Raw genomic sequence first — 230686 nt, forward strand, 5'->3', positions numbered from 1 at the left:
TTGCCATACTGAGCATCCATGTTACATGCGCATCATGACCACACATATGTGCAACAGGCGTTTCGGTTCCATCGTCGAGTTTTACCCGTACTTTACTTGCATAAGGTAAGCCAGTCGCTTCTTGAACCGTATTGGCATCCATGTCGGCACGGTACATGACCGTTGGCCCAGCCCCATTTTTTAAAATTCCAACCACGCCTGTTTTTGCTATTCCGGTTTTAACATCAAACCCTAATGACTTAAGCTCTTTGGCAACAATGGCAGAGGTACGCGTTTCCATAAATCCCAATTCTGGATGTTCATGAATATCTTTATAAACCTTACTTAACCATTCTGTTTGCCCATCAATAATCGTTAACGCTTTTTGTGAAACTGCTGGCAAAGTTGTTGGACTTGCTTCTGCATGAAGGACCGTTCCATAACCTGAAATCAAAGTCGATAACCCTAAAAATATGCCGTTTTTGATGATTTTATTCATGTAATTAAAACCTTATAAATTAATGATTTAATTTTAAAACTTATATCCTATTTTTAAGCCATAGCTTATAGAGTGATTATCCTTAAACTCACCCACATAATAGTCACTACCTGCCTGTGCGCCAAGCTGAGCTTTTGCATCGCCTAACCAGTAATATTTCACACCACCAGAAATAAAGTATTGCGATGTTGGACTGTATTGGGCTCCGACTCCTAAGTTGTAATATCCCTTGGTTGGGCCACCCGTTGAAACTTTATCGCCTGCTCCCGAGTCCCAGCCCACTGACACAGAACCTAGCCATTTAGGTGAAAAACGTTGCCCTAGTCCTAAATTTAAAGCCCACTGGTCATCATCATAACGAACCAAATTAAACCCTTCCGGACGGCTTGGTGTTGATAATCCCCCAATAACTTTTGAAATTTCACCAAAACGGTAAGGTTGTAGCGCCAAATCACTCCAATTTACCCAGCGCAAGCTCCCAAACAATAAAGTTCCTTGGCGTAAACCTGTTTGAAATTCTAAATTCACTGAGTTTGGAGATTTAAATTTGGTTGTACCAGAGCCTTCGCTATTGGGTAACTCTGAAATAATATGATTTAAATAATTTTTCTTTTGTTCGGTCATCTGCCCGATAGAAATCATATAGTCGAGATGTTGGCTAACTAAATCGCGTCCTTGCTGAGTCGTTAACATATCAATTAACGGCGCATTTTCAGTTGCGTTTACTTTGTGGGTAATGGCTGAACGATAGGTAAGCGAAACTTTAACGGCCTTTTCAGGAATTTGATAAGCCAGTCCAGCTAACCACCCCCAATCGCCCACAGTTTTAGTTTGAAAGTCATAGCCATTATAAAGACTAAATACATTGCCTCTTAAATTGACCTGACTTTTGAAGGTTTGATAAACCGGTCCTGCAAAAATATTCCAGTTTTTATTAGGCTGATATCCGGCAATGAAGCTAAAACTTTGAATATCAAATTCCGATTTTGCATTTCCTGTAGGAACTTGACCAGAAGTAGCCTTTGCAAGGCTTGTAGCCGTAATACCGGGAAGCATAACTGTGTCTTTCGGCGTTGCGACAAAGCCATTTAGTCCTGAATATTCGGTGTCAGCACCAAAAGGCTGATCGTAAAGCAACCCAAATGAATACTGCGGTGCCAACTGTAATTTTAAAGCCGCAGTCGGCCGATAATCTGTATTGGCAATATCGGAGATTGAGTGATGTGAAGGGTTAGTACCAGATTCCACTCCTTTTAAATCAGTATCTGTCACACCTAAACTGGCTTCAAAGTAATTTCCCGGTTGTAAAAATGCTGATACGGATTGGCCCGTTTTATCAAATGCCGCAGCATGTAATGCACTTGTACAAATTGAAGCGATTCCCAATACTAATGTTCTATTTCTTACCACAAAAATCATGGATCCATCCTGGATTTTTTTATTTTGATTGTTCACTTTATTTAGATTTTGAGTGGTGTGCTTAGCCCCAAACGCCAATTCGTTGACTATGGATGCCATATTTAAAAATTATAAGATTGCCTCTCTGAAATGAGATAAGTTCCTTTGAACTCAAGATTAAAGACGACAAAGATTTAAAACTTTCAGATAATTTTTTAAGAAACTTTTGTATTTATTGCTGTTAATATTAAAGCGCATGATAGATTTCCCAATCCTTCATATCTCTATAAATCAAGGATGATGAGCGAATACATTTATTATGGAAATCAAGCAAATAAAATATTTTTTGACGGTGGTTGAAGCAGGCAGTATTGGTAAAGCTGCTCAAAAACTCGATGTCGGTGCGTCAGCAATCAGTCAACAAATTAGTAAGCTAGAGCAAGAGCTAAGCATTCGCCTATTACAGCGTAATGCTTTTGGTGTGACCCCAACTCCCGCAGGCCTCGCCTTTTTAAAACATTCTCAGCTCATTTTACGGCAGATTAACTTTGCGGTAGATGCCGCACATTCAGCACGGCTTTCAGGCCACGTGAGCCTTGGTTTTCCACCCACCATTACCGCGTTGATTGGCATCCCTTTAATGAAATTAATGTCTGAACGCTATCCAGACATTCGCCTAGAAATTGTGGAAACGCTGTCGGGCAACCTGATTCAGTCGATTAATTCACGTCAGCTTGATATTGCCATTATTTTTACCAATGAAATTGACAAGCAATGGTCAATACAACCGTTGGTACGCGAGCAAATGTATTTAATGGCACGAAAAGAAGTGCTCGAAAAATATGGCCTTGCTGAGTGCATCCAAAGCGGCATTATTCGGTCTCAACAAATTGGTGATATTCCTTTAGTCCTACCACGTCAGCGTCATAGCTTAAGAAAACTGCTTGAGCACAAGATTGGACAACTCAATGTCGTCTATGAAATTGATGGCCTGCACTTACTCATGGATAGCCTGATTCACCTCGACCTTGCCAGCGTACGTCCCGGAAGTGCTTGTCTGCAAGAGTACAAACACAAGCTTCAACTACTAAAATTGATTGATCCTGAAGTTGAGCGAATCAATTACTTAGTCAGCCTTGCCGAAGAGGAATTATCACCTGCTGCACTCGCTGCAAAATCGGCAATTAAAGCGTGTGTGAAAGAGTTGATTCAAAACCAAATTTGGCCATGTTCTGAAATTATTTTATAAAGGGTCATTAGTTTTATTAAAGACCTAATTAATTTTGCCCTCTCACTCCCTCCTGCTTTTTAAGATTACATTTTCATCTGAATGATAAGTGAATTTCTGTTTATCGAATTATAGATGTGTAGTTTGAACTGGAAACAAGGCATCACATTTTCTACAAAGGACACCTTTAAATCTCATCTCTAACCCATTTGCTATTTAGGTTTATTGAATGAGTCGATTTAAGGCCCTCTATTGAAGATCGTGAATGTTTCCATTTTGTCAGGCCAAGGAGGTCTCCAATGGATGTCGTGAATAACCGTAGGGCTACTTTTAAAAAAATATTAAATGTAACGAGTGGCAACTTTTTAGAACAGTACGATTTTTTTCTTTTTGGTTTCTATGCCACTTATATCGCAGCAAAATTTTTCCACTCTGAAAATGAATATGTCTCTTTAATGATGACATTTACCGTGTTTGCTGCAGGCTTTCTTATGCGTCCTCTCGGCGCTATTTTCTTAGGCGCTTATGTCGACAGAGTTGGGCGACGTAAAGGTCTTATTGTGACTTTAAGCCTGATGGCAATCGGAACCATCTTAATTACCTTTGTACCGGGTTATGAGACCATTGGTATTCTTGCACCAATTTTGGTAGTGATTGGGCGTCTATTACAAGGCTTCTCGGCAGGTGTTGAATCTGGCGGTGTATCGATTTATCTAGCTGAAATTGCAACAGATAAAAACCGTGGATTTATTACTAGCTGGCAGTCTGGCAGCCAACAAATTGCGGTTGTGTTTGCAGCATTACTTGGCTACTGGCTCAACATGATCTTGACTCATGCTCAAGTAGGCGAATGGGGCTGGCGTATTCCGTTCTTAATTGGTTGTTTGATTATTCCTTTAATCTTCTTGTTCCGCCGTACTTTAGAGGAAACTGAAGACTTTAAAGCTCAAAAAACTCATCCAACAACAAAAGAAATTTTTAGCACACTTGCAAGCAACTGGCGCATCGTACTTGCGGGCATGATGATGAGTGCCATGACCACAACAACGTTCTATTTCATTACGGTTTACACCACAGTGTATGCAAAACGTACTTTAGAAATGTCGGTCACAGATAGCCTTTTAGCGACTGTGTTTGTTGGTTTGTCGAACTTCTTCTGGTTGCCAATGGGTGGCTTACTATCAGACAAAATTGGTCGTCGTCCTGTTTTAGTCGGCATTACGACACTTGCCATCTTTACCACTTACCCAGTTTTAAGCTGGTTGGTGAGTGACATTAGTTTCACCAATCTGATTATTACGCTTGCTTACTTCTCGTTCTTCTTTGGTCTGTACAACGGCACTATGGTCGCAACACTGGCCGAAGTGATGCCAAAGCGTGTACGTACAGTCGGCTTCTCTTTAGCTTTTAGTCTGGCAGCAGCTATTTTTGGTGGCATGACTCCAATTGCATGTACATATCTAGTTGAGCATACAGGTAACGCAAGTACACCAGCATTCTGGCTGATGTTAGCTGCGGTATGTAGCCTGATCTCAAGCTTATATCTATGCCGTGGTTCTCAACAGAAAAATACTGACGCAATTGCTGAACCTGTGAAGGTTAGCGCTTAAAACAACAACTTAACCTGAAATTTTAATGAACAGTACGGCGCATTTGCAGCCGTACTGTGCTCTCCTATCATTAAAGCGAGATACTATGAAAAAGTCCCCTATCTTCATGACCATTTGCCTAGCTGGTGCAGGCTTAGGCTCGACCCTTGCTAACGCAGATACACTCGAAGTGATTAGCTCAGGTGGTTTTTATTCATCTATGGAAAAACTCATTCCAATATTTGAAAAGCAAACTGGCCATAACGTTCATCTCTCGTCTGGTTCATCCATGGGCGCATCACCAACGGCAATCCCAAACCGACTTGATCGCGGTGAACATTTTGATGTGGTGGTGTTGGCTGCTCCTGAACTAAACAAACTCGCAGAAAAGGGTTATGTAGATCCAAATTCGCAAAGTGCTTTAGTCAATTCAAGCATTGGCATGGCTGTTCCCAAAGGGACGCCAAAACCAGACATTAGCTCTGCGGCAAAATTCGAAAAGGTTTTATTAAATGCCAAGCACATCGGCTATTCAGCAAGTGCGAGCGGCACGCATCTTGAAAAAGATGTTTTCCCAAGCTTCCCGCCTGTGGAATACAAAGTGATTTCTAGTAAAGCAGAAAAAGTGGTCGGTGATCGTGTTGCAAAGCGTATTGCTGAAGGTCAGTTTGATATTGGTTTCCAGCAAATTAGCGAAATCAAACCGTTTACTGGCCAATATGGTCAAGTTGATTTAGTGGGTCCAATTCCTGCGCCTTATCAGAAAGTCACCGTGTTTGCGGCTGGCATTGGTAAAAACTCTGAACATGAAAAAGTCGCAAAAGAGCTCATCAAATTTGTGAAGTCACCACAAGCAACACAAATTATTGAAGAACAGGGTCTTGAGCAGGTTAAACAATAAAAGCTCTAAAAGGCAACATCTTGAGGTGATGTTGCCTTTACTCTTTTGGTGGTTTACTCAGCGTAATAGAACAAAATGTATAGCGATAAACCAGTGTAGAATAATCAATAAAGGTCAATGTAGTATTTGCCGTGGAACTCAAACAATTAAAGTATTTTATTGCAGTGATCGAGTCAGGAAGCTTGGGTAAAGCTGCAAAAAATCTCGATATTGGAACGTCTGCATTAAGTCAGCAAATCTCAAAATTAGAAAGCGAGCTTTCTATTCGCCTTTTACAACGCACTGCCCTTGGTACAGTTCCCACCCCTGCGGGTTTAGCTTTTTTTCAACAGGTTCAACTTGCGCTTAGACACCTAGACCATGCCGTAGACTCTGCGCATTCTTCACGTTTAAGTGGACATGTTACCGTCGGTTTTTCACCAAGTGTAGCAGCGGTTATTGGTACGCACTTTTTAAAACTCATGAGAAATCGTTATCCCGACATTAAAGTCCGTTTAATTGAAGGGTTATCGGGTGATCTCAAAGCCTTAGTTAATGCAAGACAGCTCGATGTTGCTATCATCTTTAGTGACGATGTAGACCCGCAGTGGGCCATACAGCCTTTAGTCAAAGAACAGATGTTTTTAATCTCGCCTAAAGAAGTACTGAGCCAGTACCACCTTGAAAGCTGTATCGACACTCAAACCATTACCCATCCACAGCTGAAAGAACTTCCACTGATTTTACCGAGCCAACGACATGGGCTGCGTTTGTTGCTCGAACAAAAAATTCATCAACTTAAAGTGGCCTATGAAATTGATGGGCTACATTTATTAATGGAAAGCATCAGCCAACTCGAAATGGCAACCATCCAACCTGCGGGCGCAGCATTAAACTCTCGTCAAGACTTATGTTTACTGCGCGTTGTAGAACCTGCAATTGAACGGATTAACTATTTAATTAGCTTATCTGAAGAAGAAATCTCGCCTGCCACCTTAGCCACGAAAGTGGTGATTCGTGCCTGTGTCACCAACCTGATTAATGAAAAACGCTGGCCGGGTGCGGAGCTCATAAACACTTAAGCCATTAGTGTTTATTTTTACTAAACACCCATTCAAGCCCAGCCTCTCACTTCACCCTCTCTTTTAAAGCTACATTAGCCCCAGCTGAGAAAGGGAGAAATCCATGCATGATGTGATTGTAATTGGTGGTGGGAATGCCGCACTGTGTGCCGCGCTCACGGCAAAAGAAAGTGGCGCGTCTGTGCTTGTCATAGAAGCAGCACCTAAAGAATGGCGTGGTGGTAACTCACAACACACTCGTAACCTTCGCTGCATGCATGATGCTCCTCAAGATGTATTGGTCGATGCCTACCCCGAAGAAGAATATTGGCAAGACCTACTTAAAGTAACTGCCGGAAAAACCAATGAACACTTAGCTCGTCTGGTCATTCGTAGCACGGCAACCTGCCGTGACTGGATGCGTAAACATGGTGTGAATTTTCAGCCGCCACTCTCGGGTGCTTTGCATGTTGCACGTACCAATGCCTTTTTTATGGGTGGTGGTAAAGCCCTCATTAATGCGTACTACCGTAGTGCTCAAGAACTTGGCATCGAAATTTTATACAACACAAAAATTAAAGATCTAAAGTTAAACCAAGGACATTTTGAAGCCGCAATTGCTGAAGATGGTCGTGTGTTTAAAGCAAAAAGCTGTGTATTGGCCGCAGGTGGTTTTGAATCAAATCTGGAATGGTTAAGAGAAGCATGGGGACAAAATGAAAACGGCGAATGGCCTGCCGATAATTTCATTATTCGCGGAACCCGCTTTAATCAAGGCAACTTACTCAAATTTATGATAGATCAAGGCGCCGATATTATTGGTGACCCATCGCAATCACATTGCGTGGCCGTAGATGCACGAGCACCGTTATATGACGGCGGCATCTGTACCCGTATTGACTGCGTTTCATTGGGTATTGTGGTCAATAATAAAGCCGAGCGTTTTTACGATGAAGGCGAAGACTTCTGGCCAAAACGTTATGCGATTTGGGGCCGTCTTGTTGCCAAACAACCACAGCAAATTGCCTATTCCATTATCGACTCAAAAGCCATTGGTCGCTTTATGCCACCTGTGTTTGCGGGTGTAAAAGCAAATAGCATTCAAGAACTGGCCGAAAAAATCGGGTTAAATGCAAAAACCTTATGCCACACCGTAGAAGAATTTAACCAAGCCTGCATACAAGGCACCTTTAACCACACGGTTTTAGATGACTGCACCACCCAAAATATTGTTCCCAACAAAACCCACTGGGCAGTTCCGCTTGATCGCCCACCGTTCTATGCCTATTCCCTCAAACCCGGCATTACCTTTACCTATTTAGGTTTAAAAGTCGAAGACGATGCTGCTGTACGTTTTAATAATAAAGCCAGTCGCAACCTGTTTGTCGCAGGTGAAATGATGGCAGGTAATGTACTCGGTCAGGGTTATACCGCAGGAGTCGGCATGTCGATCGGCACGACTTTTGGACGCATTGCCGGAAAAAATGCAGCCCACTATGCACTTTCACAAGGAGTTGAACATGAATGCTAGTACTAAAGCCCTAATTCCAGTTGTTCAGCTCTCTGACCATGAACAGGAAGTTCAAAGGGCCTTACAGATTTGTAATGCTTGTCGTTACTGTGAGTCTTTTTGTGCTGTATTTGCGGCGATGACCAAGCGCCTTGAGTTTAATCAAGCCGATATTCATTACCTCGCAAACTTGTGCCATAACTGCGGTGCATGTTTACATGCTTGCCAATATGCCCCGCCGCATGAGTTTGGTGTAAATATTCCACAAGCAATGGCACAAGTACGTTTAGAAACTTACCAAGAGTTTGCGACCCCTCAGCCTTTAGGCCGACTGTATAAGTCTGTCGGGATTCCTTTTGTCTCGGCGTTAACACTTATTTTCTTTTTATGCATGTTAGCTGTGGTGTGGTACAAAGGCACAGACCTATTTGCAGGCTATCAAGGTAATTTCTATGCGATTTTCCCGCATAACTTTTTAGCTCTATTGTTTGGAGCGACCTTTACAGTTGCGATTGTTTTGCTCGGCATTGGAATTAGTAAGTTCTGGCGACAAACATCTAAAGTCATTCATGGCAAAGTTGAAAAACCTGACCTTGTTCAAGCCACTCAAAATGTATTAACGCTTAAATATTTAGATGGTGGTCATGGCAAAGGTTGTAATGAGCAAGATGACCGTTACACACAAATCCGTCGCGTATTCCATCACCTTACGTTTTATGGCTTTATGCTCTGCTTTGCAGCCACAGGTGTAGCAACTTTATATCACTACTTCCTTGACCTACATGCACCTTATCCGTTCTTTAGCTTGCCTGTTATTCTGGGCACTTTAGGTGGGCTTGGCTTAGTGATTGGGCCATCTGGGTTGCTCTATTTAAATCTTAAACGCCATCCATTACATGGTGACCGCGAGCAAAAACCTGTAGATCGAGGCTTTATCTTCCTTCTACTTATCGTTAGCGCTTCGGGGTTAGCACTCATGGCATTTCGCAATACCCCCTACATGGCACTTTTACTGATTTTCCATTTAGCTACGGTCATGACCTTCTTTATTACCATGCCATTTGGAAAGTTCGCGCATGGTTTTTACCGCAGTGCTTCTTTACTCAAATTTGCTATCGAAGAACGTATTTCTAAGAAGTCATAATTTCATTCAAAAGTATTCACTATCTTGGCATAGTGAATACTTTTATTATTTTTCAGCTCAAAACACTTCATGCATTCCCTACTTTTTACTATTTAAAATTCCTAAACCATACATCGGCCACTTGGTGCTCGCTTTAATATTATTAATCAGCATCGCAACAAAAACTAAAGACACTGCGCCGACCAAAACAGGAAAAATTAAGAAACTCCACTCGTAATTTATGCTGCTTGCGGTGAGCAAAATAACCAGAGGATTGGCACCAGCAGGTGGATGAACACACCTAAACACTTGCATAAGTGCAATTGCACAGCCCACTGAAAATGCAATTGTAAAAATAGAAACACCCACAAATTTTAGAAAAAACAAACCCACAAAAGCCGAGATAAGATGCCCAAATATGATATTTCTCGGCTGTGCCAAAGGTGACTGTGACACGGTATAGAGCAGTACACAGGTCGCACCAAACGGCGCCATGATAAAAATATTGTGTGTGAGCTTACTTAACCACAGAAGTATAAAAATACTGACTGTTCCACCAATAAGGCTTCTTAAAATATCAACTTTAGTGGGCGATGGGGCTAGTTTTTCTTTGCCATAAAAGATCGAGAACATGGGTTTTATTCCTCAAACAAAAGTTGCTTTTTAAAAAGCATATAGATAAAATCCAAAATAGTACAGATCTGTACTATTTTATTTTTTGGAAAAGTTTTATGTCAAAATCTGCCTTAAAAATATTAGATACAGCCGAGAAGTTATTTAACGAAAATAGTTTTGTCGGGGTTGGCGTTGACTTGATTCGCGATGAATCCGGTTGTTCCAAAACCACCATGTACACTTACTATAAAAATAAAAATCAACTGGTTCAGTCTGTGCTCGTTGCTCGTGATGAACGATTCAAGCAAAGTCTTTTAAGCTATGTGGGAGATGCAACTGGCTTAGAGGCCATCAATAAAATTCTTGATTGGCACACCAATTGGTTTAAGCAAGATTTTTTTAAAGGCTGTTTATTTGTAAGAGCGGTCGCTGAATCTAACCAAGATGATCAAGACATTATTTCTATTTCTAAAGCCCATAAACAATGGATTAAAGTACTGATTGCGGCAAACTGCAATATACCTAATGGTGAAGCATTATCTGAGCTGATCTATACGGTGATTGAAGGCCTCATTAGCCGCTTTTTAGTCGATGGTTTCGATGAAACACTTGCGATAAACATGAAAAATTCTATTAATCAATTATTTAATATTCATCAACAAAACATGAGAACTTAAAATGGAAGTGGACCATATTTTTATTTGTGTACAATCAGGCGCTCCCGAAGCTGAAACTTTAAAAAAATTTGGTCTAACAGAAGGCTCATCCAATAAACACCCGGGGCAAGGTACAGAAAACAGACGCTTTTTCTTTAAAAATAGCTTTATCGAATTAATCTTTTTAAATAACCCAGAAGAAGCCTCAAGTGATCTCACAAAACCCACCCTGCTGTTTGAGCGACTAAGTACTCAAAATAATATCGCGTCCCCTTTTGGTATTTGTTTTCGACCTAAAAATAAAGATGATAACGGTGCAAAATTTCCTCATTGGGTTTACAAACCGAGCTATTTGCCAGCCAGCTTAGAAGTGAACGTTGCCAAAGATTCTGTTGTGTCTGAACCCATGTGGTTCTTCCTTTCATTTGCTTCACGACCAGACCTTGCTGCGAAAGAAAAACAACAACCTCTTGTGCATAGCAAAGATTTATCAGAAATCACAGCGATTAAGGTTTCTATTCCAAACCTTGAACAGCACCCTACTTCGTTATTGTTCAATACGCTTGATGATTTTGAGGTGACTGATGGATCGGAGCATTTAATGGAAATCAGTTTTGATCATGAACCTCAAGGAATGATTCATGATTTCAGACCAGAGCTGCCACTTATTTTTAAATATTAAAACTCTTATTTTCTAATAAAAAAACTGTGATTTATTTCAAATCACAGTTTTTATTTAAATTGAATAACATTCAAAACAGCAAGAGCTTAAGCAATTTTCCCATCAATAATGCCTTTCTCTTTTAACGTAGCCAGCTCTTTTGCTGTTTTAAATCTCGATAAGATTTGAGCAGTATGTTCACCTAACTCTGGCGGTGCATGATGGTATTCAACCGGGGTATCAGACAACTTCATTGGTGAACCAATCGTTTGAAAATTTTCATTTAAACGATGAGGAATATTCACCACCAAATTACGATGCACAATTTGTGGTTCAGCCAAGGCATCTTCAATTGAGTTGATGACACCCACTGGTACTTTTAAAGCATGAATCATCTCAACCCACTCTTTGACAGTTTTCTGCAAAAAGTGCTCTGACAATAAAGGAATCAGTTCATCTCGATAATTGACGCGGTCTTGATTACGCACAAACTTTTCATTTTCGAGCAGCTCTGGGTAACCAATTGCAATACATAAATCTTTAAACTGCTTGTCGTTACCGCAAGCAATAATAAATTCTTTATCTTTAGCCTTAAAAGTTTGATACGGCACAATACTTGGATGTTGATTACCCATACGCTGTGGGGCTTTACCCGAAGCTAAATAGTTCATTCCCTGATTTGCCAGCGCCGCGACCTGCACATCAAGTAGTGACATATCAATATATTGACCACGGCCCGTATGGGAACGTGCAATCAAAGCAGCTTGAATGGCAATGGTTGAATACAACCCGGTTTGAATATCTACAACAGCCACGCCAACCTTTTGTGCTCCGCCACCTGCCACATCATCAGGTTCACCAGTAATGCTCATTAAGCCTGACATACCCTGAATAATAAAGTCATAACCAGGTTCTTCTGCACGCGGGCCATCTTGTCCAAAACCGGTAATTGAGCAATAAACAAGATTTGGGTTGAGCTCACTTAATGAAGCGTAATCTAGGCCATATTTTGCCAAAGACCCGGTCTTATAGTTTTCAATCACCACATCGGCAGTCTTGGCAATTTCATAAATTAAGGCCTGACCTTCGGGTGTGGTAATGTCTACCGCAACAGAATATTTATTGCGGTTAGTACACTGAAAATAGCCAGATTCACGGGTCATGTTTCCGTCTTGATCGGGCATCCATGGCGGTCCCCACATGCGGGTGTCATCACCTACTCGAGGACGTTCAATTTTAATGACTTCTGCGCCAAGGTCTGCCAAGATTTGTCCACACCATGGTCCTGCAAGCACACGACTTAAATCTAAAACCCGAATTCCTTGTAATGCACCCATAACGCTACCCTTATCTTTTAGAAGGCACTCAAAGTGCCTTCTTGTCATTGTTTATGATTGTTTTTGCGGATCGTACTGACGATCTTTAATAAATAAGCCTGGCAATACACCCGCAACAAAATATGCAGCGCCCATCACAATAAAGGCCATGGTAAACGTACCCCCTGATGCCAAGAAACCAATCGTAGCTGGTGCAATTGCTGCTCCGACTCGACCAATGTTATAAGCACCGCCAATGGCTGTTCCGCGCACATCGGTTGAAAAACTTTCAGCCATATAAGTCGCGTTCACACCGTATGGAATTCCATATAAGAAGCCAAAGGTGATCAATAGATACAAAATATTGTCAGGGGTATTGAAGAAAATAATGATTGGCAAGAACACGGCGCTGGCAATTGTTCCAAACACAAAAACAGCACGGCGGTTAAATTTGTCAGCAAGATAGCCCGCTAAAATTTTGCCTAGAATCATTGCGGTATATGAACCCACCATATAACTGGTTAAGTTTTTAAAGTTCATATGCACTTCTGTTTCTAAATAACTTGGCATCCAGTTGTTAATGCCGTAATAACCAAACTGTAAGAAGAATGCTGTAGTCATCCACAACAAAAACATTTTACGGTGCTTAAAGTTATTAAAAATTTGCTTATAGATACTGCTACTTTTTGGTTTCTCAGTCGCTACAATTTCTTTAGGCTGTCTATTGCCTTGTAAGCTTTCAATTTTGGTGAGCTGCCAAGATTTCGGCTCTGGCACAAATCGTTGTAGGAAAATATTAACAAAAGCAGGCACCACGGTCAGAAAGAACAAAATACGCCAGCCATGATCGGGAATAATTGCACCAGCTAACAGCGTCGCAGCAATATAGCCCACTGTTTGGCCAGTCTGTAACGTGCCCAATACGGTTGTACGGTAAGTTGTCGGCACATATTCAGCCATTAAGGTATTACAGGCCATATAGAGTGCTCCGATTCCTAAAGCACCAATAAAGCGTAAAGCCATAAATTGTTCAAAGCTTTGCGTAAAACCCAATAAACAGGTTGCTACTGAAAAGAAGGTCACTGAGTTAGCAATGGTTCTTACACGACCAAACTTGTCACATGCCCAGCCACCTAAAATACCGCCAACGCCCATACCCGCTAACGACGCACTACCCAATGCACCTGCTTGAAAGGTACTTAAACCAAACTCTGCCTTTAAACTGGTTAAGCTATAAGATAGCAGCATAATATCAATGCCATCGACCACCATCGCAAAATAGGCAAATAGCAACGCCCATTTCCATGTATGAGGTCCGATCTTTTCATATGTTCCAAGGTTACTTGGAAATGTATTTCTTAATTCTTTCGATATTACTTGAACGTCATTGTTCATCATTAGTTCCTCATTTTCCCAAATGAGTCATCGATAGCTTACTTATGTTTTCTGTATGACTTAATCTTCTATACTTTTCATCATCTTACATTTAGTTTTAAGTACACAGAGGCACATCTTCACATGAGTATCCTTACGATGAATCTTGTCATTATCCATAAATTTTTGCGTAAAAATCCCTAAAGGTGCTCTCGAAAGAACACCTCTATCTTTTAAAAATGAATGAGTTAGTTACTAAATGCTGCGATGCCTGTTTGTGCACGGCCTAAAATCAAGGCATGAACGTCATGTGTACCCTCGTAGGTATTCACAACTTCAAGATTAACCAAATGACGGGCCACACCAAACTCATCGCTAATACCGTTTCCACCCATCATGTCACGTGCCATGCGAGCAATATCAAGCGCCTTTCCACAGTTGTTACGCTTAATTAAAGATGTGCCTTCAACTGACGCAATACCTTCATCTTTCATGCGTCCGAAACGTAAAGCTATTTGCAAACCTAATGCAATTTCAGTTTGCATATCAGCCAGTTTCTTTTGAATCAACTGATTTGCAGCCAACGGACGGCCAAACTGTTTACGGTCCATTGTGTATCGATGTGCGGTATGCCAACAGAACTCGGCAGCACCCATTGCGCCCCATGCAATGCCATAGCGGGCACTATTTAAGCAAGTGAACGGACCACGTAATCCTCGAACTTCAGGGAATGCATTTTCTTCAGGCACAAAAACGTTATCCATCACAATTTCACCCGTAATCGATGCACGTAAACCGACCTTGCCATGAATGGCAGGTGCAGATAGCCCTTCCCAGCCCTTTTCTAAAATAAAGCCTCGAATATCACCCACATTACCTTCAGCAGAAACTTCTTTTGCCCACACTACAAACACATCAGCAATTGGGCTATTGGTAATCCACATTTTTGCGCCAGTTAAACGGTAACCACCGTCAACTTTTTTAGCACGTGTAATCATACTGCCCGGGTCTGAGCCATGGTCAGGTTCTGTTAAACCAAAACAGCCAATGTATTCACCAGTGGCAAGTTTAGGTAAGTACTTCTGCTTTTGTTCTTCAGTACCAAATTCATGAATTGGAACCATCACCAATGAGCTTTGTACACTCGCCATAGAGCGATAGCCCGAATCAACATATTCAATTTCACGCGCGACCAAACCGTAACTCACATAGTTCAAACCCGCGCCACCATATTGCTCAGGAATAGTTGGTCCCAGTAAACCGAGCTCTCCCATTTCACGAAAAATAGACGGATCTGTTTTTTCATGACGGAATTGTTCAAGTACACGTGGTTGCAAGCGTTCTTGGCAATAGGCATGAGCCGCATCACGAATCATGCGTTCATCTTCGGTAAGCTGTTGCTCAATTAAAAATGGGTCTTGCCAGTTAAATTGAACTTTTGCTTTTTTTGTTGTCACCATGTGATTCATCGCATCCTCTGCTTGATTTGATCTTCTTTATTTAACTCGATGTTATGCGTGAAAAATGCAGTAATCAAACGATAAATGTTCATGCACATATGCGACTTACGCATATTTAAAATAAGACGCATTAAATTTAGATATTTAATTCGTTGTATTTCATTAAAAATGGCTTATTTTTATACTAAACTCTGCTATCTGCATTTAGGTCATATGCTGTTTTGAAATATGACGACAAATAAAAGGATTTTATTTATGCGAAGAAGTATCCCGTCAATTCAGGGCCTGATTTGCTTTGAAAGTGCAGCAAAACATCTAAGTTATACCTATGCTGCGCAAGAGTTATTTATTACCCAAAGTGCGGTCTCTCGCCAAATTCAGCAGTTAGAAGATTTCTTGGGCGTAGAACTTTTTATACGTACTCGGCATGGCGTCGAGCTAACTATTGCGGGCCAACAATATTTTAAAAGCATTAAACCCTACTTGTTAGGGCTAGAGAAATGTACGGCCGATGTGATTTCTCATAAGGGTTTAGGTGGGACTCTAAAATTAGGTGTGGTTCCCACATTTGCAACGCGCTGGCTGTTACCCAAACTTCATCTTTTAAATCAAAAACACCCTGAAATTACGGTTCACTTAGAAACCAGTACCAAGCCTTTTTTATTTAATGACAATATTTTTGACGCAGCTATTTTTGCAGGTACCCAGCAGCAAATTGACCACTGGCCCGGCATACAAGCGCATTATTTAATGGATGAAGAAATTGTACCTGTGTGCTCACCAAGGCTGATCGAAAAGTATTTTCCAGATGCAGTGATGATCAATGAAAATACTTATGACTTAAGCTGCGAGGATTTACTAAAAATTCCCCTGCTACAACAAACCACTCGGCCTAGCATTTGGCAAGAATGGTTTCTGACTCATCACATGCAACACCCTAAGCCCTTTGATGGACAACGTCATGAGTTATTTTCAATGCTTGCTGTGGCCGCTAGCCATGACATGGGAATGGCCCTAATTCCGCAAATGTTGATTGAGTCGGAACTACAAAAAAAAGAACTTGTTATTGTTTCCAATAAAAAACTAAAAGGCAGCCGCAAGTACTACCTTATTCATTCAAGCCAAGACATCACACCGACCATTCAGAAATTTGTCGACTGGATTCACCACGAATTAGAGCAGCTAAAAAGTAACACAGCTCTATAGCTATTATTGAACATCCAATATTGCGATTTATACTCATAAAAAAAGGTTGTGATTAATGAGATCACAACCTTTTTAATTAACCGTAATTTACTTTGAATTAATGACTCATCAATTGAATATCTGAACCACTACGTTTCGGGTCAATCAAAATTTTGGCATGCTGTTCAGGGTCGCTTAACGCTTCAAATGCACTCGTAACACCCTCTAAACCCACAACACCGGTAATCAGTGGTGAGCAGTTCACTTTACCTTCTGCAATCATATGCAGGGCATCTCGAAACTCAAGCGGTGTATAGCCCAACACAAACTGAATTTCTAACTCTTTATTAATCGCAAGTGCAGGTTCTATTTTGTCACTTTGCATGCACACACCCACCCCGACAATTCGGGAAAACAAAGGTGCACCTTCAATAATTTGCTGTAAAACACCCGGTACGCCCACACACTCAAAAATAACAGGGCGTTTTGGCAAAGCGCCCAACTTATCAATCATGCGCCATCCATGCCACCATGGTAAGCGTGTCGCTTGCAACTTATCAAACAGCCCCATGCCCATATTAATTGCATCAGAAACATTGCCAAGCAAACCAAACTCTTTCCAGTTAGCAAATGGCGATGTTTCTTTAGGGTCAACCACAATATCAGCACCGCATTGTTCGGCAAGTTTACGTCGGTTTGGAGAAAAGTCACTAGCAACTACAGTTTTAACCCCAGCCGCTTTAAGCATTAAAATAACACCTAGCCCGACAGGACCACAGCCAATCACAATAGCAGGTTCACTGGTTTTCACACGGCTACGGCGAACAGCATGCAATGCGACTGCCATAGGTTCAGTCATGGCAGCACTATCTGCATCTAGACCATTGGGTACTTCAAACATCAAGCTTGATTGAGCAAGTACCTGCTCGGCATAACCACCTGAAGCATTTGGAGAAAGCCCTGTAGATAAATAACCATGCTGATCTACATTTAAAAGAGGCATTGCACAAACAAGTGTATCGGCTTTAAATTTATGACGAGTTTTTGGGCCATAATCCAAAACTTTGCCACAAAACTCATGTCCCAGTACAAACGGGTCTGTGGACTTAGCTAAACCATTAAACCCGACACGTGCGGCTAAATCATGCATGTGGTCGCAGTGATGCTGCATATGCAAATCAGAGCCACAAATCCCGCATCGAACCACTTCTAATAACACCTGTCCTTTTGCAGGCGTTAATTTCGGTTGGTTCACCACTTCTAATTTTGCTTGATGACAAAGTACCGACTTCATTTGAACGCTTCCTATTTCTTCTTTTCATTTACTTGCCAGAAATAGATTTCTACAGATAAATTAATCGCCTTATCAGTTTGGTCTTTAGCAAGCCTTCACTCATATTTACAAGTAACAGATGAAATACCAATGACCATTCTTTAGCCAATCTATTTTTAAATAGTCAACAGTAGGTAGGCTCAGCGAGATTAAAAACAATAAAAATCTTAGTGCTTGTATCTTACACAGACTGCGTTATCTTCTTAGGCCAGAACAATGTCATCAAAATTAAAACTTAAACGAATATCTTAAGTTCAAAAAACTCAACTAAACCCCTTTTCACAAAAACATAGCAAATCCAAACTTTTATCAGTGACCCTAAACAGGCATGATGAATTGATACAAACAGATAAGAAGAAACCTATGATTACAAAAACACTTCCCCTTACAGATATACACCGCCACCTCGATGGCAATATCCGTATTCAAACTATTTTAGAATTAGGGCAACAATACCATTTAGATTTGCCTGTCTACGACATTGAATCTTTACGCCCACACGTACAAGTGATGGATAACCAACCAGATTTATTAAGTTTTTTATCGAAGCTGGATTGGGGGGTAAAAGTATTAGCGAGTTTAGATGCCTGCAAACGTATTGCTTTTGAAAACATGCAAGATGCTGCACAACAAGGCCTAGACTATGTAGAACTACGTTTTTCACCGGGTTATATGGGCATGACGCATCAACTACCGCTTGAAGGTGTTGTTGAAGCTGTTATTGCTGGCATAAAAGAAGGGAGTCAGACTTACGGGGTAAAAGCTAATTTAATTGGGATTATGAGTCGTACTTTTGGTCAAGAAGCCTGCGAAAAAGAATTAAATGCTCTACTTGCCCATAAAAATGATATTAAAGCGTTGGATCTCGCTGGAGACGAACTTGGTTTTCCGGGCAATTTATTTATTGATCACTTTAAAAAAGCACGTGATACAGGTTGGCATATTACGGTACATGCAGGTGAAGCTGCGGGTCCAGAAAGTATTTGGCAAGCAATTCAAGAATTAGGTGCTGAACGAATTGGACATGGTGTTAAAGCGGTTCAAGATTTGAAGCTTTTAGACTATTTAGCTAAACATGAGATTGGTATCGAGTCATGTCTCACCTCAAACATTCAAACCAACACAGTACCCTCACTAGCACAACATCCATTAAAGACTTTTTTAGAGCATGGTGTGCTTGCCACTATTAATACGGATGACCCTGCTGTAGAAGGTATTGAGATACAACATGAATATTTAAGTGCTGCCCCATTGGCAGGATTAACCCCTGAACAAATTTATACAGCTCAAGAAAATGGACTTAAAATCGCATTTTTATCAGATCAAGAAAAGGATGAGTTAAGACAAAAATATCAGTAACAGAGAACAGAGAACAGAGAACAGAGAACAGAGAACAGAGAACAGAGAACAGAGAACAGAGAACAGAGAACAGAGAACAGAGAACAGAGAACAGAGAACAGAGAACAGAGAACAGAGAACAGAGAACAGAGAACAGAGAACAGAGAACAGAGAACAGAGAACAGAGAACAGAGAACAGAGAACAGAGGTTATATGTATATAAGGAATACGAGTTCAAATATTGGAGGCGTTTGAATTAAAATTTCGAAATAGAAAACAAAAAAATTCCTTCTATCGATAAGATAAGAAGAAATTCTTTTTAATCTTTGGGATATTTTATAAAGCTTGAACGCTTTTAAATATGGTCGGAGCAGTAGGATTCGAACCTACGACCCCCTGGTCCCAAACCAGGTGCACTACCAGGCTGTGCTATGCTCCGAAATTGGGGTGAATGACGGGATTCGAACCCGCGACAACTGGAATCACAATCCAGGGCTCTACCAACTGAGCTACATCCACCATCAAATAGTTCTATGTACCAAGCTACCGAGTGGCGCGCCTGACAGGATTCGAACCTGTGACCATCCGCTTAGAAGGCGGATGCTCTATCCAACTGAGCTACAGGCGCTTAACCGATGATGCTTATCATGCGATACTTCGCCGATCTTAAAATATTATTTTAAGTGGTCGGAGCAGTAGGATTCGAACCTACGACCCCCTGGTCCCAAACCAGGTGCACTACCAGGCTGTGCTATGCTCCGATCTATCTCAGCTTTTGCTGTATCGCACATCGTGCGGTACGGTGTGCATTCTAGGCGCGACGCCCTCAGACGTCAACACCTATTGTCAAAAAAAGTTAAAAATCCTTATCAAATGTATATTTAACAAGCATTTTGAGTCTTTTTAACGCTTTAACGATGCACTAAAGGCTAACATTCGATCTAAAGGCATTTTGGCACGTTCAGCAAGCGCTGGATCCACGTGTATTTCCTGATCACCCTTTTGTAAAACTTCTAAAATTCCATCGAGTTCATTCATTGCCATCCACGGACAGTGTGCACATGAACGACAAGTTGCACCCTCACCTGCTGTTGGCGCCTCAACTAAAATCTTATTTGGTACAGCTTGCTGCATTTTGTAGAAAATACCACGGTCAGTTGCCACAATGAGTCTTTCATTTGGCAAAGTCTGCGCAGCTTTAATCAATTGAGAAGTACTACCTACCGCATCTGCAATTTCTACAACCGACTCTGGCGATTCTGGATGTACCAATACCGCTGCATCTGGATATAGTGCTTTCATGTTGGCAATGCCACGTGCACGGAATTCTTCATGCACAATACATGCGCCATCCCAAAGCAACATATCAGCACCGGTTTTCTTTTGAATATAACGGCCTAAGTGTTGATCTGGTGCCCAGATAATTTTTTCGCCCAAGCTATCAAGATGTTCAACAATTTCGACCGCACAGCTTGAAGTCACCACCCAGTCTGCTCGTGCTTTAACAGCTGCCGAGGTATTAGCATAGACAACTACGGTGTAGTCAGGGTGCTGATCACAAAAGGCCGTGAACTCATCAACCGGACAACCTAAATCGAGTGAACATGTCGCTTCGAGTGTCGGCATTAAAATGGTTTTTTCAGGAGACAGAATTTTTGCTGTTTCTCCCATAAATTTAACACCTGCCACAACCAGTGTAGAGGCAGCATGATCTCGTCCGAAACGGGCCATTTCTAAAGAGTCAGAAACACATCCACCTGTTTTTTCGGCAAGTTCCTGTACTTCAGGGTCGCAATAGTAGTGTGCAACAAGGACAGCATCACGTTTTTTGAGCTCTGCTTCGATCTGAGCAAACTTTTGTTGTTTTGCTTCTTCACTTAAGCTGTTGTCTTTTGGCTCACCTAAACGGTCTAAATGCGCTTGTACAATGTTTTTTGCATCGTTGGCAATTAAAGTCGCATCACTCATAAAAACGTCTTCTCTATCCTTCATGCTGGCATACCTGCTCGCATATAACGTTACTGCTTAAATGATTACTAACTTGAATCATTTAATATCAAAAGATGGGGCTAATAAAAAAGCCTCTTTGTCGAGGCTTGATTATAACTGATATTTAAGAACGGTAATCAGCATTAATTTTGACATAGTCGTAAGATAAGTCACAGGTATATACCGTGTCTTTGGCCTGACCGCGTCCTAAATCAACTCGAATGGTAATTTCTGTTTGTGCCATAACACGCGCACCCGCCTCTTCGGTATAGTCCTCGGCAGCTCCACCATCCTTACAGATTTGTACGTCATCTAGCCATACCTGAATTTTAGATACGTCTAAGTCTTTAACTCCTGCATAGCCAATCGCAGCTAAAATACGGCCCCAGTTCGGGTCAGATGCAAAAAGTGCGGTTTTTACTAACGGCGAATGAGCAATGCTATAAGCAATATCGCAACATTCTTGTGTGTTGCCACCGCCTTCTACAGCAACAGTAATAAACTTCGTTGCACCTTCGCCGTCACGTACAATTAACTGTGCTAAACGATTCATAACACGAGCCAGTACTTCTAACACCTGAGCGTAGCGTGCATCGTTAATTGAAGTAATTTCAGCTCCACCTGCCTGACCTGTTGCCACAAAAATACAAGAGTCATTGGTTGAGGTATCGCCATCAATCGTAATACGGTTAAATGAATGCTCAACCGTTGTCTTTAATAAGCTTTGTACTAAATCACGGCTAATAGGTGCGTCTGTAGCTACAAAGCTCAGCATGGTTGCCATGTTTGGACGAATCATGCCAGCGCCTTTACTAATACCTGTCATAGTATAAGTAATGCCATCTATCTCGAATTGTTCAGATGCACCTTTTGGTACTGTATCTGTGGTCATAATGCCAGATGCTGCGTCATACCAAGCAGCGTCTTGCAAAGTATTTAACGCAGGTCGAAGTCCAGAGAGTAAACGCTCCATTGGAAGCTGTTCGCCAATCACGCCTGTAGAAAACGGTAAAATCTCTGAGCTGTTTACCCCAGAAATCTCAGCTAATTTTGCGCAAGTATCTTGAGCATTTTTCAAGCCTGTAGGTCCAGTACCTGCATTGGCATTACCCGTATTAATCACTAAATAGCGAGGATTACCTTGGGTAAGATGGGCCTTAGAGACATGAACAGGTGCAGCACAAAATGCATTTTGGGTAAATACACCTGCAACATTTGAACCTTCTGCAAACTCAAAAATGACTAAATCTCGTCGGTTTGGGTAACGTACATATGCTTCTGTTGAGCCAATTTTTACACCTTTTACCACATGCATTTGTGGCATTGTTACGTCACCGACAGCCATTTTTAGAACATCCAGAGTTTGTTATGAATAAGACCAATATTTCAAAAAAGCAATGCAATGAAGCACACTCTTTATGAAATATCATTTTTGACAGCTTAGTAGAAAAGTCTAAAAAAATCGAGCGCAAAACGGCTCATTGTTGCTCTAGCTTTAATAAAATATCTTTCTTATCAAGACCACCAGCAAAACCAACTAATGCCCCACCCGCACCAATTACTCGGTGACAAGGCGCAATAATCGAAATCGGGTTTTTCCCATTTGCAGCGCCCACTGCTCGTACAGCTTTTTCATTACCAATTTGAATTGCGATTTCTTTATAACTTCTTGTTTCCCCATAAGGGATGGTGAGTAACGCAGCCCATACCTGTTTTTGAAATGCGGTTCCTTCGAAATCTAGTGGCAAAGAAAACTCACAGCGCTTGCCTTCAAAATATTCTTCTAATTGTTGCTCAGTCTTTAATAAAACTGGATGTTCGACTTGTTCGACCAGCTCAGCCAGCCGAACACGTTTTGGATTTTCATTTTCCCAGAGTACTGCCACTAAAGCATTTTCATTCGCAACCAGCTTTAATTGCCCAACAGGCGAATTGATATACTTATAAGACAGCAACATAGTTTATTCTCTTAGGACGGCGACGAAATTTTCATTAAAACCAAACCTGACACAATCAGTACAGCGGCAATCATTCGCATAGCTCCAATTGGTTCATTGAGAAAAAATATGCCCACTAAAAATGATCCAATTGCGCCAATTCCTGTCCAAACCGTATAGGCAGTGCCAAGAGGTAAAGTTTTCATTGAAATTGAAAGTAGAACTACACTCAAAATCATAAAAACTACCGTAATAATACTAGGGGTTAAGCGTGTAAAACCTTCGGACATTTTCATAGAATATGCCCAAATGATTTCAAATACACCTGCTAAGATTAAAATAGCCCAAGCCATAACATTCACTAATTTTTATATTGTCAGGTCGTCCCGACATGATTACCCATTATGGGGGAGGTCGTTCCTCCTTTATGTGAGGACTCAGTTTACTTTAAAATAAAAAATGAAGGCAAACCCTATCTAAAGCTAGCCTGTCTTAGAAAATCTTATTGGTTTTTTAACTGTAAAATTTTTCGGGCACTATTTAAAACAAATAAAACAATAATCAGTCCAATAATTAAATCAGGATAAGGAGAACCTGTCATTGCAACCAATATTCCCGCAACAATAACACCTAAGTTTACAATGACATCATTTGCAGAAAAGATATAACTCGCCTTCATGTGTGCCCCACTCTCTTTATGGTCACTCATTAAATAAAGGCAACTAATATTGGCTGCAAGCGCTAATCCACCAATTAAAATCATGAGAATTGAAACAGGTTCACTGCCATATATAAAGCGACGCAGCACATCAATTAACACAATGATGGCTAAGCCGAACTGCAACCAACCAGATAAATGTGCAGCCTTTAATTGAGCATTAAGATTTTTACCTACCACAAATAAGGCAATGCCATAAATTGCAGCATCGGCAAACATATCAAGCGAATCGGCGATTAGCCCTGTCGATGAAGCAATAATGCCTGCCATAAACTCAATGACAAACATGACACCATTAATCAGTAACAACCATTGTAAAACTTGCTTTTGTGCTGCATTCATTGAAGAACTGGCTCTAACCTTTTTAGGTTTTTCAACAGGTTCATAATGTGGCTGCGTTTGTTGTAACTCGGCTCCTAATCCTAGACGCTGTAGGCTTTGGGTAATCATTTCAGCTTGAGCACTGTGATAAATCGCCAAATGGCGTGCTGGTAAGTCAAAATTAAGTTCCTGAATATCGTCAGCGTAAGAGGCTAAAGCCATCCGTACCATTTGCTCTTCGGCTGCACAATCCATGTGAGGAATATGATAATAACTCACCCATTGGCTCTTCTTAGCCCCGAGTTCACTAGGCGTAGAATACTCCTGAGAAGGCATGCTTGAGCACCCGCAGCTAGAACTACTTTTACTTAAATGTATTTGATTCTCTTGTTTTTCTAAAGCCATCTGTGCACCATAACTGACACAAAAAACAATGCCATTAGTATAAACCAATGGCATGTCGTTAAGCTTACTTTTTGTTCTGCAATTAGAATTTTAGTGTTAACCCTGCTCCATAATACCAACCATGTTCAGAGTCGGTTCCAGTTTGCCAAGCAGTTTGTTTTAAGCCTTTTTCATAGCCATAACCGACATCAACAAATGGCATTACCTTTTTATTGATTTCATAACGGGTTTGAAAGCCAGCTTGTAAACTTGATAAACCTGTTTTACTGGCATAGCGAGATTCATCTTGCAAAACAACGTCTGCTTTTAAATAAGGTTTACCAATCAACTTTTGGGTAAAGAGTAAGTCTCTTTCCGTCTCTAAGCTTAGCTTCCATAGCTGGTCCTCGCCTGCATAAAGATATGTATCGGTTTCAAAAAAGTAAGGTGCCATGCCATGTAAACCAACTACACCAGCCCAGCGATCTTGCTTTTGGTCTTCCCGCTGTAAACGCTCGTAATTTACCCCAGCCTGTACATCCCAATAATCAGCTACATTTCGGCTGTAAAGTAATGAAGCGCCGTAATTAGCATCTTCCGACTCAGCTTTTTCAACATGAGCTTTGATGAATAATTTATTTTCATCAGTTCCCACCCAACTTTCTAATTCAGAAGAAAAACTACCTTCCCCTTCTTCATTTTGAGTCCATCCAGTATCAATCGTAGTCGCCTGATAAACCTGTCCACCATGTTCGCGTAAATGATCATGTGTTAAAGGTTCTTGAGCGAAACTAAATACAGATATGCTAGAGAAAACACCGCAACATATCATTTGAGAAAATAACTTAGTGATGTGCATGACTAGCTCCTTTCTCATTTTCAGATTGAACAGGTGCTTGAGATGCTGGTTCTGCCCCATCATTCACTTGAGCCACAATCAACTTATTCATCATCCCTGCACTCATGTGATAGAGCAAATGACAATGAATCGCCCATTCTCCTAATGCATCGGCTGTCAATAACGCAGTAACGGTCTTTCCTGGTGGAACAATAACGGTATGTTTATTTGGCAAGTTTTCAGCTTGTTGACCATTTTCCAATTGCATGAACATGCCATGTAAATGCATTGGGTGAGCCATCATGCTGTCATTCACGAACTTCAAGCGAATACGTTCGCCATATTTAACTTGCAATGGCTCAGCTTCGCTAAATTTCTTGCCATTAATGGTCCAGATATAACGCTCCATGTTTCCGCCTAAACGAATGACTAATTCTCGTTCCGGCGCACGGGTGTCAGGCTGAGGCGTTAAAGACTGCAAATCACTATACTGCAATGCTTTCATACCGGCTGGTGTTGAAGCATTTGCCCAGCCATACACCGGCTCATCTTTTTTAACTGTAGTTTTAGATTGAGCAGGCATCTCATGATTCATATTCATCATAGCGTGATCATGCTCGCTAGATGGCTTTACCTGCATATCGTGTTTCATTTCAGGCATCACTGACATGTCGTGCTTCATTTGCATCATAGAATGATCATGTTCGCCAGATGACATATCTTTCATACCATGGTCCATTTTCATCATTGCATGATCATGATTAGCATGGCTTGTCTCTTTTTTCATTTCTGGCATAGCAGACATGTCATGTTGCATGTTCATCTGATGGCCAGCATGTTCATCACTCGCTCCATCACCATGACTCATGCCCATATCATCCATGGTCAATAAAGATCGCGGACGTGGCTGTGGCATTTGAATTGGACCAACCACCTGAGTATTTTCATCATGCAAAGTACCAATAGCAAAACCACTACGGTCAATTGACTCTGCTTCAATCTGATAGCTTGCCTGTTTAGGTTCAACAATCACATCGTAGGTTTCGGCTGTGCCAATACGAAACTCATCAATTGCAACAGGTTTTACTGGCTGCCCATCTGCACTCACGACTGTCATTTTCAAGTTTGGAATTCTGACATCAAAAAATGACATTGCCGATGCGTTAATAAATCGTAATCGAACCTTATCTCCCGCCTTAAAATCCCCTGTCCAGTTTTGCTGCGGTGTCTTACCGTTGACTAAGAAGGTATAACCCGTCACATCAGACATATCGGTTTTTAACATCCGCATCTGGTTCCACATCGAACGATCTTGCCAAGTTGCTTTTAAGCCTTGAGCTTTAACCTGCTTCCAGACATCAGATACGGTTTCACGGCGATTTTGATAATACTCAGCAGATTTTTTCAAATTCTTCATAATGCTATCGCTAGAAGAGTTATGAAAATCTGAAAGCATCACAACATAATCACGGTCAGTTTTTTCATGTGCTGCAACTGGTGTTCTCCCTTTCGGATAAATCACGAGTGGGCCATATAAACCGTCTTGCTCTTGGCCTTTACTATGGGCGTGATACCAATAGGTGCCGTTTTGTTTCACCTTAAAGCGGTAAACAAAATCTCCGTTTGGAGCAATTCCTTTAAAACCATTGAAACCCGGTACGCCATCCATTAACCCTGGCAGTAACAACCCATGCCAGTGCAAAGACGTATCCTGATTCTTTAATTGGTTATGAACATGAATAACAGCCTCATCTCCTTCCTCAAACTCAAGGAGTGGTGCTGTAAACTTGCCATTTACCGTAATTCGTTTGAGCGGCTGACCGGTAACATTGACCTGTTGTTCATTAATATTAAGGTGATATTCCTTAATTGCCGCGAGGGACCATGGTGAAACCAATAGCCCAAATACAGCGACTAAGCTGCTAATTGTTTTATGAGACATTGCTGTAATCCTTTTTAATTAAAAAATAAGTAAGAAAGGATTAAGCTTTAGGAGGACGTAAAATTTCTTGCCAGTATCCGGCTAAATGCTGAGCCTGATAAATACTGCTAAATTGAGACGATATGGGAACAAATTGTGATTCAAGGTCTGGGACCGCTTGTTGCAGAGCCAGATTCACGATTTGGCAATGTACGGGGTTACAGTCCTTACAATGCTCACCGTGCGAATGAAGAGACTGCGTCATGGTTTGATGACATACAGTCTGATCATCTGCTTGAACATGTACAGAGTGATGAGTCATTTTTTCACTATGACACGGCATCGTGTGAAGATCGTGCTGCATAGGCGTCTGAGCAATAGACACACCACTCCACCCAATGACCAAAGTCATTAGGAACACAAACCAAGCATACTTGCGTAAGTGTTGTAGGGCCATTGTCGTTTATTGCCTTATGCAATTTATATATCTTAGGTGCATTAGCATAACTAAGTTTTAAAAGAGATACAATTTTTCCATCTTAACTGTTTGTTTTAAATTAATTAAACAAATGGTGATTGATGCTGAAGCACTAAATCAATCACTTGCAATGCACCCTCTTGCTCATTACTCACAGTCGTATACGGTGCTACTGCTTTTAAAGCTTCTACTGCATTTTCAACCGCAAACCCATAACCCACTGCTTTAATCATCTGGATATCATTATTATTGTCACCAATTGCAACCACTTGATCAGGTTCAACCTGCCATTTTTCTAATAGAAGCTTCAAACCATGTGCTTTATGCTGGTCAGGAAGAATAAGATCGATAAAGTCAAAACCACTTGAAACGGGAACTAATAATTGATCTGCAACAAAACTTTGCTGCTGAAGATCTTGAAAAATAGCAAAACTTTCGTTTTTCTGAGCAATAAAAGTAATTTTGCACACCAAATCTTTTAATGCATAAAAATCCTCTACAACTATTAGCTTTTCAAAGTATCGAGCGACCTTAGCATAGTCATCGGCTTGCATAGACTTGTGTACATAAGCGCTCTGCTTTCCGCAGATCACCATTTTAGATATATAGGTTGAATCAATTGCTTTTAATGTCTCAATAAATTGTTGCTGACTTAAATGAGCAAAAGCTATTTCTTGCCCTGCATCTAAAACATGTGCGCCATTTTCTGCAATAAAAGCAATTTCATGACTAATTTCTGGAAAGTAGGTAACAAGCTTTGCGAGTTGGTTACCACTGGCAACCACAAAATGAATATTATTTTGTTTGAGTTGTTCGTACTGTTTTAAAAAACGTGCTTTGTTGTACTGCTTCTTAGAATTAAGAAAAGTCCCATCCATATCTACCGCTAAAATTTTTATCGTCATTAATTATCTAGATCTCTTACTAAAATCTTATTAAACCAAATTTAGCTTTATTTTTCATGACACTTTTACAGTTTTACATCTATATATCTATTAAAAGACGTACACACAGTATTATCGTTTTTTGCACAGGTTATTTTTTAGTAAAGCTTAATAAAAAACCAGCTAATAAAATATCCAACCCGCATAAAAAAAGAACGCCAAAACGTTCTTTTTTCACACATTCAGCCTAGAGAATAAGCAGTTGATCTAATTTTGTTTATTTTACCAACATCTTATCCATATGGTTATCAACACAGTTATCCATATAGTTATAAACAAAGTTATCCACAAGCTTCCCCTTGATTAAGCATACTTTTTTAAGCGTCTACACTACCTACTTTCGCAAGTTCTGCACGCATTTGATCAATTACAACTTTATAATCTGGTTGACCAAAAATGGCTGAACCAGCTACAAACATATCTGCACCAGCTTCTGCAATTTCACGAATATTTGCAGGACCAACACCACCGTCTACCTCTAAACGAATATCACGACCACTCGCATCAATAATTTTACGAGCTTCACGCAATTTTTCTAAGGTCATTGGAATGAACTTTTGCCCACCAAAGCCAGGGTTCACACTCATGATTAAAATTTGGTCAACTTTATCAAGCACATAATCTAAATAGTGTAATGGCGTTGCAGGGTTAAATACTAAACCGGCTTTTGCCCCACCTGATTTAATCAGCTGTAATGAACGGTCAATGTGATGAGAGGCTTCTGGGTGAAACGTAATAATATCAGCACCAGCTTCCAGAAAGTCTCCAATAATGCGGTCAACCGGAGACACCATTAAATGCACATCAACAGGCGCTGTAATCCCGTAACTTTTTAAAGCCTTACAAATGCCAGCACCAAAAGTTAAATTTGGAACATAGTGGTTATCCATTACATCAAAATGCACTACATCTGCACCTGCGGCTAACACTTTGTCTACATCTTCGCCTAAACGAGCAAAATCGGCAGATAAAATAGAAGGAGCAATCAAATAAGGCTTGGACATAAGTGGATGACCTGGCTAAGAGTTTAAGGAGAGGCTTAAAATTATAACAAAAAACCGTCTACTTGGCCTGCTCTTCCTTGCTCAAATCGCAACATTTCAAACTTGCAACGTAACGTTGCAACATTAGAATGCTAAGCGCTAAATGAATTTGTTAAGGTACATTAAAGTAATGTGAGGATTGATAATGAAAAGCACAACTCATCTATTAACAAATGATGGTAAACGTATTGCAAAACGTCTAGTTAATCATTGGAAACACAAATTTGAAGTACAAGAGACTGAACAAGATTTCAAAATCTTAATGCCTACAGCAACCATTACGCTTGCACCTGAAACAGAGCAGCTAAACGTTGCTATTGATAGTCAGCTAGATGACCATGACCACTTAGAAAAAGTCGTGCTTGATCATCTAAACCGCATGGCTCAACAAGAATTTCAGGTGGAATGGCAGCATTAATTAGCCATTTACCTTTTCTAACTGGATTGCATGAAACTGTAAATGCTCATCCATAAAGGTTTGAATAAAGTAATAGCCATGATCATAGCCAACATGTTGCCTTAAAGTTAAAGGTTGTCCTGCTTTTAAACATGCTTGCTTAAATTTTTCAGGGTGAAGCTGTTCATAAAATTGGTCATCCAATCCCTGATCAACCAAAATTTCGTCAAATACTGCACCATTTTTTAAGACTAAAGCAGTAGCATCATGAGCAAGCCAGCTTTCTTGGTCATTCCCCAAATAGTGAGTAAAGGCTTTTTCACCCCACGCACATTCAGTTGGTGCACAGATCGGTGCAAAAGCAGATACAGACTTGAACTTCTCAGGATATTTAAACGCCAAAGTTAATGCGCCATGGCCACCCATTGAGTGCCCAAAGATACCGACTTGTTGAGCATTTACAGGAAAGCTTTTCAAAATGAGTGGATATAACTCATCAATCAAATAGCTTTCCATTTGATAATGCTCAGACCAAGGTGTTTGCGTTGCATTAATATAGAAACCTGCGCCTTGCCCTATATCCCAATTATCCCCTGCTGCAACATTTTCTCCACGAGGAGAAGTGTCCGGTGTAATCAGTATTAAACTTAACTGTGCCGCCATATGTTGTGCATGTGCTTTTATGGCAAAGGTTTCTTCAGTACAAGTTAAACCTGCTAAATAAAACAAGGTTGAACAAGCTTTACCTTCTAATGCAGCTGGTGGCAAATACACGCCAAACTTAGCTGGCCCTTTTAATAACCGAGATTCAAATTGGTAAACACGTTGCTCACCTTCAAAGCAGCGGTTTTTTTGCAGGAGTTGCATCGTTTTTGGCCTCTGTTTTTGTTTGAGCAATATCTACACTACCAGTATTTTGCTGAGGAAATAGATACTTTTCCAATTGAGGTAGCATAAGTTCCATATTTTTACCAATCATCCACTGAGGCTCTGAAGGTTCTACACCTTGAGCCACTTCCCATTTGGTTACAGTTTGCTTAGCTGTGTTAAACGAATCTTTCATCGAAGATTGCTCTCGCATAGCCAAATCAAAGAAAGCTCGACCAAAATAAGTATAGTCAGCTTCGTTATTACATCCAAAAGAAGTTTTATCAGCAGCAGATGCAGTAATAATTAAAGTATCAGGAGACTGTAAGGCAGGAATAAAGCTTCCTGAATAACAGGCAGAAATAACAATTACACGCCAGCGAATACCAGATTTATCAAGTGTTTCACGCAACCATTTAGGGTCTACTTGCCCTAGATCTAATGGCGCATTTTCAATTTCGAAGTGATTCTGTTCACCGTGTGAAGTCATATATAGAAATAGTACATCACTATCACGGTTCATTTGCTGACCCATACGGCGTAGGGCTAACTCTATACTGGTTTTAGAGGCAATGGGGATTTCTGTACGGGTGTCTGGATTATTGACCAACATCATCGAACGACCCACAGTAGCAAAGCGTGTATCAAACTGTTCTTTAATCCGGACTACTTCCGATTTAAAAACGTCTTGGTAGCTATCACCTGCCACACCTAAAAAATACCAATGACTTTTTGCCTGCTCACCATATTGGACTTGCTCTAAAGAATCATTCAGCAGCTTACTTTGTGCATAAAAAGCATCTTCAGCAAATGTTGGAGCCGAATCTTCGACCTTCCAAATCGGTTGATCTTTTACAGAAAGTTGCCAGACCACCATCGTCGCAATAGTCGCAACCATGACAAGTGCACGTTCCCACCAAGGCCACTTGAGCTCACGTGAGAAAACCCAAATCACCGCTAAACTTTGCCATACGAACAAAGCCACAAATAGGCTTGGTAAAATTCCGTTATAAATAGCATCTGGAATAAAGTTGAGATAACCGTTAGAACCTAAATACTGAATTAAACATTGAATTAATAAGATATTTGTATCTAGAACCAACCAAAGTAAAGCAGGTACTAGCATTAAGCGAGGTTGGTTGGTGCGCTGTGATAAAAATATACCAACAATTAAGGCAATAAATGGCCAAAGTGCGTAACCAATTAAACCTTGTGAATTGAAATCACCAATTTGACCGGCCACAAGCCAGCTATAAAGAGAGTTAGTACATCCCCCTAAAATTCCCCAGACAATGAGCTGAAGAATAGATGGATGTACAATTTGTAAAGAACGTCTTGATCCCAAAAACAGCCACATTCCGGCAATTTGGTTGCTTTTAAAATCATGCCAAAAGTTAATGGAGGGTTTAAGATCAATCATAAAAGGTTTTCAAAAATTTCGTTTTTGTCAGGCATCTTAAGTGTATGCCTGCTAAGAATTTTAGCAATCATGCTTTTGAACTATATCACATATATTTGTGCATTATTCAAGCAATAAAACCTAACCTTACATAAGCCTACTGAAAATACGCATCAAAACGACAAGCATCTCCTTGCCATTGATGAGCTGGCTCTTGATTTGCCAAGAAAATAGCATGCCGTGGCCGTTTAACCACTACACGTTTAGCAACTTTCTGTGCCAAAACCAGCAAATTATCACCCAAATCCATCTCACCATCTTCGGGTAAAAGTAGATGTAAAAGCTGCATCTGTTTTTTAACTTGAGCTTGTTTTTTGATTGCTTGGTGATTCTGATCACGCTGTGGGAACATCGGATCGAGATAAACCACATCAACCATTGAAGCTGTTTGCTGTAACTGTTGTAAATAACTTGCAGAGTCAGCAAAGATCAGTTGAATCCGATCCATAAACTGAGTTAAAAAGCCATCTTGTTCAGCTTGAGCTTTTGCATCTTCAAGTAAGGTAAATAAAATCGGATGGCGCTCAACCAATTGTATTTGTGCGCCAAGATAAGCCATGAGTAAACTATCGTGCCCTAAACCAGCTGTAGCATCAATTAAGATAGGTTTTTCACCTAACTGACAAGCCCGAGCAATCATTTCTGATTTAAGACTTGCACGTTTTAAACGGGAAATTTCGGCTTTCCAGTCGGGCTGCATTTTCATGCCATTTGCAGATAACCATAGCCCGTTTTCATCTACACAAAGTGCCAAATCAGGATTTAAACGCAAAAAACGTGCATTGAGCTTTTCAACTGGCTGCAAATCGACAGTCACACCTCTAGAACAAAGCACAGCTTGGTAGTGCTGTGCTTTGCCTTGAAAATCTACTTCAAAATATATGTGCATGAGTAGTGCCTTTATTTTGCTTTACCCTGATCTGCTATTTTTTTCCATGCATCATCACGTAAATAAACAGGTAAAGCATGTTCAGCATCAACCCACTGCTTTTGCGCTGCATAAACACGTGCAATAGAAGCAATATCTTGTGCTGTTGCAGTGATTGTTTGATGTTGTGCATCAGCTTGAAGGAGCTTCGCACCCGAACCAATTAAGCAATGCTTTGCATAAGCAGCTGCTTGCTCATAGCCCATTAATTTTTCTTCATCAATACATTGCATAATTCCATGCTCATCTAGAACAAAACTTGCAATATAAACTTCATTCATACGAGCATCGAGAACCGCAGTCACCTGTTCCAAACCTTCAAGTCGGTATGCTGCTTGTGCTAAAGCTTGCAAACTCGAAACGGGAATAACGGGTAAATCTTGTGACCATGCCAAAGCCTGAGTCACAGCTGCATTAATTCGGACACCACTAAAAGAACCCGGCCCACGGCTAAAGGCAATTGCATCCAGACCAACAACCTCAAGACCTGTTTGTTGTAGCCCCTGCTCAATCATCGGCAAAATGGTCTGGGTTTGTGCTTTCGCCCGCGTATCGAGTTGAAAAAACAGTTCTTGGGTTTCATCGACTAATGAGATAGAACACTGCTCATTTGCAGTTTCCAACGCCAGCAATTTCATGCACAACCTTAGTATTAAATCAGATTAAAAACGGGAGTTATGATACCCCACTCGGCTCTGATAGGCGAGTCGTTCTCTGTCTAAATAAAAATGCCAAGATTTAACTTGGCATAAAAAATATTTTGCTAAAAAAGAGTTAAAAGTGAAATTCTTTTAAATCACTATAACTTTTAAAATGTTCAGCATAATGCAATGCACTCAACCGTATTTTTGCCGCACCGTCCTCATCTAAAGTCTTAACAATTTTGCCGGGCGATCCCATCACCACCGAATTATCTGGAATGATTTTCCCTTCCGGAATTAATGCGTTAGCACCAATAATACAATTTTTACCAATCACAGCGCGATTTAAAACTACGGCATTCATACCAATCAAACTATTATCACCAATCGTGCAGCCATGTAGCATGACTTTATGCCCAACGGTGACATATTCACCAATATTTAGCTCAAGCCCAGCATCGGTATGTAAAACTGAATTTTCTTGAATATTAGAGAAATCACCAATTCGAACTACACAGTTATCGGCACGTACTACAGCTCCAAACCAGATGCTGACTTGACGCCCCAACTCTACTTGTCCAATCAACGTTGCTGTTGGTGCAACCCAACCATCCCATGGTTCATATAATGCTTTTGGGTGCTGTCCTTGATAGCTATACATCATAATTTATCAATCCTGATCATTTATTCTTATGAGAAAATTTTGGCATGCCAAATGTTGGTGAGTTGAGTAAAAATGGCCACTCTTTCTGATAACCCAATCCATATTTAAACAGAGCAACTAACATACGAGCAGTTAAACCCCAAATAATTTCATTATCAATCTGTAAACTTGGAAAATATAAAGATTGATGGGCATAACGTACTTCGTAAGGCATGGGTCTTGTATCGATTAACTCTTGCAAAGGCACAAAAAAAATTCGATCAATTTCAGTAGGCTGAGGTATTAAGTTAACCTCTGGAGGAATAAGCCCAACGATCGGTTTTACAGACAACCCGCTTCTTGCACGTTGCATGGGCAAATCGCCGAGCAACTGCACATCAAAAGGATTTAAAGCGGTCTCTTCCTGAGCTTCTCTTAATGCCACCACAATATTACTGGTATCACTAGGATCACGCTTTCCACCCGGAAAAGAAACTTCCCCCGCATGGTTGTTCATATGTATTGAACGGCGTGTAAGCAGTACCTTTGGATTATTTTCATTTGTAATAGCAATCAGTACTGCAGCTTGTGCTTCTTGTATGCGGGTGGAAAAGCGCAATCTTTGCTGTAACTTTTGTGTTAGCAAGTGCTCTTCCATACCATTCACCTATTATTCTGTATCTCTTTGCATCATATCTGAAAAATAAACTTAGGGAATAGAGTTGATGCGTAAGTCTAAAAATTCAGTTATGCTGAGTCATCTCTATACTCGATGATAATTATGAGTTTCTGTGTAGCGTGTGGGCATAAAACCGAACAAAAAATTCCTTTAGGTGATCATAAAGTACGCCGTGTTTGTACTCATTGTGGAAATATTCACTATGAAAACCCCAAAGTAATCTGCGGTGCCTTAGCGTTATGGGAAGACAAAGTATTACTCTGTCGTCGTGCAATTGAACCTCGTTATGGTTTATGGACTTTGCCTGCTGGCTATATGGAATTGTTCGAAACCATGGAGCAAGGTGCAGCACGCGAAACTCGTGAAGAAGCAGAAGCTGAGATAGAAATAGAACAACTCTACTGTATGTACAATATTCCGCGTATTGGTCAAATTTATGTACTTTTCAAAGCACAGCTGAAAGATGGAATTTTTGGTGCAGGTGAAGAAAGTATCGAGAGTCGTCTATTTGAAGAGCATGAAATTCCATGGGGAGAACTAGCCTTCCCTAGCGTTGAACATACACTAAGACATTATTTTGAAGACCGAAAAAAACAAGTTTTCCCAACACATCTTGAAACTTTGGGGACTCGTTTAGACCATACTGGTTAATTAATTAGATAATAAAAAAGACCGCTTTCGCGGTCTTTTTTATTTGTCTCTTATTTTTAAGATTTAGTCTTAATTGCATTACAAGCAGGAATAGACTGATTGGCTAGTTTAATGGACACCGTGCCAGACAGGCGTTGAGCCAAAGCTTTTTCAGCATCTGTTGGTGCTGGGCTAATATCCTTAATATTATTATAAACAGCTTGATAGAAAGCATAGAGATTAATCCAACGCGCAGTCTTGTTCGCATAATCACTTAAATTAATACTATTACTGCTGTTTTGACCTGCTAATAAGTTATAGAGGTTAATTTTGGCTCCATTTACTGAAACTGAATCATTTACATTATCGTCTGGATTAGTATCCTGTCTCACCACAGAGTTAAGTCCCATCAAAATCCCATTAAGATTACCCAGCTGAGGATTTGATAAAATCATACGAACAGTAATAGAACTATCATTATCAGATGACTCTGTTCCACCAGTAGTACCAAGTCGATACTGTTGTACGCCATTACTATCAATTAAGCCGTTGTCTGCTACCGTTGCACATTGACCAGACATATCGGTTGCAGTTGCATTTGGTTTAATATCCGTACGAATATTTCCTTTTTCATCAACGACAATACCTAAATCGATAGGAGCTATCCCAGTAGTATCAAATCTGAATGTTAAAGTCGCATATAATGGGAAGACATAGCGTTGACCAGAACTGACGTTAGCTGCTGTTTTAAAAATTTCTTTGCCAAGATAACTAATCGGATTGGCTTTAATAATATCAAGTGAACCCTTATAGTTTTCTGTGCCTACTGTTTGACGCCATAAACCATAATGCTGAATATTTCCTGTTGTCGAGCGTGTTAGCTGTTTATAAAAACCTTCACTTCCTGCAACAGCATAATCGTTCATAAACTTACCTTGATAGATTTGCAAATCATTATTTGCATTGCTATCAACGCTTAAGCGTAATGGTTGAGTCGATTGAATATCTTTTGAAATTGGGTTCAGCCAACCATTTTGTTGTGGAGCAACGAGCATTTGCATTGGTTTTGCTTTGGTCCACAATAAAACTGGTGGAGCAACACCAGTCACCTTTCCGTCCTTATCTTTGTATAAAGTAGCATCACCGCGCCATTGTAAGCCATAACCCATTGCATAACCTTCACGGTCAGTCAGCATGAACATATTAGCCATCATATGACGTAAATTAGTGGTAGATTTATTAAAGCAATCTGCTAATGCCTGATTACAGCCATAAAAACCGAGTGGTAGCGGTGAACTTACAGGATCTACAATCCCTGCATAAGTCGCTTCATTTGCCTGAAATAATGCAGCATTTGCCAAATTCGTTACTTGAACTACGAGCGCATAAGCTTGTGCATCAGACACTTTGCTTACATCTAACCAAGGTTTTAGAAGAGTTGCATATTGTCCATTCTTCCATTCCGTTGCGGTTATATCTTGTGTCAAACTAGTCAACAGATTTTTCTTATCTTGAGTAAATTGGGTTGGTTGTAAATCACCCACCACATTATCGCCACGTTCAACACCAATACTTTGGAATAACTTAACTAAAGCTATTGCCACTTTAATAGTTGGATCAGCGTTACTCATTGAAGCTGGAGCTTGTCCAGTTAATGCTGTCGCCATATCTAAAACTGTTAAATGTGTTGTTCCATATTTACCTAGTGTATCGAGTTTTATCGTACCTAATGCAATCTTGTGGGTATTACTGCCTTGTAGATAAAGCGTAATTGTTTCATCAGATTTACTGCTACTGATACTACAGGCACCACCAACCGAGTTACCAACCAATTTAGTAATATAATGCTGATTAGGAGATAAGCTACAGTCGAAATTCAAACCAGCTATTGGATAATTTAATTCAAAATTCAGACATGTCTCATCTGTTGCTTTACAATCCAAATTAGTGGTTGGAATCTCACCTCCACCTTGAGTAGGATCTTCATTAATTGTTGAGCCACCACCACCGCAACCATTTAATACAATTGCCAATGTGGATAATGCAAAAGGTAATAAAAAAATTTTACTCATCATCATTCCTATTTATTTTTAACGTAATACCGAAATTTTAATTTGTCCCTGATTAGATAGTTCTTGATCTGGCATATCCACAGCCGAAGATAAAGGGGTCAACATAATATACTGCGTACGGTCTGGCACTTGTAAGACACCTGAAATCGACGCATGTTGTAATATCGTTGCAGGATACGACTTACTTTTAAAACCACTTGCACCCTCTAAAACACAACCTTTTTCGTCCAAGAAAACTGCAAGTGGCCAATAATATACAGGCTTGTCATTGGTTGTAGCATAGGAAGCCACTTGTATATTCTTAATCGAAGAATCTACTTTTATTACTTCGTATTCAAACTTTTCTTTTAGAGGCTTTCTAGGCCATAGCCCAACTTCTTTATTCTGGCTCAATTTCTTAATTGATTTGTTATCACCTTTAATAAAACACAAATCATTTTCAAAAGTATTTGCCAATTCTTGTTGTGAAAGTCGTAAATATGTAGGTGCCAACACAACAGAGGAAACTTGGTCTTCTCGTGACCGATGTAATACATTATCGAGGATAGACTGACCAACCCCTTTTTTTCGCTCAATAGATTCAGTACGGCCTAACCCATCAGGCATAATATAGAAACGTTTTTTACCCTCTAGATTAAACTCTTGATTTTCTAAATATTCATTATTGACATATTCCACTCCATCAATGGTAGTGTACTTCGTCTCATCCTTTTTAGGAGCGGGTACTGATGGAGTAACCATATCCTTCGTCGAGGATGGAACTGGATTTGACTTTACTTTTTCTTCAGCTGTGTGTTTGAGAGCAGAATCCTTGATTATTTTTTCTTTACTACTACCCAAACCAGACTTTTTCTCAATGGCTTCAGGCTTTTCTGTACCTTTTTTTGTCTGTGTTGAAACCTTAGATTGTTTCTTCATCGAAACAGTTGGTGCAGTTGGTGCAGTTGGTGCAGTTGGTGCAGTTGGTGCAGTTGGTGCAGTTGGTGCAGTTGGTGCAGTTGGTGCAGTATTAGACGATTTTGTAGTTACTTTAGGCAATTCTTTTGATTTTAAAGATGTTTTTGGAAAAACTTGCTGCTCAGGACGACTCGTCGTTACCTCTGGATGTGTTAATACTTTAGAAGGCACAACAGCTTGTTCTACCCTTTTACTCGGGACAATCATTGGTCGGCCATCAGGACCAATAATCGTATAGAAACCATCCGCATAAATAGCAGAGTTACTTGCTAATGCAACAAAAAAAATCGCAATAGCAAATCTAGGTCGAGACATCCGTTCGCAATTTAATTTTACCATTTTGTTCTATAATTTAACCCGAGTACTGTAACTTTGGTATTGGTTTTAACATCCAAACCGGCATAAGGGTTTAACAGGATATTATCAACTCCTGTTTTATTAGATAAGGTACTTGTTCCTGCTGGAATATTATCGCGGCTACGTAAGAAACCAACTGAAAGATCCAAATCTGTATCTGCGTCAAACCGATATCCAATACCCAAACCAAATAATTGCGCATTATTAATTGGAATCATGGTATTACGTTTATCATTTGGAATAGCACTAGCACGAGGCTCATAACCAGCACGTAACTTCAAACGATCTGTTGCTGAATACTCCAAACCAATACCCCAGCTCCATGGTGAGGTAAACTTTAAAGGTAAGGCTAGTGAAGCATCTGTCACATCATTTGATAAAAGTTTAGCAACTTTGAGTAAGGTAATCTGTCTATCAAATTCAAATTTAAACTTATCCCATGCTGAATAGTCTGTCCAACCAACATCAAAGTTAACTTGCAAATCAGGAAATATTTTATATTTAATCCCTGCTTGGAAATGTGCTGGATATTCCAGATCCATCGCGGCTAGTCCAGACTCAGAATTTGGCACACTTCCCGGCAAACCGAGAATAGCAGCTAGAACTTGTCCTGTAGCCGAGGAGTTTAAGCCTTTAATTAATTCTTGAGGAGCCTTAGCATTATTAATTAGGTATTTCCCTTTCATACGCATCTTGGCAGCACTTTGATAGACCATACCAAAGCCAAAATCATCCGTTGGTTCCCAAAGTAATCCTAAGTTATAACTTGGGCTTAAAGACTGCTCCATTGAAACTTGTAGTGATCCCATTTTATTAAATGGATTCATACCCTCTTGAGTATTACACAAACCAAATAACAATAGATTGGTAATCATATCGTTATTATCTTTAAAAGGCCCACATACTACGTCATCAACCATACGCAACACCCCAATCATATCATTGGGAAATCGCAAATCGGTTTTCATAGCAAGAGCGTTATAAGACATACCAACAGAGGCACCAATTGATAAATGATCATTTACTTGATAACCAAAAGATGGAGACAAATAAGTAATCCGCTCAACAGCCACCTGCTGCCCCATAAAGTTTCCAGCGTTACCATTTTCAGCGCCAAAACCTGCAATTAAAGGTGCATAAATTGCAGTAGCGTAGGTCACCTTCGAACCTGGAGGCTTATAGGCAATACCTGCTGTAGGAGCAGCTAGTGGATAACCAGCCCCTAGATCAACCATTTTTTTTAGAATCGGCACATATAAGCTGGCATATTCAACATCGCCACGTACAGGTCCCTTAAAATCAGTACAAATATTAGCTGTAACTTCTGGGCCATCATTACAAACAAGAGGGTCATCTGAGTAGCCAAAAACGTTATAACCAGGGGGTGCTGAAAATTCACGCTGAATATCAAAGTTCGCTAGAATTCCTTGCACATCTGTCTGTAACCCATCAATTTTTGCTAAAGCCGCTGGGTTAAAGTGAACTGCACTAATACCAGGTGGATCTGCAGTTACAGCATTCCCCATCGATAATGAACGAATATCAACAGCTAGGTTTTGTCCTAATTGAGCATTGGCAAAGCTAGAAAAACTGGAGATAACAATTGCCGCCGTCAAAGGACATAATTTAGGATATTTCACCTGCATATCTCCTTATTTAGATTTTTTGCCAAAACCTATGAAATCTAGCGGGAAAGACAGACCAAGTGAAACATCTGGCGCATCTTCGGTTAAACCAATACCCACCGTACCATTAACAATTGTTTCAGGTGAAACACGTACCCCTAAAGCAAAAGACAACATTGCACTACTTTGGTCTGGCGACTTATATGATTCGTCTCCATTATTAAATTCAAACTCAGCATCCATGTTAAAGCTTTGTTGATACGACATGGTTAATGACACGTCATAGTTAAATGAGTAAGCAAAACCGAATGAGAAGCCGCCACTAATGCCTGGATCAAAAGAAGTTAAAATCCTTGGCCCCTTAGCCCCGCTACCACGCGCTTGATCTAAACCCGTTTCTTTAAATCCATAATTAGCAGACGCGGAGGCAAATAAAACCACCGGATCGATATATTTACGGGTACTTGCCCCAACCCCAACAGAGTAATAACCTTTACCAGTTGAAAGCTCATCTAAACCAATTTCATAAGGACTATCTCCAGTTTTTGATGAAAGGTTACCGAATAATACTAATGGCAAACGACCTTGCTTTAACGGGAAAGGTTCCCAGCGAGCTCCTAAAGAAATATCACCTAAACCAGCTGCGGTTGTATCTCTAACAATTTCAGACTTTGCAACGAAAGGAACAGTTGCAGATAATGTTAAGTTATCTAATACACCGTATTGCAAAGTAAAACTATTAGTTAAAGTATGGTTCGCATCTTCTTCAATACGTAAACGATTTAATTGAGATGAATTATCTGCTAAAGCTAAATCAATTCTGGTATCACGATAATAGGTATAATCAAGATCGTAATATGCAGAAATCACGCCTCTTTTAATTAAGGAATACTGGCGCTCATTTGAAGTAAACACTTCTTGCAAATTTGTTTCTTGAGTCGCATCACCTTCTTTTTTCTGTAAAGCAGTCGCGGCTTGATTAGCTCCAGTATTTTCGGGTACAACAGGCGCAGATTCAGGATTTGCAACTTCGGTAGTCGGTGCCGAACTTGCTTCTTGAGTTGAACCTGTCGCTGGTGTTACTTCTGATGTTGTACTCGCTTCAGAAACAACTGCAGTATTTGCAGTTGTTTGTGCTTCTGTTTGTGTAACTTGGTCTGCTGCATAGAGGGTGCTTGTAATGGCGCTCATACTTAATGCCAACACACTCATATTCATCCATCGATTATTCATATTTCTTCCCACCCAATGTATTTATTTTACTTAGTTCATATTTGATTATTTACGCTTATAGTAAAGACGCATATAGGTTTCTATCGGCTGATTATAGGTTGCAGAATTTGGGTCTTTATCTAGCACCCGTCTCATGGTAGAAGCTTTATTTGCTAAACGGTCATAATTAAATGTTGGATATTGCACATCCACAAAGGCATAACGGTTAACAGTTGCATCTTCCACATGGCGCATATCTGAATCTTTTAGGGCCAATAAGTCTTTACGTTGAGATTCAGGGACAGAAACAACAAATAATGTATTATTATCCCAAACCTCTTTAAAGCGATTTTCATCAAAGCTGATATTCCCTAATGCAGGGTCAGCAACATAGACTCGTCCATCTTTATAAGCTTTATATACGACAAAATGCTTAAAACCAGCATAAGAAATTGGAACAATCGCGGGCTGTCCAAGATTGACTAAATCTGAAAACTCGCCACGATATCCCCCACTATCCAAACCAATAGCAGTTACAAAGCGCTTCATATCAAGTAGTGAGAAGCTTCGGCGTTCAATAATCCGCTGATATTCACCATACTGTAGCAAGCCGCTCATAGTCTGCTGTTCAGTCAAACTAGTACCTACATAACCATTTAGAAGTGTAGTAAGCGCTGCTGAACCACAGCTATAATCATAGGCTTGCCGAACGATGCCGCGAAACTGGTCTTCTACAGCAGGTTTAATCCTAACTGGTTCAATATGATTACGGCGAAAAGATAAATTACGTGAATCGGCAGTCTCTGTGTAATAAACAGTTCCTGGTGGCTTTTTTTCTATTTCGAAGGCTTCTGTCGCAAAGTAATATATCAATGCTGAGCCCAAAGCAATCTCTAACATAAGCACTTGTTCTAAATGGTGGCACAACTGGCCTTATTCATTTTATTCTTAGAGCAATAGCTCTACATCCCTGTGTGTTGAAGATACCTTTTTTTTTTGTAAAAAACAGCTTTTTTTTAATCTTTTTGATGAATGTATAGTTCTACTTTAATTAAAATGTTAATTAACTCTCATTTTTTAATATCAGTAGTTTTAATATATTTATTATTTATATAATTATTTTATATTAAACAGATATATAAAATAATTTTCATTCAATAAAAAAAGCGCGTATTAAACGCGCTTTTTTTAATTAAAAATTTTAAATTAGTGACCTGAGATTGTAATTGTAGAAGTACCTACATTTAAACCTTGAATTTCAACGTCACCAATTGAAGCAGCTGTACTAGAACCTAAATGTACACCTTGAACATAGACATTCATACCTTGTGCACTATTATTTTGAATTTTCAAGCCAGTTGGTACAACTGAAATATTAGCATCAACATCTAAATCACCAGTTGTGTTACCAGCGCCACGAACCATAACTTTATCCAAGAAGATCTCACCACCACCTGCTGCATCGTTAATACCGAAGTTAGATAGTGTTAAACCGCCTTGTAAGCTTGAATTTACTTTGATCATTGCGCCTTGTGGAGTAGAACCTAATTGTACATTCGCTGAAATCGCGCCTAGAGACAGGTCTAAACCAGAGATAATTTCAGTTGGAGCAGTTTCAGTAATACCACGTACAGCAGTAGTTGTATTTAAAGTACCAGAAGTACCTACACCAATAGAACCAACACTTACATCAACTGCACCAACATTTGCAGCAACATTTAAAAACGCGCCATTTGTACCTGAAGCACCAACGCTATCAATTTTAAGGTCTAACAAATTAGCAGTTTGATCAACCTGTGTAACAGATACACCGCTTACTACAATCGCACCAGCTGTTGCTGCAGCACCTGTAATACCTGTAGCAGGATCTAAACCATCGTTGTCATGAATAAATACTTTATCGATAGAAATACCGCCAGCACCTAAAGCGATACCGATGTTAATACCATCTTGACCTGTAGCAGCACTAAGTGCAGCATCATCCATTGACTGCATTGCCATTGCATTTGCACTGATAGCTAAAGAAGAAACTAAAGCAAGTTTAGTGAACATTTTCATTGAGCACTCTCCCAAGAGCATTTATTTTTTGACTTTAACCACTCTCATTGTCTCAAGTTGCATTTTTCTTTATATAGCAACCGAAACTTCCAATCCTTGAGTAGTTTTGCTTAGCAATTACTAAATTACATCTACGTTACTTTTTGTTCAACTAGTGTTGTGCATTTTTTGCCAACTACCCGACAAACGGTACAATCAATTTACTTCGCTTTTAGCTTCCAAATACAACTTCGATCTCACACAAAAATCGACTATTTTATCAGCGAAAAGCACCTCCCACAGAAGTCTTCTCCCTAACGATTCACAACTTGTAGTAAACTAATATTTCCCTCATTAACTATTCTCTTATTTAAAAATGTCTCAGTTAAAGAAAAAAATCTCATTACATGGTAAAAATGCTGCCGAGATTTTAAAAAAATTACAAGGATTAACTGGGCTAATTTATTTAAATGACAATAACAACCCCATTATTGGTTTTCTTCCTCAACAATACATTCTTATTCAAAATAAAAATAATTTAGTGTTTCAGCGTCAAAATTTTAATGAATATAAAAATATATCAAAATCGAACCAATTATTAGATTTTATTCAACTTAAAGAAAATAACTCAAAAGAGAATAAAGATATTAAATCGACAATAAGTTTTAACGGCGGCTATATTGGTTTTATTAGTTATGATTTTGCTACACATCAATTTATTAATGCTCAGAATCATATACAGCCATCTTTATTCTTAGGCCAATATCGTTCCTTTTTAAAATATATAGATAATGACTGGTATTTTTTTAGCAATGAAGAAAATGCTCTTGATCTCTTCACATACATTGAAAAACAATTAAAGACTACTATTGTCAATAATTCTAAAAATACATTTGAATTAAAAAATTCTATTCAACCAAGATGGTCTAAAGAACAATATTTTAAGGCCTTTTATAAAATACAAGAATATATTAAAGCTGGTGATTGTTATCAAATTAATTTAACCCAAGAATTTAAAGCTAATTTTACAGGATCGTTATTAAATAAAGCAGCAGATTTATGGAATCTTACTAATGCACCATATGCAGGTTATTTAAAATTAGATCAATTTGAGTTATTAAGTTGTTCCCCTGAACTTTTCATTGAGTTCAATCAAAATAAACAAATTAAGACCCGACCGATTAAGGGGACTATGCCTCGATATAAGAATATCGAAAAAGATTTTATTTCTAAACAAACTTTAAAAAACTCGCAAAAAGATCAGGCAGAGAATGTCATGATTGTTGATTTATTACGTAATGATTTGAGCATTTATGCCAATACTGGCTCTGTAAAAACAACAAAACTATTCGAGATTGAAAGTTTTAATCAAGTCCATCATATGGTCAGTGAGATTGTTGCCACGCTTAAAGATGATATTAATCCTATGCAAATGTTGCTCTCTGCTTTACCGGGGGGATCAATTACAGGAGCACCAAAAATTCGGGCAATGCAAATTATTGAAGAATTAGAAGAAGAAGCAAGAGGTGCATATTGCGGGACGTTAGGTTACTTCAATTTTGATGGAACGGGTCGCTGGAATATTCTTATCCGCAGCTTTCAACAATACCAGAATCAGCTCTCTTTATGGGCTGGTGGTGGTATTACTATTGCCTCAAATGCAGAAGCAGAATATCAAGAAAGCCTTGATAAAATCTCTGCTATGCTGAACTTGATGAACAGCACAGCAGATTAAAACTTAAAGAATATCTTGTTTTAACGTTTGCACTAAACGCATATTCTGCTCATCAGTACCCACTGTAATACGCAAAAATTGATTAATGCGAGGCTTATTGAAATAACGCACAATAACACCTTGTTCGCGTAATTGCTGTGCAAGTTGCCCTGCATCATGAGTTAAGTGTGAAGCAAAAATAAAGTTCGCTTTAGAAGGTAAAACTTTAAAGCCCAAAGCAGTTAAGTCATCTACTAGCTTTTCACGACTAGAAATAACTCTCTGAAGTTGTTCTTCAAAATAAGCCTGATCTTCAAAAGAAGCTACCGCGGCTGCAATTGCAAAACGGTCAATAGGATATGAGTTAAAACTATTTTTGACAGCTTCAAGCGCTGCAATTAAATGTGGCTGAGCGATTGCAAAACCAACGCGCAAACCAGCTAATGAACGAGACTTCGAAGTTGTTTGACAAACAACCAAATTCTCATAGCGATTTACAAGACCAACTGCGGATTCTGTTCCAAAATCAACATAAGCTTCATCGATCACCACTACCCGATCTGGATTTGCTTTTAAGATTTGCTCGATATCAGGCAAACCCATTGCAATACTGGTTGGTGCATTAGGGTTTGTAATAACAATCCCGCCATTTGGTTGTATATAGTCCTTAGCTTCTATCTCGAAATTCTCATTAAGTGGAATTTCTTTAGTTTTTGTTCCAAAGAACTGACTATAAACTGGATAAAAACTATAAGTAATATCCGGATAAAGAATAGGTTCGTCTTGAAGAAAAAATGCTTTAAAAATATGAGCAAGTACTTCGTCTGAGCCATTCCCCACAAAAACTTGAGAAATCTCAATATTCTGTTGTTTAGCAATTGCTTGCTTTAAAGCTGTAGCATCTGGGTCTGGATATAAACGTAATGCATCAGCTTGCTGAGTTAAAACAGCTTGAACTGCTTCAACTACTTTTGGTGATGGCGGATATGGATTTTCATTCGTATTAAGTTTCAATAAATTCTGAATTTTAGGCTGTTCACCAGGAACATAAGGCTCTAATTCACGAACTTCTGGACTCCAAAAGCGCATTTGTGCTGTAGATAAAGTCATGGTCTTATCTCAAAAAGGGCTAAAAATCAGCCCTGAGTAATAATTAAAAAACTACAAGTTTTATAAGCTTATTGATAACGATAGCGTGCTGAGCGTGCATGGGCATCTAAATTCTCTTGAACAGCTAATATGTCGGCTGTTTTAGCTAAGGTTTTAACCCCATCTTTCGAGCACATAATCAGGCTCGAACGTTTTTGAAAATCATAAACGCCTAATGGAGAAGAAAAACGAGCAGTTCCAGATGTCGGCAATACATGATTTGGGCCTGCACAATAGTCACCGATTGCTTCAGGTGTATAACGCCCCATGAAAATTGCTCCAGCATGACGAATATCTTCGCTCATCGCTTCGGCATCATCTAAGCACAGCTCTAAATGCTCTGGTGCAACCTGATTAATCAACTCAATTGCTTCTGCACGGTCTTTGACTAATACCAAAGCACCACGATTTTCAATTGAAGTTCGCGCAATATCTGCCTTTGGCAATTCATTTAAATGCTTTTCAATTGCCAACTCTACTGCATTGAGCAAAGCTTCATCTGGAGTTATAAAAATAGCTTGAGCCACTGTGTCATGTTCAGCTTGTGATAAAACATCCATAGCCAACCAATCAGCATTATTCTCACCTTCTGCATATACCAAAATTTCAGAAGGCCCAGCAATCATATCGATGCCGACTTGACCAAATACAGCACGTTTAGCAGCTGCTACAAAACGATTCCCCGGACCAGTAATTTTATCTACAGGTGGAATGGTCTGTGTACCATAAGCCAAAGCTGCTACAGCCTGCGCACCACCAATGGTAAAAACTCGGCTGACTCCAGCAAGATAAGCTGCTGCAAGAACCAATGGATTTAATTCACCATTCGGTGCTGGAACAACCATAATAATTTCAGGTACACCCGCAACATGAGCAGGTACAGCATTCATTAGAACTGAAGATGGATAAGAGGCCAAACCACCAGGCACATAAATACCGACACGGTCTAGAGGCGTAACTTTTTGTCCTAGTGTATTGCCCAAGTCATCTATATAAGTCCAGCTATCTTGTTTCTGAGCTTCATGAAATGTACGAATACGCTTTGCGGCTAACTCTAGAGCATCACGAATCTCGGGGCTTAAATTATCAAAAGCAGTTTTAAGTTGTTCTTGAGATAATTCTAAATCTGAAAATTGATGCGCAGGATGTCGATCGAAGTGTTGAGTAAGCTTTAAAACATGATCATCACCATGCTGACGAACATCAGCAATAATTTGATCTACTGTTTGCACTAAATTAAGATCATTCACGGTTTCAAATGCTAAAAGCTCAGCAAAAACCTGTTTGAAGTTCTGATCTTGAGTCGATAAACGTCGCATCAATTTACCCACAAGGCGAAAAAGAAAAAGTAAGTTTACTCTTTTTCTAAGCGCTTGTGGGCATCATCTGGCTTAACTATCGCAAAAGCATGATGGGAAATTGCTTTTAACGTGATTGAACAGCTTGCTCAAGCTGTGAAATGATTGGATTTAACAAAGTTTGTTTACGTTTAAAACTGGCTTTATTTACAATTAATCGAGAAGATACTTTGCAAATCTCTTCTAAGGGTTCAAGACCATTCGCTCTTAAAGTATTGCCAGTATCAACCACATCTACAATGTAATCACCCAAACCGACCAAAGGTGCTAGCTCCATAGAACCATAGAGCTTAATAACATCAACCTGCTCACCTAAGCTTGCATAATACTGACGTGTAAGATTGACATATTTCGTGGCAATTTTTAAACGACCCTTTGGATGCTCCATGCCTACTTTACCAGCAGTCATTAACTTACATTTAGCAATTTTCAGGTCAAGCAACTCATATACATGCTGAGCGCCATGCTCCATCAATACATCCTTACCTGCTACACCTATATCTGCTGCACCATTTTCTACATAGGTCGGTACATCAGACGCACGTAAAATCAAAATACGTACTTGCTTATGCGTAGTAGGGAAAATGAGCTTACGAGACTTTTCCGGATCTTCGAGCAAATTAATACCCGCTGTAGCCAATAAAGGTAACGTCTCTTTTAAGATACGCCCTTTACTTAATGCCAAGGTCAAACCATGATCAAAATTACCCATCACATCAAAATTAGGATCATCGTTTCTTACATCATTCATTAACTTACTCGCTTAATTTTGGCACCTAAACCTTGAAGCTTCTCTTCGACATGTTCATAACCACGGTCAATATGGTAGATACGATCAATTAAGGTATCACCCTCTGCAACTAAAGCAGCCAGAACTAAAGAGAATGAAGCACGTAAATCTGTTGCCATAACAGGTGCGGCCTGTAAGGTTTCAACTCCGGTTACAACAGCATCGTGACCTTCCACCTGAATATTAGCGCCCATTCGTGACAATTCAGGAACATGCATAAAACGATTTTCAAAGATCGTTTCAGAGATTGTCGCAAATCCACGGCCAATAACATTTACAGCCATCAGTTGTGCTTGCATATCAGTTGGAAACTCTGGATGTGGCAAAGTTCTAAAACTTACAGCTTTAGGACGTTTACCCATCATATCAAGTTCAATCCAGTCATCACCACGAGTGACTTCAGCACCCATTTCTTCAAACTTATCTAGAACAGACTCAAGCAATGCCGGATCCGTATGAGTTGTTTTTATACGTCCACCCGTAATTGCAGCAGCAGCTAAATAAGAACCTGTTTCAATACGATCAGCAACAACAGCATATTCACAGCCATGTAAACTTTCTACGCCAGTTACAATAAGAGTATCTGTATCAAGACCTTCAATCTTTGCGCCCATTTTAATTAACATTTGAGCAAGGTCAGTAATCTCAGGTTCACGTGCTGCATTACGAATAGTTGTAACACCGTCTGCCAATGCTGCTGCCATTAAGATGTTTTCGGTACCGCCAACTGTCACCATATCAAAAACAACTTCACCACCTTTTAAGCGACCATCAACTGAAGCGTGGACATAACCATTTTCAACTTCAATATGTGCACCCAAAGCTTCTAAAGCTTTTAAATGCTGATCCACAGGTCTTGAACCAATCGCACAACCGCCTGGTAAAGAAACTTTAGCATTACCATAACGTGCTAATAATGGTCCTAAAACCAAAATTGAGGCGCGCATTGTTTTTACCAGTTCATAAGGTGCAAACTGATTATCTAAAGTAGAGGTATCTGCTTTTACTGTGTCATTTTCATAGCCAATCGTTACCCCTAATCCACCAATTAGCTTTACCAAAGTATTAACATCTTTAAGATTTGGAACATTGGTTATTGTAATTGGAGAGTCTGCAAGAATAGTTGCAGCAAGTAAGGGTAAAGCCGCATTTTTAGCACCAGAAATGCGCACTTCACCTTCGAGCTTAACACCACCCGTGATTAAAAATTTATCCATTAATATTTAAGCTCCGAAAAGGCTTGCTTTACGCCATTCATCTTTGGTCATTGCACGAATTGTTACCGCGTGAACTTCCCCACTTGCAATATAAGTATTTAATGGTGCATAAACTAACTGTTGACGAGCCACTGTACGCTTACCTTCAAATTGATCATCCACTATACGGAGGTCAAATTTTCCAGCCTGTCCGCTCACCGCCACTTCCGCTACAGGGAAAGCTTCTTTTAAAATTTGAGTGAGCTGTTCACTATTCATTGCAAAGACCTCTGACACAACCTAAGGGGTAAAACGGAGTATTTTACTATAACTTTTTCCAAGAATTCAGTACGTGTTTATATTTTATCAATAAAAAAGAGGCTATCTTTCAAGCCTCTCTTAACTTCACAAAACTTATTAAACAGAAACAGTAACTTGCGAATAAGTACATTGCATTTTTCGATATCTTAATAATTGTCTTTTTAATTTTTCAGTCAATTTTTTAATTGAAGTATACATATCATCAGCAGTTGCCTGAGCAAATAACTCAATCCCCGGCAATCTTACAATAGCCTCTGCAACATGATTTGAACTGCCCTTATGAGAGCGCTTATCAATTTGATGATCTTTTGTTAATTTAATCTGCATACTGTTCACCTGATCTAGGTGTTTCGTTAATTGATTAAATTTTGATTTAATATTTTCTTCTATAGCGGGTGTAATTGCTAAATGATGACCACGAATCGTTATTTGCATAATTCTATCCCTCACCTTTTTTAGGTTATTTAAAGAAGAACCAAAACGATTTAATGCTATCAAAAAGAAACTTAGGACAACTAAACCATTTTAGCTACTCCTCTTGGTGAAATTGAAATTTCATTATTTCGTCATAATGAATCTCTAGAATAGCCATACTTCAAAATTCAGATCAAGACTTTTCTTTCAGACGATGAAGGAATATGTAACGATTCTCGATATTTTGCGACAGTACGTCGCGCTACTTCAATCCCCTCATCTTTTAATAATGTAGCAATCACATTATCTGACAAGGGTTTACGTGGATTTTCATTTGCTACAAGTTTTTTAATCATTGCACGAATTGCAGTAGAAGAAGCCTCTCCTCCGGCAGTAGTACCTACATGGCTAGAGAAAAAATATTTCAACTCAAAAAGGCCGCGTGGGGTAAGCATATACTTATTTGTTGTTACACGAGAAACTGTAGATTCATGCAATTCCACTTCTTCAGCAACATCTCGAAGAACCAAAGGTTTCATTGCTTCAGCACCTATCTCCAAAAAAGCTTTTTGATGTTCAACAATACAAGATGATACTTTTAATAGCGTCTTATGTCTTTCATCAATGCTTTTGATAAAGTTTTTCGCCTCAAGCATCTGATTACGTAAATATAAATTATCTTCACTCTGATCTGCTCTACGAATCATACTGGAGTAAAAACTATTAATTCTTAATTTAGGCAGCACATCTGGATTTAGTTGAACCTGCCAATGTAAATCTTTTTTAGAAACCACCACATCTGGAATTTGATAGTCTGATTCTTCTTTATCAAAGTCCATACCGGGATAGGGTTTTAATGTTTTTAAAAGATTGATTGCAAACTTCAATTGATCTTTCGTTAGACCTGTCTGCTTGAGTAATTTATTTAGATCATTTGCTATTAAAAGCTCATAATATTGCAATAGGCTTTTTGCCTCATTTAAATATTCAACGTCTTTCGATAAAAATTCGAGTTGTATGTTTAAACATTCTGCTAAATTACGCGAACCAATTCCTAATGGATCAAGTCTTTGAATATGTTTTAAAACAACTAAAACTTCATCTTCCTCTATCTCTTCCTCAATATCCATTTCATTCAATAATTGCTGTGATGCTAAAATGATTTCCTCTAATTCAGCATCCAAGAATCCTTTATCATCTAATGCATCAACAATACAGTAAGCAATTAATTGATCTATTTTAGAAAAGTGCAGAAGATTAACTTGTTCTAGAATATGTTCTTTTAAAGATAATTGAACTTGGCGATTATCCTCTCGCTCTTCAAATTCTGGAGTAGCCAAAGCCGTCGATTGATGAGTATAAATATCATCCCACTCTGTATCGACTGGTAAATCATCAGGTAAATGGTTTGCATTTAATTCAGTTGTTAAGTCATCTGAGTCTTTGCTTTTTAATGTAGACAGACTTTCTATTAATGACTCTTCTTCTATTTTTTCAAGTAAAGGATTACTATCTAGTTGGATCTGAATTTCTTGTTCAAGCTCTAAACTAGAAAGTTGTAACAAACGAATCGCCTGCTGCAATTGAGGTGTTAACGATAGAGAATTCGCAACTTTCAATCCAACAGATAATTTCATATATTTTAAATTCCATCAAACAAGCAAAAATCATGCCTATTCAATATTTATAACATATAGTTTCTATTTATTATACATATCAGTTTGAAATTTTCCGAAGAAAAAGTGGTTTTTTTATTAAAAAGTCCTGCTAAAGAATAACCTCTATTTATCGATTAGATATTTTTGTTAATTAATTGATATTTACGCAGGCTTACTGTTTCTAAATTCTTTATTTTCGTCATTTATTTCAGACATAAAAAAACACCCCCAACTGTTAAGTTGAGGGTGTTTGAATAATGAGCTGGCGATGACTTACTCTCACATGGGAAACCCCACACTACCATCAGCGCTAAGAGGTTTCACTTCTGAGTTCGGGAAGGGATCAGGTGGTTCACTCTTGCTATGGTCGCCAGCACAACTGGTATGGATACTTGCATTGGTCTTATTAGTTGCCGATGCGTTTTCCAAATCTTTACAGATGGGCTGATTGAGTCTTACTTTATTTTGTTCATTTTAGCTAAGCGTATAACTAAATCAAGTTGCTTTGCATATTAATGAATCGATTGATGCTTTATATACAACTGCTTGGGTGTTGTATAGTCAAGCCTCACGAGCAATTAGTATTGGTCAGCTTCACATATCACTATGCTTCCACATCCAACCTATCAACGTCCTAGTCTCGAACGGCTCTTTAGAGGACATAAAGTCCTAGGGAAATCTTATCTTGAGGTAGGCTTCCCGCTTAGATGCTTTCAGCGGTTATCCCTTCCGAACATAGCTACCCGGCGATGCGACTGGCGTCACAACCGGTACACCAGAGGTTCGTCCACTCTGGTCCTCTCGTACTAGGAGCAGATCCTCTCAAATTTCCAGCGCCCACGGTAGATAGGGACCGAACTGTCTCACGACGTTCTAAACCCAGCTCGCGTACCTCTTTAAATGGCGAACAGCCATACCCTTGGGACCTGCTTCAGCCCCAGGATGAGATGAGCCGACATCGAGGTGCCAAACACCGCCGTCGATATGAACTCTTGGGCGGTATCAGCCTGTTATCCCCAGAGTACCTTTTATCCGTTGAGCGATGGCCCTTCCATACAGAACCACCGGATCACTAAGACCTACTTTCGTACCTGCTCGACTTGTGGGTCTCGCAGTTAAGCGCGCTTTTGCCTTTATACTCTACGCGTGATTTCCGACCACGCTGAGCGCACCTTCGTACTCCTCCGTTACTCTTTAGGAGGAGACCGCCCCAGTCAAACTACCCACCAGACATGGTCCTCGCCCCGGATTACGGGGCAGAGTTAGAACCTCAACATTACCAGGGTGGTATTTCAAGGACGGCTCCATTGGAACTAGCGTTCCAACTTCAAAGCCTCCCACCTATCCTACACAAGTAAGGTCAAAGTTCAATGTCAAGCTGCAGTAAAGGTTCACGGGGTCTTTCCGTCTAGCCGCGGGTACACTGCATCTTCACAGCGATTTCGATTTCACTGAGCCTCTGCTGGAGACAGCGCCGCCATCATTATGCCATTCGTGCAGGTCGGAACTTACCCGACAAGGAATTTCGCTACCTTAGGACCGTTATAGTTACGGCCGCCGTTTACTGGGGCTTCGATCAAGAGCTTCGCTTACGCTAACCCCATCAATTAACCTTCCAGCACCGGGCAGGCATCACACCCTATACGTCCACTTTCGTGTTTGCAGAGTGCTATGTTTTTAATAAACAGTTGCAGCGGCCTGGTTTCTGTGGCTGTCATCAGCTCAGGAAGCAAGTTCCATCACCAACAACAGCGTACCTTCTCCCGAAGTTACGGTACCATTTTGCCTAGTTCCTTCAGCAGAGTTCTCTCAAGCGCCTTGGTCTACTCGACCTGACCACCTGTGTCGGTTTAGGGTACGATTCCTGTGTAACTGAAGCTTAGAGACTTTTCCTGGAAGCATGGTATCAGCCACTTCGCTGTACAAGTACAGCTTGCTATCAGATCTCAGCATAGAGCACCCCGGATTTGCCTAAGATGCATGCCTACTTCCTTTCACCTGGACAACCAACGCCAGGCTGACTTAACCTTCTCCGTCCTCTCATCGCATTACACAGAAGTATTGGAATATTAACCAATTTCCCATCGACTACGCCTTTCGGCCTCGCCTTAGGGGTCGACTCACCCAGCCCCGATTAACGTTGGACTGGAACCCTTGGTCTTTCGGCGAACGGGTTTTTCACCCGTTTTGTCGTTACTCACGTCAGCATTCGCACTTCTGATACCTCCAGCATACTTCTCAATACACCTTCATCGGCTTACAGAACGCTCCCCTACCACTTGACTTAAAAGTCAAATCCGCAGCTTCGGCACATAGTTTTAGCCCCGTTACATCTTCCGCGCAGGCCGACTCGACTAGTGAGCTATTACGCTTTCTTTAAAGGGTGGCTGCTTCTAAGCCAACCTCCTAGCTGTCTATGCCTTCCCACATCGTTTCCCACTTAACTATGATTTTGGGGCCTTAGCTGGCGGTCTGGATTGTTTTCCTCTTGACTACGGACGTTAGCACCCGCAGTCTGTCTCCCGGATAGTACTCATAGGTATTCGGAGTTTGCATCGGTTTGGTAAGTCGGGATGACCCCCTAGCCGAAACAGTGCTCTACCCCCTATGGTATTCGTCCGAGGCGCTACCTAAATAGCTTTCGGGGAGAACCAGCTATCACCAGGCTTGATTAGCCTTTCACCCCTATCCACAAGTCATCCCCTGGCTTTTCAACGACAGTGGGTTCGGTCCTCCAGTTAGTGTTACCCAACCTTCAACCTGCTCATGGATAGATCGCCTGGTTTCGGGTCTATACCCAGCAACTAAACGCCCTATTAAGACTCGATTTCTCTACGGCTCCCCTATACGGTTAACCTCGCTACTGAATATAAGTCGCTGACCCATTATACAAAAGGTACGCAGTCACCGAACAAGTCGGCTCCCACTGCTTGTATGCATGCGGTTTCAGGATCTATTTCACTCCCCTCACAGGGGTTCTTTTCGCCTTTCCCTCACGGTACTGGTTCACTATCGGTCAGTCAGGAGTATTTAGCCTTGGAGGATGGTCCCCCCATATTCAGACAAGGTTTCACGTGCCTCGCCCTACTCGTCATCATTATGTGTGCCCTTTCGTGTACGGGAATATCACCCTCTACGTTCGCACTTCCCAGAGCGTTCCACTAAAACACACATAACTTAATGGGCTGATCCCCGTTCGCTCGCCGCTACTAAGGGAATCTCAATTGATTTCTTTTCCTAAGGGTACTGAGATGTTTCACTTCCCCTCGTTCGCCTTGCAACACTATGTATTCATGTTGCAATACCTACCTTAAAGTAGGTGGGTTCCCCCATTCAGAAATCTCCGGATCAAAGGATATTTGCCGCCTCCCCGGAGCTTATCGCAGGCTATTACGTCTTTCATCGCCTCTGACTGCCAAGGCATCCACCACATGCACTTAATTACTTGACTATACAACCCCAAACAGTCGTTATTACCTACAAGGAGTAATAAGACATGATCAATGATTTCTCATCAATCTCTTACAGTTTGAAGTACTGTGTATTTAAACACTGTACAGCTTCAATCTAATTCATATACCAAAACGCTTGATTCAGTTAATTTGCTAGTTCTCAATTAATTCCAAGATCAGAATTACTTCTTCTCTTTTCATTATTGAGTGAACAATTTATTTCAGACTCAATTTTGCCAATCTGTTAATGAATAAACATGCCTTCGTCAGGTCATGCTTAATACCGTGATACTTAAATCACAGAAGTTAATAAACTAAGATCTTACAACCTCTATTTACTAATTTCTGTAATCCGAACTTCTCTTAAGTTCTGGTGGAGACTAGGAGAGTCGAACTCCTGACCTCCTGCGTGCAAAGCAGGCGCTCTACCAACTAAGCTAAGTCCCCAGCTTACATCATCAGTTATGTATCTTCTTTTCTATAACTTCAACCAGTCAAAGTCATGGTGGGTCTGACAAGACTTGAACTTGTGACCCCACGCTTATCAAGCGTGTGCTCTAACCAACTGAGCTACAGACCCTCAGATACATCTATGAAGAACAACTTGTTGTGGATTCTTACCAATCGTCAATCTTTCGTTAAGGAGGTGATCCAGCCGCAGGTTCCCCTACGGCTACCTTGTTACGACTTCACCCCAGTCATCGGCCACACCGTGGTAAGCGTCCTCCTTGCGGTTAGACTACCTACTTCTGGTGCAACAAACTCCCATGGTGTGACGGGCGGTGTGTACAAGGCCCGGGAACGTATTCACCGCGGCATTCTGATCCGCGATTACTAGCGATTCCGACTTCATGGAGTCGAGTTGCAGACTCCAATCCGGACTACGATCGGCTTTTTGAGATTAGCATCCTATCGCTAGGTAGCAACCCTTTGTACCGACCATTGTAGCACGTGTGTAGCCCTGGCCGTAAGGGCCATGATGACTTGACGTCGTCCCCGCCTTCCTCCAGTTTGTCACTGGCAGTATCCTTAAAGTTCCCGACATTACTCGCTGGCAAATAAGGAAAAGGGTTGCGCTCGTTGCGGGACTTAACCCAACATCTCACGACACGAGCTGACGACAGCCATGCAGCACCTGTATGTAAGTTCCCGAAGGCACCAATCCATCTCTGGAAAGTTCTTACTATGTCAAGGCCAGGTAAGGTTCTTCGCGTTGCATCGAATTAAACCACATGCTCCACCGCTTGTGCGGGCCCCCGTCAATTCATTTGAGTTTTAGTCTTGCGACCGTACTCCCCAGGCGGTCTACTTATCGCGTTAGCTGCGCCACTAAAGCCTCAAAGGCCCCAACGGCTAGTAGACATCGTTTACGGCATGGACTACCAGGGTATCTAATCCTGTTTGCTCCCCATGCTTTCGCACCTCAGCGTCAGTGTTAGGCCAGATGGCTGCCTTCGCCATCGGTATTCCTCCAGATCTCTACGCATTTCACCGCTACACCTGGAATTCTACCATCCTCTCCCACACTCTAGCTAACCAGTATCGAATGCAATTCCCAAGTTAAGCTCGGGGATTTCACATTTGACTTAATTAGCCGCCTACGCGCGCTTTACGCCCAGTAAATCCGATTAACGCTTGCACCCTCTGTATTACCGCGGCTGCTGGCACAGAGTTAGCCGGTGCTTATTCTGCGAGTAACGTCCACTATCTGAAGGTATTAACTTCAGTAGCCTCCTCCTCGCTTAAAGTGCTTTACAACCATAAGGCCTTCTTCACACACGCGGCATGGCTGGATCAGGCTTGCGCCCATTGTCCAATATTCCCCACTGCTGCCTCCCGTAGGAGTCTGGGCCGTGTCTCAGTCCCAGTGTGGCGGATCATCCTCTCAGACCCGCTACAGATCGTCGCCTTGGTAGGCCTTTACCCCACCAACTAGCTAATCCGACTTAGGCTCATCTATTAGCGCAAGGTCCGAAGATCCCCTGCTTTCTCCCGTAGGACGTATGCGGTATTAGCATTCCTTTCGAAATGTTGTCCCCCACTAATAGGCAGATTCCTAAGCATTACTCACCCGTCCGCCGCTAAGTGATAGTGCAAGCACCATCACTCCGCTCGACTTGCATGTGTTAAGCCTGCCGCCAGCGTTCAATCTGAGCCATGATCAAACTCTTCAGTTAAAAATCATTTTGCACCTTATTAAAGACAAGGTGCCAATTCTGGCTCATCAATTTTCTGACTTAAATTTCGCTCAAATAAACTTCGAGTAATTTAAACCAATCAATCAATGATAATATTTCGATCGATCAATCAGTAAAAATCCACACAAGTTGTTCTTCATAATCTCTTAATGATCTTCTTACTGGTTCGTCACCAGCAAGCTAGGTCGGCTATATTACTCTTAATCTCTTAAAAGTCAACAGGTAATTTCGATATTTTTAAAACTTATTCTCAAAACTAACTTCTCATCAAATTCATTACCTAAAGCAACTCACTCAATTCCAAGTAACTGTTTTTCAACAAGTTTCTATCTGCATCACCGCCGATGGATGTGCATTATAGAGGATTAATAACCCTTTGCAATACCTTTTCTAAATTAATATCACCGTCTGTTTGTTTTTTAGCCTTTTTAGCATTTTATCTATATTATTTGATCAATTTTACATTGATAATAGGTTATCAATTTTGTATTAAAGCATATCTCCATCCAACTGCACATTAAGTATTAGCCTGGCTGGCGGTTAAGGAATTATATGAATTATTCTAATTTAATTTTACTAAGCGTGTTATCTGTAGGTGTTTGTACCTCTATATATGCTCAAGAAAACACGATAAGTGAATCTGCTAATGCTAGTTCATTAGAAGAAACGGGGCCGAATCACCCCCGTTCACAAATTATTAAAGATTTAAAAAATATTAAAGTTAAAGATTTAAAAATTAATGCAAATGCAGCACAACCAGATTTAGTTAAAGATCCTTTGCAGTCATTGAACCGTCCAATTTATTCTTTTAATGATATGTTGGACCGCAATTTCTTGCGTCCTGTTGCTGTTCAATATAGAGAAAAGACTCCAGAAGATGTACGTGGCTCTTATCGCCAGTTCCGTAAAAATCTTGGTGAACCATGGAATGCTGTTAATCAACTTATTCAAGGTCGCCCGAGTCGTGCAGCAAAAACTTTAGGTCGATTTACAATTAATACCTTAACTACTCTTGGTTTGGCAGACCCAGCCAGCCGCTTAGGTTTACCAACTGAGGAAGAGAATTTTGGTGTAACTCTCGGTTACTATGGTGTGCCTTCTGGTCCATTCCTTATGTTACCTTTCTTTGGGCCAAGTACTTTGCGTGATGGTTTTGGCTTGGCAGTAGACGCTCAAGCTCGTCCACAAAAATATGTTATGGATGATCAAGAGGGTCTTTATTGGTCAAGCAATCTATTACAAGCTGTTGATACCCGCGCTCAATATCTGGACTTGGATCAAACTTTACAGGGTGATCAATACGCTATGATTAGAGACTTATATCTCCAACGTAAAGCATTCCAGATTGCAGAGAAAAAGGGCGACTCAGCAGATGTGTCTTTCATTGATGATGACTCAGATGATACACCAGATGAGAATCAAAACCCTTAAAAGATGAAATCGAGGTATTGCTTAGATTGAGAGTTCGGCAATACCTTGATTTTGATGATACATACTCTATGATGAATAAAGTGATCATATAAAAGGACTACCATATCTTCTATGTATTTTATTAAACCGACACGCTCTATTCCTTATTTAGAGCAAGCTTTGGATAAACTACCAGGCTTACAAGTCATTAACATAGATGATTTAGACTTATATGATCCAACCATCATTGCAATTGCAGATGTACAAGATTTCTTAACTTATAAGTGGAATTTACCGACTATTGTAATTGCTTTTGAAAATGAAGGTAGCGCTTTAGCTCATGCATGGGAAGCAGGTGCTCTTGCAGGTTGGGTATGGAATCAATTACCTAACGATTTAAACAAAGCCTTATCAAGAATTGATGCTCAATATAAACGTAATCAAGATAGCCGTGACTTACCTTCGGCTGCTGAATTGCAAAAACGATTGTTACCAAACCCAATCGATTTATTAAATTATGAAGTCGAAACTTTCTTTCAGCCTTCGGCTTATCTTTCCGGAGATTGGTACGACTATTGGAAATTAAATGATAAAGAAGTTTTATTTTATCTTGCCGATGTTTCAGGTCATGGTGTAACGAGTAGTTTGTTAACATCATGGATGGCAGCTTTCCATGGTCGATCTAAAACCCCAAGACAATTAATTAAAAAATTAAACGGGATGTTGGTTCAAGAAAATATTGAAAAGCACATTACGATTGTTGTCGGTATTTTAAATCTTGAAACGCATACTCTTCGTTGGTCAAGTGCTGGGCATTACCCACCTCCTATCATTTTTGAACCCAATCAAGCACCTAAAATTCTAACAACGAGCAGTTTTCCATTAGGTTTAACTGATGAACTCGAAGTTGAAGAGCATGTTTGTACACTAAATCGCCATGCGCGCTTCATTGTTTGCTCTGATGGAGCCCTCGAACCCTTTGATGGTGGTTTGAATGATCAGTTCCAACAATTGGTCCATCATTTGCAAAATCAATCATTTCAAGCACCCGATCATGTGGCCGATGATATTGCCATCTTCAGTCTTTGTCGAATGAATTAATTTACGAATCAATTAATTACATAATATACGACCTAAGGACTCTTGAGTCTGAGATGGCACTATGTGATAATTTTTCTATCCTTCTCTGAAAATGGCATTTATATGTCAACAGGTCATGTTGAATATGCAAGTTTAAATGGAACGCATATTTTCAAACTTATTGGTGAAGTGCGAGCCCATTCTTGTATAAGTCTAGACAAACTTTTAAACAGAATTGAACAGCAAGAGAATGTTGTTGGTGCAATCGTTGATTTAACCCAAACAACATTTATTGATAGTACTGTATTAGGTATCTTAGCTAAGCTAGGTTTAAAGCTGAAACAGACTCATCATATTCAAGCTGTGATGCTATCTACCAATCCAGATATCACAACCTTAGCCAACAGTATGGGGCTAGGGCAGGTTTTTGTCATTTTGAATTATTGTGGTGATCCTAATGTTTGTACGTTAACGTTAACAGATGAACAAATCACTCATAATGCAATGCTAAGAACTGTTCTGGATGCACATAAGACATTGATGAAACTCAATGCAAACAATCAGAATATGTTTGAGCCACTTGTGAAGCAGTTACAGAAAGAACAAGATACGCTTGAACAGGTATCGGATAAGCAAAATGCCTGATTTTCACGATTAAGCCGGATTAGAATATGACCCTTGTTTCTGTTGCTCAAATGAACTCTCAAGATGATATTGAAAATAATTTTCAAGTCATTGAGTCTTTGATTCAACAAAGCAAGGCGCAAAATGCCAGCTTAATTGTTTTCCCTGAAAACTTTGTATGTTTTGCTGCTGGAAAACAACGTGAAACTGCTGAGCAATTTGAATCTATTCAACAAAGGCTTGAGCAACTAGCACATCAATATCAAATCTGGATTGTGGCTGGAACCTTACCATGTCCATTCCGTCCAGATGGATCTACGATTCAAGATGGTCGCGTCCGAACAGTTAGCCTCTGTATCAGCCCTGAGCGTACAGAAGCACGTTATGACAAGATCCATTTATTTGATGTACAAGTTAGTGATGCGGTCGGCGGTTATCAAGAGTCTCGTTTCTTTGAACCAGGAACAGACGTAGTAGTCACATCTACCCCTTTTGGCAATATTGGCTTAATGGTATGTTATGACTTACGTTTTCCAGAGCTTGCTCTAACACTCAGACAAAAAGGTGCTCATCTTCTTACTGCTCCTGCTGCATTTACCTACACAACTGGGCAAATGCATTGGCAACTTCTGCTACAGGCTCGGGCAATGGATAGCCAATGTTATGTTTTAGGTGCAGCACAACAGGGCTGGCATGGTGAAAAACGACAAACCTGGGGACACTCGGGGGCAACAGATAGTCGTGGTCAAATTTTAAGTATGATTGGATATGAAGGGAATGGTTTAATCACTGTACCTTTTGATTTAACAGCACAAGATCTCGTCCGCTCTTCAATGCCTCTAATGACACACCGTAAATTGATTCACTATTAAAAGTTTAATTATTCATGTGGAAATACTTATTTAGCTTTTTTTGCTTGGGGGCAAATATTCATTGTTATGCAGAGTTTGGTACAACGAATCATTTCGTTTCACCAACCGCACAACTCAAATCAGATATTCTTCCCTCTACTCCTAAAGATATTCCTTTGCCTGCATTTGGCCAAAGAATAATTGGATGGGGAACTGGCGCAGAAGGCGCAAGACAACGTTTAGAAAATATTCAACCAGCAGATGTTTCTATGATTAAAAAACAAGGAACAACACTTGAAATGATTACTGCTTGGCAAAATTTTTATGAACAAGAGCAACAACGTAGTGTAAATAATCCTACTGCTAAATATCGTGCACGTTTAATGAAAAAAATTGCAGATCTATGGTAGACAATTTTATCTAAAAGATTTTTATCTTATGGAATAATTGATTTAATTATTCCATTTTTTTATGCCCCTTAATTTACTTTATTCATAACCTATTCTTATGAACATTTAAGAAACTGAATAGAACGCGATATACTACAAAAGCAATATTAGTTTCTTTGAGGAATATATGGACCAAGACTGTAAAAATTTAAAGCTTGAGAATCAACTATGTTTCCTCGTCTATTCAACAAATTTAGCTCTTAATCAGCTCTACCGAAAACTCCTAGCACCTTTGGGTATTACTTATCCTCAATATTTGGTGATGTTAGTTTTATGGGAACAGGATAAAGTTACTGTTTCAGAAATTGGTGCCAAGCTTTTTTTAGAATCATCAACTCTCACCCCTATTTTGAAAAAATTAGAAGCCCTACATTTTCTTCACCGCACTCGCTCAACACAAGATGAACGCCAAGTTATTATTACGTTAAGCGATGAAGGAAAAAAATTAAAAGATCAGGCAATGAATATTCCAGCCGAAGTATTAGATGCAAGTTCATGTGATATGACAACACTACTGGACCTAAAAGATCAACTTACTAAACTCCGTACAAACCTAGTCAAATAAACAGCAATTTTTTCAAAAAATATACTTGTCAAAATAATTAAGTCGTGTACGATATATTTGTATTCAATTTATTTTAGGAATAAAAACGATGTCATTAGAAAAAGTTGTTTATCGCGCAAAAGCTAAAGCAACCGGTGGTCGTGATGGCCGTGCAACCTCATCAGATGGTGTATTAGATGTACAACTTGGTGTGCCTAAAGAAATGGGTGGCGCTGGTGGTGCTGTAACAAATCCTGAGCAATTATTTGCAGCTGGTTATTCAGCATGCTTTTTAGGAGCTCTAAAGTTTGTTGCCAACCGCGATAAATTTAATATTAGCAAAGATGCGTATGTAGAAGGCGAAGTAGGTATTGGTCCAATTCCTACAGGTTTTAGTATTGAAGTAACTTTAAATGTTTACTTGGTTGGCATGGACCGTGAAGAAGCTGAAAAGTTAGTTGCAGCAGCTCATATCGTTTGCCCATATTCAAATGCAACTCGCAATAATATTGATGTGAACTTTAATATTGTGACTGAGTAATTTTTCAAGTTTTAAAAATGCCCGAATATTATCGGGCATTTTTATTGCACGTTACAAATTATGCTTCACTTGCTTCATTGGTTACTCGAAGCACTTCTTCAAGTGTAGTTTTACCTGTAAGTACTTTGCGTAAACCATCATCACGAATAGAGCCAGAGTACTGACGAGCATGGTTTTCTAATTCATATTCAGCCGCATTTCCGTGAATCTGACGGCGCATAGAATCATCAACAGGCACGATTTCATAAATAGCCGTACGCCCATTAAAACCTAAATGTGAACAATGATCACATCCTTGAGCCTGTGGTAACTTCAACATAGACTCACTATGAATATGCTGAAATACCTGTCTTTCGAAAGTATCTGCTTCACGCCATGTCATACAATGTTGACATAAGGTACGAACCAAACGTTGAGCAATCACTCCAATTAAAGAGCTCGATAATAAGAATGGTTCAATCCCCATATCTTTAAGCCGGGTGACCGCACCAATAGCGGTATTGGTGTGCAGTGTAGATAAAACCAAATGACCTGTTAGTGATGCCTGGACTGCAATTTCAGCAGTTTCCAGATCACGAATCTCACCCACCATGACCACATCTGGATCTTGACGCAACATTGCCTTTAGAGCACGAGCAAAAGTCATATCCACTTTAGTATTGACTTGTGTCTGCCCAATACCTTCAAGTTGATACTCAATTGGATCTTCGGCTGTCAAAATGTTACGAGTATTGTCATTTAAATCCGATAAGGCTGCATACAAGGTCGTCGTTTTCCCCGAGCCTGTAGGACCTGTTACCAAAATAATCCCGTGCGGACGATGTACTAACTGAGTTAAACGCTCATAGTCATTTGCCATCAGCCCCAAATGGATCATATTAAGACGACCAGCTTGTTTATCAAGCAAACGCATTACAACCCTTTCACCATGCGATGAAGGTAAAGTCGAAACACGTACATCTACTTCACGTCCAGCAAGACGTAAAGAAATACGCCCATCTTGCGGCACCCGTTTTTCCGCAATATCGAGTTTTGCCATGACTTTAATACGTGAAACCAGCAAAGGCGCCAACTCACGGCGTGGTTGTACAATTTCACGTAATTGGCCATCTACACGTAATCGTACAGATAGTTTCTTTTCAAAAGCTTCAATATGAATATCAGAAGCTCCTACCCGTATTGCTTCTGAAAGTAGCGCATTAATAAGACGGACAATAGGTGCATCATCTTCTTGATCCATCAGATCTTCTGTTTCAGGAACCTGATCGGCCAAGCTTAATAAATCAGGATGATCTTCTAAACCTGCTGCAACTTCTTGTGACTCCCCTGTATCTCGCGCATAACTTGTACTAAGCAGTGCATTAAATTCTTGTTCAGTACATAATTGGTAGTGAGCTGGCTTACCTAGAATTCGTCTTGCTTCCTGCAATGCAATTTTTTCAGTGTTTTGACGTCTAATAATAAATACTTGATCACCGTCATAACGAAATAAAACACCATGACGCTTGGCAAAACTATATGGAACTTGTATTTGTTTCAATATTTGCATCACAATTTATAATGATGAGTAAGATGATTTTGAGTGTACTCTAAGCAGATTACAGCGTGAAGTCTGTTTAACAACTCGGTAGAGGAATTTTACGTCTTGTTTGAAAATAATGAATATCAGCCTCGTCCCCAGAATTCTTTAAAATGGTGGGGCGAACAGCACTTTGAAATTAATCAGGCTAAAGCATGGCAATTTGGTTCAATGCTTTTTCGTCTAACGCGTGGCATAAAGGAATGGCGTATAGAATATTATCGCCCATCTCTTCAGGATGATAATGAGCAAGATTGGCACCCAATCGCAGATCCGAATTTTGCCTTTCCGCATACTGTTCAAGTAGAACGCTACATGTTCCGGAAAACTAGTCCAGAATTTCTACTTATGCCACGTCTGGCAGACCGTTCCGTAGTCATTAAACCCGTTGATCCTATCTACATTCCAGCGGGACAACGCGGGACTCTTTATATTAGTACACCGCTATGGATTGCCGGTTTAGTTGAAAGTCAGCATGAGCCTTTATTTGAAATTCCTCTAATTCAGCCCAAAGATACATGGTTTGGTCCAAATGCCCAGCAAGGCGAAATCTGTTATGCCACTTCCGTAGATGGGCGTACCGATTTGAACCTGTTAACACCCCGTGCGTTTCGTGCTGTTACTCCAATTGATTTTCACAATACCAGTAATCATCAATTGCGTTTTGACCGCATGAATGTACCTGTTACCGCTCTGCCTCTTTTTTACAGTGAAAGTACTGGGCGTTTATGGACTTCTCAAATTAAAGTTTTCTATGAAGGCTCTGATCGTCCCGCACGCATTCGTATTGAAAACCGGACTCCCCCTCTAGCTGGCGAAGTGACCTATGTTCATCCACCACGTTCACCTGGTGGAGCATTATTCAATATGTTTGATTCATTCTTTTAAGAGGTTTATATGGCTGATACAAGTATTCCTAAGGATATCGCTGATAGCCTCACCAGTATATTTACCAATATCAATACCGAGCGTATTAGTGAAATTTTAGTCGGTGTTGTACTGTGCTTTATTGGTTTTGTTCTTGCCCGTATTATTTCAAATACATTTATTAGAACCATTGGCTCACGTTTTAACGCTCATCAACGTTTGGTGTGGCGGCGCGGTATTTTTTATTTTATTTTCTTACTCTTCATTATGACGAGTTTAAAAGAAGCTGGTTTTAAACTCAGTGTATTCCTTGGCGCGGCAGGGATTCTAACCGTAGCACTTGGTTTCGCATCGCAAACGTCTGCCAGTAACTTGATTAGTGGTTTATTTTTAATTGGTGAAGGTTCATTTGAAGTCGGTGATACGATTCAGATTACACTTATTCGTGGAAATACGATTGAAGGTGAAGTCATTTCAATTGATTTGCTTTCTGTAAAATTACTTACACTCGACAATGTTTATATTCGTCTGCCAAACGAACAACTTATTCGCGCGCCTGTACACAACTTATCTAAATATCCAATACGACGTATTCCAATTACACTTGCAATTAACTTCCATGAAGACATCATTAAAGTTCGCGAGGTTCTACTTAACGTAGCAGCACATTATCCGCTTGTGTTAGATGACCCAAAACCTGCTGTTACAGTTACTGCATTCAGAGAATCATCAATTGAACTTTTATTTGCAATGTGGTGTAGACAAGAAAATTCTTTAAAAGTCCGAGATGAGATGCAAGAAAGAATTCGAAATGGATTTTTAGATAATCAGATTGAAATTCCTGTTCCTAAAATGGGTTTGATTGATCGACCACCTACTGTTTTTGCTGAAGATGATATCGATCAATACAGTAATCAAAAAGATTTAAATCGAGAGCCTAAAGCTTAGGCTCTTCATTTTTCTGTACAGCGGATGACGGTGGTAATGGTGCCAAATAAGCAATAATGAGCATTACCCCACCTGCTCCAATAAATGAAATGACTCGAGTTAAAGTCGCACTTTGCGATAGATCAAGCAAAATTAGTTTTAATACGACAATTCCCAAAAGTGCAGCACCCACAAACCATAATTGACGAATCATTCTTCGGCTAGAGAATGTGGTTAAAATGAACGCTAATACGACCCAAAGTAATGTCAAACTTAACTGTACTACGCCATTTGTCCAAATTGCAGCGCTCCATAGTGGTGTCGCCCAGTAATGGTGCAAACCTCTGACCACCACACTACTGAATACTAATAATCCCACTAGAATTGTTATAATTTTAAAAGTCCACTCAAGCGATTTATCTTGATTAAAAGCATGTTGATAGATAATAAAGAGTAGACCTGCGAATACTGTAATTGAAAGGAAATCAGTTAAGTTAAACAAAGGAACAAAATAAAGGTACTCGGCAGAATGGATGTCGACACTCACCACAAGCAACCAAAGTAAACTTAAACACCACACCGGAATTTGATGTAACAAAGCAGTTTTATGGGACTTATACGCCCAGAGTAAATAAACTACGGGTACAAAAGCCAAAGCAACTATTGGCATTTGTGGAAAGATCGCCAACCCCACCGTTGCTAATGTTAACCAGCCTAAACCAGCCCATACTTTTAGATATCCAGACTGACCTGACTGCGGTTGAGCCATAATAAATAAGACACTAAGAGCAATTGCAGCAACAAGGAAAGTGCCCTGTTGCAATATGCTCGGCCATTTAAACATGGTGAATACTTGGCTGGTAAAGACCTCACCAAAAATTAACAACAGTAACAGGCTAACTAAAATTAACTGCAAACTTTGCCATTGCACACGCAATTTATAGTGCACAACTAAACTAAATATTGCTATTAGAGCTATAGCAATCATCAAATACGGACTCAAACCATGATGGTGCCATGCCATTATTTCTACACCTGCTACAGCACCCGCATACATCCCTAAACATAAGAAAATACCGCTAAACATGCTGGCACTAAAATAGTGTTGCTCTTTAGTGTTGTACTGCAACAAATAGAAGGCTGAAATAAATTGGGCAATTGCATAAATGCTTGTACTCAATGTTGGAAATTGTTCATTTGCCCAAAATTGATAAAACAGCGCAATTGAACTTAATAAAACTAAAATTACACCAATATATCGGCTCAACCGGTAGCGTTCAGTTACTCCCCACACAATGAGTGCAGTACCTTGAGCAACCCAACCAATTGCAGTCCAATGTGCCCCTTTCGCAAGTGGAAAGATTAAAGCAAAAAATGCAACGGCAAGAATAAAAAAGCTTTTTGCTAGTACTGAAAGTTGAGGATGACTCTTTTTGATCCAGAAAGTTAATAGTGCATAAGTTCCCGCTAATACTGCGGCGCCAATAGTCAATGCTTGTGTAGACTCATGAACTAAATAGGCATGTAATGTAAAGCCTAATACTGGAACACTAAAAATAAGACCAACATCCAACAAAGGGGGTAAACGAATCCCTTCTTGTTTTTCATGCTCTGAAAGCCGAGCTATATTTTGGCTATAACGTACACTTAACCAAATAAATAATCCTATATGCAGCCATAAAATCCAGTCCAATGTGTCAAATTTTGCTGGCTCTGCATAAAATGCGATTGCAGTACCACCAATAAACATCGTGGCAAAAAAAGCAATCTGATTTAAGATTTTCCAAGGCTGAATAAAATTAACGGCGGCAACCGCAAGATTAATAACAAGGTAATAACTAAATAGAAAAACTACATCAGGGCGATATTGCGGAATAACTAAAGGGGCAGCATAAGCCATGCCGAGTGCTAAAATCGCTAAATAAATCGCCTGTTGCTTTAAACTTAAAAATACAGTGATTGCTAATAAAATAGTAAATAAGATGCTAGCTGTAGTTAAGTTGGCGATTACACCGAAATGATGTGAGAACACAAGCGTTAAGAATACAACTGCCAGACCAACACCCTGCAACGCCACAGCAAAAAGCTGATTTTTCTTTTGTAAGGTATATCCAAATGCCGTTAATACACTTCCAGCAATAGCGATAAATCCAAGTTTCACACCTAAACTCAGCTGCCAGTGTTCACTTGCAAAACGCAGTAATAACACTACCCCAACCATGAGCACAGCAACAGCAACTCTTAAAATTGGATTGCCATGCACCATCCAATCTATTGCTGGTTGCCACCATGCAGTTTGTACAGGAGCTAGATTTTCTTTTTGATCTAAAGTGTTCGTTTCAGGTAGAGCTGGCTTGATCATATTGTTTGGATCAATTGGCTCTAGTACGGGTGTTACAGCATCTGTATTTACAACTTCATTTACATGAACAGTTTGTTTTACTGTCTCGAGGTACAACAGTCGAGTATGAAATGCACTAATCATTTGAATCAGGCACAACAATAAAACTAGTAATGCACCGCCAGCAATCCACATCCAGTGATTCATATAAGCAACTAATGCAACCAAAGTAGCCGCATAAATCACTGTTGTTTGCATACGAATAGAATAAAGAGGAGTTGCTTGATGAGAAAACTGTTGTTCTAAATGTGTCAGACGCTGATGCAGATTCGACAATAACTGAACCAGTATTACGATAAATGCAATAGATAAAACAACAACGGCACTATGAAATTTAAAACCAATTGACATGGCTAAAAACAAAGTCAAAGCGATCAAAACAATGATCATTCCCTGTTTGTCTTTTTTATACATGGCTTAGCAATATGACACCTTCATTACATGTCATCTTACTTTAAGCAAATACAAGCGTATATTTATACATACAAAATACTGCAAAAATCATAAATCTGCATTCATATCCGTTTTCACGTAAAATACCCGTAATTCAGATTAAGGAATTGTTCAATGCCACCATTTGTCTTGGTTGATGGGTCCTATTTTTTATTTCGTGCATATCATGCATTACCACCATTGACGACCTCTACAGGGTTACATACCAATGCAATACGTGGAGCAATTTCTGCGATTCAAAAATTGATGCGTCGTATGCAACCAACGCATATGGCCGTAATTTTTGATACCCCCGAACCAACCTTCCGTCATAAGCTTTCACCGATCTATAAAGGTGACCGCCCGAGCATGCCCGAAGAGTTGTCTCAACAAATTCCATATTTACATGCATTAATTAAAGCCCAAGGTATTCCTTTATATAGTCTCCCTGGCGCAGAAGCAGATGACATTATCGGTACACTTGCTAAACGTGCCGTACTCGAAGGCCATCATGTTCTCATCTCGACTGGAGATAAAGACATGGCTCAATTGGTTAATGATCATGTAAAGTTAGAAGATAGCTTTAAAGATCGCGTAATGGACACCGACGGTGTATTTGAGAAGTTTGGCGTTTGGCCAAATCAGATTATCGACTACTTGACTCTGATGGGTGATGCATCTGACGGTATTATGGGTGTTCCGGGTGTAGGAGCAAAGACAGCTGCTAAGTTACTGACTGAATATGGCACGTTGGACAATATCATTGCCAATGCAGATCAACTTAAAGGCAAGATTAGCCAGAATATCAAAGATAATTTAGACAATATTAAGCTTGATCATCAATTAGCAAGCATTGTGTGCGATCTTCCTTTAGAACTCGATTGGCATGAATTAAAGCTTATCGACCCAAATGTTGATGCTTTGCGTAACCTATATACTGAGCTTGAATTTAGAAATCAGTTACAGTCGCTTGATCATCCAAATAATCCGAACAGCTCTAGTTATAAACAACAAGTTTCACAGGTCGTAGTTCAAGATGAAGTTAAACCGGCTGATTCTATAGAAACTGAAGATCAGGCAAGCTTAACCAGTCAAGATGACCAACTTGGAACCGCCAATTACCACACTGTTTTAACTCAAGAAGCATGGGATCAACTCTGGCAACGCATGCAAAATGCCGATCATTTTGCCATTGATACAGAAACTACGAGTCTTGACTATCGTATTGCCGAGATGGTCGGTTTTTCAATCGCATTTGATGCACAAGATGCCTATTATGTTCCTTTAGCGCATAACTATGAAAATGCTCCACAGCAACTGAACCGTGAGCAAATTCTGGCTCAAATTAAGCCTGTATTAGAAAATGAAGCGGTTAAAAAAATTGGGCATCACCTCAAATATGATGCACACATTTTTGCAAACCACGGCATTGAGCTAAAAGGCTGGTACTTCGATACCATGTTGGCATCTTACGTATTGAATGCGGCAGCGACTCGTCATGGAATGGATGATGTTGCTCGTGTCTACTTAAGTCACTTAACAACGACTTTTGAGCAAATTGCCGGCAAAGGTGCAAAGCAGAAAACATTTAATCAAATTGAGATTGAAGTCGCTGCCCACTATGCAGCAGAAGATGCGCATGTCACCTATCGTTTATATGAAGTACTTTCAAATAAACTTAAGCCATTTCCTGAGCTAGAAAATATTTTATATAACATCGAAATGCCAGTTGCCCGAATTTTATCAGGCATGGAAGAAGATGGCATTCGTTTAGATCATGCATTCCTCGATAACTTAAGTGTTGAATTTGCAAAAACTATGGAAGGTCTTGAAAATCAGGCCATGGAAATTGCAGATGAAACTTTTAATATTGCTTCACCTAAACAAGTAGGCGAAATACTATTTGATAAATTAGGAATCAAAGGTGGTAAAAAAACCGCAACTGGGCAATACAGTACAAGCGAAAGTGTTTTAGAAAAAATTGAGCATCCTTTAGCAGAAATTATTTTAGAACATCGCGGATTGGCAAAGCTAAAAAGCACTTATACGGACCGTTTGGTTGAGCAGTCTCATAATGATACTCATCGTGTACATACGAGCTACCATCAAGCCTTAACAGCGACAGGTCGTCTATCCTCTTCCGATCCTAACTTACAGAATATTCCAATTCGTAGACAAATTGGTCGTCAGATTCGTAAAGCATTCATTGCACCAGAAGGCCGAGTTCTATTGGCTGCCGATTACTCGCAAATTGAACTACGTTTAATGGCACATTTTTCTCAAGATGATGCGTTAGTACATGCGTTCCAGCACGGACAAGATGTTCACCGTCGTACTGCTGCCGAAGTATTGGGTATTGCAATTGAAGATGTGACTAATGACCAGCGTCGTCAAGCCAAAGCAGTAAACTTTGGTCTACTTTATGGTATGTCTGAGTTTGGTTTGATTCGTCAGTTAGGTTTCACACGTCAAGAATCGCAAAACTATATCAAGCAATATTTCCAACGTTATCCTGGTATCTATGAATATATGCAACGCACGCGTCAAGTTGCATCAGAGCAAGGATTTGTTGAAACCATTTTAGGCCGTCGTCTATATACACCAGATATTGATGCACGAAATGTGATGGTACGTAAGGCTGCCGAACGTGCTGCGATCAATGCACCTTTACAAGGTAGTGCAGCTGATATTATTAAACTTGCGATGATTGAAGTAGATAAAATTCTGCCAAAAGATCAGGCAAAATTACTTCTTCAAGTACACGATGAATTAGTTTTTGAAGTAGATCAAAACATTGCCGATGAGCTTTCTAAGCAAATTGCAAATATCATGGAATCAGTTCTAAAAATTTCCGTGCCTTTACTTGTTGAAGTAGGACAAGGTCTAAACTGGGATGATGCTCATTAATTAACAGAAATAAAAAAGGGCTGTGAAATACAGCCCTTTTTTATTGAATCAGCTTAAAGACCAGTTAAAAGAACTTTAGCAACTTCATTCATTAAAATTTCGGCAATATAGAGTGCCAAAAATGCCAAAATTGGAGATAAGTCAATCATTCCCATATTAGGCAATAAACGACGGAATGGTGCGAGTAATGGTTCAGCTAAATCTTGAATCACCTCAATATAAGGTGAACGCGATTGAGTAAACATGACAACCCAACTCAAAATGATTGTTGCGAAAATTAAATAACGGCAGAAACGAATCAAATCCTGAATCATAGTTACAAATGTCAGAATCAGTAAATGAATCGGACTATTTGGCATAGAGCCAGAAAGATACATCACACCGAAAATTTTCAGTAAATACAATGTAATTAAAAGAACCAACGCAGCCAAATTAAATCGGCCTTTTGCGACCGTCGGAAAAATTCGGCCAAAAATATCAACAATCTTAGTCGCTTTTACGGTCGATAAAACCACAGGATTATAAGGACTTACTGCCGCTAATTGCATTAAAAAACGGAAAAAGACCAATAAAATCGCGACATTAATTAAAATTCCAAAAATTAGCGCAGAATTTGCACCCATAGTTGTCTTATCCTATTTAAGCTATTTCGCACTGTCACTCAATTCTTGAGCCAATTCTTGGCTACGCTTCTGTGCAGCAGCCAATGCAGATTGAATATTTTGGGAGATTTGTGCACGGTCAAAAACTTCAAGTGCAGCTTGTGTTGTACCATTTGGCGATGTCACATTCTTACGAAGTTCAGATGGAGTATTTGAACTGGTAATTGCCATTTGAGCTGCACCTAACGCCGTTTGAAGAGTCAAAGCGGTTGCAACTTTTTCATCTAGCCCTAAATTTTTACCCGCACGGATCATACTTTCCATGAGATAGAAAAAATATGCAGGACCTGAGCCAGAAACTGCTGTTACCGCATCAATTTGAGCTTCGGAGTTTACCCAAATTGTTAAGCCTGTGGCTGCTAAAATCTGACTTGTTAATTCACGATCCGAAGTACCCACTACATCATTTGCATAGATACCATGCGCGCCTGTTTGAACCAGAGCTGGTGTATTTGGCATAACTCGCACAATTCGATCGCTATCAATTAAATTTGATATTGTTTGAATTTCAGCACCAGCAATAATTGAAATGACTAATTTATCTGATAACAGACCTTTCAAGGGACGTAAAACAGTCGCCAGAACTTGGGGTTTTACCGCCAGTACGACAACATCAGCATTTTGAATTGCAACCACGTTATCTTGTGTTACGTGGACTTCTTTCTCTTGTAATAATTGACGGATCTGTTCAACAGGATCTGAAACTGTAATACGTGTCGGTGGTAAACCTCTTGAAACCAGCCCGCCAATTAAAGCTTGGGCCATATTACCGCCACCAATAAAACAGATATTACAATTTACTGCACTTGCCATAACCATATTCGCCATTTACCAGATTACAAGAATGAGAAATTAAATCTGGTTGCCATCCTCCTTGCTCACAATACGGAGACTGAGCCAACCAAAATCCTTTCGGTGTAAAAACCCCAAGCATAACATTATCTATGACTAATATTTGAATTGTATGACGAAGCCAAGGCAAAATATGTGCTTCTTGAATTGCTTTTTTTAATGGCCATTGACCAATACGGCCATATAAATGGACTTTCTCCCCACCTTGACGTCGAATTATTCTCAATTTTCCATTTAATAAAGATGAAGCCAAACCGATTTTTTTTTGTTTAATCTGAAAATTTCCTGAAGCGTAATGCACTATTTCTCCCATTTGGAAATGATGCTCCGATTCAGCTTCAACTGGACTTAATGTTTCAGCAAGAAAAGCCTGCTTACTCAATCTATAAAGATGGTGTTGATAACGGACATAGTAAAACTGATTCCAGTGTAATGCAGCTTGTGCATCAGACTTTGAATCAATCACTTCATTTTTTAAGCGCTCGACCATTTCAAATGCAGGTCGATATTGCCCATCACCTTTCATCCAAACTGAAAGCAACTGGCGCTGACGGGCAACCGATAAATCTAAAAGTTTAGTTAAGTCTAAACACTCAGCAGTACCACAATGCTTTAAATCGGCTATCAAAACTTCTTCTAAAATTTCAGAAGCATCTTGCATCAAATAGCTGGTTCGGCTCAGTGCTTGCTGCATTTTAGGAAAGCGGTTTTGTAAGAAAGGCCAAAGTTCCTCACGTGACCACGCCCTATCATAATGAATATCATAATTTGTAGGGTCATTTACATACTCAATTTCAAGTTGAGTAGTCCAATCAGCAATTTGCTCACGAGTTAAATCTAAAAAAGGACGCCAAATTGTCATGTCTGCACGATAATCAATAGATTGCATGGCAGCCAATCCATCAACACCTGCACCCGATAACAACCTCAACATTACTGTTTCGGCCTGATCTTGTTGATGATGAGCAAGTAATAAAATTTCGTTGGGTTGTAAATGCTGTCGATAAGCTTGATAACGTGCTTGACGTGCTTGAGCTTCCAAATTACCTTCGGTAACTTGGACTTTTTGAATAATATAAGGAATATCTAAGCAAATAGCTTGTTTAGCAACGAGTTTCCCCCATTCTGCACTTTGTGATTGCAGTTGATGATCGATATAAATCGCTCGGATCTTTTGAGGAAAAATTTGAGACGTCAAATGTAGTAGCAGCATTGAATCCATGCCGCCACTACATCCAATAAGAAAAGAACTATTTTCTGAAAACAGTTGAGCCTGCTTTAAGACATTATGCCTAAATTTGCGCTGCCAAACTTCATTAAACGTTGATAACGTGCTTCGCATCGTTCATTTGCATCCAGTGGTAGCAATTCATCCAAAGCTTGCTTCAAAACTACTTTTAGGTTTTGCATGACTTGCTCAGGGTCTAAATGTGCCCCTTCGCCTTCATCTACCACATATTCAACAATACCTAGAGATTGTAATTTGTCTGCTGTCAAACCTAAAGCTTCGCTCGCTTGAGCCGCTTTTTCAGCAGTTTTCCATAAAATAGATGCGCAGCCTTCTGGTGAAATCACAGAATAGATACTGTGCGATAACATAATTACTCTGTCCGCAACACCAATACCTAAAGCACCACCAGAACCACCTTCACCCAGTACTGTTGCAACAACAGGAACTTTCAAACGTGAAAGTTGAGCAAGGCTAGTTGCAATTGCTTCGGCTTGTCCACGCTCTTCAGCACCAACACCTGGGTAAGCACCCATAGTATCAATAAACGTGAAAACCGGAAGATTAAAACGCTCAGCCATATCTAATAGGCGTTGAGATTTACGATAACCTTCAGGGTTAGCCATACCGAAGTTATGCTTTAATTTTTCACGGGTACTACGACCACGGTGTTGTCCAATGACCATCACAGGTTGACCGTCAAAACGAGCAAGACCACCTACCATCGCACCATCGTCACCAAACAAACGATCACCATGCAAGGCGTCAAACTCTGTAAAGATTTCACCGACATAATCTAGAAACTGCGGACGTTCAGGATGACGTGCAATTTGAACCGTTGTCCAAGCTTTGGACTGAGTAGATTTTTTCATAGGTCGAATATTATCCCTTTAATCGATAAATTTTTCCGACTGAATATTCAATTCAATGTCCCAATGCTTAAACTGCTCTTGCTCATCATGCAAGTCGGCAACTAACAATGGCCATTGTTTGGCATCACCAGAAACACTAAGCTGCCATTGTTGATCATTTATGATGGTCAGTTCAATGGCAGGAAGCATCTGATCACTTCGACTATGGTTGAGTAAAACTGCTAGGCGAAGCAATAAACTTAAGTAAAGTAATTTATGACCACCAGCCTTCAAAATTTCGTTTTTTACATCATTTCGTAATTTACGACGATGATGAGCAACTAAATGTGAAAGATGATTTTGATCAATTTGCGAGAAACCCGGAATATCAGAATGCTGTAATAAATAAGCACCATGGCGATGGTAACCGCCATGACTAATTGCTAAACCAATTTCATGTAAATAAGCTGACCGACGCAGTAAGTCACTGTCTTCACTCGTTAAATTAAGAGATTTAGCGACACCATCAAATAATTGTTGTGCTGTCTTGACAACACGTTCTGCTTGTTTAGGGTCGGCATTATAACGGCCCATTAGAGCTTGTACACTGCGGTCGCGGATATCTTCATGTTTAAATCGACCTAATAGGTCATACATTACACCTTCGCGTAATGCACCATCAGAATATGCCAAACGATCAATTTCTAGTACTTCAAAAACTGCGTACAAAATTGCCAATCCGGCTGGCAAAACTGCTCGTCGATCCTCTCTTAATCCTTCAAAATCAATTTCAGAAACATTTTTAAACTTAAGTAATTTATCTTTAAGTTTGTATAACCCTTCTCGAGTGACATTTTCTTGTTCATCACTTAAGCCCATATTAACCATAATTTGGCGACAGGCTTTAATCGTTCCACTCGAACCAACGACAGTATCCCACCCTTCCATTTTATAAGTCGTTGCAATAGCAGAAAGCTCTTTACGGGCAGCAACTACGGCCTTATCAAATGATTTCTGAGTAATTTCCCCATCAGAAAAATAGGCTGTTGTATAAGCCACACAACCCATTTGTAATGACTCGGTGTAAATCGGTTCAAACTCTTCACCAATAATGAATTCAGTAGAACCGCCACCAATATCAACAACTAAGCGACGTCCACCATTGGCCATGGTATGCGATACGCCCAAATAGATCAGACGAGCTTCTTCTCGCCCTGCAATAATTTCAATAGGTTTAGGTAAAATTTCTGCAGCTTTTTGAATAAATTCATGACCATTTTTTGCCTGACGCAAGGCATTAGTAGCCACAATTCGTAAACGATTAGGTTGAACAGAACTCAATCTTCCAACAAAACGTGCTAGACATGCCAAACCACGTTGCTGAGCTGCTTCTGTTAAATTTTTATTTTCATCTAAACCAGCTGCAAGCTGTACTTTTTCTGACATCGAAGCAACTTTTTTAACTTCACCGTGATCTACCCGTGCAATTGCAAGGTGAAAGCTGTTCGACCCCATATCTATGGCGGCAAGTAATTCTTCATCAATCAGAAAGTCAGACATTATTGAACTAAACCCATAACAATTCACGCCTAGAGTAATTCACAAGAATGCAATTGAAAAGCCATTTTCATCAACAATTAACTGTCATTTATATTTTTCTATTTATGAGTTGATTGTACAAGTCGATGATGAATATCGTGAGCATCCATTAGACAAATTTAGTTAAGCCTTGAATAATAGCATCAAACCCTTACATTGAACTAAGTAGCTATGTAATACTGATAGAGATAATTTTCTCCTGTAGTAATAGCACTTTTTTCTAAAAATTGGAGCCGTACCATGTCTGCGACTATTGTAAATACAACTGATGATAACTTCCAAGCAGATGTTCTAGACGCTGAAACACCTGTACTTGTTGACTTCTGGGCAGGTTGGTGTGCACCTTGTAAAGCAATTGCACCTGTTCTTGAAGACTTATCAAGTGAATATGCTGGTAAAGTAAAAATTGTTAAAGTTGATGTAACTACTTGCGAAGATATTGCGGTGAAATACAATATCCGTAATATTCCTGCTTTATTACTTTTCAAAAATGGTGAAGTCGTAGCTCAACAAATTGGTGCTGTACCTCGCTCTAAACTTGTTAGCTTTATTGATGAAAATGTTTAAGTCAAAATGCTAAGAATGAAAATACGCTATACTTTTTTATAGCGTATTTTTTTCGGCTATAAATTGACAAATTAACTCAGCTAGCTTATATTACATGCTCAAGAGGCACTGAAGGGAATCATCTTCGTCCGGCTTCTTACAAGACACAAACATAAAGATCGCCACTCGGCAACAGAAATTGTTTTTTCACATTTTTCTTCGAAACAATCAATCAGACTTCTGAATTGTTATTGTGTAAATACAATTGCGATAATCTTTTTTGTATGCGAGCGATTTTTCTTCTTTTTAAACCACACTCTACTCTTTCCTAATTCTGACCCTTATGAATTTAACTGAACTCAAGAAAAAACCAATTGGTGAATTAATTAAAATTGCTGAATTTATGGGCCTGGAAGGTATGGCTCGTAACCGAAAGCAAGATATTATCTTTGCCATTTTGAAACGCCATGCAATGAATGGCGAAGAAATTTTTGGTGATGGCGTTCTTGAAATTCTCTCTGATGGTTTTGGTTTTTTGCGCTCTGCCGCAGGTTCGTATTTAGCAGGTCCGGATGATATTTATGTGAGTCCCTCACAAATCCGACGCTTTAACTTGCGTACAGGCGATACCATCACAGGTACTATTCGCCCTCCAAAAGAAGGTGAGCGTTATTTTGCGTTGCTCAAAGTTAACCAGATTAACTATGACACGCCAGAAAATTCTCGAAATAAAATTCTATTTGAAAACTTAACCCCCCTTTTCCCAACCGAACAATTGGTTATGGAACTAGGTAATGGTACGACAGAAGACTTAACTTCTCGTGTGGTTGACTTAGTTGCGCCAATTGGTAAAGGTCAACGTTCTATTATTGTTGCACCGCCAAAAGCGGGTAAAACAATGTTACTTCAAAATATTGCTCAATCTATTGTTAGAAACAATCCTGAAGTATTCCTGATTGTTCTATTAATTGACGAGCGTCCAGAAGAAGTAACCGAAATGGAACGTACTGTTCGCGGTGAAGTCATTGCTTCAACTTTTGATGAAGCTCCTGCTCGCCACGTACAAGTTGCAGAAATGGTGATTGAAAAAGCAAAACGTCTTGTTGAACATAAAAAAGACGTTGTGATTTTGCTTGACTCTATTACCCGTTTAGCGCGTGCATATAACACTGTCATTCCTTCATCAGGTAAAGTATTAACTGGTGGTGTAGATGCTCACGCATTAGAGCGCCCTAAACGCTTCTTCGGTGCTGCACGTAATATTGAAGAAGGCGGATCTCTTACGATCATCTCAACTGCTTTGATTGAAACAGGCAGTAAAATGGATGACGTAATTTATGAAGAATTCAAAGGTACAGGTAACCAAGAGATTACTCTTGATCGCCGTATTGCTGAAAAACGCGTCTTCCCTGCTATGAATATTAAGAAATCTGGCACCCGTCGTGAAGAGCGTTTAATGGATGATGATAACTTACGTAAAGTATGGATCCTCCGCAAGCTTCTTCATCCTATGGATGAGTTAGCGGCAATGGAATTCTTACTTGATCGCATGAAAGAAACTAAAACAAATGATGATTTCTTCGATCAAATGAAACGTAAAGCTTCAACTTAATCGGTTAATCTTCAATAAAAAGCCACTCTTTTGAGTGGCTTTTTATTTGGTTGACAAGCTTTACACAAAAATACATTTTGCAGTTTTTTATGTAAAATTATTTATAAGATTTTGATAATAAATATTTTTGAATTAAAAAAATTAAGTTTTTTAGTGGTTTACCTCCACCTTTTCCAATGCACTCGGGCTGATTGATTGTTTTTTTCTGTTAAAAAACAGACTGTTTTTCTCTTTTTCATACGTTTTTTTGACAGACGGCAGTAGTATTTCAGCATTTGCAGTGATAGCATAGCGGCAGACCAGTTAGACTGCTCCATGCGTTGTTACCTAGCTACGTTTTAGGAATAATAAAAGCAAAACAGTCCAACTTAGGTTTTTTTAATCTCAAATCTTTTTTGTGAGAGTGATGCCATGTTATTCAAAAAATTTGCTGTTGCTGCTGCTGTAGCTGCTACTTTAGCTTTCGTTGGTTGTTCTAAGAAAGAAGAAGCTCCTGCTGCTGCTGCTTCTGAAGCTGTAGCTGCTGCTTCTGAAGCTACTACTGCTGCTTCTGAAGCTGCTACTGCTGCTTCTTCAGCTGTTGATGCTGCTGCTTCTGCTGCTGCTGCTTCTGCACCTGCTGCTTCTGCTGCACACTAATCTATATACTAGATTAGAAAAAAAGAGGACATTTTGTCCTCTTTTTTTACGCCTAAATTTTAAATTTCTAAGAGCACTTCGCTTAATGTACCTAGATAAATTGACATAACATCGTAGTTAAATAAAGCTGTCTAAATATAAGTAAAAAAAAGCAGATCAATCGATCTGCTCATTTCCAACGCGTTGTCTAAATTTCTGACCCGCTCTGAAGGTCACTACACGGCGAGCAGAAATTGGAATTTCTTCGCCTGTCTTCGGATTACGTCCTGGACGTTCGCGTTTATCTCTTAACTCAAAATTACCGAAACCAGAGAGCTTAACCTGCTCCCCTGCAATAAGTGCTTGGCTAATTTCGTCGAAGAACAACTCGACCATTTGTTTTGCTTCACGGCGATTTAAGCTGGTTAACTCACTTAAATGATCAGCCATGTCTGCTTTAGTTAATGCTGTCATGAGGCCCTCAATGTCGCTTGATAAGTGTTTTCTAACACTTGGATAATATTGTCCATACCAGATTTAATTTCAGCATCTTCAAGCGTACGTGAAGGATGTTGCCACAATAGTGCGAACGCTAATGAGCGCTTACCATCTTCGACACCCTGCCCCGTATACACATCGAATAACCATGTAGAGTCTAAAAGCTCTCCACCAGTTTGTTCGATTAACTGCTGAATATCTCTAACATTTATATTATCAGAGATTAAAAGCGCAATATCACGTCTAACCGAAGGAAAACGTGATAATTCTGTAAAATTAGATACATAAGATTGCAAAACAGCTGTTTGATCGAGTTCAGCAACCCAAGTAGTGCTTAAATCAAGCTCATTTTCTAGAGATGGATGCAAACGGCCCAAATAACCGATTGATTTACCATCTACTAAAATTTCAGCAGATTGCCCTGGGTGCAACCACGCACGTTCTGAACGAACATATTCAACACTTACACGCCCAGCAGCTAAAATCTCTTCTACTTCACCTTTGAAATCAAAGAAATCCATTGGTTGAGGCTTAGCATGCCAAGATTCTGGTGCTTGCGAGCCGACTGCAACAAGAGCCAAGGTAGGAGTCTGTTGCAAGTCTTCAATACTCTTAGCATTTTGATAATCAAAACGCAGTCCGAATTCGAAGAAGCGAACACGACTTTGCTGACGGTTGAGATTATATTGTACGCAAGGAATTAAACTAGAAAGTAAAGTACTACGCATTACAGCCAAATCACTTGAAATTGGATTTGCGAGCATCAATGGCTTAACTTCAGGATTTAATTGCTTTTCAAGTTTGGCATCAGCAAAGCTAAAGCTAATTGCTTCTTGATAACCTAACGTCACGATCGTTTGACGCAACTCCGCGAGTTCAAAACGATCTTGGTGTTTCGCAAATTTAACATCCATGCTTGGTAAGCTAATCTGGATATTGTCATAGCCATCAATACGCGCAACTTCTTCAATTAAGTCTTGATAAATTGCCATATCGTAGCGATGTGATGGTGGAACCACACTCCACTCACTTTCAGCTTTAACTGCTACATTACACCCTAGTCGGGTTAAAGCATCTGCAATGAACTCACCCGCGACTTGATATCCCAACAGCTGGTCTACCTGAGCTTGTTTCAGTTCAATGGCTTCACGTTTTGGAAGTAAGTCAGTTTTTTCAGCTACAGTAATTGGGCCAAATTCACCGCCCGCTAACTCTTGAATAAGCTGCGAAGCACGGTTCATCGCTATTAACGGCAATTCAAAATCCACACCACGTTCATAACGCTGCGAAGAGTCTGTATGTAAACCAAAACGACGAGCACGACCAGCAATAGCAAGTGGAGCGAAGAAAGCACTTTCTAGGAAGATATCGGTAGTGTCATCAGTTACACTTGATGCTAAACCACCCATAATTCCAGCAATTGCTAAAGCTTTTTGGTCATCAGCAATCACCATAATATCTTCTTGCAACTCAACTTCTTGATCATTCAGCAGTTGTAACTTTTCTTGTTGTATTGCTTGACGAACGTGTACAGTCCCTTCGATTTTAGACAAATCGAATGCATGCATTGGTTGACCCAATTCCATTAAAACATAGTTGGTCACATCAACCAAAATACTATGAGTACGAATTCCTGAACGCGATAACGCCTGTTGCATCCATTCGGGAGTAGCAGCTTTTACATTAACGTTTTTAACTACACGCCCTAAATAACGCGGAGCGCCTTCAGTAGTGATAACTACTTTTTTCTCATCAGCAATGGTGGCAGCAACCGTATTAATTACAGGCTCATTCATTTGTAGCTTATTAATAACTGAGATTTCACGGGCAATACCACGAATACTAAAACAGTCACCACGGTTTGGCGTAATACTGATATCAATGACATTGTCGTCAAGTTTGAGGTATTCACGGATATTTACTCCTACTGGAGCATCCGCTGGCAGTTCGAGCAAACCATCGATTTTATCTTCAAGATCAATCTCAGAAGCACCACAAAGCATCCCTTGTGACTCAACTCCACGAAGCTTACCTTTTTTGATTTTAAAATCGCCAGGCAATACAGCCCCAATGGTTGCAACTGGAGCTTTCATTCCAACGCGAACGTTAGGTGCACCACATACAATTTGCAGAGGCTCACCTGAACCAATATTAATAGTTGTTACACGCAGACGGTCTGCATCGGGATGCTGCTCAACAGTTAACACTTCACCGATTACTACACCAGTAAATGGTTTAGCCACAGGTGCTAATTCATCAACTTCAAGACCAAGCATCGTCAACTGATCAGACAATGTATCACTATCAATTGCTGGGTTAACCCATGTACGTAGCCAATTTTCGCTAATCTTCATCTTTATAAACCTTTTTTAATCCTGAAAAACTGTTAGGCAAATTGGCGTAAGAAACGCACATCATTTTGATAGAACATACGCAAGTCATTAATGCCATAACGCAACATTGCAAAACGCTCTACCCCTAAACCAAAAGCAAAGCCTTTGTATTTATCAGGATCAATACCAGCAGCACGTAATACATTTGGATGTACCATGCCACAGCCTAAAACTTCTAACCAACGGCCACGTTCATCCATAATATCTACTTCTGCACTTGGTTCAGTAAACGGGAAATATGATGGACGGAAACGTACCTTTAAATCTTTTTCAAAAAATTCATTAAGCAGATTAATCAATAAACCTTTTAACTCAGCAAAGCTGGTGTTCTCGGCAACGTATAGACCTTCGATCTGATGGAACATAGGTGAATGCGTTTGGTCTGAGTCACAACGATAAACACGCCCAGGACATACAATACGAATTGGCGGTTCACTTGTTTCCATTGTACGAATCTGTACACCAGACGTATGCGTACGCAGTAAATGAGTGGCATCAAAATAGAAAGTATCGTGCATAGCACGCGCTGGATGGTGACCAGGAATATTTAATGCTTCAAAATTGTGATAATCATCTTCAACTTCTGGACCAGTCGCGACTGTAAAACCAGCTTTAGTGAAGAACTGACAAATTCTTTCTTGTACTTGAGTAACAGGATGGACTGTACCAACACGCTGACCGCGGCCCGGCAAAGTAATATCAATCGTTTCACTTGCTAGCTTTTGCTCAAGTGCTGCCTGCTGTAATGCTGCTTGACGTTCTGTTAAAGCAGTATTAATTGTTTCTCGAACAGCATGAATCGCAGCACCTTGTACTTTGCGTTCTTCAGGGTCCATTTTCCCTAATGCTTTCGATTGTTCTGCAAGCTGGCTTTTTTTCCCTGTAAATTGCACACGTACCTGATCAAGTGCAACAAGGTCTTGAGCTGCTGCAATGGCAGCAAGCGCTTCTGTGGTCAGGGCTTCCAGTGACATATTAACTCTCAAAGCAACAAATTAAAAAAATATAATAAAACACTGCATTCTAACAGTTTTTCATCGAATTGATGAAGTTTATCCATCATGAAAAATGTATTAGGCAACAAAAAGATAAAACGTATAAGATAATAGCATCGTCAATGAGATCAACTATTATGGCGCTCAATCAAATTTGGAAACAACAACTTACGCTTGTAACGTATGGTAATGAATACCTCCGCCAGAATTTAAGCTTTAACCAATGGCGACAACATCATATTTTTGACCACCATAGTTTTCAATTTCGTGACTTAGCTTCACAACATTTGCTTGCTCAACACTTTCAAGTTTGGTTAGAAGCTTTAAAGAAACAAGGTACCACTCAGCTTAGCTTACATTTATCAAGCCTTCTAAATGAAGAGCAAAATCCAAACAGCAATGTTGAGCTTTTACCTTATACTCATTTTATTGTGAGCCATGAAAATAATAAGAAATTTGCATGGATTTTCGGCCATGAACTTGCTGAATGGTATAACAATGATAATGAGTTTGAGGCCCCTCCTTCACAAACCTGCGAGCTTCGTTTAGAAACTTTCTGGCGTTTTGAACTAACTGAAAAATTATCAAAAAAAATTGAAGCAGATTTAAAAAATCCGCCATGGCAAGAAATAGCGGACTTTATGGACAGTGAATTATTTCGTAGTAAATATGCAGCAGGTTTTGAAGAACCAGAGTTTCAAAAAGCTTATTTTGATGGTACAAACATTACGAGCCAAGAACCAAAACTTGCTTTAATTCCAGAGAATTATCCTGCAGATTATGCTCACCAGCTTTTATCTCGTACTCAAGCATTAACCAACTATTTAGAACAAAAGAAGCGACTTGCAAATGATCCTTTAGGAGAAGAGCTAGACCAAGAACAACTCATTAATTTAAGAAATTTCACGCAAAAAACTGATGATTTGTTTGCCAAGCTTATTGTTAAGACTGCTAATCACTACCAAACAGCTCAAATAATTCCAGTCGTTAAGGCTTCTCCGTTTGAGCAATCAAATGAAAATCCACAACATTTGAAATCTCACCACCATAAAGGCACTGGTTCAGGCGTTATTAAGCTGATTGTTTTAACGATTATTATTTGTGCCTTGGCCTATTATTTTGGCCTTTAATCAAGATTACAGTTCCCATTGATAAAATAATTCTGTTATTTCGAGGCCGAACTCAGGTAGTTCGGTTTCGCCAATTACTTTGGCTCCCATTTTTTCATAGAAGAAACGGCTTGGATTTTTATTAAAAACTTCTAAACGAATAAAAGCGTAGCCTTGATTTAATGCACATTGATAGAACTTTTGAAATAACTCGCGACCTATACCTTGCCTTTGAATTTCTTCCAAAAGATAAAAGGCAAGAATTTCAGCAATATTATTCTCAGGGCTCAGATAACCATCGAGAAAGCCTTTTACCATTCCATTTTCAGTATAGATAAATAACTTATGATCAGGGCTTTTGGCTATTTCTTTCCACAGTAGCTCCTTATCTAGTACTTTAAGCTCATCCAATATTTCTTGCTTAAGCATACCTGTATAAGTTTCTTTCCAGCACTGTACATGCACTTCTGCAATAGATAATGCATCCTTAAAGGTGGCTATACGAATTTCTCTTTCATTTAATGATTTCAATTCGTTCCCCGCACATCACTACTTTTTAAAGTTAAGTATAAATTTTTTAAAACAAATTTATTGAGCTAAAAGCTGCTCCCGAACATGCATTAAAGCAAAGCCCAACAAATTTAAACCTTGCCATTGAGATGGGTCTTGAATATGTAAATGATCTTGCGCCATACCAATCCCCCAAATTTTATCTACTGGAGATGCTTCAACTAAAATATGGTCTTTCGTTGCTAATAAGAAATTTTTCAATTCAGGATGCTGAGAGAATTTAACAAAGTTTGCCTGCACCACGATATCAAAACGTTTTTCTTGCCATATCTTTTCATCATAATTGCGCACTTTACGACCTAGTTGTTTTGCTTCATTCGGATGCTTAACTTGCAAGATCTGTGCAAAGATTTCTTCATCATTAAATAATTTTGCTTTTTGCGCCATCATATAGTGCTCAGCAGTAAGGTATTTAATACCCTCATCTTTAAATTGCACTGGATACCACTGACTAAAACAACTCTTATCAATAAGATCAGCTTGCTTAGGAGTATGCCCCCAAAAATATAAATATTTAAACTGATCACCTTTTTGCACTTTTTGAATTAAGTCATCTAAAAAATTTTCATCTTTCATAATTTATCTCTGGTTATTATCTTTTTTAAAACAGAACCACTAAAAATAAAAAAGACCGCTAAAAAGCGGCCTTTTTTTGAATCTCTAAGCTTATGCAGCTAATGCGCCTTTAGCTTTTTCAGCTAAAGCAGCAAATGCTACTGCATCATGCATAGCGATGTCAGCTAATACGCGACGGTCGATGATCACTTGAGCTTTTTTCAAGCCATCGATCATACGGCTGTAAGACAAACCGTTTTGACGAGCACCAGCATTGATACGCGCAATCCATAGAGCACGGAATTGACGTTTCTTTTGACGGCGGTCACGATAAGCGTATTGACCAGCTTTGATTACCGCTTGGAACGCTACGCGGTAAACGCGTGAACGAGCACCATAGTAACCTTTAGCGCGAGCAAGAATTTTTTTGTGACGACGATGAGCCACTACACCACGTTTTACACGAGCCATTTATAATCTCCTTAGATGTATGGGCACATACGACGAACTGAGTTCACGTCAGAAACATGAACCATTACACAGCCGCGTAATTGACGGATACGTTTAGCAGATTTTTTGGTCAAAATGTGGCGCTTAAATGCTTGTTTGCGCTTAAAACCGTGTGCAGTCGCCTTGAAGCGTTTAGCAGCACCGCGGCGAGTTTTCATCTTAGGCATAACAACCTCTTTTGAACACCTGTTCGGAACGTTTGCACCATTGCAAAAACGACCTGCAGGTAAGGGAGCCGATATTCTAAAGCATCCCAACTTAAAACAAAAGTAAAATGCTCATTTTTTGATATTAAATTGTCTATTTTATATAAACGTTATTTTCTATAATCAATTATCAAATTACGAGAAAATCCATAAAATCATCCCCTATAATAAGTACAAATGCTTAAATTCAAAAGAATATGAATATACAAAATGATGCTTTCGCTGCATTACGGTATCGGGATTTCTCTATCGTTACGATCAATCAATTTTGCTTAACGCTCGCAATTTTGATTCAAGAAATTATTGTTGCCTACTCATTATATCAAATCACCAAAGATCCACTGACCTTAGGTTTAATCGGACTTGCAGAAGCAATTCCATTTATTGCCCTTTCTCTTTGGGGAGGTTATTTCGCAGATAGGTTTAATAAACAGCTCATTATGAAAATCTGTTTATTTTTCTCAGTTCCTCTGCCCTTGGTTTTATGGTTACTTTTCCATTTACATGGTTTAGAACACATCAGTGTTAACTTCCTTTCTTGGGGAATTTATACAGTCATTTTTGGCTTAGGAACAATCCGAGGTTTCTACAATCCTTCTGCAACATCATTAAAACCATTTTTAATTCCACGCGAACTCTATGCAAATGGTGCGACATGGACAACGATAGGCTGGCAAAGTGGTGTAATTATTGGACCAATGCTTGGTGGTTTTATGCTTGCTTATTTAGGCAGAGAAACCAGCCTATTTAGCGTTGCTGTTTTACTTGGTATTTGCTTTATTTTAATTAACTTATTGCATAAACGTAATTTTCCTAAAATTGAAACTGACAATATTTTAGAAAGCTTAGGAGAAGGTTTCCGTTTTATCTGGAAAACCAAAATTGTTCTTTGGGCGATTTCTCTTGATTTAGCTTCTGTTTTATTTGGTGGCGTTATCGCGTTATTACCCATTTTTGCAGAAGATATATTAAAAGTCGGTCCTGAAGGGCTTGGATATTTGCGAGCTGCTCCATCTATTGGCGCACTCATTACCATGATTGCCTTAACCCGCTTCCCTCCTACTCAACATGCATGGCGTAACATGTTACTTGCTGTAGCAGGTTTTGGAGTATTCACCATTCTATTCGCCTTCTCAAACAATATGTGGTTATCTCTTTTTGCGCTTGCTATGACAGGTGCATGTGACAGTATTTCTGTTGTTGTAAGACAAACCATTTTGCAAATTTTCCCACCAGAAAATATGCGGGGACGCGTAGCCGCTGTAAATGGCATGTTTGTGTCTTCGAGTAATGAATTAGGAGCTTTTGAGTCAGGCTTAGCAGCTAAATATTTGGGAACTATTACAGCGACTATTTTCGGAGGCTGTATGACGCTTGTTGTTGTGACTTTCTGTTGGCTCAAAACTAATGATCTATTTAAAGTGGACATTACCAAAAGCTCAGAAGACTAAATACATATTTATAATTCAAGCATCTTCGGATGCTTTTTTATTTTAAATAAAACCCATTACTAACCAGTAAATAAACAAATAGCGTCCTGCCTTAGCAATAATGACTATACCCAGAAAGCGCCAAAAATTTTCTTTGAATAGTCCAGCAACCAAAGTAATGGGATCACCAATTACGGGAACCCAACTTAACAATAAAGAGTAAAATCCATATTTATGGTAAAAGCTCTGCGCTTGTTGTAAACGCTTTCCAGAAACCGGAAACCACTTACGATGTTTAAATTGTTCTATCTTTAGGCCTAGCCACCAATTAACGCAAGAACCCAAGACATTGCCCAAAGTAGCTATACCAATTAAAAGCAAAGCTGAATATTGCCCCTTTAATAACAAGGTCGCCAATACTGCTTCAGACTGTAGAGGTAGTAATGTCGCAGCGCCAAAAGCACTGATAAAAAGCAAAAAGTAACTCAGCATAATCAATCACACCAAACGACTTTTTGCTTTAAGCATTTACTAAATCCAAGCAAGAAATTAGGCCACTTTAATTGATAGTGCTTTCTGAACTGCGGGGCGTGCTGTTAAACGTACAATATATTCTTGTACGTATGGATAGTCTTCAATCTGAATACCTTGCCATTCATAACGTAAAATCCAAGGTAAAATTGCCATGTCCGCAATAGAGTATTCACCAGCGACAAACTTCTGACCAATGAGTTGTTTGTTAAGTACACTATATAAACGTTTAGTTTCATTAATATAGCGGTCTATCGCATAGGGGATTTTTTCTGGGGCAAAACGATTGAAATGATGATTTTGCCCAAGCATAGGTCCTAAACCACCCATTTGCCACATGAGCCATTGCTCAACCTCAACTCGCTCTTGCTCATCAGTTGGATAAAATAATCCAGTTTTTCTACCTAAATATTGCAAGATAGCGCCCGACTCAAATATAGAAATTGGCTCACCACGGGGTCCATCTTGATCAACAATCGCAGGAATTTTATTATTTGGGGAAATTCTCAAGAAGTCTGGTTGAAATTGATCATTTTCTAAAATATTGATTGGATAAAGAGTGTAATCCAGTCCCATTTCTTCTAAGGCAATTGTGATTTTATGTCCATTGGGAGTTCCCCAATAATATAGATCAATCATTCTATTTTCCTATTCATCATTATCATGACTGCGTCTTGGTTTATATCATGTTTTAAGAAAGACTATGAGATTTCCAACACCAAAAAACACATAAAATTCGAGAATTGAATTTCATAGAAAAATATATTAATTGTCTTAAATGAAACTGAATAGAGAAAAATTAAATCATCTTTTTTATTTGTATTTAGTTATAAAAAAGCACTGCTTTTGCAGTGCTTTTTTTGAGTATTACTTTTTCTTTTTCGGTCCAAGTAACATACCCATTTGACGGCCTTCCATTTTTGGTGCTTGTTCCACAACCCCAAACTCAGCTACATCTACTTCAATTTTTTGCAATTGAGCTAAGCCAAGCTGTTGGTGAGCCATTTCACGACCACGGAAACGTAAAGTAATCTTTACCTTGTTTCCTTCTTCAAGGAATTTCAAAATAGCACGAAGCTTAACTTGATAATCACCAACATCAGTTGCAGGGCGCAGTTTGATTTCCTTCACTTGCACTTGATGCTGTTTTTTCTTCGCATCTTTTTGCTTCTGCTTCAGGTCAAACAAGTGCTTGTTGTAATCCATAATTTTACAAACAGGCGGCTCGGCGTTTGCAACGATCTCAACAAGATCAAGTTCAACCTCTTCAGCAGCACGCAGTGCTTCACTTAATGAAACAATTCCTTTTTGCTCACCTTCAGCACCGACGAGGCGTACTTCTTTTGCACGGATCTCATCATTAATTGCTGGACGGTTGCTTTTTGCACCTTGTTGTTGGTTACGGTCAGGCTGTTTAATCTTTCTTACTCCACAATATACCGGCCACGTTCGGCGACGGCAGACTTCACTAAGTCAATGAATGCATCTACTGACATAGTACCTAAATTTTTTCCTGAGCGGGTACGTACATTCACTGTACCTTCTTCAACTTCTCGATCACCAAGAACTAACAAGTAAGGAATACGCTCTAGAGTACGCTCACGAATCTTAAATCCGATTTTTTCATTTCTCAAGTCAGAAATGGCACGAAGACCATTTTCTTTGAGTTTTGCTACGACTTTCTCACAAGCTTCAGCTTGAGAGTCCGTGATATTCATGACACATGCTTGTAACGGTGACAACCAAGGTGGCATGAAACCAGCGTAGTGTTCAATTAGTATACCAATAAAACGCTCAAAACTGCCAAGAATTGCACGATGCAACATAACAGGCTGATCACGATCATTGTCTTCAGTCACATAAGACGCATCTAAACGTTCTGGTAAGTTGAAGTCACACTGAATAGTACCACATTGCCATACACGTCCGAGACAGTCTTTCAATGAGAATTCAATTTTCGGACCGTAGAATGCGCCTTCACCTGGTTGTAATTCCCATTCTAACCCTGCAGCATCTAAAGCATCTGCTAAAGATTTCTCAGCCATATCCCAAAGTGCATCCTCACCCACACGTTTTTCTGGACGTGTAGAAAGTTTCATTTGCACTTCTTCAAAGCCAAAATCTTTATAAACATCAAGCGTCAGTTTAATAAAATCTGCAACTTCTTGACCGATTTGCTCTTTAGTACAGAAGATATGTGCGTCATCTTGTGTAAAGCCACGTACACGCATAATGCCGTGTAAAGAACCAGATGGTTCATTACGGTGACAAGAACCGAACTCTGCTAAACGAATTGGCAAATCACGGTAAGACTTCAAACCTTGGTTGAAAACTTGCACGTGACATGGGCAGTTCATCGGTTTAACCGCATAATTACGACTTTCAGAATGAGTCGTAAACATGTTGTCTGCGTAGTTCGCTGCATGACCTGATTTTTCCCAAAGCGTAAAGTCTACGATTTGTGGTGTTTTAATCTCAAGGTAACCATTGTCTTGCTGAACTTTACGCATGTATTGTTCAAGAACTTGGTAAATCGTCCAACCGTTTGGATGCCAAAACACCATACCCGGTGCTTCTTCTTGCATATGGAACAAGTCTAGAGCTTTACCAATTTTACGGTGGTCGCGCTTTTCAGCTTCTTCAATACGTTTGATGTATGCAGCAAGCTGTTTCTTATCAGCCCATGCAGTACCATAAATACGTTGAAGCTGTTCGTTCTTCGCATCACCACGCCAGTAAGCGCCAGAGATTTTTGTCAGCTTAAACGATTTTAAAAATTTAGTGTTCGGTACATGTGGACCACGACACATATCTAAATAATCTTGATGGTAGTACAAGCCCATTTGTGTTTCTTCAGGCATGTCTGCAATCAAGCGTAATTTGTATTCTTCGCCACGTGCAGTAAATTCAGCAATGACTTCATCACGTGGTGTCATTTTTTTAACAACATCGTAATCTTGATCGATGAGCTTTTTCATGCGCTCTTCGACAGCTGCCATATCGTCTAATGTAAAAGGACTTGGCATCCAGATGTCGTAGTAAAAACCTTCTTCAATGACTGGACCAATCACCATCTTGGCTTCAGGGAAAAGCTGTTTAACAGCGTGCCCTACAAGATGCGCACAAGAATGGCGAATTATTTCAAGACCTTCTTCATCTTTTGGAGTGATAATTTGTAAGGTCGAATCTTCGGTAATTAAGTCACATGCATCAACTAAGCGATCATTCACACGTCCAGCAACAGTATTTTTTGCTAGACCAGGCCCGATACTTTGGGCAACTTCCATAACAGATACAGCGTGATCAAAATTCTTTTGATCGCCATTTGGCAATGTGATAATTGGCATAAAAAAATCCTTAAGGAGTGATGCCCTATACGAAGGAGCATTTCACCGCGAGATTATGATCGAGGCGAACCTCAAAATATAAAAACGGTGTAAATCAAAATTAAAAAACCTGAAAGATTTTACACTTGTTCAAGCAAAGTGAAAACCTTTGAGCCCATAAAATCATAAATACATTTTGCTTATCAGGTAAACAGCATTAAATGACTTAAAAACATATTGAGATGATTTTTTAAACATGTTCAACACAAGTGGTTTAAGATGAAGAAAATAGCATTTCTGCTCATTTTCTGACTGGAGGGTATTTCCCTTTAAGACTAAAGCATAGATGCTTTGATGAGTATTAAGTCATATTTTCAAAGAATGAATTAAAAATAGAACACGGAGTTGTTTCACATGGCTAGTGCTTATGATGAATTACCACGCACACCCGCAAACTTTGTTGCATTATCACCTCTACGCTACTTAGAGCGTGCAGCTTATATTTATCCAAATCAAGCTTCGATTATTCATGGTAAACGCCAAATTTCATGGAAAGAAACTTACCAACGTTGTTGCCAGTTTGCTTCTCAGCTCAAACAACTCGGAATTGGTAAAAATGATACGGTATCAGTTTTATTGCCTAATGTGCCAGCGATGATCGAAGCACATTTCGCAGTTCCAATGGCCGGGGCTGTGCTCAATACGCTCAATACACGCTTAGATGCAAAAACAATAGCTTTCATGTTAGAACATGCTGAAAGCAAAGTGCTTTTGGTTGACCCTGAATTTGTTAATCTGGCAAGAGAAGCCCTCTCTCTTATTCCCGACCAACACATTATTGTGATTGATGTAGCTGATGATGAATATGAGGGCGAGAATCAGTTTATTGGCTCTTTTGAATATGAAGAATGGATAGCCCAAGGCGACATTAATTTTGTATGGCATTTACCAGATGATGAATGGGATGCAATTAGCTTAAGCTACACTTCAGGCACAACAGGTAATCCTAAAGGCGTTGTTTATCATCATCGGGGCGCTTATTTAAACGCTGCAAGTAACATATTGGCCTGCGGAATGAAACCTCGCGCTGTGTATTTATGGACATTACCTCTCTTTCATTGTAATGGTTGGTGTTTTGCATGGAGTATCGCAGCCAGCGGTGGAACCAATATTTGTTTGCGCAAGGTTGACCCAGAATTAGTCATGCAACTCATTGCAAAACATAAAGTTGATTATTTCTGTGGTGCCCCTATTGTTCTTTCAATGATTATTAACTTACCTAAAGAAAAGCAAACTGACTTTGATCACCATGTTGAAGTGATGGTTGCCGGAGCAGCTCCTCCTGTTGCTATTATTGAAGGTATGCGCAATATGGGGATTAACGTAAACCATGTGTATGGTTTAACTGAAACTTACGGGCCTTCTGCCTTGTGCGCTTCGCAATCAGGATGGAATGAGCTCTCAATTGCCGAACAAGCCCAACTTCATTCCCGTCAAGGCGTGCCCTATCCATTACAAGACAGTATGCGTGTATTAGACCCAGAAACCATGCAACCTGTACCAAACGATGGACAAACCATGGGAGAAATCATGTTCCGTGGCAATATTGTCATGAAAGGATATTTAAAGAATCCCCAAGCAACCCAAGAAGCTTTTGCTGGTGGATGGTTCCATACGGGAGACTTAGCAGTTTGCCATCCCGATGGTTATGCAAAAATTACTGATCGCTCGAAAGACATTATTATTTCAGGTGGAGAAAATATTTCCTCTCTAGAAATAGAGGATGTGTTGTACAAACATCCAGCTGTTTTAACTGCTGCGGTCGTTGCTAAACCCGATGCCCGTTGGCAAGAAGTACCCTGCGCATTTATTGAATTAAAAATGGGTGCTACAGCAACACCTGAAGAAATTATTGCACATTGCCAAAAAGAGTTAGCACGCTTTAAAGTTCCCAAAGATGTGGTCATTACAGAAATTCCAAAAACATCGACCGGAAAATTACAAAAGTTTATTTTGCGTGAATGGGCAAAAAAACGTGCTGAAAATATATAAATAAAAAAAGCGACGCCTTTAGCGTCGCTTTTTTTATTTAAGTGCATTTAGCCTTGATCAGACAATAATGCAATTTGCTGTACATAGTTAACAAATTTAACTTTTGATGCCTCGAGATCTGCTTCACTCGCCTGTTGAGTTTTATCGCGGTTGATTCTCAACACATGCTGACGCAAGGTGTGACGTTCCGATGCATTATAAATTTTACTAAATTCAGTAATTGCAGGATCACCCTGTTCAATCATGCGGTCAACCCAACGCATTAATTGAGCCTGTCTTTTTGCGCCTTGCTGCGGGGTTAAATAAGACAAAATAATAGTCTCATCTTCATTGCGCAATAACTTACCAATACGTTGAAATTGGCGACGACGTGCTTCAAAAGAACTAATGTTCTGCACTTCCATTAAAGCATCAATTAAACGCTCATCAACTGGAAGTTTCTGAATTTGTTTAATAGAAAGTTGTGCGAGTTGCTCACCTAAAGCAGCCATGCGTTGCACTGCTTTTTTCTGTTCGGTTTTGCTTGCACGTCCTTCTAAAGAACCGAAATCTTCTTCAGTATAACGTTGGGAACCACGTGCCACGATTAATCTGCCTCATAAAATTTTGCTGCGAATAACGCCAGTACTTCATTTAATGCCTGTTCTTCGTCGGTACCATCAATGACCAATCGCAAAGTGGTCCCTTTACCTGCACCTAACATCAGCAAAGACATAATATTTTTTGCATCTACCAAATGGTCGCCTTTCCCAATCTGGATCGACGAACGAAACTTTGTAGTGACCTCTATCAGTTTTCCTGATGCACGAGCATGTAAACCGAGTTTATTAATTACATCAACAGTTGTGTCTATCATGACCAGTGCTTCATTTCTCTGTGTAAGACCTGAACAGACCATTCTGCCTCAAGTGCTTGTTTTAGTCTATCTACGATATAAACCGAACGATGTTGACCTCCAGTGCAACCAATAGAAATCGTCATATAGTGACGATGTCCTTCAGCAAATGCTGGAAGCCATTTTTTTAAGAAGTGAAGAATATCATCAAACATTTCGTTTGCTTGTGGACTTGCTTCTAAAAATTGTCTTACTGGCTCATCCAAACCAGAAAAACGTCTTAATTCTAAATCCCAATGCGGATTTGGTAAATGCCGTACATCAAAAACATAATCGGCATCTAAAGGTATGCCATGTTTATATCCAAAGGACTGCAATATGACAATAAGCTTATCTGACTGCCCCAATTTAGACAGTAAAATATGCTTTAAATCATGAACGCTTTTATCCGTTGTATCAATATGAACCGTAGCGCGGAACTGAATTGGAAGCAATAACTGCTTTTCTTCATGAATACATTGCAACAGACTTTTAAAACGGTTGGCTAATGGATGTGGGCGACGCGATGCACTAAAACGCGCAATCAGATCCTGATCTTGCGTAGTAAGGTAAATAACATCAACCGTGCCATGTCTTTGTAATTGCTCAAAAACATGATCGAACTCTTGCATATCTGCCCGAGTACTTCTTACATCCACACCTAAAGCCAATTGCTCCAGATTATTTTCATGATCTAGCTTTGCCACAATTTCAGGCAGCAATGCCAAAGGCAAATTATCAATACAGTAATAGCCCAAATCTTCTAATACTTGAAGGGCTGAAGATTTTCCTGAACCAGACTGTCCTGTCACGATAAGTATACGCTTCATGGCATGGCTGTCCTTTGATCTCTTTATTGGGGTGTAAAGGCAACTTCTAAATTGTCAATCAAACGGGTTGCACCCAGTTTTGCCGCGACAAATAACACAATATCACGATCAAATTGAGTAGCAGGTAACAGATTTGTCTGACGAGCTTCGACATAATCAACAACAAAACCATTATCTGTCAACTGAGTTTTGATATCTTCTACAACTTGTTGCAAATCTTTGCCTTGATGTAACTGCTGTTCAGCCTGCTTCAAACTTTGGTAAATAACCGGAGCCACCTGACGGTGCTCATCGCTTAAATAACCATTTCTTGAGCTAAGTGCCAAGCCATCTGCTGCACGAACAATTGGCACACCAATCACTTCTAAAGGGATATTTAAATCTTGTACAAACTGGCGAATAACTGCTAACTGCTGGTAATCTTTTTGTCCAAAGAAAGCGTAGTTAGGTTGCACAATATTAAAGAGCTTAGTCACAACCAAAGCTACACCATCAAAGTGTCCCGGACGTGAACTACCACATAAAGCATCTGTAATCTGGTTTACACTTATGTTCGTTAAACGCGGTTGTGTACCGTACATTTGCTCAACTGATGGCGCAAAAATAATGTCACAGCCTACATCAGCCAATAGACGACTATCTTGTTCTAAAGTACGAGGATAGTTGTCAAAATCTTCGCCCGGTCCAAATTGAGTCGGATTTACGAAAATGCTCACAACCACAACATCACATAACTTTTTCGCTTCACGAACAAGTGTGAGATGTCCTTCATGTAGATTTCCCATTGTTGGGACAAAACCAATAATTTTACGTGCAGCTCTAGCAGGATTTAAAGAAGCTGCAAGACCTTGTATGGTGGTTTCTGTTTTCATGAATTACAGCTCAACGTGAAAAGTATGTTCTTTAGCAGGGAATGACTGATCAAGTACCGCAGCATGATAAGCTTTAAATGCATCTAAAATAGCAGTTTCACCTGATTGTTCTTTCATAAAGTTACGTACAAAACGCGCAACTCGACCAAAAGTTAAACCTAACATATCTTGTACAACCAATACCTGACCATCAGTTGCATTACCTGCACCAATACCAATTACAGGTGTATTTGGGAATAATTCAGCAATTTCTTGTCCCAACTGAGCAGGTACACATTCAAGTAATAACACCGATGCACCCGCCTCAACTACTGCTGTACAATCAGCAATGAGTTGATCTGCCGCTTCACGTGTTCTAGCTTGTAATTTATAGCCACCAAATACATGTACAGATTGAGGTGTTAAACCTAAATGTACACAAACAGGCACGCCATTACGGGTTAAAACCTGCACGATTTCACTTAACCATGCACCGCCTTCGATTTTCACCATTTGAGCGCCAGCCTGCATGACTGTTCTTGAGTTCTGCAAAGCATCATTTAGGGTTGCATAACTCATGAATGGTAAGTCAGTCATAATCAATGCATGCTGATTACCACGACGAACCGCTGCCGTATGATAAGCCATATCTTCAACGGTTACTGGCAAAGTTGAATCTCGCCCTTGAATTGCCATTCCAAGAGAATCACCAATTAAGATTGTATCAACTTCAGCAAGTTCCATTGCTTTTGCCATGCTTGCATCGTAACAAGTCAGGCAAGAGAACTTGCGTCCTTCGGTTTTAAATTTTCTTAAGTCACTTAGACTAATCATGATGATATCCTCTACAGGAGTTCGCAGAACATAATGAATCGAGAGCTTAAGCCCAAGATTCATCAGCAAGTACAGTCAGTGTCGGCTGCTGTATCAGCTCTAAATCTTTGAGTGGCTGACCATTCAGTTGTAAATCTGCATCTAAATCTAATAAGGGAATTACAACAAAATCTCGTTGTAGAATTCCTATGTGCGGCACAGTTAAGCGCTCATTTTGAATTTTTTCATTGCCATATATAAGCAAATCCAAATCTAAGGTTCGCTCACCCCAACGGCGAAGTCGTACACGACCCGCCTCTTGCTCAAAACGTTGTAAATGATTGAGTAAATCTAAAGGCGCAAGATCCGTATTTAATTCTGCAACTGCATTTAAATAATTTGGCTGGTCTTGAGGCCCCATAGGTGGACTTTGATAAAGTCTAGAAACTTTAACCATTCCTAAGGTTTTAAGCTTGGCAATGGCTTCAGATAAAATTTGACGGGAATCGCCTAAATTACTTCCTAAACCAATATAAGTGGTTATTGTCATTGCGTTGGCCCAAAAACAACTTGGCTTAAATCGCGTTGTACCCGCTTACGTTTTAAAATTGGATGATCGCCCGTCACGCCAGCTTCTGAAGCAGTCGCTTTTTCAACAAATCGGCTTACTGCCTGATCTTGTCTAGTACGTTCTTTTTTCCCACGGCGAGTGCGTGGTTCCGGAATATCAACCAAAGGTTCAATTTCCGTCTCAACTTTATTATTTTCAATAGGCTCAGCAGCAGCTTTACGGCGGTTTCTAGCTTTCTGACGATTATATTGGCTAATAGCAGCTTCTTTTTCATCATTTGACATTTCTTGGTAGGATTCCCACCAGCTTCCCATTCCTTGTGTTGTGTCATCACCTGACTTTTCACGGAGTAATAAGAAGTCAAAACCCGCACGGAAGCGAGCATGCCCTGCCAATGCTTCTATTTGCTGTGGTTTTGGATTGAGCAAACGAGTCTGCATTTCCCAAACTTCACGAATAAAAGTTTCTGCAAAACGAGGAATCACTGTACGTGTTGCTTGGCGTTTTAAGACGTCTAAACCAGCCTGTGCACGCGCTTCGGCTGGCACAATACCTTTAGATAAATAAAATTCACAACGCTCTAAAAACGGCTGCCACAATAAAACTGCATAGAAAAATGCAGGGTTAATTGTTTTACCCACTTGTATACGTTGATCTGTATTCTTTGCTGCTCGTTGAATAAATGGGGTGAGATTAGGCTGAACATCGGCAAAAAGTTGCTTCCAGACACCAAACTCAATCAACATTGGCAGAACACGCGCCAAATGTCCCATTGTGAACAACTTCTGAGATTCATCATATAAACGATGCGGAGAGACATCACGCAATAATTGCGTCATTTCAGCATCAAATATATCGAGAATATTTGAATCAATTTTGAAATTTAACTTGGCTGCAAAGCGTAGAGTTCGCAGCATACGCACAGGGTCTTCTTCAAAACGCTGTGTTGGATCACCCAATAAACGCAAAGTTTTGTTTTTAACATCGTCAATTGCTTTGCAAAAATCGAGCACAATAGCCTTACGCGGTTGGTAATATAAGGTATTGATAGAAAAGTCACGTCGAGCAAAGTCTTGTTCGATGGTACCCCAGTTATTGTCACGTAAAATCATGCCTGAGGCACTCGTAACTGCTTTTTTAGGGGGGGCACGGAATGTTGCAACTTCAATAAGCTCACGCCCTGAATAGACATGTGCCAATTCAAATCGACGGCCAATGATTCGGCAACGTCGGCCAAAAACTTCTTTAATTTGAGCAGGTGTCGCATTGGTGACTGCATCGAAATCTTTAGGATTAAACCCTAGCATTAAATCACGGACACCACCCCCAACAATATAAGCTTCATAGCCAGCTTTAGTCAGGCTATCGATCACATCTAAAATCGAAGAAGGAAGTTGGGCTGTGGACAAACCACATTTTGACGCTCGCAAGGTTTGCAAAAGACGCTGTCTCCTACGTCAGGACGTAAATAACAAGTTGTCGCTAATCATAGCTCTAACGCACACAAAGGGCAATTTGATTCTCTGTAGTTTGCGCATGAAATGACAATTGACAAACACATGATTTATAAACTCAACCGCGTTTTATTCTTTTCAAAAATGGCTGGACCAATGCCCTTTACGTTTTTAAATTCATCAATATTTTTAAAACCACCATTCTTTTGACGGTATTCTACAATCGCCTGAGCCTTTTTCTCACCAATCCCTTTTAGCTTTTGAAGCTCATCAACATTGGCTTGATTCAAGTGCACCTGCCCAGACGAATCAGTCATTGTTGAACTTTTTGAAACATTGGAATGAGAGGAATGCTGCATGCTTAACTTCTGATCATACATCTGCTGTTTAGCTTTCCACTCCTTAAAATTTTGATCGAAAGATTGGGCCTGAATCAGTGTTGATGAAATCAGGCTCCAAAATAAAACAATAAAAATATAATACTTACTCTTCCAAAGATTCATGCTGAGCGGCATGTGTTTTTTCCCCTGATTTTAACTGCTGTTTTGCCTGATCCCACAATTCATCCATTTCAGACAAGGTCATGTCTTCTAATGTTCTTTGCTGTTTTTGCGCTTGATCTTCAATAAAAGCAAAACGGCTTCTAAATTTATGTATTGTTGATAAAAGTGATGTTTCACTTGAAATTGCAAGTTTACGTCCAACATTGACTAATGAAAACAGACAATCTCCAAATTCATCTTGAATTTCATCCATATTTTGATTTTTTAGTGCCTGCTTGAACTCATCCAACTCTTCTTCTAGTTTTGTATAAGCATCTTCTACTGTTTCAAAATCGAACCCAACTTTTGCTACATTTTCTTGAATCTCTTGTGCTTGTAATAGTGCTGGTCCATGCTTTAGTTCATCTAATCGTGATTGCGGCTTGCCTTGTTTTTCTTGTTGTTTAATTTGTTTCCAAAGTTCACTTACTTGTTCTGGCGTTAAGTTATTAAATTGATCTGCCTGAAAAACATGTGGATGACGGCGAATTAACTTTTCGCTTATTGCCTCAACCACATCATTAAAATTAAAAGCGCCTTGTTCACTAAACATTTGCGATTGAAACACGACTTGTAATAACAAATCACCCAGCTCATTTCGAATTTCATCGATATTACCCTGACGGACAGCAGCCTCAACTTCATAGGCTTCTTCAATGGCATATTTCGTAAGAGTCATGGGTGTTTGCGCCTGATCCCACGGACATTTTTCACGTAACTCTTGCATAATTTTAAGCAATTTATCCATGGTAACCCTCAAGTTCAAAAAGTCGGTCAGTAAAACTAGGATCTTAATTTGTTATGATCAAAATCAAAGCGATTAAATCAGTCGCACTATTGTACTGACAAAGAGAAAAAAAGATGAGACACAGTATTCTGATTAGTGGTGCCGCTCAAGGTATTGGGGCAGAAATTGCACGTGTATTTTATCAACAGGGATATAAAGTAGGCATTTATGATATTAATGAGTCGCTTGCTCAAAAACTGGCAAGTGACTTAGGGCCAAATGCATGTGCTGGCTATCTAGATGTAAGTGATTACAGCCAATGGCAACATATATTAAAAGAATTTACCGACTGGGCTGGCGAACTTAACATCTTGGTAAATAACGCCGGTATTTTATATTCTGGTGCATTTGAAACGACTGATATCAAAGCTCATCAAAGAACAATAAATATTAATGTAAACGGTGTCATTAATGGCTGTCATGCTGCGCTCCCCTATTTAAAGCAAGCTTCTTTTGCGCGTGTCATCAATCTTTCATCAGCTTCTGCAATTTATGGGCAAGCAGATTTGATTTCTTATTCAGCCAGTAAATTTGCTGTTCGGGGGATTACTGAAGGCTTAGATGTGGAATGGAAGAGATACGGTATTCGTGTTTTAGATGTGATGCCGCTGTTTGTACAAACTGCAATGGTTAACAATATGGATGCCGGTACTATTCAAAATATGGGAATCGACTTAACACCAAATGATATTGCTCAACAGGTACTTACGCTCGTAGAGAAAAAGGCTCGTTTCTGGACGCCTACTCATACTCCGGTTGGCATAAAAACCAAACTACTTTATCAACTTTCGACTTTAAGCCCACAGTTTTTAAATCGACTCACTAACATTTATTTATCAAGAAAGTAATTCAAAGTAAGAAGGCTGTCATTTGACAGCCTTCTTACTCAATTTAATTAAACACCCTGAATCATGCGTCGCGCGCTAATGATTCCAGGTTGCTGCTCTAAGCGAGCCAACAAACGAGAAAGCTGTGCTAGTCCTTTTACCTCAATTAACAACTTCATATTGGCAATACCATCTGCCTCAGAAATTGTATTGACCTGCCGAATATTGATTTGGTCAGAGAAAATTACTTGAGTTAAGTCTTTAAGCAGACCACGACGATCATATGCTTCAACTACAATCTGAACGCTTTGACCACGTGTTGGCTGCATTTCCCAATCAGCTTCAACAGCACGCTCTGGTTCCTGCTTAATCATCCGCTGATAGTCTGAACAAATGACTTTGTGGATACTAACACCGCGGTTCAAAGTAATATATCCAGCGATTGATTCACCATGCACGGGCTGACAGCACTGAGCAATGTGCAGCTCTACATTGTCTAAACCATCAATTAAAATTCCGTGGGCCGATAACGTATGGCTTGCACGTGGATTTAATGCTGGTTTAAGCACTAGTTCAGGTTCATCCTGATCTAGATGCATTTGGCGATTCACCTGATTGATCAAGGCATGTAAGCTAATATCACCGCTTACCAGACTCACCAAAATGTCATCACCTGTTTTCACGTTAAAATGTGATGAATAATCATTTAGGTCGATACTTTTTGGGTGAATCGCAAGACGAGCTAGTTCTTTATTGAGAAGTTCACGGCCTACTTCAAGATTTTTACTACGATCTTGCTGTCTAAACCAATGACGCAGCTTGTCACGGGCACGAGAGGTTTTAATATAACCTAAAGAATTCACCAACCAATCTCGGTTTGGATCACGATCTTTTTTAGTTAATATCTCAACCTGTTCGCCAGTTTTTAAAGTATAGGTTAATGGTACATAACGCTGGTTAACTCGCGCTGCGTAACACTTGTTCCCTACTTCTGTATGCACATGATAAGCAAAATCTAAAACCGTCGAGCCACGTGGCAATTCCTTAATGTCACCATCACGACTGAAAACATAAATCTTCTCAAAACCTTCAAAATCTTGTAGTTGATCAAAGCCTTCAGTTTCATCTTCGTTTTGATGTACCGTTGTTTCATTACGTTCTTGATAGTGCTCTAGAACAGCACGCAATGAATGCAAACGATGGTTAAAAGAATGGTCGGTATTCTTTGAACCTTCTTTATAGTTAAAGTGCGAACATACACCCAACTCTGCTTCGTCATGCATCTCATGAGTACGAATTTGTACTTCAAGCGATTTATTTTCGGCAATTACAGCAGTATGCAAAGAGCGATAACCATTTGCTTTCGGATTGGTAATATAGTCATCAAACTGATGCGGAATATGACGCCAGATTTGATGTACGATACCCAAAGAGTGGTAACACTCTGGGACACTATTGACCAATACACGTAAGGCACGAATATCATAGAGCTGATCAAAACTCAGGTTTTTGCTTTTCATTTTTCGATAAATCGAATAAATGTGCTTTGCTCGACCTGTAATTTCTGCCTCAATTCCGTAAGACGCCAATTCACTTTTTAAACGGTCAATGACGAACTGAATATAATGTTCACGCTCTAAACGTTTTTCATTCAGTAATGACGCAATTTCTTTATAACGGTCTGGAGCCAAATAGCGAAAAGCTAAATCTTCAAGTTCCCATTTAAGCTGAGCAATACCGAGTCGATGTGCCAATGGTGAATAAATAGTAAGAATTTCACGTGCTACGCGTTCTTGACGTTCACGAGAGGAATTTGCCAGCTCTCGTAAAGAATAGGTACGTTCAGCAAGTTTAATTAAAACAACACGAACATCTTCGGTGACCGAAATCAGCATTTTATAAATGCCACTTAAATGTTCTCGTTGATTATTATTGAAATGGTCTTCTAACCGCTTATTTTTTTCAATGAGTTCCGATAGTTTACCCATTGCCAAAGCGCCTTTGACAAGGTTATAGACCTGATCTCCAAATTTCTTTTTTACTTCTTCTATATCAGTAATGTCTTCACGCACACTACGATAGAGCATGGCTGCCGATAGAGTATCTTCATCTACATGGAGATGTGCCAAAATGTCGGCCATTCCAACGCCAGTAGCGAAAGTATTGGACCTATGATTAACCGTTGATTCTAACTCTTTTTGCAGGGTTTCATTCGCAACCTTTTCAAGCTGTTCAAGCTTCGCCCCATCTAATATTTCACGCACCCGATCCAACCATGAGGCTAAACCGATTTGCGTTTCGGCGGCATGCTCTACAGTCGTTTCCTCGGACAACTCAGTTAGTTGTTCAGGTAACTGTTCACGTACTGTGACCATACCATTCTCCTCAATATGTAACTCATGTTTTTAATCGTTTATCTCTTGAATTTTTTCAAATAGCGCAATGGATTCAACATGTTCTGTATGCGTAAACATGTCCATTACCGCTGCTTTTTTTAACTGGTAGCCATATTGGACCAAAACACCTGCATCCCTTGCCAGTGTAGCTGGATTACATGATACATAAACGATTCTTTTTGCTCCAAAATTTGATACATACTGCATAATTTCATATGCACCAGCACGAGGAGGATCAATCAATAATGCATCAAATCCTTGATTTGCCCAAGAATGATGCGAAAAATCTTTTGTTAAATCTTGTGAAAAGAAGGTTGCCTGCACCAAACTATTGCATTTTGCATTAGCTGTTGCCCGTTGAACCATTTCTTCACTCCCTTCCACACCAACAACCTGCCCACTCTCACCAACACATCGTGCTAACGGGAGCGAGAAATTGCCTAATCCACAAAATAGATCAAGTACTTTTTCACCTGGTTGCAATTGAAGCAATTCACATGCCAATTGAACCATTTGTTCATTTACTGTGGCATTGACCTGAGTAAAATCCAATGGCGAAAAAGCAAAATTTACATTAAACCTCTCTAAGGCATAATGTAAACGTGAAGCGCCTTTTTCATCATCAATACGATGAATACTTTCAGGACCCTTAGGTTGCAAATACAACTGCCATCCTTTGTCTAACGCAAATTGCTTTAATTGGTTGACATCAGAATTGTTTAATTTTTCTACATGACGAACCAATAAAGAAATTTCATGATCACCTTTTGCTAATTCTACATGACCAATGTGTGCTTTGCCTTTTAGACTTTGGAGTAAAAGACGCAATTCAGGCAAGCTATTTGATAGTTTTTCATCCAAAACACTACAGCTATGGATAGAAGTTAAACGATTACTATGATGTTCACGAAACCCCATAATTAAGCGATCTGGCTTCGGCAAATAACGCACACCAATTCGTGCACGACGACGATAATCACTTTGTAAAGATCGAATCGGCTCTAGCCACTGTTCAGGTTGAATACCTGCAAAATGCTGTAAATGTGATTGGAGCACACTTTGCTTTAAACGGATTTGTTCATCAGGATGGATATGCTGCATGCTACAGCCACCGCAAATACCATAATGAGGACAAATTGCATCTATACGATGAGTTGAAGGTTCTCCTAACAACTGCACCATCTCGGCTTCTTCAAGACGCTTCGCTTGATGGGTAATCTGAGCCTTTACAGTTTCTCCGGGCAATGCATAACGAATAAAAACTTTTTTGCCATGCTTATCTGCGGGATGATCAGGATGAGAACCATAATGCGCAATTCCCCGCCCCTCATGAGAAAGTGTTTCAACCTGAAAAATATATTCAAGTTGTTGGGGCTTGCGAGATTTGGCTTGTTGTTTCAAAGGATGAACCTAAAAATCTAAAGGATTAAAATAGTGTGAAGTAAATTCAGTATGTTTCGAAGTAAGTTTCCATACTTCAAGAAAATCTGCTTGCTGAGGAATATTTTTTAAATAATCAATACTAGAGCTTACCCAATCATTATGCTCATCTACAGTTAATTGTCCTTTCAATAACAACCAACGTACATAGACGAACCATGTATTAAGTACATCTCCTTCACAATAGCTGGTCAGTTTTAACCACTGCTGCGTACGGACATATTCCGGTACATGATAACCCGACTCACCGCGCTTACCCGGCAAACCTAAAATGCAGGCAATATCATCAAGTTTTTGGAAATTACGCCCATTAAACATTGCCATCACGTCCATTAAATCAATATGACGATGGTGATAACGGTTTTGGTAATTATTAAAACGCTTCTGGCTATCAATCTCACCTTGGTCAAACAAGCCCGGTGCAGAAAGCCCATGATACATGGCGCGAAATAGAATAACGGGTAAATCAAATTGCGAACCATTCCAACTCACTAAAGTCGGATGACGTTTATCAAAAATTGATAGGAACTTCTGTAAAATCTCAGCTTCAGAATATTGTTCCCGACTAAAAGAAAACAATCTAAAACCCGACTCATCAATCCAAAGGCCAGAAATACAAACAATTTCGTGCAAAGGTAAGCGCTGAAAATCCATGCCTGATTCTTGACGGCGCAGTTTAGTCAACGCTTGCTCTACATCAGCCTCTGGCAAATCAAGATGATATAAATGCGCTCCCGCTTTTAAATCAGTTAAAGTTTCAATATCAAAAACCAAGGTTGGGAAACGCATTATTTCTCTCAATTATGAGTTATCGTCCTGTACTGAAAACAATCCTGTAGACAAGTAGCGGTCGCCACGGTCACAGATAATGCAAACAATAACAGCATCTGGATTTTCTTCTGCAATTTTGATGGATGCCCATACAGCACCACCCGAAGATGTACCCGCACTGATGCCTTCCATACGTGCTAATTTACGCATGGTTTTTTCAGCATCAATTTGTGGAATATCAATAGTACGATCCACACGGCTACTATCAAAAATAGTAGGTAAATATTCTTTTGGCCAACGGCGAATACCCGCAATACTTGATCCATCTGCTGGTTGTAAACCAACAATCTGAATATCTGGGTTTTGTTCTTTTAAATATTTAGAAACACCCATGATGGTACCAGTTGTACCCATTGAGCTTACAAAATGGGTAATTTTCCCATCTGTTTGTTTCCAAATTTCAGGACCTGTCGTTAAATAATGAGCTTCAACATTATCAGGATTACCAAACTGATTTAAAACGTGACCTTTACCTTCTTTTTCCATTTGCAAGGCTAAATCACGTGCACCTTCCATCCCTTGCTGTGGCGTTACTTCAATCAGCTCTGCACCATAAGCCAGCATCGCATCTTTACGCTCCTGACTCATATTGTTCGGCATAATAAGTTTCATTTTATAGCCGCGCATTGCAGCAACCATTGCCAAAGCAATACCCGTGTTCCCACTGGTTGCCTCAATCAAAGTGTCACCTTGCTTAATTTGACCACGTTTTTCTGCCTGCATAATCATGTTATATGCAGGACGGTCTTTTACAGAACCTGCCGGATTATTACCTTCCAATTTTGCTAAAACCGTCGCTTGCGTGTGAGAAGCTAATCGCTGCAAACGAACTAGAGGTGTCTTACCTACATAGTGATCTAACAAAAATTCGTCGGCTAAAAAGTCAGGTTGTGTATTACTCATGATCAACACCTATATCGAGGTGGGCCTATTGTATGAAAAAATGCTCGGTACTGCACCCATTTCAATATGCTTTTTCATGAAAGCGATTAAAGCTCGGTCATTTATAAAATGCCGTCTGTTTTAAAATAAAGCGTGATAAGATGCCGTACAGAGAGATAAATCTGATGTAGCCATGTCTAATTTCAATAAAACCATATCGAAACGCTTACGTCTGAATCATGCATATGGGCAATTGATTGCTCTAATTTTTGTGCCGATTATGATTTTAACAGGGGTCGGTGCTTTTCTGGTTTTAACTGAAACGTCACATTCGGTAAAACAACAACAGCTACATCACGCCTCAGCAATTTTAGCTCGCTACAATCAAATTGCGAAAGATCTATATACGCTGGTCGAACTACAGCCAGATGAATACGATCATGCCCAGCACATCATGCAAAGCATGTTTAGCGAAAAAAATCTGAAACGCGCAGTACTCATCGATAACAATGGACAGACTTATTTAAGTATTGGTTATCGTGATAATCGTTATTGGCCTGGCTTTCCCAGTAGTAATAATTTTTTTGGTCCAATCTCTTATAACCACAACAATATTTATGGACTACAGATTAGTAATAAAGCTGGAAAAGCGCCAGTCTGGTTAGTGATTGAAATGGATAACCAGCCTCTAGAGTTGGCACGTTATCGCATTATGATTGCTCTCGTCATTACTGGATTAATGACCTTACTGCTACTTTTACTATGCTTGAATTTTTATTCTCGTCGCTGGATTGCGCCGATGTATGAAATTCGCATGCAGTTACAACGTCTAAATGCAGATACTTTAGACCAACACCTAGTCATTAATAGTACTGGCGAGCTACGCTTACTACAGCGAGACATCGCAAACGTTGTTAAGCGATTGCACTTTAGCTTTTTAGAATTAAAAGAACACACTGAACAAACAGAAGAAGACTTACGCAGAACATTAGATACCTTAGAAGTCCAAAACATTACCTATCGTCAAGCACGTGACCAAGCGATTTCATCAAATCAGGCAAAGTCAGTTTTCCTTGCAAATATTAGTCATGAGCTTCGAACGCCTCTCAACAGTATTGATGGCTTTATTCATTTATTGCTTCGTCAACAAAATTTAAATAATGAACAAAATCTTTATTTACAAACCATTCGCAAGTCATCTGCCCATTTATTGGCATTAATTAACGATGTATTAGATTTCTCAAAAATTGATGCAGGTAAGCTAGAACTTGAAACAGCGCCATTCGACTTAGAAGAAGCCATTTTTGATGTTATGGATATGCTGTCTCCTTTGGCCGCTCAAAAACATATCGCCATGGCTTTTTACTATGCGGACAACATTCCACAACAAGTTATTGGTGATGCTTTACGCTTCAAGCAAATTCTGACCAACTTAATTTCTAATGCAATCAAGTTCACTCCAGATGGTGAGATTATTGTTCGTGTTCGTATGGAACATGATGATATTGGGCAATGTCTGCTTCATTTTAGTGTTCAAGACAGTGGTATTGGCTTAAGTGGTACAGACCGTAAAAAGTTATTTGAATCATTCTCGCAAGGCGATGCATCAGTTACACGTCAATTTGGCGGTACAGGTTTAGGTCTTGCTATCTCTAAGCAGCTTGTTCATCTCATGCATGGTCAAATTGGCTTTGAGGACAATCAGGAACGTGCGCCAACAGAAAAAGGTTCTACGTTCTGGTTTACCGCACAATTTGTGGTAGATGAAGATTACGAAATCGAACACCCGCATTTTGAGCATTTACAAGTCGTGTCTTATCTTGCTCATCCTGCTACAGCAAGTGTTTTACGTTATTACCTTGAAAACTACCATGTTCCTCACATCGAAACACAATCAATTCTGGACTTGTTTAGTCGTTTAAAACATCTTGATCAGAAAGATAATACATGGCTTATCGTTGACCATAGCGGTGATACAGAAGCATTATTAAAAGAAATCCGTAGCCGTTATCAAGGCAATTTAGCCGTCTATGGTTATCAAATGACGCTTGAGCCAAACATGCTCAGTGAATATCGCGCTCGTCCTCTATATCAACCATTAAGCCGTAGTGGACTCATTCAATTATTAAGCAACCAACCTATTTTTGAAGAAGAACAGCAAGATTTTAATGGTCAGGGTTTACACATTCTGGCAGTGGATGACCATTTACCAAACTTAATTGTTTTAGAAGCTTTGTTGGGTGAATTAAACGTTAAAACAACTAAAGCGTTAAGTGGTCAAGAAGCGCTTAACCTTATTCAAGAACGAATTGACCAAAAACTCAAACCATTTGATTTGGTGTTTATGGATATTCAAATGCCAGTTATGTCGGGCATTGATACCACGCGTGCTATTCGTTCTTTAGAGTCAACGCTCGATGGAGAAATGCAGCTTCCAATTATTGCGTTAACAGCCCATGCCCTTGCCGATGAAAAGCAAAAGCTTCTTAAAGTAGGCATGAATGACTATGTCACCAAGCCAATTCAAATGGAGCAAATCATCCAGATCTTAACGCAATGGACTAAAAACAACTTTACAGCAAAAGCCATAGATAAAGACCACCACGTAGTTGCAGAAGCTTTAGACCCACAAATTTTAAACTGGCAACAAAGTTTGCAACTTGCAGCAAATAAAGAAGACTTAGCACAAGATCTACTCAAAATGTTAGTTGATAGTTTTCCAACTGAGCTAGACGAAATGCAGCAGCTCATTGAGCTGGAAGACTTCCCTCAACTTGAGCATGTTTTACATCGCCTGTATGGTGCCACTCGCTATGTAGGCGCCCCGAAACTCCAGCAAGTTACAGGTGACTTTGAACAATTTATTTCAACGCTACGTAAAGAACGCCGTATAGCAGATGAAGGCTTCATTGAAGAAGTTATACAGCGCTTTGATGAATTAGGTCTTGTGGTTAAAGAGGTAGAAAGTGCTGCTCATCAGATCTTGGTGATACCTGACTAACATATCTACCAAATAGGCATGACTGAGCTGTCATGTTTCCAGATTACAGCCATGTTATGCTCCGTTCATCTATAAAAAAAGAAGCGGGAATCTCATGGCACTCTTACGTATTGAAAAAAATAATGGCATTGCAACGGTATATTTAAACCGTCCAGACAAACGCAATGCGATGAGTTTTGCCTTATTAAAAGAGTTAGTTTCAACTGCAAAAGCAATTAAAAAGGATAGAGATATTCGCTGTGTTATTTTGACAGGCGAAGGAAATGTGTTTAGTGCTGGTATTGATTTATCTGACCTCAACAATCCCAAAAACTCTGCTTTTGCCATTTGGGAACTTGTAAAACCCGGACAAAGTCTTTTTCAAAAAGCATTTCTGACTTGGCAGAATTTACCTGTACCTGTTATTGCGGCATTAGAAGGATATTGTTTCGGCGCTGGTATGCAACTTGCCTTGGCTGCTGACATCCGAATTTCTCATCCAGAAACAAAAATGTCGATTATGGAAAGCCGTTGGGGTTTAGTTCCTGATATGGGACTTACTCGCTCATTAAAAGGTTTAATTAGCGTTGACCTTGCAAAAGAACTCACTTTAACTGCCCGTGTTTTTGATGGGAATTATGCAAAAGAAATTGGTCTTGTAACTCATTTAAGTGACACTCCTTTAGAGAGAGCAAATGAGATTGCATCTGAAATGTTGCAGCGCTCACCTGATGCCCTCACTGCGGCAAAACGTGTACTTGACGCAATGGAACATCAACCAGAAAAATCATTACGTCTAGAAAAAATCTGGCAACTTAAATTATTACTTGGTAAAAATAGCAAACTTGCTCGTAAAAAAGACAAACATCCGGAAGTTAATTTTTTACCACGCCAATATAAATAAGAGCCGAGATTATGAATTTTGATCGCAACACCCCTATTGCTTTTTTAGGCATAGGGCTTATGGGAAGTCGGATGGCAACCCGCCTTATTCAAGCTGGCTTTCAAGTTGCTGTTTGGAATCGAACCACCTCTGCATGTGACGAACTTATTGATATCGGTGCACAAGCTTTAGAACTTTCAGATATTGGTGAATATCCAGTTATTTTAATCTGTCTGGCAGATGACAAAGCAGTACAAGCTGTATTTGAGCAAATTCAGCCTAACTTAAAAGCCAAACAGGTTATTGTTGATTTCTCGAGTTTATCTGTTGCTGCAACGAAAACGCTTGCTCAAGCAGCTGCTACCCATGACGCCACATGGATTGACTCACCTGTATCAGGTGGAACAGCAGGTGCAGAACAAGGCACACTTGTCATTTTTGCAGGCGGTGATGCTCAAACCATTACAGAATTAACTGCTATTTATAATGTTCTATCCCAACGTGTGACTCGCATGGGAGATACAGGAACTGGCCAAGCCACCAAAATTTGTAATCAACTTATTGTTGCAGCCAACAGCGCTCTTATTGCAGAGGCTGTCGCACTTGCAGATCGAGCTGGTGTAGATACAACTTTGCTTGCTCCTGCCTTAGCAGGTGGATTTGCTGACTCTAAACCCTTTCAAATTCTAACTCCCCGCATGGCAACTCATACATTTGAACCAGTTCAGTGGAAAGTTCAAACATTATCTAAGGATCTTAACAACGCAGTAACATTGGCTAACAATGTTAATTTAGACATCCCAGTTGCACAAAAAGCTCTACTACAGCTACAAACTCACCAAAAAAATGGCTTTGCTGAGAAAGATTTAGCTACTATGATTCAATTAATAGAGCAAAAATAAACGGAGTTTGAGTATGGGTCGTCTTGCAGTAAATTTATCCATGATTTTTACCGAAGTTCCTTTAATTGAAAGCTTTGCTCTGGCGCATGCACAGGGCTTTGAATATGTAGAAATTCAATTTCCTTATGAATTGGCTATTTCGGATATTCAAACTCAACTCGAACACTACAACCTTAGCCTCTGCCTAATCAATGTGCCTGCTGGTGATCTTATGCAAGGCGGAAATGGTTTAGCTGGCGTACCCGGTCAAGAAACAGCTTTTCGTGAAGCATTAGAATTAGCGATTAGCTATGCCACCGCTTTAAAAGTTCCCCGTGTTAATATTTTGGCAGGGAAACAGCCTCTAGATGCCGACCTACTTCCTTGTTTGAAAACACTAGCAGCTAATTTAAAACTTGCCTGTAACTTACTTAGTGAACACGGTATAGAACCCGTTTTTGAAATGATTAACGGTACAGATATGCCACGCTTTTTGGTGCAGAACATTGCGCAGGGACAAGAAATGCTAGAAGCGGTCAATCACCCTGCCCTAAAAATGCAATATGACTGCTATCACATGGCGATGATGGGCGAAGATGTACTTGAGGGTTTGCAAGAAAATATTAACTTAATTGGACATATTCAATTTGCTGACTGTCCGGGCCGTCATGAACCAGATACAGCCCAAATCCCTTATGAACAAATTTTTTCTTGGTTAAAGCAAAGCTCTTATCAAAACTATATTGCAGCAGAATATAAGCCTGAAAATACTTCAAATCAGTCATTTACTTGGAAGAAAAAGTATTTTTCGGATGATGTAAATATATAAACTGTTACGACTTCTGATTGAAATTTAGCGCGAAAACCACTATATTAGATAGTGAGTAATTGTCAGGAAAATATACCCTATATGAATTTAGAACCATCGCCCAGCGTGTCTAATTCTCACGATTTCGCAATGAACACCTCAAATAAAGACGTACAGACTTGTCTCAAAGTTGTTCATGACGCTTTAGTTGATGTAAAAGCAAAAGATATTCTCCAGTTAGATGTTAGCTCAATTAGCAATGTCTCTGATGCTATTGTAATTGCAAGTGGTACTTCTACTCGCCATGTCAAAGCACTCGCTGACAATGTTGCAGAAGAAGCTCGAAAAGCCGGTTTCCGCCCGATTGGCGTTGAAGGTGAACGAGATGCAGAATGGATCTTGATTGATCTCGGCTTTGTTGTAGTACATGTGATGCTACCAACAGCTCGTAAATTCTACGATTTAGAAAGCTTATGGCGTACCGCTCCAGAGTCGGTTGCCTAAAATTTTGCTTTTAAAAAAAGCGGCTCTTTTGAGCCGCTTTTTAATTGTTAAAGGTGATATTTTCCATTACACCCCTATACTTTATTATGTATTAGCTTTTTTTCTTTCTTCCCGAATAACTTTGAGTATTTCCTCAGTCATATTCATCTTCATTTTCTTTACAATATCACTTTGTAGCTCAGAAATTAGTTTGAGTTGCTCCTCACTTATATTTTTATAATCCTCACCCGCCATTTTTTTTATATCAGTTACTCCCATCCACTCCTTTTCCTCTTGTCCACATTTATAGAAAGCATCTTTAACAATATCATTTTCATCTTTATTCATTTTTATTTGAGGCTCAACTTGCCTCATCAAACAATTTGCATATTTTTCACTCACCTCCTCAAGAGGCTCTGCCAAAGTTACCGAAGAAAAGAAAAAACTGATAAATGAGATTATGAAAAATATTATTTTTTTGACCACTTAAACCCCTCAAACAACTACTATATATCAATCAAATATTATCATTCTTAGCATCCAGTAAAAGTAAAAGCTAGCTAATATAGTTCTTGAAACTCTCACCATTAAATTAAATAGAAATAATAAATACTTCCATTTTTTTGATTATAGAGATTAAGCAAAAGCCGTTACTCATCACCCATTTTTAAATTTGACATGACAAATTGTCAGATTTGCAGCAATATACAAACTCTTGAAGTCCCCACCAATAAATAGCATAACCGGAGCACAGAAAGTGAGAATATTAATTACGGGCGCCAACACAGGTATTGGTTTCGCCACAGCAGAACAACTCGTTAAACAAGGGCAACATGTTATTTTAGCCTGCCGAAATCCAGAAAAAGCACAAGATGCGCAAAACAAATTACGCTCACTCAATCAAGGACAAGTCGATTTAGTTTCTCTCGATCTAAACAGTCTTGAATTAACTCGAAATGCAGCCGACGAGATTGCAGATCGCTATGGTAGCCTTGATGTACTCATTAACAATGCAGGGTTATTTGCCAAAACCAAACAACTGACTGTCGATGGTTTCGAGCAGCAATTTGGCGTTAATTATTTAGGTCATTTTTTATTAACTCAAAAACTACTTCCTGTTTTACAGCAACCGTCTAATGCACGCATTGTCCACCTTGCATCTATTGCACACTGGGTTGGCTCAATTAAACCCAACAAGTTTCGAGCAGAAGGTTTTTACAACCCCCTGTTCTATTATGGGCAATCGAAGCTTGCAAATTTATTATTCAGCAATGCTTTAGCAGAACAACTAGCAGGTAGTCCAATTACCAATAATGCATTGCATCCAGGTGGTGTCGCTTCTGATATTTATCGTGACTTACCAAAACCAGTTTATGCAGCGATGAAATTAGGCTTAGTTCCAACCTCAGTTCCAGCAAATCTCATTACAGAAATGGCAACTGGAGATGCATGGCAGAATCGTAATGGAGAATATGTCAGTGCGCATATGCCAGACTGGAAATCTTCACACGCAAAAAATCAGAAACTGGCACGTGACCTCTATCAACAGTCAATGGACCTCGTAGAAAAATTTCTTTAAACACACAAGCCAATTAAAAAAAGCCACCCGAGGGTGGCTTTTACAATCCTGTTTGAGGTCAGATTAGTGACCACCACCATTGATTGCTTTAGTCATATCTTCCACAACTTTCTTGGCATCACCAAAGATCATCATTGTTTTTTCGTTATAGAACAAATCGTTGTCCAGACCTGCATAACCTGTTGCCATAGAACGCTTAATCACCATGATCGTACGCGCTTTATGTGCTTCAAGAATCGGCATGCCATAAATTGGTGAAGTTGGATCATCTTTCGCAGCAGGGTTTACTACGTCGTTTGCACCAATTACAAGTACCACATCAGTTGCAGGGAAGTCTGAGTTAATCTCATCCATTTCCAAGATGTCTTCATATGCTACGTCTGCTTCAGCAAGCAATACGTTCATATGACCAGGCATACGACCAGCAACTGGATGGATTGCAAAACGAACGCGAACACCTTGCTCTTTTAGAATTTCACACAATTCTTTTACAGCATTTTGTGCACGACCTTGCGCCATACCATAACCCGGTACAATCACAACGCTGTCTGCATTTGACATCAAGAAGCCAGCATCATCAGCAGAACCTGAACGATGGTTACGCTGAACTTGCTCACCTTTAGCAGCTGTAGCAACTGCCGCGCCACCCATTGCACCACCAAACAATACATTGATGATCGAACGGTTCATTGCTTTACACATGATGTACGACAGAATCGCACCAGATGAACCCACGAGAGAACCCGCAACGATCAACATGTTGTTTTCAAGTGTAAAACCAATACCTGCCGCAGCCCAACCCGAGAATGAGTTAAGAAGCGATACCACTACAGGCATATCACCACCACCAACTGGTGCAATCCATACCCAGCCAAATGCAAGTGCAAGTGCTGTCATTGCCCAGAATGCAGTCATATTGCCAGTGGTAAAGAAGTAGAAACCACAAGCCAACATCGCAATAAAGATAAGCGCTTGAACAGGTTTAACCCATACACCAGAAATCGTTTTCGCCCATTTTTTTGCAGCCAATTTACCGTACGCAAATACAGATGCAGTAAAGGTAATCGCACCAACAAAACAACCTACAAACAATTCAAATAAGTGAACACTGCTCATGTGCACATGTTGCACACCAGCCGCGGTTAAAGCCGCCTCATTTTGAGCAAACAATTCAGTGAGTTGGTTGTTGTGTAAAATTGCAGCAATTGCAATTAGGACAGCAGCCAAACCAACTAACGAGTGCATCAATGCAACAGTTTCAGGCATTTGAGTCATTGGCACAGTACGAGCACGGGCAATACCAACGATTGCACCCAACACCATTGCACCAACAATCATCCAGATAACTGGGTTATTCGCAACAAAGAAGGTCGTAACTACAGCTATCGCCATCGCGATCATACCGTAACGGTTACCTTGAATTGCTGTTTTAGGGCCAGACAAACCACGAAGCGTCAAGATAAAGAGAATTGCGCCTACAAGGTACAACCAATTTGCATTTGCTTGAATAAATTCCATGTCAAAGCCCTCTTATTTCTTTTGCTTAGGCTTGAACATTTCCAACATGCGTGCAGTTACTGCAAAGCCGCCGAAAATATTAATGCTTGCCAAAAATACCGCAATCGCACCCAGTACGCTCACCACATTCACACTTTGAAATGCAACGTTAGCATCTACACCCAAAATAGGCAGACCCACAGTTTGCAACATTGCACCCACTACAATAATAGATGACAACGCATTGGTTACTGCCATAAGTGGTGTATGTAAAGCTGGTGTAACACCCCAAACTACGTAATAACCTACGAAGATGGCAAGGACGAAAATTGTAATAGTTTCAACCATGAGAAATCTCCTTAACCACGCTTAAGCAGTACTTGACCGCCATGAGTGACCAATAGGGCTTTTTGGATTTCGTCTTCTTGATTAATCGCAAAGTTTTTCTCTTTGTCGAATAAAGTTTCTACGAAATTGAATACGTTACGCGCATATAGTGCGGAAGCTTCTGTCGCTACAGTTGCCGGAATATTTGGAACACCCAAAATTTTCACGCCATTTTCTGTAAACACAGTCTCGCCAACTTTAGAGCCTTCAACGTTACCACCAGTTTCAACAGCCATATCTAAAATGACAGAGCCTGGTTTCATCTTGGCAACAGTTTCAGCCTTAATCAGACGCGGTGCATCACGACCTGGCAACAATGCAGTTGTAATCACGATGTCAGCGTTAGAAACAGCCTTGTCAACAATCGCGGCTTGGTCTTTGATGTATTGCTCACCCGGCATCCATCCATAACCATTTTTAGCGGCGTCAGCTGCACGTTGTTGCTCTTCTTCAGACATTGGTACGTCTAACCACTTACCGCCTAAAGATTCAACTTGATCTTTTGCTGTAGGACGCAAATCAGTTGCTTCAACAATTGCACCTAAACGTTTTGCCGTTGCAATTGCCTGAAGACCTGCAACGCCCACGCCCATAATCACAACACGAGCAGGTTTTACAGTACCAGCAGCAGTCATAAGCATTGGGAACATACGTTGATATTCAGCGGCAGCAAGCAAAACTGATTTATAACCAGAAAGGTTTGCCTGAGAAGACAATACGTCCATGTTCTGCGCACGAGAAAGCGTACGAGGAAGCAATTCCAATGCAAAAGCAGAAACTTGCTGATTCGCAAACTGATCTAGCTCGGTATTACGATAAGGATCAAACATTGCTACAACAGCAGTATTTGCTGGAAGTTTTTGAATTTCCCCGCCTTGTGGCGCACGAACTTTCAAAATAATTTGACTACCCGTATAGGCATCATCCGTAATGGTTGCACCGACCTGTTCATAAGCACTGTCAATGTACGCAGCCTTTACACCAGCACCACGTTCAATCACAACGCTATGACCAGCGCTAATCAACTTCTTTACTGTCTCTGGCGTAGCAGCTACACGATTTTCACCGACGACAGTTTCGGTTGGGATTCCGATTTGCATGAGCGTTCCTCAAGCTAATTTCTCATTGTCAAAAACATTGCAACCTGCAATGTTTCCCCCATGTGTATTCTTTGTACAGAATTTGGATTCTAATTGAACTTTTTTAAAATACCACCCAATATTTATTTAATAAATACCCATATTTTGAACTGATGATTCACGATATTTAATTAGAGGTGTAATATAGGAAGCTTTTTCTTTTTTTACAGACAACAGTCTCTCTTATACAGTCTTGTATATGAAAATTTCTTTATCTTCGTTTCAAATCGGGTCTTTTTTTGCTCTTTGCTCTGCTTTTCTATTCAGTACAAAAGCAATCTTTATTAAACAGACTTATGCCCTTTCTCCATTAGTAGACGCTACAGTCCTGATGGCTTTACGCATGTTAAGCGCTTTACCGTTCTTTCTATTAATTTGCTGGTTTAACAGGCATCATAATCAGGGCATAAAAAAGAAGGATTGGCTAATTTTAATTTTTGCCGGTCTATTAGGCTACTACTTTGCCAGCTGGCTCGATTTTATGGGTCTGATGTTTATTAGTGCTTCACTCGAACGAATTATTCTATTTTTATATCCCACACTCACAGTCATTGTCTCAAGCTTCCTATACAAACAAAAATTAGATGCAAAAAGTTTATTTGCCATTTTTCTTAGTTATGGTGGAACTGTATTGGTCATGCTTCAAGAGCACAACAATGCACCAATTCAGGGCAACTTCTGGTTAGGCACAAGTCTCGTGTTTGCGAGTGCTGTGGCTTTTGCAGGCTATTTACTACTGACCCCGCCATTAATTAAAAAATTTGGTTCTTGGAATTTCACAGGTTTAGCTTTAACAGTCGCTTGTATCGGTACATTAACGCACTATGTATTAAGTACTCCTCAGCCTATTCAACTTCTATTACAACTTCCATCTAGTGTAATTTGGTACGGCGTCGGACTTGGCTTTTTGGTCACTGTTTTACCTACCGTTATGCTCATGCAAAGTATTGAGCGACTTGGCGCCTCTCAATCTGCCATGATTGCTTCGATAGGACCGGTTTTAACTATTTTACTCGCGGTTACTTTTTTAAATGAACATCTCAATATGTGGCAATGGGTAGGCTGTATTTTAAATATTGCAGGTGTCATGATAATTACCCTTAGAAAGAAAAGATTAAAATACTAATTTCTCTTGACCTCAACTTAAGTTGAGGTTGGATACTCATCTAAATTTTACTAAACGGTTGAGTCCCATGAATCAAGAAACTTTTAAAATAATAAATCCATCAACTTTATACGACCCTACTCCAAATGCTTATAGTCATGTTGCCGTGGTAGAAAGTTTTAAAAAGATCATTCATATTGCAGGTCAAGGAGGCGAAAACTCAAAAGGTGAATTAAGCCCAAACTTTGAAGAACAAGTTTCCCAAGCTATTGATAATATTCAACATGCTTTAACTGCTGCCAATGCTGAGCTTAGCAACATTGCCGTATTAAGAGTTTTAGTTGTTGACCATTCGGTCGAAAAACATGAAATTTTAATTAAAGTTATGCAAAATTTATGGAAAAATCATCCTTTTCCAGCCTGTACACTCATTCCTGTACCACGCCTTGCATTAGAGCATATGCTCATTGAAGTCGAAGCAACCGCATACACCTAATAAAATCGAGAGAACATCATGTCTACCCCTGAAGATATCAGTCAAAATAAGCCTTTACTTTGGTTGATGGCAGCAGCATGTGGCTTATGTGCAGGTGTGAATTATTATTGCCAGCCTCTTATTCACTCCATTCAACAAGACTTTGCTGTGACTCAAGCACAAGCCGCATTGACCGTTACATTTGCTCAGGTGTCTTATGCCCTCGGATTGCTCTTTATTGTTCCGATGGGTGATATCGTCAATAAAGCCAAGGCTATTCCGTTTTTGATGGTGCTTTGTGCAGTTGGCCTATTTACTTCTGCTTTTGCTGTTAACTTACCCATGCTATGGATCGGTACAATTTTAGCAGGATTGTTTTCGGTTGCAGCTCAAGTGCTTATTCCACTTGCCACAATGACGGTAAAACCTGAAAAAACTGGCGAGATCATTGGTTTTTTAATGAGTGGCCTATTAGTGGGTATTTTACTCTCTACCAGTCTGGCTGGACTATTTTCTAACTTATTCCACTGGAAAGTGGTTTATGTGGTAAGCGGCATATTAATGCTTCTGTTGGCATATACCTTAAAAAGTCGCTTGCCTTATGTTTTACGCATGAAAATGAACTATGGACAGATCTTTGGTTCCATGGGTCAGCTTTTAAAACAAGAGAAAAGACTATTATTAAGAGCGCTTACAGGTGCTTTCGCCTTCGCATCTGTGAGTATTTTATATTCCACCATCGCATTACTCCTCACCTCAGCACATCATTTACCTGATCTGTTTATTGGACTAGTGCCTTTAGTCGGTATCTTTGGTGCCTTATCAACCCGTTATATTGGTAAATATGCCGATCAGGGACGTACCACTCTACTCACATGGATAGGCTGTGGTTTGTTCTTGTTAAGCTGGCTCTGCTTTTATTATGGACAAACTTTGCTTGCGAGTTACATTGCTGGTTTTGCTTTAATTCAGTTAGCACTAGCTCTCGTACACACAAGCAACCAAAGCATTATTTTCCGTTTACGACCAGATGCAAAATCTCGTATTAATGCCATCTATATGACCACTTACTTTATTGGTGGCGCAGGAGGTTCAGCATTAGGAATTTTTGCATGGAACCGTGGCGGATGGACCATGACTTGCCTTGCTGGTATTGGGTTAGTTGTACTTTGTATTTTGTTTAACTTGTTTGATGCTATCTTACAAAAAAAGAAAATGATTTCCCAATAAGGTAACTTGTTATAAATCATCTCCCTATATTCAACACAAGGGTGGTTATAAATTACTCGGCTAAATGCCTCTGTCGATTCAAGCATAAACCTCGTATAATGCTGCCCTTTCATTAATTTAGCGACTTTTGGGCTATTGGTTATGCAATCACTTCAATCGTTACAACCTCGTATTTCTGTCGCACCCATGATGGACTGGACTACAAAGGACTACCGATTCTTTGCGCGCCTGTTTAACCCAAATGTTGTGCTATACACCGAAATGGTGACCACAGGTGCGATTCTTTTTGGTGATGCAAAACGCCATTTAGACTACAGTGCACAAGAGCATCCTATCGTATTACAGTTGGGTGGTTCAAACCCGCAAGAGCTTGCGACCTGTACAAAAATGGCTGAAGACTGGGGTTACGATGAAGTTAACCTCAATGTAGGCTGCCCAAGTGACCGTGTACAGAACAATAAAATCGGTGCTTGCTTAATGGCAGAACCAGATTTGGTTGCTGAATGCATTCACACTATGCAAAAAGCAGTAAACATTCCGGTAACGGTGAAACACCGTATCGGGATTGATGACATGCACTCTTATGAAGAGATGCTTCATTTTGTAGATACAGTTGCAGCAACAGGTTGCACTCATTTTGTAGTGCATGCCCGTATTGCTATTTTGAAAGGCCTGTCACCAAAAGAAAACCGTGAAGTTCCACCTTTACGCTATGAAGATGTCTATCGTTTAAAACAAGAGCGCCCACATCTCACCATTGAAATTAACGGCGGGATTAAAACGTTTGCGGAAACTCAAACACATTTACAGCATGTTGATGGCGTCATGATTGGCCGTGAAGCCTATCATAATCCGTACTTACTCGCGGAAATGGGTCAGCTTTGGAATTTGGAAGCTCCAGATCGATTTGAGATTATGGAACAAATGCTACCTTATATTGAACAGCGTATGGCAGAAGGTGCTCCACTCTCCATCATTACACGTCATATTTTAGGTTTATTCCAGAATTTACCTGGTGCGCGTAAATGGCGTCAGGCGCTAAGTGGCGGAAATGCAAAAACTTTAGGTGATGTTGAACAGGCTATTAGCAACATGCAAGCAGCTTTAATTCGCACTGAAGAATATTTAAAAGAACATCAAGCTTAAGCATGTGATGACTTCTTAAATTGTAAGAAAATGTGGCATTTTAAATCAGGGACTTAGATTTTGAGTATATTCGCAATGACTGAATTAAAATATTCAAATTTAAGCTCTGATTAATTATTTTTAAATAAAAATATCAATAATTTAAGTTAAATTGTTTTTGTGTTTCATTTTAATGAATATCTTTTTATCTCTAAGTAGCAATATCTAGAAAAAAGATACGTTATTACATAACGCAAACAAAACTTTTAAGGTACGCCTATTAGTATCTCTGAACGCCACAGGTAGGTGGTGATTTTTTTAATATGGATATAGATAGTACGGTAGAGATTTCACGATGATTATTTATGACGGACAAGTAGCTGATAATTATATGTATCAGGATTCAAATCAGGCAGCCATTGTTGTATCCCACAGCACTCCAAGTCTCCCTTATCCTTTCACCATGAAACCTAGTAATCATCAAACTGAAACTTCCGATACTCCAGCAATAGATGTTGATAGATTCGTAGCTAAATTAGAAAGTATTACCTCAAGACGCAGCAAAGCCCGTTGTGCACGTAGTATCCGCCTTGCTCTCGAATCTGCTGGTGCAGATATTCGTAATCACCCCATTGCAGCTTCAGACTGGGGAGATACTCTCAAAAAGATTGGCTACAAAGAGATAAATCCATCATTTGATGAGCCACAAGAAGGTGACATCTATATCATTCACAGAACCCGTAACCATGTTTATGGACATATTGCTGGATACACAGGAAGTGAATGGGTCTCTGACTTCAAACAAAATAGTTATGATGTCTACAAAGATGATAGCGTCACTTATACTTACTATCGTTTAGGGCAACCTACCTAAGCATCGGGTTTTTCAATCCTTTTCAAATATGCCAAGCAGTTGATCAGACAGACTTTTTAAATCAGGCTTGGCTTCTTTTTTGCATGATTTTCATATTGTACTTGTCAAAAATGATGATGTAACTTTATGAAAAAAATACTCTTAGGCGGTTACTTACTGACGTCGTTTAGTTTGGCGTATGCCATTCCCGATACAAACGTTATAGAAGTTTTCAAAAAAGTACCAGAAAAAAGGATTTATCAACCACAATATTTATTGAAAGGAACGGCTCCTCAAGCTCGAATCCATGTCATGCGAAAGCAATATTTAAATGGATTACTAGATTGTCCTTCTGTGATTTTTCACGATAAGAAAAAAATTCTATCTCTGCACTCATTTGAAGAAGCAACAATCTTTCTAGAGCCAGATAATTACTATATTCGCTATGCAATTAATAATAGTGGTTGCATCAATTTAGAATTCTATCAACATAAACGCCCTAAAATAGACATTATGTCTCAGGAGCGTCAGTTAGACGGTGATAGCGAATATACATTTCTTATTAGCGAGCACACCGGGCTACAATAATTATTTCAGCATATGGTTAAAGATATCTCCTACTCACGCTTGTAGCAGTTCGTAGATATGTTCAGCATAAGATTGAATCAGATCACTTTGGTCTGTTCTATAAGCTAAAACCACTTCAGAGAAAAGGTTCTTATTTTCCAGCGGAATCAGTTTTACATTTTTGGGTAGTATTTGTTCAAATTCTTGAGGGACAATACTAATACCCAAATTTGCAGCGACTAATTGTAATTGGGTTATCTTACGAGATTGGACTACCGCTGTTTTAGGCAAGAAACCAGCTCCTACACACAAGTTTGAGACTAGATAGCTCAAACCTCCCCGCTTTGGATGTGGAGTTGAAACAAAATATTCATCTACTAAATCTCTTATCTGGATACTTTGTTTTTGTTTAAATTTAGGGTGATCAATATAGACAGCGACAAATAAGGGCTGTTCATATAATTTCAAAATCGTTATTTCTTCAAGGCTATGCAATACTGGTGGTCTTATCAAACCAATATCAATTTCTCCACTCATTAAAGCTAAGATTTGCTGCTCCGATGACAAGGTATTCACCTCAAAATTTATCTGCTTAGCTAAGCTAATTTCTTTTAATATCTGAACCTTTTTATGATCCATGACAATACTGCTTGAGTGAGCAATTTTAATCTGGCGGTTTTTCCCTTCCGAAATACTTTTAGAAAGATCAATAATTTCATTTAAGTAGAGCATGTTATCTTTTATTTTCTTGTAAAAGACCTCTCCCGCTGCCGTAAGCTTTACTTTCTTGTCAGTACGATCAAATAGTTGAAAGTTAATTTCTTCCTCTAATAATTTTATCTGCCTACTCAAAGCTGATTGAGCAATAAAGAGCTTTTCTGAAGCAGCCGTAAAACTGCCTTCTTCAACAATTTTTATAAAATATTGAAATTGTTTTAAAGTGAGCATTCCCATCTCAAAATTAGATCATTAAGCCTATTTTCTATATTAGATTAGATAGATTACCTTCGCTAGAATTTTATCAAGACCATTCACTTGATTAAATTATTCATGAAGTATTTAAAAGGTTTCACCATATTCACTGTCGTTATTCTAATTTTATGGTGCTTTAAATTTTACGATCAGCAGCTTCCAACAAAGCCCAAACACGACACGATAGAGTTATATGACTAAAAAAGAAAAAGGCCTAATCAAACATAAGAGCACGCCTTTTTAATATTTAAACTAAGCTTTCTTTAAATCAAGTTTCTTTAAAACTTCAGCTACTGCAATCATGGCAAAACTTGAAGTCACAACCACCGCTGAACCATAGCCCCCACAGCGTAAACCAGCCGATGGACACACATCTGCACTTGAAAATGGGTTATCAATCGAATAAATACAGGTAATTCCAAATTTCTCTTTTGGCTTTTTACAAATACCACGAGCGCGAAGCTGGCTACGTAACTTTGCCAACATCGGGTCTTGTTCGGTTTTTGATAAATCCGCGACACGAATTTTAAGTGGGTCGAGCTTACCGCCTGCCCCACCCGAAACAATCAAAGGAATTTTGTTAAAACGGCAATGCAGCATTAAAGCCAACTTCGCTTTAACGTCATCAATACAATCTAAGATAATATTGGGTACAGGATTTAAAAGCTCTGTGACATTCTCAGGTGTAAGAAAGTCATCAATAATATTTACTTTAATACGTGGGTTAATCTGGCGACAACGCTCCGCCATGATCTCCACTTTTTCACAGCCTAATGTAGAGGTCATCGCTGGTAGCTGACGGTTCACATTTGATGCCGCGACAACATCCATATCCACTAATGTGATTTCACCAATTCCGGTACGAGCCAAAGCCTCTACAGCCCAACTGCCCACACCACCAATACCAATCACCATCACATGACTTTTTTCATAGTGTTGGAACGATGAATCACCATAAACTTTGGCTACACCTGCAAAACGACGTTCATATTCATCTTGTTGGAGATCGGTCATTGTTTCTCTTTGGGGGATATAAAACACGGTGGCTATTTTACTGCTTTTCAGAAGAAAGTATATTTCATATCAAAGAAAACTTGAGATCGTGATATTTGAATTCACGGTAAGTCTTGTCATTATAAGTCAAATTATATTATTTAAGATTTAAGTCATCATTTACTAGCGTGACAGGCGGCATGCATGCCGCCCAGTTGGGCTGCGGTATAAGGACATACCGTCAGCCCGACAAAGGATTTTTGTTACTTTTTATCCTCTTAAAAAGTAAAGATACGCCTATAAATCCAATATTGGCTAATGCACAGTCATTATAAGGCTGTGCTAAGTTTATCGATTTATGAAGCAATCAAATTTCGAAGTACATAATGCAAAATACCACCGGCCTTAAAGTACTCGACCTCATTTAACGTATCAATTCGGCACAACACATTAAAATGACTCGCTACCCCATCCGGTCTTTTTACATCAACTTCAAGAATTTGATGAGGTTGAATCCCGTCCAGTAAACCACGGATTGATATCACTTCATGACCAGTTAAATTAAGAGATTGACGAGTTTGCCCATCAACAAACTGTAATGGTAATACTCCCATACCAACTAGGTTTGAACGATGGATACGCTCAAAACTCTCTGCAATCACTGCTTTCACACCTAATAAATTTGTTCCTTTTGCAGCCCAGTCCCGTGAAGAACCTGTTCCGTATTCCTTACCTGCAATAATCACAAGAGGTGTGTTTTCTTGTTGGTAAAGCATTGCTGCATCATAAATGGCAAGCTTTTCACCACTTGGAATGTAAATAGTATTACCACCCTCTTCACCACCAAGCATTTCATTTTTAATACGAATGTTGGCGAAAGTTCCTCGCATCATCACTTCATGATTACCACGTCGAGAGCCATAAGAGTTAAAGTCTTTTGGATCGACCCCTTGCTCTTGTAAATACCGCCCCGCAGGACTATCTTTTTTGATATTTCCCGCTGGTGAAATATGGTCGGTTGTGACCGAGTCACCTAAAACAGCCAAAATACGCGCCTGTTCAATATTTTTAATTGGTTTCGGTGGCTCTCCAATTCCTTCAAAGAAAGGAGGATGGCGAATATAAGTCGAGTCATCAGCCCATTCATAGGTTTTGCTCTTTGGAATCTGAATCGCTTGCCAACTCGCATCACCATCAAAGACCGCAGCATATTCTTTATGGAACATCTCTGTATTTACTTTCTGCAAGACAACGTCAATTTCTGCCTGACTTGGCCAGATATCTTTTAAATAGACGGGCTGTCCATCTTTGCCCTCACCAAGAGGCTCTGTTGTCAGGTCGGTACGAATATTCCCAACCAAACCATAAGCCACAACAAGAGGCGGTGAAGCTAACCAATTGGTTTTAACTAATGGATGTACACGTCCTTCAAAATTACGGTTACCAGAAAGTACAGATGCAACATTCAAATCATGACATTGAATTGCATCTTCGACTGGCTCGGGTAATGGGCCTGAGTTACCAATACAGGTTGTACAGCCATACCCCACCAAGTTATAACCCAACTCATCTAAATAAGGCGTAAGCCCAGCAGCCAACAAATAATCAGTCACGACCTTAGAACCAGGTGCCAGAGAGCTTTTCACCCAAGGTTTTCTTTGTAAGCCTTTTTCAATGGCTTTTTTAGCAAGCAAGCCCGCCGCCAACATCACGCTTGGGTTAGAGGTATTGGTACAAGAGGTAATCGCAGAAATAACAACATCCCCATGAGTCAGAGGGTATTCCTGCCCTTCAATCACGCAAGATGGACTTTCATGTTGAATATTTGCTTTTTTTGCCTCTACAGCAGTACCACCACCTTCATTTTCTAGACGTTCTTTTGCTTCTTTTGCTGGTTTTAGTGTTAACTCCATGAGTGCATTAAACGTTTTAGGCACTTCAGATAACAGCACTCGGTCTTGCGGGCGTTTTGGTCCAGCCAAACTTGCTTGTACCGTGGTCATGTCTAAACTTAAAGTATCAGTAAAAACAGGTTCATCACCTGCATTTCGCCATAAACCTTGAGCTTTACTATAGGCTTCAACGAGTTCAATACGGTCTTCATGACGCCCTGTCAGTTTTAGGTATCCTATAGTCACTTCATCTATTGGAAAGAAACCACAGGTTGCACCATATTCTGGTGCCATATTGGCAATTGTTGCACGGTCAGCAAGAGGCAAATCTGCCAAACCATCTCCATAGAACTCTACAAATTTACCCACCACACCTTTTTGGCGAAGCATTTGAGTAATAGTGAGTACCAAGTCTGTTGCTGTAATACCTTCTGGTAATTTTCCTGTAAGTTTAAAACCGATGACTTCAGGAATAAGCATAGAGATGGGTTGGCCCAACATTGCTGCTTCAGCCTCAATACCGCCTACGCCCCAACCTAAAACACCCAAGCCATTAATCATGGTCGTATGTGAGTCTGTTCCCACTAAGGTGTCAGGAAAAGCAAACGTTTTACCTTCATCTTCTCCTAACCACACTGCTTGGGCCAAATATTCTAAATTGACCTGATGGCAAATCCCCGTACCTGGCGGCACTACACTAAAATTATTAAATGCCGACTGTCCCCAACGTAGAAATTGATATCGTTCGCCATTACGCTGCATTTCAATATGTACGTTTTCTTCAAAAGCCTGATCATCCGCAAAATAGTCAACCATCACAGAGTGGTCGATCACCAAATCGACAGGAGATAAGGGGTTAATCTTCTCTGGGTCTCCACCAGCTTGAGCCATGGCTGCTCGCATTGCTGCCAAATCGACTACAGCAGGTACCCCTGTAAAATCCTGCATTAAAACTCGAGCAGGTCGATATTGAATTTCCTGTTCAGAACCTTTAGTTTTTAACCATTCTGCTAAGGCATAGATGTGTTCAGTTTTAACGCTAAGTTGGTCTTCGAACCGTAATAAGTTTTCCAATAATACTTTTAAAGATTTCGGTAGTTTGGCAATATCCCCTAGCATTTTCTCTGCTTGGGCTAAGCTAAAAATCTGATAATTGCTGGAACCTACTGTTAGCGTCTGTAAAGCATTAAAACTATTGATATTGCTATACTTAGCCATTGGGTTATCCTCCCATGTCTGGCAATGTTATTTTTCACGTTTTTACATGTTGTTTTCTTACTTTAAGCTTCTTTTCTAATCGCTGTGTTTTGTTTTAGTTACTATTTCTAATCTTTGATTTTTATTACGATAATTTCAACGCCGAGAGCGAGTTTCCCCAAAGCTGTACGGCCAAATCTGACGCTGATATGTTTAGGTTTTCTGCCAAACTTTGCAAAACATAAGGTAAATTAACTGGGGTATTACGGGTACGCTCCTCAGTTGAGGTTTGGCAACAAAGTGGGGTCATATCGGGACAATCCGTTTCAATCACCAAGTGCTCTGCACCTATAGCCTGCACAACCGTATGAAGTTTTTTTGCGTTCGGGTTAGTAATTTGCCCAGTCACACCAATTTTGAACCCAAGTTTAATTAAGCCTTTCGCTTCTTCCACTCCACCACTAAAAGCATGGGCAATTCCACCCAGTTTAAATTTCTGAGCTTTTAATATTGCGAGTACATCACCATGTGCTTTTCTAATATGAAGAAGCACTGGTTTTTGATATTGGGTTGCAAGCTCTAACTGATCAGCAAAATATTGTTTTTGCTTCGCATAGATATCTGGCTGCTTATGCTCTTTTAAGAAAGTATCTAAACCAATTTCACCTACTGCCACACATTCTTCTTTCTGTAAAATTTGCTCAAGATGAGAAAGATGTTCTGGTTGATGTTGCTCAATATAAAATGGATGTAAGCCGGGTGCTAAATATGAAGTCGGTACATTTTCCCAGCTCTTTAACTGATGATGGGTTTGTAGCAATTCATCAAAACGTGACTGCACAAAACCAATTAATACCAACGCATCAACCCCAGCTTTTTTGGCATTAAGCGCTAACTGTTGCCGATCTTCATCAAAATCGGCAACATCAAAATGCGTATGTGTATCAAACAGACGCATTAGCTTCCACTTTTTGCAACAGGTGCTGAAGCTGGTTGCGACTTAGGCTGCGGCAAATACTCTTTTTTCAAGACTTCCTGTAATTGATCATACGGAATGACTAATCGAGGTAATCCAACCACATATGGTCCAATTTCATATTCACCATATTGAAGGATTAAACCTTGTTCGCCTAATAAGAAATTATCGGATAATTTAAATGGCCAAGCTTGTTCATAATCACCGACATTATCAGCCAGTTTAGAGTCTGTAACCCAAGTCTTAAAGGCTTCATGCGCCAACTTCTCTAACGCTGCTTTTTGCTGTGGACGTAACAAGTCTTCAAGCTTGATCTGCTTTTGTTCTTTTAAATCAAAATTATAATAATGCTGTGCAGCAGAACCATGGGCACCACCCAAATAGCTACTGCTATTTAGTACAACAGTGACCACTTTACCTTGAGCCTGCAAAATCTTAGGTTTAACTAAAAGATTAATTTGATGACTACTACTTAAAGCTTTTAATTCATTATCCAGACCAATAAATGAATTCGCATAACGTTGAACCTGTGCATCAAAGCTATTTTTTTGCTCTACACCCGCAACTGCTGAAGCTTCTGTTTTTTGATCTGGTTGCTTCACTTTAGCATCGGGTTCAGCAATCTCTAAAATTTGATCAAGAGTTTTTAAAATTTGCTGATCTACAATTTTATCAATAAATGGAAAATTACTCTGTAAACGCTCAACTGTAAATTCGGGACAAGTTTTACCATCACAATCAGGTAAAGCAACCTTACTCGGAATTGTTTCACCCTTCAAAGTCAGCTCTACTGGCTTTTGTTCCTCAACTGCTGGTTTCTGCTGTTCTTGAGAATCCTTAGGATCGGCTTTAGGTTGGCATGCCACCAAAAATATAGCCGAAGCAAGCAAAGTTAATCGCAGTGAAACTTTAGAAGATAACATCATATTTTGCCTTTTATTCTAAGGAGATTACGCAGAGCCTTTTCTAAGAAATTAGCGCATATAAATAGAGGTTGCAAATTCTGCTACCATCTTAAAACATTTGTTCATAAACCTCGGGTTGTAATATTTTTTTTGTTTGTTCTGTAGATAAATAAATATCGAGCTGTGGTGCCTCTTTTGTAATTTGGTTTGCCTGATAATGCAGTCCAATGCCTTCACCATCAAAGAACCAATCCGCTTGCCCCCAATATAAAGTTTTTGGTGCTTCTTTTTTTATCTCAACAGTCTGCTTTTTTAACCAGTCTTGATAAGCTACCTGCACCATTTGATGCATAGCTGTTTGCTGATCCTTTTTTAAAACATCTAACAAACTTAAACTTTTATGCAATTTTCGATCGGCCACAAAAAAGTAATAACGATCTTTAATCGTGAGCTCTTCTTGCTTGGTATCAAGCCCCAATTGCAATAAAACATATTGATTACGCTGCGAAGCAATACGTGTATGAAGATGCAATTCATAAGCCCGATTCTTTGAATATTTATCTTGCCATTCATCAGACTTTTTTACATAGGCATTAATCGCCTGCTGCAAGCTTAAGTCTTTTTTCAAATCAATTTGATCTTGGATCACTTTTGTCTGACTTTTGGCGATCCAGTCATTTATCCATGCGTCTTGAGTTTTTATCGTTTGAATATCAACATCAATACAATTTTTCTTCTCACAAAATGGCAAAGCATAATCGGCTTTTACTTCTTGTAAGTTGAGAAATGGCAGTACTTCAGCTTTTTCAATATTTTGAGTTTGGGTACCTGCTAGTTTCGTTTGAGAAGATGATGAAGACTGAGAGCTTTTCCAGACAAAAATAGAAATAGCAGAAATTAATGTTACGACTGCAACCACCAGCGCAATAATTGTCTTTTTACTCAAGTTCATTTCATCATCCTTTTTTATTTTTCAAAACAAAACAGCTTCTATTCGAAGCTGTTTGTCACATTAAAATGATCAGTGTTCACGTGTGTTACGGAACTGAATATCAGGCCAACGCTCTTGCATAATCTGCAAGTTCACTCGGCTTGGAGCAAGATACGTTAAGTGTCCACCACCATCTATAGAAAGTTGGTCATGTGCTTTCTTTTTAAATTCATTCAGAATTTTTTCGTCATCACAGTGAATCCAACGAACTGTATTAACGCTTACAGGCTCATAAACACAGTCAACCTTATATTCTTCTTTCAAACGATAAGCAACCACGTCAAACTGGAGCACACCTACAGCACCCACAATCAAGTCATTGCTGATTTGCGGCATAAATACCTGAGTCGCCCCTTCTTCAGACAACTCTTTCAAACCTTTTTGCAATTGTTTTGACTTTAATGGATCTCTTAAACGCACACGACGGAACATCTCTGGCGCAAAGTGAGGAATACCTGTGAAGTGCAGATTTTCACCACTTGTGAAAGTATCACCAATTTGAATCGTGCCATGGTTATGTAAACCAATAATATCGCCCGGCCACGCTTCTTCTAAATGTTCACGCTCACCAGCAAGGAATGTCAAAGCATCACTAATGCGGACATCTTTACCAAGACGCACGTGGTTCATCTTTAAACCTTTTTCATATTTACCAGAGCAAATACGCATGAAGGCAATACGGTCACGGTGTTTCGGGTCCATGTTGGCTTGAATTTTAAATACAAAACCAGAAAAACCTTCTTCTTTCGCGTCAACCACACGCTCTTGTGTAGGGTGCGCTTTAGGTTCAGGTGCCCAGCCCATGAAAGCATCTAGTACATGGTCAACACCAAAGTTGCCTAATGCCGTACCAAATAGAACCGGAGTTTGTTTACCTTGTAAAAATAATTCGCGGTCTAATGGCTCATTCGCCATTTGTACGAGCTCAAGCGACTCTTCAAAAGATGCCCAAGCCAAATCACCTACTTTTTCACGAATATCAGCATGATCATAGCCATCACGCACTTCAATATCTGTAATGGTTGAACCAAAACCTGCTTTATAGACATACAATTTATTTTCAATAATGTTGTATACACCAGCAAAATCACGGCCCATTCCTAATGGCCATGTAATAGGTACACAGCGGATATTGAGGACATTTTCAATTTCATCAAGTAACTCAAGTGGCTCACGAATCTCACGGTCCATCTTGTTTACGAATGAAATGATAGGCGTGTCACGCATACGACACACTTCCATCAATTTGATGGTACGTTCTTCGACACCTTTTGCACCATCAATCACCATTAACGCAGAGTCAACTGCGGTTAAGGTACGATACGTATCTTCCGAGAAATCTTCATGTCCCGGTGTATCGAGTAAGTTAATGGTATGACCTTTATAAGGGAACTGCATAACAGACGTGGTAATAGAAATTCCACGCTCTTTTTCCATTTCCATCCAGTCAGATGTAGCTGCGCGGTCAGATTTACGGCTTTTTACCATCCCTGCAACCTGAATTGCTTTACCCCATAACAGTAATTTCTCTGTCATGGTGGTTTTACCGGCATCGGGGTGGGAAATGATGGCAAATGTGCGGCGTTGAGCAACCTGTGCCGCTAACTCATCTTTAAAACTCATGAAATACACCTACTGCGGAGATTGCAGTGCCAAAGATCTAAAGTCGATCAAAATAAAAATTGGCGTAATTGTAGCAGATTTATAGAACTGTTTAATGATTGTTGATATGCCATCAGTCACTCATAAGATTTTCGAACATTTTTTGAGAATACAACTTCGCTCATTAGAGATTTTACAATCAAAAAAGCCCATCCGCTTGTGGATGGGCTTTCTTAGGACTTAGCAGAATATCTTAAGCTAGTTTCTTTTCTTCAATAAATTGCACATCGGCAATTTGTACATCCCAGAACTCATTCCATAATGCACAATAATCAATACATAGCTTAGTTAAGCCTTCATAATCATCTTTTGTAATTGCTTGCGCTAAGGCAAACCAGAGGTCATCCTGATGGTCATCATCAGCGGCCTCAGATGTTTCATCGGTAGATACACCATGTACATGGTAATATCCGCCACCTTCAACATCGATATTCACAAATTTGGTCGCTTGACGTAATGGAGGGCTAAAAAGAATAACCTCTTCTTCGGCAACTGCTAACAATGCAACTACATTGATATAACTATCATAAGAAGATTCTAAAAATGAGCGAACCTGATCTGCGGCTTGTGAAGCCTTATAATTACGGCGATCATCTTCCGTTAGACCATAATCATTAAGTAAATCTTCATACAATGGATAATGAGCATATTCAGGATTCCCCAAATAATAATCATCTTTACCTAATCCCGGTCTAAAACCGAATTCATCAAGTACATTTAAACTTAATAATACCCGTGGAAACATTTTAGCTCCAGAATGGAGTTTTGGTTCCAGTTGTTTTGTTTGGAACTGCGCTTGTAATAAAGCATCAGTAAAAATCTGTACAATTGCATGACGATATTCTAAATGAATATGAATTAAAGTATCCTTATCTAGATAACCATGATTTAACATTTCAATTGCAGGATGTTTACAAACTGGTAATTCTGCAATTTTATTTCTTAACTGTTTGAGAAATTTTAAATTTTCTTCCCATTGTTTTGCAGGAATACTATTTTTCATCCCCTGCAATGCTTTTTCTCGTGGATTATTAAAATCTTCAAATTTTTTTGACATAATCATTCTCAATAAAAAGTTTTTTCTTATAGTTAAGTTGGGGATTCCCTTTATTTCAATTTGCATTCAGTTGCTAAAATAAAATCCATATACCCATCCTTAACAACCTGATATTATGTCTATTAACTCAACAAATCAATGGATTAATTAATAATATTTAAAAAAGTAAATTATTGCCAACTAAATACATAAAATATTATTTTTTAAGGTTAACCAAACTATTGAATAAATATAGTTTTTTAAATATTATAAAATAAGTTTTATTTAAGCTTTAACACTTACAATAGCAAAGTTAATCAAAAATATTCGCGACGGTGAACCCGATGACAAAAAGAGAAAATATTATAACAACAGCAACATCCCTTTTTAACCAGAAGAGCTATACATCTGTTGGTGTTGATAAGATTATTGCTGAGTCCAATGTGGCAAAAATGACTTTTTATAAGTACTTTTCTTCTAAAGAAAACTTAATTGAAGAGTGTCTTCATGAAAGAAATTTAGAAATACAATCTTCAATATTAGGAAAAATTAATAATATTAACAGTCCTTTAATTAGACTTAAAAGCATTTTTAACTGGTATATCGACTGGATTAATACAGAGGATTTCAATGGTTGTTTATTTAAAAAAGCCACCATTGAAGTGCTACAACTGTACCCATCTATTAAAGATCAGGTTAATAAATATCGAGAATGGATTTACAAATTGGTTTTCTCAACATTTTTAGAATTAGAAATTAAAGATGCCCATACACTTACCAGTCTTTTCCTTAATATTATTGATGGCATCATTATTGATGGCACAATAAATAAATCAAAAATTAATTCTGAACAAACATGGTCTTATATAATAAAGCTTATTAATTTTGAAGAAACTCAAGCGTGTTCCGCCGCTTAATATATCAATTTAATAGTTTTAGGTGTTTTGTAGAAGAATTAAAATATCATTAAAAAAACGAGTAGAGCATGAATTACAGCTCTACTGATAAAATCTATCTAACTTTTTATTACAACCCTATAAAAGCAAAGCCCCTGCTAGTTTAAACACAGGAGCTGCTCTCATTTGCTTTATTTTAATTTTATAATCTATATAAATTTAATGAGTTTTAATCAGCGGTTTATTAAGAACAACTAAACCTTTACTACTTATAACTATGCACATTTATATATTATTAATCCACCGTGATATTCTTTAAGAAATACTCCAATAACGCATCTCTATCATCCACACTGTTTTCACCTAAAAGCTGAACCATAGCCCCATCCACCACAAATAAAAACATGTGTGCATCTTCTTTTGAGGCCTCTGAGTTCTTTGTTAAAAGCAGTCTATAAATCTCGCTAATGAGCCAGTTTCTGTACTCAACCACTACTTGATAGGCCTTTGGGTAATGCTTTTCAATTTCAAAAATAGCTTTAAATGGCAGATGGTAAAGGCCTTCTAAATCTGCATGTAAGAAGTAAATTTTGCGGAGTTTTTCAATTACGGTTAAGTCTTTCTGAACATAGATGATTGAAAGCACCTCTTGTTTTAAACCATCTTTTTGAAAGGTTAAGCTCATTTCAATGAGCCTTTCTTTTGAGTGAAAGTAATTATAAAAGGTAGCTTTGGGGAGTTTTGCTGCTTCAATAATTCGGTCTACCCCGACTTTGTGAAAACCATAATTATTAAAAAGATATCTTGCAGAATGAAGCACGCTTAAAGCACGAAATGGGAGATCTAAATGTTGCATAGTTTTACCGTTATAAAAATAAGTTCTTGTTGTGTATCAATGAGATAAAACTGCCTAGGCTCTTGTTTTAAGCAAAAAAAGGCATGCAAAGGCCCTCGAAAGACTGCCTCAGCGCATCTCAAGTTTTATTGTTGATATGATTTTTTTGGTCGTGACGAGCTACTGCTTGAAAACCCAAAGGTCATCAAACCGCGCTATAGACTAGTCTGGAGGTATAAAAATAGAATGCATAGCCAACTCCTTTAGATTGGGAGTTCTGCCAAAGCATTAATCTAGAATTATGGTGGCAGAACGAGCAAGGGTTAGCAGACTGATAGTAAGAATCAGCACACCCGAAGGTGTCCCTCACTCGCCCTACCGCAACAAGCGAGGGACGATTGATAACATAAGACTACTCCTCAGAAGGAATAATCTGATGCTCTTACTATGCGGTCTGCTAAAACCGGCTGGCAATGTAGGCCAGCTTGCCAAGGATAATCTGAGAGTTTACAGGTGTCAATGTAGAATTTATGACAAGTTATTAAATTTCTTATTGTTTTTCATTAGATTAACTTAATTATTATTTTAAATATTATATATAATAAAATAATTTAAATTGAAAATTTATTGAGAAATCAGTCATCAGTCGTTTAGAAAGTTGGAGTAGCCTAATCTATCTATTAAGACTAAGCAGAATGAGCACCTTGAGACTCAATGAGCTGATCGACCTGAACAGGCATTCCCAATAAATAACCTTGGAATTGCTGACATCCTAAACGGGTTAAAATCTCAACCTGCTGCTGAGTTTCCACCCCTTCTGCCGTTACGGTTAAACCTAACTTTTTCGCTAAATGAATAATACTTTCTAGAATAACTTCTTCTTTTGAACCCGGTTTTAAATCAACAATAAAGCCACGGTCAATTTTCAATTCATCTACGGGTAAATCTTTTAAATACAAGAAGCTCGAATGCCCTGTTCCAAAATCATCAATGGCAACACGAATTCCCATGTCACGTAACCGCTCACAAGCTCTGATACTCAAGTCTATATGCCGCATTGCAGTTGATTCAGTAATTTCAACAATTAAGTGATGAGGTTGAATTTGATATTTTTTTAATAATGCTTCGAGTGTACTAAATAGCTTTTTATTTTCAAATTGTAGTGCCGATAAGTTCACAGCGACTGGATAAAATGGCGTGTTACTCCGCTCCCACTCCTGAATTTGCAGGCAAGCTTGCTCAAGCGCCCAATATCCCATTGGAATGATCAAACCCGTTTTTTCCGCACCTTCAATGAACATATGCGGAGTAAGTATTCCTAAAGCTGGGTGATTCCAACGGATTAATGCCTCAACCCCACAAACTTCAAGATTGGTATTAAATTTTGGTTGGTAATATAAGATGAACTGTTTTTCTTCTACAGCTTTATAAAGATCATTGATCAGTTTCGACTGACTTCTGGTTTCTTGTTGATGGGTTGAGTAACTAAAGATGGTATACGTATTTCGGCCTTGTTCCTTAGACATGAGCATGGCGGCATCAGCATTCATGAGTAAGTCCTGAACATTCTGTCCATGCTCAGGAAAGAGTGCCACACCCAAACTTGCAGAAATATTAATTTCCTTGCCAGAAATTTGATAGCTTTCCTGAATCAGTTGTAAAACCTTCTCGGCTAAAACAACCGCTTCGTCTGCATTTGTATTTTCTGCAATAAGCAAAAACTCATCACCACCAATTCTAAGCAGCTTACATTTTTCATTGAGTTGCCAATGCAAACGGTTCGCCATTTGAATGAGTAATTGATCACCGATATGATGCCCAAAAGCATCGTTGACCGATTTAAATCGATCTAAATCAATATATAAAAAAGCAATTTTCTGGTCTTTATAGCGATGATCTGAAAGTAATACTTCTGCATAATCAACTAAGTAAAGACGGTTTGGCAGTTTAGTTAAATTATCTTGTATAGAAAGATTAGCTAATTCTTTATTTGCCTTACGCAACTCTAAATTTTGTTGAGTAAGCCGCTGTTCCAACATCGCGACAATAAAACTTGCGACCAGTACCAAACATGTGACCAAGATAATCGTAAATAATAATAGGTCATGTTCAGCCTGATATTGGCTAATAAATTTATCAGTAATATTCGTCGCAATGAGCGCCGTATAGTGCATTCCCATAATACTTAAGGTCATCATAACCGAAAAGGCAATTTTTAAAGTTAAGCGATGACGTTCGGTATCTTTTAATTTATAGGCTAATAAAAATGCCAGCCCTGAACCGCTCATCGCTATTAATACAGAAAATAATAGCAAGAAAGAGGTGTAATCTTTTTTATAGATATTAATATTCCAGCCCAACATACTAATGTAATATGAAGCTGAAATTCCGATTCCCATAATAATAGAACTTAAAATGAGCCGGAATAAAGGTAGCGTAAAACGTGAAGTCAACCACATGGCAATGCACGATAGCAAAGCACTAATGGCAAATGAAACAGTAATTAAAGGAATATTCGAGTTGACTGTTTCAAACAGATGATAAGCTTGTATACCAATAATATGAACAATGCTAATTGCTGATGCGAGTAATAATCCATTGATAAATAAAATTAAAAACTCAAATTTTTTATAGACTTGCTTGAATATTAATTGTTCCATGGAAATCACGAGATAGCAAATGAGGCCAGCTGCAATAAAAGAGCCGACGATCAATGTGCTATCGTAATCAACATGACCCATAGTGGACTTCCATGATTATTCAATACTTTTTTTTATTTTGTTCAACTCATTGCCCAAAATACAATTAAACATGTTAAAGAAATTTTAGTAAATTTGACTTATTCAGTCAGTTATAAACAATAACATTATCTATCTTTTGGTCAAGTATTTTTTACTTTATAAATCAATAGACTAAATAAAAAATAAGCAGCCAATTATATGAAAAATATAGAATTTATTTAATCCAGTCAAGTTACCTCAATGGCTCTTTTTCATATTCAAATAAAAACAGTATAAAAAAAGAACCCTGCTTAATGCAGGGTTCTTTTAAGGCTTTTTTAGAAAAAGAAAATTAGTTCTTTTCTTTGTCTACGATTTTGTTTGCTTGAATCCATGGCATCATTGAACGTAACTTATTACCAGTTACTTCAATACCATGCGCAGCATTTTGACGACGACGAGCAGTCATAGATGGGTAGTTTAATGCACCCTCTTGAATGAACATCTTCGCGTATTCGCCAGATTGAATACGTTTCAATGCATTACGCATTGCTTCACGAGACTGTTCGTTAATTACTTCAGTACCAGTTACATATTCACCATACTCAGCATTGTTAGATACTGAATAGTTCATGTCAGCGATACCGCCTTCGAACATCAAGTCAACGATCAATTTAAGTTCGTGTAAACATTCGAAGTAAGCCATTTCTGGTGCATAACCAGCTTCAACTAAAGTTTCGAAGCCCATTTTCACGAGTTCAACCGCACCACCACAAAGAACTGCTTGCTCACCGAACAAATCAGTTTCAGTTTCTTCACGGAATGAAGTTTCGATAATACCAGTACGGCCGCCACCTACACCTGAAGCATAAGAAAGAGCAACGTTACGTGCATTACCAGAAGCATCTTGGTGAATTGCGATTAAGTCAGGAACACCTGAACCACGTTGGTATTCTGAACGAACTGTGTGACCAGGTGCTTTCGGAGCAACCATGATTACGTCTAAGTCTTTACGTGGAACAACTTGGTTATAAAGAATTGAGAAACCATGAGCAAATGCTAAAGTTGCGCCTTCTTTGATGTTTGGCTCAATCACGTCACGGTAAAGTTGTGATTGGAATTCATCTGGAGTCAAAATCATTACGAGGTCAGCTTGCTTAACAGCAGCAGGAACTTCTGCAACTTTAAGACCAGCATTTTCAGCTTTCTTCCAAGAAGCTGAATCTGCACGTAAACCTACAGTTACGTCTACGCCTGAGTCTTTAAGGTTAAGTGCATGAGCATGACCTTGAGAGCCGTAACCAACAATCGCTACTTTCTTGCCTTGGATGATTGATAAGTCACAGTCTTTATCGTAAAAAATTTGCATTTGTGTTCTCCGCTAAAATACTTTTAAAAAATTAAATGGCTAATACTTTTTCGCCACGGGCGATACCAGATACACCTGAACGAACGACTTCTAGAATAGTGTTTTCTGCAAGCGCATCGATAAAACCATCTAATTTTTCAGTTGTCCCTGCTATTTGAATGGTATAGGTAGTTGGTGTCACGTCTACAATTTGCGCACGGAAAATATCCGCTGTTCGCTTAATTTCAGCACGTGAAGCACCTAAAGCTTTTACTTTAATCAACATCAGTTCACGCTCAATGTGTGAACCTTCTGATAAATCTACTACTTTTACAACTTCAACAAGTTTGTTGAGCTGCTTTGTAATCTGTTCAATCTTATGGTCATCGCCATAAGTAGTTAACGTCAGACGTGATAAAGTTGGATCTTCGGTTGGAGCTACATTCAACGTCTCAATGTTATAGTTACGTTGACTGAATAAACCCACCAAACGAGAAAGCGCACCAGCTTCGTTTTCAACGAGTACAGAAATAATATGTCTCATTATGTACGCTCCCCTTTACCTAACCACATATCCTTCATTGACTGACCTGCGATCAGCATTGGATAAACATGTTCTGTACGATCAACCATGACATTAATGAATACACATTTATCATTAATTGCCATTGCTTCAGCAAGCTTCGACTCTAGTTCATCAGCATGATCAATTTGGATACCAACATGACCATAAGCTTCCATTAACTTGCCAAAATCAGGTAATGATTCAACATATGAGCTTGAGTGACGGCCTTCATAGTTCATATCTTGCCACTGTTTAACCATACCTAAAGCACGGTTATTCAAGCACAAGATCTTCACATTCATACCGTATTGCTTACAAGTTGAAAGCTCCTGAATACACATCTGAATTGAAGCTTCACCAGTAATACAAACTACCTGTTGATCTGGGAAAGCTAACTTGGCTGCCATTGCATAAGGTAAACCTACGCCCATGGTGCCTAATCCGCCTGAGTTAATCCATTGACGTGGACGTTTGTACTTGTAATACAACGCACCAAACATTTGGTGTTGACCCACATCCGAAGTAATGATGGCATCACCATTGGTCGCTTTATATAAAGCTTCAACAACTTGCTGTGGCTTCATTGTGCCATCAGCCAGTGTTTCATACTTCAAGCCATGAACTTTACGCCATTCATTAATTTGATCCCACCATGCAGCAATTGCTTCAGGGTTTGGCTTAGACACATTCAATTGTTTCAATTGCGTCAACATTTCCTGAAGTACAGGCTCAACCGCCCCTACAATCGGAATGTGCGCCATGATCGTTTTTGAAATGCTCGCCGGATCAATATCAATATGAATAACTTTGGCATTCACACAGAATTTTGCAGGGTTATTGGTTACTCGGTCATCAAAACGTGCACCAATTGCAAGAATGACATCAGCATTATGCATCGCCATGTTTGCTTCATAAGTACCGTGCATACCCAACATGCCCACAAACTGTGGATCATCGCCAGGGAAGCCACCAAGACCCATAAGTGTATTTGTCACTGGGTAGCCCAACAAATGAGCCAACTCAGTCAATAATGCAGATGCATTACCTTGAACAACACCGCCACCAGTATAAATTACAGGGCGTTTAGCACTTAAAAGCTCATCAATCGCTTTGCGAATTTGACCAGAATGACCACGTGAAGGCGGCTGATAAGAACGCATCTTCACTTTTTCAGGATATTCGTACGCAAATTTTTCTGCAGGATTTGTCGCATCTTTTGGAATATCGACTACAACTGGGCCAGGACGGCCACTTGAGGCAATATAAAATGCTTTTTTGATAATTGCAGGAATTTCACTTGCGTGACGAACTTGGAAGCTGTGTTTCACGATAGGACGTGAAATACCCACCATATCCGTTTCCTGGAAAGCGTCTTCACCAATAAGATGTGATGCAACCTGGCCAGACAAAATCACCATTGGGATTGAGTCCATATAAGCTGTTGCAATCGGAGTCACAGTATTAGTTGCGCCAGGTCCAGAAGTGACCAGTACTACGCCAGTCTTACCTGTCGCACGCGAGTAAGCATCTGCCATATGACCAGCAGCTTGTTCATGACGTACGAGGTAATGATTAATTTTGTCTTGTTGAAATAGCGCATCATAAATATGTAATACAGCGCCGCCTGGATAACCAAAAACATGTTCAACGCCTTCGTCCGCAAGAGCACGAACGAGCATTTCACCACCAGATAAAAGTTCCAACGTGATTCACCCTAAAATCTTTATCACTATTTATGGAAGGCACAAATAGTGTTTCATTCATTGAATTGTCTGCACTGTTATAGCACACATATTGTCTAGTTTTCGTTGCAATAGAAAAATTTCTGTTTTTCAGCCGTATAAGCTTTTTTAACATTAATAAAGCATGTCTGGATATACATACTTTAAGTAAAATCAATCTCTCGGCTAGAGAGAATGTCTATTACAAAACATGACGGTTATTCGAAGGGTGATCAAATAATCGCATATAAAACTAAAGGAAGCATTTTTGTTGTTTAATTCACTAAAGTCAAGATTAAAGAAAAGGTTTTTCCATAAAAATTTTTAGCTGCTTTTTTTTTAATCTAAAATTAAATCGTAAATTTGGTAGTTCCAATCCCTATTTATTAAAAATAATTATTCTTTTTTATATAAAACCATACATTGTAAATTGCTTATTTATAAACTTTATTTAAATATAGTCAGCTTTTTGGGGAAGATCTGATATGAATTTATCTTATTTAAAAACAAGCTTATATACAGCAGTAACAACAGTAATTTTAATTTGCTCAAGTCAAAGTCAGGCACAGCAATATTATAAATGGATGGATAAAAGTGGCTCTACACATTACACCACGACTCCGCCACCTAAGAGTGCAAAACATTTGAACAAAGTTTCAACTTACGGCAGCCAACCATCCGTAAAAAATTCGACACCCACCTCAGAACAACAATCTCAGGAAAAAACAGATAAAGTAGTGCAAGAAACAGCTAACGTAGTACCGGAAAAAGGTGTACCCGCTGTACCAGTTCCGCCCGCCCCATCCGCAGCAGCACGATAACCAAAATGAGAGTGGTGAATATTTTCACTACTCTTCTATTATTTAAAATAAAGAAGAATAGATTGAGAAATGTTTATTGCTCATATTAAAAGATAAAATCCTGATCTAAAAACTGACATTTCCCCTTATTTTGCGCTATGCTGTGCAGCAATCTTTCATTTCAATTTTCGTTGTATAGCTTACGTCTATGACTATTTCTCACATTGACCCCGAATATCAAGCAAACACGATTGAACCATCAGTTCAACAAGATTGGGAAAATCGTAAAGTCTTTAAAGTTGCCGACACTGTCGAAGGTAAACATCGCTACATCCTGTCAATGTTTCCTTACCCAAGCGGCAAGCTGCATATGGGGCATGTGCGTAACTATACAATTGGCGATGTTATTAGCCGTTTTTACCGTTTAAAAGGTGAAACTGTGCTACAACCTATGGGTTGGGATGCATTCGGTTTACCTGCTGAAAACGCAGCAATTGCCCATAAAGTTGCTCCGGCAAAATGGACATTTGAAAACATTGCCTACATGCGTGACCAATTAAAAAAATTAGGTCTATCCGTAGACTGGGACCGCGAGTTCGCAACTTGTACACCAGAGTATTATCACTGGGAACAATGGTTATTTGTTCAGCTTTATAAAAAAGGCCTGATCTACCGTAAACTTTCAACAGTAAACTGGGATCCGGTTGACCAAACAGTTTTGGCAAACGAACAAGTTGAAAATGGTCGTGGCTGGCGCTCAGGTGCATTGGTTGAAAAACGCGATATTCCAATGTACTACTTCCGTATTACGGATTATGCACAAGAATTATTAGACGATCTTGACACCCTACAAGACGGCTGGCCTCAACAAGTGTTGACCATGCAACGTAACTGGATTGGTCGCTCTACTGGCATGGAAATTACGTTCCCATCTGCCAATACTGAAATTTATGCTGACGGTTTAACTGTTTATACAACTCGTGCTGACACTTTAATGGGTGTGACTTATGTTGCTGTTGCAGCAGAACACCCGCTTGCGCTTAAAGCTGCTGAAACTAACCCTGAATTGGCTGCATTTATTGAAGAATGCCGCATGGGTTCGGTTGCAGAAGCGGACTTGGCAACAGCCGAGAAAAAAGGCATGGCAACAGGCTTGTTTGTAAAACATCCTGTAACTGGTGAAGAGCTTCCTGTCTGGATCGCAAACTACGTATTAATGTCTTATGGTTCTGGCGCTGTTATGGCTGTGCCTGCACATGACGAACGTGATTTTGAGTTTGCTAACAAGTTTAATTTATCAATCAAGCAAGTGATTGATGCTAAAGGCGCTGACGATGCAGACTACTCTGCAACCCAGTGGCAAGAATGGTACGGTTCTAAAGAAGGTAAACTTGTTAACTCTGGCGAGTTTGACGGTTTAGAATTCCAAGCTGCTTTTGATGCATTCCTTGCAAAATTAGAACCACAAAATTTAGCAAATTCTAAAGTTCAATTCCGTTTACGTGACTGGGGTGTATCTCGTCAACGTTACTGGGGTTGTCCAATTCCAATGATTAACTGTGACACTTGTGGTCAAGTCACAGTGCCTGAAGATCAACTTCCTGTTGTATTACCAACAGACGTTGTACCAGATGGTTCAGGCAACCCGCTTAATAAAATGCCTGAATTCTATGAAACTAAATGTCCTTGTTGTGGCGGCGATGCACGTCGTGAAACAGATACTTTAGATACGTTCGTAGAGTCATCTTGGTACTATGCACGTTATGCTTCTCCAGACTTTACTGGTGGTATGGTTAAACCTGAAGCAGCTCAAAACTGGCTTCCTGTGAACCAGTATATTGGTGGTGTTGAGCACGCAATTCTTCACTTACTTTATGCACGTTTCTTCCACAAATTAATGCGTGATGAAGGCGTTGTACAAGGTAATGAACCATTTACCAACTTGTTAACTCAAGGCATGGTGCTTGCAGACACGTTCTACCGTGAAGCAGAAAATGGTAAGAAAACTTGGTTTAACCCAGCTGATATTGAGTTAGAGCGCGATGAAAAAGGTCGTATTCTTTCTGCAAAATATTCAGGTGATGGTCAAGAGGTTGTCATCGGCGGACAAGAAAAAATGTCTAAGTCGAAAAACAACGGTATCGATCCACAAGCGATTATTGATCAATACGGTGCAGATACTGCTCGTGTATTCATGATGTTTGCTGCTCCACCAGATCAATCTTTAGAATGGTCTGATGCAGGTGTTGAAGGTGCAAACCGTTTCTTGAAACGTGTATGGCGTCTTGTAGCAGGCTTCCTTGAAAAAGGAAACTCAACTTCTACAATCGATACTGCAAACTTGTCTAAAGATGCTCAAGATTTACGTCGTAAAACACACGAAACCATTCAAAAGGTAAGTGATGATATTGAACGTCGTCATGCATTCAATACCGCTATTGCTGCTTTAATGGAGTTATTAAATGCGAGCAACAAGTTTGAAGCAAAAGATGACAACGACATTGCGGTAGAACGTGAAGCGATCACTACACTTTTAACTTTGCTCGAACCGTTTGCACCACATTTAAGCCAAACTTTATTGGCTCAATTTGGTACAGATGTTACAGCAGCAACGTTCCCTGAAGTGGATGCTTCTGCGTTAACACGTAATACGCAAACGATTGTTGTACAGGTTAACGGTAAACTTCGCGGTAAACTTGAAGTTTCTGTTGATATTTCTAAAGAAGATCTATTAGCTCAAGCTAAAGCTCTACCAGAAGTTCAACAATTCTTAACCGGACCAACAAAAAAAGAAATTGTGGTTCCAAATAAACTAGTTAACCTCGTGGTTTAATTAAAGTTATTAATGAGAGGATCAAGCATGCACTTAGCCAAACGTTTAGCCGCTGTTGTTTTAACCTTAGGCCTTAGTGCAGGCTTAGTCGGGTGTGGATTTCATTTAAAAGGAACCAACCCGACTGCGACTCCGCTTGTTTATAAAAAGTTAAGCCTTGAGTTACCAGCTAAAACTGATGATTTGGAAACGCAGTTAAAAGTGTATTTGGCTGCCAATGGTGTTCAATTCAGTAATGATAGTGATGCCTATGTACTTCGTGTTTTGGAATACACACCACGTCGTCAGCTTTTAAATGGAAAACTGACAGAAGTATTATTACGCCTAACCGTAACCTTCCAGATTGAAGATCGTCAGGGTAATAAAATTACTGAACCACGCTCATTAACTGCATCTCGTAGTTATCAATATGACTTGGCAACAGTCAACACTGAAAATCAGCAAGAAACTTACTTACAACATATTGTGATTGATGATATTGCACAGCAAATTACTCGTCAGATTTCAGCAAATCGTTTACCAAAAGCTCAGCCTTAATCTGTATTTTTGCCTGCAATGAAAATTGACTATTTACAAGCCTTAAAACGTACTCCGGAAGCTCGGGGTGCGTGGATTTTGCATGGGCAAGAGCCCTTATTAGAACAAAATTTATTAGATGCCTTTCGCAAAAGCTGGCAACAACAAGAAGTTGAAAGACAGCGCTATGATATTAGTAGCGTGAGCGACTGGAAAAATGTCTTTAATGCACTTAATAGCTTATCTTTATTTTCTCAACAGCTTGCTATTGAAGTACATGGCAATATAAAACCTGATGCAAATGGCTTAAAACAACTTAAAAGCTATATACAACATAATGAACATAACCTGTTATTAATTGTTTTACCCAAACAAGATAGTAGCAGCTTAAAATCTGCTTTTTTTCAAGTTGTTGAAGCAAATGGGGTTGTAGTTGCTCTAACGGCAAATTACCCACAAGACCGTCAACGTATTTTAAACGTAGAAGCAGAAAAGCTTGAGATCCAGCTCGACAATGATGCTTGGCAGTGGTTAATGCAACATCATGAGCACAATTTGCTTGCAGCTAAAAATAGTTTGATGCGTGTACGGGATACCTTTCCAGACCAAAAACTGATTTTGATTGAGCATTTATATGCTTGTTTACAAGATCAATCACGCTATACCACCTATGATTTAAGTGATGCGTTATTAGAAGGCAACCTTGGCCAATCTATTAAGATTTTTCAATATTTAATTGCAGCCGGCGAACCAGATAGTCTGATTTTATGGACTTTAAGTAAAGAAATGCGCTTGTTGATGCAATTGTTTGAGCAACCTCATAATGCCCTACAGCTTGGTATATGGAAAACAAAGGTTGGTTTATATCAACAAGCCTTAAGAAGACTAAATCCGCAACAGTTTCTAGGCTGGTCTACCCTTCTATTGCAAATTGATGCAGCAATTAAAGGAATGTCGAACGAAAATGCAGAACATTTAATGCAGCAAGCGATTGCTGAATTATGTGGGAAAACACTATTTATACAATAATTCGGCTGAATCATTTTTCTTCATTCCTGAAATATCATAAAAATTCACGTTTTATCCTCATTTCGCTTTTATACTAAATTAAATTTTAAACTTTTCGACCTCTCGCCATGCCAAAAATAAAGCCAATCAAACTTGTTATTATCATCGTCTGTATAGTCATTATTGCTGTATTAGCCTGGAAGTTTTTCAAGCCAAAACAGCAGCAGCCACAATATATTACTGCCGAGGTAACGCGCGGGGATATTGAAAATAATGTACTTGCAACGGGTACACTTGATGCAACCAAACTGATTAGTGTCGGTGCACAGGTATCTGGTCAGGTTAAAAAGATGTATGTACAACTAGGCGATCAGGTTAAGCAAGGTCAACTTATTGCGCAAATTGATTCAACCACACAAGAAAATAGTTTAAAAACCTCTGATGCGAATATTAAAAATTTAGAAGCACAGCGTCTTCAACAAGTTGCATCTTTGAATGAAAAGCAACTTGAATACCGCCGTCAGCAACAAATGTATGCGCAAGATGCAACACCACGCGCAGATCTAGAATCGGCTGAAGCAAGCTATAAAACAGCTCAAGCACAAATCAAAGCATTAGATGCACAAATCGAATCTGCAAAAGTGACTAGATCTACGGCGCAAACCAATATTGGTTATACACGTATTCTTGCTCCAACTGATGGTACGGTTGTCGCAATTGTGACGGAAGAAGGTCAAACGGTAAACGCAAACCAAAGTGCGCCAACAATTGTCAAAATTGCAAAATTACAAAATATGACGATTAAGGCTCAGGTCAGTGAAGCTGACATTATGAAAGTTGAGAAAGGCCAACAGGTTTACTTCACTACCTTAGGTGAAGACACTAAGCGTTACGCAACCTTGCGTCAAATTGAACCTGCTCCTGATTCAATTTCTAGCGAATCAACGAATACTACCAGTTCAACGACCAGTTCAGCTGTTTACTATAATGCCCTATTCGATGTGCCAAATACCGATGGTAAATTGCGTATTGATATGACTGCTCAAGTTTATATTGTTTTAAACTCAGCTAAAAATGCCCTACTGGTTCCTTCTTCAGCGCTTAGCTCTAAACAATTTTCAGGTCAAAGAAAATCAGGTCAGTCATCTGATAAAGCAAGCTCTACACCTGAAGCAGCTAAAAAATCTCAAGGAAATGGAGCTCGTCTAGAGCGTCTTAACCTAACTGCTGAGCAAAAACAGTTAATTGAACAAGGTAAATTAACTTTAAGCGTTGTACGCATATTACAAGCCGATGGCACAACTAAACCGACTCAGATTTTGGTTGGCATTAACAACCGGGTAAATGCGCAAGTTCTTGCGGGCTTAAAACAAGGTGATCAAGTTGTGATTGCCGATAGTGCAGATACTTCTGCTGCATCAGCAAATAGTAGTAATAACCGTCGCCGTAGTGGCCCAATGGGAATGTAAGCATGACAAAACAAGCTTTGCTTGAAGTCAGCAATCTGGTCCGGGAATTCCCTGCTGGCGAAAGCACAATACAAATTTTAAAAGGGATTGACCTTACCATTTATGAAGGCGAACTGGTTGCCATTGTCGGCCAGTCTGGTTCAGGTAAGTCAACGCTCATGAACATTTTGGGCTGCTTAGACCGCCCTACTAGTGGTAGTTACAAAGTCAGTGGGCAAGAGACTGGTAAGTTAGAGCCAGATCAGCTCGCTCGATTACGCCGTGAATATTTTGGTTTTATTTTCCAGCGCTACCATTTGCTTGGTGATTTATCTGCTGAAGGTAACGTTGAGGTTCCAGCAGTTTATGCAGGTGTTACCCCTTCTGAGCGTAAACAACGCGCAACAGCTCTACTTACCGAATTAGGGTTAGGCACTAAAACACTTAATAGACCAAGTCAGCTTTCTGGTGGTCAGCAACAACGTGTTTCTATTGCCCGTGCCCTCATGAATGGTGGAGATGTCATCCTTGCGGATGAACCAACAGGAGCACTCGACTCACATAGTGGTGTTGAGGTGATGCGTATTTTGCGTGAACTCAACGCCGCAGGTCACACTATTATTTTAGTCACCCACGATATGCAAGTTGCAAAAAATGCAACTCGTATTATCGAGATTAGTGACGGAGAAATTATTAGTGACCGTCCTAATATTCCAGATCAAGCAGCCGAACCGATCAAGTCTGATCCTGATGCCGCTCCTGCTTTACAAGGTAAACAGAAGAAAGGCAAAAGTATTTCTGCATGGCGTTCTACTTTAGACCGTTTATCAGAAGCCTTTCAAATGGCATTACTGTCTATGAACGCCCATCGCATGCGTACTTTTTTAACCATGCTTGGGATCATTATTGGTATTGCATCTGTTGTTACGGTGGTCGCTCTAGGCAAAGGCTCTCAACAACAAATTTTAAGCAATATTAGTAGTCTGGGAACAAATACGATTACGGTGTTTCAGGGCCGTGGTTTTGGTGACAACTCCAAAACTGCAAGCTTTAAGACCTTGGTTCCTGCCGATGCCGATGCGTTAATGACTCAACCTTATGTGAGTGCAGTCAGTCCGATGGTCAGTACATCCAAGACTATGCGCTATCAACAGAATGAAGCAAACGCCACCATTAATGGTGTGAGTAATGATTATTTCGATGTAAAAGGTTTGGTCTTTAAAGATGGGCAAACTTTTGATCAACGTAGTGTGCGTGATCGCTCACAAGATGTGGTGATTGATACCAATACGCAAAAACAATTCTTTGGCGATGGTAGCAATCCAATTGGCCAAGTAGTACTGCTCGGTAGCGTACCAGCGCGCATTATCGGGGTTGTAGAACCGCAAACAAGCGGTATGGGCTCAGATGACACCTTAAACGTGTATATGCCTTATACAACCGTAATGAGCCGTATGCTAGGTCAGTCCAATGTCCGCAATATTGTGGTTCGTATTAATGACAAATATTCAACTACTGCCGCAGAAAATGCGATTGTAAACTTATTAACCCAGCGCCATGGTGCACAAGATATTTTCACTATGAACAGTGACAGTATCCGTCAAACCATCGAGAAAACGACCAGCACAATGACCCTTCTGGTTTCAGCAATTGCCGTAATTTCACTGGTCGTCGGTGGTATTGGGGTAATGAATATTATGCTGGTTTCTGTGACTGAACGTACTCAGGAAATTGGTGTACGTATGGCGGTAGGCGCACGTCAAAGTGATATTTTGCAGCAATTTCTGATTGAAGCAATTTTAGTCTGTTTAATTGGTGGTGTGCTTGGTGTCTTACTGTCACTTGGCCTTGGACAACTTATTAATAAATTTGCTGGCGGTAACTTTAGCGTGGCTTATTCAAGCACTTCTATTATTGCAGCATTTGTGTGTTCAACCCTTATTGGTGTCGTCTTTGGTTTCTTACCAGCCAAGAATGCGGCAAAACTCGATCCAGTTGCAGCACTATCACGAGAATAAGGAAAATTGCATGTCTTTCTCTATGACTAAACTCAGCACAGCACTTCTCCTCACAAGCTCTCTTGTTGGATGTGCTGCTGTGGTAAAAACACCTTATGAAACACCTGCGGTACAAGTTCCGGGTAGTTTTCAGTATGACGCCACAAAAGCAAAAACCATGTCTGCCGATCAATATTCTGACCGTTGGTGGACACTTTTTGGTGATGCACAGCTTAATCAGCTCGTAAGCAATGTATTAGAACGTAACAGTGACTTAGCTGTCGCAGGCATCACCTTAAAACAAGCACGTTTACAAGCTGACCTAACAGCAAATAAACAAGGCTTACGTACAAGCTCTAGTGTTTCAACGGGACATTCTTTTGATTTGAACTCAGGAGATGACAGCGCTAAAGGTCTATCAATGAGTGCTGGCGTAAGCTATGAAATTGATTTGTTTGGTAAGCTTGCTCGCCAAACTGAAGCAAGTAAATGGGAAGCTTTAGCGACAGAACAAGATCTACAAGCCACTGGACAGAGTTTAATTGCAACCACGGCTAAATTATATTGGCAACTCGGTTATTTAAATGAACGTTATGCGACTGCTCAGCAGAGTCTAGCAACCTCACAAAAGCTTTATCAACTGGTACAGATTCAATATAAAGCTGGTGCTGTTTCAGGAGTAGATCTTACTCAAGCAGAACAATCGGTACAAAGCCAAAAAGCGAGCTTAAGTCAGATTGAGCAACAACTGGTTGAAACACGTACTGCCATTGCTGTGCTCTTACATGAACCATTGCAACAATTAAACATTCAAGATCCAAAGCGTTTACCTCGCAATGCACTACCAGCAATTGGTGCAGGCTTACCTGCCGATATTTTATCGCGCCGTCCCGATTTACAAGCCTCTGAGCTTCGTTTGAAAAAGGCGCTCGCGACTAAAGATGCTACTAAGGCGAGCTACTATCCATCGATTAGTTTAACCAGTAGTTTGGGTTCAACAAGTACATCATTGACTGAACTATTACGTAACCCTGCCCTAACTTTAGGTGCTAGTTTAAGCTTACCGTTTTTGCAATATAACGATATGAAAAAAGATATCGCGATTAGCAATCTGGATTATGAAAAAGCAATTATTCAATATCGCCAGACGCTTTATCAAGCTTTTGCTGATGTAGAGAATGCTTTATCAAGTCGTACAGAACTCGATAAACAAGTAGCGTTACAAGAGCGTAATGTTGAACTTGCAGAAAAAACTGAACGTTTAACCGAAGTCCGTTATCGTTATGGTGCTGTCGCATTAAAAACACTTCTTGATGCTCAGCAAACCACACGTACTGCAAGACTAAGCCTTGTTGAAACCAAACAAAGCCAATACAACGCTTATGTCACCCTCATGCAAACTTTAGGTGGTTCACCTGTAAAAGAACTTCCTCAATAACTTGCGCCCAGTAAAAAAGCCGTAGTCCTTCAACTACGGCTTTTTTTATGTCCGAATAAATTTTAAAACTTATTCATCATCCATCATAGATTGGCTCATACCTACAGTATTGAAACCAGCATCTACATATAGAATTTCACCTGTGATACCTGAAGCCCATGGTGAGCAAAGGAATAATGCTGCATTACCTACTTCGTCAATGGTTACGTTGCGTTTTAATGGCGCAACTTTTTCATTAGCATCTAACATTTTACGGAAAGATTTAATACCAGAAGCAGCTAATGTACGGATTGGACCCGCAGAAATCGCGTTTACACGAATACCGTCAACACCTAAGCTTGATGCTAAGTAACGAACACCAGCTTCTAAAGAAGCTTTTGCCATACCCATAACGTTGTAGTTAGGCATAACGCGCTCAGAACCTTGGTAAGTCAAAGTCAATAAACAGCCTTGGCGAGCTTGTAGTAATGGTTTTGCAGCACGTGCCATCGCAATAAAGCTGTATGCACTGATGTCATGAGCAACTTTAAAACCGTCACGGTCAGTCACGTCAGTAAAATCACCATCAAGTGTATGTGCAGGAGCAAAGCCGATAGAGTGAACTACACCATCTAGACCGTCCCAATGTTTTGCAAGTTCTGCAAATGCATTGTCAATTTCGCTATCAACTGCAACATCACATGGGAACACAAGCTTAGAACCGAATTGCTCAGCAAATTCATCCACACGTTTTTTTAATTTTTCGTTTGGATAAGTAAACGCAAGCTCTGCACCTTCACGGTGTAATGCTTGGGCAATACCAAAAGCAATTGATAATTTACTAGCAACGCCTGCAATCAAAAAGCGTTTACCTGCTAAAAGTCCTTGTGTCATGCCGATCTCACTCAAAACAATTTAAAGCATAATGCCAATATTCAACGGTTTTCGAAATTGCATAATGCATCTTTTTTCAAAAATCGCACGAAAAAAAATCGCCCCTCATGAGGAGCGACTTCTAAATAAATATAATTTTAGTCGTCAGATAACAAACCAATCAAACGTAAAAAAGAGATATACATCCAAACTAAAGTTGAGAGTAATGCAATTCCACATAACCACTCCATAAATTTTGGAGCACGGTAAGCTGCGTTGGTTTCAATTAAATCGAAATCTAAAATCAGGTTAAGTGACGCAATCACAGCAATAAATGCAGCAAAGCCAATGCCTAACCAATTACTTTCAAAAATATAAGGAATGCTTGAACCAAAGGCTAAGCGCATGATCATCTGCACGATAAACACAAGAAAAATAGCCAGAGATGCAGATATCACAACTGACTTAAATTTTTCTGTTGCACGTACAATCTGAAATTTATATAAGCCAAACATCACCAATGTTGTCACGAACGTGGCAAGTAATGCTTGTAAAGGCACACCTGGGTACTTCATTTGAAAAGTAAAAGAAATACCGCCTAAAAATGCACCTTCAAATAAAGCATATGGAATTGCTAAGGTTGGTGCAGTTGTCGATTTAAATGTGGCAATCAAAGCTAAAACCAGGCCACCAATTGCACCAACAATAGCACCCGCATAGGCAATACCAACATTTGCAGTAAAAGCTGCGTAAAAAAATAAAGCAATGCCCACAGCCGCTGCAATGACCGTCAACATAACAGATTTTTGAATCGCACCTTGCACAGTCATTGGTTGACTATAGTCACTGACCGTTTCAACACGGGTCAGTATCGGGTTATTACTTTGCATAAATGCTCTCTTTTTATAATAAAAATTTAAAACATCATTTTAAGCAAAATGAATATGAAAGCCAAATCAGGCTCTCGGCATTATTGTAACAATGTCCTTTAAATAATAAAAAAAGGGGCAACAGCCCCTTTCATATTACGTATACAACGTAATCAATCTTTACCATCAGTATTCATAATAAAGAAGTATTCACGGTAATATTTCAACTCAGAAATTGAGTCACGAATATCATCCATTGCCAAATGCGATGCATTCTTTTTCAGACCACTCATAATTTCAGGGCGCCAGCGTTTTGAAAGTTCTTTTACGGTAGACACATCAAGATTACGATAATGGAAATACTGCTCTAGCTCAGGCATAAGACGATGTAAGAAGCGGCGATCCTGACAAATCGAGTTACCGCACATCGGTGAAACTTTTGGGTTGACCCATTTTTTTAGGAATTCTAAAGTCTGTAGCTCAGCATCACGAGCTGTCAATTTGCTACGACGAACTCGCTCAACCAACCCAGATTGTCCATGTTGGCGGGTATTCCACTCATCCATTGCATTTAAAATACGATCAGGTTGATGGATAGCCAAGACCGGACCTTCGGCAAGTACATTTAAATTATCATCTGTAATAATTGTTGCGATTTCAATAATTTGGTCATTATCGGTATCTAAACCGGTCATTTCCAGATCAATCCAAATTAATCGTGTATTTAAAGTACTGCTCATGTATGTACGTTCTAAAATGCCGTAAAAACATCAATAGTAGCAAATTTCTTGCATCTGCGCTGTAATTCTATAGCCGCTTCATGCTATTTTTGCCATCTTCAAACAGTGGTTTTTTTGGGATATGAATGGCTTTAATTCGTAAGCGTCGTTTAACTGAACAGCAGCAACGTCGTATTGAAAAACAGCACAAAACTCGCCAAGAAGAGGCCGATACTTCACAAGATCTGGACGGACTCGTTGTACAACATTATGGCCGCCAACTCGAAGTACAGGCACTCTCTGTACCTGAGCATCACCCAGAAAAACCTCAAGTTGCCGAAGGAGAGCCAGAACCATTCTGGAAACCTATCGAACTCAAAAGCGTATGGCGCTGTCACACTAGAACTAACCTTGAGTTACTTGTGACTGGTGACCGGGTTAAATGGCAGGCTGATCCAAACACAGGTTTAGGCATTATTAATGCCATTCATCCACGCAACTCGTTACTTACCCGTCCAGACCGTTATCATAAGGTTAAACCAGTTGCAGCAAATATCAGTTTGATTGTAATTGTATTTTCTCCCCTTCCTGAGCCAGCTCCGACATTAATCGATCGTTATTTAGTGGCTTGCGCAGACGCTAACATTCCTGCACTTTTAGTCTTAAATAAATCAGATTTACTCACTGAAAATGACCCAATTCTCACGCTATTAGAAGAATATAAAACTTTGGGGTATGAGGTGATGATTTGTCAGTCTAAAAAGGGAGATATCTCTGCTTTATCTGAACGTTTAGATGGCGAAACAGTAGCTTTCGTTGGCCAATCTGGTGTAGGAAAAAGTTCTTTAATTAATGTGCTCATTCCAGAAGCAGAGCAAAAAACAAATATTATTTCTGAAAACTCTGCACTTGGTCAGCACACAACAACCTCTACACGTTTAATGAATTTCGGTAAAAATGGCGCGTTAATCGACTCACCGGGAATTCGTGAATTTGGGCTTTGGCATCTTGATTTAGAAAAAATTCGTATGGGCTTTCCAGAAATTGAAGCACATTTGGGTTCTTGCCAATTCCGTAACTGTACCCATACTCATGAAAAGAACTGTGGGTTAAAACACGCAGTAGAATCTGGTGAAATTTTACCACGGCGCCTAGATAGCTTTTTGCGTTTAAATGATGAGATTCAAGAAGCACAGCAAAAAAACTAATTTTCTGTCCGCTTTGCACTTGAAGTGGTGATTTTGATCACCATCTATATACGCTATACTCTAGGTCAATTTTGTTTTTAATTTTTTTTAGGTGACTTGTGGAACGCTGGTTAGAGTTTATGGGGAATCACCCCATTTTGTTTGGTACGCTCGGAGTCTTGGTCGTGTTGTTCTTCATTTTTGAAGGTCAACGTAACGGTCGTAAAATTTCACCACAGTCGCTTGGTATTTTAGTGAAAGCGAAAAATGCCATACTGATCGACTTGCGCGATAGTAAAGACTTCCGTGAAGGTCATATTAGTGGCAGCCGCAATATTCCTTTCAGCCAAATTGCAAGTCATGCTGATGAATTAAAAGCAAGTGAGCGCCCATTAGTATTTATTTGCAACCTCGGGCAAGTTGCTGGGAGTGCTTTGCAAAAAGTTGCTCACCATGACAGCTATCGTCTTGATGGTGGTATTAGTAACTGGAAAGCACAAGGCTTACCTCTTGTAAAAAGCAAACCAAAAGCTTAAGGAGAATTATTATGACTGCAAATGTCATTGTTTACTCAACTTCTGTATGCCCGTATTGCGTTCGTGCTAAACAGTTACTTGAGCGTAAAGGTATTGCTTACAAAGAAGTAAATCTTTCTGTTGAAGCACCGGAAGTACGTGTTGAATTAATGCAACGCACGAATCATCGTACTGTCCCACAAATTTTTATTAACGATCAGTTTATTGGCGGTTTTGACCAACTTTATGCTTTAGAGCGTGAAGGTAAACTCGACGAATTATTGGCTTAACATCGCATCCATATTAAGGAAAAAACAATGAGCGAAGAACAACAAGTTCAACCACAATTAGCTTTAGAGCGTATTTATACAAAAGATATTTCTTTTGAGGTTCCAGGGGCGCAGGTTTTTACTAAACAATGGCAACCTGAACTCAATATCAATCTTTCTTCTGCTGCAGAAAAAATTGATCCAACTCATTTTGAAGTTTCTTTAAAAGTTGTGGTACAAGCCGATAACGACAACGAAACAGCGTTCATTGTAGATATCACTCAATCAGGTATTTTCTTGATTGATAACATCGAAGAAGATCGCTTACCGTATATTTTAGGCGCTTATTGCCCAAATATTTTATTCCCGTTCTTACGTGAAGCGGTAAATGATTTAGTGACTAAAGGTAGCTTCCCACAGTTACTTCTTACACCAATCAACTTTGATGCAGAGTTCGAAGCGAATATGCAACGTGCTCAAGCTGTTGAAGGTCAAGCTTAATTTTATAGCTTGCTCTAAACTAAAAAAACCGCGTAATTCGCGGTTTTTTTATGTCTGCTATTTCACTTATTAAGAATCAAGTGAATGAAGCTGAATAGTTGGAAACTGAAAACCGCGGCAAGATAATTCTGAGCGCCATGCCACTGTTAGCATCATATTGCCTAAAACAAAATTTTGATAAGCAAATGTCCCGATAAGTGGATGAGAACATATTCCGCCATTGCCTGTAGGATGTGCTTGAGTATTTAAAGTATTTAAATCTAGCCGTATGCCGAGGCCCGAGGCTTTTAGAACAGCTTCTTTAGTCGTCCAAACTTTAAACCAGTATTCTCTGTCTTGCTCTAAGCTTAACCATGTTTCATATTCATCAGGATGAAATGCATGCTGGGCTAAAGCTTCCAAACGAACTTTACGGTCTAGCTCTTCAACATCGACACCGATATCTTTAACATGCAGGCTCATCGCTAGAGCATAATATTGTTGGCTATGAGAGTGATTGAAATTTAAATCGTGACTCAATAAATATGGCTTGCCATGCTCATGCTTTGCAAACGCTAAATCCGTTATTTTGAGTTGTAATTTCTGTGCTATTAGCTCGTTTCTAATGTTATGTATTTGCTGTTTTTTATAATGATTAAATGTACGAAAGTCAGGAAAATCTTGTTTAGATTTTAAAAGAAGCTGGGACAATGTCTGTGTGTAGACTTCAATATTACGCTTAGACATTATCCCGACCTTATTTAAAATTAATTAGAATTTAACCACGTCGCCTTTTAAGGTAACGCCCGCCATCATAGCGCCTTTATAGCAATCATAAGTTGTCGTACTTGTGGTTTCATTAGCTTTAAAATAGCTCACAATATTGATAACCGCGTTTGCACCTTGCGCTTTAGCATTGTTTTGCATTTGGATGAGTGCTGAACGTAAAACCCAATCACAAGACGTTGCTGCTGACTTACCAAAACCATTGGTCTTTTTATTGGTCACCGCATCTTTTTGAATGACTTTACCATCAGACTTTGTACCCTTTAAATAAAACTTTACTGAACCATCTAAAGTGCCATCTGCAACTGCACGGTCTACAGCTTCTTTAAAATTTAACTGATGTACTTCATCTCCAGCCTGAACAGTGGCAGTAAAACCCGCACTTAGCATTGCTACAAATAAAAGTTTTTTATTTAACATTGTTGTGTTCCTTATTGTTTAACACGTTTAAAAATAAGCGAAGTATTAATTCCGCCAAAAGCAAAGTTATTGCTCATAATAATGTCAGCATCCAAAGTTCTTGGCTGCTGAACGATATAATCCAGATCGCCGCACAGGGGATCGACTTCATCTAGATTTAAAGTGGGAATAAAGCGACTACGATTCATCATTTCAATGCTCAGCCAAGCTTCAATAGCTCCACACGCCCCCAGCGTATGTCCAAAGTAGCTTTTTAAAGAGCTGATCGGCTTACGTCCCAAAACTGCTGCTGTCGCCTGACTTTCAGCCACATCACCCTGATCAGTTGAGGTACCATGCGCATTTACATAAGCAATGTCTTTAGCTTCTACAGATGCATCTTTAAGTGCCAATTGCATACAGCGACCCATCATTTCTGACTCGGGGCGAGTGACATGTTGACCATCAGTATTGCTACCGTAGCCAATCACTTCTGCATAGATATGGGCACCTCGAGCTTTGGCATGTTCATATTCTTCTAAAATTAAACAGCCTGCTCCTTCACCAATCACCAATCCATCTCGCTTAGCATCAAATGGTCGTGGTGTTTTTTCTGGTTGGTCATTCATTCCACTGGTCGCGAACAATACATCAAAAACCGCAGCACCTGCTGCACTGAGTTCTTCTGCACCACCGGCAATCATGACCTGTTGTTTGCCATATTTAATCGCTTCATAGGCTTGCCCAATGGCCATAGAACCAGAGGTACATGCACTTGATGTCGGTAAAGTTAAGCCTTTTAGACCAAAATATACGGTCATGTTCACCGCACTTGTATGGGCCATCATGCGGATATAGGTTGTTGCATTGATCTTACTCATGCTCTGATGAAGCAACATGCTTGCAAACTCACCCACGGCCTCTACGCTACCCGCAGAAGAACCAAAGGCAACCCCCGCTTCACCACTAGACAAAATTTCGTGTCCAAGCAAGCCAGCATTTTGCAAAGCAGTTTCGGCACAGACCACAGACATGAGCGCAACACGGCCCATACCACGGGTGACTTTACGGTTAAAATGTTTTGGAACATTAAAAGTTTCAACAGGTCCAGCAAGCTTGGTCCGAAGGTCAACATACTGTTCCCATTCCGGCATGTAACGAATACCACTTTTGGCGGCTTCAAATTGGGCAAAAATCTCATCAGAGGTTTCACCTAAAGAAGTAATCCCTGCCATTCCTGTCACAACAACACGTTTCATCAGATGAGTCCCCCATTCACAGAAATAACCTGTCGGGTCACATAAGAAGCTTCATCTGAACACAAGAATTTCACCACGCTAGCAACCTCATCGACCTGTCCCATGCGTTGTAACGGAATCATTTTAAGTGCATGCTCTTTGACTTCATCTGTCACCATTTCAGTTTCAATCAGGCCGGGCGCTACACAGTTCACAGTAATTTTTCGCTTTGCCAATTCTAGTGCCAAGGCTTTAGTCGCCCCAATCAACCCTGCTTTTGCAGCACTATAGTTGACCTGACCACGATTGCCCATAATGCCAGAAACCGAAGATAACGTGACGATACGACCGCCTTTACGCAAATGGATCATTGGCATAACTAATGGTTTTAATACGTTATAAAAACCATCTAAGGAAGTCGAAATAACTTCATCCCAATCTTGATCGGTTAATGCGGGAAAAGCCCCGTCATGGGTAAGCCCTGCATTCAATACAACGCCATAGAATGCGCCATGCTGCTCTACATCTTGTTCTAAGATTTGCTGAACAGTTTGGCGTTCAGTTACATCAAACATTAAATAATGGCTATTTTGTCCTAGCGCTTGAATCTCTTGTACAACTTGTTCAGCGTCTGCCTGACGCGAACGTGCATGCACAGTTACATCAAAACCAGCCTTTGCAAGTTGTAATGCAATCGCTTTCCCAATTCCTCGACTTGAACCCGTTACTAAAATTCGTCTTGTCACAATGTATTCCTAATTCTTTGTGGTTATTCAAATGGTGTTTCTGTTGGCTCAAATACACTTAACGTTGCCTGAATGCAGTGTTCAGCATATTGGATTTCACAGGAAAATTGCCCAAGTCCTTCATGAAAATATTGTTGTTCTATTTGAATGATCAATCGTGAACCTAAAGCGAAATACGGGATTGGTAAATTTAACTTACGTGTTCCCAATAAAAAACCGACTTTTGGCGCTTGTTTTGACTGCTGACCTTGCCAGCCTGAATAAGCGCTGATGGTTTGTGCCATAATTTCAATACTTGCCCATGTCGGCAAGCCTTCTGCTTCACAAAACATGAGCTCGGGTGTAATCGTGAGTTCTGCTTGTGCTCGCCCTTCTGCAACATCCGTTAAATGGTCAATAAAAACCATAGGCTGCTCATGAGGAATATATTGAATTGCATCAAGTTTCATCAGGGCTTCACTCCAAAAACAAGACTAATATTACTTCCCCCAAAAGCGAAAGAATTACTCATCACATAGCGGATGGGCTGTTTTAGTTCAGCATCTTGCACATAGTTTTGGTCAGCCAAATCCGGATCAATCTCAACATTTTGATGCAATGGCAACCAACTTTGATCTTTTAGAACTTGTTCACAAATAAAAGCTTCTATAGCACCAGCTGCACCGAGGCAATGTCCAGTTTTGTGTTTGGTGCTACTTAAAGCAACTTGATAATCACCAAAAACTTGTCGTACTGCCTTAATTTCCATCGCATCATTTTGTGGAGTTGCTGTGCCGTGCAAGTTGATATAACCAACTTCTTGAGCTGAAATATGAGCCATATCTAATGCGCGTTGCATGGCTAATGCTGCACCTTTGCCTTCAGGATGTGGAGCCGAAATATGCCATGCATCCATCGATTCACCAGCACCCATTAACATTACAGGAGCCGAGGCTTTACTTAATACAAAAAACGCAGCGGCTTCACCAATATTAATACCATCACGTTTCACACCGCAGGGTTGGCAAGTCTGTTCAGATAAACTTTCCAGGCTATTAAATCCATTGAGTGTCAACTGGCACAAGGTATCGACGCCACCCACCAGTACAACATCGGCTAAATCTGCATGAAGTAAACGCTGCCCCGCAGCTAATGCTTTCGCGCTTGAAGAGCAAGCGGTCGAAATAGTATATGCAGGCCCTTTCCATCCTAAGTACTGCTGCAATGCTTTTGCTAAACAGCTCATTTCTTGTGGATAGTGAGATATTGAAAGATCAGTTTTCCCTTTAAAATATTGCTTAAGTAATAATTCATTATCTGCAATACCAGAAGTCGATGTGCCAACGACAATTGCCAAACGTTTATTTTCAAAGGATGCCGTATAGTCTCTTAACGCTGCTTCGATTTCAGATAATGCAGTTAATGCAAAACGTAGATTACGTGAATCTACAAACTGTAAGGTGTCTGGTACATTCGAGCATAATGGATGTGTATATTGCCCCACCCAAACATTACGATCAGCAATTAAATCATCTCGCAGACTTAAGGTTTGCTGTGGCTGTTGTAATGCCTGTTTGATTTGATTAAGTTCGCAACCTAATGCAGATAAACCGACACTTAATTGTATGCCTACTGCCATTGTGGCTGCATTTTCTGAAGGTAAATGTTTCATGGTGTAGGACTTTCTTCTGTCTGCAACGTATTTTCAATCGAACTCAGCGTCATGGTATAAGGGACTTGTTCATTAATCAATTCAATGCTTCCTTGTCCCTGTTTCAGCTGTAACACAGGCTGCTTTTCAATATAGACAACTTGCATGCCAGTTTGTTGTTTCATCTCTACGGCTTGCTGCCCTAAATGCGAAAATTGAGGGTATGTCGCAAACAAAAGGTCACGTACCACAAACTCAAAAGGCAATAAACGCATTTGATCAATACGTTGTTCAACATGAACACGATGTCCATCGAACTGTAACTTAAATAATTGTTGACCTGTCAGGCTCAAAGCCACCATATCCAGTACAGCACCCTTTTGCTGTTGGTATAACAGGAAGCTAAAACTTTGCTGCTTCCACTGAACTTCAACCTGATCTTGCCGTTGATAAGCTTGTGCCTGCCATAGTGGGCTTTGCAGCCCTTTGGCATGAGGCATGACCTGACAACCATTTAAAAATAAAAAGCTACTGAGTAATATCGTTGCCCATTTGCGTTGCATGATTAGCCCTCAAGTGCCTGTTCTTGTGCCAAGCCCTCACGACAATATTCTGCCAAAGTAGTAAGTCTACGTTTGGCATTTTTATGGATTGGATTTTTTTCATCCCACGCATAACCAGCCAGTAATGAAGAAATCATACGGCGAATGCCTTCATTCTGATTTTGTGAGAACACTACATCTTGAAACTCGCCTTCATACCATGACTCAACATAGGCACGAAACACCTGAATACCACGGCGTAATGGTTTTTCATATTCTTGCAACCAGTCTACCTGCTCACCTTGCAAGACACGCTCAACCAAAGGTACAGCTAAGCTGGAAGATTTTAAAGCGATCGTCACACCCGATGAAAAGACAGGATCGAGAAACTCACCGGCATTACCCAATAGTGCATAGTTGTTGCCTGCCAAGTGTTTTACATTCGCTGAGTAACCCACCAAGGTGCGCACTGGTGTATCAAATCTTGCACGGTGCAATACATGTGACAAGCTTGGCTCATCGGCCAAAATACGCTTGAGCATTGCCTCAGGTTCATTATCTTCAGCATTTTCGACCGTGTATTTGTCAAAAAAATCTTGTTCTGCAACCACACCAAAAGAAGCACGTCCATCTGCAAATGGAATAAGCCAATACCATGCGCGATGATCTTTTTCATGCACAGTAATTAAAATTTTATTGCGGTCAAATTCAGGGTCATCTGTAATACCATCTTCAATATGGGTAAACAGTGCACGACGTACTGGAAAGTTTGATGGGCTCTCTAGATCTAATAATTTTGGCAAAATTCGCCCAAAGCCACTAGCGTCCAGTAAAAATTTGGTTTGAATCTGATAACGCTGTTGTTCTTCATCTAACACAGTAAGTACGGGCTGTTCAGATGCAACATTAACATCTAAGACTTCATGTCCGAAGCGTATATCTGCGCCATAAGCTTGAGCTTGCGTTGCAAGCAAATTATCAAAATCTGCACGACGAACTTGCCAAGTGGTCCCCGGCCCATCAGTAAATTTTTCTGTAAAGTTATAAAAACTGCGTTGTTTACCGCGTAAAAAAGCCGCACCATTTTTAAATTGAAAAGCATATTGATCAACATGCTCACGGACCGTTTCTAATAAACCAGCCTCTTCTAAGAACGCCATAGATTGCGGTAACAATGACTCACCAATCGAAAAACGAGGGAAATGCTGTTTTTCAATGACCGTAACGGTATAACCCTTTTTTCGAAGAAGTGCCGCAGCAGAACTACCTGATGGTCCAGCCCCAATAATTACGACGTCAATTTTTTCTATAGTGCTCATAGCACAACTTCCTTTTTAATTTATTCAAATTATGAATGGTCTTGTAAATTCACGATATGTTTTTCATCTGCGGGGGTTAACAAAGTCGCATAGATAAATGAGAAGATAACCCCGAATAAAACAGTTAAACCGAAACAATGAATTGCGTAAGTATGGCTAAACGAAAGTAATCCAAAGCCAAGTAAAGTCGACATCATACATAAAAATAACGCCATTCCAACCACTTGCGGGTGATCATGTCCATGTCGGTAAAAAATTGCATAGTCGACTCCAATCCCGATAATCAGGAAAGTTGCCATAATACTAAACAGATTAATCTCGACACCTAACCATGCCTGCACAGCAAAAGTGCTCAGTAATGCCAAGCTTACTGGCAGGACCAAAGGCACAATCGAACTTAGTCCATAAATAAGCGCCAAACCAACCGCCAGACCAATTAAGGCATAAATCAGAAGATGCTGAGCCTGCACTCGATGTTCAGCAAACATTTGCGACATTGCAGTAATGGGTTGCTGGAAATGTATGTGATCATTCTGAAGCTGCTTCAACACTTCAGGTTGTTTCACCCCCGTCACCATCACTAATCGTTCATTGGCTTGAGGCTGTAAAAAAGCTAAAGGATGATCTTTAAATACCGAAAAATCTAATAGTGGTTGTGTTGCCAGTTGCTGTTGCCACTGTAAAACATCTGTGACATTTAGCCCCATGCTTTGGGCATATTGCTGTAAAGTCGCTGTTGGAATATTTTTTAAAAGTTGTACATTGTTTTGCTGCTCTGCCAATGATGGAACCCATTGTCCCAGAGCTTGAAATGCACTGATTTTTCCTTGTAACTGTAACTGTTGCAATTGTCCAATCAGTTGCTGCTCTTGTTGCTGCATTTCATTTGCAGAGGCTGCTCGTACTACAAAATAATCACTGCTTTGTTGCTGGCCAAATTGTTCACGAACGGCTTGATCCTGCTGTTTCAGACTCACATCCATACCTTGTAAGTTACGGATATCATCGTTACTTTTGAGATAGAAAAGACTCACCGTACCCACTGCTAAAATGGCTGCAATTAAGCCATAACGTATTTTAGCTCGTTGTTGAAACCATAACCGTGCTTGTCCAATCCACGACAGTGCTTTTATTGCTGGCTGAGCATTTAGGGCAGGTAATCGTGGTAATAACAACACACTACTAATCCAAGCCGCAGTTAATCCGACAATTGAAAAGACTGCAATCTGCTTGAACCCAGGAAATGGGGTAAAACTCAAAAAGATGTATGCAACCAATGTGGTCATTAAGCCCATAAACAAGCTTGGCAATAGTGGTTTTAAAATTTGAAAACCGCCAAGCTGTCTATGCTGTGATTGCATCGCCATAAAATAAAATGAAAAATCGACACAAACACCAATAAGACTCGCACCAAACACTAATGTCATCAGATGAATTTCACCAAACATCCAATGCGTGACCGCAAATGCAACAAAGCTTCCGGTCGAAACAGCAATAAATTCGGTTGCCAAAGGTCGCAATGAACGAAAGCCAAACCAAACCAGAAAAATTAAGCCCAATGTAGAGCCAACACCAATAGTTGAGATTTCCTGTTTAGCTGATTGCGTCCCAAAATTTGAAAATAAAATAGTCCCAGTCCAATGAGAATTTAATCCCATTGCCGCTAATTTTTGCTTAGTTTGCTCAATCCAGTTCGATACCTGTTCTTGATAATCAATATTGTATGGGCTTTGTGTTAACTGTAATACGAAAAGCCTAGAAATACCTTGCTCATGGTGAATGGTCGCAAAGCCCTGCTCCATTTCAATATCTTGTTGTGACGGATTCGCCAACTGCATGGCATAACGAGGGAACAATAATAGCGGGTCTTGCTTAAGTGACTCAGCAGTGACAGGCATGCCTGGACTCATCATCTGCATCAGGCTTTGTTCAGTCAGCGCAGCATAATCCTTTTTTTGCAATAAGGCTTGATCTTGAGCACTCAACAACCCTGTTCGATGTTGATACAACTGTTTTGCAAATTGATCAAAATCAAGCTGTGGTTTGAGTGGCTGCCATAGCGCACTTTGTTTAGCTTGCGCGGTTAAAAAATTGGTTGCCTGTTGTATCCCAGCTTCATCTTTAGCATCTACAACCACAAATACTTTATTGTTGAGTTGCTCGTTCATGTACTGCTGAGTACGTGCAAGTTCTGGGTCTTGCTGAACTTTAGGCAATAACGCAAAAATATTGGTTTGAATATGAATATCTTTATTCAACCACGTCACGCCTAACCCCACTGCAATGAGCAGGAGAGCAATTAACCAAAGCGCGGTGAACTTATTTTGCCAGTTGGAAAAGCGCATGCTCAGCAGCCGTTAGAGTCGTCGGTTGAGAAGTCTGGTGACTAAAGCGAATGGTCGTCAAATTATTGGCTTTTTCGGTAATCACAATTTGGTTAACGTACTGTTGCCCTTGCGCATCAACACGCACAAACAGCTTTTTAAACAGGCTACTTTTCGGAGTCAAACTCATACTCCAGCCAGTAGGGCTGTAATTTGCACTTACCACATTAAAGTTTTTTGCCAAGGCCTGTTCATTACCTGACATCAACTGCAAAAATAAAGTTGCTACAGAGCTATAAGGTGATTGATCCACCTGAATTTGGCTAAATGTACGCTGCGTTTTTTGCACTAGCTTGGTTGGGGTAACAATCAAATCTGCTTGTACTGGGCGTTTGATTTGCCATGCCACACCATAAGATTTAGCAAATAATAACGAGCCATTCGACACAAAGGTTTTATTCAACGATGGCAGTTTTTTTTGCTGTTCGAAATCAGCACGAACCGTAGGAGACTGTGACAATTGCTGAAAAATTTGAGTGATCTGTGTTGGCGCTGCATAGACCGCACTTAAACTGCTCATCCAAACAGCAGCACCTAAACCTAAAGTTTTGATGAATTGAGACATCACGTATTCCTCTTCGGTTGAAACTCAGACCACGCATTCAAGCGATCAAACAAAACCTGAGGCGACTGAAAACACATTTCACGAGCTTCAATATTCACCGCCACTTGTGTGGTATAGCCTTTGGTTAAACGTTTCCCAGACTCAGCATCAAAAATCAGATAATCAATTTTCAAACGGTTTTCCCATTCTTTTAAAATTGCTCGCACTCGAATCTTTTGTTCAAACTCAATCCCATATGCATAGCGAACATGGCTTTCAATCACAGGCCATGCATAGCCTGACTCTTTCATCTGCATATAGTTGTAATGAAATTGATCGAGCAATTTACAGCGCGCAATCTCAAAGTATTTTAAATAGTGTCCATGCCAAACCACATTCATGGTATCGACATCATGAAATGGAATTTCAATGATTACATCTGCATGCATTGGCTCACCTTATCCCATAAATTCTGGTTGATTAAACAATTCAAGTTGGTCTAAACGATCAACAATCTGTTGTAATTCGGTTTGTAATGGTCGGTCTTCTTCGACAAATGCAAAGCTTTGTAAGGTCCATTGCATAAATGCCTGCAATGTTGGGCTTAACTGTGCTGTTAAACCTTTTAAATGAATCGCCTGCACACTAGCGCAGCAGAGGGCTGCAACCACTTGTTGGGTTAAGGTGATCACACGGCTCGCATCACGTGCAGCAATGGTTCCCATACTGACTTTGTCTTGGTTATGACACTCGGTTGAGCGTGAAAAAATTGAAGCTGCCAAAGTATTTTTTAAAGCTTCGGCAGTCCACGCCGACACCCCGATTTGTACCGCTTTAAAGCCGTGATTGAGTGGTAAACGTTCAGCCGTTGCACCTGTTAAATTCCGTGGTAAACCATGATTCATTTTATGATCGACCAATTGTGCAATCTGTCTATCCATCAAGTCAGCAATATTGGCAATCATAATTTTTAAGCTATCCATCGCCTGTGCAATATGTCCACCATAAAAGTGACCGCCATGCAACACACGCATCCCTATCGGATCAATCAAGGGATTGTCATTGCTGGAATTCAGTTCATTTTCAATAAACTGACGTAACCATACTTTTGAATCTTCAAATACACCAATAATATGCGGTGCACAGCGCAACGAATAACGATCTTGCAAACGTGGGCTTTGATGTGCTGTTTGTACTTCACTGTTGAGCCAATCACGTAATTGCTTGGCAATTTGCTGCTGTCCCGGATGAGGTTTCTGAGCAAACAGTACTTCATCAAAATGGCTTGGATTACCTTCCAAGGCCAGCACATTTAGAGCTGTAATCAAAGTACTTGCGAGTGCAATCTGCTCTGCTTTTTTATAATTTAAACAAGCAATCGCCGTCATCACGGCAGTGCCGTTCATAAGCGCCAAACCTTCTTTAGGTCTGAGTGTTAATGGTTGCAAGCCTTTTTCGGCATACACTTGAGCAACAGGGGTAATTTGTCCATCAATATAGACATCACGCTCCCCGATTAACGTTCCAGCAATGTAAGACAACGGCGTTAAATCACCGCTTGCCCCCACCGAACCTTCAGATGGAATGACTGGAATCACATTTTCATTGAGTAGCCAAACCAATCGTTCAAGCAATGCCAAAGACACACCTGAATAACCACGAGCCAACGAACATAAACGCGTCACCACTACTGCACGTGCAGTGATCACATCTAGGTTTTCACCTAAACCACAACCATGAAAACGTGAAAGATGCAGTGGTAGTTCATTAACCTGATGTAATGGCACTTCAACTAAACACGAGTCACCATAACCCGTGGTCACACCGTAAATGACACCTTCTTCTTCAAGTAACTGATCGAGAAAATCAGCACCTTTTTGAATTAGGTCACGCCATGAAGATGACTCAGGTAACGCAACCTGACATTCGCCTCTTGCGACCGAAACGACATCTTCAATACTCAGTGGCTGTTCACCTACGGTTAACACACGCATGTTATTTCGTCCAAAAATTATAAAAATTAAACCATTGATAAGGGGCACGTACACAATGCTGTTCTAATACGGCAACATAAGTTTTGGTCAAGGTTTGCATGCTTTCAATACGATTAGCGCGGGGTAAATTTACCTGCTCGGCAATTGAATGAATATGAACTTGAAACTGTTGTTGCACACGGTAGCAAAATACAGCTATGACAGGTACTTTCAGTAAGTTTGCCAAGATCCATGCGCCTTGTGGAAAGGCTGCTGATTCCCCTAAAAAGTCGACATGCTGTACACGATCTGACTGCACAGGTACACGATCCGCAGCAACAATCACCCACTCACCCTGTTGCATTTTGTCTTGTAAAATCATAGCGGTTTCAATACCCAACTCATCGACGGGCAATAAGCAAACATCGGCCTTATCATTCAACTTTTTCAAAAACTCATTAAACTTGGTCGCATGTTTTTGATAAACCAGCACATTAATTTTCTGGGGATGTTCTGACTTAATTGCCCGAAGCAATTCAATATTGCCAAAATGGGAAACCACTATCAGCGCCCCTTTTTGGTAGTGCCGAGAGAAGTTTTCATGCCCAAAAACTTCTAGATTTTGCTCTGAGATATGACCTAGCCAACCTTCAATCTTATCTAAAATACATTCACCAAATTGCATAAAATGCGCATAGCTATTTGCCCAAGTTGGTTGGTGGGTAAAGGGAGACTGCGATCCAGCAAAATGATGCAGTTTTTGTAAATAAAGTAAGGAAGCTTGTCGTGCTGTGGCGGCAAACAGCCAATACCACATAATGACAAAGTACATCACCAACTTGCATAACCAACGTCCACCAAAACGGTAAAACCACAACATAAGCATGAGGGGCAACATGCCTCCTCGCTCTTTAATGTCATTCCATTTTGGAGAAGCTGAATGTGTCATGATTAGTTTTTCAACTTCTGTTTGAGCAATTTTGGCAACCGAATAAGCATACCCATAAACAAAGTTGCATGCGCTTTGCTCAGCCCTAAGTTATCTCGCCAAGCATGAAAATGGGAGATGCCCTGCTCTGGATAAACAACAGGTGTCGGCACATTAATAAATGAGGTATTTTCCCATTTTAAACGCACCAAAATTTCGCTATCAAAACCCATACGTGGTTGAAACTTAGCGCTGTTTAAAACTTTAATAGTGCTCTCGAGTGGATACACTCTAAACCCACACATACTGTCTTTAATTTCAAAAGACAAACTATTAAGCCACACCCAAAAATGGGTAATGTAACGACCATACAACCGTTTTTTAGGAATAGATTCATCAAAGTACGGCTGACCAATCACCATGGCTTTGGGATGTTGCTGGGATTGTTCAATAAATTTAGGAATGTCATCCCAGTGGTGTTGCCCATCGGAATCAAGTTGTAAGGCATGGCTTAAGCCCAATCGATGTGCAGCAAGCAATCCTGTAATCACAGCTTGCCCTTTACCCTTATTTACTTCATGTTCAATTAAATGAATTTGGGAATATTGATCGGCCAATGTCCGTAAAATCTGGCTACAAGCATCATCACTTCCATCATTTACCAATACAATCGGCAAATGAAAGCGATCAAGATAGGCAATCAAATCAGCTAAATAATGGGGATGGTTATAAACTGGGATAACAAAGCCATAGTTGGTCTGCATTTTTAACCCTCTACTTCCATTTGCAAAACGAATAATAAACGCCCAGAAGCCAGAATCTGTTCTGAATTGCGTAGCTCAAAACTCACTTTATGCTCTTTTCGAGAAAGCTTAAGTTGTACAATTGCATAAGGACGGATCAGATTTTGAAATTTCAGCTGTTCATAACCCTGACACCAATTTAAGTCCGACCAAATTGATTTAGCATAATGTTGTAAAAAACCTATTTGCCCGACCCCAGGATAAATAGGTTGTGTTGGGAAATGCCCTTTAAAACAAGCTAACTCTGGTGGAAACTCAAGGCTAAGAATATAGTCATCTGAACTTTGAGACTGCGACAAAACCACAGGTTGTAACATAGGCTTAAATAGAGTCTGCAAATAGCTTTTATTGAGTTTAGACTGCGAATTTTGCGGTAACTGACTTAGGAAACGCCATTGACGTGGAATCGCTATAGTTTCCAAGTGGTCTTTCAACTGTTGTTTTAAATGACCAACAAAAACCGACTTACCTAGTTGCTGTAATTGTTCCCGAGCGTGTTCTTTTAAAACAACAATACATCCCAATATTTGACGATGCTCATGTTCAAGCACCAGTACATGACATTGCTGTACGGCATCTAAAGCTTGAATGCGTTGCTCAATTGCATCTAGGCTCAGGCGCTTTTCTTCGAGTTTTACAATTCGATCTGTACGCTCCATCAGCTTAAAGGTCTGACATGTTGCATCTGTCCATGCTGCGCCATCACCTGTCGTAATCCAGTCATCCTCATAGGCATGATTACTCTTCACCATGAGCTGTTGATCTTCAATACGAATAGCTACATTGCTAAAAGCAGTCCAAGCATCCTCATCTTTAGCACGATGGGCAATACCACCTGTTTCAGAACTTCCCAAAACTTCAATAATCGGACGATTTAATAAAGGACGAACCCCACTTTCCAGTTTGCCACCCGAACTAAAAACCACCTGACATTGTTGTAAAATGACATCTGTGGTCCAGCGTTTTAATAATGCCGGACTTGAAATCAAATAATTGCTTAATTCCAATTTTTCTAATTGTTTTTGAGCCTGTACTACATCTTCAGGAAATGCCATTTGAGGGACATAAAAACTTCGACCCGTCGCAAGTGGTAGCAGTAATTTAAATAGTAAACCATAAATATGCTGATGACTGACCGTAGCGATCGCAATTGCGTGCTCATCGAAATTAAAGCTCTGGCTTAATCCTTGAACTTCATTTAATAATTGTTTTAATGTTCTTGGGATTTTTTTAGGTTCGCCAGTTGAACCTGATGTATAAAAATACAGTTGCGCATGTTCTAAAAAGTCATCATCCAAAATTAAAGATAAAGGAACAACTTTTTCAACATCTTGACGCTTTAAAAAATAAATCTGCTGTGCTGCAAAATCCTGTTCTAATTCGCGTACCCGATTTGGTGGTAAAAGTACCTGTTTTTCCGCTAACAAAGCGGCAAAGAATAAAACCAGAAATTCATAGCTGTCTGCCTCCCATAATGCCCAAGTTAAATTTTCCATTTGAGCAATTGCAGCAGCTTGCAAAGCAACATCCTGCCAAAAATGATTAAAACTGGTCGAATGTAGAGCAGCATCTATACAAAGTGGATGAGCTGAACCGATGAATTTTTGAAAATGACCGTGCATAGTTTTTAATTAATGATTTGAAGAATGTAAACGCTGATGTCGCTTACGCAAAATAAATTCACCAACGAACAAAATGCCCATTAGTACATACGAAATAAAGCCATTATAAATGACCCAAATCTGAGTCGATGTAAAAAGTACGGTGCCTAAAGCAATCAATGCATTACAGAAAAAGAAAATGCACCATACCTTGGTCACCTGTCTGGTCCACTGCACACCAGAAGGAGGTAAATCAGGTTCAACGAGTCGGGCAAAGCGTTCAATCATAGACGGTGGTTTTATCAGTGTCAGTGCAAAAATAACCAATGCACCCAAACTCATGCCAACCGGATATAGCTTTAACCAAGCATGATTATGTGACAGCAAGCTAAGACTGCCACAAACAATGGCAAAACCAGTTAAAGGCCATAATAATGAGTTGCCTTTACTAAAAAGTCTGACCACACCTAGTCCGATGAGTAACACACTCACCCAAACAAATTGACCGTGCGTCAAACTCCAACCCACAATAAAGGGATACAACACAAAAAGTGCTGTAATCATCCCTTTAATCACGAACTTCATTCAGCAGTCATATTCCGAATAACCGTCACAACATCCAGTACAGTTCGCACATTTTTAAAATCTTCAGGTTTTACTTGCTTACCCGTTAACTCTTTAATTTTTACAACTAAATCAACTGCATCAATACTGTCTACATCAAGATCTGAATATAAGTTTGAATCGAGTTGAACAGACTCCGGTTCAATTTCAAACAAATCTTCCATCCATTCGCGGAGTTTAGTTAATACTTGCTCTTGAGATAACATCATCACACTCCTTATGACTTCTGCTGTGCTTCAACTAAAGCAACTAAACTCTGGATTGATTTAAAATGCTGTTTGGTTTCATCCGATTCCGCATTTAAATGAATGTTGTAACGCTTTTTCAAAGCCAGTCCCAACTCCAATGCATCAATCGAGTCTAATCCTAAACCTTCTCCAAATAATGGAGCTTCTGTATCAATATCTGCAATAGTGATATCTTCTAGTGCCAAAACATCAATAATCATTTGCTTTAGTTCATCAGCAAGATTGCTCATTTCACGATAACTCTTCATCAAAAATTTTATAAAAACTACGACTTAACTGACGAACTTGTTTAGGTCCTACTGTTAAATCATCTAACAGATCTGAAACTTGTACAGCATCGAGTACTTTCACTTCGATATGAAATGGTCGAGATGGTACGTGGTACCATTTTTCATTCTTGGTTAATGTCGATGGTGTACAGGTAATAATTACTGGGCGAATTGGTACATTTGCACGAATTGCAATGTTGGCTGCACCGCGCTGAAATTCGTTTAGGGTCATCCCTTTTTCAGTACGCGTTCCTTCCGGAAAAATTAAAAGAGAAGCCGCATTATTTTCTTTCAGACGCGTCACACAGTCTTCAACAAATTGCTGAGAGCCTGCGTTCAAAATATAGCCTGCGCTTTGTACGGGTCCTTTGGTAAAGGGGTTCGACCAAAGAGACTGCTTCACCACACAATTAGCCTGCTGCATCATACCAATTAGTACTACAACATCAATCAAACTCGGATGATTGGCGATGACTAGCTCTTGGCGACTATTCTGTAGCTTTTCCAACCCGTCTACCGAATAAGTCATGATGCCCAGTTTGACCATCATTTCGGTAAAGCCTTTAAAGCTATACTTAATCACATTTTGTGCACGCTGCTGACGCTTTTCAGAGTCAGAGGTTGTGGCATTTAGTACTGGGGCGATAACTGAGGCGATTGCCATACCGCCCAGCCCAAAACTGGCAAAACTAAAACCAGTTGCAGCTACACGCCAGCAATAATTACCCTTTTGTTTGAGATTTTTAAGATTTAGCATTTGTTCCACCCAAATGCAGATATTAACTGGTCAGCATCCTGCCAAAAATGAGCAAAAGCAGGAGCATCTGCTTCATCTGTATGCGTCCACGCAGTAATTTGTAAATTAGGTTGCTCGAGAGTAACGACCGCAGCCATCGCATAGGCAGGAAAATCGACTGCCTCAGCATAAATATTAGGTAATGGCTCATCATATGCAACGACTAATACCCGCTTGATATCAGTCATTGACTTTAAAAGTGCATAAGCCTCAATCAAACTTTCAGTCCATGAACAGCTTAGGCTTGTAGCGGGAGTATCATCCTGACATAAAATAGAATAAAGCCCAGAAATTGCATTATGAACAGACGTTGAAAATTGTGTGGGTGATGGGGTTTGCTCACTTAAAACGTCTTGCAAGATATTCAACGTTTTACACTCGTCACCATATCGTGACACCCAAACAATATAATCGGCTTTACTGCCATCTAATGCACCAAGTGCACTGTTCAAAGCAAGTTTAGCTAATGGAGATAACCGTCTACGCTGCATAGCTGGAATACAGTCAAGGGCTGTATATGAGGGCTGAGCATGTGTAAATGTAAGCTGAGCAAGATGTAATGTTACCATGCTAAAAGTGAACCCTAAGCAGCGTTATTCTGTCGAAATATAAATTATTTTATAAAGATGCTGATTATAGCATTCGTTATGAAATTTACAAAAAATTACGTTTATCATTCACACTTTTTCATAACTCTTGGCACATGCTCATTTATTTGCAATAAAAAACCCAAAGAAGACTTTGGGTTTTTGAACTTTAAAAAGCTTAACGTTTAAACTTTTTCTCAGCTTTTTTGAATTTCTGTACATAACGACGTTTACGTGCCGCAACGCGCTCATCCACTTGTGACTTACGTCCTTCAAATGGGTTTTCCGACGTTTTAAAATCGACACGCACTGGCGTTCCTTCCAGTTTGTAAACTTTGCGGAACACATTCTCAAGGTAACGACGATAATCCGCTGGGGTTTTATCGACCTTATTACCGTGAATTACGATCGTTGGTGGATTTTGTCCACCCATATGCGCATAACGCATTTTAATACGTTTACCACCCACCATTGGCGGTTGATGTGCATCTGTAGCATCATTCAAAATTTGGGTTAATTTCGCAGGTGAAACTTTTAAATGTGATGAGTCATAAGCACGATGGATGGTTGGGTACATTTCCCCTACACCAGTGCCATGCAATGCCGAGATTAAATGGACTTTTGCCCATGGAATAAAGTCAAAACGGCGATCAACATCCAACTTACATTGTTTACGATCGTATTCTGTCATGTTGTCCCATTTGTTAATGGCGATCACCATGGCACGACCAGCTTCAAGTGCGTAACCAATCAAATGTAAATCTTGTTCAACTACGCCTTCACGAGCATCAAGAACCACTACAATCACATGTGCATCTTTAATTGCTTGTAGTGTTTTCACGATTGAGAATTTCTCAATCATTTCTTCAACTTTACCTTTACGACGCACACCCGCTGTATCAATGAGAGTATATTGACGACCATCACGTTCAAATGGGATATAAATCGAATCGCGAGTTGTACCAGGTTGGTCAAATGCCACTACACGATCTTCGCCAAGCAAGCGATTGACTAAGGTAGATTTACCAACATTTGGACGACCAATAATCGCTAAACGTAAACCTGTTGCTTTGTCATGCTCTTCTGGATTTTCATCTTCAGGTACGTCTACCAAGACATCCTCAAGCATTTGCTGTACACCACGTCCATGGCTGGCAGCAACTTGTAATGGTTCACCCATACCAAGTTTGTAAAACTCAACCAACGCAGCTTCTGCATGAACACCATCAACTTTATTGGCAACCAAGTAAACTTTTTTACCCAAAGTACGCAGTTCACGGGCGATTTGTTCGTCCGAAGCCAATAAGCCAGCACGCGCATCAACCACGAAAATAATGATATCTGCTTCATGGATTGCTGTTTTTGACTGCTCAGCCATGTAGTTATCAATACCGCCTTCATTTTCACCAATACCGCCAGTATCAACAACAATGAAAGACTTATTCTGATAAGTCGCATCACCATATTTACGGTCACGAGTCAGGCCCGCGAAGTCGGCTACAAGTGCATCACGACTCTTGGTAATCTGGTTAAATAACGTTGATTTTCCGACATTCGGACGACCAATGAGCGCAATAACGGGTTTCATACAATAACCTTAATTCAAGACCAGCCATATCTCATGGCATGAGCATTAAAAACAGTACAGGAGATATATTTTAAGGTCAGAGATGACCATAATAAAAGACGGGGCTTTGAACTGATTTAATTCAAACACCCCGATATTTTTAACAGCGTAATTTGTTAAGCGGCTATTTTAGCACAAGCGAACGAAATTAACGATTCTGCCAAATACTTAAATCGCCTTTTCTGGTCGAAACATACAGTTGGTTCTCAATAACACGCAATGTATTAACTTCACCACTTGTTTTTGAACGACCAATTAACTTGCCTGTTGCTGGGTCAACAAGATGTAACACACCATCTAAATCACCTACAACAAGATCTTGTCCCAGCACAACTGGATTACTTAAATGACGATTTAATAAACTATCATTTTCCCAGATTTTTTCACCAGATGCTAAATCGTAAGCTGTTAACTTACCATCTGTTGAAGAGACAAATACTTTATTGTCATAAACTTCTGGGCGTTTAATACTGCTCGAATCTTCGCTCCAAACTACACGCTGAGAAGCAAGATCGGTTACAGTCACTTGACCTTGGAAACTAGTCGTTACCATAAACTGTCCAGCTACAGTAGGATCACCTTCGATATCGATTAAACGTTGAATATCAGAACGACCTTCGCTTACTGCAACACGACGTTGGAAACGTGGAATACCACTAATGGTATCAATTGCATAAACATACGCATTCGCAGATGCAATTAATACAGTACGAGGATCAAGGCTCACCGGTGATGCCTGACCACGCAAACTAAATTGTACATTGGGTAATTTATAAGCCCAAACTTGTTGGCCCGAAGTAGCATCATGCGCAAATACAGTACCATCATTAGCAATGGTAATAACACGTCCAGATTGGACCAATGACGGGCTTAACAATGCGCCCGATAACTGTGCAGTCCACTTCTGTTCGCCTGTTGCTTGATCTAGTGCAAAGAGTTGCCCTTTACTATTACCAACAACAACAATTCCTTCAGCAGCTTCAACACCAGAGCTCAAGCCTAATTTGCTGACTTTCTTCTCCCAAATGCGTTGTTTACCACGATATGCAGCTACTTCGCCTTTTGGATCAAGCGTGAAAACCACACCGTCGCTTGCATCAAGTTGCAAACGTAATGGATCAGCCTTATCAGTAGAAGAAACACTACGCGAAAACACTGGCGTTAAGGTCTTTTTCGACTCGGTCAATTTCGGTAGAGGATTAGGTTTAACTTCTTTTACTTTATTACTCGAACATCCCACCAGTACAGCCGATGCGATTGCAATTGCCAAAGGCAGTTTGAATTTATGATTCATTAAGACTCTTCCACCTGTGTTTCCAAAATTGGGCGCTCAATCTGTGGATCTTCAACTAAAACGCCAACACTTTCGAGTTTAATTTGTAAAATTTGTCGCTCTTGTTTACGTTCTAGTAACGAATTCCAAGCTGCCTGATACGCTTTTTTAGCAGAATCAACATCTTTCTTAGCAACAAAGATATCACCACGTAACTCTTCTACCGTTGCTTTAAATGCTGGATCGACGTTACCAGACAAGGTTTTTAGTGCTTCATCATATTTGTTTTGCGCCAATTGTGCATCTGCTAAACGCAATTTTACAACCTGAATCAAACCTTCATCTTTTACTTTTGAATTTTCAACTTTCTTTAATGCTTTTTCAGCAGCAGCATAGTCCTGTTTTTCATAGGCTAATTTTGCCAATACAAACTGGGTCTGTATTGCCTGAACAGAATCGATATCATCTTTTACAATTTTATCTGCCGACGCAGTTACCGAACTTAAGGCGTTTGGATTATCAGCACTCGCATTTGCCTCATCCATTAACTGCTGTACTTTTGCAGTTTCTACTTGGCTAGTTGCCAGATTCTTTTTTTGCCAGTATGTCCACCCGAAAAAGGCAATCAACGCAATGAGAATTCCGCTAATCATGGCAGAACCATATTTTTTGGCGAACGACTTTAAGCTGTCGAATTGTTCTTCATCACTTACGCTCATGTGATTGTCCTTTTCCAGATGTTTCAGTTTATTTTGTAAATTTTTGGATTAAAAATGGTACGAGGTCAGCAATCGCGACTTGTGACTGTTCAGCTGTTGCTAGTTCTTTTACTGCAAGCTGCTGTGCATCCCACTCTCGTTCCCCTAAAATCAAAGCAAAGATTGCTCCAGCCTGATCAGCTTTTTTCATCTGGCTTTTCATGCTGCCTTGCGAACCTGTTTTGATTCGAATACTGCTATTTGCAGCTTCTAACTGGTCACGTAATTGTTCCGCTAAAATCAAAGCTTTAGTTTGATAAGCAGGCTCTGCAACCAAAAAGACCTCACAATCACGAATAACTTCGGCCTGTTCAACTTGCTCAAGTAGAAGCAATAAACGCTCCATACCCATCGCAAAACCAACAGCTGGTACTGATTGATCTGGCTTACCTTTTAACTGGCCAACTAAACCGTCGTAGCGTCCACCGGCACATACTGTACCTTGCGAACCAAGTGCAGTTGTTGTCCATTCAAAAACAGTCTTGTTGTAATAATCCAGACCACGCACTAACTTCTGGTTAATTACAAACTGGATACCAGCAGCAGTCAAATAATCTTGTAACTGCTTAAAATGATCCAAACTATCTTCTTTTAAGAAATCATGCAATTTCGGTGCATTTTCCAGAATTTTCTGGGTAGATTCAATTTTAGAATCTAAAATGCGTAACGGGTTTGTTGTTAAGCGACGCTGAGAATCTTCATCCAACGCATCTTTATGCTCGTTTAAAAAAGCAACCAATGCATTGCGGTATTCAGTACGCTCATCAGCCTCACCTAAAGTATTCAACTCAAGTTGAACCTTATCGGCAACACCCATACGTTTCCATAAACGTGCTGTCAACAAAATCAATTCGGCATCAATATCAGGTGTTGCCACGCCAAAAGTTTCCACGCCAAACTGGTGAAACTGACGGTAACGGCCTTTTTGTGGCTTTTCATAACGGAACATAGGTCCCATATACCACACACGCGGTGTAGCACCACGCAACAAATTATGTTCGAGCATCGCACGAACACAACCTGCCGTACCCTCTGGACGTAAGGTTAACGACTCAGGTGGATTACCTTTATCGAAAAAGGTATACATTTCTTTTTCAACAATATCGGTTGCATCACCAATAGTACGTTTAAACAATCCCGTTTGTTCAATAATCGGCAAACGAATTTGTTGATATCCATAAGCATCCATTAAAGATGCTAAATATTGCTCGAGACGTCTCCACGCTACTGTTTGCGTTGGCAAGACGTCATTAAAACCTTTGATTGCGACAATTGAACTCATGATGAACTACGAATAATTTCTTTAGATTTAGCTTCTTCAAGCTCTTGGACACGTTGACGAACCATAGTTTCGATTTCATCAACCAATTGATCGGTATCGATTAAATGGCTTTTTTCACCATTACGATAAACCAATGAGCGAGGCGCCGCCCCGACAACCCCGATATCGGCTTCTTTTGCTTCACCCGGGCCATTTACCTTACAACCAATCACTGACACATCCATTGGAGTACGAATATCTTCTAAACGCTCCTCCAAAGCTTGCATCACCTGAATAACATTAAATTCTTGACGAGAACAACTCGGACAAGCAATAAAGTTAATCCCGTTAGAGCGTAGGCCAAGCGATTTTAAGATATCAAAACCGATCTTGATTTCATCTTCTGGTTCAGCAGCAAGCGAAATACGCATTGTATCGCCAATGCCTTCCATCAATAATCCGCCAAGGGCAATCGCTGATTTCACAGTACCCGTACGGTAAATCCCCGCTTCGGTAACGCCAAGATGTAATGGATTATCAATTTGCTGAGAAAGCAAGCGGTAAGCATCCATCGTTAAAAATACATTTGAGGCTTTTACGCTAACTTTAAACTCATGAAAATCAAGGCGATCTAAAATATCAATGTGACGTAAAGCTGATTCAAGAAGTGCTTGCCCAGTAGGCTCACCATATTTTTTCTGTAAATCTTTTTCTAAAGAACCACCATTGACGCCAATACGCATTGAAATGCCATGATGACGTGCAGCAGCAACGACTTCACGAACTTTCTGGTCGGACCCGATATTCCCCGGATTAATACGCAAACAGTCTGCACCATAATCTGCAACTGCTAAGGCAATTCTATGGTCAAAATGAATATCGGCAACTAATGGTACTGAAACGCGCTTACGAATTGCGCCAAATGCTTCAGCAGCCTCCATAGATGGGACCGAAACACGCATAATATCAGCACCTGCTTCAGCGCAACGTTCAATCTGAGCAACGGTTGCATCAACATCGCAAGTTTCAGTGTTTGTCATACTTTGCACGCTAATAGGTGCATCGCCACCGACATACACCGACCCAACACGGATTTTACGTGTTGGTCGACGTTTAATTGGGTTCTCTATCATTGTATCGCTCAACTCATGGTATTAGCGGGATAAACGGAATTCAGCTTTACCGTTTACCGTATATGGAGACAATGAAATCTGTTCTTGGTTTAAACTTAATGACACAGCAGTTGCATCATCAAGACGAATCTGAAATGGAGACTCACCATTTAAATTTAAAGTTGATGACTGACGACCTGTCGCCAAAACTTTACCTGTTGCATCAACAATATGAACAGAAGTTGGTCGGTTAAAGTTTAGCACCAATTGATCACCCACTGTTGAGGTGGCATTTCCTTTCATAGGTAAAACTTCAACATTAGATTGATTTACTTTAGGTAAATCAACATCTTCTTTCTTTGAAGTCCATTTTTGAATACCCATAACAATCAATGACACAACAGCAACAACCAAAATTGCAAGCAGTGCACGCTTTAACCACTTCTTATTACGATCACTATTAGAACCTGGGAGTTTACCCATGATTTTAATCGGTGAGTTATTTAAAGCATGGTTTGGTAAAAGCCCGGTATCATTTGCATAAATCTCATCAAAGCGCTGAATAATTGCCGTCGCATCTGTATTTAGATATTTTGCATATGAACGGTAATAACCCTTGATAAAAGTCGCTTCTGGCAATGACTTATAATCATCTTGCTCTAAAGCGGTTAGAGTTTTAACCGGCATGTTTAAATCTGAAGAAACTTGCCCTAACTCTTTATTCTGAGCAACTCGAATTTGACGTAAATACTCACCAGGACGTTGAATATTTCCTAAAGCAGAAGTCGGTAAGCTTGAGCCAGTTGGCTGCTGTGAATTAGGATTTATTTCCATACGGCCTCAGTACTATACTGTAATTGCAAATAACGTTGATATTCTGGACTTTCCGGGAACAAGGCACGTAATTGGTTTACTAACACTTGCATTCCCATTTTATCCGCATTGGCTCGAGCCACTCTTACACCAATCCAAAGTGCTCTTGCACCCTGATTTTTCTGCCCCACTGTACGAACATATTGCTCATACATTTGTGTAGCAGCCGGAATCTGCTGCTGCAAATAAAAAATTTCCGCTAACTCTAACATTGAAATATAAGAGTCGCGGTTAGCAAGGAGTGATTGCTTGAATGTTTTTTCAGCATTCGCAACATCACCCAATTTTAAATAAATACGCCCCAGATTTTCTAACGCCTGATAGCGTTGGTCATAACCTAATGTTGTACCAGCAATACGAAATTGCTCGATCGCATCATTATAGCGTTCCATTTGGTATAAATAAGTACCATAGTTATTATGTGCTTGAGCATTATCTGGTTCAGATGAAATTGCTCGTTTAAAATAATGTTCTGCTTTTTCTAAGTTCGGCTTACTACCTTCTTGCTGTAGTAAAATACCCATCATCATATTTGCCGTTGCATCACGGCTATCTACACTTAAAGCTTGATCAAGAGCTCGCTTTGCCGAATCCAAGTCACCTGAACGGATATGTTCAGCAGCAAGTTGTGTACGCACCTTTACCGCTTTTTCTGGGTCTTTTTTTTGCGTATGCGTTGTCTGGCAACCACTTGCCAAAAGCGCAACTGCAACTCCCATACAAAATACCGTTTTTAACTTTGGAGTACTCAAAGCCTGCCCTCAATTTATCCTTGTGTCCGCAAAATCTCTTGTCGCTGAGTGACTTTTTTCTGCCACTGTTCAGCACGACGAGTTCTATCAGCCACTTGACCGACTAACTGTCCACATGCAGCGTCAATATCATCACCACGTGTTTGACGAATCGTACACACAAATCCAGCATCAGACAAAGTTTTTTGGAACGAGATAATTCGATTTCGGCTTGAGCGACCATATGGCGCATGCGGGAACGGATTAAATGGAATTAAATTAATTTTACTTGGTAAGTTTTTTAATAATTTAATCATTTGCTGTGCATGTTCAGGATGATCATTTACACCCTCCAACATCACATATTCAATGGTCACATGTTTACGTGAACTTTCATTACCATCTTTGGCAATATAACGCTGACATGCTGCAATTAACTGAGCCAATGGATATTTTTTATTAATTGGCACTAATTCGTTACGTAATTCATCGTTTGGTGCATGTAAAGAAATTGCTAAAGCAACATCAATGTCTTTTGCAAGTTGGTCAATTTTCGGTACAACACCTGACGTTGACAAAGTCACACGACGCTTAGACATGCCATAGGCAAAGTCATCAAGCATAATCTGCATTGAGCTTAATACGGCATCATAGTTGAGCAATGGCTCACCCATACCCATCATCACGACATTGGTCACTGAACGCTCGCGCTCGGCAACAGGCACTTCTTCCATATAAGAATAGTTTGCCATCCAGAGTTGTCCAATGATTTCATCTGGCGTTAAATCACGTTGGAAACCTTGTTTACCTGTTGAACAAAATGAACAATCCAATGCACAACCTACTTGTGACGAAATACACAAAGTTTTGCGCAAGCCTGTTTTATCTTCAGCAGGAATTAATACCGTTTCAACCAAAGACCCTGCACCATCACCCACGCGAAAAACCCACTTACGTGTGCCATCTTTTGAATAATGACGGTGAACAACTTCAGGCGCCTTGATTTCACAAATCTTTTCAAGCTTCTCACGTAATTTTCCTGAAATATTGGTCATTTCAGCAAAATCAGTAATGAAATATTGATGCATCCATTTCATGACTTGTCCGGCACGAAACTTTTTCTCACCAATGTCTTCAAAGAATTTTTCTAATTCAGTACGAGACATGCCGAGTAAATTCACTTTATTTTCGGCAGCAGGGATTACCAGCGTGGACGAAGATTGCTGCTGTCCATCAAGATTTTCAGATGAAACGACCTCTGCAGAACTCATGTGTATTTACCTAAACCATGTCAAAAAACTGAAGATATTGTTCAAGAATCAAACAATATTCTCTTGGGAGAATAAAAAAACCAGATAAGTAGTATACCACTTATCTGGTTTGAATGCTTTCGATTAACGAGTGCGTGGGCAGATCTCGTTGTCAGCAAAGAAGTAAGCAATTTCACGCTCTGCAGAAGCAACTGAGTCAGAACCGTGAGCAGCGTTTTCGTCGATGCTTACAGCAAAGTCAGCACGGATAGTGCCAGGAGCTGCTTCTTTAGGGTTTGTAGCGCCTAAGATTTCACGGTGTGCAAGAACTGCATTTTCGCCTTCAAGAACAGATACTACAACTGGACCAGAAGTCATGAATGCAACTAAGTCACCAAAGAAACCACGTTCTTTATGCTCAGCATAGAAACCTTCAGCATCAGCTTGAGAAAGGTGTTTCATTTTAGTCGCAACAATTTTTAAACCCGCTTTTTCAAAACGAGCAAAAATATCACCGATGTGGTTTTTAGACACTGCATCAGGTTTTACGATAGACAAAGTACGTTCAATAGCCATGAGTGGCTCCTTTATTTTAAGATTTAAACTTTAAAAAATTTGCCGCATTATACCGATGTCATAGGCAATAATCAGCTTTGTATGTGTAAAAGTTGCGATTTTTTCTACTGTTTTTAGCGAACTTCGTCTATCCAGGCCATTTGAATCCCTTCTAGCAATCCTTCTGTCGATTTATTCGGGTCATCATTAAAATTTGGTAAAGCACATACCCATGCATGTAAATCGGTAAAACGAATCCATTGCGGATCAACTTCTGGATGTGCTTCTGACAATTCAATGGCAATATCAATCGTATCTGTCCAACGTAAGCCCATAGCGGCTCCTATCTGTTTAATCTGCTAAATCACGAACTGTGTACTTTAGCAAATCCACAAACCTAATCGTTAGCTTAAGCTGATAAAAATTACCGATGCTTATAAAGCGATGTTCAATAAAGGTGCAGCAAAAATAATTAAACTTGCCACAGCAGCACCAATTAAAGCCCCTACAATAACATCACTTGGGTAATGTAGACCAAGCACCATACGAGACAATGCTACGAGAACCATAAAAGGAAACATCGCAGCAAGCAGGACTGGCTGGATATAGCCCAAGACAATCGTGACCATCACGGCATGAAGCGTATGGCCAGATGGAAAGCTGAAATGATCGAGTGGTCTCTCACCGAGCACAATCACCTGATGCACCTGATAAGGACGAGGTCGCGTTGTTTTATGTTTTAAAAATTTATAGATTGCCGTCCCAACAGAACCACCCAGTAATAAGTAGATGATTTGCAGGCTATAGGTGATGCCTTGCATCCACCACACGATTGCCAGCATGAGATACCAAAATGGTCCATCACCCACACGACTGATGATTTTGAAAAAAAGGGCAACACGTTGTGAGTGAGAGAAATTGTTAAGATATAAACAGCCTCTCAAATCTAAATCGAGTATTTTTATTTTTGCATTCTTAAATTTCATGGTCATTCTCCTATTTTAGGATACTTAGGTGAAGTCCACAGAGGGCTCCTTCACTACCTGATAAAATGCCTGCTCCAATTGCTGAACCGGAAGTTGCCAACCGCTTTGCTGTACTTTATGACAGGCTTGTACGCCCATTTCTCTAAGTTGTTGTACTGAAGGAAGCTGATAAATTTGTTGTATAAAGTGGCTTTTTTGTCCAAGTGGGTTTAACCAGCCATTCACACCATGGGTTAAGTATTGATGTGCACATGCATAATCATACGCGATAACTGGCAAACCGCTTGCCATTGCCTCTAAAACTACGTTACCAAACGTTTCAACTTGACTCGCAAATACGAATACATCTGCACTCGCATAGGCAGCCGCCAAATCTTGACCTCTCAGACTTCCGGTAAAGATAACGCCCTTCGCTTCAGGCAATGACTTTAAGCGAGCAAAATCTGGGCCATCTCCCACAATAACTAACTTAGTTTTATGTGGCTGAACAGTTTGTAAGTTGGCATAACTTTCAATCAGCACTTGCACTTCTTTTTCAGGCGACAAACGTCCCACATAAAGCATAACGCGAGTATTCTCATCGGCGTCCCATTGCTTTCGCAAACTTTCAGAACGGTGCTTTGGTGAAAACCTTGTCGTATCTACGCCGCGCCCAACAACAACCAGTGGACACGTAATACCGAAACCTCGTAATGCTTCTTGTGTATCTTTACTCGGCACACAGGTCACTTGAGTATTGTTGTGAAACCAGCACAGGTATTTTTGAATCGGTTTAACTAAAAAAGCCAAATCAAAGAATCGGCTAAAATCTTGAAAGGGTGAATGAAAGCCGCTAGAAACCGGAATAGCTTTTGCTTTTGCGGCCTGCATGGCAGTTAAACCTAAAGGCCCTTCTGTCACAATGTGGACTACATCTGGCACAAACTTTTCAAAAGCTTTCGATACTTTTAAATATTGTGGCCAACCAAACTGTAATGTTGGATATTTTGGAATCGCTTGCGACATGACCAGACATTCTTGCTCTGGTGTAAAGTCATGACATTTTGCTTTTTGTTCTGGGCGAATCAGTAAAATCTTATGCCCCTGCTTTTGTAAGCCTTGGCATAACTGTAATAATGAAAGTGCCACACCATTAATTTCAGGTGGCCATGTTTCGGTAACAATCGCAATTTTTAAACGCGGGCGAACCAACTCATGTAATGAGTGGGTATTAGACAACTGCTGCTTTTGTTTAAAATAGAATTGGAAGCTTTCAGGAAGTTGCTGTTGTTTTAATAGTGCTGTCGCGTATGAGCTTTGCATAGCGCCATCCATCAATGTATTTATTTTCATGCTTAAAGATTAAGCAGTTTTTTTGACACTTTGATGATAAATGCATGACAGTTTACTGACATGAAAAATAAAAAAAAGCACACTGATGACAGTATGCTTTTCTCTTAGAACTTAATAACGCTTAGCGATTTTGCAATTTTGCATAGTCCATGAGTACATTGGCAGCTTCAGTCACAAAAGTTTCTTCTTCTGGCAATGCAGGACGTTGCGATGCTTTCATTTTAGCGCGAGATTCAGCTAGAGCATCTAATGAAGCTTGATAGCTTTCCCAATTTGCAAAAGGCTTTTGTCCACTTGCTGCACGGCGTTCATTTTCTGCATCTAGAGTCTGTTTCTCTAAACCAAGCAATTCTGCACGGCGTTTATCAATATCAAGTACGACTTGCTTTTGCTCACTTGTAACCTTAGCAATCGCAGTACGTTTATTTAAATATTTAAACTGAGGATCGACAGCAACACGTTGTTCAGAAGACTGAGACAACTTCGCGACATATGGCTGAACAGAACCTTCACGCTTAAACGGTGCAGTCGGAATCGTATCCCACTTCAACGCATTCTTCGATTTACGTTCACCAAACTCTTCGTTATAGATATCGACAAGTTTAATGTCTGGCACTACACCTTTATTTTGTGTACTACCACCGGTAATACGGTAGAACTTACGCTGAGTTAAAGTCGCTTGACCGTATGCCAGAGTATCAAGTTGTACCTGAGCTGTACCCTTACCAGTTGTTGTACTACCAATAATAATACCGCGCTCATAGTCTTGGATTGCAGCAGAGTAAATCTCACTAGCTGACGCTGACGCTAAGTTCACCATTACAGCAAGAGGGCCAGTGTAAATTTGTTGACCCCCGTCGTTGTCTTCAAAAACACTTACGTTGCCATTGCCATCACGAATTTGTACCACTGGACCAGACTTAATCACTTGACCCAACATACGTGCAACTTCTTCTAATGAACCACCTGGGTCATTACGTAAGTCAATAATAATACCTTCTACTTTCTTCGCTTTTAAGGCTTCAAAAGCATTTGCAGTATCTTCCGAAACTGAACGGTACTGTTGACCAGCACGACGTGAACGATAGTCAAAATAGAATGATGGAATTTCGATTACGCCCAATACGTGCTTTTTACCATCACGTGTCACTTCAACTGTGCGTGAACGAACACCAGCATCTTCTTCTTGAATGACATCACGCACTAAGGTCACATTACGTGCCTGACTCATTGATGCACCAGCACCAAGAAGTTTTAATGTTACTTTCGTTCCGCGTTTACCACGAATGAGTCCAACAATTTCAGAACTTGACCAACCAACCACATCAATCATTTTCTCGCCTTCTTGGGCGACACCAACGATTCGATCTCCTGATTTCACTTGACCAGACTTACTAGCAGGACCGCCTTCTACAATGGTTTCAATCTTGGTGTAATCTTCATTTCCACGCTCTGGACGAATCGATACACCAATGCCTTCTAGTTGCAAGGTCGTTTGGCGATTCAATTCTATCGCATCAATTGGCGGGTAATAGTTACTATGTGGATCATAGGTCGCCAACATTGCATTTAATGTTTTGTCCAACACATCATCGCTTTTCACACGACTAATTCTTTCAAGCTGACGTGTATAACGTTTAGTTAAGGTCTGAGCTGGCGTTAAATCTTCTGGGCCTGTTAAGTCTTGACCATCAGCAAGTGAAGGGTTTTCTTTAAGCGCTTTTTGTTTAGCCTGCTCTTCTTCACGACTAATGGTTAAGTTGATTAGCTGCGAAACCAGCATTTTACGCCAGTGGTTTTGTTGCTCAGCCGTCGTTTTAAAATACGGTGCTTTTTCACGATCAACTTCAATATAGCTATTTGGCTGTTTTAAATTTTGCTGTTGTTTCAACTCAGCCAACATGAACTCATAAAATTGTTTTAAGCGTTCACGATATTGCTGATGAATAGCAAATGGCCCTGTTAAGTTCCCCGCTTTTAATGAAGCGCCAAAATTTGAACCATATAGTTTTTTATAATTTTGAACTTCAGCGTCTAAAAATAGTGAGTGATCTGGATCAAGGTTATCTAAATACATATCGAGAATACGATTTGATGTTGTCGCATCCAAACGCATATTCAAATAATGTTGGCGATCAACTAAAGTTGCCAGTTGGCGGGCTACCAAAGCCTGCTCTTGCGTTGGCTGGATCGATTGAGAAACCACAGCAGTATTCGTTGCTGCTCTCGCTTCATTCATCGTATGAGAGAAGAATAAACCGCCAGTCGCGATCGCTACTGCACAAGCTATAGTTTGAAGTTTCATAAATTTTTAATACTTCCTTGGGTGTTCCTATCTTACATGCTCTGTTTTCGATATGAACTAAGCAGATTCAAAATCTTAACCAACTAAATTGTTTATACCGTGTAGTTTTATCATATTCTGTACTGACAAAATGTAGCAAAACATTGCAAAATTCGCTTATTGTTTTTCAATCAAAATTCAAATGGAACCAATATGATTGGCGCATTGATGCTGGATATCGCCGGCACAGAACTTACTCAAGAAGATATTGAACTATTACGCGCTCCGCAAGTCGGTGGCATGATTTTATTTGCACGAAATATTGAATCTCCGCAACAAGTGCGTGCTTTAACAGACCACATGCGTCAAATTCGTCCAGATATTTTAATTGCTGTCGACCAAGAAGGTGGTCGAGTTCAGCGCCTAAGATCTGGTTTCACCTTATTACCGGCCATGGGCCGTTTTGGTGAACTTTATATTACCCAACCTCAAAAAGCACTTGAGCTAGCTGAACAGTGTGGTTGGCTCATGGCAACCGAAGTCCTTGCAGTCGGCATCGATTTTAGTTTTGCACCAGTTTTAGACCTTAATGCAATTAGTGACGTCATTGGTGACCGAGGTTTCTCTAAAAATATTGAGGATATCGCACCTCTTGCTGGCGCATTTATGCAAGGCATGAAAAAAGCAGGAATGGCAAATACGGGCAAGCACTTCCCAGGCCATGGTTCAGTGAAAGCAGATTCACATGTTGCAGCAGCAATTGACAGCCGTAGCTATGACGAAATCTATAATCATGACATGCAAAGCTTTATCAAGCTCATGCCTCAGCTTGATGCACTCATGCCAGCACATGTGATTTATGATCAGATTGACCCAAATCCAGCTGGTTTTTCACCTTTCTGGATTCAAGAAGTTCTACGCAACCGTTTGAAGTTTGATGGTGTACTTTTCTCTGACGACTTAACTATGCAAGCTGCATGTGTAGCAGGTGGCGCGGATGCACGTATTCAAGCCGCGCTTTCTGCGGGTTGTGATATGGGGCTTGTGTGTAACGACCGTGATGCGGCATGCACAGCACTAGAAGGTATCGAAAAACTTGCTCTACCAAACCAAGAACGCTTAGAACGTATGCGCGGTCAAATTCCACCAATTCAGATTGGTGAAACCTTATCGCTAGGAGATGAGTGGCAAGCTGTCAAAACAGCCATTGAAGAGTTTAAAAATTCATTCTAAATTATGGATACGTGGAAGCGTCATCTGCAACCTGCGTAGTTCTTAAATAAGTATTGTATTTGCAATATATAAGACAGAGGGATGCATCTAACAGGTTTTGCAGATGACAATGGTTTTGCCTACTTTTGCCAAAACAAAAGTAGGTCGAACCGAAGGTTACTCCCGAAATGAAACATTTACACAGTAAAACTCCGCCGTGATGTACTAGTAAGCTTAAATGACATAATTTCAATACAAGATCTTATAGTCAGGCAATTAAGATCACAGAAAAACAATAAACCGAGTTCAGGACGAATGACACAACAACTTTCTAAACACCGCCATATTTCTTTTACTGCACACTATACCGGCTATATCTGGTACCAAATGGGGATCTCTCACGAAGCACTTGCTACAGCTAAAGGAAAATCACTGGCGTATTTGGTTCACCCAATAGAATCTTGGGCCGAGAAATATGTGGGTGGCAGCATGCGCACTACGCTCAAACAACGCCATACCATGCTTGACCATCATTTAGAGAAGTTAATTCAAGAAAATCCTGATCTACAAGTCCTTGAAATAGCATGTGGCCTGTCCCCTCGTGGATGGTGGTTTAGACAGCATTACCCTTCAATTACCTATCGGGAGCTTGATTTACCCGATATGGCACAAACCAAACAAAATGCACTTCAGCAAATTGAAAAAAATGCGCCTGAAATTTTATCAGTTGATTTATTTACAGAAGCCTTTGCACAAGCATTTGAAGTGTTTGACCCGAACCGCCCATTGGTTGTAATTAGTGAAGGTTTAATTAACTATTTTGATAAAGATTTATTAAAACAACTCATTCAATCGATCGCGCACTACGGTACTGCTTTTAAAACGTTCCACTATTTAACGGATCTGTACCCTGAACCAATTAAAAACAAACTGGCGACCCTGATCTGGAACAGTAGTAAGCTACTTAAATTAATGTCCCGTAGTTCCTTTAGTTTTCATTTTAAAAGTCCTCAAGAAGTGCAGGATTTTTTTAAAGATGCGGGGTTTCAACAAGTCACAGTTGAACAACCACAAATATTTTTTGGGCAAGTTCCTTCCGATGATCATGAGCAACATTTAGGTGATCTTGTCTGGATAATCCACAGCCAAACAAAATAATAAGCATAAAAAATTGGAAGCTCGAAAATTACGAGCTTCCAACTATAAGGAATAGATTAAACAGTTTGTTTTTGACGAGCAATAAAACGACTTAAACGATCAGCAAGTTCAAAACTGCCATGCTTAAATAAAGCTCGAATTCCCTGCTCTGTACTTTCAAAAATTAAACATTCAATTGAAAAAGTACCCTCTTCATCTTCTAAATGCAGTGCTAAATCACGTGGATGTTCATTTACAAAATCCAGCTTCGAAACATCATCCATTTTTAAATACATACCAAAGAATGTGACATCAACGATCGTCACCGGTACCCGTACATCAAACTCTCGGTGAGTAAGTTGAGTTTTTGGCTGTAAAACCCGAACCCGCTCTTCACCACGACGCTCCATCTTCGCTATTTGTTCACGTGTCATAGGAATAATTCCATCCAGATTTTGGATAGATTCCCCTTTCAAGAAAGTGGTGAACAAACTCATAGTTTCTTTACGGCGTTGCAACTGAGGTACATGGTCAGCATTTGCAATAAGTGCAAATTCCATATCTGGACATTGCAAAGCAAAATTTGCATTTTCATGAGGCAAAGTAAAACTATCGTACTGCCCTGCAGCAACGAGAGTTTTACATGCTGGAATTGGCACATCGGTTAAACGCAAAAGACGATTACAGTTAATTTCATAACGCTCTCGCTCTGTGCCTGTAAACTCAGCCATTTGCCTAAAAAATAATTTTTTAGCTGTAGGCGACATGCGGGTCTTATCTAATTTTGCATGATTCACCAAATACAAAATCACAGCTTGCCCAAACTCTTCCATGCGGTTTTCTTGCATGAGCTTAAGAGACTCTTCCAAAATCATTCGCCAACTTTTTCGGGTCTTTTGCATAACACCCATCAAAATCATGCGGTCCATTAATTCTGGACGATGATAAGCAAAGCAAGATGCGATTACTGACCCCAAAGACATTCCCATAACGGAAACTTTCTGTAGTCCAACAATATCCAGCCAGCGTCCCAACATTTTAGATAAATCAGGTAGCTCTAAAGTACCCGCAGATACTCCTGTATCCCGATTGGTAATTTGCTGATTTGCGCCCATAGAAGGTAAATCAATTAAGATTACCGGACCGCTTTCAAACAATTGTTCAACACAATATTTATAAGAATTAAAATTCTGGAAAGCACCGCCCACAATCACAATTGGCGTATTGTGAATCGTTTTTGGATCGGCAATCGCCATATATTCAATCTTCCAGCCGTCAATCCATGTTGTACGAGCAGGTTGTTTAAAACTATCTCTATGGTAGATATCGAAAAAGCCAAAACCGGCATAAGCTTGGTTGATCTCCGAATCCATTTGAATAATGGAATTCATATCCTTGCTTCCTCCTTGCTGTAATTTTTTTATGCTGCAAGAGTTCCTTCTTGAACACGTAATCTTTTATGCACAAAACTTTAAATTTTGTATTAGTTTGTATTGCACAATAACATTCTAAACAATTGTGTGAAATATACGCAATCGCTCAAATGACCGCTCATCTTGTTTAAGTCGCTAATAGTTTGCAAAATATTTAAATGTTTTTTTATGGCGGTCACATTTTTCAAAAAAAGCCATTCATTGTTCCGCATTTGACTGCTACTATCGTAGTCATTGGTAAACGATTAAAAACGGCTATGCAAGATTCAATTGAACAATATATGCAAAAAGTCGGGCAACAAGCACGTGACGCCTCACGCGTCTTAACAAGTGCTTCTACCTCGCTTAAAAATCATGCACTCTCTGCTATTTATACTGCTTTGGAAAATAATCAGGCAGCAATCTTGGCAGCGAATCAAGTGGACATGGATAAAGGTCGTAGCAATCAGCTCGATAGCGCATTGCTTGATCGTCTTGAACTTACGCCCGCACGTTTTAAAGGAATGTTGCAAGGTTTAAAAGATGTGATCGCGCTTGTCGATCCTATTGGGGAAATTACTGATCTTGCATACCGCCCAACAGGTATTCAAATTGGCAAAATGCGCGTACCTCTAGGGGTCGTTGGGATGATTTACGAATCGCGCCCAAATGTCACGCTAGAAGCAGCATCTTTAGCCATCAAATCGGGCAATGCCATTATTTTACGTGGTGGTTCAGAAGCGCTTGAGTCGAATAAAGCAATTGCAGAAGCCATTAAGCATGGCTTAAAAGTAGCAGGTTTACCTGAACATTCAGTGCAAGTAATTGATACGCCTGATCGTGCAGCAGTTGGCCATCTTATTACCATGGCTGAATATGTGGATGTCATTGTTCCACGTGGTGGTAAAAGCTTAATTGAGCGTGTAACGAATGAAGCACGTATTCCTGTTATTAAGCATCTTGATGGTAACTGTCATGTATTTGTCGAAGCACAAGCAGATCTCCACAAAGCCTTACCTATTACATTGAATGCAAAAACTCATCGCTATGGTGTTTGTAATGCGATGGAAACTCTGCTTGTTGATGAAAGAATTGCAGACGTTTTCTTACCACGCATTGCCGAACTTTATGCAGAAAAGCAAGTTGAGCTTCGTGGCTGCCCAGAAACACGCCGAATTTTAGGCCCATCTGTTAAAGCTGCAACGGAAGAAGATTGGTATACCGAATATTTAGGGCCAATTCTTGCAATTAAAGTTGTTAGTGGTTTAGACGAAGCAATTGACCATATCAACAAATATGGTTCACATCACACCGATGCGATTGTGACCGAAAATTATAGTTTGGCACGTCAATTCTTGGCTCGTGTAGATTCGAGTTCAGTGGTTGTCAATGCTTCGACTCGTTTTGCTGATGGCTTTGAATATGGCTTAGGTGCAGAAATTGGTATCTCTACAGATAAAATTCATGCACGTGGTCCGGTTGGTTTAGAAGGTTTAACTTCTCAAAAATGGATTGTGTTAGGTGACGGTCAGATTCGTCAATAATCAATCTATTATTCCAAACAAAAACGCCTGATCAATATCAGGCGTTTTTGTTTATTTTATTATTCAAATTTTACAATCAAAAAAAACCAGCCCGATGGCTGGTTTTTTTAAGCACATACCACTTAGAAAATAAAATCGGTATTCACAAATTTAGAATAGTGCTCAGACACCATAGAGGCCAGCATACCTTTACTGTCATCAGTCTGTTTAGCAGCAATCATAGAACGAATAGAGAATGCACGCAGCGCATCATGCACAGACAGTGTACCTTCCGCAGAATCTTTACGACCACCAAATGGAAACACATCTGGACCACGTTGGCACTGACAATTAATATTCACACGACAAACCTGATTGACCAGCGGGTCAACCAAATGACCAATTTGCTCAGGGTCACTACCAAAAATACTCACCTGCTGACCATGATCAGAAGTAGTGACATATTCCAGCACAGTTTCAATGTCATCATAAACAGAGACAGGTACCACTGGACCAAACTGTTCTTCACGATACAGTCTCATGCCTTCAGTCACTGGATAAACTACGGCTGGATAGAACATAGTTTTGCAGAATTCACCACCTTCTACATTAACCACTTTTGCCCCTTTAGCCACGGCATCTTCAATGACTTCAGTCATGTAGGCCGTACGGTGCATGCCTGGCAGCGGAGTAATAAATACACCTTTTTCCCACGGCATACCCACTTTCAGCTTGGCCAGTTCAGCCGTTAAGCGGTTAACAAATTCATCGGCTATCGAGCGATGTACCATCAGCATTTTGAGCGCAGTACAACGCTGACCATTGAATGACAATGCCCCCAGCAGACACTCTTTCACGGTCAAATCTAAGTCGGCATCCGGCAGAATAATGGCAGCATTCTTCGCATCCAGCCCCAAAATCGCACGTAGCCGGTGAGATTTAGGATGTTGCTTTTTCAAGTAATCGGCCACTTTGCTAGAACCAATCAGCGCCAATACGTTGATTTTTCCAGATGCCAACAGATGCGGCACCACCAGTGAGCCTGGCGCATAGATGGTATTGATCACACCTTTCGGGAATGATTCACGGAATGCTTCCAGCAATGGTTCAAACAACAAGGTACCAAATTGAGGTGGTTTGAAGACGATGGTATTGCCCATTAGCATAGCCGGAATCAGAGTAGCAAAGGTTTCATTCAGCGGGTAGTTGTATGGTCCCATACACAACACTACGCCCAACGGGGTACGACGGATTTGACCAATGGTACCTTCAGCAATCACAAAGCGGGAGTTGGCATTGTCTAGGTCTTTCAGGGCATCAATCGTTTGACGCATATAGGTGACAGTGCGGTCAAATTCTTTCTCAGAGTCAGCCAAGCTCTTGCCAATTTCCCACATGATCAGTTTAACAATCAGGTCTCGCTGCTCCACCATACGCTGAATGAAATTCTGCATACAGGCGATGCGCTCACCAACTTTCATCATTGGCCATTCACCACGACCATTGTTGTAGGCCCGTACTGCCGCTTCTAGCGCTTCGTCGCTTTCCTTCTCACCCATGATTGGATAACTGCCAAGCTCAACTTGCTGCAAACTACCATCAGACTGCTGAGTCCAGATTGGGGACAATGTTTTCTTGGTTGCACCAGCCCACAACTTCAGCTCACCATCTACTAATGAGACACGCTGATGAATCTGGGATGGCAGACGCACGTTCTCAGGAATACTATCTACTACGGGAAATTTCTGCTGCAAATTATTTGAATGACTCATTCTTGTTATCTCCAAGTTTTATATATTTATGTATTTATATATTCGAACCGAGCCCGCTACGATCAGACCTTGTTCCTGTGAATACCAGTACCATTACTGGTATTCACCTTGCTTGAGCCGCACCACAAATCAATCAAGACTTTGCAATGTTTCTAAATGAGGTTAACCCCGACACACACTGTCAGTTACCCCTAGTTTCTGCATGACCTGCACAACTATTTGTTCAGGTGTCAATGCGATATCAATCGTAATTGCCTCATGAACATCAGGCTCTTCTAAAGTATCAAGCTGAGTCTGCAATAAAGAAGGGTCGAAAAAATGGCCCGCTCGCTCAGCAAGACGCTGTTTTAACAACTCATATGACCCTTTTAAATATACAAACTGCACATTCTGGTCATGTCCGCGTAAAATATCTCGGTAGACCCGCTTGAGTGAAGAACAAGTAAACACTGCGGTCTCACCCGCCTGCTGTTTCTCTTCAATAGCTTTACGAATCGCGTGTAACCAAGGCATGCGATCTTCATCCGTTAAAGGAATACCCTGACTCATCTTGCTTTTATTTGCAGTCGAATGCAGTGTATCTCCATCGAGAAACTCACAAGCCAAATGCTCCGACAGCAACTCACCAATCAGTGTTTTGCCTGTTCCACAGACACCCATTGCAATCACAATCATGGATTACTTACCTCTAATTATAAAATAGTGCTAAGAAGTAGCGTGAAAGACAAACCCAACACCGAAATAATGGTTTCTAATACTGACCAAGTTTTGAGTGTCTGCCCTACTGTCATACCAAAATATTCTTTGATTAACCAAAATCCTGCATCATTTACATGGGAGAAAACTAATGAACCTGAACCTGTGGCAAGTACTAAAAGTTCCGGTCTAACGACGACACCAGCTGTAGCTGCAATCGGAGCGACAATACTACAAGCAGTAGCCATAGCGACTGTTGCCGACCCTGTTGCTAAACGAATCAATGCTGCAACTAACCAGCCCAACAATAACGGTGACAAATTTGCCTTCAAGGCTGTAGAAACGATCTCATTAGAAATACCACTGTCACGTAAAATGCCGCCAAAACCACCACCAGCACCGACAATCAACATGATTCCGGCAATAGAAGCCAAACAACCGCCACAGAATTTTTCGATCTGTTCACGGTTAAAGCCCTGCATCGTACCAAAAGTAATAAAGCTGACCAGTACGGCAATAAGCAATGCGATATCAGAAGTACCAATGAAACGTAGTAAGTCGTTTGCGAAAGTTTGTGGTGCAAAGAAAAGATCAGCCCAACTTCCGATTAACATTAATACGACAGGCAACATAATCGTAAATAAGGTAATTCCAAAGCTTGGTAGCTCACGAGTTTCTTTCTTATCTACCTCAACAAATTGCTTAAACAATGGATTGTTCTCAGGCAATTTGACATATTTGTTGATCCATAATGCATACAACGGCCCTGCAACAATCGCCGTTGGTACGCCCACTAATAAGCTGTAGGCAATCGTTTTACCAATATCGGCGTGATATGCCTGTACTGCCAACAATGCTGCTGGATGTGGTGGAATCAAACCATGCACAACGGACAAACCCGCAACCATCGGCAAACCTACCACTAATAACGACTTGCCCGTTCTTTTGGCAATGTTAAAAGCAATTGGAATAAGGAGTACGAAGCCAACTTCGAAAAATACGGGCAGCCCCACAATAAGGGCAATGAACATCATGGCCCAGTGAATATTTTTCTCACCGAACCATTTAATTAAAGTAATTGCTATTCGCTCTGCGCCGCCCGACTCGGCCATCATTTTACCGAGCATTGTTCCGAGTGCGATTACAATCGCAAGGTGACCCAAGGTTTTACCGGTACCGGCTTCATATGACTTAACAATATCACCCATTGGCATGCCAACAGCTAAGGCTAAACCGAGTGAAACAATAATAAGAACTAGAAATGGATAAATTCTGAACTTCGCGATCATGACAACCAATGCAATAATCGCGATTACAGTATAGATAAGCAACATGCCACCCTGAACCGTCTCCATGTGACATTTCTCCTTGGAGTAACTATCTAGGCTAAGCCCAAATAAAGGTCTTCAACCAGGATAATTCCTACTGTTGAGACACTAATTTTTTATATTTAGGTATGACCAGCATCACTACTGGTCATATCGACATAAGCTCTAAAGCACATCAAACGCGCTTCATTTTTTATAAATATTGATTACATTTACAATGTTCTCAACTGACTAGCCAATTGTGCCAAGCGAGTAATTTCCGCCCAATCTTGTGAAGCAACTGCCGCTTTCGGTGTTAACCACGAACCACCAACACACACCACATTCGGTTGCTTCAAGAAATCTGGAGCTGTCTCTACAGTAATGCCACCTGTAGGGCAAAAACGTAGGTTTGGAAATGGACCATAGAATGCTTTTAGCATCTCTACTCCACCCGCTTGCTGAGCTGGAAAGAACTTCACAATCTCATAACCTAATTCAATTGCCTGAATCAGGTCACTTGGCGTCATCACACCCGGCAACAAAGGCAAACCGGCATCTTGCGCAGCCAAATGTAAATCTTTAGTCAAACCCGGTGACACACCAAATTGAGCACCAGCTTTTTTGGCTTGGGCACAATGTTCTGGCTTGGTAATCGTACCTACACCGACCACAATGTCATCAGCCAACTGGCTCGCACGCTCAATAGCAGCAAGGCCAGCAGCGGTACGCAACGTAATTTCCAATACTTTTACGCCACCAGTGTGCAAAGCACGTGATACATGTTCACCTTGTTCGGCAGAATCAAATGCCAGTACCGGAATCACGGGTCCTAATTGAACAACATCTTCAATCTTAATCATTACTTTTCTATTCCTATTATTATTAAAGTCTAAGGTTGAACACTTTCACCAACTAATGCACCAAACACAGAAGCACCATGCTCAGCTGGTGCAGCAGCGGCACGGAACACACCAAATAATTCACGACCAAAGCCGACTTCGTTTTCTGCCTGATGTTCTGGCTGTGCAACAGGGCGTGACTGCCAAACAGCTTCATCTATCTCAACATCGAGTACGCCAGCCTCAGCATCAATCACCAACATATCTCCCGTTTGCACTTTAGCAATCGGACCGTTCAACAAAGCCTCTGGAGATAAATGAATCACTGCTGGAACTTTGCCTGAAGCACCTGACATACGCCCATCAGTTACTAATGCCACATGGAAGCCTTTATCTTGTAAAACACCTAATACAGGGGTTAAACGATGTAGCTCTGGCATACCATTCGCACGCGCGCCTTGGAAGCGAACAACAGCAATGAAATCACGGTGTAACTCACCACGATCAAATGCAGCTTGCACTGCTTCTTGAGAATCAAACACGATTGCAGGTGCTTTAACTTTACGATGTTCTGGAGCAACGGCAGAGATCTTGATCACACCACGTCCTAAACGCCCTTGCATTAAACGCAAGCCACCATCTGGTTGGAATGGCTCATCGAAACTACGCAGAACTTTGTCATCAAGGCTTTGAACCACGCCATCGACCCAAGTGAGCTTACCGTCGATCAGTTTTGGTTCTTTGGTGTAATGGTGTAAACCCTTACCTGCAACGGTAGTTACATCGTTATGCAATAAACCAGCTTCAAGCAAATTACGAATGAGGAAAGCAACCCCGCCCGCAGCCTGAAAATGGTTTACATCAGCTTTACCATTTGGATAGATTTTGGCTAACAATGGAACAACGGCAGACAATTCATCAAAGTCATCCCAGTCAATCAAGATGCCAGCCGCGCGAGCAATCGCAATAAGATGCAAAGTATGGTTAGTTGATCCACCTGTGGCTAATAACGCCACAATGCCGTTTATAATTGCTTTTTCATCAACGACATGACCAATAGGTGTGTAGTTTCCACGCTCAACGGTTAAATCAAGTACACGAATCGCCGCTTCTGCGGTGAGTGCATCACGTAACGGTGTGTGAGGATGAACAAATGCAGCACTTGGAAGGTGTAAACCCATCACTTCCATGAGCATTTGATTACTGTTGGCTGTACCGTAAAACGTACAGGTACCTTGTCCGTGATAGGCTGCTGATTCAGCTTCAAGCAAGGCATCGCGCCCAACTTCACCTGTTGCGAACTGCTGACGGATTTTGGCTTTATCGTCATTAGATAAACCACTTGTCATTGGGCCTGCAGGCACAAAAATGGTAGGTAAATAGCCAAACTGCAAAGCACCAATCAATAATCCTGGCACAATCTTGTCGCAAACACCCAGACATAGTGCTGCGTCAAACATGTTATGAGACAGTGCAATCGCAGTGCTCATTGCAATCGTTTCACGAGAGAACAATGATAGTTCCATGCCAGCATTACCTTGAGTAATACCGTCACACATCGCTGGCACACCGCCAGCAAATTGCGCTACACCACCATTTTCACGAGCGGCTGTTTTAATTAGATCTGGAAATGTTTTATAGGGTGCATGTGCCGAGAGCATTTCGTTATATGAAGATACAATGCCAATATTTGGCTCACGGCCTACTTTAATAATTAATTTTTCATTATCTTCCATGCTGGCAAAACCATGAGCCAGATTGGCACATGAGAGTGCACCACGAGCTGGAAATTTGCCTTGTGCATGTTCAATACGTTGTAAATATGCAGAACGAGTTTTTTGACTACGCGCAATTACGCGCTCGGTAACTTTTGCCAGTATGGGATTCGGCAAGTCCATGCAGGACGCTCCTGTACAACCGGATAAGCCGGAAAATAAAAATAAACCAAATGATATATTTTCTGATCATTTGAAAAAGGATGAATAATATTATTCAGGCGAAAAGCGACATGCAACCCCAGTCAATACTGCTGTAATGGCCTCAGCACAAGCCTTAAAGGCATAGTAAGCTTAGGTTTTAGACCAAAAACCTATTTAAAATCTCGATTATTTATGCTTAAACTTAACTTCAGAAATTATGGTAAAAATATCGTAATATCAATATTATGAAATACATTTAACAACATCTAGATAATAAGCTTTTCATACTATTTTTTAGTTCTAATAAGCCTATGTTTTATTCTTTATAATTCTCATTCCTACTATTAATTCTTAATTTCAATTACGTATATTATTTGTAATATATTTTTCAAATTTAATTAAAGAGACTTCAGCCTTCTTAATAAAGAATCAATACCCAACATTTAAAATAAAATTTGATTCAAGCTTACTTTTCATAAATGTATACAAAAAAATCGTTTGCATCCTTATAAAAAAACAAGGAATACAGTGATTAAGGTTTATAGTGGATAAATATTAGTTACAAATAATTTGATGGTCGATAGTGCTTAAGTCTAATGGGCTAAAGTCTATCTTGGACAGAAAAACAACACATGTTAAAACATGACAACCCGTTCAACCTGTATCTGAAAAATAATACATTTTGAACAGGAAGTTAGGAAAACTATTTTAAATCAGGACGTGGGTATTTCAACGTGGCTACATCAGTATTAGTTATCAATTGCGGCTCTTCATCTATTAAATATGCTCTAGTTTCAGAACGTCGTGAAGATCGTATTTACGGTTTAGCAGAAAACTTGGGAGCTGCTGACGCTCGTATTAAGGGAGTGACAGTTGGTGGTGAACCACTTGAACTTGCTATCCCTTATGCTGACCATGCCAAAGCTTTAGAAACTTTACTTGCACGTCTTGCCAACTATAAACCGCAAGCAATCGGACATCGTGTTGTACACGGCGGTAGTTTAACTAAAGCCGAATTACTCACTCCTGAAATTATTGAACGTATTCGTGCTGCGACGCCTTTAGCTCCGCTTCACAATCCAGCACATTTAATCGGTATTGACGCAACCGTACGCCTATTTCCTGAATTACCTCAAGTTGCAGTCTTCGACACCGCATTCCATCAAACCATGCCACCGCATGCCTACCGTTATGCAATTCCTAAGTTCTTATATACCGAACATAACGTCCGTCGTTATGGCTTCCATGGTACAAGCCATGCCTATGTGTCTGACCGAGCAAGTGAACTTGCAGGCAATCTGAAAAAAGGTGGTTGGTTAACAGCGCATCTAGGAAACGGCAGTTCAACTTGTGCAGTATGGAACGGACAAAGTGTTGATACTTCTATGGGCCTTACTCCACTTGAAGGTGTGGTGATGGGAACTCGTAGTGGTGATGTCGACCCAAGCTTACATAGTTTCCTTGCTAAAAATCTTGGTTGGGATTTGGCTAAAATTGATAAAGTTTTAAATAACGAAAGTGGCTTACTTGGTTTATCGCAATTGTCTAACGACATGCGTACAGTCATTGAAGCAGCAGAAATTGGCAATGAAGATGCTTGCCTTGCAATTGAAGTGTTTAGTTATCGCCTTGCAAAATCACTTGCTGCACTTAGCTGTGGTTTACCAACTTTAGACGGCCTCATTTTCACAGGTGGTATTGGTGAAAACTCGGCATATATTCGTGAAAAAACTTTAGCGTATTTACCTCATTTTGGTTTGCAGCTCGACAAAGATCAAAACAACAACTTAAAACGTGGCACTGAAGGCCGAATCGACAATGGAACAGGTCCACAAATTTGGGTCATTCCAACAGACGAAGAAGGTCGAATTGCCAAAGAAACTCGTCAGGTTGTTGAAGCAGCAGAAAATACCGCATCTGTAGCAAGCCTTGCTTAATCAGATCTTTGTGAAAACTTGATACTCATTTATTTATAGGCTGATATGAATACAATTTTATTGATTCCTACAGGCGAAGGGGTTGGTTTAACCTCGGCCTGCCTAGGCATGATTTACGCACTTGATTGTAACGGGATTAAAGCAGGCTTTTTAAAACCATTTTCTCAAGAAGACCAAGAGCATCTTGACCGCACAACTTCTTTATTTGGTCACTTATTTCAAAGCAAAACAGTTCAATCTATTTCACATGAAAAATTAACTCAGCTTATTGCCGCTGGGGAAGTAGATGAATTACTTGAAGAAGCTGTGAGTCTACATCGCAGTGTGGCAGCAGACCATGATGTCATTATTGTGGAAGGTTTATTACCAAACGGACAAGACCACTTCGCAAGTGAACTCAACGCAAGTCTTGCACAAGCACTTGATGCAGAAGTCGTATTGGTCAGTACAGCAGATATTCAAAACCCGAAAAAAGCCGCAGAAAAAGTAGATGCTCATTTACGCCAGTTTGGTGGTGCAGCATCAAATCGTACTGCTGGTGTACTCTTTATGCGTACCCGTGGATTAACCGAAGAAACAGCACAAATTCCTGTCGCTTTTGATCCATCATTACGCCCAACAGAAGACATCGCAAAATTTACGGCCGAACTGCAAAAATATAATCGTTATTTTGGTTCTAGCGATTTACCAATTATTGGTTTAGTTCCATTTAGTAACACCTTAAGCGTACCGAGAACCCTAGATATTGCGAATGTGATTGATGGGCAATGGGTACATCAAGGTGAAGCTAAAACACGCCGTATTTTGCATTCAAGTTTAATTGCGTCAAGCATTGAATATGAACTAAACAAATTCATTGCAGGCGAACTAATTATTAGTGCGTCTGAGCGTACCGACGTTTTACTTGCAAGTAGTTTGGCGACCAGTAATGGTATTCCACTCGCTGGCTTGGTTCTTACTGAACGTGAAGCACCAGCTCCTGAGCTTTTAGAGTTTTGCCAAAATGCGATCAAGCAAGGCTTACCAATTTTACATACACGTCTCAATACATTAGAAACTGCTCAGCGTTTATCTGACTTTGGTAATGAAATTCCCGTCGATGATACTGAACGTGCAGAACAAGTGACTCGTTTTGTTTCAAGTCATATTGATGTCGAATGGCTTAAGCAGCACAGTAACAATGCAGCTACCCCTCGCCTGTCACCATCGGCTTTTCGTCATGAACTTGTACAAAAATCGATTGCAGCGAAAAAACGAATTGTACTGCCTGAAGGTGATGAACCACGTACCATTCAAGCTGCAGCCATTTGTCAGGCACGTGGCATTGCTGACTGTATTTTACTGGCAAAACCAGAGGCTGTGCAGGATGTTGCAAAAGCCCGTGGTATTGAATTACCAGCCGGATTAGAAATTGTTGATCCAGATAGCATTCGCGACCAATATGTAGCACCAATGGTCGAGCTGCGTAAAGGTAAACTCAACGAGCTTCAGGCAAAGGAACAACTTCAAGACACCGTAGTACTCGGTACAATGATGTTAGCCTTAGACGAAGTAGATGGCCTAGTTTCTGGCGCAGTACACACCACAGCAAATACGGTCCGCCCAGCTTTCCAGCTTATCAAAACAGCGCCAGCTTATTCACTGGTTTCATCTATCTTCTTTATGCTTTTACCAGATGAAGTTTATGTGTACGGCGACTGTGCAATTAACCCAGACCCTACAGCCGAACAACTGGCTGAAATTGCGATTCAGTCTGCTGACTCGGCTAAAGCTTTTGGAATTGACCCACGTATTGCCATGATCAGCTACTCAACTGGAACATCTGGCACAGGCGCTGATGTTGAAAAAGTACAGCAAGCAACTCAAATTGCTCAGCAACGTCGCCCTGATTTACTTATTGATGGTCCACTTCAATATGATGCAGCTTCAGTTGAAAGCGTTGGACGCCAAAAAGCACCAGACTCGCGAGTTGCAGGTCGTGCAAATGTATTTATTTTCCCTGACTTAAATACGGGTAACACGACTTATAAAGCAGTACAACGTGCTGCAAATGTAGTGAGCGTTGGACCAATGTTGCAGGGCCTAAACAAACCTGTAAATGACTTGTCTCGCGGAGCATTGGTAGATGATATCGTGTTTACTATCGCATTAACGGCAATTCAGGCTGAACAGCAAGCTGCTGCTAAATAATTAATAATTTGATCCGCTTCTACCTCTCGCCATTTGATGTCCGCTCAAATGGCTTTTTTTATTTTAATCGTTTCAAAATAAATAATTTCCTATCTCTGACATTTAAATGCGCCCTATATAGTCTTATGCGACTTTCGGTCAAAAGATCAACCAATCTCCCACAAAACTATCTTTTTGTCATATAATTTAGCCCGCTAGCTAACAGCCCGCTCAAGAGATTTTTTGGTATGACAACGATTATCAAACAAGATGACTTGATTACATCAATCAAGGACGCCCTACAGTTTATTTCGTACTATCACCCGCAAGACTTCATCCAAGCGATGAGTCGTGCTTATGATCGCGAAGAAAACCAAGCTGCAAAGGATGCAATTGCACAGATTTTAATTAACTCTCGCATGTGTGCGGAAGGTCATCGTCCAATTTGCCAAGATACTGGTATTGTTAACGTTTTCCTTGAAGTGGGCTTAGATGTTAAATTTGATTTAACAATGAGCTTAGACGATGCAGTAAATGAAGGTGTTCGCCAAGGTTACCTTGAAAATAGCAACGTTCTTCGTGCATCTGTACTTGCTGACCCTGCATTTGGTCGTAAAAACACAAAAGATAATACCCCTGCTGTAATTCACTACAAACTCGTTCCGGGTAACAAAGTAGATATTACTGTTGCTGCTAAAGGTGGCGGTTCAGAAAACAAATCTAAACTTGCGATGCTTAACCCATCTGACTCGATTGTTGATTGGGTACTTAAAACTGTACCAACAATGGGTGCAGGCTGGTGTCCTCCAGGTATGCTCGGTATTGGTATTGGTGGTACTGCTGAAAAAGCCATGATGCTTGCTAAAGAAGCGCTCATGGAAGAAATCAACATGGACGAATTACTTCGCCGTGGACCAGAAAACAAAATCGAAGAACTTCGTATCGAAATCTTTGAAAAAGTAAACGCACTTGGTATTGGTGCTCAAGGTCTTGGCGGTTTAACCACTGTTCTTGATATTAAAATTAAAGATTACCCATGTCACGCTGCTGGTAAACCAGTAGGTATGATTCCTAACTGTGCTGCTACTCGTCATGCTCACTTCCAGCTTGATGGTTCAGGTGTAGCTCATATTCAGGCACCAAAACTTGAAGATTACCCATCTGTAACTTGGGATTCTTCAAAATCTAAACGTGTAAACCTTGATACCATTACTCAAGCAGAAATGGATTCTTGGAAACCAGGTGACACATTACTCCTTAGCGGAACAATGTACACAGGTCGTGATGCTGCGCACAAACGTATGGTTGAAATGATCGACAACGGTGAAGAATTACCAGTTGATCTTAAAGGTAAGTTTATTTACTACGTTGGCCCTGTTGATCCAGTGGGTGACGAAGTTGTTGGTCCTGCTGGTCCTACAACTGCAACACGTATGGATAAATTCACACGTAAAGTACTTGAACATACTGGCTTGTTTGGCATGATCGGTAAAGCTGATCGTGGCCCTACAGCAATTGAAGCGATCAAAGACAACAAAGCAACTTACTTAATGGCAGTTGGCGGTGCAGCTTACCTTGTATCTAAAGCTGTTCGCGAAGCTGAAGTTGTTGCATTTGCAGACTTAGGTATGGAAGCAATCTACAAATTCGTAGTTGAAGATATGCCTGTTTCTGTTGCGGTTGATGTAAACGGTACATCAATTCATGCAATTGCTCCAAAAATCTGGCAAGCAAAAATTGGGAAAATCCCAGTAGTCGACGCTGCGGCAGGCTAATCAAGAAAAGCACCGAATTCGGTGCTTTTTTTATACCTTCTTTTTTATTTTAAACATTGAAAAGAATTGTAACAATTACTTCTTCAATCTGTGCTATTAATAAATGCACTCTCTCTCCATATATTGAATATAGGTCATTTCATGACTATTCGCCCTATTCTTAAAAATCTTTCAATCAGCCTCTGCCTAAGCTGCATTACGACAAGCTTATTTGCCTCTCCTGCTAAGTTAAGTTCAGTTAAAGAACTCATGCAAATGAGCCAAATTGATTACCTGCTTAAAGAATCAATTAATGAATTAACGCCTTACTATGATCAACAGGCAGAACAGATCGTTAGTAATATCACGGGTATCAAAACTTTAGGTCCGAAAGAAAAAGAAGCTGCGAAAAAGCTTGGCTTACTATTGAAAGATTCAAGTAACCAACTGATAAGCAATCCTAAAACAGCACAAGCTTTACAAGATATTTATTTAAAGACATATTCTGAAGAAGAAATTCAAGCAAACCTGAAGTTTTTAAAGACCCCAGAAGGCCAATCAATTACGCGTAAAAACGTGCAAATTATGGGGCAAATTTCAGAATATATGATGGAGTTGGGACAGCAGACCTTTAATGACCCTAAAGCAAGGGATCATATGCAAGAAGAGATGCTTAAAATTATTGCACCGCTTATGAAAGATAAAGAAAAGTCTTAACTTTTCTTTATCTTTTGCAGGCCATTACCAAGTTAAAGGATTCCATAATTTAAAGGGTTTAATCAGATGTACATCTGATTTTTCATCATATTTGGCAGGTTTTAATTCTTGTGGTTTATGTCGAATCTTGCCTGAAGCATCTTCTGCTACAAAGTTGTAGCTTGAAGATTTCAACTCAGTAAAAGCAATTTCTCTACGGCCAATATTATCTTGCATTAACATAAATGGGCCAGTGTGTTCATCTCGGTCCATTTTATTTTCTTCATCATATTTCAAATAATAAGACGTTCCAGCCTCAACAGTTATATCCATATATTTTGGCTCTTGAAAATGAATACCCAATAAAGGGCGGCTCGCAGAAAGACGATAAGTCCCTGCTGGCAATTCAATCCAATAATAATGGTTATGTAGTAGGCTCGGAATTCGCTTGCCATTTACAAACAGGTTGATCGCCGCGATTTCCTGACGATTCCATTTCGTATCTGGTCGATAGAGATAAACAACAGCAGCTTGTGCGTTTTGTGGTTTGATCGGGACAAATGTCTGACCCAATTTTTGATTAACCCAACCACCCACAGCAAAACCACCTACGTGATATTGGTCTAATAGTCCAGGTTCTTTTTCAACATCGACTTTAGGTAGGGTTGCAGTCAATTCACCCGTATTTTTTTCTAAATGAGATGAACTTTGACAGCCCACAAACAGTCCGGCACAGCACAAAGATACGATTAAATAACGCATGGCATCCCTCAAAGCGTTTTGTTTTTGATTTATTTTTTACAACGCAAAACTATGCGTATTTTGTATTTTTAAGATTAACACCACGCACATAAATTGAAAACAAAAAAAGCATGAATCACTCACGCGATTCATGCTTTTTAGATGAATGAAATCTATGCAGACTTCGAATCAATAACCTTTAAATCTGCCTTAGCAACATTTTCATGTGTTACAGCTTCTTTAGGTTGGCGCTCAGCCTTATAAACAGGCTCTGCTTCACCATTGATGACTGCTTCATTAATAATAACTGTCCCAACGTCAGTACGACTTGGTAAATCGTACATGGTTTCAAGCAGTACGTTCTCCATAATAGAACGTAAACCACGTGCACCCGTATTGCGTTCAAGTGCTTTCTTCGCGATAGCACGCAATGCAGAATCTTCAAAGATCAGATCAACATTTTCCATGGTGAAAAGATATTGATACTGGCGAGTTAATGCATTTTTTGGCTCAGTCAAAATTTGCATTAATGCTTCTTCATCCAACTCTTCAAGTGTAGCAATCACTGGTAAACGACCAATGAATTCTGGAATTAAACCAAATTTCACTAAGTCGGTTGGCTCAACCTGACGGAACAATTCAGCAAGTTTTTTGGTTTCATCTTTGTTTTTAACGTCAGCTGTAAAACCAATACCGCCTTTCTCTTGACGCTGCTGTACAATTTTTTCCAAACCAGAAAATGCGCCACCACAAATAAACAAGATATTCGAGGTGTCAATTTGGATAAACTCTTGCTGCGGATGCTTACGTCCACCTTGCGGAGGAATAGAAGCCACTGTACCTTCAATCATTTTTAACAATGCTTGTTGTACACCTTCGCCAGAAACATCACGCGTAATTGACGGGTTTTCAGATTTACGAGTAATCTTGTCAATTTCGTCAATATAGATAATGCCCTTCTGAGCTTTTTCTACATCGTAGTCTGCTTTTTGCAAAAGTTTTTGTACAATATTTTCAACATCTTCACCCACATAACCAGCTTCGGTTAATGTCGTTGCATCTGCCATTGCAAATGGAACATCTAAAAGGCGAGCTAATGTTTGCGCAAGTAAAGTTTTACCCGAACCTGTAGGTCCAATCAGTAGAATGTTACTTTTAGCAATTTCTACTTCTTTAGACACATGGCCATTATGACCAACTTTTAGGCGTTTATAATGGTTATAAACCGCAACAGATAACGTCTTTTTGGCAAGATCTTGACCAATCACATATTGATCAAGCGCAGCACGTATTTCATGTGGTTTTGGCAATGCCTTACTCGCCCAGTCCCCTGCTTCAACCTGTTGGCTGGTTTGTACAAGGTCTAAGCAGACATCCACACATTCATTACAAATATATGCGTCCTCACCTGCAATCAGTTTCCCGACTTCAGACTGCGTTTTACCGCAAAATGAACAATGTTTTTGTCCTTGAGGATGTTCGGACATATTCACTCCACAAATAGAATCTTAAATATTAGGGCAAGATGCACTGCATAAATAACTAAATGGAGATCTTTTTCAACATCTCAAGTTATTTATATAGGAAGCTCCTTATGGACGCTTACTTAACACCTGATCAACCAAACCATATTCTTTAGCAGACTGTGCTGTCATAAAGTTATCACGGTCAGTATCACGAGCAACAGTTTCGTAGTCTTGACCACTGTGCTCTGCCATTAAGCGGTTTAAACGTTCTTTAATAAATAGAATTTCACGCGCATGAATTTCAATATCCGATGCTTGACCGCGGAAACCACCTAATGGTTGATGGATCATGACACGGGCATTTTCTAGACAATAGCGTTTGCCTTTAGCACCAGCATTTAACAAGAATGCACCCATTGAAGCAGCTTGACCCATACAATATGTCACGACATCAGGTTTAATAAACTGCATCGTGTCATAAATAGCCATGCCCGCTGTCACTGAACCACCTGGAGAGTTGATATAAAGGTGGATATCTTTATCAGGGTTTTCAGCTTCTAAAAACAACATTTGGGCAACAATCAGATTTGCCATGTTGTCTTCAACTTCACCTGTTAAGAAAATGACGCGCTCACGTAAAAGTCGTGAATAAATATCAAAAGAACGTTCGCCGCGAGAAGATTGTTCAACCACAACAGGAACTAAAGCATTTTCAATTGTTGGAACATACATACGTTATTTATTCCTAAATTTTTTGTGACTTAACCTATGGCAACAATATGCGGGATAATTTCTCAAATTGCAAAAGGTTCGCACTGAAATATTATATTATTTATACCTAAGTACTTAATGTCGCACTCAAATTAACCACATACTGAAAAACAAAAAAGGCGCATAAAGCGCCTTTTTCTGACTTCTTAAAAGATTAGCCCATACGGCGAGCTTGTTGTTCTTTTAACAAATCATCGTAAGATACAGCTTTGTCAGTCACTTTAGCAGCAGCTAAGATGTGATCAACAACTTGATCTTCTAATACAACTGCTTCGATTTGAGCACGTTGTTGAGCATCATTTTTGAAGTATTCAATCACTTCAGTTGGATCTTCGTAAGAAGAAGCCATGTCGTCAATGTAAGCATCAACGCGAGTTTGATCAACTTCAAGTTTAGCATCAGCTAAAACTTTGCTTACCAATACACCAAGCTTAACAGAACGCTCTGCTTGCTCTTTGAACAATTCGTCAGGAAGCATGCTCTTGTCAAAAGATTGCGCGCCGGCACCACCGAACTGTTGAGTGAACTGTTGAACCATTTGTTGACGTTGACGGTCAATTTCTTGAGCAACCATTGCAGTTGGAACTTCAACTTCGTTCGCAGCAACAAGTGCATCAAAAGCAGCTTGTTTAACTTGGTTACGTAAACCATTGCGAACTTCACGTTCCATATTCTTGCGAACGTCAGCTTTTAACTTCTCAACGCCTTCTTCTTCAGTTACACCAAAGATTTTCAAGAATTCAGCATCAATTTCTGGAAGTTTTGATTTTTCAACTTGCTTCACAGTGATTTTGAACTGAGCTGCTTTACCAGCCAAGTTTTCAGCTTGGTAGTCTTCAGGGAAAGTAATGTCGATTACTTTCTCTTCGCCAGCTTTCATACCAATGATGCCGTCTTCGAAGCCAGGAATCATACGACCTGAACCTAACACAAGTTTAAAGTCTTCAGCAGAACCGCCTTCAAACTTCTCACCATCGATAGTGCCTTCAAAATCAAAAGTCACTTGCATGTCTTTTTTCGCCATGCCCTTGGTAACAGCCCAAGTTTGACGTTGTTTTTGCAAGTTTTCGATCATAGCGTCAACGTCAGCATCTTTAATTTCAGCTGTTTTACGTTCAACTTCTAAACCGTCAAATGCTTGTACTGTAACTTCTGGATAAACTTCTACAGTCGCTTCAAAAACTAAAGCATCTTCTTTATGTTCAACTTTATCAATGTTCGGCATTCCTACCGCATTGATTTTTTCTTGTTGAATTGCTTCAAAAACGCTATCACGAATGATGTCATTTACAACTTCTTGATAAATGCCCGCACCGTATTCGCGACGAACAACGTTTTCAGGTACTTTACCTGGACGGAAGCCGTTGATCTTCACAGTTTTGGCAGTGCGCTTCAAACGAGCTTCAAATTGCTCGTTAATACGGCTCGTCGGTACAGAAACATTTAAACGACGGGCAACGCCCGAAACCGCTTCAGTCGTTACTTGCATGGCTTCCTCGATAAAAATTAGTGAGTAGGAACAGTTTTTTTAAAAGTGCTGTATTATATGACAACTTTCAAGATATACAAAATTAACCGACCACTTCATTTAAATGAAGGTCGTAATTCTCGTAAATTTCACAGTAATTTTATGATTCTTTAAATATTTTTCATAAAGCCTTAAGTAAAACTAATTTTTTAGTTATTCTTCATAAATCTAAAATTACAATCAAAATCAAATTTTAATCGATTTTACAAACAATTACTAAGAATCAGTAGATTAGCTACATAAAAGTACAATTCTGCATTCAGTCATTCACTTTATCTTCACAATTCAATTGGCAAATCCAATTAACACAAACTGTACATATAAATAAGAATTATTATTATTCGCATAACCTTTTAGTTTTAGAGTCCTGAAGTCATGTCTTTGATTAGAACACGTAAAAAAATTGTTTCTTCTGCGATAGCTTCTTCGCTATCAATGATTGCAACAACAGCCATGGCACAAGAAGCAATTTCACAATTACCAACGATTCATACTCAAGCGACTCAAGAAGAATCTTTAAAAGTAGACCAGTCTGCAAACTCTAAACTCGTGGCTCCCCTCAAAGACACACCAAAATCGGTCTCTATTCTTTCTCAAAAATTAATTAAAGATACAAACTCTAATACTCTACTCGAAGCTTTACGCTATGAACCAGGCATTACTTTAGGTGCTGGTGAAGGTGGTACACCATTTACAGATATGCCTTACATTCGTGGCTATAGCGCCCAATCTTCTGTATATGTTGATGGTGTTCGTAATTCTACTTCTCAAAACCGCGATATGTTTGCCATTGAACAAGTTGAAGTCATTAAAGGCTCTTCTTCTGCCCTTGGCGGTGGCGGCGGTGTAGGTGGAAGTATTAACTTAATCCCTAAAGTGGCTCATGAGGGTGACGTTTACCAAGGTAGTGTTCAAGGTGGTACTGACAACTATCGTCATATTCAACTCGATGCCAACAAAGACTTTGGCAACGGAATTGCTGGTCGTGTTGTTGTTATGGGCCATGAAAATGAAAAAGCTGGTGCTAACAATGGTGCTGAATATGCCCGTGCTGGTATTGCCTCAAGTCTTGCATTTGGCCTAGATACAGCTACTCGCGGAACACTTAGCTACTATTATTTACGCAGTAATGATGAACCGGATGCAGGTATTCCTTTTCTTCCTGTTGGTGGAAAGCCAATTGATGTAAAACAAGGGACGTACTATGGCTGGAAAGAACGTGATTTTGATAAACGTGAAAACCACATTGGTACATTTAAATTAGAGCAAGATCTTGCTGATGATTTAACTTTGTCAAATACGATGTCGTATACAAAATCTAAATCAGACTATATCTATACAAATGCAGATGACTCAAAAGGTAATGTAACGAAAAATGGAACCATTGTTCGTCGTGCTTTAAGTCGTATAGTGGATACTGATGCATATAGTGATCAGCTTGCATTAAAAGGAAAATTCAATACTGGCGCACTTAAACACTCTTTTAATACAGGTGCTGAGTGGAGCTATCAAGAATCAAGCCAAGGTGTTTACACTTTTACAGATGGTTCTGGTACAACGTCAACTGTACACAATACAAGTTGCCCTGCGAGCAGTGCTCTTTCAAATGGTTGGTGTACATCAGTAAATAACCCAATGAATGGTGCATTCACAGATAGTTTGGGTAGCATCACAAATCAGTATACAACTCGCAGCCGTACCGTTTCTTTATATGCATTAGATAGCATCGAATTTAATCCCCAATGGCTTTTAAATTTAGGCGTACGTTGGGATAAATTCGAAACTGAGCGTAAATATAATAAAAATATTTATAAAACAGTAGGTGGAGCTAACGGTAATTACTCAAATGACGTAAGCATTGCAGCTGGTCAGAAATTTGAAAACGACAGTGATTATTTCTCTTATCAAGCTGGTCTAGTCTATAAACCAACTGAAAATGGCAGCATTTATGCAAGCTTTGCAACTTCTGCTAACCCTGTTGGTGTAGACCAAGGTGACGGCGCAGATGCACTATCTACATCTTCTCAGCAGGCAAATGATTTAGACCCAGAAAAAGCACGTACCTTCGAAATAGGGACAAAATGGGACCTATTTAATAACCGAGCAAACTTAACTGCTGCAATCTTCCGTACAGAGAAACAAAACACTCGTATTGCCATAGATGCCAACACAAGTACTAATGCTGGTGAAAGTAAAGTTGATGGCTTCGAGGTTGGATTTAACGGTAAAGTAACTGACAAATGGGAAGTTTCAGCTGGCTATAGCTATTTAGACAGCGAACTCACAAAAGCGGCTTACAACGCAGTTGCTCAAGAAGGTAAACCATTACCGTTTGTAGCTAAAAATAGTGCTACTTTATGGTCTACTTATCGAGTACTGCCTAAGCTAACTTTAGGTGCAGGTGCAGAGTATCGTGACAAAGTGTTTACTAATACAAACACGGGGACAACGATGCTTGAAGACAAGTATTTACCAACTTATACCATTTACAACGCGATGGCTAAATACGACGTCAACAAAAACGTAAACTTACAGCTTAATATTAACAATATTTCTGATAAGCGCTATTTCACAAGTGCTCACCCAGCTCACTACGCGTTTGAAGGTGTTGGCCGTAATGCAGTGTTAGCAATTAACTTTAAGTACTAAGTTTAAATTCCATAATTTATTTATGGAATTAATTAAAGTTCATATAAGATAGCCTCATCACGAGGCTATTTTTTATAAATGAAATATCTATTTAAAGGTGTTTGCTGTGATTCATCATATCCCTAATGTTTTAAGCAAAGAGCAAGTTGCCGAGTTTCGTAAACTCATGAAAGAAGCGCATTGGGTGGGAGGGAAAGTTACTGCTGGCACTCTATCGGCTTCAGTTAAAAGAAATCAGCAACTCTCTGAACAAGATCCACTTACACATCATTTAAGTGATATTGTGATTAAAGCAATTTGGCAAAATCCTGTGTTTCAGGCCGCAGCCCTACCTCACAAAATTATTCCACCACTTTTTAATCGTTATGATGAACATGAAAGCTTTGGTTTCCATGTAGATAACTCAATTCGCCTTATCCGTGGCACTTCTGAGCAGCTCCGTACCGATTTATCTTGTACATTATTTTTAAGTGAACCTGATGAATATGAAGGTGGTGATCTGGTTATTGAAGATACTTATGGTTATCACGAAGTCAAATTACCAGCAGGCGATGTAGTACTCTATCCTTCTACTAGCTTACATGAGGTAAGTAGTATTACATCAGGTACTCGATTTGCTTCTTTTTTCTGGGTTCAAAGTCTGGTACGCGATGATAGTAAACGCCATCTTTTATTTAACCTAGATGAAAGTATTCGAGCACTGCGTAAGACACACGGTGATAGCTATTCTGAAGTTATGAAACTCACCAACATTTACCACAACTTAATTCGCATGTGGTCAGAACTGTAACTACATTTATTTTTGCCTTATTGAGATCATGCAATATTTTTTTCCTCAATAAGGTGAAATATCGAAAAATATTTCCTACAAATTAGAAAGTAGCGCAAAATTAGAAAATTATTTTCTAATTTCCGAGATTAAAATTATTATAAGAATTTTGCACAACGTGTAATCATTGTTTAGATGTGATATATCTAAATGATAAACATATTAGCAAACCACCAAACTTATTATTTCACGGTCTAGAGATGAAAACGAATTACTTGTTTGCCCAGCCTACTCAAGCAAGACATCATCTGCAACTCCTGATGCTGCGCCAAGCGCGCGTATAAATATTTTTTCTGCTTTTTAAAGCAGCACTTCGAAGTTACCTTTAATTTTTCTCAATTAGATACCATATATAACCGTAGAGACGTTGCCTTTTAAATATATCCAGAGCAACCGCGCTACGAGACAAGGAGTTTTCTCATGATGTTGGCTGACCCAAGCAAAAAATACCGCCGTATGTACCAACGAGTGGATTTACCAGATCGCCAATGGCCAAATAACGAAATTACAAAAGCGCCAATCTGGATGAGCACCGATTTACGTGACGGTAACCAAGCAATTTTTGAACCAATGGACATGGAACAAAAATTCAAAATGTTCAAAATGCTTGTAAAAATTGGTTTTAAGCATATTGAAATCGGCTTCCCTTCTGCATCTCAAATCGACTTCGATTTTACCCGTATGTTGATCGAAGAAAATCATATTCCTGATGACGTATACATTGAAGTTTTGGTTCAGGCACGTGATCATTTAATTGAACGTACTTTTGAGTCTTTAGCAGGTGCTAAACGTGCGATTGTGCATATTTATAACTCTAATTCTCCAACCTTCCGTCAAAAAGTATTAAATGTAGATGTTAACGGCGCAAAACAATTAGCAATTAATGCGGCTCAAAAAGTTAAAGAATATGCGGCGCAGTATCCTCAAACTGACTGGATTTTCCAGTACAGTCCAGAGTGTTTCTCTGCAACAGAATTAGAAGTCGCTAAAGATGTCTGTGATGCCGTCACAGAAATTTGGGATGCACGTCCTGACCATAAAGTTATTTTAAACTTACCTGCGACTGTAGAAGTGTCTACACCAAATGTTTATGCAGACCAAATTGAATGGATGCATCGTAATTTGGCACGTCGTGATGGCGTGATCATTTCTGTTCACTGTCACAATGACCGTGGCTGTGGTATTGCTGCATCAGAACTTGCAATTATGGCAGGTGCTGACCGTGTTGAAGGTTGTGTGTTTGGTAATGGCGAACGTACAGGTAACGTTGACGTTGCAGCGATTGCATTGAACATGTACACCCAAGGTGTAGCGCCAGAGTTAGATTTCTCTAACATTAATGAAGTGATTGCAACGGTTGAAGAATGTACTGGTTTACCTGTACACCCTCGTCACCCATATGCAGGCGACTTGGTATTTACTGCATTCTCTGGTTCACATCAGGATGCAATCAAAAAAGGCTTTGAGTACCAGAAAAACGAAGAAATCTGGGATATGCCTTACTTGCCAATCGACCCGAAAGACTTGGGCCGCGACTACGATGCAGTTATTCGTGTAAACAGTCAGTCTGGTAAAGGCGGTATCGCTTACTTATTAGAAGCGAACTACAACGTTGTGTTACCTCGTCGTTTGCAAATCGAGTTCAGTCAGGTTGTTCAACAATATGCTGATGATAACGGTACAGAAATTAATGCAAAAGAAATCTGGACCTTATTTAAAGACACGTATGTTGATGTGAAAAACCACCATTACACAGTCAAAAACTACAGATTATCTGACATTAATGGTACTCAAATCATCGAACTTGATGTTGATGTCGAAGGTGAAACACAACAACTTCGCGGTGAAGGTAATGGACCAATCTCTGCATTCTTAAATGCGCTTCAATTACCAATTGACGTATTGAACTATGAAGAACGCAGTATTAGTTCAGGTGCAAATGCGAAAGCGTTAACCTTGATTGAACTTCAAGTCAAAGGTACAGGCAGAGGTTCATTTGGTGCCGGTGTTCATGACAATACAGTCACCTCATCAATTGAAGCAATTATTGCATGTACTAACCGTTTGATTGATCAAGGTGTTTTAAGTACAGATCAGGTTGTTGCCGCTGCTGTTTAATTAAAAAAAAGACTTTGGAAAGGATACCTAGCTTGGTATCCTTTCTTTTTATTCCTGAAAGATTTAAAAGGCGAAATGTTCCCGTGTCTTTTCCAGCTGATTCAGTGGGGTTAGTCACTCCGCAAAAGTTCCAATTTGAAGAACCATTACATCTTGAATGTGACCGTGTTTTGCCACGTTTTGAATTAATGGTCGAAACTTACGGCACTTTAAATGCAGATAAATCAAATGCTATTTTAATCTGTCATGCTCTTTCCGGACATCATCATGCAGCGGGTTATCACCACGAAGATGATAAAAAAGCTGGTTGGTGGGATAGCTGTATTGGCCCGGGTAAAGCAATCGACACGAATAAGTTTTTTGTAGTTTCGCTAAATAATATTGGTGGGTGTAATGGCTCAACTGGCCCAACTTCCCCAAATCCTGAAAATGATAATCGCCCTTATGGACCAGATTTTCCATTAGTAACGGTACGTGACTGGGTAAAAACTCAGGCCATGCTTTCTGACCGGTTGGGAGTAAATATTTGGTATGCCGTTATTGGTGGCTCTTTAGGGGGCATGCAGGCACTACAATGGTCGGTAGACTACCCAGACCGCTTACAAAAATGTGTCATCATTGCCAGTGCGCCAAAGCTTTCAGCACAAAATATTGCCTTTAATGAGGTTGCACGCCAGTCTATCTTGTCTGATCCAGACTTCCATCATGGTCGTTATTTGGAAAATGATAGCTACCCGAAACGCGGCCTGATTTTGGCTCGAATGGTAGGTCATATTACCTATCTCTCTGAAGAAGCCATGAAACAAAAATTTGGCCGTGATTTAAAATCTGGCAAATTTATGTATGGTTTTGATGTCGAGTTTCAGGTCGAAAGTTATCTTCGTTACCAAGGCGAGCAATTTAGCCGTAACTTTGATGCCAATACTTATCTGATCATGACCAAAGCATTGGATTATTTTGATCCATCACGTGAATACAACCACTCGCTAACAGACGCGATGAGTAAAACAAAATGTCAGTTCCTGATTGTTTCTTTTACAACAGACTGGCGTTTTACACCAAGTCGCTCTCAAGAGATTGTTGATGCACTCATTACCAATCATAAGCCAGTAAGTTACCTCGATATTGATGCCGAACAAGGACATGACTCGTTCTTATTCCCGATTCCATTGTATGTAAAAACAATGCGCGCTTTCTTAGGCGGTGAAGAACACTTAAAATCGACGTCACTGGAGGCAAGCTAATGCGTATTGATCAACAACTGGCAGAAAAGTGGATTAAACCAGGCTCAAGCGTACTCGATTTGGGGTGTGGTGATGGTGAATTACTCGCTCATATGAGCCAAAAGCATCAAATTCGTGCTTATGGCTTAGAAATTGATCAAGAAAAGATTGCAATTGCCGTCAGTCGCGGGTTAAATATTATTCAACAAGATTTGAATCTCGGTTTGAGCCGTTTTGCTGACCAGTCTTTTGACTATGTGGTTATGGCACAGGCTTTGCAAGCTGTAGATGCACCGGATGTTTTATTAAGAGACATGGTGCGTGTGGGTAAACAGGCAATTATTACTTTTCCAAACTTTGCGCATTGGAAGACTCGTTCTTTTCTTGCATTAAAAGGTATGATGCCTGTATCGGATGCTCTACCATATATGTGGTATAACACCCCCAATATTCATTTATGTACATTTAAAGATTTCGAAGCACTATGTGTGGAAAATCAGATACAAATTATTAATCGACTCGCCGTCAATGGAAATCAGCAGGGAAGCCTGTTAAGCAAACATGTTCCTAATTTGTTTGGTGAAGTCGCTATTTATCGAGTGAGTGCACTATGAAAAAGACATTATTTAGCACACTATTTGCAGGACTGCTAAGTATGCAGGCTCATGCAGATTATATCGCCCAGCCACAATCGGTTGCGAGTCAGGCTGCACGCTTTTCAACAATGGGGGTTAATGACCTTCAGAAAGCTGCAAAAGCTGGTCAAGCAGGCGCGCAATTTTACCTTGGTACACATTACCAATATGGTAAAGATGTAGAAAAAGATGAAAAGCAAGCTTTCACATGGTTTAAAGCAGCAGCTGATCAAGGTTTATCGCCAGCACAATTAAACGTAGGCCGTATGTATGCCGACGGTATTGGTGTTAGAAAAGATGAGTCAATGGCTCGTAAATACTTCGAGAAAGCGGCAAGCAATGGTGATAACCGTGCAAGCTATAACCTCGCGATGATGGAAGAGCAAAAGAAAAACTACGTAGGTGCTTACCAGTGGTATGAGCTTTCAACTCGTGATGGCATGCTCGACAATAAAGTAATTAGCCTATCAGAAGGTAAGAAAACTGCTCTTGCGGCTAACTTGACTCAAGAACAAATCCGTACAGCACGTGACCGTGCAGATAAATGGATTCAAGCACAATAATAACGGTTCATCCGTAAAAAACCTTACTCGACTAAAACCACCTTGTATGCCCTACAAGGTGGTTTTAGTTTAGATCATGCCATTTTATATTCTATTTGTTTCCCTCTATATCCCCTCTTAAAAAACACGTAACATAACTCACGTTCGATATTAGCTATAAAGTTTGGTTTTATTATGTCTACCCCACATTGGTTTGATCAGGGCAGTTTAGTTCTTGCCAGCAATAACAAAGGTAAAGTCGCTGAGTTTGAAAAACTTTTTGAACAGCTTAAGTTACCTGTAGAAATTATTCCTCAAGGTCGCCTTAATATTTCTGATGCAATTGAAGATGGTTTAAGCTTTATTGAAAATGCCATTATTAAAGCTCGTCATGCCTCTCAAATTTCAGGTAAACCTGCTATGGCTGACGACTCAGGCATTTGCGTTCCTGTATTAGGTGGCGCACCCGGTATTTACTCAGCACGCTATGCTGGAGAACACGGTGATGACGCAGCAAATAATGCCAAGTTACTCAATGATCTTTTACCATTTCGTGAAAATGGTGAAGTGATTGAAGGTATGTTCGTGTGTGTACTTGCTTTAGTGACTCATGCAGAAGATCCTTTACCACAAATTTTCCAAGGCATTTGGCACGGCGAAATTTTAGAAGCTGCTCGTGGTGAAAACGGCTTTGGCTATGACCCACTGTTCTGGTTGCCTGAATTGCAAGTTTCTAGCGCTGAACTGTCTAAAGAAGACAAGAATAAGATTAGTCATCGTGGTCAAGCGATGCAGTTATTTAGAGAGAGTTTGCAGAAGTAAAACTTCATATAAGTTTTAGTTTAACGTTAAAGCCATTTGCTATCGCGCTAGGCGACATGGATGTCGCCACGTCATTTCCTTGCACAGATTCCCAAAGCAGTGCTTCGGAAATCGCTCAGGATGTGTCGTCAGTTCGACAAATGGTTTTGTTACTTTTGACGAAACAAAAGTAAATATTGTCTAGATACAGAAAATAAGTATATAACCACTATTCTAAGGCCATCTTATCTAATCCTCTTCCTTAGAAATAAAGATGTAAAAACACTGCATAAATCGCAATACACACACAACTCACAATCGTCCCTGAAGCAATATAAGCCGCAGATCTTCCTGTTCCTTGGTAATGGGTTTCTAGGGCTACAATGTTGGCAGCTGGTGGCAAACAGAACATTAAAAACATCACACCAATGTGCTGGCTCATATTAGGAATCGGTAGAAATCTATAAGTAAGTCCACAAAGAATAATCCCACATACCACCTTAAAAGCTTGAGCTTTTGTACTGTAAATTAAGTCTTTTACATGAACTCGGGTACGGCGCAGCCACATTCCCAACACACACATCCCAGCAAAAGTCATCACAAACTTGGCAACTTCATAGACCCAGTGTATGGCAGGATGTTCGAGATGCTGGGCACCTAAAAGCCTGAGCACAAGCGCAACGAATATTGAAATACATGGTGGAGAAGTTAAAACCTTTTTTAATATATTGAGCTTACTTTGTGGTGCAGTAGTGACTGCCGTAACAGCCCATGCATTTCCAAAAAGAGACATACCAATATATAGCGCAACAATTGGAGCCGTCGCAGCAGGGCCGAATAGAGCCATGGCAAAAGGAAAGCCGAGCCACCCCATGTTGGTATAACTTGCGCAAAGTGCTAATAATCTGTCTTTAAATAAAGCTAAATAAGCAAAGAAAATAAGAAATGCTGAACCAAAGCTAAAGAGCATTAAACTCAAACTACCCGGCTGATAAAATACCATGTTGTAAATAATAACAACTGGAATAAGTAAGCGGGCAAGCCAAGCGGAAAGAACAGGTTTTATCGTTTCTGAAAGAGAAGTCTGGGCAAGCAGAAGTCCAACAATAAAAGCAAATATTGGGAGTATTAATGCCACGTTTTCTCCTCTCACCCATCAAAACCAGCCTGTTATGCTACACCTTTTCAAAATGAAATGTACTCTCCTTTTCAAGTAATTTAAGCTTCTCTTTTTTAACTCTTTCTAAAGTAAAAAACCAAACACATTCTTTCTAGAACCCATCTTTTTAGATTTTGACTGACGGCCATTGTCTTAAAAATGACATATAAATGTCACATTGTTGTCATAGCAACCTGTTGAGATAAACCAAACTGAAAAGAGGTATAAGATCATGGCCGGTTTATCTATTTGGCACGTTGTTATTTTTGCAATTGTCGTTATTTTATTATTTGGTACATCTAAATTAAAAAATATCGGTAAAGACGTAGGTGGTGCAGTAAAAGACTTTAAAAAATCAGTTCGTGAAGAAGACGAAACTGCTGCTCTTAATACTCCACGTACAATTGATGCCCAAGTCAAAACCCCTGACAGCACATCAGTGAAAAGCTAAAGGTTTTCCACCATGCTTGATGTAGGAATGACAGAGCTACTCTGTTTTGCAATTATTGCAATTTTAGTTTTAGGTCCGGATAAACTTCCAGAAGCCGCACGCTTTGCTGGTCGTTGGTATGTCCGTCTAAAACGTTATATTACCAATTTGCAAAATGAGATTGATCAAGAGTTGCGTCTTTCTGAATTTCGAAAAGAAATGCAAGAAGAACTCAACCGCATTGAAGCACTAGAACGCAAAGTACAACAACAACTTGAAGAAATACAAAAACAGACTACTTCAGACAACTCAGAAAAAGCTGAGGTAGCTGAAACTATATCTCAGTCTACAATGTACTCCCCTGTATCGGGCCATTATGAAGTGCCCTTTCTTGCCAAATTTACACCTTTGGCATCTCAAAGCGATACTTTAGAAACACCCCCCGTTAAATTGAAGATTGCCGTATGAACCAACTGCCTTCAACGACTGTAAATACGCAAGAAAATCTAGACCAAATGCCAATCATGAACCATTTGGTCGTTTTAAGACGTCATTTATTTAGGATTGTCGGGGTAACATTATTTTTATTCTTTTGCTTATTACCCTTTAGAAATAACACTTACCAATTATTATCCGAACCTTTAAGGCTGCAACTTCCCGCATCATCGTCAATGATTGCTACAGATGTGACTGCAACTTTTATGGCACCGTTCAAGCTAAATTTATTTGTCGCGCTCGTGTTGGCAATGCCATTTATTTTGTATGAAATATGGACCTTTGTGCGTCCAGCGTTGTATCAAAAAGAACGTCATTTAGCACTTCCGTTACTTATTGGTAGCATTGTTTTGTTCTATGCGGGCGTTGCTTTTGCATATTACATTACCCTTCCAGCGATTTTACATTTCTTTATTAGTGTATCGCCTGAAACGGTAGCACCTATGACGGATATTAATAGCTACCTAAGCTTTTGCTTAAAGTTATTTTTAGTTTTTGGTGTCACTTTTGAAATTCCAATCGCGACCCTCTTACTTATTTTAATAGGTGTAGTGAATACAAAGAGTCTGGCTGAAAAAAGACGTTTTATTATTGTGGGATGTTTTTTTGTAGCCATGTTCATTACCCCGCCAGATGCAATTTCTATGGTAATGTTAGCCATCCCAATGTGGTTGCTTTTTGAACTTGGATTATTGTTCGGTAAAATTCTTGAGAAAAGAAAAGCTCAATCTGCTGAATAAAAAATTATGTTTCTAAAAAGCCTGAAATTCAAAGTTCAGGCTTTTTTATATAGACCACTTTTTAATCTACAAACCTATAAACTGTCTTCAAAGTGACTTAAAAGTGTAAGAAAAGTGTCATTTCTAGTCCATAGAATCAACTCAACAAATATACTCACAAAAGTTACGGATTTATTATGACAACTGCTTCTAACCACCCAACACGTCGCGATATTTTAAAATGGTTTACGGGGATTCCTTTTCTTCCATTAGGTGCGATGGCTACGGCAGCAACGTTAGCAGGATGTAACGATAGTAATGATGATTCAGACATTACGACTCCATCAAAACCAATTAACTTTAAAAATGCAACGTTCACTTCAATGCCAGCTCCTTCTGCTGTAGCAGAGATGGCAACGACAGCATGTGCATCAAAACTTGCGATTTCATGGGAAGATGGCAGTAAAACTGAATACCAACTTGCTTACAAACCATTCTTTTTAACAGGTACAGAAGTTCCTGATGGTAAAGGCGGAAAGATTATCGCGGGTGGTTATTACGATATTAATAATAAGCCAATTATTGATAAATCAGTTGCGGGTAAAGAGCGTCAGTTTTTCTCTGACTGTCCAGACGGTAGTTCTCTGATTAGCTTCAAACAAGCGACTGGCAAAGATTTCACAGATGCAGACAAGAAAGCATTAGGTGTAACTGGCAACCCTGTATTCCATGTGGTTCAGTTTGAATATTTATCGAAGGACCAAAACGGTGGCGATACATACGGGAAATTATCATCTCCGATTGCAGTGCTTACTTTAGATCAAGACCCGAAAACTGGTCATTTGACTTTAATTAAATATCACAATGTAGACACTTCAAATGCGCATGGTTTATGGATTACTTGTGGTGCAAGTTTGTCACCATGGGGTACTCATCTTTCTAGTGAAGAATATGAACCAGATGCTTTCAACCAAAAATTAGGTCAATCACTTTCAACACTTAAAGCATTCAGTAAAAATGTGTATGGTGATGAAAATGCGGCTAATCCATATAACTACGGTCATTTACCAGAAATTACGGTAAATGCAGATGGTACTGGTCACGTGACAAAGCACTACTGTTTAGGCCGTATTTCGCATGAGCTGGTACAAGTTTTTCCAGACAATCGTACAGTCTTGATGGGCGATGACTATACCAACGGCGGTCTCTTCATGTTCGTTGCAGATAAAGAGAAAGACTTATCTGCGGGTACCCTCTACGTTGCAAAATATACAACAGTGCTTACAGATACAACGACCGGTCAGATCTCATGGATCAAACTTGGTCATGCAACGAGTGTAGAGATTGAAAACCTAATCAAGAGCGGTATTAAAGGAACTGATATTTTTGAATCAGTTCTACAAATTGCTAAATATCCAAGCGATGCAACAACAGCAGAGAAAGATGCTATTGATGCAGGTGACAAAGGTAATCCGGAACAACAAGCTTTAGCAAAAGCTGCGAAAGATCGCTTAAAACTCCAACAAGCTGCTCAAAAAGCAGAATTGGAAGCACAAGGTTTCAAATTTACTTATTTGAGCAAAACTGGTGTTTATCTCAAGCTTAAAGATAACAGCGACAAAACCAAACTTGCTGCTGCGTTCCTTGAAACACACCGCTATGCTGCTTACGTCGGTGCTTCGATGGCATTGACTAAGAACGAAGGTACGACTGTAAATATTGCAGATAAACGAGCATATTCGGCTTTAGCTAACATTGTTGATTCAATGGTTGAAGGCGGTAGTGGCTACCTTGCTGAGCACAACGTAAAATTCCCGAAAATCACAGCTGGTGGTATTTTGGAGCATAAGCTTACAGGCGGCCAAAAAGACAGCTTAAATATCGCAATCAATAGTGAATGGGTACCTAGCCAATCTAGCCTTCTCATTAAAGGTAAAGATATTAGCTTTGACACTTTAGGTAACACTGCTGACCCAGAACAGATCGCTAGCCCTGATAACTTGAAGTTCTCTGAAAAGCTACGTACGTTATTTATTGGTGAAGACTCTGGTAACCATTTGAATAACTTCTTATGGGCTTATAATGTCGACACTAAACAGCTCATTCGTATCTTGTCTACACCAGCAGGTGCAGAATCGACTGGTCTACACGCAGTCGATGAAGTGAATGGTTGGACTTACATCATGAGTAACTTCCAACATCCAGGTGATGAATGGAACCGTTTCTACAAAGAAACTAATGGTGTTCGTACTGGTATCAGTGCAGATTTACTTGCGCAAATTGATACAGCAATTAATACAAACTACAGCAACAAATTTGCAGCAGCAGTTGGCTATATCACTGCCGACCCAATTGCTCCATCTGTTGTGAAGAAATAATTTCTTTCACCAAAATAAAAGAAACCTGCCTTGTGCAGGTTTCTTTTATTTTTGACTAAACAATCAAATATTTCACTAACTTATCATCAAAACGTCAACGCCACGTCATATTCACAACCTAAGCTCATGAAGACTTTTAGAACAATCTCTTTATTTACTTACTTAGGAATTTCCCATGACAGAGCTGACGCCATATCATGAAGATCAAGAATTAGATAACAATACCTCAGACAATATCCACTTTCGTGACATTTTAGAACAACATGTAAGTCGCCGTAGTTTAATTACCAAAGCAGCAAGCGGTGCTGTAGCATTAACTTTAGCCTCTACTTTAACAGGCTGTAATGATAGTAATGATGACTCAGGTTCTAACAACGGTGGAACCCCACCTCTAGACCCAAATAAAAGACCAGAAAAACTAACATTTACACCAGTCGCTAAAAACCACAACGATATCGTGACTGTACCCGAAGGTTATGAAGCCAATGTCATTTACGCTTTAGGTGATTCAATCAACCCTGCTTTTGGTGACTGGGATGATAATAATATTCCATCAGGTCCAAGTTTCCAGTTCCGCTCTGGCGACTGCCATGACGGCATGCATTTCTTTGGTTTAAATACTTCGACAAAAGACTTTGATGAAAGTGTTTCAGCTGAAGGTTTGTTAGTAATGAATCACGAATATATTAATCAGACCTTCCTTCATCCCAAAGGTCCAACAAAAGTTGATGGACGTCGCCCTGAAGATGAAGTGATTCGTGAAACCAATGCACACGGCGTATCTGTCGTTCATATCAAAAAAGATGCAACAACTCAAAAAGTAGAAATTGTTAAAAAATCAATTTTCAACCGACGTATTACAGCATCAACCATTATGGAATTTGCTGGTGCTGCTGCTGGTTCTAGTTTGCTTGCAACTCGTTTCTCGCCTGCTGGACGTCAAACTCGCGGCACACATAATAACTGTGGTAATGGTTATACCCCTTGGGGCACGTATTTAACTACCGAAGAAAACTTTATTGGTTATTTCCAACGTTCTGGTAGCGATGAATATGCACGTACAGATGCAGAAAAAATTGCATTAAAACGTTACGGTTTAGGTGTTAAAAAAGATGAACCTTACCTTTACGAGAAAGATGAAAAAGGTGCGCCTAAAAAAGATAAAGATGGCAACGTCATTTATTTAAAAGATAAAAATGGTGAGTTAATCCCTAACGTTGATGAACAAGGGAGACAAATTTATTTAGGCACAAGTTCGCGTTACGGCTGGGAAACGGCAATTGGTCAAGTTGAATCACAAGACTTATATGACCGTTGGAATGCTGATGTAAAAGCTGCACAGGCAACACAAGACTACCGCAATGGACCTAATACATTCGGCTGGATGGTCGAGATTGATCCATTTGATAACCGCCTAAACCCAGTAAAAAGAACATCGTTAGGTCGTTTTGCACATGAAGATAGTGCTTGCCGTGCCGTTGTAGGTCAACCATTAGCATTTTATATGGGTGATGACTCTCGCGGAGAATACATCTATAAATTTGTCTCTACCGCTGTATGGGATGCCAAAGATGTAAACGGCGGCTATACGGCCGGTGACAAATATATGAACGCGGGTAAATTGTATGTTGCCAAATTTAATAACGATGGTTCAGGCCAATGGATTGAACTTGCCTATGGCAAAAACGGCTTAAATGAAAGCAACACCACCTACCCTTTCAAATCTCAAGCGGACGTTGTTACATTTGCACGTTTAGCTGGTGACTCAGTTGGTGCTACCAAAATGGACCGTCCAGAATGGTGTACTGTTAACCCAGTGAATGGCGAAATCTATGTAACTCTTACCAACAATTCGAACCGCGGTAAAGATTATGCAACTGATGCCGCTAACCCACGTAACTATACCGACCTTAAAGATGGAACAACCACCCAAAAAGGTAATGTGAACGGTCATATTATCCGTTTTAAAGAAAACGATGATAAAACGACTGCTGAAACCTTCAAATGGGATATCTACCTCTTTGGTGCAGAAGCATCTATGGCTTCAAACATTAACCTATCGGGTCTGACAGACAACAATGATTTGTCATCGCCAGATGGTATGTGGTTTGACTCACGCGGTGTGCTTTGGATTCAAACAGACGATGGTGCCTACACCGATGTTACGAACTGTATGATGCTTGCTGCACTACCGGGCCAGATTGGCGATGGTGGTACTGCAACAACCTCAAGTGGTCAACAAACGCTAGTCGGTGCTAAAGTTACAGACTCAACACTACGCCGTTTCTTAGTTGGTCCAAAACAGTGTGAAATTACAGGCATTGCCATGACACCTGACCACAAAGCTATTTTTATTAATGTTCAACATCCTGGTGAAGATTCTAAGAGTTATGCCACACCAGACAGTAACTGGCCTGCAACTCAAAAAGATCCAAGTAATAAAACTGCACGTCCACGTTCAGCAACTGTTGTGATTACCCGTAAAGATGGCGGTGTGATCGCAGGCTAATTCATTTATGCTTATAAAAATGCCGGTCAATTGATCGGCATTTTTATTGCTATCGATTTAAAAGAATCTGCTGCTGTACAATTTGACCGCTGTGCTCACCTTGTTGGGTCTTTTCTAACCAAAGCCATTCATTATTGGTCATTCTTAGAAAGTTCGAACAGCGTGTTCCATACACGGGACTTTGAATAAAGGTAGATGACAATAACTCTTCCATTTCTGCTTGAATGCCAGTATTCGGCAATAATGCCATTGTAACCTTGCGCTCATCTTCCAGAATATCCCACGCTGCGTGTTGCAAAGTTAATTCTTCTGTCTGGTGTTGAAGCATAGGCAAAAACTCTTGCGTAAACCGTGTTCGTAAATGTCTGGTTTTTTCCCAATGATCAGACATCAAGCCATTAGAAACCACATAGACTCCATTAGCTAAAACTTGAGGAGCTTCACCACGGTTACTCATATAGACAGCCTGATCAGCATTGCCCATAAACAAGTTAAAGCCAGCAAAATTTTGTTGTTGCTGTTCTAATTGTTGTGCAAAACGAATCGGCAATAAATCAGATTCTAAAAAAGCCTGAACCAAATGCCCTCGAGAAGTTTCATAAGTTTTTTGGTCTCGCCCATCACGGAAATTGGTCAAAACAGCCCATCGGCCTTGAGGTGTTACCCCCATCCAAGTACCACCCGACTGTAAGTCCTGCCCTGCAATAATTGGCGTATGTTCCCACTGATGCAATAAAGCCGTTGGTCGATGATAAAATTCGTCTCGATTTGACATAAGACACAAGGGCATATCGTCCAGAACATGCCATGCTAAAGCCACAATACACATTAATTCTTGTTCCCTATCTTTACACATTGAATGTACAACATTTTTCACATCATTCCGCTACAATCTGTCAAAACGTAAGATCAAGGAGCAGCAATGCTGACCTATCCTAATATCGATCCGGTCGCAATACACTTAGGACCTCTTCAAGTCCATTGGTATGGACTCATGTATTTATTAGCATTTTTATGTGCTTGGGGACTTGCCTCCTACCGTGCCAAACAGCGTGATGGCTGGACATCGGACATGGTTTCCGATCTGATATTTTACGGTGCTCTAGGTGTCGTTCTGGGCGGTCGTATCGGCTATGTCTTTTTCTATGAATTTGATAAATTCCTTGAAAATCCGATTTGGTTATTTCAAGTCTGGACAGGCGGTATGAGCTTCCATGGCGGCTTTTTAGGCGTCATGATTGCAATGTTATTTTGGTGTAGAAAATACCAAAAAACATGGTTCCAAACCCTCGACTTTATTGCCCCATGTGTACCAACAGGCTTAATGTTTGGACGTATTGGTAACTTCATTGGTGGAGAATTATATGGTCGTGCGGTAACAGACCCCAATTATCCATTTGGTATGATTTTCCCGACAGATCCATTACATCTAGTCCGCCATCCATCACAAATCTATCAAGCACTTTGTGAAGGTTTAATCCTATTTATTATCTTGTGGTGGTTTAGTTCAAAACCACGTCCACGCATGGCCGTTTCAGCCCTATTCTTAATGGGATATGGCGTAGCCCGCTTTGTAATGGAATTCTTCCGTCAGCCTGATGCTGACCAAGGCTTTATTCTATTTGGCTGGATGACCAAAGGACAAATTCTCACAGTTCCAATGTTGCTTATTGGTCTTTGGATGATGTGGTATGCCTACCAAAAGAAAATTTTCGATTGGGGTCCACAAAAGAATAGTTAATATCTAAATTAGAGGAGTTTCGGCTCCTCTTTTCTTTTTTTATGCTACAGTTTTTACTCTCCCAAGATGAAGATATACCATGCTGGAATTCTGGTTTAAC

At 39.9% G+C, this 230686-nt stretch carries 210 protein-coding genes, 6 tRNA genes, 3 rRNA genes and 1 pseudogene (2 of these 220 only partly in view); 78 read left to right on the forward strand and 142 right to left on the reverse strand.

What is annotated here, in order from left to right; genetic code table 11:
- Window positions 1-478: the start of an amidohydrolase gene (locus ACB088_RS12785; protein WP_375037148.1), read on the reverse strand. Its footprint begins 890 nt before the window's first position; only the first 478 of its 1368 coding nucleotides appear in the window; it begins with the start codon at window positions 476-478; its stop codon lies off the left edge, out of view.
- A gap of 33 nt (window positions 479-511) precedes the next feature.
- Entirely contained in the window at window positions 512-1897 is a 1386-nt protein-coding gene (locus ACB088_RS12790) for a long-chain fatty acid transporter (RefSeq protein WP_375037149.1), read from the reverse strand.
- Window positions 1898-2195: 298 nt separating this feature from the next.
- Here ACB088_RS12790 and ACB088_RS12795 point away from each other — a divergent pair, with 298 nt between their 5' ends.
- From ACB088_RS12795 to tcuB, 6 genes are all read left to right on the forward strand, one after another.
- Window positions 2196-3125: a LysR family transcriptional regulator gene (locus ACB088_RS12795; RefSeq protein WP_092710174.1), complete on the forward strand. Its 930-nt coding sequence runs from the start codon at window positions 2196-2198 to the stop codon at window positions 3123-3125.
- 278 nt (window positions 3126-3403) lie between these two features.
- On the forward strand, window positions 3404-4714 hold the full coding sequence (locus tag ACB088_RS12800) for an MFS transporter (RefSeq protein ID WP_375037150.1): 1311 nt from the start codon (window positions 3404-3406) through the stop codon (window positions 4712-4714).
- Window positions 4715-4799: 85 nt separating this feature from the next.
- On the forward strand, window positions 4800-5594 hold the full coding sequence (locus tag ACB088_RS12805; RefSeq protein WP_375037151.1) for a substrate-binding domain-containing protein: 795 nt from the start codon (window positions 4800-4802) through the stop codon (window positions 5592-5594).
- A 131-nt stretch (window positions 5595-5725) separates the two neighbouring features.
- A complete protein-coding gene (locus ACB088_RS12810) occupies window positions 5726-6655 on the forward strand; it encodes a LysR substrate-binding domain-containing protein (protein ID WP_080026359.1) in 930 nt (309 codons plus the stop codon).
- A 103-nt stretch (window positions 6656-6758) separates the two neighbouring features.
- Window positions 6759-8165, forward strand: a complete 1407-nt coding sequence (gene tcuA / locus ACB088_RS12815) for an FAD-dependent tricarballylate dehydrogenase TcuA (protein ID WP_375037152.1) — start codon at window positions 6759-6761, stop codon at window positions 8163-8165.
- Window positions 8155-9288 (forward strand): tricarballylate utilization 4Fe-4S protein TcuB, encoded by a 1134-nt coding sequence (gene tcuB, locus ACB088_RS12820; RefSeq protein ID WP_375037153.1) that lies wholly within the window; start codon window positions 8155-8157, stop codon window positions 9286-9288. Before tcuA ends, tcuB begins: the two co-directional genes overlap by 11 nt.
- A 78-nt stretch (window positions 9289-9366) precedes the next feature.
- On the opposite strand, the gene ACB088_RS12825 is transcribed toward tcuB, so the two are convergent.
- The gene (locus tag ACB088_RS12825; protein WP_375037154.1) at window positions 9367-9900 is read right to left on the reverse strand and encodes an HPP family protein; all 534 of its coding nucleotides are present in this window, start codon (window positions 9898-9900) and stop codon (window positions 9367-9369) included.
- A gap of 98 nt (window positions 9901-9998) precedes the next feature.
- Here ACB088_RS12825 and ACB088_RS12830 point away from each other — a divergent pair, with 98 nt between their 5' ends.
- Entirely contained in the window at window positions 9999-10559 is a 561-nt protein-coding gene (locus ACB088_RS12830) for a TetR/AcrR family transcriptional regulator (RefSeq protein ID WP_375037155.1), read from the forward strand.
- Window position 10560: 1 nt separating this feature from the next.
- The gene (locus tag ACB088_RS12835; RefSeq protein WP_375037156.1) at window positions 10561-11220 is read left to right on the forward strand and encodes a VOC family protein; all 660 of its coding nucleotides are present in this window, start codon (window positions 10561-10563) and stop codon (window positions 11218-11220) included.
- A gap of 86 nt (window positions 11221-11306) precedes the next feature.
- On the opposite strand, the gene ACB088_RS12840 is transcribed toward ACB088_RS12835, so the two are convergent.
- From ACB088_RS12840 to ACB088_RS12850, 3 genes are all read right to left on the reverse strand, one after another.
- Window positions 11307-12536: a CaiB/BaiF CoA transferase family protein gene (locus ACB088_RS12840; RefSeq protein ID WP_375037157.1), complete on the reverse strand. Its 1230-nt coding sequence runs from the start codon at window positions 12534-12536 to the stop codon at window positions 11307-11309.
- 51 nt (window positions 12537-12587) lie between these two features.
- Window positions 12588-13910, reverse strand: coding sequence for an MFS transporter (locus tag ACB088_RS12845; RefSeq protein WP_375037158.1), 1323 nt, complete (start codon window positions 13908-13910; stop codon window positions 12588-12590).
- Between the two features lie 227 nt (window positions 13911-14137).
- Entirely contained in the window at window positions 14138-15358 is a 1221-nt protein-coding gene (locus ACB088_RS12850; protein ID WP_375037159.1) for an acyl-CoA dehydrogenase, read from the reverse strand.
- A 246-nt stretch (window positions 15359-15604) separates the two neighbouring features.
- Here ACB088_RS12850 and ACB088_RS12855 point away from each other — a divergent pair, with 246 nt between their 5' ends.
- On the forward strand, window positions 15605-16555 hold the full coding sequence (locus ACB088_RS12855) for a LysR substrate-binding domain-containing protein (protein WP_375037160.1): 951 nt from the start codon (window positions 15605-15607) through the stop codon (window positions 16553-16555).
- A 97-nt stretch (window positions 16556-16652) separates the two neighbouring features.
- Here ACB088_RS12855 and ACB088_RS12860 read toward each other — a convergent pair whose 3' ends face one another.
- Window positions 16653-17828 (reverse strand): zinc-binding dehydrogenase, encoded by a 1176-nt coding sequence (locus ACB088_RS12860; protein ID WP_375037161.1) that lies wholly within the window; start codon window positions 17826-17828, stop codon window positions 16653-16655.
- 402 nt (window positions 17829-18230) lie between these two features.
- Here ACB088_RS12860 and add point away from each other — a divergent pair, with 402 nt between their 5' ends.
- On the forward strand, window positions 18231-19226 hold the full coding sequence (gene add, locus ACB088_RS12865) for an adenosine deaminase (protein ID WP_375037162.1): 996 nt from the start codon (window positions 18231-18233) through the stop codon (window positions 19224-19226).
- Window positions 19227-19567: 341 nt separating this feature from the next.
- Here the strand turns inward: add and ACB088_RS12870 are convergent.
- The 14 genes from ACB088_RS12870 to rpe form a co-directional block, all read right to left on the reverse strand.
- Window positions 19568-19644, reverse strand: a tRNA-Pro gene (locus ACB088_RS12870).
- A 4-nt stretch (window positions 19645-19648) separates the two neighbouring features.
- A tRNA-His gene (locus tag ACB088_RS12875) sits at window positions 19649-19724 on the reverse strand.
- Window positions 19725-19756: 32 nt separating this feature from the next.
- A tRNA-Arg gene (locus tag ACB088_RS12880) sits at window positions 19757-19833 on the reverse strand.
- A 56-nt stretch (window positions 19834-19889) separates the two neighbouring features.
- Window positions 19890-19966: transfer RNA gene (locus ACB088_RS12885), tRNA-Pro, on the reverse strand.
- A 142-nt stretch (window positions 19967-20108) separates the two neighbouring features.
- Window positions 20109-21173, reverse strand: coding sequence for a quinolinate synthase NadA (gene nadA / locus ACB088_RS12890; protein WP_375038806.1), 1065 nt, complete (start codon window positions 21171-21173; stop codon window positions 20109-20111).
- 145 nt (window positions 21174-21318) lie between these two features.
- The gene (gene argJ, locus ACB088_RS12895) at window positions 21319-22539 is read right to left on the reverse strand and encodes a bifunctional glutamate N-acetyltransferase/amino-acid acetyltransferase ArgJ (protein ID WP_375037163.1); all 1221 of its coding nucleotides are present in this window, start codon (window positions 22537-22539) and stop codon (window positions 21319-21321) included.
- Between the two features lie 133 nt (window positions 22540-22672).
- A complete protein-coding gene (locus ACB088_RS12900) occupies window positions 22673-23152 on the reverse strand; it encodes a methylated-DNA--[protein]-cysteine S-methyltransferase (protein ID WP_092710139.1) in 480 nt (159 codons plus the stop codon).
- A gap of 11 nt (window positions 23153-23163) precedes the next feature.
- The gene (locus tag ACB088_RS12905; RefSeq protein ID WP_003655889.1) at window positions 23164-23484 is read right to left on the reverse strand and encodes a multidrug efflux SMR transporter; all 321 of its coding nucleotides are present in this window, start codon (window positions 23482-23484) and stop codon (window positions 23164-23166) included.
- A gap of 149 nt (window positions 23485-23633) precedes the next feature.
- Complete coding sequence (locus ACB088_RS12910; RefSeq protein ID WP_231761872.1) at window positions 23634-24629, reverse strand: cation transporter; 996 nt, start codon at window positions 24627-24629, stop codon at window positions 23634-23636.
- 28 nt (window positions 24630-24657) lie between these two features.
- On the reverse strand, window positions 24658-25413 hold the full coding sequence (locus tag ACB088_RS12915) for a copper resistance protein B (RefSeq protein ID WP_375037164.1): 756 nt from the start codon (window positions 25411-25413) through the stop codon (window positions 24658-24660).
- Complete coding sequence (locus ACB088_RS12920; RefSeq protein ID WP_375037165.1) at window positions 25400-27334, reverse strand: copper resistance system multicopper oxidase; 1935 nt, start codon at window positions 27332-27334, stop codon at window positions 25400-25402. Before ACB088_RS12920 ends, ACB088_RS12915 begins: the two co-directional genes overlap by 14 nt.
- 40 nt (window positions 27335-27374) lie before the next feature.
- Complete coding sequence (locus ACB088_RS12925; protein ID WP_003655883.1) at window positions 27375-27770, reverse strand: hypothetical protein; 396 nt, start codon at window positions 27768-27770, stop codon at window positions 27375-27377.
- Window positions 27771-27874: 104 nt separating this feature from the next.
- Window positions 27875-28696, reverse strand: coding sequence for a Cof-type HAD-IIB family hydrolase (locus tag ACB088_RS12930; protein WP_092710132.1), 822 nt, complete (start codon window positions 28694-28696; stop codon window positions 27875-27877).
- 356 nt (window positions 28697-29052) lie between these two features.
- Entirely contained in the window at window positions 29053-29739 is a 687-nt protein-coding gene (gene rpe, locus ACB088_RS12935; RefSeq protein ID WP_092710129.1) for a ribulose-phosphate 3-epimerase, read from the reverse strand.
- 184 nt (window positions 29740-29923) lie between these two features.
- Here rpe and ACB088_RS12940 point away from each other — a divergent pair, with 184 nt between their 5' ends.
- Complete coding sequence (locus tag ACB088_RS12940) at window positions 29924-30196, forward strand: DUF2218 domain-containing protein (protein ID WP_000843452.1); 273 nt, start codon at window positions 29924-29926, stop codon at window positions 30194-30196.
- Here ACB088_RS12940 and fghA read toward each other — a convergent pair whose 3' ends face one another.
- The 6 genes from fghA to ACB088_RS12970 form a co-directional block, all read right to left on the reverse strand.
- On the reverse strand, window positions 30197-31042 hold the full coding sequence (gene fghA / locus ACB088_RS12945; protein WP_375037166.1) for an S-formylglutathione hydrolase: 846 nt from the start codon (window positions 31040-31042) through the stop codon (window positions 30197-30199).
- A complete protein-coding gene (locus tag ACB088_RS12950) occupies window positions 31011-32462 on the reverse strand; it encodes a C13 family peptidase (RefSeq protein WP_375037167.1) in 1452 nt (483 codons plus the stop codon). The genes fghA and ACB088_RS12950 overlap by 32 nt, the downstream gene beginning before the upstream one ends.
- 136 nt (window positions 32463-32598) lie before the next feature.
- Window positions 32599-33390, reverse strand: a complete 792-nt coding sequence (locus tag ACB088_RS12955) for a class I SAM-dependent methyltransferase (RefSeq protein WP_375037168.1) — start codon at window positions 33388-33390, stop codon at window positions 32599-32601.
- Window positions 33391-33401: 11 nt separating this feature from the next.
- The gene (gene tsaB, locus ACB088_RS12960) at window positions 33402-34067 is read right to left on the reverse strand and encodes a tRNA (adenosine(37)-N6)-threonylcarbamoyltransferase complex dimerization subunit type 1 TsaB (protein ID WP_375037169.1); all 666 of its coding nucleotides are present in this window, start codon (window positions 34065-34067) and stop codon (window positions 33402-33404) included.
- 136 nt (window positions 34068-34203) lie between these two features.
- A complete protein-coding gene (locus ACB088_RS12965) occupies window positions 34204-34731 on the reverse strand; it encodes a gamma carbonic anhydrase family protein (protein ID WP_375038807.1) in 528 nt (175 codons plus the stop codon).
- Between the two features lie 19 nt (window positions 34732-34750).
- Window positions 34751-35380: a CoA pyrophosphatase gene (locus ACB088_RS12970; RefSeq protein WP_375037170.1), complete on the reverse strand. Its 630-nt coding sequence runs from the start codon at window positions 35378-35380 to the stop codon at window positions 34751-34753.
- Between the two features lie 114 nt (window positions 35381-35494).
- Between ACB088_RS12970 and ACB088_RS12975 the strand changes: the two genes are divergently transcribed.
- Window positions 35495-36043 (forward strand): NUDIX hydrolase, encoded by a 549-nt coding sequence (locus ACB088_RS12975; protein WP_002115876.1) that lies wholly within the window; start codon window positions 35495-35497, stop codon window positions 36041-36043.
- A gap of 56 nt (window positions 36044-36099) precedes the next feature.
- On the opposite strand, the gene ACB088_RS12980 is transcribed toward ACB088_RS12975, so the two are convergent.
- The 6 genes from ACB088_RS12980 to ACB088_RS13005 form a co-directional block, all read right to left on the reverse strand.
- Entirely contained in the window at window positions 36100-38100 is a 2001-nt protein-coding gene (locus ACB088_RS12980; protein WP_375037171.1) for a protein FilF, read from the reverse strand.
- Window positions 38101-38112: 12 nt separating this feature from the next.
- Window positions 38113-39366, reverse strand: coding sequence for a putative pilus assembly protein FilE (filE, locus tag ACB088_RS12985; protein ID WP_375037172.1), 1254 nt, complete (start codon window positions 39364-39366; stop codon window positions 38113-38115).
- 17 nt (window positions 39367-39383) lie between these two features.
- Window positions 39384-41048, reverse strand: coding sequence for an OmpP1/FadL family transporter (locus ACB088_RS12990; protein ID WP_375037173.1), 1665 nt, complete (start codon window positions 41046-41048; stop codon window positions 39384-39386).
- A 12-nt stretch (window positions 41049-41060) separates the two neighbouring features.
- Window positions 41061-42266: a transporter gene (locus ACB088_RS12995; RefSeq protein ID WP_375037174.1), complete on the reverse strand. Its 1206-nt coding sequence runs from the start codon at window positions 42264-42266 to the stop codon at window positions 41061-41063.
- A gap of 45 nt (window positions 42267-42311) precedes the next feature.
- Window positions 42312-43145 (reverse strand): C39 family peptidase, encoded by an 834-nt coding sequence (locus ACB088_RS13000; protein ID WP_004641305.1) that lies wholly within the window; start codon window positions 43143-43145, stop codon window positions 42312-42314.
- A 306-nt stretch (window positions 43146-43451) separates the two neighbouring features.
- Window positions 43452-44303, reverse strand: a complete 852-nt coding sequence (locus tag ACB088_RS13005) for a DUF6160 family protein (RefSeq protein WP_375037175.1) — start codon at window positions 44301-44303, stop codon at window positions 43452-43454.
- A gap of 355 nt (window positions 44304-44658) precedes the next feature.
- On the opposite strand from ACB088_RS13005, the gene ACB088_RS13010 reads away from it, so the two are divergent.
- Window positions 44659-46017, forward strand: a complete 1359-nt coding sequence (locus tag ACB088_RS13010; RefSeq protein ID WP_375037176.1) for an anthranilate synthase component I family protein — start codon at window positions 44659-44661, stop codon at window positions 46015-46017.
- A 3-nt stretch (window positions 46018-46020) separates the two neighbouring features.
- Here the strand turns inward: ACB088_RS13010 and hisC are convergent, their stop codons facing one another.
- The 12 genes from hisC to ACB088_RS13070 all read right to left on the reverse strand — a co-directional run bounded on the left by hisC (window position 46021) and on the right by ACB088_RS13070 (window position 58511).
- Window positions 46021-47106 (reverse strand): histidinol-phosphate transaminase, encoded by a 1086-nt coding sequence (gene hisC, locus ACB088_RS13015; RefSeq protein WP_375037177.1) that lies wholly within the window; start codon window positions 47104-47106, stop codon window positions 46021-46023.
- 68 nt (window positions 47107-47174) lie between these two features.
- Window positions 47175-48464, reverse strand: a complete 1290-nt coding sequence (gene hisD, locus ACB088_RS13020) for a histidinol dehydrogenase (RefSeq protein ID WP_375037178.1) — start codon at window positions 48462-48464, stop codon at window positions 47175-47177.
- A 106-nt stretch (window positions 48465-48570) separates the two neighbouring features.
- Window positions 48571-49254, reverse strand: coding sequence for an ATP phosphoribosyltransferase (gene hisG / locus ACB088_RS13025; protein ID WP_005043031.1), 684 nt, complete (start codon window positions 49252-49254; stop codon window positions 48571-48573).
- Complete coding sequence (murA, locus tag ACB088_RS13030; protein ID WP_133748104.1) at window positions 49254-50510, reverse strand: UDP-N-acetylglucosamine 1-carboxyvinyltransferase; 1257 nt, start codon at window positions 50508-50510, stop codon at window positions 49254-49256. The genes hisG and murA overlap by 1 nt, the downstream gene beginning before the upstream one ends.
- 6 nt (window positions 50511-50516) lie before the next feature.
- Window positions 50517-50768, reverse strand: coding sequence for a BolA family iron metabolism protein IbaG (gene ibaG / locus ACB088_RS13035; protein WP_004794487.1), 252 nt, complete (start codon window positions 50766-50768; stop codon window positions 50517-50519).
- Between the two features lie 138 nt (window positions 50769-50906).
- Window positions 50907-51245 (reverse strand): ribosome hibernation-promoting factor, HPF/YfiA family, encoded by a 339-nt coding sequence (gene hpf / locus ACB088_RS13040; protein WP_004641296.1) that lies wholly within the window; start codon window positions 51243-51245, stop codon window positions 50907-50909.
- Window positions 51246-51412: 167 nt separating this feature from the next.
- Window positions 51413-52861: an RNA polymerase factor sigma-54 gene (locus ACB088_RS13045; protein ID WP_375037179.1), complete on the reverse strand. Its 1449-nt coding sequence runs from the start codon at window positions 52859-52861 to the stop codon at window positions 51413-51415.
- A 281-nt stretch (window positions 52862-53142) separates the two neighbouring features.
- A 5S ribosomal RNA gene (rrf, locus tag ACB088_RS13050) occupies window positions 53143-53257 on the reverse strand.
- Window positions 53258-53439: 182 nt separating this feature from the next.
- Window positions 53440-56333 (reverse strand): 23S ribosomal RNA (locus ACB088_RS13055).
- A 372-nt stretch (window positions 56334-56705) separates the two neighbouring features.
- A tRNA-Ala gene (locus ACB088_RS13060) sits at window positions 56706-56781 on the reverse strand.
- A 56-nt stretch (window positions 56782-56837) separates the two neighbouring features.
- Window positions 56838-56914: transfer RNA gene (locus ACB088_RS13065), tRNA-Ile, on the reverse strand.
- 59 nt (window positions 56915-56973) lie between these two features.
- Window positions 56974-58511: ribosomal RNA gene (locus ACB088_RS13070) — 16S ribosomal RNA — on the reverse strand.
- The 16S, 23S and 5S rRNA genes sit together here with 2 tRNA genes alongside, the layout of an rRNA operon.
- Window positions 58512-59084: 573 nt before the next feature.
- On the opposite strand from ACB088_RS13070, the gene ACB088_RS13075 reads away from it, so the two are divergent.
- The 7 genes from ACB088_RS13075 to ACB088_RS13105 all read left to right on the forward strand — a co-directional run bounded on the left by ACB088_RS13075 (window position 59085) and on the right by ACB088_RS13105 (window position 64031).
- Window positions 59085-59963 (forward strand): VacJ family lipoprotein, encoded by an 879-nt coding sequence (locus ACB088_RS13075; protein WP_375037180.1) that lies wholly within the window; start codon window positions 59085-59087, stop codon window positions 59961-59963.
- A gap of 111 nt (window positions 59964-60074) precedes the next feature.
- A complete protein-coding gene (gigA, locus tag ACB088_RS13080; protein WP_009390851.1) occupies window positions 60075-61043 on the forward strand; it encodes an RsbU family protein phosphatase GigA in 969 nt (322 codons plus the stop codon).
- A gap of 102 nt (window positions 61044-61145) precedes the next feature.
- Window positions 61146-61667, forward strand: coding sequence for an anti-anti-sigma factor GigB (gene gigB, locus ACB088_RS13085; protein WP_002117273.1), 522 nt, complete (start codon window positions 61146-61148; stop codon window positions 61665-61667).
- A 26-nt stretch (window positions 61668-61693) separates the two neighbouring features.
- Window positions 61694-62518, forward strand: coding sequence for a carbon-nitrogen hydrolase family protein (locus ACB088_RS13090; RefSeq protein WP_375037181.1), 825 nt, complete (start codon window positions 61694-61696; stop codon window positions 62516-62518).
- A gap of 14 nt (window positions 62519-62532) precedes the next feature.
- Complete coding sequence (locus tag ACB088_RS13095; RefSeq protein ID WP_151744283.1) at window positions 62533-62907, forward strand: DUF4951 domain-containing protein; 375 nt, start codon at window positions 62533-62535, stop codon at window positions 62905-62907.
- 166 nt (window positions 62908-63073) lie between these two features.
- The gene (locus tag ACB088_RS13100; protein ID WP_375037182.1) at window positions 63074-63511 is read left to right on the forward strand and encodes a MarR family winged helix-turn-helix transcriptional regulator; all 438 of its coding nucleotides are present in this window, start codon (window positions 63074-63076) and stop codon (window positions 63509-63511) included.
- An 88-nt stretch (window positions 63512-63599) separates the two neighbouring features.
- Window positions 63600-64031 carry an organic hydroperoxide resistance protein gene (locus ACB088_RS13105; RefSeq protein ID WP_003655074.1) on the forward strand — a complete coding sequence of 144 codons (432 nt, stop codon included), beginning with the start codon at window positions 63600-63602 and terminating at the stop codon, window positions 64029-64031.
- A gap of 58 nt (window positions 64032-64089) precedes the next feature.
- Here the strand turns inward: ACB088_RS13105 and gspE are convergent, their stop codons facing one another.
- Window positions 64090-65580, reverse strand: a complete 1491-nt coding sequence (gspE, locus tag ACB088_RS13110) for a type II secretion system ATPase GspE (RefSeq protein ID WP_004641278.1) — start codon at window positions 65578-65580, stop codon at window positions 64090-64092.
- A 96-nt stretch (window positions 65581-65676) separates the two neighbouring features.
- Between gspE and ACB088_RS13115 the strand changes: the two genes are divergently transcribed.
- Window positions 65677-66498 (forward strand): hypothetical protein, encoded by an 822-nt coding sequence (locus ACB088_RS13115; RefSeq protein WP_092707444.1) that lies wholly within the window; start codon window positions 65677-65679, stop codon window positions 66496-66498.
- A 9-nt stretch (window positions 66499-66507) separates the two neighbouring features.
- Complete coding sequence (locus tag ACB088_RS13120) at window positions 66508-67425, forward strand: mechanosensitive ion channel family protein (RefSeq protein ID WP_375037183.1); 918 nt, start codon at window positions 66508-66510, stop codon at window positions 67423-67425.
- Here ACB088_RS13120 and ACB088_RS13125 read toward each other — a convergent pair.
- Window positions 67415-70219, reverse strand: a complete 2805-nt coding sequence (locus tag ACB088_RS13125; protein ID WP_375037184.1) for a DUF2339 domain-containing protein — start codon at window positions 70217-70219, stop codon at window positions 67415-67417. The genes ACB088_RS13120 and ACB088_RS13125 overlap by 11 nt on opposite strands.
- Before the next feature lie 153 nt (window positions 70220-70372).
- On the opposite strand from ACB088_RS13125, the gene polA reads away from it, so the two are divergent.
- Window positions 70373-73144, forward strand: coding sequence for a DNA polymerase I (gene polA / locus ACB088_RS13130; protein ID WP_375037185.1), 2772 nt, complete (start codon window positions 70373-70375; stop codon window positions 73142-73144).
- 53 nt (window positions 73145-73197) lie between these two features.
- Here polA and ACB088_RS13135 read toward each other — a convergent pair whose 3' ends face one another.
- From ACB088_RS13135 to ppx, 5 genes are read right to left on the reverse strand one after another with little or no spacing between them, the layout of a single operon-like run.
- Complete coding sequence (locus ACB088_RS13135) at window positions 73198-73767, reverse strand: YggT family protein (protein WP_003655065.1); 570 nt, start codon at window positions 73765-73767, stop codon at window positions 73198-73200.
- Window positions 73768-73788: 21 nt separating this feature from the next.
- On the reverse strand, window positions 73789-74625 hold the full coding sequence (gene proC / locus ACB088_RS13140; RefSeq protein WP_092707439.1) for a pyrroline-5-carboxylate reductase: 837 nt from the start codon (window positions 74623-74625) through the stop codon (window positions 73789-73791).
- Entirely contained in the window at window positions 74597-76000 is a 1404-nt protein-coding gene (tilS, locus tag ACB088_RS13145) for a tRNA lysidine(34) synthetase TilS (protein ID WP_375037186.1), read from the reverse strand. The genes proC and tilS overlap by 29 nt, the downstream gene beginning before the upstream one ends.
- Window positions 75937-76758 (reverse strand): acetyl-CoA carboxylase carboxyltransferase subunit alpha, encoded by an 822-nt coding sequence (locus ACB088_RS13150; protein WP_003655062.1) that lies wholly within the window; start codon window positions 76756-76758, stop codon window positions 75937-75939. The genes tilS and ACB088_RS13150 overlap by 64 nt, the downstream gene beginning before the upstream one ends.
- Window positions 76759-76776: 18 nt before the next feature.
- On the reverse strand, window positions 76777-78297 hold the full coding sequence (ppx, locus tag ACB088_RS13155) for an exopolyphosphatase (protein WP_003655061.1): 1521 nt from the start codon (window positions 78295-78297) through the stop codon (window positions 76777-76779).
- A gap of 279 nt (window positions 78298-78576) precedes the next feature.
- Here ppx and trxA point away from each other — a divergent pair, with 279 nt between their 5' ends.
- Together trxA and rho are read left to right on the forward strand one after the other, a co-directional pair.
- Window positions 78577-78903, forward strand: a complete 327-nt coding sequence (trxA, locus tag ACB088_RS13160) for a thioredoxin (protein ID WP_092707436.1) — start codon at window positions 78577-78579, stop codon at window positions 78901-78903.
- Window positions 78904-79225: 322 nt separating this feature from the next.
- Entirely contained in the window at window positions 79226-80494 is a 1269-nt protein-coding gene (rho, locus tag ACB088_RS13165; protein WP_003655059.1) for a transcription termination factor Rho, read from the forward strand.
- A 158-nt stretch (window positions 80495-80652) separates the two neighbouring features.
- Here the strand turns inward: rho and ACB088_RS13170 are convergent, their stop codons facing one another.
- On the reverse strand, window positions 80653-80811 hold the full coding sequence (locus ACB088_RS13170; RefSeq protein ID WP_132070790.1) for a hypothetical protein: 159 nt from the start codon (window positions 80809-80811) through the stop codon (window positions 80653-80655).
- Between the two features lie 94 nt (window positions 80812-80905).
- On the opposite strand from ACB088_RS13170, the gene ACB088_RS13175 reads away from it, so the two are divergent.
- Window positions 80906-81133 carry a hypothetical protein gene (locus tag ACB088_RS13175; protein ID WP_375037187.1) on the forward strand — a complete coding sequence of 76 codons (228 nt, stop codon included), beginning with the start codon at window positions 80906-80908 and terminating at the stop codon, window positions 81131-81133.
- A gap of 156 nt (window positions 81134-81289) precedes the next feature.
- Here ACB088_RS13175 and ACB088_RS13180 read toward each other — a convergent pair whose 3' ends face one another.
- The 3 genes from ACB088_RS13180 to pheS are packed head-to-tail and all read right to left on the reverse strand — an operon-like array spanning window position 81290 to window position 84977.
- Complete coding sequence (locus tag ACB088_RS13180) at window positions 81290-81586, reverse strand: integration host factor subunit alpha (protein WP_000126166.1); 297 nt, start codon at window positions 81584-81586, stop codon at window positions 81290-81292.
- Window positions 81583-83964 (reverse strand): phenylalanine--tRNA ligase subunit beta, encoded by a 2382-nt coding sequence (gene pheT / locus ACB088_RS13185; protein WP_375037188.1) that lies wholly within the window; start codon window positions 83962-83964, stop codon window positions 81583-81585. Before pheT ends, ACB088_RS13180 begins: the two co-directional genes overlap by 4 nt.
- Before the next feature lie 32 nt (window positions 83965-83996).
- Complete coding sequence (gene pheS, locus ACB088_RS13190) at window positions 83997-84977, reverse strand: phenylalanine--tRNA ligase subunit alpha (RefSeq protein WP_003655056.1); 981 nt, start codon at window positions 84975-84977, stop codon at window positions 83997-83999.
- A 158-nt stretch (window positions 84978-85135) separates the two neighbouring features.
- On the opposite strand from pheS, the gene ACB088_RS13195 reads away from it, so the two are divergent.
- A complete protein-coding gene (locus ACB088_RS13195; RefSeq protein WP_375038808.1) occupies window positions 85136-86128 on the forward strand; it encodes a hypothetical protein in 993 nt (330 codons plus the stop codon).
- Between the two features lie 6 nt (window positions 86129-86134).
- On the opposite strand, the gene ACB088_RS13200 is transcribed toward ACB088_RS13195, so the two are convergent.
- From ACB088_RS13200 to rpmI, 4 genes are all read right to left on the reverse strand, one after another.
- Complete coding sequence (locus ACB088_RS13200; protein ID WP_375037189.1) at window positions 86135-86638, reverse strand: GNAT family N-acetyltransferase; 504 nt, start codon at window positions 86636-86638, stop codon at window positions 86135-86137.
- A gap of 57 nt (window positions 86639-86695) precedes the next feature.
- A complete protein-coding gene (locus ACB088_RS13205; RefSeq protein WP_375037190.1) occupies window positions 86696-87253 on the reverse strand; it encodes an NADAR family protein in 558 nt (185 codons plus the stop codon).
- A gap of 90 nt (window positions 87254-87343) precedes the next feature.
- On the reverse strand, window positions 87344-87703 hold the full coding sequence (gene rplT / locus ACB088_RS13210) for a 50S ribosomal protein L20 (RefSeq protein WP_000124858.1): 360 nt from the start codon (window positions 87701-87703) through the stop codon (window positions 87344-87346).
- Between the two features lie 11 nt (window positions 87704-87714).
- Window positions 87715-87909 carry a 50S ribosomal protein L35 gene (rpmI, locus tag ACB088_RS13215; protein ID WP_003655048.1) on the reverse strand — a complete coding sequence of 65 codons (195 nt, stop codon included), beginning with the start codon at window positions 87907-87909 and terminating at the stop codon, window positions 87715-87717.
- Window positions 87910-88145: 236 nt separating this feature from the next.
- Here rpmI and nreB point away from each other — a divergent pair, with 236 nt between their 5' ends.
- On the forward strand, window positions 88146-89399 hold the full coding sequence (gene nreB, locus ACB088_RS13220; protein ID WP_375037191.1) for a nickel resistance MFS transporter NreB: 1254 nt from the start codon (window positions 88146-88148) through the stop codon (window positions 89397-89399).
- Window positions 89400-89441: 42 nt separating this feature from the next.
- On the opposite strand, the gene ACB088_RS13225 is transcribed toward nreB, so the two are convergent.
- The 4 genes from ACB088_RS13225 to thrS all read right to left on the reverse strand — a co-directional run bounded on the left by ACB088_RS13225 (window position 89442) and on the right by thrS (window position 93256).
- Window positions 89442-89870 (reverse strand): YqaA family protein, encoded by a 429-nt coding sequence (locus ACB088_RS13225; protein WP_375037192.1) that lies wholly within the window; start codon window positions 89868-89870, stop codon window positions 89442-89444.
- A gap of 57 nt (window positions 89871-89927) precedes the next feature.
- Window positions 89928-90548 (reverse strand): glutathione S-transferase N-terminal domain-containing protein, encoded by a 621-nt coding sequence (locus ACB088_RS13230; protein WP_017391235.1) that lies wholly within the window; start codon window positions 90546-90548, stop codon window positions 89928-89930.
- Between the two features lie 228 nt (window positions 90549-90776).
- Window positions 90777-91328 (reverse strand): translation initiation factor IF-3, encoded by a 552-nt coding sequence (gene infC / locus ACB088_RS13235; RefSeq protein ID WP_080026316.1) that lies wholly within the window; start codon window positions 91326-91328, stop codon window positions 90777-90779.
- Window positions 91329-91333: 5 nt separating this feature from the next.
- A complete protein-coding gene (gene thrS, locus ACB088_RS13240; protein ID WP_375037193.1) occupies window positions 91334-93256 on the reverse strand; it encodes a threonine--tRNA ligase in 1923 nt (640 codons plus the stop codon).
- Between the two features lie 393 nt (window positions 93257-93649).
- On the opposite strand from thrS, the gene ACB088_RS13245 reads away from it, so the two are divergent.
- A complete protein-coding gene (locus ACB088_RS13245; RefSeq protein WP_375037194.1) occupies window positions 93650-95287 on the forward strand; it encodes an acyl-CoA synthetase in 1638 nt (545 codons plus the stop codon).
- A 47-nt stretch (window positions 95288-95334) separates the two neighbouring features.
- On the opposite strand, the gene yjgA is transcribed toward ACB088_RS13245, so the two are convergent.
- The 9 genes from yjgA to mazG form a co-directional block, all read right to left on the reverse strand.
- Window positions 95335-95871, reverse strand: coding sequence for a ribosome biogenesis factor YjgA (gene yjgA / locus ACB088_RS13250; RefSeq protein ID WP_375037195.1), 537 nt, complete (start codon window positions 95869-95871; stop codon window positions 95335-95337).
- A gap of 2 nt (window positions 95872-95873) precedes the next feature.
- Window positions 95874-96143, reverse strand: coding sequence for an HPr family phosphocarrier protein (locus ACB088_RS13255; RefSeq protein WP_013198928.1), 270 nt, complete (start codon window positions 96141-96143; stop codon window positions 95874-95876).
- Window positions 96140-96991 carry an RNase adapter RapZ gene (rapZ, locus tag ACB088_RS13260; protein ID WP_003655028.1) on the reverse strand — a complete coding sequence of 284 codons (852 nt, stop codon included), beginning with the start codon at window positions 96989-96991 and terminating at the stop codon, window positions 96140-96142. Before rapZ ends, ACB088_RS13255 begins: the two co-directional genes overlap by 4 nt.
- A 23-nt stretch (window positions 96992-97014) precedes the next feature.
- The gene (gene panC / locus ACB088_RS13265; RefSeq protein WP_005036795.1) at window positions 97015-97863 is read right to left on the reverse strand and encodes a pantoate--beta-alanine ligase; all 849 of its coding nucleotides are present in this window, start codon (window positions 97861-97863) and stop codon (window positions 97015-97017) included.
- Window positions 97864-97866: 3 nt separating this feature from the next.
- Entirely contained in the window at window positions 97867-98676 is an 810-nt protein-coding gene (gene panB, locus ACB088_RS13270; protein WP_003655024.1) for a 3-methyl-2-oxobutanoate hydroxymethyltransferase, read from the reverse strand.
- Between the two features lie 46 nt (window positions 98677-98722).
- Entirely contained in the window at window positions 98723-99205 is a 483-nt protein-coding gene (gene folK / locus ACB088_RS13275; protein ID WP_199990098.1) for a 2-amino-4-hydroxy-6-hydroxymethyldihydropteridine diphosphokinase, read from the reverse strand.
- The gene (gene pcnB / locus ACB088_RS13280; protein WP_309951958.1) at window positions 99202-100665 is read right to left on the reverse strand and encodes a polynucleotide adenylyltransferase PcnB; all 1464 of its coding nucleotides are present in this window, start codon (window positions 100663-100665) and stop codon (window positions 99202-99204) included. Before pcnB ends, folK begins: the two co-directional genes overlap by 4 nt.
- Before the next feature lie 125 nt (window positions 100666-100790).
- Entirely contained in the window at window positions 100791-101195 is a 405-nt protein-coding gene (locus tag ACB088_RS13285) for a ComEA family DNA-binding protein (protein WP_375037196.1), read from the reverse strand.
- The gene (gene mazG, locus ACB088_RS13290; RefSeq protein WP_375037197.1) at window positions 101164-101970 is read right to left on the reverse strand and encodes a nucleoside triphosphate pyrophosphohydrolase; all 807 of its coding nucleotides are present in this window, start codon (window positions 101968-101970) and stop codon (window positions 101164-101166) included. Before mazG ends, ACB088_RS13285 begins: the two co-directional genes overlap by 32 nt.
- Before the next feature lie 113 nt (window positions 101971-102083).
- Here mazG and ACB088_RS13295 point away from each other — a divergent pair, with 113 nt between their 5' ends.
- Window positions 102084-102857 (forward strand): SDR family oxidoreductase, encoded by a 774-nt coding sequence (locus tag ACB088_RS13295; RefSeq protein ID WP_309951963.1) that lies wholly within the window; start codon window positions 102084-102086, stop codon window positions 102855-102857.
- Between the two features lie 47 nt (window positions 102858-102904).
- On the opposite strand, the gene ACB088_RS13300 is transcribed toward ACB088_RS13295, so the two are convergent.
- Genes ACB088_RS13300 through cysM form a run of 4 tightly spaced genes read right to left on the reverse strand, consistent with a single transcriptional unit; the run spans window position 102905 to window position 108406 of the window.
- Complete coding sequence (locus tag ACB088_RS13300; protein WP_092707406.1) at window positions 102905-105211, reverse strand: bifunctional (p)ppGpp synthetase/guanosine-3',5'-bis(diphosphate) 3'-pyrophosphohydrolase; 2307 nt, start codon at window positions 105209-105211, stop codon at window positions 102905-102907.
- 30 nt (window positions 105212-105241) lie between these two features.
- A complete protein-coding gene (gene rlmD, locus ACB088_RS13305; protein WP_375037198.1) occupies window positions 105242-106633 on the reverse strand; it encodes a 23S rRNA (uracil(1939)-C(5))-methyltransferase RlmD in 1392 nt (463 codons plus the stop codon).
- 9 nt (window positions 106634-106642) lie between these two features.
- A complete protein-coding gene (locus tag ACB088_RS13310) occupies window positions 106643-107461 on the reverse strand; it encodes a 3'-5' exonuclease (protein WP_375037199.1) in 819 nt (272 codons plus the stop codon).
- Window positions 107462-107473: 12 nt separating this feature from the next.
- Window positions 107474-108406, reverse strand: coding sequence for a cysteine synthase CysM (cysM, locus tag ACB088_RS13315; RefSeq protein ID WP_375037200.1), 933 nt, complete (start codon window positions 108404-108406; stop codon window positions 107474-107476).
- 172 nt (window positions 108407-108578) lie between these two features.
- Between cysM and ACB088_RS13320 the strand changes: the two genes are divergently transcribed.
- From ACB088_RS13320 to rsfS, 5 genes are all read left to right on the forward strand, one after another.
- Window positions 108579-111386 carry an ATP-binding protein gene (locus ACB088_RS13320; RefSeq protein ID WP_375037201.1) on the forward strand — a complete coding sequence of 936 codons (2808 nt, stop codon included), beginning with the start codon at window positions 108579-108581 and terminating at the stop codon, window positions 111384-111386.
- 94 nt (window positions 111387-111480) lie between these two features.
- Entirely contained in the window at window positions 111481-112269 is a 789-nt protein-coding gene (locus ACB088_RS13325; protein ID WP_003655004.1) for a crotonase/enoyl-CoA hydratase family protein, read from the forward strand.
- Between the two features lie 11 nt (window positions 112270-112280).
- Window positions 112281-113150, forward strand: coding sequence for an NAD(P)-dependent oxidoreductase (locus tag ACB088_RS13330; protein WP_375037202.1), 870 nt, complete (start codon window positions 112281-112283; stop codon window positions 113148-113150).
- Window positions 113151-113163: 13 nt separating this feature from the next.
- A complete protein-coding gene (locus tag ACB088_RS13335; RefSeq protein ID WP_375037203.1) occupies window positions 113164-113958 on the forward strand; it encodes a hydroxypyruvate isomerase family protein in 795 nt (264 codons plus the stop codon).
- Between the two features lie 81 nt (window positions 113959-114039).
- Entirely contained in the window at window positions 114040-114441 is a 402-nt protein-coding gene (rsfS, locus tag ACB088_RS13340; protein WP_003654998.1) for a ribosome silencing factor, read from the forward strand.
- An 84-nt stretch (window positions 114442-114525) separates the two neighbouring features.
- Here the strand turns inward: rsfS and ACB088_RS13345 are convergent, their stop codons facing one another.
- Window positions 114526-114906 carry a hypothetical protein gene (locus ACB088_RS13345; protein ID WP_375037204.1) on the reverse strand — a complete coding sequence of 127 codons (381 nt, stop codon included), beginning with the start codon at window positions 114904-114906 and terminating at the stop codon, window positions 114526-114528.
- Window positions 114907-115177: 271 nt separating this feature from the next.
- Here ACB088_RS13345 and ACB088_RS13350 point away from each other — a divergent pair, with 271 nt between their 5' ends.
- Window positions 115178-115999 (forward strand): SDR family NAD(P)-dependent oxidoreductase, encoded by an 822-nt coding sequence (locus tag ACB088_RS13350; RefSeq protein WP_375037205.1) that lies wholly within the window; start codon window positions 115178-115180, stop codon window positions 115997-115999.
- 63 nt (window positions 116000-116062) lie between these two features.
- Here the strand turns inward: ACB088_RS13350 and ACB088_RS13355 are convergent, their stop codons facing one another.
- From ACB088_RS13355 to ACB088_RS13365, 3 genes are read right to left on the reverse strand one after another with little or no spacing between them, the layout of a single operon-like run.
- A complete protein-coding gene (locus tag ACB088_RS13355) occupies window positions 116063-117517 on the reverse strand; it encodes an NAD(P)(+) transhydrogenase (Re/Si-specific) subunit beta (protein ID WP_375037206.1) in 1455 nt (484 codons plus the stop codon).
- A gap of 12 nt (window positions 117518-117529) precedes the next feature.
- Window positions 117530-117844, reverse strand: coding sequence for a proton-translocating transhydrogenase family protein (locus ACB088_RS13360; RefSeq protein ID WP_003654992.1), 315 nt, complete (start codon window positions 117842-117844; stop codon window positions 117530-117532).
- Window positions 117845-117855: 11 nt separating this feature from the next.
- The gene (locus ACB088_RS13365) at window positions 117856-118983 is read right to left on the reverse strand and encodes a Re/Si-specific NAD(P)(+) transhydrogenase subunit alpha (RefSeq protein WP_004641209.1); all 1128 of its coding nucleotides are present in this window, start codon (window positions 118981-118983) and stop codon (window positions 117856-117858) included.
- 238 nt (window positions 118984-119221) lie between these two features.
- On the opposite strand from ACB088_RS13365, the gene ACB088_RS13370 reads away from it, so the two are divergent.
- The 6 genes from ACB088_RS13370 (at window position 119222) to ACB088_RS13395 (ending at window position 124398) form a co-directional block, all read left to right on the forward strand.
- Window positions 119222-120148, forward strand: a complete 927-nt coding sequence (locus ACB088_RS13370; protein WP_003654988.1) for a DMT family transporter — start codon at window positions 119222-119224, stop codon at window positions 120146-120148.
- A gap of 67 nt (window positions 120149-120215) precedes the next feature.
- Entirely contained in the window at window positions 120216-120623 is a 408-nt protein-coding gene (locus ACB088_RS13375) for a RidA family protein (protein WP_133747650.1), read from the forward strand.
- An 18-nt stretch (window positions 120624-120641) separates the two neighbouring features.
- Complete coding sequence (locus tag ACB088_RS13380) at window positions 120642-121832, forward strand: MFS transporter (protein ID WP_375037207.1); 1191 nt, start codon at window positions 120642-120644, stop codon at window positions 121830-121832.
- A gap of 141 nt (window positions 121833-121973) precedes the next feature.
- Entirely contained in the window at window positions 121974-122978 is a 1005-nt protein-coding gene (gene dusA / locus ACB088_RS13385) for a tRNA dihydrouridine(20/20a) synthase DusA (RefSeq protein WP_005044783.1), read from the forward strand.
- A gap of 334 nt (window positions 122979-123312) precedes the next feature.
- Window positions 123313-123831 (forward strand): hypothetical protein, encoded by a 519-nt coding sequence (locus ACB088_RS13390; RefSeq protein ID WP_005036844.1) that lies wholly within the window; start codon window positions 123313-123315, stop codon window positions 123829-123831.
- A gap of 171 nt (window positions 123832-124002) precedes the next feature.
- Entirely contained in the window at window positions 124003-124398 is a 396-nt protein-coding gene (locus tag ACB088_RS13395) for a hypothetical protein (protein WP_092707465.1), read from the forward strand.
- Between the two features lie 33 nt (window positions 124399-124431).
- Here the strand turns inward: ACB088_RS13395 and ACB088_RS13400 are convergent, their stop codons facing one another.
- Window positions 124432-125331, reverse strand: a complete 900-nt coding sequence (locus ACB088_RS13400) for a LysR family transcriptional regulator (protein ID WP_375037208.1) — start codon at window positions 125329-125331, stop codon at window positions 124432-124434.
- Between the two features lie 96 nt (window positions 125332-125427).
- Here ACB088_RS13400 and ACB088_RS13405 point away from each other — a divergent pair, with 96 nt between their 5' ends.
- Window positions 125428-125550: a hypothetical protein gene (locus tag ACB088_RS13405; RefSeq protein WP_375037209.1), complete on the forward strand. Its 123-nt coding sequence runs from the start codon at window positions 125428-125430 to the stop codon at window positions 125548-125550.
- Window positions 125551-125601: 51 nt separating this feature from the next.
- Here ACB088_RS13405 and ACB088_RS13410 read toward each other — a convergent pair whose 3' ends face one another.
- The 7 genes from ACB088_RS13410 to ACB088_RS13440 all read right to left on the reverse strand — a co-directional run bounded on the left by ACB088_RS13410 (window position 125602) and on the right by ACB088_RS13440 (window position 135022).
- A complete protein-coding gene (locus ACB088_RS13410) occupies window positions 125602-126363 on the reverse strand; it encodes a ThiF family adenylyltransferase (protein WP_209734758.1) in 762 nt (253 codons plus the stop codon).
- 335 nt (window positions 126364-126698) lie between these two features.
- Window positions 126699-129452, reverse strand: coding sequence for an aconitate hydratase AcnA (gene acnA / locus ACB088_RS13415; protein WP_133747647.1), 2754 nt, complete (start codon window positions 129450-129452; stop codon window positions 126699-126701).
- Between the two features lie 124 nt (window positions 129453-129576).
- Entirely contained in the window at window positions 129577-130389 is an 813-nt protein-coding gene (locus ACB088_RS13420; protein WP_375037210.1) for a TatD family hydrolase, read from the reverse strand.
- Window positions 130389-131330, reverse strand: a complete 942-nt coding sequence (locus tag ACB088_RS13425) for an RsiV family protein (RefSeq protein ID WP_375038809.1) — start codon at window positions 131328-131330, stop codon at window positions 130389-130391. The genes ACB088_RS13420 and ACB088_RS13425 overlap by 1 nt, the downstream gene beginning before the upstream one ends.
- Before the next feature lie 91 nt (window positions 131331-131421).
- Window positions 131422-132264 carry a hypothetical protein gene (locus ACB088_RS13430; protein WP_375037211.1) on the reverse strand — a complete coding sequence of 281 codons (843 nt, stop codon included), beginning with the start codon at window positions 132262-132264 and terminating at the stop codon, window positions 131422-131424.
- 69 nt (window positions 132265-132333) lie between these two features.
- Window positions 132334-133926, reverse strand: a complete 1593-nt coding sequence (locus tag ACB088_RS13435; RefSeq protein WP_005044796.1) for a peptide chain release factor 3 — start codon at window positions 133924-133926, stop codon at window positions 132334-132336.
- Window positions 133927-134158: 232 nt separating this feature from the next.
- Window positions 134159-135022 (reverse strand): hypothetical protein, encoded by an 864-nt coding sequence (locus ACB088_RS13440; RefSeq protein WP_375037212.1) that lies wholly within the window; start codon window positions 135020-135022, stop codon window positions 134159-134161.
- Between the two features lie 323 nt (window positions 135023-135345).
- On the opposite strand from ACB088_RS13440, the gene ACB088_RS13445 reads away from it, so the two are divergent.
- On the forward strand, window positions 135346-135918 hold the full coding sequence (locus ACB088_RS13445) for a TetR/AcrR family transcriptional regulator (RefSeq protein ID WP_375037213.1): 573 nt from the start codon (window positions 135346-135348) through the stop codon (window positions 135916-135918).
- Between the two features lie 274 nt (window positions 135919-136192).
- On the opposite strand, the gene ACB088_RS13450 is transcribed toward ACB088_RS13445, so the two are convergent.
- The 5 genes from ACB088_RS13450 to ACB088_RS13470 form a co-directional block, all read right to left on the reverse strand.
- Window positions 136193-136753 carry a TetR/AcrR family transcriptional regulator gene (locus ACB088_RS13450; RefSeq protein ID WP_375037214.1) on the reverse strand — a complete coding sequence of 187 codons (561 nt, stop codon included), beginning with the start codon at window positions 136751-136753 and terminating at the stop codon, window positions 136193-136195.
- 665 nt (window positions 136754-137418) lie between these two features.
- Window positions 137419-139473 (reverse strand): GGDEF domain-containing phosphodiesterase, encoded by a 2055-nt coding sequence (locus ACB088_RS13455; RefSeq protein WP_199990076.1) that lies wholly within the window; start codon window positions 139471-139473, stop codon window positions 137419-137421.
- 331 nt (window positions 139474-139804) lie between these two features.
- The gene (ilvC, locus tag ACB088_RS13460; RefSeq protein ID WP_004641176.1) at window positions 139805-140821 is read right to left on the reverse strand and encodes a ketol-acid reductoisomerase; all 1017 of its coding nucleotides are present in this window, start codon (window positions 140819-140821) and stop codon (window positions 139805-139807) included.
- 31 nt (window positions 140822-140852) lie between these two features.
- Complete coding sequence (ilvN, locus tag ACB088_RS13465; protein ID WP_001215920.1) at window positions 140853-141344, reverse strand: acetolactate synthase small subunit; 492 nt, start codon at window positions 141342-141344, stop codon at window positions 140853-140855.
- A complete protein-coding gene (locus ACB088_RS13470) occupies window positions 141344-143068 on the reverse strand; it encodes an acetolactate synthase 3 large subunit (protein WP_003654952.1) in 1725 nt (574 codons plus the stop codon). The genes ilvN and ACB088_RS13470 overlap by 1 nt, the downstream gene beginning before the upstream one ends.
- 503 nt (window positions 143069-143571) lie before the next feature.
- On the opposite strand from ACB088_RS13470, the gene ACB088_RS13475 reads away from it, so the two are divergent.
- From ACB088_RS13475 to ACB088_RS13505, 7 genes are all read left to right on the forward strand, one after another.
- A complete protein-coding gene (locus ACB088_RS13475; protein WP_199990075.1) occupies window positions 143572-143907 on the forward strand; it encodes a DUF4124 domain-containing protein in 336 nt (111 codons plus the stop codon).
- A gap of 187 nt (window positions 143908-144094) precedes the next feature.
- Window positions 144095-146719 (forward strand): leucine--tRNA ligase, encoded by a 2625-nt coding sequence (gene leuS / locus ACB088_RS13480; RefSeq protein ID WP_199990074.1) that lies wholly within the window; start codon window positions 144095-144097, stop codon window positions 146717-146719.
- Window positions 146720-146746: 27 nt separating this feature from the next.
- Complete coding sequence (lptE, locus tag ACB088_RS13485; protein WP_092707358.1) at window positions 146747-147256, forward strand: LPS assembly lipoprotein LptE; 510 nt, start codon at window positions 146747-146749, stop codon at window positions 147254-147256.
- An 18-nt stretch (window positions 147257-147274) separates the two neighbouring features.
- Entirely contained in the window at window positions 147275-148264 is a 990-nt protein-coding gene (gene holA, locus ACB088_RS13490) for a DNA polymerase III subunit delta (RefSeq protein WP_017391267.1), read from the forward strand.
- Between the two features lie 107 nt (window positions 148265-148371).
- The gene (locus ACB088_RS13495; protein ID WP_092707354.1) at window positions 148372-149712 is read left to right on the forward strand and encodes a MacA family efflux pump subunit; all 1341 of its coding nucleotides are present in this window, start codon (window positions 148372-148374) and stop codon (window positions 149710-149712) included.
- 2 nt (window positions 149713-149714) lie between these two features.
- Window positions 149715-151709, forward strand: coding sequence for a MacB family efflux pump subunit (locus tag ACB088_RS13500; RefSeq protein ID WP_092707352.1), 1995 nt, complete (start codon window positions 149715-149717; stop codon window positions 151707-151709).
- Between the two features lie 22 nt (window positions 151710-151731).
- Window positions 151732-153126 (forward strand): efflux transporter outer membrane subunit, encoded by a 1395-nt coding sequence (locus ACB088_RS13505; protein ID WP_375038810.1) that lies wholly within the window; start codon window positions 151732-151734, stop codon window positions 153124-153126.
- A gap of 69 nt (window positions 153127-153195) precedes the next feature.
- Here the strand turns inward: ACB088_RS13505 and ACB088_RS13510 are convergent, their stop codons facing one another.
- The 3 genes from ACB088_RS13510 to orn all read right to left on the reverse strand — a co-directional run bounded on the left by ACB088_RS13510 (window position 153196) and on the right by orn (window position 155587).
- Window positions 153196-153999, reverse strand: a complete 804-nt coding sequence (locus ACB088_RS13510) for an enoyl-ACP reductase (RefSeq protein WP_003654938.1) — start codon at window positions 153997-153999, stop codon at window positions 153196-153198.
- Window positions 154000-154136: 137 nt separating this feature from the next.
- On the reverse strand, window positions 154137-154868 hold the full coding sequence (locus ACB088_RS13515; protein ID WP_375037215.1) for a Bax inhibitor-1/YccA family protein: 732 nt from the start codon (window positions 154866-154868) through the stop codon (window positions 154137-154139).
- Window positions 154869-155020: 152 nt separating this feature from the next.
- Complete coding sequence (gene orn / locus ACB088_RS13520) at window positions 155021-155587, reverse strand: oligoribonuclease (protein ID WP_005036888.1); 567 nt, start codon at window positions 155585-155587, stop codon at window positions 155021-155023.
- A 125-nt stretch (window positions 155588-155712) separates the two neighbouring features.
- On the opposite strand from orn, the gene rsgA reads away from it, so the two are divergent.
- The 4 genes from rsgA to secB all read left to right on the forward strand — a co-directional run bounded on the left by rsgA (window position 155713) and on the right by secB (window position 158038).
- The gene (gene rsgA / locus ACB088_RS13525) at window positions 155713-156774 is read left to right on the forward strand and encodes a small ribosomal subunit biogenesis GTPase RsgA (protein WP_375037216.1); all 1062 of its coding nucleotides are present in this window, start codon (window positions 155713-155715) and stop codon (window positions 156772-156774) included.
- Window positions 156775-156872: 98 nt separating this feature from the next.
- Window positions 156873-157289 (forward strand): rhodanese-like domain-containing protein, encoded by a 417-nt coding sequence (locus ACB088_RS13530; protein ID WP_003654928.1) that lies wholly within the window; start codon window positions 156873-156875, stop codon window positions 157287-157289.
- An 11-nt stretch (window positions 157290-157300) separates the two neighbouring features.
- On the forward strand, window positions 157301-157558 hold the full coding sequence (grxC, locus tag ACB088_RS13535; RefSeq protein ID WP_003654926.1) for a glutaredoxin 3: 258 nt from the start codon (window positions 157301-157303) through the stop codon (window positions 157556-157558).
- 27 nt (window positions 157559-157585) lie between these two features.
- Complete coding sequence (gene secB / locus ACB088_RS13540; protein WP_003654925.1) at window positions 157586-158038, forward strand: protein-export chaperone SecB; 453 nt, start codon at window positions 157586-157588, stop codon at window positions 158036-158038.
- Window positions 158039-158107: 69 nt separating this feature from the next.
- On the opposite strand, the gene ACB088_RS13545 is transcribed toward secB, so the two are convergent.
- The 33 genes from ACB088_RS13545 to ACB088_RS13705 form a co-directional block, all read right to left on the reverse strand.
- Window positions 158108-158764 carry a 4'-phosphopantetheinyl transferase family protein gene (locus ACB088_RS13545; protein WP_375037217.1) on the reverse strand — a complete coding sequence of 219 codons (657 nt, stop codon included), beginning with the start codon at window positions 158762-158764 and terminating at the stop codon, window positions 158108-158110.
- A 24-nt stretch (window positions 158765-158788) separates the two neighbouring features.
- The gene (locus ACB088_RS13550) at window positions 158789-159223 is read right to left on the reverse strand and encodes an excinuclease (protein WP_375037218.1); all 435 of its coding nucleotides are present in this window, start codon (window positions 159221-159223) and stop codon (window positions 158789-158791) included.
- Between the two features lie 11 nt (window positions 159224-159234).
- A complete protein-coding gene (locus ACB088_RS13555) occupies window positions 159235-160461 on the reverse strand; it encodes a beta-ketoacyl-ACP synthase (RefSeq protein WP_005036896.1) in 1227 nt (408 codons plus the stop codon).
- Complete coding sequence (locus ACB088_RS13560) at window positions 160461-161186, reverse strand: 3-ketoacyl-ACP reductase FabG2 (RefSeq protein ID WP_005036897.1); 726 nt, start codon at window positions 161184-161186, stop codon at window positions 160461-160463. Before ACB088_RS13560 ends, ACB088_RS13555 begins: the two co-directional genes overlap by 1 nt.
- A gap of 23 nt (window positions 161187-161209) precedes the next feature.
- Entirely contained in the window at window positions 161210-161635 is a 426-nt protein-coding gene (locus tag ACB088_RS13565) for a 3-hydroxylacyl-ACP dehydratase (protein ID WP_000762336.1), read from the reverse strand.
- Window positions 161635-162837, reverse strand: a complete 1203-nt coding sequence (locus ACB088_RS13570) for a beta-ketoacyl-[acyl-carrier-protein] synthase family protein (RefSeq protein WP_375037219.1) — start codon at window positions 162835-162837, stop codon at window positions 161635-161637. Before ACB088_RS13570 ends, ACB088_RS13565 begins: the two co-directional genes overlap by 1 nt.
- The gene (locus tag ACB088_RS13575; RefSeq protein WP_045435025.1) at window positions 162834-163379 is read right to left on the reverse strand and encodes a DUF3261 domain-containing protein; all 546 of its coding nucleotides are present in this window, start codon (window positions 163377-163379) and stop codon (window positions 162834-162836) included. The genes ACB088_RS13570 and ACB088_RS13575 overlap by 4 nt, the downstream gene beginning before the upstream one ends.
- A 2-nt stretch (window positions 163380-163381) precedes the next feature.
- A complete protein-coding gene (locus tag ACB088_RS13580; protein WP_375037220.1) occupies window positions 163382-164677 on the reverse strand; it encodes an NAD(P)/FAD-dependent oxidoreductase in 1296 nt (431 codons plus the stop codon).
- A gap of 29 nt (window positions 164678-164706) precedes the next feature.
- Entirely contained in the window at window positions 164707-167022 is a 2316-nt protein-coding gene (locus tag ACB088_RS13585; RefSeq protein ID WP_375037221.1) for an MMPL family transporter, read from the reverse strand.
- Window positions 166997-167626 carry an outer membrane lipoprotein carrier protein LolA gene (locus ACB088_RS13590; protein ID WP_375037222.1) on the reverse strand — a complete coding sequence of 210 codons (630 nt, stop codon included), beginning with the start codon at window positions 167624-167626 and terminating at the stop codon, window positions 166997-166999. The genes ACB088_RS13585 and ACB088_RS13590 overlap by 26 nt, the downstream gene beginning before the upstream one ends.
- Complete coding sequence (locus ACB088_RS13595) at window positions 167626-168054, reverse strand: thioesterase family protein (protein WP_003654902.1); 429 nt, start codon at window positions 168052-168054, stop codon at window positions 167626-167628. The genes ACB088_RS13590 and ACB088_RS13595 overlap by 1 nt, the downstream gene beginning before the upstream one ends.
- Window positions 168055-168063: 9 nt before the next feature.
- Complete coding sequence (gene hutH, locus ACB088_RS13600) at window positions 168064-169599, reverse strand: histidine ammonia-lyase (RefSeq protein ID WP_375037223.1); 1536 nt, start codon at window positions 169597-169599, stop codon at window positions 168064-168066.
- A 1-nt stretch (window position 169600) separates the two neighbouring features.
- Entirely contained in the window at window positions 169601-170527 is a 927-nt protein-coding gene (locus ACB088_RS13605; RefSeq protein ID WP_375037224.1) for an acyltransferase, read from the reverse strand.
- A gap of 2 nt (window positions 170528-170529) precedes the next feature.
- Entirely contained in the window at window positions 170530-171270 is a 741-nt protein-coding gene (locus ACB088_RS13610; protein ID WP_375037225.1) for a glycosyltransferase family 2 protein, read from the reverse strand.
- Window positions 171271-171272: 2 nt separating this feature from the next.
- Window positions 171273-172931 (reverse strand): AMP-binding protein, encoded by a 1659-nt coding sequence (locus ACB088_RS13615; protein WP_375037226.1) that lies wholly within the window; start codon window positions 172929-172931, stop codon window positions 171273-171275.
- A gap of 9 nt (window positions 172932-172940) precedes the next feature.
- Window positions 172941-173495, reverse strand: a complete 555-nt coding sequence (locus tag ACB088_RS13620) for a Clp protease (RefSeq protein WP_375037227.1) — start codon at window positions 173493-173495, stop codon at window positions 172941-172943.
- Window positions 173492-173746, reverse strand: coding sequence for an acyl carrier protein (locus ACB088_RS13625; RefSeq protein WP_080592314.1), 255 nt, complete (start codon window positions 173744-173746; stop codon window positions 173492-173494). The genes ACB088_RS13620 and ACB088_RS13625 overlap by 4 nt, the downstream gene beginning before the upstream one ends.
- A gap of 5 nt (window positions 173747-173751) precedes the next feature.
- Entirely contained in the window at window positions 173752-174012 is a 261-nt protein-coding gene (locus ACB088_RS13630; protein ID WP_000067033.1) for a phosphopantetheine-binding protein, read from the reverse strand.
- Window position 174013: 1 nt separating this feature from the next.
- A complete protein-coding gene (locus ACB088_RS13635; protein WP_307011837.1) occupies window positions 174014-174817 on the reverse strand; it encodes a 1-acyl-sn-glycerol-3-phosphate acyltransferase in 804 nt (267 codons plus the stop codon).
- Window positions 174802-175416: a beta-ketoacyl synthase chain length factor gene (locus ACB088_RS13640; protein WP_209734718.1), complete on the reverse strand. Its 615-nt coding sequence runs from the start codon at window positions 175414-175416 to the stop codon at window positions 174802-174804. The genes ACB088_RS13635 and ACB088_RS13640 overlap by 16 nt, the downstream gene beginning before the upstream one ends.
- Window positions 175417-175612: 196 nt before the next feature.
- Window positions 175613-177022: a ribosome biogenesis GTPase Der gene (gene der, locus ACB088_RS13645; protein ID WP_199965891.1), complete on the reverse strand. Its 1410-nt coding sequence runs from the start codon at window positions 177020-177022 to the stop codon at window positions 175613-175615.
- 187 nt (window positions 177023-177209) lie between these two features.
- Window positions 177210-178355, reverse strand: coding sequence for an outer membrane protein assembly factor BamB (bamB, locus tag ACB088_RS13650; RefSeq protein ID WP_375037228.1), 1146 nt, complete (start codon window positions 178353-178355; stop codon window positions 177210-177212).
- A complete protein-coding gene (locus ACB088_RS13655) occupies window positions 178355-179053 on the reverse strand; it encodes a tetratricopeptide repeat protein (protein ID WP_004641116.1) in 699 nt (232 codons plus the stop codon). Before ACB088_RS13655 ends, bamB begins: the two co-directional genes overlap by 1 nt.
- A gap of 28 nt (window positions 179054-179081) precedes the next feature.
- Complete coding sequence (gene hisS, locus ACB088_RS13660; RefSeq protein ID WP_017388395.1) at window positions 179082-180374, reverse strand: histidine--tRNA ligase; 1293 nt, start codon at window positions 180372-180374, stop codon at window positions 179082-179084.
- Window positions 180371-181486 carry a flavodoxin-dependent (E)-4-hydroxy-3-methylbut-2-enyl-diphosphate synthase gene (ispG, locus tag ACB088_RS13665; protein WP_375037229.1) on the reverse strand — a complete coding sequence of 372 codons (1116 nt, stop codon included), beginning with the start codon at window positions 181484-181486 and terminating at the stop codon, window positions 180371-180373. Before ispG ends, hisS begins: the two co-directional genes overlap by 4 nt.
- A 21-nt stretch (window positions 181487-181507) precedes the next feature.
- Window positions 181508-182299, reverse strand: a complete 792-nt coding sequence (locus ACB088_RS13670; protein ID WP_375037230.1) for a helix-turn-helix domain-containing protein — start codon at window positions 182297-182299, stop codon at window positions 181508-181510.
- Window positions 182290-183090, reverse strand: coding sequence for a type IV pilus biogenesis/stability protein PilW (gene pilW, locus ACB088_RS13675; RefSeq protein ID WP_003654874.1), 801 nt, complete (start codon window positions 183088-183090; stop codon window positions 182290-182292). Before pilW ends, ACB088_RS13670 begins: the two co-directional genes overlap by 10 nt.
- Before the next feature lie 14 nt (window positions 183091-183104).
- On the reverse strand, window positions 183105-184340 hold the full coding sequence (gene rlmN, locus ACB088_RS13680) for a 23S rRNA (adenine(2503)-C(2))-methyltransferase RlmN (RefSeq protein WP_375037231.1): 1236 nt from the start codon (window positions 184338-184340) through the stop codon (window positions 183105-183107).
- Window positions 184341-184463: 123 nt separating this feature from the next.
- Window positions 184464-184895 (reverse strand): nucleoside-diphosphate kinase, encoded by a 432-nt coding sequence (gene ndk / locus ACB088_RS13685; RefSeq protein WP_003654870.1) that lies wholly within the window; start codon window positions 184893-184895, stop codon window positions 184464-184466.
- Between the two features lie 113 nt (window positions 184896-185008).
- Window positions 185009-185209 carry a Fe-S cluster assembly protein IscX gene (iscX, locus tag ACB088_RS13690; RefSeq protein ID WP_375037232.1) on the reverse strand — a complete coding sequence of 67 codons (201 nt, stop codon included), beginning with the start codon at window positions 185207-185209 and terminating at the stop codon, window positions 185009-185011.
- Window positions 185210-185308: 99 nt separating this feature from the next.
- Window positions 185309-185860, reverse strand: coding sequence for a phosphatase PAP2 family protein (locus ACB088_RS13695; protein ID WP_375037233.1), 552 nt, complete (start codon window positions 185858-185860; stop codon window positions 185309-185311).
- A gap of 24 nt (window positions 185861-185884) precedes the next feature.
- Window positions 185885-187174 carry a glycosyltransferase family 4 protein gene (locus ACB088_RS13700; protein WP_375038811.1) on the reverse strand — a complete coding sequence of 430 codons (1290 nt, stop codon included), beginning with the start codon at window positions 187172-187174 and terminating at the stop codon, window positions 185885-185887.
- A 139-nt stretch (window positions 187175-187313) separates the two neighbouring features.
- Complete coding sequence (locus ACB088_RS13705) at window positions 187314-189497, reverse strand: carboxy terminal-processing peptidase (RefSeq protein ID WP_133747619.1); 2184 nt, start codon at window positions 189495-189497, stop codon at window positions 187314-187316.
- Between the two features lie 192 nt (window positions 189498-189689).
- Between ACB088_RS13705 and nagZ the strand changes: the two genes are divergently transcribed.
- Window positions 189690-190709, forward strand: a complete 1020-nt coding sequence (gene nagZ / locus ACB088_RS13710; RefSeq protein WP_375037234.1) for a beta-N-acetylhexosaminidase — start codon at window positions 189690-189692, stop codon at window positions 190707-190709.
- A 294-nt stretch (window positions 190710-191003) separates the two neighbouring features.
- Entirely contained in the window at window positions 191004-191846 is an 843-nt protein-coding gene (locus ACB088_RS13715; protein WP_199990055.1) for a class I SAM-dependent methyltransferase, read from the forward strand.
- A gap of 56 nt (window positions 191847-191902) precedes the next feature.
- Here the strand turns inward: ACB088_RS13715 and ACB088_RS13720 are convergent, their stop codons facing one another.
- Window positions 191903-193216 (reverse strand): alpha/beta fold hydrolase, encoded by a 1314-nt coding sequence (locus ACB088_RS13720; RefSeq protein WP_375037235.1) that lies wholly within the window; start codon window positions 193214-193216, stop codon window positions 191903-191905.
- A gap of 299 nt (window positions 193217-193515) precedes the next feature.
- On the opposite strand from ACB088_RS13720, the gene ACB088_RS13725 reads away from it, so the two are divergent.
- A complete protein-coding gene (locus tag ACB088_RS13725; RefSeq protein WP_092707454.1) occupies window positions 193516-194781 on the forward strand; it encodes a glutamate-5-semialdehyde dehydrogenase in 1266 nt (421 codons plus the stop codon).
- Window positions 194782-194903: 122 nt separating this feature from the next.
- On the opposite strand, the gene ACB088_RS13730 is transcribed toward ACB088_RS13725, so the two are convergent.
- On the reverse strand, window positions 194904-196532 hold the full coding sequence (locus ACB088_RS13730) for an NADP-dependent glyceraldehyde-3-phosphate dehydrogenase (RefSeq protein ID WP_375037236.1): 1629 nt from the start codon (window positions 196530-196532) through the stop codon (window positions 194904-194906).
- Here ACB088_RS13730 and ACB088_RS13735 point away from each other — a divergent pair.
- On the forward strand, window positions 196460-196648 hold the full coding sequence (locus ACB088_RS13735) for a hypothetical protein (RefSeq protein WP_199990123.1): 189 nt from the start codon (window positions 196460-196462) through the stop codon (window positions 196646-196648). The genes ACB088_RS13730 and ACB088_RS13735 overlap by 73 nt on opposite strands.
- Window positions 196649-196694: 46 nt before the next feature.
- Here the strand turns inward: ACB088_RS13735 and ACB088_RS13740 are convergent, their stop codons facing one another.
- The 4 genes from ACB088_RS13740 to edd all read right to left on the reverse strand — a co-directional run bounded on the left by ACB088_RS13740 (window position 196695) and on the right by edd (window position 201275).
- Window positions 196695-197207 (reverse strand): gluconokinase, encoded by a 513-nt coding sequence (locus ACB088_RS13740; RefSeq protein WP_005036944.1) that lies wholly within the window; start codon window positions 197205-197207, stop codon window positions 196695-196697.
- A 17-nt stretch (window positions 197208-197224) separates the two neighbouring features.
- The gene (locus ACB088_RS13745) at window positions 197225-198583 is read right to left on the reverse strand and encodes a gluconate:H+ symporter (protein WP_005036945.1); all 1359 of its coding nucleotides are present in this window, start codon (window positions 198581-198583) and stop codon (window positions 197225-197227) included.
- 185 nt (window positions 198584-198768) lie between these two features.
- The gene (gene eda / locus ACB088_RS13750) at window positions 198769-199398 is read right to left on the reverse strand and encodes a bifunctional 4-hydroxy-2-oxoglutarate aldolase/2-dehydro-3-deoxy-phosphogluconate aldolase (protein ID WP_205469913.1); all 630 of its coding nucleotides are present in this window, start codon (window positions 199396-199398) and stop codon (window positions 198769-198771) included.
- A gap of 29 nt (window positions 199399-199427) precedes the next feature.
- Window positions 199428-201275 (reverse strand): phosphogluconate dehydratase, encoded by a 1848-nt coding sequence (edd, locus tag ACB088_RS13755; RefSeq protein WP_307011865.1) that lies wholly within the window; start codon window positions 201273-201275, stop codon window positions 199428-199430.
- Window positions 201276-201928: 653 nt separating this feature from the next.
- Between edd and ACB088_RS13760 the strand changes: the two are divergent.
- From ACB088_RS13760 to ACB088_RS13780, 5 genes and pseudogenes are all read left to right on the forward strand, one after another.
- Window positions 201929-202049, forward strand: a pseudogene (locus tag ACB088_RS13760) (hypothetical protein).
- The gene (locus ACB088_RS13765) at window positions 202031-203233 is read left to right on the forward strand and encodes an acetate/propionate family kinase (protein WP_375037237.1); all 1203 of its coding nucleotides are present in this window, start codon (window positions 202031-202033) and stop codon (window positions 203231-203233) included. Before ACB088_RS13760 ends, ACB088_RS13765 begins: the two are co-directional and overlap by 19 nt.
- A gap of 45 nt (window positions 203234-203278) precedes the next feature.
- Entirely contained in the window at window positions 203279-205423 is a 2145-nt protein-coding gene (gene pta, locus ACB088_RS13770) for a phosphate acetyltransferase (RefSeq protein ID WP_375037238.1), read from the forward strand.
- 227 nt (window positions 205424-205650) lie between these two features.
- Window positions 205651-207177, forward strand: coding sequence for a fumarate hydratase (locus ACB088_RS13775; RefSeq protein ID WP_004641080.1), 1527 nt, complete (start codon window positions 205651-205653; stop codon window positions 207175-207177).
- Between the two features lie 141 nt (window positions 207178-207318).
- Window positions 207319-207873, forward strand: coding sequence for a DUF2059 domain-containing protein (locus ACB088_RS13780; RefSeq protein WP_003654848.1), 555 nt, complete (start codon window positions 207319-207321; stop codon window positions 207871-207873).
- Window positions 207874-207897: 24 nt separating this feature from the next.
- On the opposite strand, the gene ACB088_RS13785 is transcribed toward ACB088_RS13780, so the two are convergent.
- From ACB088_RS13785 to tig, 4 genes are all read right to left on the reverse strand, one after another.
- Window positions 207898-208614: a DUF2846 domain-containing protein gene (locus ACB088_RS13785; protein ID WP_004641075.1), complete on the reverse strand. Its 717-nt coding sequence runs from the start codon at window positions 208612-208614 to the stop codon at window positions 207898-207900.
- Window positions 208615-208766: 152 nt separating this feature from the next.
- Window positions 208767-210080: an ATP-dependent Clp protease ATP-binding subunit ClpX gene (clpX, locus tag ACB088_RS13790; RefSeq protein ID WP_375037239.1), complete on the reverse strand. Its 1314-nt coding sequence runs from the start codon at window positions 210078-210080 to the stop codon at window positions 208767-208769.
- A gap of 105 nt (window positions 210081-210185) precedes the next feature.
- The gene (gene clpP, locus ACB088_RS13795) at window positions 210186-210791 is read right to left on the reverse strand and encodes an ATP-dependent Clp endopeptidase proteolytic subunit ClpP (protein WP_003654845.1); all 606 of its coding nucleotides are present in this window, start codon (window positions 210789-210791) and stop codon (window positions 210186-210188) included.
- 193 nt (window positions 210792-210984) lie between these two features.
- Window positions 210985-212319 (reverse strand): trigger factor, encoded by a 1335-nt coding sequence (tig, locus tag ACB088_RS13800; RefSeq protein ID WP_375037240.1) that lies wholly within the window; start codon window positions 212317-212319, stop codon window positions 210985-210987.
- A gap of 414 nt (window positions 212320-212733) precedes the next feature.
- Between tig and ACB088_RS13805 the strand changes: the two genes are divergently transcribed.
- The 7 genes from ACB088_RS13805 (at window position 212734) to rdgB (ending at window position 221176) form a co-directional block, all read left to right on the forward strand.
- Window positions 212734-215007, forward strand: coding sequence for a TonB-dependent siderophore receptor (locus tag ACB088_RS13805; protein WP_199990049.1), 2274 nt, complete (start codon window positions 212734-212736; stop codon window positions 215005-215007).
- A 106-nt stretch (window positions 215008-215113) separates the two neighbouring features.
- Window positions 215114-215797: a Fe2+-dependent dioxygenase gene (locus tag ACB088_RS13810; RefSeq protein ID WP_375037241.1), complete on the forward strand. Its 684-nt coding sequence runs from the start codon at window positions 215114-215116 to the stop codon at window positions 215795-215797.
- A gap of 459 nt (window positions 215798-216256) precedes the next feature.
- Window positions 216257-217954 carry a 2-isopropylmalate synthase gene (gene leuA, locus ACB088_RS13815; protein WP_004641067.1) on the forward strand — a complete coding sequence of 566 codons (1698 nt, stop codon included), beginning with the start codon at window positions 216257-216259 and terminating at the stop codon, window positions 217952-217954.
- Window positions 217955-218037: 83 nt separating this feature from the next.
- On the forward strand, window positions 218038-219198 hold the full coding sequence (locus ACB088_RS13820; protein WP_375037242.1) for a homoserine O-acetyltransferase: 1161 nt from the start codon (window positions 218038-218040) through the stop codon (window positions 219196-219198).
- Entirely contained in the window at window positions 219198-219791 is a 594-nt protein-coding gene (metW, locus tag ACB088_RS13825) for a methionine biosynthesis protein MetW (RefSeq protein ID WP_009393021.1), read from the forward strand. The genes ACB088_RS13820 and metW overlap by 1 nt, the downstream gene beginning before the upstream one ends.
- Window positions 219788-220375, forward strand: a complete 588-nt coding sequence (locus ACB088_RS13830) for a tetratricopeptide repeat protein (RefSeq protein WP_016801941.1) — start codon at window positions 219788-219790, stop codon at window positions 220373-220375. Before metW ends, ACB088_RS13830 begins: the two co-directional genes overlap by 4 nt.
- A 174-nt stretch (window positions 220376-220549) precedes the next feature.
- Window positions 220550-221176: an RdgB/HAM1 family non-canonical purine NTP pyrophosphatase gene (rdgB, locus tag ACB088_RS13835; protein ID WP_375037243.1), complete on the forward strand. Its 627-nt coding sequence runs from the start codon at window positions 220550-220552 to the stop codon at window positions 221174-221176.
- Between the two features lie 241 nt (window positions 221177-221417).
- On the opposite strand, the gene ACB088_RS13840 is transcribed toward rdgB, so the two are convergent.
- Window positions 221418-222293, reverse strand: coding sequence for an AEC family transporter (locus ACB088_RS13840; RefSeq protein WP_375037244.1), 876 nt, complete (start codon window positions 222291-222293; stop codon window positions 221418-221420).
- Between the two features lie 253 nt (window positions 222294-222546).
- On the opposite strand from ACB088_RS13840, the gene ACB088_RS13845 reads away from it, so the two are divergent.
- From ACB088_RS13845 to ACB088_RS13865, 5 genes are all read left to right on the forward strand, one after another.
- Window positions 222547-222765, forward strand: a complete 219-nt coding sequence (locus ACB088_RS13845; protein ID WP_004794775.1) for a Sec-independent protein translocase subunit TatA — start codon at window positions 222547-222549, stop codon at window positions 222763-222765.
- 12 nt (window positions 222766-222777) lie between these two features.
- Entirely contained in the window at window positions 222778-223212 is a 435-nt protein-coding gene (gene tatB / locus ACB088_RS13850; RefSeq protein ID WP_017391305.1) for a Sec-independent protein translocase protein TatB, read from the forward strand.
- Window positions 223209-223979 carry a twin-arginine translocase subunit TatC gene (gene tatC / locus ACB088_RS13855; RefSeq protein WP_004794778.1) on the forward strand — a complete coding sequence of 257 codons (771 nt, stop codon included), beginning with the start codon at window positions 223209-223211 and terminating at the stop codon, window positions 223977-223979. The genes tatB and tatC overlap by 4 nt, the downstream gene beginning before the upstream one ends.
- A 176-nt stretch (window positions 223980-224155) precedes the next feature.
- Complete coding sequence (locus tag ACB088_RS13860) at window positions 224156-226336, forward strand: PhoX family phosphatase (protein WP_199990046.1); 2181 nt, start codon at window positions 224156-224158, stop codon at window positions 226334-226336.
- Between the two features lie 175 nt (window positions 226337-226511).
- Entirely contained in the window at window positions 226512-228845 is a 2334-nt protein-coding gene (locus ACB088_RS13865; RefSeq protein WP_375037245.1) for a PhoX family phosphatase, read from the forward strand.
- Window positions 228846-228894: 49 nt separating this feature from the next.
- Here the strand turns inward: ACB088_RS13865 and ACB088_RS13870 are convergent, their stop codons facing one another.
- On the reverse strand, window positions 228895-229674 hold the full coding sequence (locus tag ACB088_RS13870; RefSeq protein WP_375038812.1) for an NRDE family protein: 780 nt from the start codon (window positions 229672-229674) through the stop codon (window positions 228895-228897).
- Between the two features lie 93 nt (window positions 229675-229767).
- On the opposite strand from ACB088_RS13870, the gene lgt reads away from it, so the two are divergent.
- Entirely contained in the window at window positions 229768-230586 is an 819-nt protein-coding gene (gene lgt, locus ACB088_RS13875) for a prolipoprotein diacylglyceryl transferase (protein ID WP_307011888.1), read from the forward strand.
- A 79-nt stretch (window positions 230587-230665) separates the two neighbouring features.
- Window positions 230666-230686, forward strand: partial view of a hypothetical protein gene (locus ACB088_RS13880; RefSeq protein ID WP_375037246.1) — the beginning only. It continues 339 nt past the right edge of the window; the window shows 21 of its 360 coding nt (coding positions 1-21); the start codon lies at window positions 230666-230668; its stop codon lies off the right edge, out of view.

Origin of the sequence: Acinetobacter sp. RW6 (assembly GCF_041956835.1) — a bacterium.
GTDB classification, from domain to species: domain Bacteria; phylum Pseudomonadota; class Gammaproteobacteria; order Pseudomonadales; family Moraxellaceae; genus Acinetobacter; species Acinetobacter calcoaceticus.

Bases quoted from the DNA above. Each gene is read 5' to 3' on its own strand.
- ACB088_RS12790 (WP_375037149.1), bottom strand. From the start codon at position 1,897: ATGATTTTTGTGGTAAGAAATAGAACATTAGTATTGGGAATCGCTTCA.
- ACB088_RS12795 (WP_092710174.1), top strand. From the start codon at position 2,196: ATGGAAATCAAGCAAATAAAATATTTTTTGACGGTGGTTGAAGCAGGC.
- ACB088_RS12800 (WP_375037150.1), top strand. From the start codon at position 3,404: ATGGATGTCGTGAATAACCGTAGGGCTACTTTTAAAAAAATATTAAAT.
- ACB088_RS12805 (WP_375037151.1), top strand. From the start codon at position 4,800: ATGAAAAAGTCCCCTATCTTCATGACCATTTGCCTAGCTGGTGCAGGC.
- tcuA (WP_375037152.1), top strand. From the start codon at position 6,759: ATGCATGATGTGATTGTAATTGGTGGTGGGAATGCCGCACTGTGTGCC.
- tcuB (WP_375037153.1), top strand. From the start codon at position 8,155: ATGAATGCTAGTACTAAAGCCCTAATTCCAGTTGTTCAGCTCTCTGAC.
- ACB088_RS12825 (WP_375037154.1), bottom strand. From the start codon at position 9,900: ATGTTCTCGATCTTTTATGGCAAAGAAAAACTAGCCCCATCGCCCACT.
- ACB088_RS12830 (WP_375037155.1), top strand. From the start codon at position 9,999: ATGTCAAAATCTGCCTTAAAAATATTAGATACAGCCGAGAAGTTATTT.
- ACB088_RS12835 (WP_375037156.1), top strand. From the start codon at position 10,561: ATGGAAGTGGACCATATTTTTATTTGTGTACAATCAGGCGCTCCCGAA.
- ACB088_RS12840 (WP_375037157.1), bottom strand. From the start codon at position 12,536: ATGGGTGCATTACAAGGAATTCGGGTTTTAGATTTAAGTCGTGTGCTT.
- ACB088_RS12845 (WP_375037158.1), bottom strand. From the start codon at position 13,910: ATGAACAATGACGTTCAAGTAATATCGAAAGAATTAAGAAATACATTT.
- ACB088_RS12850 (WP_375037159.1), bottom strand. From the start codon at position 15,358: ATGAATCACATGGTGACAACAAAAAAAGCAAAAGTTCAATTTAACTGG.
- ACB088_RS12855 (WP_375037160.1), top strand. From the start codon at position 15,605: ATGCGAAGAAGTATCCCGTCAATTCAGGGCCTGATTTGCTTTGAAAGT.
- ACB088_RS12860 (WP_375037161.1), bottom strand. From the start codon at position 17,828: ATGAAGTCGGTACTTTGTCATCAAGCAAAATTAGAAGTGGTGAACCAA.
- add (WP_375037162.1), top strand. From the start codon at position 18,231: ATGATTACAAAAACACTTCCCCTTACAGATATACACCGCCACCTCGAT.
- nadA (WP_375038806.1), bottom strand. From the start codon at position 21,173: ATGAGTGATGCGACTTTAATTGCCAACGATGCAAAAAACATTGTACAA.
- argJ (WP_375037163.1), bottom strand. From the start codon at position 22,539: ATGGCTGTCGGTGACGTAACAATGCCACAAATGCATGTGGTAAAAGGT.
- ACB088_RS12900 (WP_092710139.1), bottom strand. From the start codon at position 23,152: ATGTTGCTGTCTTATAAGTATATCAATTCGCCTGTTGGGCAATTAAAG.
- ACB088_RS12905 (WP_003655889.1), bottom strand. From the start codon at position 23,484: ATGGCTTGGGCTATTTTAATCTTAGCAGGTGTATTTGAAATCATTTGG.
- ACB088_RS12910 (WP_231761872.1), bottom strand. From the start codon at position 24,629: ATGCCATTGGTTTATACTAATGGCATTGTTTTTTGTGTCAGTTATGGT.
- ACB088_RS12915 (WP_375037164.1), bottom strand. From the start codon at position 25,413: ATGCACATCACTAAGTTATTTTCTCAAATGATATGTTGCGGTGTTTTC.
- ACB088_RS12920 (WP_375037165.1), bottom strand. From the start codon at position 27,334: ATGTCTCATAAAACAATTAGCAGCTTAGTCGCTGTATTTGGGCTATTG.
- ACB088_RS12925 (WP_003655883.1), bottom strand. From the start codon at position 27,770: ATGGCCCTACAACACTTACGCAAGTATGCTTGGTTTGTGTTCCTAATG.
- ACB088_RS12930 (WP_092710132.1), bottom strand. From the start codon at position 28,696: ATGACGATAAAAATTTTAGCGGTAGATATGGATGGGACTTTTCTTAAT.
- rpe (WP_092710129.1), bottom strand. From the start codon at position 29,739: ATGTCCAAGCCTTATTTGATTGCTCCTTCTATTTTATCTGCCGATTTT.
- ACB088_RS12940 (WP_000843452.1), top strand. From the start codon at position 29,924: ATGAAAAGCACAACTCATCTATTAACAAATGATGGTAAACGTATTGCA.
- fghA (WP_375037166.1), bottom strand. From the start codon at position 31,042: ATGCAACTCCTGCAAAAAAACCGCTGCTTTGAAGGTGAGCAACGTGTT.
- ACB088_RS12950 (WP_375037167.1), bottom strand. From the start codon at position 32,462: ATGATTGATCTTAAACCCTCCATTAACTTTTGGCATGATTTTAAAAGC.
- ACB088_RS12955 (WP_375037168.1), bottom strand. From the start codon at position 33,390: ATGCACATATATTTTGAAGTAGATTTTCAAGGCAAAGCACAGCACTAC.
- tsaB (WP_375037169.1), bottom strand. From the start codon at position 34,067: ATGAAATTGCTGGCGTTGGAAACTGCAAATGAGCAGTGTTCTATCTCA.
- ACB088_RS12965 (WP_375038807.1), bottom strand. From the start codon at position 34,731: ATGTATAGCTATCAAGGACAGCACCCAAAAGCATTATATGAACCATGG.
- ACB088_RS12975 (WP_002115876.1), top strand. From the start codon at position 35,495: ATGAGTTTCTGTGTAGCGTGTGGGCATAAAACCGAACAAAAAATTCCT.
- ACB088_RS12980 (WP_375037171.1), bottom strand. From the start codon at position 38,100: ATGATGATGAGTAAAATTTTTTTATTACCTTTTGCATTATCCACATTG.
- filE (WP_375037172.1), bottom strand. From the start codon at position 39,366: ATGTCTCGACCTAGATTTGCTATTGCGATTTTTTTTGTTGCATTAGCA.
- ACB088_RS12995 (WP_375037174.1), bottom strand. From the start codon at position 42,266: ATGAATAATCGATGGATGAATATGAGTGTGTTGGCATTAAGTATGAGC.
- ACB088_RS13000 (WP_004641305.1), bottom strand. From the start codon at position 43,145: ATGTTAGAGATTGCTTTGGGCTCAGCATTGATATATTACTTTGCGACA.
- ACB088_RS13005 (WP_375037175.1), bottom strand. From the start codon at position 44,303: ATGAAAATGTTCACTAAACTTGCTTTAGTTTCTTCTTTAGCTATCAGT.
- ACB088_RS13010 (WP_375037176.1), top strand. From the start codon at position 44,659: ATGTCTCAGTTAAAGAAAAAAATCTCATTACATGGTAAAAATGCTGCC.
- hisC (WP_375037177.1), bottom strand. From the start codon at position 47,106: ATGACTTTATCTACAGCACAAATGCGCTTTTGGAGTCCAGAAGTTCGT.
- hisD (WP_375037178.1), bottom strand. From the start codon at position 48,464: ATGCGACGTTTATCGACTCAAGATCAGAACTTCAAACAGGTTTTTGCT.
- hisG (WP_005043031.1), bottom strand. From the start codon at position 49,254: ATGAATGATGTAAGAAACGATGATCCTAATTTTGATGTGATGGGTAAT.
- murA (WP_133748104.1), bottom strand. From the start codon at position 50,510: ATGGATAAATTTTTAATCACGGGTGGTGTTAAGCTCGAAGGTGAAGTG.
- ibaG (WP_004794487.1), bottom strand. From the start codon at position 50,768: ATGAATAGTGAACAGCTCACTCAAATTTTAAAAGAAGCTTTCCCTGTA.
- hpf (WP_004641296.1), bottom strand. From the start codon at position 51,245: ATGCAAATAACGATTCGTGGTCATCATTTAGCAATTACACCCGCTATA.
- ACB088_RS13045 (WP_375037179.1), bottom strand. From the start codon at position 52,861: ATGAAATTATCTGTTGGATTGAAAGTTGCGAATTCTCTATCGTTAACA.
- ACB088_RS13075 (WP_375037180.1), top strand. From the start codon at position 59,085: ATGAATTATTCTAATTTAATTTTACTAAGCGTGTTATCTGTAGGTGTT.
- gigA (WP_009390851.1), top strand. From the start codon at position 60,075: ATGTATTTTATTAAACCGACACGCTCTATTCCTTATTTAGAGCAAGCT.
- gigB (WP_002117273.1), top strand. From the start codon at position 61,146: ATGTCAACAGGTCATGTTGAATATGCAAGTTTAAATGGAACGCATATT.
- ACB088_RS13090 (WP_375037181.1), top strand. From the start codon at position 61,694: ATGACCCTTGTTTCTGTTGCTCAAATGAACTCTCAAGATGATATTGAA.
- ACB088_RS13095 (WP_151744283.1), top strand. From the start codon at position 62,533: ATGTGGAAATACTTATTTAGCTTTTTTTGCTTGGGGGCAAATATTCAT.
- ACB088_RS13100 (WP_375037182.1), top strand. From the start codon at position 63,074: ATGGACCAAGACTGTAAAAATTTAAAGCTTGAGAATCAACTATGTTTC.
- ACB088_RS13105 (WP_003655074.1), top strand. From the start codon at position 63,600: ATGTCATTAGAAAAAGTTGTTTATCGCGCAAAAGCTAAAGCAACCGGT.
- gspE (WP_004641278.1), bottom strand. From the start codon at position 65,580: ATGCAAATATTGAAACAAATACAAGTTCCATATAGTTTTGCCAAGCGT.
- ACB088_RS13120 (WP_375037183.1), top strand. From the start codon at position 66,508: ATGGCTGATACAAGTATTCCTAAGGATATCGCTGATAGCCTCACCAGT.
- ACB088_RS13125 (WP_375037184.1), bottom strand. From the start codon at position 70,219: ATGTATAAAAAAGACAAACAGGGAATGATCATTGTTTTGATCGCTTTG.
- polA (WP_375037185.1), top strand. From the start codon at position 70,373: ATGCCACCATTTGTCTTGGTTGATGGGTCCTATTTTTTATTTCGTGCA.
- ACB088_RS13135 (WP_003655065.1), bottom strand. From the start codon at position 73,767: ATGGGTGCAAATTCTGCGCTAATTTTTGGAATTTTAATTAATGTCGCG.
- proC (WP_092707439.1), bottom strand. From the start codon at position 74,625: ATGGTTATGGCAAGTGCAGTAAATTGTAATATCTGTTTTATTGGTGGC.
- tilS (WP_375037186.1), bottom strand. From the start codon at position 76,000: ATGCGAAGCACGTTATCAACGTTTAATGAAGTTTGGCAGCGCAAATTT.
- ACB088_RS13150 (WP_003655062.1), bottom strand. From the start codon at position 76,758: ATGAAAAAATCTACTCAGTCCAAAGCTTGGACAACGGTTCAAATTGCA.
- ppx (WP_003655061.1), bottom strand. From the start codon at position 78,297: ATGTCTGACTTTCTGATTGATGAAGAATTACTTGCCGCCATAGATATG.
- trxA (WP_092707436.1), top strand. From the start codon at position 78,577: ATGTCTGCGACTATTGTAAATACAACTGATGATAACTTCCAAGCAGAT.
- rho (WP_003655059.1), top strand. From the start codon at position 79,226: ATGAATTTAACTGAACTCAAGAAAAAACCAATTGGTGAATTAATTAAA.
- ACB088_RS13170 (WP_132070790.1), bottom strand. From the start codon at position 80,811: ATGGAGCAGTCTAACTGGTCTGCCGCTATGCTATCACTGCAAATGCTG.
- ACB088_RS13175 (WP_375037187.1), top strand. From the start codon at position 80,906: ATGTTATTCAAAAAATTTGCTGTTGCTGCTGCTGTAGCTGCTACTTTA.
- ACB088_RS13180 (WP_000126166.1), bottom strand. From the start codon at position 81,586: ATGACAGCATTAACTAAAGCAGACATGGCTGATCATTTAAGTGAGTTA.
- pheT (WP_375037188.1), bottom strand. From the start codon at position 83,964: ATGAAGATTAGCGAAAATTGGCTACGTACATGGGTTAACCCAGCAATT.
- pheS (WP_003655056.1), bottom strand. From the start codon at position 84,977: ATGTCACTGGAAGCCCTGACCACAGAAGCGCTTGCTGCCATTGCAGCA.
- ACB088_RS13195 (WP_375038808.1), top strand. From the start codon at position 85,136: ATGGCGCTCAATCAAATTTGGAAACAACAACTTACGCTTGTAACGTAT.
- ACB088_RS13205 (WP_375037190.1), bottom strand. From the start codon at position 87,253: ATGAAAGATGAAAATTTTTTAGATGACTTAATTCAAAAAGTGCAAAAA.
- rplT (WP_000124858.1), bottom strand. From the start codon at position 87,703: ATGGCTCGTGTAAAACGTGGTGTAGTGGCTCATCGTCGTCACAAAAAA.
- rpmI (WP_003655048.1), bottom strand. From the start codon at position 87,909: ATGCCTAAGATGAAAACTCGCCGCGGTGCTGCTAAACGCTTCAAGGCG.
- nreB (WP_375037191.1), top strand. From the start codon at position 88,146: ATGAATATACAAAATGATGCTTTCGCTGCATTACGGTATCGGGATTTC.
- ACB088_RS13225 (WP_375037192.1), bottom strand. From the start codon at position 89,870: ATGCTGAGTTACTTTTTGCTTTTTATCAGTGCTTTTGGCGCTGCGACA.
- ACB088_RS13230 (WP_017391235.1), bottom strand. From the start codon at position 90,548: ATGATTGATCTATATTATTGGGGAACTCCCAATGGACATAAAATCACA.
- thrS (WP_375037193.1), bottom strand. From the start codon at position 93,256: ATGCCAATTATCACATTGCCAAATGGCGATCAAAAGAATTTTGATCAC.
- ACB088_RS13245 (WP_375037194.1), top strand. From the start codon at position 93,650: ATGGCTAGTGCTTATGATGAATTACCACGCACACCCGCAAACTTTGTT.
- ACB088_RS13255 (WP_013198928.1), bottom strand. From the start codon at position 96,143: ATGATAGACACAACTGTTGATGTAATTAATAAACTCGGTTTACATGCT.
- rapZ (WP_003655028.1), bottom strand. From the start codon at position 96,991: ATGAAGCGTATACTTATCGTGACAGGACAGTCTGGTTCAGGAAAATCT.
- panC (WP_005036795.1), bottom strand. From the start codon at position 97,863: ATGAAAACAGAAACCACCATACAAGGTCTTGCAGCTTCTTTAAATCCT.
- panB (WP_003655024.1), bottom strand. From the start codon at position 98,676: ATGATTAGTCTAAGTGACTTAAGAAAATTTAAAACCGAAGGACGCAAG.
- folK (WP_199990098.1), bottom strand. From the start codon at position 99,205: ATGACAATAACCACTTATATTGGTTTAGGAAGTAATTTAGGCGATTCC.
- ACB088_RS13285 (WP_375037196.1), bottom strand. From the start codon at position 101,195: ATGCCGCTCAGCATGAATCTTTGGAAGAGTAAGTATTATATTTTTATT.
- mazG (WP_375037197.1), bottom strand. From the start codon at position 101,970: ATGGATAAATTGCTTAAAATTATGCAAGAGTTACGTGAAAAATGTCCG.
- ACB088_RS13295 (WP_309951963.1), top strand. From the start codon at position 102,084: ATGAGACACAGTATTCTGATTAGTGGTGCCGCTCAAGGTATTGGGGCA.
- ACB088_RS13300 (WP_092707406.1), bottom strand. From the start codon at position 105,211: ATGGTCACAGTACGTGAACAGTTACCTGAACAACTAACTGAGTTGTCC.
- ACB088_RS13310 (WP_375037199.1), bottom strand. From the start codon at position 107,461: ATGCGTTTCCCAACCTTGGTTTTTGATATTGAAACTTTAACTGATTTA.
- cysM (WP_375037200.1), bottom strand. From the start codon at position 108,406: ATGAGTAATACACAACCTGACTTTTTAGCCGACGAATTTTTGTTAGAT.
- ACB088_RS13320 (WP_375037201.1), top strand. From the start codon at position 108,579: ATGTCTAATTTCAATAAAACCATATCGAAACGCTTACGTCTGAATCAT.
- ACB088_RS13325 (WP_003655004.1), top strand. From the start codon at position 111,481: ATGGCACTCTTACGTATTGAAAAAAATAATGGCATTGCAACGGTATAT.
- ACB088_RS13330 (WP_375037202.1), top strand. From the start codon at position 112,281: ATGAATTTTGATCGCAACACCCCTATTGCTTTTTTAGGCATAGGGCTT.
- ACB088_RS13335 (WP_375037203.1), top strand. From the start codon at position 113,164: ATGGGTCGTCTTGCAGTAAATTTATCCATGATTTTTACCGAAGTTCCT.
- rsfS (WP_003654998.1), top strand. From the start codon at position 114,040: ATGAATTTAGAACCATCGCCCAGCGTGTCTAATTCTCACGATTTCGCA.
- ACB088_RS13355 (WP_375037206.1), bottom strand. From the start codon at position 117,517: ATGGAATTTATTCAAGCAAATGCAAATTGGTTGTACCTTGTAGGCGCA.
- ACB088_RS13360 (WP_003654992.1), bottom strand. From the start codon at position 117,844: ATGGTTGAAACTATTACAATTTTCGTCCTTGCCATCTTCGTAGGTTAT.
- ACB088_RS13365 (WP_004641209.1), bottom strand. From the start codon at position 118,983: ATGCAAATCGGAATCCCAACCGAAACTGTCGTCGGTGAAAATCGTGTA.
- ACB088_RS13370 (WP_003654988.1), top strand. From the start codon at position 119,222: ATGAAAATTTCTTTATCTTCGTTTCAAATCGGGTCTTTTTTTGCTCTT.
- ACB088_RS13375 (WP_133747650.1), top strand. From the start codon at position 120,216: ATGAATCAAGAAACTTTTAAAATAATAAATCCATCAACTTTATACGAC.
- ACB088_RS13380 (WP_375037207.1), top strand. From the start codon at position 120,642: ATGTCTACCCCTGAAGATATCAGTCAAAATAAGCCTTTACTTTGGTTG.
- dusA (WP_005044783.1), top strand. From the start codon at position 121,974: ATGCAATCACTTCAATCGTTACAACCTCGTATTTCTGTCGCACCCATG.
- ACB088_RS13390 (WP_005036844.1), top strand. From the start codon at position 123,313: ATGATTATTTATGACGGACAAGTAGCTGATAATTATATGTATCAGGAT.
- ACB088_RS13400 (WP_375037208.1), bottom strand. From the start codon at position 125,331: ATGGGAATGCTCACTTTAAAACAATTTCAATATTTTATAAAAATTGTT.
- ACB088_RS13405 (WP_375037209.1), top strand. From the start codon at position 125,428: ATGAAGTATTTAAAAGGTTTCACCATATTCACTGTCGTTATTCTAATT.
- ACB088_RS13410 (WP_209734758.1), bottom strand. From the start codon at position 126,363: ATGACCGATCTCCAACAAGATGAATATGAACGTCGTTTTGCAGGTGTA.
- acnA (WP_133747647.1), bottom strand. From the start codon at position 129,452: ATGGCTAAGTATAGCAATATCAATAGTTTTAATGCTTTACAGACGCTA.
- ACB088_RS13420 (WP_375037210.1), bottom strand. From the start codon at position 130,389: ATGCGTCTGTTTGATACACATACGCATTTTGATGTTGCCGATTTTGAT.
- ACB088_RS13425 (WP_375038809.1), bottom strand. From the start codon at position 131,330: ATGTTATCTTCTAAAGTTTCACTGCGATTAACTTTGCTTGCTTCGGCT.
- ACB088_RS13430 (WP_375037211.1), bottom strand. From the start codon at position 132,264: ATGAACTTGAGTAAAAAGACAATTATTGCGCTGGTGGTTGCAGTCGTA.
- ACB088_RS13435 (WP_005044796.1), bottom strand. From the start codon at position 133,926: ATGAGTTTTAAAGATGAGTTAGCGGCACAGGTTGCTCAACGCCGCACA.
- ACB088_RS13440 (WP_375037212.1), bottom strand. From the start codon at position 135,022: ATGTCAAAAAAATTTGAAGATTTTAATAATCCACGAGAAAAAGCATTG.
- ACB088_RS13445 (WP_375037213.1), top strand. From the start codon at position 135,346: ATGACAAAAAGAGAAAATATTATAACAACAGCAACATCCCTTTTTAAC.
- ACB088_RS13450 (WP_375037214.1), bottom strand. From the start codon at position 136,753: ATGCAACATTTAGATCTCCCATTTCGTGCTTTAAGCGTGCTTCATTCT.
- ACB088_RS13455 (WP_199990076.1), bottom strand. From the start codon at position 139,473: ATGGGTCATGTTGATTACGATAGCACATTGATCGTCGGCTCTTTTATT.
- ilvC (WP_004641176.1), bottom strand. From the start codon at position 140,821: ATGCAAATTTTTTACGATAAAGACTGTGACTTATCAATCATCCAAGGC.
- ilvN (WP_001215920.1), bottom strand. From the start codon at position 141,344: ATGAGACATATTATTTCTGTACTCGTTGAAAACGAAGCTGGTGCGCTT.
- ACB088_RS13475 (WP_199990075.1), top strand. From the start codon at position 143,572: ATGAATTTATCTTATTTAAAAACAAGCTTATATACAGCAGTAACAACA.
- leuS (WP_199990074.1), top strand. From the start codon at position 144,095: ATGACTATTTCTCACATTGACCCCGAATATCAAGCAAACACGATTGAA.
- lptE (WP_092707358.1), top strand. From the start codon at position 146,747: ATGCACTTAGCCAAACGTTTAGCCGCTGTTGTTTTAACCTTAGGCCTT.
- holA (WP_017391267.1), top strand. From the start codon at position 147,275: ATGAAAATTGACTATTTACAAGCCTTAAAACGTACTCCGGAAGCTCGG.
- ACB088_RS13495 (WP_092707354.1), top strand. From the start codon at position 148,372: ATGCCAAAAATAAAGCCAATCAAACTTGTTATTATCATCGTCTGTATA.
- ACB088_RS13500 (WP_092707352.1), top strand. From the start codon at position 149,715: ATGACAAAACAAGCTTTGCTTGAAGTCAGCAATCTGGTCCGGGAATTC.
- ACB088_RS13505 (WP_375038810.1), top strand. From the start codon at position 151,732: ATGACTAAACTCAGCACAGCACTTCTCCTCACAAGCTCTCTTGTTGGA.
- ACB088_RS13510 (WP_003654938.1), bottom strand. From the start codon at position 153,999: ATGACACAAGGACTTTTAGCAGGTAAACGCTTTTTGATTGCAGGCGTT.
- ACB088_RS13515 (WP_375037215.1), bottom strand. From the start codon at position 154,868: ATGCAAAGTAATAACCCGATACTGACCCGTGTTGAAACGGTCAGTGAC.
- orn (WP_005036888.1), bottom strand. From the start codon at position 155,587: ATGAGCAGTACTTTAAATACACGATTAATTTGGATTGATCTGGAAATG.
- rsgA (WP_375037216.1), top strand. From the start codon at position 155,713: ATGGCTTTAATTCGTAAGCGTCGTTTAACTGAACAGCAGCAACGTCGT.
- grxC (WP_003654926.1), top strand. From the start codon at position 157,301: ATGACTGCAAATGTCATTGTTTACTCAACTTCTGTATGCCCGTATTGC.
- secB (WP_003654925.1), top strand. From the start codon at position 157,586: ATGAGCGAAGAACAACAAGTTCAACCACAATTAGCTTTAGAGCGTATT.
- ACB088_RS13545 (WP_375037217.1), bottom strand. From the start codon at position 158,764: ATGTCTAAGCGTAATATTGAAGTCTACACACAGACATTGTCCCAGCTT.
- ACB088_RS13550 (WP_375037218.1), bottom strand. From the start codon at position 159,223: ATGTTAAATAAAAAACTTTTATTTGTAGCAATGCTAAGTGCGGGTTTT.
- ACB088_RS13555 (WP_005036896.1), bottom strand. From the start codon at position 160,461: ATGAAACGTGTTGTTGTGACAGGAATGGCAGGGATTACTTCTTTAGGT.
- ACB088_RS13565 (WP_000762336.1), bottom strand. From the start codon at position 161,635: ATGAAACTTGATGCAATTCAATATATTCCTCATGAGCAGCCTATGGTT.
- ACB088_RS13570 (WP_375037219.1), bottom strand. From the start codon at position 162,837: ATGAAACATTTACCTTCAGAAAATGCAGCCACAATGGCAGTAGGCATA.
- ACB088_RS13575 (WP_045435025.1), bottom strand. From the start codon at position 163,379: ATGCAACGCAAATGGGCAACGATATTACTCAGTAGCTTTTTATTTTTA.
- ACB088_RS13580 (WP_375037220.1), bottom strand. From the start codon at position 164,677: ATGAGCACTATAGAAAAAATTGACGTCGTAATTATTGGGGCTGGACCA.
- ACB088_RS13585 (WP_375037221.1), bottom strand. From the start codon at position 167,022: ATGCGCTTTTCCAACTGGCAAAATAAGTTCACCGCGCTTTGGTTAATT.
- ACB088_RS13590 (WP_375037222.1), bottom strand. From the start codon at position 167,626: ATGTCTCAATTCATCAAAACTTTAGGTTTAGGTGCTGCTGTTTGGATG.
- ACB088_RS13595 (WP_003654902.1), bottom strand. From the start codon at position 168,054: ATGCATGCAGATGTAATCATTGAAATTCCATTTCATGATGTCGATACC.
- hutH (WP_375037223.1), bottom strand. From the start codon at position 169,599: ATGCGTGTGTTAACCGTAGGTGAACAGCCACTGAGTATTGAAGATGTC.
- ACB088_RS13605 (WP_375037224.1), bottom strand. From the start codon at position 170,527: ATGACACATTCAGCTTCTCCAAAATGGAATGACATTAAAGAGCGAGGA.
- ACB088_RS13610 (WP_375037225.1), bottom strand. From the start codon at position 171,270: ATGCAGACCAACTATGGCTTTGTTATCCCAGTTTATAACCATCCCCAT.
- ACB088_RS13615 (WP_375037226.1), bottom strand. From the start codon at position 172,931: ATGCACGGTCATTTTCAAAAATTCATCGGTTCAGCTCATCCACTTTGT.
- ACB088_RS13620 (WP_375037227.1), bottom strand. From the start codon at position 173,495: ATGAAGTTCGTGATTAAAGGGATGATTACAGCACTTTTTGTGTTGTAT.
- ACB088_RS13630 (WP_000067033.1), bottom strand. From the start codon at position 174,012: ATGAGCAATCTTGCTGATGAACTAAAGCAAATGATTATTGATGTTTTG.
- ACB088_RS13640 (WP_209734718.1), bottom strand. From the start codon at position 175,416: ATGGTAACATTACATCTTGCTCAGCTTACATTTACACATGCTCAGCCC.
- der (WP_199965891.1), bottom strand. From the start codon at position 177,022: ATGAAACCCGTTATTGCGCTCATTGGTCGTCCGAATGTCGGAAAATCA.
- bamB (WP_375037228.1), bottom strand. From the start codon at position 178,355: ATGAATCATAAATTCAAACTGCCTTTGGCAATTGCAATCGCATCGGCT.
- ACB088_RS13655 (WP_004641116.1), bottom strand. From the start codon at position 179,053: ATGAGCGTAAGTGATGAAGAACAATTCGACAGCTTAAAGTCGTTCGCC.
- hisS (WP_017388395.1), bottom strand. From the start codon at position 180,374: ATGAGTTCAATTGTCGCAATCAAAGGTTTTAATGACGTCTTGCCAACG.
- ispG (WP_375037229.1), bottom strand. From the start codon at position 181,486: ATGATAGAGAACCCAATTAAACGTCGACCAACACGTAAAATCCGTGTT.
- ACB088_RS13670 (WP_375037230.1), bottom strand. From the start codon at position 182,299: ATGGAAATAAATCCTAATTCACAGCAGCCAACTGGCTCAAGCTTACCG.
- rlmN (WP_375037231.1), bottom strand. From the start codon at position 184,340: ATGAGTTCTGCAGAGGTCGTTTCATCTGAAAATCTTGATGGACAGCAG.
- ndk (WP_003654870.1), bottom strand. From the start codon at position 184,895: ATGGCTATTGAACGTACTTTGTCTATCGTAAAACCTGATGCAGTGTCT.
- iscX (WP_375037232.1), bottom strand. From the start codon at position 185,209: ATGGGCTTACGTTGGACAGATACGATTGATATTGCCATTGAATTGTCA.
- ACB088_RS13695 (WP_375037233.1), bottom strand. From the start codon at position 185,860: ATGAAATTTAAGAATGCAAAAATAAAAATACTCGATTTAGATTTGAGA.
- ACB088_RS13700 (WP_375038811.1), bottom strand. From the start codon at position 187,174: ATGGATGGCGCTATGCAAAGCTCATACGCGACAGCACTATTAAAACAA.
- ACB088_RS13705 (WP_133747619.1), bottom strand. From the start codon at position 189,497: ATGAAACTTCAAACTATAGCTTGTGCAGTAGCGATCGCGACTGGCGGT.
- nagZ (WP_375037234.1), top strand. From the start codon at position 189,690: ATGATTGGCGCATTGATGCTGGATATCGCCGGCACAGAACTTACTCAA.
- ACB088_RS13715 (WP_199990055.1), top strand. From the start codon at position 191,004: ATGACACAACAACTTTCTAAACACCGCCATATTTCTTTTACTGCACAC.
- ACB088_RS13720 (WP_375037235.1), bottom strand. From the start codon at position 193,216: ATGAATTCCATTATTCAAATGGATTCGGAGATCAACCAAGCTTATGCC.
- ACB088_RS13725 (WP_092707454.1), top strand. From the start codon at position 193,516: ATGCAAGATTCAATTGAACAATATATGCAAAAAGTCGGGCAACAAGCA.
- ACB088_RS13735 (WP_199990123.1), top strand. From the start codon at position 196,460: ATGGCAGACGCACGTTCTCAGGAATACTATCTACTACGGGAAATTTCT.
- ACB088_RS13730 (WP_375037236.1), bottom strand. From the start codon at position 196,532: ATGAGTCATTCAAATAATTTGCAGCAGAAATTTCCCGTAGTAGATAGT.
- ACB088_RS13740 (WP_005036944.1), bottom strand. From the start codon at position 197,207: ATGATTGTGATTGCAATGGGTGTCTGTGGAACAGGCAAAACACTGATT.
- ACB088_RS13745 (WP_005036945.1), bottom strand. From the start codon at position 198,583: ATGGAGACGGTTCAGGGTGGCATGTTGCTTATCTATACTGTAATCGCG.
- eda (WP_205469913.1), bottom strand. From the start codon at position 199,398: ATGATTAAGATTGAAGATGTTGTTCAATTAGGACCCGTGATTCCGGTA.
- edd (WP_307011865.1), bottom strand. From the start codon at position 201,275: ATGGACTTGCCGAATCCCATACTGGCAAAAGTTACCGAGCGCGTAATT.
- pta (WP_375037238.1), top strand. From the start codon at position 203,279: ATGAATACAATTTTATTGATTCCTACAGGCGAAGGGGTTGGTTTAACC.
- ACB088_RS13775 (WP_004641080.1), top strand. From the start codon at position 205,651: ATGACAACGATTATCAAACAAGATGACTTGATTACATCAATCAAGGAC.
- ACB088_RS13780 (WP_003654848.1), top strand. From the start codon at position 207,319: ATGACTATTCGCCCTATTCTTAAAAATCTTTCAATCAGCCTCTGCCTA.
- ACB088_RS13785 (WP_004641075.1), bottom strand. From the start codon at position 208,614: ATGCGTTATTTAATCGTATCTTTGTGCTGTGCCGGACTGTTTGTGGGC.
- clpX (WP_375037239.1), bottom strand. From the start codon at position 210,080: ATGTCCGAACATCCTCAAGGACAAAAACATTGTTCATTTTGCGGTAAA.
- clpP (WP_003654845.1), bottom strand. From the start codon at position 210,791: ATGTATGTTCCAACAATTGAAAATGCTTTAGTTCCTGTTGTGGTTGAA.
- tig (WP_375037240.1), bottom strand. From the start codon at position 212,319: ATGCAAGTAACGACTGAAGCGGTTTCGGGCGTTGCCCGTCGTTTAAAT.
- ACB088_RS13805 (WP_199990049.1), top strand. From the start codon at position 212,734: ATGTCTTTGATTAGAACACGTAAAAAAATTGTTTCTTCTGCGATAGCT.
- leuA (WP_004641067.1), top strand. From the start codon at position 216,257: ATGATGTTGGCTGACCCAAGCAAAAAATACCGCCGTATGTACCAACGA.
- metW (WP_009393021.1), top strand. From the start codon at position 219,198: ATGCGTATTGATCAACAACTGGCAGAAAAGTGGATTAAACCAGGCTCA.
- ACB088_RS13830 (WP_016801941.1), top strand. From the start codon at position 219,788: ATGAAAAAGACATTATTTAGCACACTATTTGCAGGACTGCTAAGTATG.
- rdgB (WP_375037243.1), top strand. From the start codon at position 220,550: ATGTCTACCCCACATTGGTTTGATCAGGGCAGTTTAGTTCTTGCCAGC.
- ACB088_RS13845 (WP_004794775.1), top strand. From the start codon at position 222,547: ATGGCCGGTTTATCTATTTGGCACGTTGTTATTTTTGCAATTGTCGTT.
- tatB (WP_017391305.1), top strand. From the start codon at position 222,778: ATGCTTGATGTAGGAATGACAGAGCTACTCTGTTTTGCAATTATTGCA.
- tatC (WP_004794778.1), top strand. From the start codon at position 223,209: ATGAACCAACTGCCTTCAACGACTGTAAATACGCAAGAAAATCTAGAC.
- ACB088_RS13860 (WP_199990046.1), top strand. From the start codon at position 224,156: ATGACAACTGCTTCTAACCACCCAACACGTCGCGATATTTTAAAATGG.
- ACB088_RS13865 (WP_375037245.1), top strand. From the start codon at position 226,512: ATGACAGAGCTGACGCCATATCATGAAGATCAAGAATTAGATAACAAT.
- ACB088_RS13870 (WP_375038812.1), bottom strand. From the start codon at position 229,674: ATGTGTATTGTGGCTTTAGCATGGCATGTTCTGGACGATATGCCCTTG.
- lgt (WP_307011888.1), top strand. From the start codon at position 229,768: ATGCTGACCTATCCTAATATCGATCCGGTCGCAATACACTTAGGACCT.